Origin of the sequence: Halomonas sp. Mc5H-6 (genome assembly GCF_024124705.1) — a bacterium.
In the GTDB taxonomy this organism is placed as follows: domain Bacteria; phylum Pseudomonadota; class Gammaproteobacteria; order Pseudomonadales; family Halomonadaceae; genus Vreelandella; species Vreelandella subterranea.
The window spans coordinates 1-230075 of sequence record NZ_JAMXSI010000003.1; the positions used below are offsets into that span (position 1 = coordinate 1).

217 protein-coding genes, 1 rRNA gene, 1 other RNA gene and 1 pseudogene (1 of these 220 running past the window's edge) are annotated in these 230075 nt (G+C 56.4%); 118 read left to right on the top strand and 102 right to left on the bottom strand.

What is annotated here, in order from left to right; translation table 11 throughout:
- A 16S ribosomal RNA gene (locus NH395_RS05705) occupies positions 1-218 on the bottom strand; the annotation flags it as partial.
- Positions 219-745: 527 nt separating this feature from the next.
- On the opposite strand from NH395_RS05705, the gene NH395_RS05710 reads away from it, so the two are divergent.
- Positions 746-1822 (top strand): aspartate carbamoyltransferase, encoded by a 1077-nt coding sequence (locus tag NH395_RS05710; RefSeq protein WP_290443724.1) that lies wholly within the window; start codon positions 746-748, stop codon positions 1820-1822.
- A 12-nt stretch (positions 1823-1834) separates the two neighbouring features.
- Here the strand turns inward: NH395_RS05710 and ruvX are convergent, their stop codons facing one another.
- From ruvX to NH395_RS05745, 7 genes are all read right to left on the bottom strand, one after another.
- Positions 1835-2290, bottom strand: a complete 456-nt coding sequence (gene ruvX / locus NH395_RS05715) for a Holliday junction resolvase RuvX (RefSeq protein WP_253023097.1) — start codon at positions 2288-2290, stop codon at positions 1835-1837.
- 12 nt (positions 2291-2302) lie between these two features.
- Positions 2303-2860 carry a YqgE/AlgH family protein gene (locus tag NH395_RS05720; protein ID WP_066315501.1) on the bottom strand — a complete coding sequence of 186 codons (558 nt, stop codon included), beginning with the start codon at positions 2858-2860 and terminating at the stop codon, positions 2303-2305.
- Between the two features lie 79 nt (positions 2861-2939).
- Complete coding sequence (gene gshB / locus NH395_RS05725; RefSeq protein ID WP_253023099.1) at positions 2940-3899, bottom strand: glutathione synthase; 960 nt, start codon at positions 3897-3899, stop codon at positions 2940-2942.
- Between the two features lie 76 nt (positions 3900-3975).
- Complete coding sequence (locus tag NH395_RS05730) at positions 3976-4668, bottom strand: S1-like domain-containing RNA-binding protein (RefSeq protein ID WP_253023101.1); 693 nt, start codon at positions 4666-4668, stop codon at positions 3976-3978.
- A gap of 79 nt (positions 4669-4747) precedes the next feature.
- A complete protein-coding gene (locus NH395_RS05735; protein WP_253023106.1) occupies positions 4748-5503 on the bottom strand; it encodes a 16S rRNA (uracil(1498)-N(3))-methyltransferase in 756 nt (251 codons plus the stop codon).
- 3 nt (positions 5504-5506) lie between these two features.
- Entirely contained in the window at positions 5507-6016 is a 510-nt protein-coding gene (gene secB, locus NH395_RS05740) for a protein-export chaperone SecB (RefSeq protein ID WP_253023107.1), read from the bottom strand.
- A gap of 72 nt (positions 6017-6088) precedes the next feature.
- Positions 6089-6511: a rhodanese-like domain-containing protein gene (locus NH395_RS05745; RefSeq protein WP_253023108.1), complete on the bottom strand. Its 423-nt coding sequence runs from the start codon at positions 6509-6511 to the stop codon at positions 6089-6091.
- 203 nt (positions 6512-6714) lie between these two features.
- Here NH395_RS05745 and gpmI point away from each other — a divergent pair, with 203 nt between their 5' ends.
- The 3 genes from gpmI to NH395_RS05760 all read left to right on the top strand — a co-directional run bounded on the left by gpmI (position 6715) and on the right by NH395_RS05760 (position 10835).
- Entirely contained in the window at positions 6715-8292 is a 1578-nt protein-coding gene (gene gpmI, locus NH395_RS05750; protein WP_253023109.1) for a 2,3-bisphosphoglycerate-independent phosphoglycerate mutase, read from the top strand.
- Positions 8293-8300: 8 nt separating this feature from the next.
- Positions 8301-9437 carry a peptidoglycan DD-metalloendopeptidase family protein gene (locus tag NH395_RS05755; RefSeq protein WP_253023646.1) on the top strand — a complete coding sequence of 379 codons (1137 nt, stop codon included), beginning with the start codon at positions 8301-8303 and terminating at the stop codon, positions 9435-9437.
- A gap of 78 nt (positions 9438-9515) precedes the next feature.
- Positions 9516-10835: a S41 family peptidase gene (locus tag NH395_RS05760; RefSeq protein WP_253023111.1), complete on the top strand. Its 1320-nt coding sequence runs from the start codon at positions 9516-9518 to the stop codon at positions 10833-10835.
- Here NH395_RS05760 and NH395_RS05765 read toward each other — a convergent pair.
- From NH395_RS05765 to NH395_RS05780, 4 genes are all read right to left on the bottom strand, one after another.
- Positions 10832-12082 (bottom strand): UbiH/UbiF/VisC/COQ6 family ubiquinone biosynthesis hydroxylase, encoded by a 1251-nt coding sequence (locus NH395_RS05765; RefSeq protein ID WP_253023112.1) that lies wholly within the window; start codon positions 12080-12082, stop codon positions 10832-10834. The two genes, NH395_RS05760 and NH395_RS05765, sit on opposite strands and share 4 nt — an antisense overlap.
- 44 nt (positions 12083-12126) lie before the next feature.
- Positions 12127-13344: a 2-octaprenyl-6-methoxyphenyl hydroxylase gene (gene ubiH, locus NH395_RS05770; RefSeq protein ID WP_253023113.1), complete on the bottom strand. Its 1218-nt coding sequence runs from the start codon at positions 13342-13344 to the stop codon at positions 12127-12129.
- A gap of 72 nt (positions 13345-13416) precedes the next feature.
- The gene (gene pepP / locus NH395_RS05775; protein WP_253023114.1) at positions 13417-14757 is read right to left on the bottom strand and encodes a Xaa-Pro aminopeptidase; all 1341 of its coding nucleotides are present in this window, start codon (positions 14755-14757) and stop codon (positions 13417-13419) included.
- A gap of 18 nt (positions 14758-14775) precedes the next feature.
- Positions 14776-15354, bottom strand: a complete 579-nt coding sequence (locus tag NH395_RS05780) for a YecA family protein (RefSeq protein ID WP_253023648.1) — start codon at positions 15352-15354, stop codon at positions 14776-14778.
- A 146-nt stretch (positions 15355-15500) separates the two neighbouring features.
- Between NH395_RS05780 and NH395_RS05785 the strand changes: the two genes are divergently transcribed.
- The 3 genes from NH395_RS05785 to NH395_RS05795 all read left to right on the top strand — a co-directional run bounded on the left by NH395_RS05785 (position 15501) and on the right by NH395_RS05795 (position 16656).
- On the top strand, positions 15501-15800 hold the full coding sequence (locus tag NH395_RS05785; protein WP_074398031.1) for a cell division protein ZapA: 300 nt from the start codon (positions 15501-15503) through the stop codon (positions 15798-15800).
- A 53-nt stretch (positions 15801-15853) separates the two neighbouring features.
- Positions 15854-16036: non-coding RNA, 6S RNA (gene ssrS, locus NH395_RS05790), on the top strand.
- A gap of 5 nt (positions 16037-16041) precedes the next feature.
- Entirely contained in the window at positions 16042-16656 is a 615-nt protein-coding gene (locus NH395_RS05795) for a 5-formyltetrahydrofolate cyclo-ligase (RefSeq protein ID WP_253023650.1), read from the top strand.
- 434 nt (positions 16657-17090) lie between these two features.
- On the opposite strand, the gene ilvA is transcribed toward NH395_RS05795, so the two are convergent.
- On the bottom strand, positions 17091-18605 hold the full coding sequence (gene ilvA, locus NH395_RS05800; RefSeq protein WP_253023115.1) for a threonine ammonia-lyase, biosynthetic: 1515 nt from the start codon (positions 18603-18605) through the stop codon (positions 17091-17093).
- Between the two features lie 162 nt (positions 18606-18767).
- Between ilvA and rpiA the strand changes: the two genes are divergently transcribed.
- Complete coding sequence (gene rpiA / locus NH395_RS05805; RefSeq protein ID WP_092825040.1) at positions 18768-19442, top strand: ribose-5-phosphate isomerase RpiA; 675 nt, start codon at positions 18768-18770, stop codon at positions 19440-19442.
- Here rpiA and waaA read toward each other — a convergent pair.
- Genes waaA through NH395_RS05820 form a run of 3 tightly spaced genes read right to left on the bottom strand, consistent with a single transcriptional unit; the run spans position 19434 to position 23252 of the window.
- A complete protein-coding gene (gene waaA / locus NH395_RS05810; RefSeq protein WP_253023116.1) occupies positions 19434-20735 on the bottom strand; it encodes a lipid IV(A) 3-deoxy-D-manno-octulosonic acid transferase in 1302 nt (433 codons plus the stop codon). The two genes, rpiA and waaA, sit on opposite strands and share 9 nt — an antisense overlap.
- Positions 20735-22165, bottom strand: coding sequence for a bifunctional D-glycero-beta-D-manno-heptose-7-phosphate kinase/D-glycero-beta-D-manno-heptose 1-phosphate adenylyltransferase HldE (gene hldE, locus NH395_RS05815; protein ID WP_253023117.1), 1431 nt, complete (start codon positions 22163-22165; stop codon positions 20735-20737). The genes waaA and hldE overlap by 1 nt, the downstream gene beginning before the upstream one ends.
- Positions 22155-23252: a glycosyltransferase family 9 protein gene (locus NH395_RS05820; protein ID WP_253023118.1), complete on the bottom strand. Its 1098-nt coding sequence runs from the start codon at positions 23250-23252 to the stop codon at positions 22155-22157. The genes hldE and NH395_RS05820 overlap by 11 nt, the downstream gene beginning before the upstream one ends.
- Between NH395_RS05820 and NH395_RS05825 the strand changes: the two genes are divergently transcribed.
- Positions 23251-23964 carry a 3-deoxy-D-manno-octulosonic acid kinase gene (locus NH395_RS05825; RefSeq protein WP_253023119.1) on the top strand — a complete coding sequence of 238 codons (714 nt, stop codon included), beginning with the start codon at positions 23251-23253 and terminating at the stop codon, positions 23962-23964. The genes NH395_RS05820 and NH395_RS05825 overlap by 2 nt on opposite strands.
- Here the strand turns inward: NH395_RS05825 and NH395_RS05830 are convergent, their stop codons facing one another.
- Positions 23965-25371: a mannose-1-phosphate guanylyltransferase/mannose-6-phosphate isomerase gene (locus NH395_RS05830; RefSeq protein ID WP_253023120.1), complete on the bottom strand. Its 1407-nt coding sequence runs from the start codon at positions 25369-25371 to the stop codon at positions 23965-23967.
- Between the two features lie 507 nt (positions 25372-25878).
- Here NH395_RS05830 and NH395_RS05835 point away from each other — a divergent pair.
- The 5 genes from NH395_RS05835 (at position 25879) to NH395_RS05855 (ending at position 31563) form a co-directional block, all read left to right on the top strand.
- Complete coding sequence (locus NH395_RS05835; RefSeq protein WP_253023122.1) at positions 25879-27033, top strand: glycosyltransferase; 1155 nt, start codon at positions 25879-25881, stop codon at positions 27031-27033.
- On the top strand, positions 27030-27812 hold the full coding sequence (locus NH395_RS05840; RefSeq protein ID WP_253023124.1) for a glycosyltransferase family 2 protein: 783 nt from the start codon (positions 27030-27032) through the stop codon (positions 27810-27812). The genes NH395_RS05835 and NH395_RS05840 overlap by 4 nt, the downstream gene beginning before the upstream one ends.
- Before the next feature lie 3 nt (positions 27813-27815).
- On the top strand, positions 27816-28853 hold the full coding sequence (locus NH395_RS05845) for a glycosyltransferase family 4 protein (RefSeq protein ID WP_253023126.1): 1038 nt from the start codon (positions 27816-27818) through the stop codon (positions 28851-28853).
- A 4-nt stretch (positions 28854-28857) separates the two neighbouring features.
- Positions 28858-29829, top strand: coding sequence for a glycosyltransferase family 90 protein (locus NH395_RS05850; RefSeq protein WP_253023128.1), 972 nt, complete (start codon positions 28858-28860; stop codon positions 29827-29829).
- A 123-nt stretch (positions 29830-29952) separates the two neighbouring features.
- Positions 29953-31563: a sulfatase-like hydrolase/transferase gene (locus NH395_RS05855; protein ID WP_253023652.1), complete on the top strand. Its 1611-nt coding sequence runs from the start codon at positions 29953-29955 to the stop codon at positions 31561-31563.
- Here NH395_RS05855 and waaF read toward each other — a convergent pair.
- The gene (gene waaF / locus NH395_RS05860) at positions 31553-32596 is read right to left on the bottom strand and encodes a lipopolysaccharide heptosyltransferase II (RefSeq protein ID WP_253023129.1); all 1044 of its coding nucleotides are present in this window, start codon (positions 32594-32596) and stop codon (positions 31553-31555) included. The genes NH395_RS05855 and waaF overlap by 11 nt on opposite strands.
- Positions 32589-33545, bottom strand: a complete 957-nt coding sequence (gene rfaD, locus NH395_RS05865) for an ADP-glyceromanno-heptose 6-epimerase (protein ID WP_253023131.1) — start codon at positions 33543-33545, stop codon at positions 32589-32591. Before rfaD ends, waaF begins: the two co-directional genes overlap by 8 nt.
- Before the next feature lie 110 nt (positions 33546-33655).
- Here rfaD and glyQ point away from each other — a divergent pair, with 110 nt between their 5' ends.
- From glyQ to gmhB, 3 genes are all read left to right on the top strand, one after another.
- A complete protein-coding gene (glyQ, locus tag NH395_RS05870; protein ID WP_066315572.1) occupies positions 33656-34615 on the top strand; it encodes a glycine--tRNA ligase subunit alpha in 960 nt (319 codons plus the stop codon).
- Positions 34615-36681 carry a glycine--tRNA ligase subunit beta gene (glyS, locus tag NH395_RS05875; protein WP_253023133.1) on the top strand — a complete coding sequence of 689 codons (2067 nt, stop codon included), beginning with the start codon at positions 34615-34617 and terminating at the stop codon, positions 36679-36681. The genes glyQ and glyS overlap by 1 nt, the downstream gene beginning before the upstream one ends.
- 166 nt (positions 36682-36847) lie before the next feature.
- Complete coding sequence (gmhB, locus tag NH395_RS05880; RefSeq protein ID WP_253023135.1) at positions 36848-37405, top strand: D-glycero-beta-D-manno-heptose 1,7-bisphosphate 7-phosphatase; 558 nt, start codon at positions 36848-36850, stop codon at positions 37403-37405.
- Positions 37406-37495: 90 nt separating this feature from the next.
- On the opposite strand, the gene gyrB is transcribed toward gmhB, so the two are convergent.
- The 4 genes from gyrB to dnaA all read right to left on the bottom strand — a co-directional run bounded on the left by gyrB (position 37496) and on the right by dnaA (position 43779).
- On the bottom strand, positions 37496-39916 hold the full coding sequence (gene gyrB / locus NH395_RS05885; RefSeq protein WP_253023137.1) for a DNA topoisomerase (ATP-hydrolyzing) subunit B: 2421 nt from the start codon (positions 39914-39916) through the stop codon (positions 37496-37498).
- Between the two features lie 39 nt (positions 39917-39955).
- Positions 39956-41059, bottom strand: a complete 1104-nt coding sequence (recF, locus tag NH395_RS05890) for a DNA replication/repair protein RecF (RefSeq protein WP_253023139.1) — start codon at positions 41057-41059, stop codon at positions 39956-39958.
- Between the two features lie 88 nt (positions 41060-41147).
- Complete coding sequence (gene dnaN / locus NH395_RS05895) at positions 41148-42251, bottom strand: DNA polymerase III subunit beta (RefSeq protein ID WP_066315588.1); 1104 nt, start codon at positions 42249-42251, stop codon at positions 41148-41150.
- A gap of 55 nt (positions 42252-42306) precedes the next feature.
- A complete protein-coding gene (gene dnaA, locus NH395_RS05900; protein ID WP_199284380.1) occupies positions 42307-43779 on the bottom strand; it encodes a chromosomal replication initiator protein DnaA in 1473 nt (490 codons plus the stop codon).
- Between the two features lie 532 nt (positions 43780-44311).
- Between dnaA and rpmH the strand changes: the two genes are divergently transcribed.
- The 5 genes from rpmH (at position 44312) to NH395_RS05925 (ending at position 49523) form a co-directional block, all read left to right on the top strand.
- Positions 44312-44446 (top strand): 50S ribosomal protein L34, encoded by a 135-nt coding sequence (gene rpmH, locus NH395_RS05905; RefSeq protein WP_066315595.1) that lies wholly within the window; start codon positions 44312-44314, stop codon positions 44444-44446.
- 13 nt (positions 44447-44459) lie between these two features.
- On the top strand, positions 44460-44855 hold the full coding sequence (gene rnpA, locus NH395_RS05910) for a ribonuclease P protein component (protein WP_253023141.1): 396 nt from the start codon (positions 44460-44462) through the stop codon (positions 44853-44855).
- Between the two features lie 114 nt (positions 44856-44969).
- The gene (gene yidC, locus NH395_RS05915; protein WP_085919168.1) at positions 44970-46676 is read left to right on the top strand and encodes a membrane protein insertase YidC; all 1707 of its coding nucleotides are present in this window, start codon (positions 44970-44972) and stop codon (positions 46674-46676) included.
- Between the two features lie 109 nt (positions 46677-46785).
- Positions 46786-48156: a tRNA uridine-5-carboxymethylaminomethyl(34) synthesis GTPase MnmE gene (gene mnmE / locus NH395_RS05920; protein WP_253023143.1), complete on the top strand. Its 1371-nt coding sequence runs from the start codon at positions 46786-46788 to the stop codon at positions 48154-48156.
- Positions 48157-48326: 170 nt separating this feature from the next.
- Entirely contained in the window at positions 48327-49523 is a 1197-nt protein-coding gene (locus NH395_RS05925; RefSeq protein ID WP_253023145.1) for a site-specific integrase, read from the top strand.
- Between the two features lie 41 nt (positions 49524-49564).
- Here NH395_RS05925 and NH395_RS05930 read toward each other — a convergent pair whose 3' ends face one another.
- The 18 genes from NH395_RS05930 to NH395_RS06015 all read right to left on the bottom strand — a co-directional run bounded on the left by NH395_RS05930 (position 49565) and on the right by NH395_RS06015 (position 69836).
- Positions 49565-49909, bottom strand: coding sequence for a helix-turn-helix domain-containing protein (locus NH395_RS05930; protein WP_253023146.1), 345 nt, complete (start codon positions 49907-49909; stop codon positions 49565-49567).
- A 60-nt stretch (positions 49910-49969) separates the two neighbouring features.
- The gene (locus tag NH395_RS05935; protein ID WP_253023148.1) at positions 49970-51646 is read right to left on the bottom strand and encodes a DUF927 domain-containing protein; all 1677 of its coding nucleotides are present in this window, start codon (positions 51644-51646) and stop codon (positions 49970-49972) included.
- Positions 51647-51661: 15 nt separating this feature from the next.
- The gene (locus NH395_RS05940) at positions 51662-51859 is read right to left on the bottom strand and encodes a helix-turn-helix domain-containing protein (protein WP_023011906.1); all 198 of its coding nucleotides are present in this window, start codon (positions 51857-51859) and stop codon (positions 51662-51664) included.
- Between the two features lie 805 nt (positions 51860-52664).
- Positions 52665-54764 carry a DUF262 domain-containing protein gene (locus tag NH395_RS05945; RefSeq protein WP_253023150.1) on the bottom strand — a complete coding sequence of 700 codons (2100 nt, stop codon included), beginning with the start codon at positions 54762-54764 and terminating at the stop codon, positions 52665-52667.
- A gap of 27 nt (positions 54765-54791) precedes the next feature.
- Complete coding sequence (locus tag NH395_RS05950; protein WP_253023152.1) at positions 54792-57830, bottom strand: type I restriction endonuclease; 3039 nt, start codon at positions 57828-57830, stop codon at positions 54792-54794.
- Positions 57831-57870: 40 nt separating this feature from the next.
- On the bottom strand, positions 57871-58737 hold the full coding sequence (dinD, locus tag NH395_RS05955) for a DNA damage-inducible protein D (RefSeq protein ID WP_253023163.1): 867 nt from the start codon (positions 58735-58737) through the stop codon (positions 57871-57873).
- Complete coding sequence (locus NH395_RS05960) at positions 58730-60049, bottom strand: restriction endonuclease subunit S (RefSeq protein WP_253023165.1); 1320 nt, start codon at positions 60047-60049, stop codon at positions 58730-58732. Before NH395_RS05960 ends, dinD begins: the two co-directional genes overlap by 8 nt.
- Positions 60049-62307, bottom strand: a complete 2259-nt coding sequence (locus NH395_RS05965) for a class I SAM-dependent DNA methyltransferase (RefSeq protein WP_253023167.1) — start codon at positions 62305-62307, stop codon at positions 60049-60051. Before NH395_RS05965 ends, NH395_RS05960 begins: the two co-directional genes overlap by 1 nt.
- A gap of 10 nt (positions 62308-62317) precedes the next feature.
- Positions 62318-63247 (bottom strand): WYL domain-containing protein, encoded by a 930-nt coding sequence (locus tag NH395_RS05970; protein ID WP_253023170.1) that lies wholly within the window; start codon positions 63245-63247, stop codon positions 62318-62320.
- Positions 63248-63434: 187 nt separating this feature from the next.
- Complete coding sequence (mobI, locus tag NH395_RS05975) at positions 63435-64007, bottom strand: conjugative transfer protein MobI(A/C) (RefSeq protein WP_253023172.1); 573 nt, start codon at positions 64005-64007, stop codon at positions 63435-63437.
- A gap of 109 nt (positions 64008-64116) precedes the next feature.
- Complete coding sequence (locus tag NH395_RS05980) at positions 64117-64272, bottom strand: hypothetical protein (RefSeq protein WP_008929699.1); 156 nt, start codon at positions 64270-64272, stop codon at positions 64117-64119.
- A gap of 41 nt (positions 64273-64313) precedes the next feature.
- Complete coding sequence (locus tag NH395_RS05985) at positions 64314-64943, bottom strand: recombinase family protein (protein WP_253023174.1); 630 nt, start codon at positions 64941-64943, stop codon at positions 64314-64316.
- Between the two features lie 120 nt (positions 64944-65063).
- Entirely contained in the window at positions 65064-65453 is a 390-nt protein-coding gene (locus NH395_RS05990; RefSeq protein ID WP_253023176.1) for a hypothetical protein, read from the bottom strand.
- A gap of 70 nt (positions 65454-65523) precedes the next feature.
- Entirely contained in the window at positions 65524-65937 is a 414-nt protein-coding gene (locus NH395_RS05995) for a hypothetical protein (protein ID WP_253023177.1), read from the bottom strand.
- Positions 65930-66778 (bottom strand): hypothetical protein, encoded by an 849-nt coding sequence (locus NH395_RS06000; RefSeq protein WP_253023179.1) that lies wholly within the window; start codon positions 66776-66778, stop codon positions 65930-65932. Before NH395_RS06000 ends, NH395_RS05995 begins: the two co-directional genes overlap by 8 nt.
- A 334-nt stretch (positions 66779-67112) precedes the next feature.
- Entirely contained in the window at positions 67113-68402 is a 1290-nt protein-coding gene (locus NH395_RS06005) for an ISL3-like element ISPpu12 family transposase (RefSeq protein WP_004574636.1), read from the bottom strand.
- A gap of 21 nt (positions 68403-68423) precedes the next feature.
- Positions 68424-68936 (bottom strand): signal peptidase II, encoded by a 513-nt coding sequence (gene lspA, locus NH395_RS06010; RefSeq protein WP_004863699.1) that lies wholly within the window; start codon positions 68934-68936, stop codon positions 68424-68426.
- A 3-nt stretch (positions 68937-68939) separates the two neighbouring features.
- A complete protein-coding gene (locus NH395_RS06015; protein ID WP_241409063.1) occupies positions 68940-69836 on the bottom strand; it encodes a cation transporter in 897 nt (298 codons plus the stop codon).
- Between the two features lie 95 nt (positions 69837-69931).
- Here NH395_RS06015 and cadR point away from each other — a divergent pair, with 95 nt between their 5' ends.
- Complete coding sequence (cadR, locus tag NH395_RS06020) at positions 69932-70339, top strand: Cd(II)/Pb(II)-responsive transcriptional regulator (protein WP_004364961.1); 408 nt, start codon at positions 69932-69934, stop codon at positions 70337-70339.
- 64 nt (positions 70340-70403) lie between these two features.
- On the opposite strand, the gene NH395_RS06025 is transcribed toward cadR, so the two are convergent.
- The 7 genes from NH395_RS06025 to rdgB all read right to left on the bottom strand — a co-directional run bounded on the left by NH395_RS06025 (position 70404) and on the right by rdgB (position 76799).
- Positions 70404-71396: a HEPN domain-containing protein gene (locus tag NH395_RS06025; protein WP_253023181.1), complete on the bottom strand. Its 993-nt coding sequence runs from the start codon at positions 71394-71396 to the stop codon at positions 70404-70406.
- A 180-nt stretch (positions 71397-71576) separates the two neighbouring features.
- Positions 71577-72488 (bottom strand): Kiwa anti-phage protein KwaB-like domain-containing protein, encoded by a 912-nt coding sequence (locus NH395_RS06030; protein WP_253023183.1) that lies wholly within the window; start codon positions 72486-72488, stop codon positions 71577-71579.
- Positions 72488-73177 (bottom strand): hypothetical protein, encoded by a 690-nt coding sequence (locus NH395_RS06035; protein ID WP_253023185.1) that lies wholly within the window; start codon positions 73175-73177, stop codon positions 72488-72490. The genes NH395_RS06030 and NH395_RS06035 overlap by 1 nt, the downstream gene beginning before the upstream one ends.
- 210 nt (positions 73178-73387) lie before the next feature.
- Entirely contained in the window at positions 73388-74233 is an 846-nt protein-coding gene (rlmJ, locus tag NH395_RS06040) for a 23S rRNA (adenine(2030)-N(6))-methyltransferase RlmJ (RefSeq protein ID WP_253023187.1), read from the bottom strand.
- A gap of 73 nt (positions 74234-74306) precedes the next feature.
- Positions 74307-74993, bottom strand: coding sequence for an OmpA family protein (locus NH395_RS06045; RefSeq protein WP_066315606.1), 687 nt, complete (start codon positions 74991-74993; stop codon positions 74307-74309).
- Positions 74994-75028: 35 nt separating this feature from the next.
- Complete coding sequence (gene hemW / locus NH395_RS06050) at positions 75029-76198, bottom strand: radical SAM family heme chaperone HemW (RefSeq protein WP_253023189.1); 1170 nt, start codon at positions 76196-76198, stop codon at positions 75029-75031.
- On the bottom strand, positions 76191-76799 hold the full coding sequence (gene rdgB, locus NH395_RS06055; protein ID WP_253023191.1) for an RdgB/HAM1 family non-canonical purine NTP pyrophosphatase: 609 nt from the start codon (positions 76797-76799) through the stop codon (positions 76191-76193). Before rdgB ends, hemW begins: the two co-directional genes overlap by 8 nt.
- 269 nt (positions 76800-77068) lie before the next feature.
- Between rdgB and NH395_RS06060 the strand changes: the two genes are divergently transcribed.
- The 6 genes from NH395_RS06060 to NH395_RS06085 all read left to right on the top strand — a co-directional run bounded on the left by NH395_RS06060 (position 77069) and on the right by NH395_RS06085 (position 81812).
- Entirely contained in the window at positions 77069-77761 is a 693-nt protein-coding gene (locus NH395_RS06060; protein ID WP_253023193.1) for a response regulator transcription factor, read from the top strand.
- 23 nt (positions 77762-77784) lie between these two features.
- The gene (locus NH395_RS06065; protein WP_253023195.1) at positions 77785-78306 is read left to right on the top strand and encodes a curli production assembly/transport protein CsgE; all 522 of its coding nucleotides are present in this window, start codon (positions 77785-77787) and stop codon (positions 78304-78306) included.
- Positions 78306-78728 (top strand): curli assembly protein CsgF, encoded by a 423-nt coding sequence (locus NH395_RS06070; protein ID WP_253023197.1) that lies wholly within the window; start codon positions 78306-78308, stop codon positions 78726-78728. The genes NH395_RS06065 and NH395_RS06070 overlap by 1 nt, the downstream gene beginning before the upstream one ends.
- An 86-nt stretch (positions 78729-78814) precedes the next feature.
- Entirely contained in the window at positions 78815-79645 is an 831-nt protein-coding gene (locus tag NH395_RS06075; protein ID WP_253023198.1) for a CsgG/HfaB family protein, read from the top strand.
- A 303-nt stretch (positions 79646-79948) separates the two neighbouring features.
- Positions 79949-80488 (top strand): hypothetical protein, encoded by a 540-nt coding sequence (locus tag NH395_RS06080; RefSeq protein ID WP_253023200.1) that lies wholly within the window; start codon positions 79949-79951, stop codon positions 80486-80488.
- Between the two features lie 61 nt (positions 80489-80549).
- Complete coding sequence (locus NH395_RS06085; protein WP_253023202.1) at positions 80550-81812, top strand: hypothetical protein; 1263 nt, start codon at positions 80550-80552, stop codon at positions 81810-81812.
- A gap of 78 nt (positions 81813-81890) precedes the next feature.
- On the opposite strand, the gene NH395_RS06090 is transcribed toward NH395_RS06085, so the two are convergent.
- The 5 genes from NH395_RS06090 to NH395_RS06110 form a co-directional block, all read right to left on the bottom strand.
- Complete coding sequence (locus NH395_RS06090; protein ID WP_253023204.1) at positions 81891-82157, bottom strand: hypothetical protein; 267 nt, start codon at positions 82155-82157, stop codon at positions 81891-81893.
- 185 nt (positions 82158-82342) lie between these two features.
- Positions 82343-83623, bottom strand: a complete 1281-nt coding sequence (gene hemL, locus NH395_RS06095; protein WP_253023206.1) for a glutamate-1-semialdehyde 2,1-aminomutase — start codon at positions 83621-83623, stop codon at positions 82343-82345.
- Between the two features lie 47 nt (positions 83624-83670).
- The gene (locus NH395_RS06100) at positions 83671-84480 is read right to left on the bottom strand and encodes a hydroxymethylpyrimidine/phosphomethylpyrimidine kinase (RefSeq protein ID WP_253023208.1); all 810 of its coding nucleotides are present in this window, start codon (positions 84478-84480) and stop codon (positions 83671-83673) included.
- Positions 84480-84911, bottom strand: a complete 432-nt coding sequence (hemJ, locus tag NH395_RS06105; protein WP_066315640.1) for a protoporphyrinogen oxidase HemJ — start codon at positions 84909-84911, stop codon at positions 84480-84482. Before hemJ ends, NH395_RS06100 begins: the two co-directional genes overlap by 1 nt.
- Positions 84912-84925: 14 nt before the next feature.
- Positions 84926-86722 (bottom strand): chloride channel protein, encoded by a 1797-nt coding sequence (locus NH395_RS06110; protein ID WP_253023210.1) that lies wholly within the window; start codon positions 86720-86722, stop codon positions 84926-84928.
- Positions 86723-86851: 129 nt separating this feature from the next.
- Here NH395_RS06110 and argC point away from each other — a divergent pair, with 129 nt between their 5' ends.
- The 19 genes from argC to mgtE all read left to right on the top strand — a co-directional run bounded on the left by argC (position 86852) and on the right by mgtE (position 104562).
- Positions 86852-87886 carry an N-acetyl-gamma-glutamyl-phosphate reductase gene (argC, locus tag NH395_RS06115; RefSeq protein ID WP_253023212.1) on the top strand — a complete coding sequence of 345 codons (1035 nt, stop codon included), beginning with the start codon at positions 86852-86854 and terminating at the stop codon, positions 87884-87886.
- A gap of 133 nt (positions 87887-88019) precedes the next feature.
- Entirely contained in the window at positions 88020-88373 is a 354-nt protein-coding gene (erpA, locus tag NH395_RS06120; RefSeq protein ID WP_066315652.1) for an iron-sulfur cluster insertion protein ErpA, read from the top strand.
- A gap of 184 nt (positions 88374-88557) precedes the next feature.
- Positions 88558-89328, top strand: coding sequence for a transporter substrate-binding domain-containing protein (locus tag NH395_RS06125; RefSeq protein WP_253023214.1), 771 nt, complete (start codon positions 88558-88560; stop codon positions 89326-89328).
- Positions 89329-89422: 94 nt separating this feature from the next.
- Entirely contained in the window at positions 89423-90094 is a 672-nt protein-coding gene (locus tag NH395_RS06130) for an amino acid ABC transporter permease (RefSeq protein ID WP_066315658.1), read from the top strand.
- Between the two features lie 11 nt (positions 90095-90105).
- Entirely contained in the window at positions 90106-90864 is a 759-nt protein-coding gene (locus tag NH395_RS06135; protein ID WP_290443726.1) for an amino acid ABC transporter ATP-binding protein, read from the top strand.
- A gap of 557 nt (positions 90865-91421) precedes the next feature.
- Positions 91422-93326: a tRNA uridine-5-carboxymethylaminomethyl(34) synthesis enzyme MnmG gene (gene mnmG, locus NH395_RS06140; RefSeq protein ID WP_253023216.1), complete on the top strand. Its 1905-nt coding sequence runs from the start codon at positions 91422-91424 to the stop codon at positions 93324-93326.
- Complete coding sequence (gene rsmG / locus NH395_RS06145; RefSeq protein ID WP_253023218.1) at positions 93323-93988, top strand: 16S rRNA (guanine(527)-N(7))-methyltransferase RsmG; 666 nt, start codon at positions 93323-93325, stop codon at positions 93986-93988. The genes mnmG and rsmG overlap by 4 nt, the downstream gene beginning before the upstream one ends.
- Positions 93989-94756 (top strand): ParA family protein, encoded by a 768-nt coding sequence (locus NH395_RS06150; protein WP_253023220.1) that lies wholly within the window; start codon positions 93989-93991, stop codon positions 94754-94756.
- 37 nt (positions 94757-94793) lie between these two features.
- Positions 94794-95717, top strand: coding sequence for a ParB/RepB/Spo0J family partition protein (locus tag NH395_RS06155; protein WP_253023221.1), 924 nt, complete (start codon positions 94794-94796; stop codon positions 95715-95717).
- A 225-nt stretch (positions 95718-95942) separates the two neighbouring features.
- The gene (locus NH395_RS06160) at positions 95943-96338 is read left to right on the top strand and encodes an ATP synthase subunit I (RefSeq protein WP_253023223.1); all 396 of its coding nucleotides are present in this window, start codon (positions 95943-95945) and stop codon (positions 96336-96338) included.
- 16 nt (positions 96339-96354) lie between these two features.
- A complete protein-coding gene (atpB, locus tag NH395_RS06165; RefSeq protein ID WP_066315674.1) occupies positions 96355-97182 on the top strand; it encodes a F0F1 ATP synthase subunit A in 828 nt (275 codons plus the stop codon).
- An 82-nt stretch (positions 97183-97264) separates the two neighbouring features.
- On the top strand, positions 97265-97492 hold the full coding sequence (atpE, locus tag NH395_RS06170; RefSeq protein WP_027337319.1) for a F0F1 ATP synthase subunit C: 228 nt from the start codon (positions 97265-97267) through the stop codon (positions 97490-97492).
- Positions 97493-97569: 77 nt separating this feature from the next.
- Complete coding sequence (locus tag NH395_RS06175; protein ID WP_066315677.1) at positions 97570-98040, top strand: F0F1 ATP synthase subunit B; 471 nt, start codon at positions 97570-97572, stop codon at positions 98038-98040.
- 11 nt (positions 98041-98051) lie between these two features.
- The gene (locus tag NH395_RS06180) at positions 98052-98588 is read left to right on the top strand and encodes a F0F1 ATP synthase subunit delta (protein ID WP_253023225.1); all 537 of its coding nucleotides are present in this window, start codon (positions 98052-98054) and stop codon (positions 98586-98588) included.
- Positions 98589-98604: 16 nt separating this feature from the next.
- A complete protein-coding gene (atpA, locus tag NH395_RS06185) occupies positions 98605-100149 on the top strand; it encodes a F0F1 ATP synthase subunit alpha (protein ID WP_253023227.1) in 1545 nt (514 codons plus the stop codon).
- A 68-nt stretch (positions 100150-100217) separates the two neighbouring features.
- Entirely contained in the window at positions 100218-101105 is an 888-nt protein-coding gene (atpG, locus tag NH395_RS06190; protein WP_253023229.1) for a F0F1 ATP synthase subunit gamma, read from the top strand.
- 71 nt (positions 101106-101176) lie between these two features.
- Positions 101177-102556: a F0F1 ATP synthase subunit beta gene (gene atpD / locus NH395_RS06195; RefSeq protein ID WP_066315690.1), complete on the top strand. Its 1380-nt coding sequence runs from the start codon at positions 101177-101179 to the stop codon at positions 102554-102556.
- Positions 102557-102580: 24 nt separating this feature from the next.
- Positions 102581-103009, top strand: a complete 429-nt coding sequence (locus NH395_RS06200) for a F0F1 ATP synthase subunit epsilon (protein ID WP_066315695.1) — start codon at positions 102581-102583, stop codon at positions 103007-103009.
- 167 nt (positions 103010-103176) lie between these two features.
- Positions 103177-104562 carry a magnesium transporter gene (gene mgtE, locus NH395_RS06205; protein ID WP_253023231.1) on the top strand — a complete coding sequence of 462 codons (1386 nt, stop codon included), beginning with the start codon at positions 103177-103179 and terminating at the stop codon, positions 104560-104562.
- A gap of 16 nt (positions 104563-104578) precedes the next feature.
- Here mgtE and NH395_RS06210 read toward each other — a convergent pair whose 3' ends face one another.
- Positions 104579-105772 carry a cation diffusion facilitator family transporter gene (locus tag NH395_RS06210; protein WP_253023233.1) on the bottom strand — a complete coding sequence of 398 codons (1194 nt, stop codon included), beginning with the start codon at positions 105770-105772 and terminating at the stop codon, positions 104579-104581.
- Positions 105773-105948: 176 nt separating this feature from the next.
- Here NH395_RS06210 and NH395_RS06215 point away from each other — a divergent pair, with 176 nt between their 5' ends.
- From NH395_RS06215 to NH395_RS06250, 8 genes are all read left to right on the top strand, one after another.
- Complete coding sequence (locus NH395_RS06215; protein ID WP_253023235.1) at positions 105949-106749, top strand: undecaprenyl-diphosphate phosphatase; 801 nt, start codon at positions 105949-105951, stop codon at positions 106747-106749.
- 15 nt (positions 106750-106764) lie between these two features.
- Positions 106765-107883, top strand: coding sequence for an FAD:protein FMN transferase (locus tag NH395_RS06220; RefSeq protein WP_253023237.1), 1119 nt, complete (start codon positions 106765-106767; stop codon positions 107881-107883).
- 1 nt (position 107884) lies between these two features.
- The gene (gene glmU, locus NH395_RS06225) at positions 107885-109252 is read left to right on the top strand and encodes a bifunctional UDP-N-acetylglucosamine diphosphorylase/glucosamine-1-phosphate N-acetyltransferase GlmU (RefSeq protein WP_253023238.1); all 1368 of its coding nucleotides are present in this window, start codon (positions 107885-107887) and stop codon (positions 109250-109252) included.
- 13 nt (positions 109253-109265) lie between these two features.
- The gene (gene glmS / locus NH395_RS06230; protein ID WP_253023240.1) at positions 109266-111095 is read left to right on the top strand and encodes a glutamine--fructose-6-phosphate transaminase (isomerizing); all 1830 of its coding nucleotides are present in this window, start codon (positions 109266-109268) and stop codon (positions 111093-111095) included.
- A gap of 629 nt (positions 111096-111724) precedes the next feature.
- Positions 111725-112879 (top strand): hypothetical protein, encoded by a 1155-nt coding sequence (locus NH395_RS06235; RefSeq protein ID WP_253023242.1) that lies wholly within the window; start codon positions 111725-111727, stop codon positions 112877-112879.
- 105 nt (positions 112880-112984) lie between these two features.
- Complete coding sequence (locus NH395_RS06240) at positions 112985-113413, top strand: hypothetical protein (RefSeq protein WP_253023243.1); 429 nt, start codon at positions 112985-112987, stop codon at positions 113411-113413.
- 35 nt (positions 113414-113448) lie between these two features.
- Positions 113449-114153 (top strand): C39 family peptidase, encoded by a 705-nt coding sequence (locus NH395_RS06245; RefSeq protein WP_253023245.1) that lies wholly within the window; start codon positions 113449-113451, stop codon positions 114151-114153.
- A 15-nt stretch (positions 114154-114168) separates the two neighbouring features.
- Entirely contained in the window at positions 114169-114879 is a 711-nt protein-coding gene (locus tag NH395_RS06250) for a hypothetical protein (RefSeq protein ID WP_253023247.1), read from the top strand.
- A gap of 45 nt (positions 114880-114924) precedes the next feature.
- Here NH395_RS06250 and NH395_RS06255 read toward each other — a convergent pair whose 3' ends face one another.
- Positions 114925-116016, bottom strand: coding sequence for a transporter (locus tag NH395_RS06255; RefSeq protein ID WP_066315721.1), 1092 nt, complete (start codon positions 116014-116016; stop codon positions 114925-114927).
- 39 nt (positions 116017-116055) lie between these two features.
- The gene (locus NH395_RS06260) at positions 116056-117447 is read right to left on the bottom strand and encodes a sigma-54 dependent transcriptional regulator (protein ID WP_253023248.1); all 1392 of its coding nucleotides are present in this window, start codon (positions 117445-117447) and stop codon (positions 116056-116058) included.
- A gap of 586 nt (positions 117448-118033) precedes the next feature.
- Between NH395_RS06260 and nhaD the strand changes: the two genes are divergently transcribed.
- Complete coding sequence (nhaD, locus tag NH395_RS06265) at positions 118034-119452, top strand: sodium:proton antiporter NhaD (RefSeq protein WP_234346747.1); 1419 nt, start codon at positions 118034-118036, stop codon at positions 119450-119452.
- Between the two features lie 66 nt (positions 119453-119518).
- Here the strand turns inward: nhaD and NH395_RS06270 are convergent, their stop codons facing one another.
- The 3 genes from NH395_RS06270 to NH395_RS06280 form a co-directional block, all read right to left on the bottom strand.
- Complete coding sequence (locus NH395_RS06270; protein WP_253023249.1) at positions 119519-120118, bottom strand: CBS domain-containing protein; 600 nt, start codon at positions 120116-120118, stop codon at positions 119519-119521.
- A gap of 85 nt (positions 120119-120203) precedes the next feature.
- Positions 120204-121619 carry an ATP-binding protein gene (locus tag NH395_RS06275; protein ID WP_253023250.1) on the bottom strand — a complete coding sequence of 472 codons (1416 nt, stop codon included), beginning with the start codon at positions 121617-121619 and terminating at the stop codon, positions 120204-120206.
- Complete coding sequence (locus tag NH395_RS06280; RefSeq protein WP_066315735.1) at positions 121616-122281, bottom strand: response regulator transcription factor; 666 nt, start codon at positions 122279-122281, stop codon at positions 121616-121618. The genes NH395_RS06275 and NH395_RS06280 overlap by 4 nt, the downstream gene beginning before the upstream one ends.
- A 90-nt stretch (positions 122282-122371) precedes the next feature.
- Between NH395_RS06280 and NH395_RS06285 the strand changes: the two genes are divergently transcribed.
- On the top strand, positions 122372-123277 hold the full coding sequence (locus NH395_RS06285) for a GNAT family N-acetyltransferase (protein WP_253023251.1): 906 nt from the start codon (positions 122372-122374) through the stop codon (positions 123275-123277).
- 339 nt (positions 123278-123616) lie between these two features.
- Positions 123617-124060 carry a c-type cytochrome gene (locus NH395_RS06290; protein ID WP_253023252.1) on the top strand — a complete coding sequence of 148 codons (444 nt, stop codon included), beginning with the start codon at positions 123617-123619 and terminating at the stop codon, positions 124058-124060.
- Positions 124061-124174: 114 nt separating this feature from the next.
- Here the strand turns inward: NH395_RS06290 and rep are convergent, their stop codons facing one another.
- Complete coding sequence (gene rep, locus NH395_RS06295; protein WP_253023253.1) at positions 124175-126244, bottom strand: DNA helicase Rep; 2070 nt, start codon at positions 126242-126244, stop codon at positions 124175-124177.
- Between the two features lie 95 nt (positions 126245-126339).
- On the opposite strand from rep, the gene NH395_RS06300 reads away from it, so the two are divergent.
- The gene (locus NH395_RS06300; protein ID WP_092824920.1) at positions 126340-126810 is read left to right on the top strand and encodes a tRNA (cytidine(34)-2'-O)-methyltransferase; all 471 of its coding nucleotides are present in this window, start codon (positions 126340-126342) and stop codon (positions 126808-126810) included.
- Between the two features lie 4 nt (positions 126811-126814).
- Here NH395_RS06300 and pyrE read toward each other — a convergent pair whose 3' ends face one another.
- On the bottom strand, positions 126815-127480 hold the full coding sequence (pyrE, locus tag NH395_RS06305) for an orotate phosphoribosyltransferase (RefSeq protein ID WP_066315744.1): 666 nt from the start codon (positions 127478-127480) through the stop codon (positions 126815-126817).
- Between the two features lie 138 nt (positions 127481-127618).
- On the opposite strand from pyrE, the gene NH395_RS06310 reads away from it, so the two are divergent.
- A complete protein-coding gene (locus NH395_RS06310; protein ID WP_066315746.1) occupies positions 127619-128386 on the top strand; it encodes an exodeoxyribonuclease III in 768 nt (255 codons plus the stop codon).
- 89 nt (positions 128387-128475) lie between these two features.
- Here NH395_RS06310 and rph read toward each other — a convergent pair whose 3' ends face one another.
- The gene (rph, locus tag NH395_RS06315) at positions 128476-129198 is read right to left on the bottom strand and encodes a ribonuclease PH (protein ID WP_199825172.1); all 723 of its coding nucleotides are present in this window, start codon (positions 129196-129198) and stop codon (positions 128476-128478) included.
- Between the two features lie 159 nt (positions 129199-129357).
- On the opposite strand from rph, the gene NH395_RS06320 reads away from it, so the two are divergent.
- The gene (locus tag NH395_RS06320) at positions 129358-130236 is read left to right on the top strand and encodes a YicC/YloC family endoribonuclease (RefSeq protein WP_253023254.1); all 879 of its coding nucleotides are present in this window, start codon (positions 129358-129360) and stop codon (positions 130234-130236) included.
- A gap of 256 nt (positions 130237-130492) precedes the next feature.
- Here the strand turns inward: NH395_RS06320 and NH395_RS06325 are convergent, their stop codons facing one another.
- The 3 genes from NH395_RS06325 to NH395_RS06335 all read right to left on the bottom strand — a co-directional run bounded on the left by NH395_RS06325 (position 130493) and on the right by NH395_RS06335 (position 132690).
- On the bottom strand, positions 130493-131782 hold the full coding sequence (locus tag NH395_RS06325) for a type II toxin-antitoxin system HipA family toxin (RefSeq protein ID WP_253023255.1): 1290 nt from the start codon (positions 131780-131782) through the stop codon (positions 130493-130495).
- On the bottom strand, positions 131772-132065 hold the full coding sequence (locus NH395_RS06330; protein WP_253023256.1) for a helix-turn-helix transcriptional regulator: 294 nt from the start codon (positions 132063-132065) through the stop codon (positions 131772-131774). The genes NH395_RS06325 and NH395_RS06330 overlap by 11 nt, the downstream gene beginning before the upstream one ends.
- A 145-nt stretch (positions 132066-132210) precedes the next feature.
- Entirely contained in the window at positions 132211-132690 is a 480-nt protein-coding gene (locus tag NH395_RS06335; protein WP_253023258.1) for an Lrp/AsnC family transcriptional regulator, read from the bottom strand.
- Positions 132691-132825: 135 nt separating this feature from the next.
- Between NH395_RS06335 and NH395_RS06340 the strand changes: the two genes are divergently transcribed.
- The 3 genes from NH395_RS06340 to NH395_RS06350 all read left to right on the top strand — a co-directional run bounded on the left by NH395_RS06340 (position 132826) and on the right by NH395_RS06350 (position 135628).
- Positions 132826-133866 (top strand): zinc-dependent alcohol dehydrogenase family protein, encoded by a 1041-nt coding sequence (locus NH395_RS06340; protein ID WP_253023260.1) that lies wholly within the window; start codon positions 132826-132828, stop codon positions 133864-133866.
- A 210-nt stretch (positions 133867-134076) separates the two neighbouring features.
- Positions 134077-134652 (top strand): histidine phosphatase family protein, encoded by a 576-nt coding sequence (locus tag NH395_RS06345; protein WP_253023262.1) that lies wholly within the window; start codon positions 134077-134079, stop codon positions 134650-134652.
- A 100-nt stretch (positions 134653-134752) separates the two neighbouring features.
- Positions 134753-135628, top strand: a complete 876-nt coding sequence (locus NH395_RS06350) for a pirin family protein (RefSeq protein ID WP_253023264.1) — start codon at positions 134753-134755, stop codon at positions 135626-135628.
- Between the two features lie 19 nt (positions 135629-135647).
- On the opposite strand, the gene NH395_RS06355 is transcribed toward NH395_RS06350, so the two are convergent.
- Positions 135648-136259: a DNA-3-methyladenine glycosylase 2 family protein gene (locus NH395_RS06355; protein WP_253023266.1), complete on the bottom strand. Its 612-nt coding sequence runs from the start codon at positions 136257-136259 to the stop codon at positions 135648-135650.
- Between the two features lie 185 nt (positions 136260-136444).
- Between NH395_RS06355 and NH395_RS06360 the strand changes: the two genes are divergently transcribed.
- Positions 136445-137659, top strand: coding sequence for an MFS transporter (locus NH395_RS06360; RefSeq protein WP_253023268.1), 1215 nt, complete (start codon positions 136445-136447; stop codon positions 137657-137659).
- Here NH395_RS06360 and NH395_RS06365 read toward each other — a convergent pair.
- Positions 137656-138351: an extensin family protein gene (locus NH395_RS06365; RefSeq protein WP_253023270.1), complete on the bottom strand. Its 696-nt coding sequence runs from the start codon at positions 138349-138351 to the stop codon at positions 137656-137658. The genes NH395_RS06360 and NH395_RS06365 overlap by 4 nt on opposite strands.
- A 116-nt stretch (positions 138352-138467) precedes the next feature.
- Here NH395_RS06365 and gmk point away from each other — a divergent pair, with 116 nt between their 5' ends.
- The 4 genes from gmk to NH395_RS06385 all read left to right on the top strand — a co-directional run bounded on the left by gmk (position 138468) and on the right by NH395_RS06385 (position 142096).
- Positions 138468-139100 (top strand): guanylate kinase, encoded by a 633-nt coding sequence (gene gmk, locus NH395_RS06370; protein WP_253023272.1) that lies wholly within the window; start codon positions 138468-138470, stop codon positions 139098-139100.
- 89 nt (positions 139101-139189) lie between these two features.
- Positions 139190-139450, top strand: a complete 261-nt coding sequence (rpoZ, locus tag NH395_RS06375; protein WP_066315786.1) for a DNA-directed RNA polymerase subunit omega — start codon at positions 139190-139192, stop codon at positions 139448-139450.
- Between the two features lie 28 nt (positions 139451-139478).
- On the top strand, positions 139479-141608 hold the full coding sequence (locus NH395_RS06380) for a bifunctional (p)ppGpp synthetase/guanosine-3',5'-bis(diphosphate) 3'-pyrophosphohydrolase (RefSeq protein ID WP_066315789.1): 2130 nt from the start codon (positions 139479-139481) through the stop codon (positions 141606-141608).
- A 98-nt stretch (positions 141609-141706) separates the two neighbouring features.
- Positions 141707-142096 (top strand): RidA family protein, encoded by a 390-nt coding sequence (locus NH395_RS06385; RefSeq protein WP_066315792.1) that lies wholly within the window; start codon positions 141707-141709, stop codon positions 142094-142096.
- An 84-nt stretch (positions 142097-142180) separates the two neighbouring features.
- On the opposite strand, the gene NH395_RS06390 is transcribed toward NH395_RS06385, so the two are convergent.
- A complete protein-coding gene (locus NH395_RS06390) occupies positions 142181-143062 on the bottom strand; it encodes an SDR family oxidoreductase (RefSeq protein WP_092824878.1) in 882 nt (293 codons plus the stop codon).
- A 180-nt stretch (positions 143063-143242) separates the two neighbouring features.
- On the opposite strand from NH395_RS06390, the gene NH395_RS06395 reads away from it, so the two are divergent.
- Positions 143243-144172 carry a hydrogen peroxide-inducible genes activator gene (locus tag NH395_RS06395; protein ID WP_253023274.1) on the top strand — a complete coding sequence of 310 codons (930 nt, stop codon included), beginning with the start codon at positions 143243-143245 and terminating at the stop codon, positions 144170-144172.
- Positions 144169-146247: an ATP-dependent DNA helicase RecG gene (gene recG, locus NH395_RS06400; protein ID WP_253023276.1), complete on the top strand. Its 2079-nt coding sequence runs from the start codon at positions 144169-144171 to the stop codon at positions 146245-146247. Before NH395_RS06395 ends, recG begins: the two co-directional genes overlap by 4 nt.
- Before the next feature lie 7 nt (positions 146248-146254).
- Here recG and yccS read toward each other — a convergent pair whose 3' ends face one another.
- The 4 genes from yccS to NH395_RS06420 form a co-directional block, all read right to left on the bottom strand.
- Entirely contained in the window at positions 146255-148441 is a 2187-nt protein-coding gene (yccS, locus tag NH395_RS06405; protein WP_253023278.1) for a YccS family putative transporter, read from the bottom strand.
- A 202-nt stretch (positions 148442-148643) separates the two neighbouring features.
- Complete coding sequence (locus NH395_RS06410) at positions 148644-149000, bottom strand: hypothetical protein (RefSeq protein ID WP_253023280.1); 357 nt, start codon at positions 148998-149000, stop codon at positions 148644-148646.
- Complete coding sequence (locus NH395_RS06415) at positions 149000-149311, bottom strand: HU family DNA-binding protein (protein WP_172822115.1); 312 nt, start codon at positions 149309-149311, stop codon at positions 149000-149002. Before NH395_RS06415 ends, NH395_RS06410 begins: the two co-directional genes overlap by 1 nt.
- 69 nt (positions 149312-149380) lie before the next feature.
- Entirely contained in the window at positions 149381-150550 is a 1170-nt protein-coding gene (locus tag NH395_RS06420) for an FAD-dependent oxidoreductase (protein ID WP_253023282.1), read from the bottom strand.
- A 156-nt stretch (positions 150551-150706) separates the two neighbouring features.
- On the opposite strand from NH395_RS06420, the gene NH395_RS06425 reads away from it, so the two are divergent.
- The 4 genes from NH395_RS06425 (at position 150707) to phoR (ending at position 154247) form a co-directional block, all read left to right on the top strand.
- On the top strand, positions 150707-151210 hold the full coding sequence (locus NH395_RS06425) for a chorismate lyase (RefSeq protein WP_253023284.1): 504 nt from the start codon (positions 150707-150709) through the stop codon (positions 151208-151210).
- A 35-nt stretch (positions 151211-151245) separates the two neighbouring features.
- On the top strand, positions 151246-152136 hold the full coding sequence (gene ubiA / locus NH395_RS06430) for a 4-hydroxybenzoate octaprenyltransferase (protein WP_253023286.1): 891 nt from the start codon (positions 151246-151248) through the stop codon (positions 152134-152136).
- A gap of 96 nt (positions 152137-152232) precedes the next feature.
- Positions 152233-152922, top strand: a complete 690-nt coding sequence (gene phoB, locus NH395_RS06435; protein WP_066316481.1) for a phosphate regulon transcriptional regulator PhoB — start codon at positions 152233-152235, stop codon at positions 152920-152922.
- A 2-nt stretch (positions 152923-152924) separates the two neighbouring features.
- Positions 152925-154247: a phosphate regulon sensor histidine kinase PhoR gene (gene phoR / locus NH395_RS06440; protein ID WP_253023288.1), complete on the top strand. Its 1323-nt coding sequence runs from the start codon at positions 152925-152927 to the stop codon at positions 154245-154247.
- A gap of 523 nt (positions 154248-154770) precedes the next feature.
- Here the strand turns inward: phoR and cysZ are convergent.
- The 6 genes from cysZ to NH395_RS06470 form a co-directional block, all read right to left on the bottom strand.
- Positions 154771-155505 (bottom strand): sulfate transporter CysZ, encoded by a 735-nt coding sequence (gene cysZ / locus NH395_RS06445; protein WP_253023290.1) that lies wholly within the window; start codon positions 155503-155505, stop codon positions 154771-154773.
- Between the two features lie 82 nt (positions 155506-155587).
- The gene (gene phoU / locus NH395_RS06450) at positions 155588-156316 is read right to left on the bottom strand and encodes a phosphate signaling complex protein PhoU (protein ID WP_092824860.1); all 729 of its coding nucleotides are present in this window, start codon (positions 156314-156316) and stop codon (positions 155588-155590) included.
- A gap of 28 nt (positions 156317-156344) precedes the next feature.
- Positions 156345-157160 (bottom strand): phosphate ABC transporter ATP-binding protein PstB, encoded by an 816-nt coding sequence (gene pstB, locus NH395_RS06455; RefSeq protein ID WP_199284322.1) that lies wholly within the window; start codon positions 157158-157160, stop codon positions 156345-156347.
- The gene (gene pstA / locus NH395_RS06460) at positions 157154-158551 is read right to left on the bottom strand and encodes a phosphate ABC transporter permease PstA (protein WP_253023292.1); all 1398 of its coding nucleotides are present in this window, start codon (positions 158549-158551) and stop codon (positions 157154-157156) included. The genes pstB and pstA overlap by 7 nt, the downstream gene beginning before the upstream one ends.
- A complete protein-coding gene (locus tag NH395_RS06465) occupies positions 158548-159660 on the bottom strand; it encodes an ABC transporter permease subunit (protein WP_253023294.1) in 1113 nt (370 codons plus the stop codon). Before NH395_RS06465 ends, pstA begins: the two co-directional genes overlap by 4 nt.
- Positions 159661-159761: 101 nt before the next feature.
- Positions 159762-160691 carry a phosphate ABC transporter substrate-binding protein gene (locus tag NH395_RS06470; protein WP_253023296.1) on the bottom strand — a complete coding sequence of 310 codons (930 nt, stop codon included), beginning with the start codon at positions 160689-160691 and terminating at the stop codon, positions 159762-159764.
- Between the two features lie 133 nt (positions 160692-160824).
- On the opposite strand from NH395_RS06470, the gene NH395_RS06475 reads away from it, so the two are divergent.
- On the top strand, positions 160825-161238 hold the full coding sequence (locus tag NH395_RS06475) for an acyl-CoA thioesterase (protein ID WP_253023298.1): 414 nt from the start codon (positions 160825-160827) through the stop codon (positions 161236-161238).
- A 95-nt stretch (positions 161239-161333) separates the two neighbouring features.
- Here the strand turns inward: NH395_RS06475 and dctP are convergent, their stop codons facing one another.
- The 4 genes from dctP to hexR all read right to left on the bottom strand — a co-directional run bounded on the left by dctP (position 161334) and on the right by hexR (position 166196).
- Positions 161334-162428: a TRAP transporter substrate-binding protein DctP gene (gene dctP, locus NH395_RS06480; RefSeq protein WP_253023300.1), complete on the bottom strand. Its 1095-nt coding sequence runs from the start codon at positions 162426-162428 to the stop codon at positions 161334-161336.
- A 106-nt stretch (positions 162429-162534) separates the two neighbouring features.
- Complete coding sequence (locus NH395_RS06485; RefSeq protein WP_066316467.1) at positions 162535-163014, bottom strand: phosphate-starvation-inducible PsiE family protein; 480 nt, start codon at positions 163012-163014, stop codon at positions 162535-162537.
- Positions 163015-163077: 63 nt separating this feature from the next.
- Positions 163078-165276, bottom strand: a complete 2199-nt coding sequence (gene uvrD / locus NH395_RS06490) for a DNA helicase II (protein WP_253023301.1) — start codon at positions 165274-165276, stop codon at positions 163078-163080.
- A 65-nt stretch (positions 165277-165341) separates the two neighbouring features.
- Positions 165342-166196 (bottom strand): transcriptional regulator HexR, encoded by an 855-nt coding sequence (gene hexR, locus NH395_RS06495; protein WP_066316464.1) that lies wholly within the window; start codon positions 166194-166196, stop codon positions 165342-165344.
- Positions 166197-166409: 213 nt separating this feature from the next.
- On the opposite strand from hexR, the gene NH395_RS06500 reads away from it, so the two are divergent.
- A complete protein-coding gene (locus NH395_RS06500; protein ID WP_092824842.1) occupies positions 166410-166628 on the top strand; it encodes a PA3496 family putative envelope integrity protein in 219 nt (72 codons plus the stop codon).
- Positions 166629-166738: 110 nt separating this feature from the next.
- Here NH395_RS06500 and NH395_RS06505 read toward each other — a convergent pair whose 3' ends face one another.
- Both NH395_RS06505 and NH395_RS06510 read right to left on the bottom strand, forming a co-directional pair.
- The gene (locus NH395_RS06505) at positions 166739-168082 is read right to left on the bottom strand and encodes a sodium-dependent transporter (RefSeq protein WP_253023303.1); all 1344 of its coding nucleotides are present in this window, start codon (positions 168080-168082) and stop codon (positions 166739-166741) included.
- Positions 168083-168244: 162 nt separating this feature from the next.
- Positions 168245-169099 carry a DUF72 domain-containing protein gene (locus NH395_RS06510; RefSeq protein ID WP_253023312.1) on the bottom strand — a complete coding sequence of 285 codons (855 nt, stop codon included), beginning with the start codon at positions 169097-169099 and terminating at the stop codon, positions 168245-168247.
- Positions 169100-169285: 186 nt separating this feature from the next.
- On the opposite strand from NH395_RS06510, the gene NH395_RS06515 reads away from it, so the two are divergent.
- Positions 169286-170656 carry a VOC family protein gene (locus NH395_RS06515; protein WP_253023313.1) on the top strand — a complete coding sequence of 457 codons (1371 nt, stop codon included), beginning with the start codon at positions 169286-169288 and terminating at the stop codon, positions 170654-170656.
- Here the strand turns inward: NH395_RS06515 and NH395_RS06520 are convergent.
- Positions 170630-171424 (bottom strand): IclR family transcriptional regulator C-terminal domain-containing protein, encoded by a 795-nt coding sequence (locus tag NH395_RS06520; protein WP_253023315.1) that lies wholly within the window; start codon positions 171422-171424, stop codon positions 170630-170632. The two genes, NH395_RS06515 and NH395_RS06520, sit on opposite strands and share 27 nt — an antisense overlap.
- A gap of 172 nt (positions 171425-171596) precedes the next feature.
- Between NH395_RS06520 and aroQ the strand changes: the two genes are divergently transcribed.
- Positions 171597-172040, top strand: a complete 444-nt coding sequence (aroQ, locus tag NH395_RS06525) for a type II 3-dehydroquinate dehydratase (protein ID WP_253023317.1) — start codon at positions 171597-171599, stop codon at positions 172038-172040.
- An 11-nt stretch (positions 172041-172051) separates the two neighbouring features.
- Here the strand turns inward: aroQ and NH395_RS06530 are convergent, their stop codons facing one another.
- The 6 genes from NH395_RS06530 to NH395_RS06555 all read right to left on the bottom strand — a co-directional run bounded on the left by NH395_RS06530 (position 172052) and on the right by NH395_RS06555 (position 178768).
- A complete protein-coding gene (locus NH395_RS06530; protein ID WP_253023319.1) occupies positions 172052-173002 on the bottom strand; it encodes an AEC family transporter in 951 nt (316 codons plus the stop codon).
- Between the two features lie 116 nt (positions 173003-173118).
- Complete coding sequence (locus NH395_RS06535) at positions 173119-173997, bottom strand: shikimate dehydrogenase (protein WP_253023321.1); 879 nt, start codon at positions 173995-173997, stop codon at positions 173119-173121.
- A complete protein-coding gene (locus NH395_RS06540) occupies positions 173994-175880 on the bottom strand; it encodes a sugar phosphate isomerase/epimerase and 4-hydroxyphenylpyruvate domain-containing protein (protein WP_253023323.1) in 1887 nt (628 codons plus the stop codon). Before NH395_RS06540 ends, NH395_RS06535 begins: the two co-directional genes overlap by 4 nt.
- A 33-nt stretch (positions 175881-175913) precedes the next feature.
- On the bottom strand, positions 175914-177179 hold the full coding sequence (locus NH395_RS06545; protein ID WP_253023325.1) for a TRAP transporter large permease: 1266 nt from the start codon (positions 177177-177179) through the stop codon (positions 175914-175916).
- A complete protein-coding gene (locus tag NH395_RS06550) occupies positions 177176-177673 on the bottom strand; it encodes a TRAP transporter small permease subunit (RefSeq protein ID WP_253023327.1) in 498 nt (165 codons plus the stop codon). Before NH395_RS06550 ends, NH395_RS06545 begins: the two co-directional genes overlap by 4 nt.
- Positions 177674-177760: 87 nt before the next feature.
- On the bottom strand, positions 177761-178768 hold the full coding sequence (locus NH395_RS06555; protein WP_253023329.1) for a DctP family TRAP transporter solute-binding subunit: 1008 nt from the start codon (positions 178766-178768) through the stop codon (positions 177761-177763).
- A gap of 205 nt (positions 178769-178973) precedes the next feature.
- Here NH395_RS06555 and NH395_RS06560 point away from each other — a divergent pair, with 205 nt between their 5' ends.
- From NH395_RS06560 to pcaG, 8 genes are all read left to right on the top strand, one after another.
- Positions 178974-179657 (top strand): TetR/AcrR family transcriptional regulator, encoded by a 684-nt coding sequence (locus NH395_RS06560; protein WP_253023331.1) that lies wholly within the window; start codon positions 178974-178976, stop codon positions 179655-179657.
- A gap of 118 nt (positions 179658-179775) precedes the next feature.
- Positions 179776-181104 (top strand): adenylosuccinate lyase family protein, encoded by a 1329-nt coding sequence (locus tag NH395_RS06565; RefSeq protein WP_253023332.1) that lies wholly within the window; start codon positions 179776-179778, stop codon positions 181102-181104.
- A 187-nt stretch (positions 181105-181291) separates the two neighbouring features.
- Positions 181292-182110, top strand: coding sequence for a CoA transferase subunit A (locus NH395_RS06570; protein WP_253023334.1), 819 nt, complete (start codon positions 181292-181294; stop codon positions 182108-182110).
- On the top strand, positions 182110-182883 hold the full coding sequence (locus tag NH395_RS06575) for a CoA-transferase subunit beta (RefSeq protein ID WP_253023336.1): 774 nt from the start codon (positions 182110-182112) through the stop codon (positions 182881-182883). The genes NH395_RS06570 and NH395_RS06575 overlap by 1 nt, the downstream gene beginning before the upstream one ends.
- 10 nt (positions 182884-182893) lie before the next feature.
- Entirely contained in the window at positions 182894-184096 is a 1203-nt protein-coding gene (pcaF, locus tag NH395_RS06580; protein WP_253023338.1) for a 3-oxoadipyl-CoA thiolase, read from the top strand.
- 89 nt (positions 184097-184185) lie between these two features.
- Entirely contained in the window at positions 184186-185355 is a 1170-nt protein-coding gene (locus NH395_RS06585) for an alpha/beta fold hydrolase (protein ID WP_253023340.1), read from the top strand.
- A 31-nt stretch (positions 185356-185386) separates the two neighbouring features.
- Entirely contained in the window at positions 185387-186118 is a 732-nt protein-coding gene (gene pcaH, locus NH395_RS06590) for a protocatechuate 3,4-dioxygenase subunit beta (protein ID WP_253023342.1), read from the top strand.
- Between the two features lie 16 nt (positions 186119-186134).
- Positions 186135-186767, top strand: coding sequence for a protocatechuate 3,4-dioxygenase subunit alpha (gene pcaG, locus NH395_RS06595; RefSeq protein ID WP_253023344.1), 633 nt, complete (start codon positions 186135-186137; stop codon positions 186765-186767).
- A gap of 84 nt (positions 186768-186851) precedes the next feature.
- Here the strand turns inward: pcaG and NH395_RS06600 are convergent, their stop codons facing one another.
- The 3 genes from NH395_RS06600 to NH395_RS06610 all read right to left on the bottom strand — a co-directional run bounded on the left by NH395_RS06600 (position 186852) and on the right by NH395_RS06610 (position 190003).
- Positions 186852-187874 carry a TRAP transporter substrate-binding protein gene (locus NH395_RS06600; RefSeq protein ID WP_253023346.1) on the bottom strand — a complete coding sequence of 341 codons (1023 nt, stop codon included), beginning with the start codon at positions 187872-187874 and terminating at the stop codon, positions 186852-186854.
- Between the two features lie 84 nt (positions 187875-187958).
- Positions 187959-188927: a PDR/VanB family oxidoreductase gene (locus NH395_RS06605; protein ID WP_253023348.1), complete on the bottom strand. Its 969-nt coding sequence runs from the start codon at positions 188925-188927 to the stop codon at positions 187959-187961.
- Positions 188924-190003, bottom strand: a complete 1080-nt coding sequence (locus NH395_RS06610; RefSeq protein ID WP_253023350.1) for an aromatic ring-hydroxylating dioxygenase subunit alpha — start codon at positions 190001-190003, stop codon at positions 188924-188926. Before NH395_RS06610 ends, NH395_RS06605 begins: the two co-directional genes overlap by 4 nt.
- Positions 190004-190145: 142 nt before the next feature.
- Between NH395_RS06610 and NH395_RS06615 the strand changes: the two genes are divergently transcribed.
- Complete coding sequence (locus NH395_RS06615; RefSeq protein WP_253023351.1) at positions 190146-190823, top strand: GntR family transcriptional regulator; 678 nt, start codon at positions 190146-190148, stop codon at positions 190821-190823.
- 217 nt (positions 190824-191040) lie between these two features.
- The gene (locus NH395_RS06620; RefSeq protein ID WP_253023353.1) at positions 191041-192234 is read left to right on the top strand and encodes a DcaP family trimeric outer membrane transporter; all 1194 of its coding nucleotides are present in this window, start codon (positions 191041-191043) and stop codon (positions 192232-192234) included.
- A gap of 122 nt (positions 192235-192356) precedes the next feature.
- Here the strand turns inward: NH395_RS06620 and NH395_RS06625 are convergent, their stop codons facing one another.
- Complete coding sequence (locus NH395_RS06625) at positions 192357-194168, bottom strand: feruloyl-CoA synthase (RefSeq protein WP_253023355.1); 1812 nt, start codon at positions 194166-194168, stop codon at positions 192357-192359.
- A gap of 143 nt (positions 194169-194311) precedes the next feature.
- On the opposite strand from NH395_RS06625, the gene NH395_RS06630 reads away from it, so the two are divergent.
- From NH395_RS06630 to NH395_RS06670, 9 genes are all read left to right on the top strand, one after another.
- Positions 194312-194815 (top strand): MarR family winged helix-turn-helix transcriptional regulator, encoded by a 504-nt coding sequence (locus NH395_RS06630; protein ID WP_253023357.1) that lies wholly within the window; start codon positions 194312-194314, stop codon positions 194813-194815.
- A gap of 153 nt (positions 194816-194968) precedes the next feature.
- Positions 194969-195580, top strand: coding sequence for a TRAP transporter small permease (locus tag NH395_RS06635; protein ID WP_253023359.1), 612 nt, complete (start codon positions 194969-194971; stop codon positions 195578-195580).
- Complete coding sequence (locus NH395_RS06640; protein ID WP_253023361.1) at positions 195580-196899, top strand: TRAP transporter large permease; 1320 nt, start codon at positions 195580-195582, stop codon at positions 196897-196899. Before NH395_RS06635 ends, NH395_RS06640 begins: the two co-directional genes overlap by 1 nt.
- A 163-nt stretch (positions 196900-197062) precedes the next feature.
- Positions 197063-197893 carry a p-hydroxycinnamoyl CoA hydratase/lyase gene (locus NH395_RS06645; RefSeq protein WP_253023363.1) on the top strand — a complete coding sequence of 277 codons (831 nt, stop codon included), beginning with the start codon at positions 197063-197065 and terminating at the stop codon, positions 197891-197893.
- A gap of 45 nt (positions 197894-197938) precedes the next feature.
- Positions 197939-199387, top strand: coding sequence for an aldehyde dehydrogenase (locus NH395_RS06650; protein ID WP_253023365.1), 1449 nt, complete (start codon positions 197939-197941; stop codon positions 199385-199387).
- A gap of 58 nt (positions 199388-199445) precedes the next feature.
- Positions 199446-200492, top strand: coding sequence for a TRAP transporter substrate-binding protein (locus tag NH395_RS06655; protein ID WP_253023367.1), 1047 nt, complete (start codon positions 199446-199448; stop codon positions 200490-200492).
- A 350-nt stretch (positions 200493-200842) separates the two neighbouring features.
- On the top strand, positions 200843-201868 hold the full coding sequence (locus NH395_RS06660) for a TRAP transporter substrate-binding protein (protein WP_253023369.1): 1026 nt from the start codon (positions 200843-200845) through the stop codon (positions 201866-201868).
- Positions 201869-201881: 13 nt separating this feature from the next.
- Positions 201882-202409 carry a TRAP transporter small permease subunit gene (locus NH395_RS06665; RefSeq protein ID WP_253023371.1) on the top strand — a complete coding sequence of 176 codons (528 nt, stop codon included), beginning with the start codon at positions 201882-201884 and terminating at the stop codon, positions 202407-202409.
- Complete coding sequence (locus NH395_RS06670; protein ID WP_253023373.1) at positions 202399-203688, top strand: TRAP transporter large permease; 1290 nt, start codon at positions 202399-202401, stop codon at positions 203686-203688. Before NH395_RS06665 ends, NH395_RS06670 begins: the two co-directional genes overlap by 11 nt.
- Positions 203689-203693: 5 nt before the next feature.
- Here the strand turns inward: NH395_RS06670 and NH395_RS06675 are convergent, their stop codons facing one another.
- Complete coding sequence (locus NH395_RS06675; RefSeq protein WP_253023374.1) at positions 203694-204596, bottom strand: helix-turn-helix domain-containing protein; 903 nt, start codon at positions 204594-204596, stop codon at positions 203694-203696.
- 146 nt (positions 204597-204742) lie between these two features.
- Between NH395_RS06675 and pobA the strand changes: the two genes are divergently transcribed.
- Positions 204743-205927 carry a 4-hydroxybenzoate 3-monooxygenase gene (gene pobA, locus NH395_RS06680; protein ID WP_253023376.1) on the top strand — a complete coding sequence of 395 codons (1185 nt, stop codon included), beginning with the start codon at positions 204743-204745 and terminating at the stop codon, positions 205925-205927.
- A gap of 142 nt (positions 205928-206069) precedes the next feature.
- Here the strand turns inward: pobA and NH395_RS06685 are convergent, their stop codons facing one another.
- The 4 genes and pseudogenes from NH395_RS06685 to hemC all read right to left on the bottom strand — a co-directional run bounded on the left by NH395_RS06685 (position 206070) and on the right by hemC (position 210561).
- A complete protein-coding gene (locus NH395_RS06685) occupies positions 206070-207329 on the bottom strand; it encodes a heme biosynthesis HemY N-terminal domain-containing protein (protein WP_066316375.1) in 1260 nt (419 codons plus the stop codon).
- A complete protein-coding gene (locus NH395_RS06690; protein WP_253023378.1) occupies positions 207326-208825 on the bottom strand; it encodes a uroporphyrinogen-III C-methyltransferase in 1500 nt (499 codons plus the stop codon). The genes NH395_RS06685 and NH395_RS06690 overlap by 4 nt, the downstream gene beginning before the upstream one ends.
- A gap of 16 nt (positions 208826-208841) precedes the next feature.
- Positions 208842-209620, bottom strand: a pseudogene (locus NH395_RS06695) (uroporphyrinogen-III synthase).
- On the bottom strand, positions 209617-210561 hold the full coding sequence (gene hemC / locus NH395_RS06700; protein ID WP_253023382.1) for a hydroxymethylbilane synthase: 945 nt from the start codon (positions 210559-210561) through the stop codon (positions 209617-209619). The pseudogene NH395_RS06695 and the gene hemC overlap by 4 nt, the downstream one beginning before the upstream one ends.
- Before the next feature lie 138 nt (positions 210562-210699).
- On the opposite strand from hemC, the gene NH395_RS06705 reads away from it, so the two are divergent.
- The 8 genes from NH395_RS06705 (at position 210700) to NH395_RS06740 (ending at position 219267) form a co-directional block, all read left to right on the top strand.
- Positions 210700-213129 (top strand): EAL domain-containing protein, encoded by a 2430-nt coding sequence (locus NH395_RS06705; RefSeq protein WP_253023384.1) that lies wholly within the window; start codon positions 210700-210702, stop codon positions 213127-213129.
- A 104-nt stretch (positions 213130-213233) separates the two neighbouring features.
- The gene (gene argH / locus NH395_RS06710) at positions 213234-214640 is read left to right on the top strand and encodes an argininosuccinate lyase (RefSeq protein WP_253023386.1); all 1407 of its coding nucleotides are present in this window, start codon (positions 213234-213236) and stop codon (positions 214638-214640) included.
- Positions 214637-214747, top strand: a complete 111-nt coding sequence (locus NH395_RS06715; protein ID WP_082925969.1) for a lipoprotein — start codon at positions 214637-214639, stop codon at positions 214745-214747. The genes argH and NH395_RS06715 overlap by 4 nt, the downstream gene beginning before the upstream one ends.
- On the top strand, positions 214748-216019 hold the full coding sequence (lysA, locus tag NH395_RS06720; protein ID WP_253023388.1) for a diaminopimelate decarboxylase: 1272 nt from the start codon (positions 214748-214750) through the stop codon (positions 216017-216019).
- A complete protein-coding gene (gene dapF / locus NH395_RS06725) occupies positions 216019-216852 on the top strand; it encodes a diaminopimelate epimerase (RefSeq protein WP_253023390.1) in 834 nt (277 codons plus the stop codon). Before lysA ends, dapF begins: the two co-directional genes overlap by 1 nt.
- 72 nt (positions 216853-216924) lie before the next feature.
- A complete protein-coding gene (locus NH395_RS06730) occupies positions 216925-217635 on the top strand; it encodes a DUF484 family protein (protein ID WP_253023392.1) in 711 nt (236 codons plus the stop codon).
- The gene (locus NH395_RS06735) at positions 217628-218533 is read left to right on the top strand and encodes a tyrosine recombinase XerC (RefSeq protein WP_066316362.1); all 906 of its coding nucleotides are present in this window, start codon (positions 217628-217630) and stop codon (positions 218531-218533) included. Before NH395_RS06730 ends, NH395_RS06735 begins: the two co-directional genes overlap by 8 nt.
- A complete protein-coding gene (locus NH395_RS06740) occupies positions 218530-219267 on the top strand; it encodes an HAD family hydrolase (RefSeq protein ID WP_253023393.1) in 738 nt (245 codons plus the stop codon). Before NH395_RS06735 ends, NH395_RS06740 begins: the two co-directional genes overlap by 4 nt.
- Here NH395_RS06740 and yihA read toward each other — a convergent pair.
- Positions 219261-219896: a ribosome biogenesis GTP-binding protein YihA/YsxC gene (gene yihA, locus NH395_RS06745; protein WP_066316354.1), complete on the bottom strand. Its 636-nt coding sequence runs from the start codon at positions 219894-219896 to the stop codon at positions 219261-219263. The two genes, NH395_RS06740 and yihA, sit on opposite strands and share 7 nt — an antisense overlap.
- Positions 219897-220112: 216 nt before the next feature.
- On the opposite strand from yihA, the gene NH395_RS06750 reads away from it, so the two are divergent.
- The 10 genes from NH395_RS06750 to dtd all read left to right on the top strand — a co-directional run bounded on the left by NH395_RS06750 (position 220113) and on the right by dtd (position 228752).
- The gene (locus NH395_RS06750) at positions 220113-220733 is read left to right on the top strand and encodes a c-type cytochrome (RefSeq protein WP_253023396.1); all 621 of its coding nucleotides are present in this window, start codon (positions 220113-220115) and stop codon (positions 220731-220733) included.
- Between the two features lie 105 nt (positions 220734-220838).
- Positions 220839-221471, top strand: a complete 633-nt coding sequence (locus NH395_RS06755; protein WP_066316349.1) for a thiol:disulfide interchange protein DsbA/DsbL — start codon at positions 220839-220841, stop codon at positions 221469-221471.
- Between the two features lie 35 nt (positions 221472-221506).
- Complete coding sequence (locus tag NH395_RS06760; RefSeq protein ID WP_253023397.1) at positions 221507-222316, top strand: endonuclease/exonuclease/phosphatase family protein; 810 nt, start codon at positions 221507-221509, stop codon at positions 222314-222316.
- A gap of 99 nt (positions 222317-222415) precedes the next feature.
- On the top strand, positions 222416-222976 hold the full coding sequence (locus NH395_RS06765; RefSeq protein ID WP_253023398.1) for a TRAP transporter small permease subunit: 561 nt from the start codon (positions 222416-222418) through the stop codon (positions 222974-222976).
- Entirely contained in the window at positions 222976-224382 is a 1407-nt protein-coding gene (locus tag NH395_RS06770; RefSeq protein WP_253023399.1) for a TRAP transporter large permease subunit, read from the top strand. Before NH395_RS06765 ends, NH395_RS06770 begins: the two co-directional genes overlap by 1 nt.
- 177 nt (positions 224383-224559) lie before the next feature.
- On the top strand, positions 224560-225672 hold the full coding sequence (locus tag NH395_RS06775) for a TRAP transporter substrate-binding protein (protein WP_253023400.1): 1113 nt from the start codon (positions 224560-224562) through the stop codon (positions 225670-225672).
- Positions 225673-225788: 116 nt separating this feature from the next.
- Positions 225789-226619 carry a bifunctional hydroxymethylpyrimidine kinase/phosphomethylpyrimidine kinase gene (thiD, locus tag NH395_RS06780; RefSeq protein ID WP_253023401.1) on the top strand — a complete coding sequence of 277 codons (831 nt, stop codon included), beginning with the start codon at positions 225789-225791 and terminating at the stop codon, positions 226617-226619.
- Positions 226620-226720: 101 nt separating this feature from the next.
- Positions 226721-227563 (top strand): universal stress protein, encoded by an 843-nt coding sequence (locus tag NH395_RS06785; RefSeq protein WP_253023402.1) that lies wholly within the window; start codon positions 226721-226723, stop codon positions 227561-227563.
- 71 nt (positions 227564-227634) lie between these two features.
- On the top strand, positions 227635-228264 hold the full coding sequence (locus NH395_RS06790) for a chalcone isomerase family protein (protein ID WP_253023403.1): 630 nt from the start codon (positions 227635-227637) through the stop codon (positions 228262-228264).
- Between the two features lie 50 nt (positions 228265-228314).
- Positions 228315-228752, top strand: coding sequence for a D-aminoacyl-tRNA deacylase (gene dtd, locus NH395_RS06795; RefSeq protein ID WP_253023404.1), 438 nt, complete (start codon positions 228315-228317; stop codon positions 228750-228752).
- 8 nt (positions 228753-228760) lie between these two features.
- Here dtd and NH395_RS06800 read toward each other — a convergent pair whose 3' ends face one another.
- Positions 228761-230075: the 3' portion of an ATP-binding cassette domain-containing protein gene (locus NH395_RS06800; protein WP_253023405.1), read on the bottom strand. The gene runs 632 nt beyond the window's last position; 1315 of the gene's 1947 nt are visible here — the last part of the coding sequence; its start codon lies beyond the right edge, outside the window; it ends in the stop codon at positions 228761-228763.

The following is a 230075-nucleotide window of genomic DNA, read 5'->3' on the forward strand; positions in this document are numbered from 1 at the left end:
CAATAGCGGGAGCCAAAGCCCCCTTTCTCCCGTAGGACGTATGCGGTATTAGCCTGGGTTTCCCCAGGTTATCCCCCACTACCGGGTAGATTCCTATGCGTTACTCACCCGTCCGCCGCTCGTCAGCATCCAGCAAGCTGGACCTGTTACCGCTCGACTTGCATGTGTTAGGCCTGCCGCCAGCGTTCAATCTGAGCCATGATCAAACTCTTCAGTTTACAATCATTGCGGTTCTTACCTGCCACTCGAAAGCGACAGAAGCGAACCAAACTTAGCTCAAGGTTTTCAAACGTTCTCTCAAGATCCGAAGACCTTGGACGAGTCGCTTGCCTTGATAATAGGTGATTTATCACCCTCATCGGCAAGCGCCCACATGAATTACCTGATCACATTATTAAAGAGCGTTTCGCTGTGCTGTTTGACTGACCTGAAAGTGTCAAAAGCCCGACCAATCGTTGAACTGCTTGGCCTCAGCGAGGAAGACGCATTCTACGCACTTCCCAATGTTTGTCAATGACTGATTGGCGAAAATCGAGGCGGCGTAACATGACACAGTAACCACGCTCGCTTGCCTAACCTGCTGACAAACCTGAGGTTTTACACCTCATCCACCGCTGGCAACGCTGGGCGTCCCCGGCAGCGGATGCGTACTTTACGGTTTTGCTGGCGGGTTGGCAAGAGGTTATGCGAAAAAGTTTTATGGCTAGACACTATCCGCCGTGAAAGCACTTCGGCGACAGGCCAATTGGCGGTTACACTAGCGGCATTTACTTTATTGCCGAGGTCCGTGATGAGCCAGCGTCAGCATCTGTTAACTGTCGATTCATTAAATCGCGAACGCGTTGACCATTTACTGCGTGTCGCCACACGCATGGAGCCGATTGCCCAGCGTCGCCAGGTTACCCGTGTGTTAGAGGGGGCGGTTCTCGGCAACCTGTTTTTTGAGGCCAGTACGCGTACCCGCGTGAGCTTCAATGCCGCCTTTTGCCGGTTGGGCGGCAGCGTGTGCGACACCACCGGTTTCACCTTTTCATCGATGGCCAAGGGGGAGTCTTTATACGATACCAGCCGCGTAATGAGTGGTTACTGCGACGCCATTGTCATGCGCCACCCGGACCAGGGGTCTGTGGCAGAATTTGCTGCGGCAACAAATGTTCCTGTCATCAATGGCGGCGATGGCCCCGGTGAACACCCTAGCCAAGCGCTACTGGATATCTACACCATCGATAAAGAGTTTCAACGCTTGGGCAAGTCACTGGGCGGTGCTCACATTCTGCTCACCGGCGATTTAAAGTACGGCCGCACCGTGCACTCATTGATCAAGCTCTTGTCACTCTACGGACCGCTGCGCATTACCCTGGTATCGCCGCCGGGCCTTGAAATGCCTTCACAACTGGTAGACCTCGTCTCCTCTCGTGGCCATCGTGTTGAACAGCGCAACTCGTTGGCCAGCGATTTCTCGGATTTGGATGTGGTGTACGCGACCCGGATTCAGAAGGAGCGCTTTACCGACGAGATGAACGAGAGTTTTCAGGGGCTTTCGAATGACTTTATGGTTAACCGCGACTTCCTGGATCAGCGCTGCGGCGAACACACCATCGTCATGCACCCGCTGCCCCGGGATAGCCGTCCGGGGGCAAATGACTTGAACGTGGATCTAAACGGCGACCCTCGGCTGGCCATCTTCCGCCAAACCGATAACGGCATTCCCATGCGCATGGCTATCTTCGCAACGCTGCTTGAGGTTGACGAACTGGTTGAAAAGGAAATGCGCCCCGTACGTTGGTTTGTCCCCGCCCAGACGGGAACGCTCGACCGTTAACCGCCGCTCCCCTTAGTGGGATATGCGCCCACCGGGAAGCCCTTCCTGGTGGGCAAACCAGCCTTCCAGAATCAACACCGCGGCGATACTGTCGACACTCTCTTCACGGTAGTTGCCTCGGTGTCCCGCTGCGCGGGCGATCTGTTTCGCTTCCTGGGTAGAGCCACGCTCGTCGACCATTTCGCATGGTTTACCGAAGCGGCCGTGAAGTCGGTTACCGAACTTGCGCGCGCGAAGACTCATGGCCGACTCGGTGCCATCCATATTGAGCGGCAAGCCCACCACAAACAGGTCGGGTTGCCACTCCTCGACCAGGCGCGTGACGAGGTCCCAGTCGGGAATGCCGTCGCGGGCGGTGAGCGGCGCAAGCTCACGCGCACTGTGCAGCATCTCATTGCCGACAGCCACGCCGATGCGCCGGGTACCAAAATCAAACGCCAGTACGAGGCGCCGACCGCTTTCAGCCATTATGCTCAACCATCAGGCGTGACCTGCATCACGGGTCATCAGGTTAAGATCCACCCCGAGAATGCCTGCCGCCGCGGCGAGGCGTTCGGCGGGTGGCGTATCAAACAGTACCGATGCCTGACCTTCCACCGTCAGCCAGGCGTTTTCTTTTAACTCTTCTTCAAGTTGGCCCACTTCCCAGCCGGCACACCCCAGGCAGACTAGAAACTGTTCAGGGCCTTCACCGTTCGCCAATGCCTGTAAGATATCCATCGACGTCGTGAGTGAAATGTTGTCCTCGACCTGAAGGCTGGAATCCCATGCCTGACTATCACCGGTATGGAGAATAAAACCGCGGTCTTTATGCATCGGCCCACCGTAATACACCGGCGAGTTGCGGTAGGGGCTTTGGTCGCCCCCTAGCTCCAATTGCTCGAAGAGCGCGTCGAGGGTGATCTCCAAGGGGCGGTTGGCAATCACACCCATGCAACCATTGTGATCATGATCGCACAGGTAGATAAGGCTTCCCGCAAAATTGGGATCGTCCTGGTGCGGCATCGCCATCAAAAAATGGTGCTTTAAACTTTGCATGCGTCTCCTGCGGCCCGCTGATAACATCAGCCAGCCTAAAAATCAGTAAATAGATCGCGACAGAGCGATAAAGAGCCGCTTACGCGGCAAGGCGGCGTTCTATGGCGTCCAGCAGCAACCCTGCGATATCCGTACCACGCTGATCGTCGATTTCGCGCACGCAGGTGGGGCTTGTCACGTTAATTTCGGTAATGTAATCGCCGATTACATCCAGACCGACGAACATCAATCCTTTTTCGCGGATCATGGGCTGTACTTGCTCGACAAGCCATTGGTCTCGCCGGGTCAGCTCACGACTCACGCCACGCCCACCGGCGGCCAGGTTGCCGCGCGTTTCCCCCGCTGAGGGAATGCGTGCCAGACCATAAGGTACCGGCTCGCCATCGACCAGCAAAATCCGCGTGTCGCCTTCCTTGATGGCGGGCAGATAGCGCTGTGCCATGATCTGGCGCTGGCCACGCAGGGTAAGCTGCTCGATCACGGCGCCGATATTGCGCCCCTCGGGACCAATGTGAAAGATACCGGTACCGCCCATGCCATCCAGCGGCTTGAAGATCACATCGCCATGCTCGGCATGGAAGGCACGCAGCACATCGGCCCGGCTGGCCACCAGGGTCGGCGCGCAGCACTGCGGAAACTGCTGGGCAAACAGCTTTTCATTACACTGCAACAGGGCATCCGTTGGGTTGACAATCAACACGCCCTCTCGTTCAGCAAAGCCGAGCAGGTGAACCGCGTTGGTAAAATCCGCATCCACCGGAGGATCTTTACGCATTAATACCGCGTCAAGCTCGTTGAGCGGCCGGGCAGACGGTTCCCCCAGTTCATACCAATGCGCGGGGTCTCGATAAACCGTCAGCGGTCGCATGCGCGCGTATGCCTGCCCTGCATTCAAGAAAAGATCTTCCTGCTCCATGTAATGCAACGTATAGCCGCGGTCCTGGGCCGCCCATAGCATCGCCATGGTGGTGTCTTTCTTGTAAGCAATGTCGCTGATGGGATCCATCACGACACCAAGGTGCAATGTTGACTGACTCATCGGGGCACGATCCATCTATGAACATATAGGTGAGCAGTATGCCGCACTGCTTCTCAGGCTCCAACCGCGAGCCGTGTTACTCGCTTAGCGCACCGGGCACCAGGCGTATGGCGTTAGGCTCAAGCGTAATCAGCTGTTGCTTGTAAAGTCGCCCAATCGCCTGCTTGTAAGCACTCTTGCTCACCCCCAGCCGCGCCTTGATATCATGAGCGGTACTTTTATCCCCCAGAGCCAGATAGCCGCCGCTCTCGCGCAGCGCCTTGAGCACTTGGTCACCTACTACATCCAAGCGGGCAGCGCCTGGCGGCAGCAGCGAAATATCCACGCGCCCGTCTTCACGGCGCTGCTTGACATACCCCTTTAACGACTGGCCGCGCCTCAAAGGCTGGCTGATATCGTCCTGATAGATCAGCCCCCAATAACGGTGATTGACGACGACTTTCATACCCAGGTCGGTGCGGTCAGCTACTACAACATCTACTTGTTCACCGCTATCCAGTGCCCAGGCGTCGTCGGTTAAAAAACGATCCAGGCGCATGGTGGCTACGGGCCGCCCCTGATCGTCGCTATACAGCATGACCAGCACGCGTTTTCCAGGATCAGGGCGAAAACGCTGCTCGCTGTAGGGCAGCAGCACATCCTTGGAGGGGCCCCAGCGCAAAAAAGCACCGGTATTGTTCACGGCGGTAACGGTTAAGTACGCCACTTCGCCCAGTTGAGCGGACGCATCGCTGGCGGGTCGGGGAGAAGAGTGAGGCTCACGAACCATGGGTGCCGTCCTTACAATAAATAGGCTTTCATTATGGGGGCTTGGTAACGTCAGGCAAAATGATAGAGATAAGGAGGGCTTACAAATCACCGAAGTGATGCTGCAGAAGGGTTAACGCCACGAGCGGCGCTGTTTCGGTGCGCAAGACGCGAGGCCCAAGCGTGAGCGGCGCAAACCCGGCCGCCAAAGCCGATGCTACATCCGCTTCGCCGAGCCCACCTTCAGGGCCAATCAGCAGCGCCGCTGACGTCGGCCGTTCCCTTTTGTCGAAGGCATGGCCAGTTGCAAGATGCAGCATTAAACGCAGCGGTTCCTGGCGCGCCTCAAGCCATACCTTGAGGGTGATGGGCGGGTTGACCGGCGGCACGAACGCCCGCCCGCTCTGCTCACAGGCGCTGGCCGCCACCGCCTGCCAATGAGCCAGCTTTTTTGCTTCCCGATCGCCTTTAAGGCGCACATCCCCGCGCTCGGTATACAGCGGAGTGATGGCCGACACACCAAGCTCGACGGCCTTCTGAATGGCATAGTCCATCCGGTCGCCCTTGGAAATCGCCTGGCCCAGGTGCACGGCCAGCGGCGATTCGCCATCACCCGGCCAAACAGCCTCAATACTCACCGTTGCCTGCTTGCGGCCTATATCGACAAGGCGTACACCCGCCTCCTGGCCATTGCCATCGAACAGCACCAGGGGCGAGCCTTCACCCAACCGCAACACCCGTGTCACATGCCGCGCCGGGCCTTCCGGCAGCAGCACCTCATCACCTGGGCGAAACACCCCGGGGACATAAAGGCGCGGCATTTTCCCATGCCGGGCGTACCAGTCGGCAGCCAACATCGCTTAGTGCGTGTTCGCTTCAGCCTGGTCGGCTTGCTGTTTCTCGCGTTGCTTACGCTGTGCGTACATCGCTTCAAAATTCACCGGCGCCAGCATCAGCGGCGGGAAGCCACCGCGGTTGACCAGGTTATCCACGCATTCACGGGCATAGGGGAACAGCAGGTTCGGGCAGAAGGCACCCAGGGTTTGATCAAGCTGGGCACCTTCGATGCCGGCAATACGGAACAGGCCAGCCTGCTCAACTTCCGCCAAAAAGGAGGTCGTACCGGTTTCTTTATCATTAACCTGTGCCGTCACTTTAACGACCACTTCGTATTGGTCATCGGCAATCTTTGTGCTGCTGGTATTCAGGTCGAGATTGACCTTGGGCTTGAACGCGTCCTGGAACACCGACGGTGAATTGGGCGCTTCAAACGAAATATCTTTTACATAAATGCGTTGCAGCGAAAATTTGAGCTGCGGTTTGTCGTCGGCTTGCGCGCCAGCCTGCGGGGTGTTGTTATCTTCCGCCATGGGAGAACTCCTCGTTGTTGATGCAATAGTCAGTGCAATCGTTCATGCAATAAGTAATGTGCGTACCTACGCTTACTTTTTAACCACTGGAAGGCCGTCAGCCTGCCACTGCGCCATGCCGCCTTTTAATTTAAAGGCGCGTTCAAAGCCTGCTTTGGCAAGCTTCGCCTGGGCTGCACCTGAGCCTTGCCCGTGTTTACACACCACAATGACCGGCTTGTCTTTCACTTTATTCAGCTCATTCATGCGGCTATCAAGGCTACTCTGGGGAATGTTGCGCGCACCCGCAATATGCCCCGTTTTGAAGTCTTTACTTTCCCGGATATCCACGACAACGGCGTCTTCACGGTTAATGAGCTGGGTTGCCTCGGTGGCCGTTAGCGCATTGGTTGACGCGCTGCGTGTTTCATACACAATCCACGCAATCAGCGCCAGCACAAACGCCCCCACCAATAGGGGGTGATTCATTACGAATTCGAACAGCTGATCGATCATCGCGACACAGTCTCTTGGTCAATACGAAAAAAAGCGGCATTGCCACCGTTAAAACGCGACAAGTATACACGTCTGACGCCAGCGCGCGCAGGCCTGAGTCATGACGCTTAGCCACTGGCTGCGTTATGATGCCCCAAGCATGCGTTCGCCGCGACCCCGATTGGCTTTTCGTCGTCCGGTTTGCCACTCATCAGGAGAATTTTATGGACACTGCAAGCACTCCCCGCCCCGTCGCGTTAATTATTTTAGATGGCTACGGTCACAACCCCGACAGTGCGCACAATGCGGTGGCCGCCGCCAACACCCCGGTGATGGATAAACTCTGGGCCGACCGGCCGCATGCCTTTGTTCACACAGACGGGCGCCACGTGGGGCTTCCTGATGGGCAAATGGGCAACTCCGAAGTGGGTCATATGAACCTGGGCGCCGGTCGCATTGTTTACCAGGACTTTACCCGTATCACCAAGGCGATTGAAGACGGCGACCTGGACACCATTGACGTGCTGACCCGGCCCATCGACGAGGCAGTGGCCAATGGGCGTCCCGTTCACCTGCTGGGGCTGCTCTCGCCCGGCGGCGTTCACAGTCACGAGGACCACTTTATCGCCATGGCCGAGCTGGCAGCGCATCGCGGTGCCCAGCGTATCTATGTGCACGCCTTCCTGGACGGCAGGGACATGCCGCCGCAAAGCGCTCTAGGCTCCATAGAACGTGCCAACGCCCGCCTGGCTGAGCTGGTAGGGGCTGATAATGGCTTTGTTGCCTCGCTCATCGGTCGCTTTTACGCCATGGATCGCGACAACCGCTGGGAGCGTGTTGAGCAAGCCTACCGCCTGCTCACTGACGGCCACGCCGACTACCATGCCACCAGCGCCGAAACGGCCTTGCGTGATGCCTACGAGCGCGGCGAAACCGACGAATTTGTGGCGGCCAGCAGCATTCTGCTAAGCGATGGTTCCAACGACAGGGCGATCACGCTACAGGATGGCGACGCGGCGATTTTTCTTAACTTCCGCTCGGACCGCGCTCGCGAACTGACCCGCGCCTTTGTCGAGCCTGACTTCAACGGCTTCGAGCGACATGTATGCCCCAAACTCGCCGGTGATGGGCTGGTCATGATGACGCAATATGCCGCCGATATACCCGCGCCAGCCGCCTTCCCACCCTCGGATTTAAACGACACCCTGGGGGAAGTGGTGGCCAAACGCGGCTTGAAACAGCTGCGCATTGCCGAAACTGAAAAATATCCCCACGTCACTTTCTTCTTTTCGGGCGGCAATGAGGCCGAATATGAAGGCGAAGAGCGCATTCTCGTCCCTTCACCGCGCGACGTGAAAACCTACGACGAAAAGCCCGAAATGAGCGCCGTCGAGATTACCGACAAGTTGGTTGAGGCCATCGATAGTGGCCGCTTTGACCTGATGGTATGCAACTACGCCAACGGCGACATGGTGGGCCACACCGGTGACTTTGACGCGGCGGTAAAAGCCATCGAAACCGTCGATACCTGTACGGGACGCGTGGTGGAGGCCATTGAACGCGCGGGCGGGGCCTGCCTGATCACTGCCGACCACGGCAACGCCGAGCAGATGGTCCATCCCGAAACCGGGGCACCGCAAACCGCTCACACGACGTTTATGGTGCCGCTGGTTTACGTTGGGGAACGCACAGGGGCGCTGGAGGATGGTCGGCTGTGTGACCTTGCCCCGACGCTTTTGCGCATGATGAATCAAGAGGTACCTCAAGCGATGACCGGCCACCCATTGATCACCTTCGGTTAATCCGCTTGATGCGACGACTTGTCAGTATCGCGGCTGGCGTAGCGCTGTTATACGCCACGCATGGCGCTGCCCAGCCCAGCGAAACCCAGGCGCGCCAGCAGCTGGATAACCTTGGCCAGGCGATAGAGGCGCTCTCCGAGCGCTTGAGCGAAACCGATGAAGCCCGCGAAGGGGCCAAACGCGAGCTGCGCGAGGTCGAAACCGCGCTTGCCGAGACCCACCAGCGGCTTGATCAGTTGCAAAGCGAGCGCCGCCAGCTCAACGAGGAAACCGATCAGCTTCGCCAGCATCGCGACCGCCTCGAGGCTGACCGCGAAGCTCAGTCAGCCGCCCTCGGCCAACAGCTGGCAGCACTTTATCGGCTGGGACCGACCCCTCAGCTCAAACTGCTGTTAAACCAGGGCGACCCAGGCGAACTTGACCGCATGCAGGCTTACTTGAATCGGCTGAGCGAGGCGCGTCAGCAGCGCATGGCAGAGATAGCCCGGCTGGATAGTGCGCTTGCCGACACCCAACAAGCCCTTGCCGAGCGCCAGGACCGACTGGCCTCTCTTTCAGAAGAGCTGGAAGCCGAAAGCGCACGGCTCGCCGAACGCACCCAGGAACGTCGCGGCGTTGTGAACAACCTCGATGACCGCTATGGCAGTGAAGCCGCGCGTCTGGCCGAGCTGAATGAAGACCGTGAGCAGGCCGAACAGCGACTGCGCGAGATTCAGGCCGAGCTTGCCCGCCTTGACGAGCCTACGCCGACGACCCATATTGCCCGTACCCAAGGGGATCTGCCCTGGCCGGTCCAGGGCGATATCACGGCGGCATTTCAGCGCCGCGATGGGGTCCATTACAACGGCATTGTCATCCAGGCCTCGGCAGGCACCCCGGTTAGCGCGGTGCACCCCGGTCGTGTGGTGTTTGCCGACTGGATGCGTGGGTTTGGCAATTTATTGATTATCGACCATGGTGATCAAATCATGACACTGTACGCCCACCTGCAGCAGTTCACCGCACGACCTGGCCAACGGATCGAGCGCGGCGACGAGATTGGCCGGGTTGGCAATAGCGGCGGCCAGCCACGCAGCGCGCTTTACTTTGAAGTTCGCAGCCGAGGGGAACCAATTAACCCGCAACGTTGGATTGCGCGCCGCTGACGGGATAAGCTGGGTAATTCTTGTTGTCATTGGGGTAGCGGCGCGCGCTGCCCACCTATATCGTTTCGCGGAGTCTGCATGACGCTATCTGTTACCGAGAGATCGGCCCCTGCCAAACGCCTCTTGGCAACCCTGCTCCCTATCGCCTTACTTTCGGTCCCTTTGCCGCTGCTGGCTCAGCCCAGTAATGACAGCAACGGGACGGTTGATAGCGTCAGCGACGACCTGCCGCTTGAAGAAATTCAGACGTTCGCCGAGGTATTTGAACGCATCAAGCGCGCCTATGTTGAAGACGTCGAAGACCGCACCCTGCTGCGCAACGCCATGCGCGGCATGCTGAGCGAGCTGGACCCGCACTCTGCCTATCTGGATAAAGAAGAATATCAAAGCCTGCGCGAATCCACCGAGGGTGAGTTCGGCGGCATCGGCATCGAAGTGGGTATGGAAAACGGTCAGCTCATGGTCATTACCCCGATCGACGACACCCCGGCCTCAGAGGCGGGGCTGATGTCCCGGGATATCATCATCAGTATCGATGGCACTCCCACCGAGGGCATGTCGCTGCAAGAGGCCGTGACCCTGATGCGCGGCGACCCCAATACGACGTTGGACATTTCCGTTCTGCGGGCTGGCGAAGAATCACCCCGTGAGTTCACCCTTACCCGCGAGATTATCCGCAGCGAAAGCGTCAAACACGAGTTGCTGGAAACCGGCTATGGCTATTTACGCATCAGCCAGTTCCAGTCACGCACGCCGGAGCAGGCGAGGCAAGCCCTGGAGCGCATGTCACGTGAACAGCCGCTGGATGGCCTGGTGCTCGATTTACGCAATAACCCGGGCGGGGTTTTACAGGCCGCCGTTGGCGTGGCCGACCTGTTCCTGGATGAAGGGCTGATTGTCTACACTGAAGGCCGCATTCCCGACAACGAGCTATCATTCTCTGCCTCGGCTGATACACCAGCAGAGGATGTACCGCTTGTCGTGCTGATCAATGGCGGTAGCGCCTCCGCTGCGGAGATTGTCGCCGGTGCCCTTCAGGACCAGCGCCGGGGCGTGATCATGGGCACCGACAGTTTCGGCAAGGGGTCAGTGCAGCAGATCATGCCGCTGGGCAATGGTGAGGGGCTGAAGCTCACCACGGCGCTTTACTATACGCCGGAAGGCCGTTCCATTCAGGCCCAGGGCATCGAGCCCGATGTTGATGTGGTTCGCGGGCGCCTGGAAGTCGCCGAAGGAAGGCGCGAAATCCGCGAAGCCGACCTGGAAGGCCATTTGCGCTCCCAACAGGCCCCGCGCGACCAGGAAGAAGTGTCACAGCGCCTGCGCGAGGATTACCAGTTGAGCGAAGCCCTTAACCTGCTCAAAGCGCTGAACGTGGTCGACCGCCGCCGTAATTAACGGCACGACGTCGGCAGGCGGCCGCGTTCACCGGTTGCTTGCCGCATCACGGCGCGCTTGAGCGGAGTGAGCTGGTGCAAGCCGCTCATGCCCAGGTTACGCACCAGCGTGAGCGCCGGATCATGGCTACCGAACAGGGTTTTAAAGCCTTTCATTAATGCCAGCATGGCGCGATTGTCACCGCGCCGACGGCGGGCATAGCGAGTCAAGGTGCTGAGTTCCCCCCACGGCGCGCCCCGCCGCCAGGCCGAGGTGACCTCGTCGGCCAACACGGCGGCATCCATCAACCCAAGGTTGGCCCCCTGTCCTGCCAGGGGGTGAAGGCTATGGGCCGCATCGCCCACCAACGCAAAATGCGGCTGCACGTAATGCACTGCATGGCGTTGAACCAACGCAAATCGATGCGCCTGATCGCAGGCACTTACCGCCCCCATGCGCTCCCCTAGGGCGTTACCCAGGGCCTCACCCAACGCCTCTCGGGAAAGCTGGCACAGCGCTTGGGCATGAGCAGGCGTGGTCGACCACACAATCGAGCAGTAGTGAGCGTCGCCCTCCACCGTCAGCGGCAAGAATGCCAACGGACATCCGTCGATAAACGCTTGCCGCGCGGTACCGCCATGGGGATGGTCGCAGCGCACCGTGGTGACCACTGCTTCCTGGCCCATCGCCTCGCTAACCACGTCGATGCCCGCCATATCGCGCAGCGCCGAACGCCCACCGTCCGCCGCGACGACCAACGGCGCATGCAGCGACTGGCCATTCGCCAGGCTCAGCCGACGTCCCGGCGTTGAAGCCTCCAGGGCGTCTACTGGCGTGCCGAAAAATGTGCTGACCCGGCCCTGGTCTTGAAGCTTTGCGTGCAGCGCCGATAACGTCACATCGTTCTCGACGATATGCCCCAACACGGACACGCCCGCCTCGTCGGCGGAAAAGCGTATCTCGCCGCTACCCTCGGCATCCCATACCTGCATATAGCGATAAGGGGTTACACGGGCATTCACCATTAATGGCCAGGCCCCGATATGGGTTAACAGGCGCTGCGAGACCGGCGTCAGGGCACTCACCCGGAGGGACGGCAGACGACTCACCTCATACGACGGTGGCTGTGCCTGCGCTTCAACCAGTGCCACCCGCATTCCGGCGTCGGCCAATAGCCAGCTCAACGCGGAGCCCACCATGCCTGCGCCGACGACAATGGCGTCGAAGCCGTTCTCCGCCGCTGCACCTGACTCATTGGATGTCTGCATAACACGCCTCTTATTGGCCTCCTTTCTGTATAACCCTGGATCCCTCAACGTTCCAGCCCCATCGCCCGGCGCGCCAGACCTTTACGTAATGGCCCGACGATATTGAGCCCCACCAGGCCGGCGGCTCTGGCATGGGGCAAAAAGGGTAAGTTCATGCCAAACAGGCGAATCAGCCCATCGCTGAACCGAATCACGTTGGCTCGGTCCTGCGCGCGTTGACGCTCGAACGCTTGAAGCGTGGCCATGTCACCCAATGGCCACCTCGCCAACTCGCCTTGCTCAAGCGCCTCGACCAGGTCCATCACCCCACGCAGGGCCAGATTAAAGCCTTGACCGGCCACCGGGTGCAGCGCATGGGCCGCATTGCCCAGCACCGCCAGCCCAGGCCGAACCGGTTCTTCAGCAGTGATCAAGGCCAATGGATAGCTGTAACGCTGGCCCACTTGGGTAAAGCGCCCAACCCTGTCGCCAAAGGCCGTTTGCAGCTGCGCCAGGAAGTCCCCGTCAGATAGATCCAGACGTGCTTGTTCATGCCCGGTGGTATGCGTCCAGATCAGCTCCATCGCCTGCCCTGGCAAGGGTAACAAAGCGATTGGACCGGCCTGGGTAAACCGCTCATAGGCCACGCCCCGGTGTGGCTGGCTGATGCCCACATGGGCAATCAACGCCGTTTGCTGATAGGCCTCACGACGACTACCAATGCCAAGCTGCTCCTTTAAACCCGACCGCCCGCCGTCCGCCAGCACTGTCAGGGCAGCGTGAAGCCGACTGCCATCAGACAGCGTCAAGTCGTGCCCCTGGGGCGTCGGCGTGATGCTGTCGACCTTGGCGGGGCAGTGCCATTCAAGGGGTAGTGCATTCAGCCGCTGATGCAGCACCCTACCCATCCAGGCATTGGGAATCACGTGCCCCAGCGCATCGACGCCAAGCTCATCGGCATTGAGCCGGGTTGCCCCCAGCCGTCCCCGCTCACTGATGTGAATGCGCTTGATGGGCGTTGCCTCGGATTGCATGGTCTCCCATACGCCCAGCTGACGGAAGCGCTGGGCCGAGCCTTCCGCAATGGCACTGGCACGGGCGTCGAAACTGGGCTGCCAGGCCTCATCGGGCGATTTGGCCGGTAACGGCGCCGCTTCGATAATGGCCACTTTCCAGCCGTAACGCTCGATCAGGGGGGCCAGAGCGCAGCCCAGACTGGCGCCGACTAATCCGCCCCCCACAATCACAATGTCATGGGTTACCGCTTGCCCAGACGCTTGCATTGACTCTCTCCCGCTGGTGACACAGGACCACGCTTATTGCGTAACGTAAATTACATAATGAACTGACACGACTTAATCAGACGCCATGAGTGCTTCAATATCGGCTACTCGTTTGGGAACCTGATCAGTCAGTACCTCATGCCCCTGGGCGGTGACCACCACATTATCCTCAATACGGATGCCGATACCCCGATACGCAGCCGGAATGTCAGCTTCATCGGGAATATAAAGCCCCGGCTCAACAGTCAGCACCATGCCGGGCTCGAGTGGGCGCGGGGTTTCTGCGTCCAGGCGATAGGGGCCTACATCGTGCACATCCAGCCCCAGCCAGTGCGACGTCGAATGCAGATAAAACCGCCGGTAGCGCTGCTCGTCGATACAGGTTTGCAGGTCGCCTTCCAACAGACCAAGTTCAATCAACCCAGTGGTCAGGTCAGACACAACGCCCTGATGGATCTCGGCGAGGGTAGTGCCAGGCTTGATAGCCGCAACGGCCCGTTCCTGGGCGTCAAGCACCACCTGGTAAAGCGCTCGCTGGGCATCGTTGAAACGCCCGGATACCGGGAAAGTGCGGGTAATATCCCCAGCGTAAAGGTCAAACTCGGCACCGGCATCGATCAACACCAGTTCGCCGTCTGCAAGCGGCGCACTGTTTTCAATGTAGTGCAACACGCAGGCATTGGCACCGCCCCCGACAATCGTGCTGTAGGCGGGACCGCTGCCACCCTGCCAGACAAATTCATGCTCCAGCTCAGCCTGTAGCTGGTACTCGCTCAGCCCTGGGCGCGCCAGGTGCATGGCGCGCACATGCGCACGGGCAGAGATTGCCGCGGCATGCCGCAACAGGGCGATTTCTGCCTCGCTCTTGATCTGGCGCATGGCATGTATCAGCGGGCTAATATCCATCCAGCCTTTGAGCGCAGGGCGGCCGCGGCGTTGGCCCGACTTGGCCTGGGACAAAGCTTCTTCCGCAATGTCGAGGGCATCGCCATGATCAAGCGGTAAATAGAGCAGCTCTCGCCCCTCAAGCAAGTCTGGCAGGGTGGACTCGCGTTCAGCGTTTTCGAACGCCTGATCAACCCCATGCGCTGACACGACCCCCTGAGCGCCCAACCGCCGCCCTGTCCAGGCCTCCATGGTAGGGTCGCGGTCCTGGCAGAACACCACGCTTTGCCCCGCTTCGCGCCCGGGTAACAGAACCAGCAAAGCATCCGGCTCGCAAATGCCGGTCAGATAGTAGAAATCGCTACTTTGCCGAAACGCATACTCACTGTCATGAGAACGCGTTACCAGGGATGCGCCGGGCACAATAGCGGCGGCATTCGATGGTAGCTGGGCCATGAGGGTCTCGCGCCGCTGGTGGTATTCCGCCAACGGGATGGCCGGAGGGCGAGGCAGTACATCAGGCAACATAGCGTTTTCCAAAACAGATTAATGAACAGGAGTATCGGTTTGCTCGACCTGCGGCTGACCGGGGTGTTGCTCGGTATACAGCAGCATGGCAGCCATCCGCGCATGCTCGGTCAGCGCAAAGAGGTCATTTTCATTTTCCGGGGAATCATCAATATCCGCGTCGATCTGCCCAAGCCCGGCAAGGTCCTCTATCGCTTCACGCAGGGTTTGCGACCAATGCTTACGCTGTGCATCGTCGGCCACTTCGTCGACCACTTCCATGAAGCCTAGCGTCCATTCCTTCAGGCCCTGGGCCTGCTCCGCCAGGCTGAACAGCTCATCGGGCAACAGGGGCGCATAGTTCATGTCACTGGCGCTTAGCGCCTCCAGGGTTTGCCGTCGCCAGCCCAACAGTCGTTCAGCACTTGCCGGATCGCGTGGCTGATCCACCCCCAGGCTCAAGCAGACCTCTTCCAGCCAGGTCTGGGCTTCTATATCGCGCAGCGCAAGCAATGCGCATAACCGACCGTCCAGAAAGGCGGGCGACTGCATGCTCCCGTGCAACAAAAAAACATCGGCGATATCCGAGAAATCCTGGCGTTCGTCTATTAGCGACATCATCTTCACTCGTTAATGGGTTTAAGGTCGCTCAGGCTTGCGCGTTGACCCCGCGCAAGCGGCTCTCTTATAGTGAGCGACATCGTCCTTCCTATGCAGTGATGTTAACGCATTGGGCATCCCTTTGACCCGTGCCGGAGCCTGTCATGAGTAACACTAAACGGCCTACTACCGAAATCAGCCTGTTAGGGCGTGATTACGTGATTGCCTGCGACCCCGGTGAAGAAGCCAAACTGGAACGGGCCGCCCGCTATCTGGACCGCGCCATGCAAGGGATTCAAGCCCAAAGCAGCCTGCTGGGAAGCGAGCGAATCGCGATCATGGCGGCACTCAACATTACCCACGAGCTGCTTGAGGCCATGGACGAACACCGCGCCGGCGAAGCCAGCCTGAACCGTCTTAACGAGCGGCTTGAGCACGCCTTGTCACAAACCCGCAAGCCGTAAAGACCGTTAAACACATGCCTTTGGCATTGGCCCCCGCTCTGTTAGGATAACGATGTTCTCTGGGGTGTGCGCCAGTCGTTACAGTCCCTCGAGCCTATGCGTAATACCTAGGGGGCCAAATGCTAGCCAGGCCCGTGTGCATGTCCGTGCGACGGAAAGCCTGACGGCTTGGCTGCGGCCACCCACCTGAACCAGTAGGTTCAGGGCCAGAACGACAGCGGCACTCTGGGGAACACTAATGATGCACAGCCTCCACTGCGCTGAAGACAAACGCGCGTTGCGCCGTGAACTACGCAGGCGGCGTCAATCGCTCTCGCCACGTGAACAACGCGACGCGGCTCACCGCCTTTGCCACCAGCTTAAACGCCTTCCCGAAATTCGCCGCGCAAGACGTATCAGTCTTTACCTGCCCGTCATGGGTGAAATCGACCCGACCCTGCTAATCCCATGGCTGCGTAAACGAGGGGTAGCGGTTTATTTACCCGTATTGCGCCCTTTAAGTCACAACTCGCTTTGGTTTGTCGCCTACCATGCCAACACGCCGATGGTTAAAAACCGCTTTGGCATCGCCGAGCCGGATACCCGTTTTGCGGCCAAACATCAGCGTCGTTTACCCGCATGGGCGTTGGATACAGTCATCTTGCCACTGGTCGGATTTGACGCCCAGGCCAACCGCATGGGCATGGGCGGCGGTTTTTACGATCGCAGCCTTGCCTTTATGCGCCGTCCTGGCCCCAAACCGACTCTGCTGGGCGTTGCCCACGCTTGCCAGCAGGTAGACACCCTGCCCATCGAGCCCTGGGACATACCATTAAATGCCGTGGTGAGTGACCAGCATATCGTTCGCCCAGGGTAGACTGCCTGACAAACAAAATGGGCTGGCCCGTAAGGCCAGCCCATTGAGCCGGTGACGCTTTAATACCCAGCGCGACGGCTTAACTTCCCGCAAGCGCCTGCGCGTAGCCGGTGGCCAATACCCCGAGCGCAAACACAATCATCAGTGTGAGTACCATATCGGGTTTCTTACGCCGCATAGTGCTTCTCCAGCCCCTTTTATGTTGTCAACTTTAAGGCGTCACCCTGGTTACCTGTCGTTGATGAGCAGCCTAATACTGCCCGGATGACGCCCTTCATTAATATCGCCTGTGACTATAGGGCCAATAGGCTACCGTTGACAACGGCTTGAACGGCAATATGGCATTAAAAAATAAACGCACACCGTTTCTTAACAAACTGATTCATGCTGGCCTGCACTGTGAGTAACCGCTCACCAATTTGGCAACGCAAAAATCAAGCCATGAACAACCGGTAGGCGGGATTATCGCTTTCCCGCCAATAGCGGTAGCCAATCGCATCCAGATGCTCGGCAACGTGTGCGCGATCACCATTAGGTACCTGCATGCCCACCAGGACACGGCCATAAGCAGCACCATGGTTCCGATAATGAAACAACGAGATATTCCAGTCATGGGGCAGCTGGGTCAGGAAGTTCATCAATGCCCCTGGCCGCTCGGGAAACTCAAAGCGATACAGCTCTTCTTCAAAGTGTTCGCTGGGGCGACCGCCGCTCAAATGGCGAATATGCAACTTCGCAAGCTCGTTGTCGGTCAAGTCCTCGACCTGATAGCCCGCCTCCTGGAGTTTGTCGATGACCGACTGGCGATCCTCTCCGCCGGGTTTGACCTGGACGCCGACAAAAATATGCGCTTCGCTGCTATCTGCATAGCGGTAGCTGAACTCCGTGACCATGCGCTTGCCAAGGGTGCGACAGAACTTTTTAAAGCTGCCTGGCTTTTCGGCAATCGTCACCGCCAGAATCGCCTCCCGCTGCTCGCCAAGCTCGGTCCGCTCGGCAATATGCTGAAGACGGTCAAAGTTGGTGTTGGCGCCGGAATTGATGCATAGCAAGGTTTCGCCTTCCGCGCCGGTTTGCTGGACATATTTTTTCAGCCCGGCCAGCGATAGTGCACCCGAGGTTTCCGCGACGGCGCGGGTATCTTCAAAGATATCCTTGACGGCGGCGCACATTTCATCAGCGGTGACAGTAATCACATCATCGATGAGGTCTTTCACCAGCGAGAAGGGCACTTCGCCAACCTGCGCCACGGCAACACCTTCCGCAAAGACACCTACCTGATCCAGCACCACCCGCTCACCGGCCTCCAATGCTGCTTTCAGGCAGGCGCTGTCTTCGGATTCAACGCCAATCACCTTGATGTCCGGGCGCAGGTATTTAACGTAGGCCGCAATCCCGGCTATCAGGCCACCGCCACCCACCGGTACGAAGATAGCGTCAAGACGCCCCGCCTGCTGGCGCAGGATTTCCACCGCGATAGTGCCCTGGCCGGCGATGATGTCAATGTCATCAAAGGGCGGAATATAGGTGTAGCCGTGCTCCTTGATAAGCTCCTGGGCATGCTCGGCGGCGGCAGCAAAGGCGTCCCCCTTGAGGACGACCTTGGCCCCCCGGGCGCGAACCGCCTGCACTTTAATCTCGGGGGTAATCCTCGGCATCACGATCACCGCTTTGACGCCCATCAATTTGGCGGCCATGGCAAGCCCCTGGGCATGGTTACCCGCCGAGGCGGCAATCACGCCTTTGGCTTTCTGCTCTTCGCTGAGTTGGGCCATTTTGTTGTAGGCCCCGCGAATCTTGAACGAGAAAACCGGCTGCAGGTCTTCGCGCTTGATTAGAATCTGATTATTGAAACGACGCGACAAAAAGGGAGCAGGCGAAATGGGCGTTTCACAGGCGGCTTCGTAAACGTTGGCCTGGAGAATCTTTTTGACGGTAGCTTCAAGCATACGGAAAATTCCAAGAAAGAACGTAACCCTGACGGGTGCGGGGAAAGCCTCTATTGGTAGCAGATTACGCCGTTCGCCGTCCAGCAGCGTTTTGGTCGGCAGGCCGCTCTTTCGCCGTTATAATGAACGGCAAGTTCACCCTTACCAGCGAAAAGGCACACCATGACCCAAGATGAACTCAAGGCCGCCGTCGCCGATAAAGCGATCAGCGAAATTGAACCCTGGCTGGAAAAAGACACCGTGCTGGGCATTGGCACCGGCTCGACGGCCAACCTGTTTATCGATCGCTTAAAGCCGCTACGCGATCAGTTCAAAGGGGCCGTGGCAAGCTCTGAGGCCAGTGCCAAGCGCTTGGAGGCATTGGGCATCGAGGTGTTCGAGCTGAATAGCGTTGGAACCCTGCCTTTTTACATCGACGGCGCTGACGAAGTAAATGCTCACTTACAAATGATCAAAGGCGGCGGCGCGGCGCTTACCCGGGAAAAAATCGTTGCCGCCTGCGCCGAGCGTTTCATCTGCATCGCCGACCAATCCAAGTACGTCAGCCAGTTGGGCAATTTCCCGTTACCGATTGAAGTAATCCCCATGGCTCGCTCCTATGTTGCCCGTCAGCTCGTCGGCCTGGGTGCCGAGCCTGTCTATCGGCAAGGCGTGGTTACCGACAACGGCAACCAGATTATCGACTGCTATGAGTTCATGATCGACGATCCGGTCGCCATGGAAGCGACGCTTAACGCCATCGTGGGTGTCGTCACCAACGGCCTTTTTGCCGCCCGGGGAGCCGATATCCTGCTACTGGGCAACCCGGAGGGCGTTGAGCGGATAGCGCTACGCTAGTGACGGAGGCACGAGCTTACCAAGCCCGTCCAGCGTCCGCTTGAGGGCGCCCTGCTGGGCATTGATGACCGCCCGGCCAGCCTGCCCTTTTTGCTGCGCATCGCCGGGGTGGTCGAGATAATCAATCAGCGCCTCGGCGAGGGCGTCGGGGCTATCCACCAGGGCAAGGGCACCGGCGGCTAACAGCGGCTCGGCCACATCACTAAAATTTTCGATCGAGGGCCCGCTAAGCACGGGTCTGCCCAGGGCAGCGGGTTCCAGCACGTTTTGGCCGCCCAGCGGCACCAAACTGCCCCCCACGTAAGCCACACTGCCCGCCGCATAGAGCACCGCCAGTTCTCCCAACGTATCCGCCAGGTAGACCTGCGTCTGCTCCGTTACGGGCTGTTTCTCGCTGCGACGGCTGAATGACCAGCCCTCGTCGCGACACAGGCAGGCAACTTCATCAAACCGCTGGGGATGGCGCGGCGCCAGTATCAAAAGCGCGTTTGGATGGCGTCTACGCAACTGAGCATGCGCCTGGAGTAATAGAGTTTCTTCCCCATCACGGGTGGAACCCGCTACCCATACCGGCATCCCCCACTGACGATGTAAGTACTCACCCTCCCTGAGGGCCTCATCTTGTGAGGGTATTTCAAATTTTAGCGACCCCACCACGCTGGTTACCTCAGCAGGGCATCCCAGCGCCTTAAAGCGCTCGGCATCTTCGGATGACTTGGCCGCCAGCCAGCTCATGTTAGCCAGGGCATTGGCCATCAAGGGTTGCCAACGCCGATAACGCTGATAGGCGCGGGGGGATAAACGACCGTTGACCACCGCGACGGGGACTCCCTGTCGACGGCAGGCATTTAACAGGTTGGGCCACAGTTCGGTTTCAAACAGTAGCGCCATCGCGGGTTTTACCCGACCGATAAAACGCCTGGCCGCACCTGGGTAGTCGAGCGGCAGAAAGCGGTGGGCAAGCCGTCGCTGGTCGCTTTCAGATTGTTCATGGATGAGGGCCTGGGCCTGCTCGGCGCCCGTTGCAGTCATGGTAGTGAGTAGCAGACTGTGTCGGGGATAGCGGGTCAGCAAGCCTTCTATCAGCGGGCGGGCGGCGCGCACCTCACCTACCGAGGCACAGTGCAGCCAGAGGCGTGGCTCGGGGGGCAGCGTGCCAAGGCGCATACCTAAGCGCTGCATGCGGGAGTAAGTGGGTACTTGCTCCCTCCAGATGCGCCACGTGATCAACGGTGATAGGGCATACAGCGCCGCGGAGTAAGCAAGCCGAGACCAGGAAGTGGGTACCGCCATTAGCGTTCGCGATCCAGAATCGAGCTGATCATCGCCGTGGTGGAGACACCATCTTCAAAGCCCAGTACTTTCACCTCACCGCCGTTGGCAATCACCGCTTTACCGCCGACAATATCCTCTGGCCGATAATCGCCGCCTTTGACGAGAATATCCGGCAGTACGGCTTCGATGAGTGCTTGTGGGGTGTCATCGCTAAAGGGAACAACCCAATCCACCGCCCCCAAGCCGGCCAGCACCTGCATACGGCGATGGAGTGGATTGATCGGCCGCGTCGGGCCTTTCAGGCGACCGATGGAGGCATCATCATTGACTGCCACAACCAACCGATCTCCCAACCGTTTTGCCTGTTCAAGATAGGCCACATGACCCGCATGCAAAATATCGAAACAACCATTGGTCATGACCACACGCTCACCCCGCACTTGGGCAGCACGCACGGCCTCAACCAGTTGGGTTGGTTCAATCACGCCGAATTCCGCAAGCTTATCGCCGTGCAGGGCGGTATAAAGCTCGGCGATCGACAACGTGGCCGTACCCGGCTTGGCCACTACCAACCCTGCCCCCAGATTGGCCAGCATCATGGCTTCGGGCAACTCATGATTGGCCGCTATTGCCAGCCCCATCAGGCCAATTACGGTATCGCCAGCGCCCGTCACATCAAAGACTTCCTGGGCACGAGTAGGCAAATGCAGCGGTTCATGCCCTTCCCGAATCAGCGTCATGCCTTTTTCGCTACGCGTGATCAATAGCGCTTCAAGCTCAAGTTCAACCCGCAGCGCCTCGCCACGCTGAGCGAGCTCCGCATCCGTCCTGCATGGGCCGACGATGGCTTCATACTCGGTCAGATTCGGCGTTATCAGGCTGGCGCCACGGTATTTGCTGAAATCGCTGCCTTTGGGATCAATCAGCACCCTTTTACCCTGGGCTCGCGCCGAGGCAATCAGCTGTTCCACCTGGTTCAACGTGCCCTTGCCGTAGTCGGACAGAATCATCACGTCGCAATCGGGCAGCGCCTGCTCCACTTGAGCCAGCAAGTCTGTGGTATCGACACCTTCCAGACGCTCCTCGAAGTCCAGGCGCAGCAACTGTTGGTTGCGACTCATGACTCGAAGCTTGGTAATCGTGGGTATCTCTGCACTACGCTGAAAGTGAGTGCTTACATTGGCAGCAACTAATTGACGCGAAAGCAGCTCAGCATTTTCATCTTCGCCCACCAGTCCTGCCAGGCCGACCTGTGCCCCTAATGCCGCGATATTCAACGCAACGTTCGCTGCCCCACCGGGACGATCATCCGCATCCTCGACGCGCACCACCGGTACAGGCGCTTCCGGCGATATGCGCGAGGTGCCACCGTGCCAATAGCGGTCAAGCATTACATCGCCCACTACAAGAACGCGGGCATGCTCCAAGGCGTTTAAATCAACTTTCATCCGTGGTTCCTGTTGTTGGGCGCGCCGCCGTATGTGTCAGCAGGGCCTCTAACTTGGCGATCACGTCATCGGTTTTGATGAGCCCCATGGCGTCGGCGTGACGAACGCGCTGCCCCCAGCTTACCTCTTCCACCAATTTTTGCTGGTAAGTGTAAAGCGCCTCCGGGTAGGCATTAACGGCAAAATCACGCCATAGATAGGGCGCCGCACGCTGAGGATTGGTCGTCGCGTAAAGCCCGAGTGTCGGGGTCCCCATGGCGTTGGACATATGCGCAGGACCGGTATCCGGCGAAACCACCGCGCGCGCGCCATCAACCAACGCTAAAAGGCCTTTTAACGACGTCTGGCCAATGGCATTGATCACGCTGTCTGGCTGGCAGAGCGCTTCAATTTGCTCTCCAATCTCCCGCTCAAGGGAGCTGCCTCCTCCGGTCAACACGCTTTTCAGACCGTGTTGTACCCACGCATATTCAATGACGCTGGCGTACCCTTCCACCGACCAGTTACGAAAATTGCGAAGCCGCACGTTACTGCATGGATTAACCACCAGATAAGGCGCTTCACCGCTGATCAAGCGCGCTTCATCATAAGCGGCGGAGGGTACCGGCAAATTCCACTCCAGCGGTCCTTCCTCGACACCCATCAAACGCGCGAAATCCATGAAGGATTCCAGCACATGAGGGTTGGTCCTGGGCGCAATATGTAGCTGGGTAAACCGGTGCTGGGCATCTTTGGCCCGCGCCTTGTCATAGCCCACACGCACATTGGCCTTCAGCCCCAGCGATAAAATACTCGCCCGAATGGCTTGCTGCATGTGCAATAGAACGTCAAAACGCGTATCCGCAAGCTCGCGCCATAGGGCGCGCATTCCCTTGAGTCCCGTCGATTTGTCATACACAACAAACTCGACCCCGGACAGGCCGGCCAGTAAACTGTATTCCCCTTTGCCGATGATCCAGGTAATGCGCGCTTGTGGCCACTGGCGCTGCAACGCTCGCACGGTGGGCACAAGGTTGCAGACGTCTCCTAACGCCGAGAGACGAAGAATCGCAATATGGTTAGGTTGAGCAGGCAGAGAGGGCTTCATGCGCTTAGCGGCACTCCGGCAAGGAAATAGTCTGATTTTACATGATGCAGACAGTTTATGTGACGCTGCCATGTCACACCAACCCGATCCCGCTCTGTTCAGCGCTGAATACTGGCGATCCCGCGATTTAGTGGTCGGTGAAGCCCCTGGCCGCGGCAGCAGCCTTTTTTTACAGGCCACCCCTGAAGAGCAATGGGTTTTGCGCCCTTACCGGCGAGGCGGCCTGGTCGCCAAGCTAAGCCAGAAACGCTACTTCTGGCTAGGTGCTGAGCGCACCCGCGGCTTTCGCGAAATGCGCCTCACGGCCAACCTGTTCGAACAGGGTTTACCTGTTCCACGCCCTATCGCCACCTGCGTGGTTCGTCATGGACTCAGCTACGAAGCCGCCTTGATCACTCAGCGCATTACCGGTGCCCAAGCGTTAGCCGAGTTGATCGTCAGCCATCTGGCGGATGAAACGCTCTTGCAACGCGTAGGCGCCATGATTCGACGCTTTCACCGAGCAAAGCTTGACCATGTCGATCTGAACGCCCGCAATATTCTGGTCGATGCCAGCGGCGCGCCATGGCTGATTGATCTGGACCGCTGTCGGTTGCGCCAACCAGGGAAGTGGCAGAACGCCAACCTTGAAAGGCTTGAGAGGTCCATTCACAAGTTTGATTCCACCCTATCGACCTCCCCTATTCTGCAAGGATATCGCGCTACTGGTTGATCAAACGCGGCCGTATTGATCCTCGAAGCGGACAATATCGTCTTCACCCAAGTAGCTGCCGGACTGTACTTCAATCAATTCGAGAGGCAGCTTGCCAGGGTTTTTCAGTGCGTGAATCCGGCCAATGGGGATGTAGGTCGACTCGTTTTCACACACAAGGTAGGTCGCCTCTCCGTTGGTCACTTCTGCTGTGCCGGACACTACTATCCAGTGCTCTGCCCGGTGATGATGCATCTGTACCGAGAGCTTGGCACCCGGATTTACCGTTATGCGTTTAACCTGGTAACGCTGGCCCCTATCCACCGATTCGTACCGCCCCCAGGGACGATAGACAACGCGATGATTGTTGAACTCATCACGCCCTTCAGCCTTGAGTCGCTCGACGATTTTTTTAACGTCTTGCGTCTTGTGCCTGTCAGCGACCAATACAGCATCCTTGGTTTCGATAATGACGAGGTCTTCCAGGCCGATTGCAGCCACCAGGCGACTCTCGGAACGCAGCATGGTATTGCGGGTATCTGTCTGGATAACGTCACCGTGATAGCTGTTACCCGCCTCACACTTATCGCTTAGCTCCCATATCGACGACCAGGCACCCAGGTCACTCCAGCGCGCCGTCAAGGGCACCACTGCGGCGTGCTGCGTTTTCTCCATCACGGCATAATCGACCGAGATATCCTCGCATTGGGCGAAAGCATCCTTACCGATACGCGTGAAATCCAGGTCATACTCCATCTTTGCCATCGCCTGATGGCAGGCATGCAGCATATCGGGGTGGAAGCGCTCAAGTTCCTGCAGGTATCGGCTTGCTCGAAACAGGAACATGCCGCTATTCCATAGATAATCACCACTTTCCAAGTAAATCCTCGCCGTGGCAGCATCTGGCTTTTCGACAAAACGCCGGACACCAAAGCCGGGCCCCAGTGAAGGCCCCTGTTGGATATAGCCATAGCCAGTTTCTGGGCAAGTCGGCACAACGCCGAAGGTAACCAGATAACCGATATCTGCAAGCGACTGCGCTTTCTTGATACTGTCATGGAACTGCGCGATATCCTGAACCTGATGGTCAGCCGCCAACACAAGCAGTAAAGGGTCATCATCGTCTTGCGTCGCGGCAATGGCTGCCAATGCAATCGCAGGTGCCGTATTGCGTCCAAACGGTTCCAGCAGTATATGTCGGTTATCCGACGCGATCTGGCGTAGCTGTTCTGCCACCAGAAACCGGTGTTCCTCATTGCATATGACAATGGGCGCTTGCGTATCAAGCCCGTCAAGACGCCCTAGCGTCTGTTGTAGCATGGTGAGCCCGCCATCCAGTGACAGGAATTGTTTGGGATGCAATTGCCGTGATAATGGCCATAGTCTCGACCCAACACCACCCGCCAGGACAACAGGCAATAATGACATATCAGAATGTTCCTAGGGTTATGAGAGCGTTACAATGTTGATTGCCGGGTCTTGAAAAGGTTCGGGATATCAAGGGTCTTTCTTTTTATGTCAGGCTCAGCCCTGCAGAGGGAGCATACCAAGGATGGGCCGCCTCGATATCAGACGCCTGAATCAGGATACTTTTTTAAAAAAGTCATTCTTCCCTGCCTCAACATGCCATCGTCGAATGTGAGTTACCAGCTCTTCTAAATACTGGATTATGCATACAGACGCCCGAGCCAATCTTATGGGGGCTTGTTTCGTGTAAACTGGTTCTATGGCACGCTAAAGGTCACCACCTGCCACTCCCCGATATCAGCCTGATCACTTGTTTATGTCTTGGTAACTGTTCTCAAGGATATCTTTCACAGCTGTACTGCTATATCCGAGACACAAACTGTACTGATCGAAAACCGGCACCGTGGCCAGCCGCTCCGAATACAGCCCTGTTATGCAACTTCCGCCATACCAAAAGGATTCACCTTCATGAAGGTATTAATTGTCGTTCGTACGTTAAAAATTGGTGGTATGGAGCGAGTAGCGGTCAACCTTGCAGACAGTTTTGGCGAACAGGGGCATGAGAGTCACTTGATGTATTTCAAATCGCGCCCGCCCCAGTTGGAACCAAACAATGAACGCGTCAATGTTCATCATTTCGAGCTTTCACGTGCCATGTGGACATCAGGGATAGGCGGTATCGTCGAGATCGCCGCACGTCTACTTAATAGCGTGTTACGCAAAAGCTATTTTTTATTAGCTGGCTGGTGGGGCGGAAAACTGTTTCAGCGCGAAATAAGCCGCCTGGAGCGCCAACATGGCTCTTTCGATCGGATTATCTTTCGCGGTATTGGTACCTTCGAAGCGGTTTGGTCTTTCCAAGACACCCGCGCCTGTTACGTTCTGGAAAATATCGTCAAGCCAACATTAGGCCACGATGCCTGGCTGGAGCGACTTAAAGCACGCTGCCTGTTTCATAACAAACACCTAATTACCGTCTCTCATGGGGTCGAAGCACAAATTGCGACAACGATGCAGGCGCTAAGGACATCGCCACTATCGTTGAGAACCATAACGAACCCATGCCCTTTAGCGGCTATCCAGCAGGCCATGAAAGATGACTTTCCGGAGCGGCCAACCTCCCCTTATTTACTCAATGTAGCCCGCCTGGTACCGCAGAAGAACCATGACCTACTACTGCGAGCATATGCCAAGATGCAAACCTCTCTCCCGCTCGTAATTGTAGGTGAGGGACCTCTTCGAAAAGAGCTGGAGGCGCTCGCCGTTGAGCTTGGGATTGGTGAGAACGTCACTTTCGCAGGCCCCCAATTAAACCCTTACCCATGGATGCATCATGCCCGTTTATTTATCCTGAGTTCGGCACATGAAGGTCTTGGTATCGTCCTGCTCGAAGCACTGGCCTGCCAAACCCCCGTTGTCTCGGTCGATTGTCCAGGTGGGGTACGTGATATCATGACAGGCGAGTTGGAAGCTTACCTTTGTGAAATGACGCCGGAGGCGTTAGCAGCCCGTGTTGATGGCATTATTGAAGCTGACGGCTACGCTATTGATGAACGTTGGCTGGAACGTTTTTCTCCAGCCCATATTACTTCTGCCTTTTTGCAAGAGATGTCTGTTTCATGATATCGGCTAATATTATTGCCTTTAACGAAGAAGCCAATATTGCGGACTGTATTGCTTCCGCTCGTCAGGTTTGTGATGACGTTGTCGTAGTGGATTCAGGCAGCCAAGATAAAACGGTGTCGATTGCGTCAGAACTGGGTGCCAGAGTGGTACACCAGGCATACCTGGGGGACGGCATTCAGAAAAATATCGCACTTGAACATGTCAAGTATGACTGGGTTCTGAGTCTGGACGCTGATGAACGCCTTACTCCAGAGATGGTCACAGCGATTCGTCAGCTCGACCTTGCGGCAACCGAACACGACGCCTTTGCCTTTCGCCGACGCAACATGATTGGTTCACGCTGGATCCGGGTCTGCGGCTGGTATCCAGATTACTGTATTCGACTCTACAACCATCACCATGCGCGCTTTGCGGATGTCAAACAGCACGCAAAAGTCATCGCCGCCAATCCAAGGCGACTTGATGCCGATATGGTACATCACTCATTTGATAACCTGGGGCAGCTATTTGCCAAACCAGGGCGGAATTTCAGCGGTCGCGCGGCCAAAATCATGTTCCAGAAAGGAAAACGGGCGAACGCTCTCTCACCCTTTGCACATGGCCTGAATGCATTTGTGCGTAAATATGTATTCCAACGCGGCTTTTTGGGCGGGGTTGATGGCATGACCGTTGCAATCAGTGCAGGGCTCAATAGCTATTTGAAGTATGCCAAGCTACTCGAATATCAACGCGACCCCAAGGTGCTTGAAGCGGAAGATTTTAATAAGGTTTGGTGAGCAATGCACATTACTCATGTCAATTTGGCACGCGGATTTCGTGGCGGCGAACGCCAAACTGAGATATTGATCAAGACCTTGGCAGAACAGTCATCCAACGACCTTTCACAAACACTTGTTTGCCGTCACGACTCTCCCATGCGCCAACACCTGCATGGTGTCGAGAAACTCAAGTTTCAGACAGCCGATCATCAGTTGGCAGGGCACTTTCATCTCGGCGACACTCAGCTGATACATGCCCACGACGCAAAAGGCGTTCATTGGGCCTATTTACACTATTGTTTAAAAGGCACACCCTATTTAATTACTCGTCGTGTTGATGCGCCTGTTAAGCGAAAGTGGCTTAACCAGCAAAGTTACTCACATGCATCCGCCAGAGTCGCCCTTTCCCAGGTTATAAAATGCCATCTGGAAGACAGCCAATGGGGTAACGTAACGTTGATACCGAGTGCCTATTCCCGCTTGTCGCCTACTCTTGAGGTCGCCAATCGCTTTCGTGAGGATTTTACGAATAAATTTTTGGTAGGCCACGCAGGCGCCGTGGTTGATCGTCATAAAGGTCAGCGAGTGTTACTGAAAGCTGCGCAGATGCTTGAACATCAAGCGCCGGATATACACTTTATTTTCTTAGGTGATGGTCAAGATGTTGAAGCATTGAAAACAGAGTCGTCATCACTTGGCAATGTCTCCTGGCTGGGATTTAAACGCAATATTGCTGATTATCTGGCTGGCCTGGATGTATTTGCATTTCCGTCACGTAATGAGGGTTTGGGCTCTGTTATTCTGGATGTCATGCAGCTAGGCGTCCCCGTCATCGCCACTGATGTGGGCGGCATACCCGATATCGTCAAGCATGAGCAGACCGGGTTACTGGTCCCCTCCGGTGATGCCGAGTCGCTGGCGAGAGGTATTATTCGGTTACGGGATGACCCAGCTCTTCGTCAACAGTTAGCTCATGGAGCCACTGAGCATTTGGATCAATACAGCCCCCAGTCAATGGCCGCATCTTACTGCCGCCTCTATCAATCAATAGTGAATTAAGATTATGTTTGCGACTGCGAAAGCACATAAAAACCTTCACAAGCTACGCTTTTACGCCCAACATACCTTTCACCGCCTGATTCCCGGGGCTTTTCTTCAGCGTCAACGAAAAACCCTACTTCGTGAGCTGAAGCGCTTTCCAGACAATGAGCAACAAAAAATACTTTATCGTGTTAATTACTGCAACCAACTCGACAGTCGCATTGAGCTTCCCGAGCAGGCCATAAGTTTATCCAGTTTCAAGCGCGAGAAAAGTGGCACTTATTACTTGGATTTACTCAGCGTATTGCGTTATTTCCCGCCTGAACTACGTTTCTGCCATCGCTTTGGTGATGTAACCACCGTACCCGACGTGCCTACTCTGGTGAAAAGCCGCCCCATTAATGACCATAACCAAAATTCTGTTTTACTCAAGTTAAATCGTGTTCGTCATTACTACACAGTGAAAGACCCTCACCGCTATGATGAAAAGCTTGATCTTGTAGTATGGCGTGGCTCTTGTCATCAAGAGCATCGGCGTCAGTTCATTCGAGACTTTTACGATCATCCACTATGTAATGTGGGTGACATTCACAAAAATGCGCTTGGCCAGCCTTGGCATAAACATTTCATGTCGGTCCCGGAACAGCTGAAGTATAAATTTGTACTGAGTATAGAAGGCAAGGATGTTGCAACAAATTTAAAATGGATAATGGCCTCTAACTCACTATGTTTCATGAGACGACCACGCTTTGAAACATGGTTTATGGAAGGTGCGTTACAGCCTGGTTATCACTATGTGCTACTCAAGGATGATTATTCAGACCTTGAAGATAAAATCAACTACTACCGGGAAAACCCCTGCGAGGCAAAAGCGATTATTAGCAATGCCAACCGTTATGTAGATCAATTTATGAATGCAGAAAAAGAACGCTTGATTGGGCTATTGATTATGCAAAAATATTTTGAGCGTACCCATCAATTTTTCTCTGATTAACGCTATTATTAACGTCAATCGATCTTGCTTGAGTTTTTTTCTCACTATTTGTATCAGGTAAATATCATCATTCATCATCGCTTTTTCACTAAACTGAATAACGCTAGGTTAGCCGTCATTGCCATCACTCTGATCGGCCTCACCCTTGGCTATGCGATCACCGTGCTGACTCGCCTGCCCTGGTGGGCACTGTTCCTGTTTGCCGTTGCCTGGGTAGGTATCGGCATAAAGTTACGCTGGGGGCGGCCTCTCAATGCCCGTTACCGCAAAGTATGGCCCTGGTCACTTGCGCCGTTAAGCCTATGGGGTGTTTATATCTACCTGGCAGACAGCTTCGGTAATGTCGACTTGGGGGCTGTTTTTTTCCATCTACAGGCAGGCATGGCTGAACACGGTGGTGCAGGCAAGATGATTACCGCGGTTGTTTATACACTAAGCATGCTTGCCGTATTGGCTTCTGTCACCTGGTTGTCCCGCCATGATCAACGTTGGCGATTAATAGAGCGCTTCCTGGCGGTTGGGTTGCTTGCCAGTAACCCTTTACTTTTCGGCCTGGGTCAGCGCAGCGCGGCGGTGGTGGCCGATAACGCTGATTGGCTGGACCAACGCTATGTAGCGCCCCCCACATCGGATCAGGAAGAAGCCCCTAACTTGCTTGTACTTTATTTGGAAAGCATCGAGCGCACTTATGATGCCACCCAGTTTGGCGATGCTTACGATGACCTTAACCGCCTCGGTGAACGGGGCGTTGTCTTTGAAGGTATCCAGCAGATGGAGAATACGGGCTGGACCATGGCCGGCATGATCGCCAGTCAATGCGGCGTTCCCTTAATGCCAGCGGGACTTCTCCACGACAGCCAGTTCGAGCCATTGAAGAGTGTCGTTCCCGGTATTGATTGCCTGGGCGATATTCTAGCTGCCCAAGGATACCGACTCAGCTACCTGGGTGGGGCCAGTACGGAGTTTGCCGGCAAAGGTTTGTTCTACCGCGGCCATCAGTTTCAAAGCGTTCAAGGTAAGGAAGAGCTCGTACAACGACTCGATGACCCGGACTACGTCAATAGCTGGGGAATCTACGATGACAGCCTATATGACATGACGGTTGATGAAATTCGCCGCCTTGACGAGGCAGATGATGGACCCTGGGGGGTTGTGACCCTGAGCATTTCAGGCCATGCCCCCAACGGATTTCCTGCCCAGCGCTGCCGAGAACGCCAAGGGCCTTTTGATGAGCAAGACATCCTTTACTCAGTTAAGTGTTCGGCCTGGCTGGCACGTGATCTGATTGATCGTCTGGACAATGAAGGGTTACTGGATGACACCGTCGTGGCGATCATGAGTGATCATCTCACCATGCGCGTATCGGTATGGGACGAGCTGACCACGATGGACCGTGAAAACACCTTTATTCTACTGGGTGATCATCTGCCGCCCCAGCGAATTCAGCGAGACGCCACCATGCTGGATGCCTTCCCCACGATTCTTGAGGCTCTCGACTTCACATTGGATAGGCACCGTGCGGGGCTGGGTGTCTCGCTGCTGAGCGATCAAGAAACCCTGGTGGAACGTCACGGCCTGGACACCTTGAACGAGCACTTACGAGAGGAAACCGCCCTGCAGCACCGTCTGTGGGAGGGACTGGCACCCCAGCGTCAGGAACCCAGCCCCTCTTCACAGGAGCAGGTGATTGAAACGCCGGCCGACCGAACCGATGAAGTCGATATCATGCGTTGACGATCACTTTTTCACGCTGCCGGTCGGCCAAAATGGCCTGGTAGACAGATGCTACGTGTAACTTATTCAAGCAGTTAGTATGGCCCAGTGGGCAGGTACGCTCAAAACACGGTGAGCAGGAAAGACCAAGATAATGAATCACCGCATTGTCGGTAAGCGGTGGTGTGTAATCCGGCGAAGAAGAACCATAAAGCGCATGTATCCGCACACCCACCGCGGCCGCCACGTGCATAAGACCCGAATCATTGGTCACGACCTGGCGACAGTCGGCCAGCAGATCCACCGCGTCCGCCAGAGCCGTTTTACCACATAGATTGTGGGCCTGAGGGAGCCCCTTCACAATGGTGTCAGCGCCCTCATGGTCTTTGGGGCCGCCAAACACACGTATCTCATAGCCATCGGCAATGAGCTTTTGGGCTAATTGACGAAAATAGTCGAGTGGCCACTGTTTCGCCGGTCCATATTCAGCCCCCGGCATCATGCCTATCGCCGGGCGGGATGAAAGCATATTGGCCAGGCGCAGATTGACCAGATTGTCCCGGTCAATGGTCAGGCGCGGCTTGGGGATCGCAAAATCCCCTGTGGTTGCCTCATCAAGCGGCAAGCCTAACGAGACAAACCGCTTCACGGTTTGATCCAGTACTTGCTTATCCAGCTTGCGGCGCTCTTTCAAGAGACCATAGCGATGCTCTCCAAGAAAGCCGATACGCTCGGGAATACGTGCCATAAAGGGCACCAATGCAGCTTTCCAGGACCGGGGCAGCACAATCGCCCGATCAAAACGCCCTTTCAGGCGATTGGCAAGTTCGCGGCGACTGGCAAGACCAAATTCGCCGTGGCCTACCGCGAGGGGCAGCACCTCATCCACTTCAGGCATTCGCTCCAGAATGGGCTGTGACCATGCCGGTGCGACCACGCCAATGGTGGCATTGGGATAACGTGCTTTAAGGGTCATGAACAGGCTCTGGGCCATCACCATATCGCCCACCCAGGAAGGCCCGATGACCAGCAGCCGCATCGCGGAATTAGCCATTTAGCCACTCCAGATAGGCCTTGACTCCCTGAGCAACCGTTTTGAACTCGATGTCACAACCGGCTTCCCGCAAATTGCTTATATCGGCGCGGGTATAGCTTTGGTAACGCCCCTTCAGCTCTTCGGGGAAATCGATGTAATCGATTTGTCCTTTGGCGTAGAAATCGATGACTGCTTCACCAATCGCCTTAAACGGCTCCGCGCGGCCAGTACCCAGGTTAAAAATACCCGAGGCACCTGGGTTATCCAGGAACCACAAATTCACATCCACTACATCGCCCACGTACACAAAGTCGCGGCTTTGCATCCCCGCCTCATAGCCATCATAGGCACCAAACAGTTTCAGGGTTTCACCATTGCGGATTTGCAGATGGTGATGATAGGCCACACTGGCCATCTTGCCTTTATGCTGCTCTCTGGGGCCGTACACATTGAAGTAGCGAAACCCCACAACCTGCGTCGTCAGCTCATCCCAACGAGCACGCACGTGTTGGTCAAACAGCAGTTTGGAGTAACCATAGACGTTAAGCGGTTTTTCACACTCGGGCACCTCTTTGAATACCTCGCTGCCGCCATAGGTGGCAGCTGAAGAGGCGTACAAGAAAGGGATTCCCTGCTGCTCGCAGTAATTCAGCAGCACTTTGGAGTACTCGAAGTTATTTTCCATCATGTAGTGACCGTCCCACTCCGTCGTATCGGAGCAGGCCCCCTCGTGGAAAATAGCATCGATCTTGGGTAGATCGACATTCTCGCCCCGCAATACTGCTTTTAACGTGGCGAGGAAATCGTCCTTATCGAGATAATCCGCCAGCGTGCAGTCAGCCAAATTGACAAATTTGGTACCGTCACGCAGATCATCAACAACCATCACATCGTTTCGACCGCGGGCGTTCAGTGCTTTGACCAAGTTGGCCCCGATAAAACCGGCACCGCCTGTTACGACAATCATTTCATTCTCCTTACCAAAAGCGGCTCTGTTGGCTTACGCGCCTATAACCTATCTGCTTGGGATTGTATACTTGACGGCTTATGAATTCATGGCCAACGGTGCTTTCCGCGATGAGTGTCTCGACAAACCAATCGACACCTGATGTGTCGACCTTTCAAGGCTTGATCCTTGCGCTGCAACAGTATTGGGCAGAACAAGGCTGTGTCATTCTCCAGCCGCTCGATATGGAGGTGGGTGCAGGCACTTTTCACCCCGCCACCTTCCTGCGCGCCATTGGGCCGGAGACCTGGAATGCTGCCTATGTCCAGCCGTCTCGCCGCCCTACAGATGGCCGCTACGGCGAAAACCCCAATCGCCTGCAGCATTACTACCAATTTCAGGTTGTCATGAAGCCATCGCCCAGCAACCTCCAGGATCTGTACCTTGGCTCATTGAAACGCCTCGGGCTGGATCCACTGATCCATGACGTGCGCTTCGTTGAGGACAACTGGGAATCCCCCACCCTCGGCGCCTGGGGTCTAGGCTGGGAGGTATGGCTAAATGGCATGGAAGTTACCCAGTTTACCTATTTCCAGCAGGCCGGCGGTATTGAATGTTACCCGGTCACCGGCGAGTTGACCTACGGGCTTGAGCGCATCGCCATGTACCTGCAAAACGTCGACAGCGTCTATGACCTGGTTTGGGCCATTGCCCCTGACGGCAGCGAAGTCAGCTACGGCGACGTTTACCTGCAGAATGAACGCGAGCAATCCGCCTATAACTTCGAACACGCTGACGTTGACCAGTTGTTTGCTAACTTTGACCACCAGGAAAAAGAGTGCAGCAAACTACTGGCAGCCAGGCTCCCTCTGCCCGCTTATGAACAGGTGCTGAAGGCGTCGCATACGTTCAACTTGTTAGACGCGCGTCACGCCATTTCGGTCACCGAGCGCCAACGCTTCATTCTACGCGTTCGGACGATGGCACGGGACGTCGCCACTGCCTATTTTGAGTCGCGCAAGGCGGAAGGTTTCCCCATGGCCCCGGAATCACTGCGCAACGAACTACTCGCCGATCAGGGAGACGCATAATGGCTGTTGACACGCTTCTACTGGAACTGGGCGCTGAAGAGCTTCCGCCGACCGCCCTGGATGCGCTTTCAGATGCCTTCGCGGCTGGGGTAGAAAAAGGCCTGCAGGAAGCCGATATTCCCTTTGAGGGTGTTACGGCTTATGCGACCCCCCGCCGTCTGGCGGTACAGGTCAAAAACCTCGCCGACAAGCAGCCTGACCGTGAAGTCGAGCGCCGTGGCCCCGCCCTGGCAGCCGCCTTCAAAGAAGGTGCGCCCACCAAGGCGGCAGAAGGCTTTGCACGCTCCTGTGGTGTCAGCGTTGATGAGCTGATTCACCTGGAAACCGACAAGGGCACCTGGCTTGGCTTTCGCGAACACCAGCCGGGTGAAAGCGTGCAGGCGCTACTGCCCGATATTCTACGCAAAGCGATCAGTGCGCTGCCGGTGCCCAAGAACATGCGCTGGGGCACCTCGCGGATTGAGTTCTCACGTCCGGTTCATTGGCTTGTGGCCCTTTACGGCAGCGATGTCATCGACGCCGAGGCACTTGGCTTGCAAGCCAGCCGTACCACCTATGGCCATCGCTTCCACGCCCCGGATGCTATCCAGCTCGAGCATGCCGATGCTTATCTTGATGCACTGGAAAACGCCTTTGTGCTCGCCGGCCGTCAACAACGCCGGGAGCGCATCCGCGAGCAGGTGCTGGCAGAGGCCGAAGTACAGGAAGCCCAGGCAGTGATCGACGAAGACCTGTTGGTAGAAGTCAGCGGTCTGGTTGAGTGGCCCGTGGCACTGACCGGCAGCTTTGACGAACGCTTCCTGGAAGTGCCCGCCGAATGTCTGGTCTCCTCCATGAAGGCCAACCAGAAGTACTTCCATCTTCTGGATGAACAGGGCAAGCTCAAGCCACTTTTCATTACCATCTCGAACATCGACAGCGCTGATCCTCAGCAGGTGATTTCAGGTAATGAAAAGGTCATTCGCCCGCGCCTGGCCGATGCGGCGTTTTTCTACGACACCGACCGTAAGCGTACTCTGGCTTCGCGCATCCCCCAGTTGGAAAGCGTGGTCTTTCAGCAGCAACTCGGGACCCTGGCCGACAAGGCACGCCGCAGCAGTGCTATCGCCAGCTATATCGCCGAAAGGATTGGCGGTGACGTCACCCATGCCCAACGCGCCGTTGCGCTTGCCAAGTGTGATCTGGTGACCGAGATGGTACTGGAATTCCCTGAGCTCCAGGGCATCATGGGGCGTTACTATGCCGAGCAGGATGGCGAACCTGCCGACGTCGCCCAGGCCTTGGAAGAACAGTACCTGCCCCGCTTTGCGACCGATGCCATTCCCCACAGTGCGACAGGTAAAGCGCTTGCCCTGGCTGATCGTCTCGACACCCTGGTCGGGATTTTCGGTATTGGCCAGCGCCCGACGGGGGCCAAAGACCCCTTTGCATTGCGTCGCGCCTCTATCGGTGTGCTGAACATCCTGGTGAAAGGCGAGCTCAACCTCGATCTTCGGGAGTTGCTTGGCGTGGCCGCTGAACAGTACCAGGACCTCCCCAAGGCAGAAGGGTTAGTCGATGATGTCCTGACCTACATGCTGGATCGTTTCCGCGCCTGGGGCCAGGAAGAGGGCATCAGCGCCGAAATGTACCTGGCTGTTCGCGCCCGCCCGGTGACCAAGCCGCTCGACTTCGCTCGCCGCCTGCGAGCCGTTAAAGCCTTCGCCCAACGCGAGGAAGCCGCTGCCCTGGCCGCTGCCAATAAGCGTGTTTCAAATATTCTCAGCAAGCAGGAACATGATGGTAGTACCCTGGTCGATCAAAGCCTGCTGCATGAGCCCGCGGAACAAGCGCTGTTCAAGGCGGTAACCAGCAGCCAGCAGCTGGTCACGCCGCTGTTTGCCGCTGGTGATTACCAGCAGGCGCTTGATGCGTTGGCTACCTTGCGTGAGCCGGTGGATAATTTCTTTGATCAGGTAATGGTGATGGCCGATGAAGAATCAACTCGCCGTAATCGTCTTGCGCTGCTTGCCAGCCTTCAGGCACTTTTCCTTGAAGTGGCAGACATCGCCCAATTGCCTCAATAACGCCAACCCGGTAACTGATACGGCTTGAAACACGGAAAGCTCGGCACGCAGGTTGCCGGGTTTTTTTATGCCCACAGCACTGTTTCACGTGAAACATTCGCGCTTTTATTGATCAGCTTTTAATCTGTATCTAAAGCGCAAGCACCACCATCATCCAAGGATACTTATGCAGAATGCTCACCAGTTGGTCATTCTCGATCGCGACGGGGTAATCAACCATGACTCGGACGCCTACATCAAATCATTGAGCGAATGGGTGCCCTTACCCGGCGCTATAGAGGCCATCGCCAAGCTATCCCTCGCGGGTTTCACGGTTGCGATTGCCACTAACCAATCGGGTATTGCCCGTGGTTTTTACGATGAAGCGACGCTGAAAACCATGCACGACCATCTTCAAAGCCTGGTAGCTGCCAAAGGCGGCCAAGTTGCCCATATCGCCTACTGTCCACACGGTCCAGACGATCATTGCGATTGCCGCAAACCGCTACCCGGTCTGCTTGTTGAGATACAAAAAAAGCTAGCGTTTGAAAGCCTGGAGGGTAGCTGGATGGTCGGTGATAGCCTGAGAGATCTTCAGGCAGGTGAAGCGGTTGGCAGTCGCCCGGTACTGGTCAGGACAGGCAAAGGGGAAAAAACGCTCAGCAACAATTTAGGCCTGGAGAAGGCCATAATCTATCGTGACCTGGCCGAATTTGCTGATTGGCTATGCACCCACAAGAAATAATGCCTCGACCATAAAAAACGCTGCCCCTTGTCGGGAGCAGCGTTTTTCATCAATCAGGCCAGCAATAACTGTTTCACGTGAAACAACAGGCTAGATATCGATATTAGCCGTCAGCGCATTGGATTCAATAAAGTCACGCCGCGGCTCAACTTCATCGCCCATCAGTGTATTGAACATCATGTCAGCCGCCACCGCGTCTTCGATAGTGACGCGCAGCATGCGACGACTGTCGGGGTCCATCGTGGTATCCCAGAGCTGCTCCGGGTTCATCTCACCAAGGCCCTTGTAACGCTGCACAGAAAGGCCACGCTGACCCTCCTGCATCAACCAGGCCAGCACTTCAGAGAAGTGGGCAACCGGCTTCTGGCGCTCGCCACGAGCGATATAAGCACCTTCCTCAAGAAGACCGTTGATGGTGCCACCCAGCGCGGCAATGGCTCGGTAATCGGCACTCTCAAAGAAATCCAGCCCCCATACGTACTCTGTCGTAACGCCATGCGCAATGAGTGATACGGCGGGCAGGTGAAGAGCACGTTCAGTATCTTCATGGAGATAAAACTGATAACGCGGACCGCCTTCGTAGGCCACCATGTCATCCATGGCCTTTTGCAACTCGGCAATCCAGTTTTCCATGGTAACGCGATCTTTAAGGCTAGCTTCGCCCTCAAGTGCGGTGGCGTGAACAGCCTGCTTGAGTACTTCGATAGGGTATACCCGTGCAAGACGGTCAATGCGCTTCATCACATTGCGGTACTGGTTAACCAGCGATTCAAGCTGCGACCCGGCAATCCCCGGTGCATCGGCATTGACATAAAGCCCGGCACCGTCCAGAGCCGTGGTCGTCAGATAATCCACCATCGCCTGCTCATCCTTGAGGTAAAGCTCCTGCTTGCCACGCTTGATCTTGTAAAGCGGCGGCTGGGCGATAAACACATGACCACGCTCGATCAGCTCGGGCATCTGACGGAAAAAGAATGTCAGCAGCAGCGTTCGAATGTGCGAGCCATCGACATCCGCGTCGGTCATGATGATGATGGACTGGTAACGCAGCTTGTCGGGGTTAAACTCTTCCCGACCAATACCGCAGCCCAGCGCGGTTATCAAGGTGCCCACTTCAGCTGACGAAAGCATCTTGTCGAAGCGCGCCTTCTCGACGTTCAGTATCTTGCCTTTAAGCGGCAGAATCGCCTGCGTGCGGCGATCGCGACCCTGCTTGGCGCTGCCGCCTGCTGAATCACCCTCCACCAGATACAGCTCTGACTGACTGGGGTCTTTTTCCTGGCAGTCGGCAAGCTTGCCAGGCAACCCGGCAATATCCAGCGCCCCTTTGCGGCGTGTCATATCCCGCGCCTTACGTGCCGCTTCGCGCGCCCGCGCTGCGTCGAGCATCTTGTTGACGATCGCCTTGGCTTCGTTGGGTTTCTCGATCAAGTAGTCAGAAAACAGACGGCCCATTTCCTGTTCTACCGCCGTCTTCACTTCCGAAGAAACCAGCTTGTCCTTGGTTTGTGAAGAGAACTTCGGGTCAGGCACTTTTACTGAAATAATGGCAGTCAGGCCTTCCCGCGCGTCGTCACCCGAGGTATTGACCTTGGCCTTCTTGAGCAGACCTTCAGCCTCGATGTAATGATTGAGCGTTCGCGTCAACGAGGCGCGAAAACCTGCCAAGTGCGCCCCGCCATCGCGTTGGGGAATATTGTTGGTGTAGCAGAAGATACTCTCTGTAAAGGTATCGTTCCACTGCATCGCCACTTCAACTTCGATACCGTCTACACGAACCGCGTTGAAGTGAAAAACCGGGTTAAGCACGGCTTTATTCTGGTTGAGGTGGTCGACAAAGGCTTTCAAACCACCTTCGTAGTGGAATAGTTCTTCCTTTCCACTGCGCTCATCCATCAAGCGGATGGCAACGCCTGAGTTCAGGAAGGACAACTCTCTTAGTCGTTTTGCCAGAATATCATAGTGGAATTCGATACTGGTGAACGTCTCCGGTGAAGGCCGGAAATGCACTCGCGTACCACTCTTTTCTGTCGTGCCCACAACGGCGAGGGGAGCTTGGGGAACACCGTGGTGGTAAACCTGTTCAAAAACGTCTCCCTGGCGCCAGATCGTCAGCCGAAGCTCTTCGGACAAGGCGTTGACCACGGAAACGCCCACACCATGGAGGCCCCCGGAAACCTTATACGAATTATCGTCAAACTTACCGCCTGCATGCAGGACGGTCATGATGACTTCAGCGGCCGATACGCCTTCACCTTCGTGAATCTCGGTAGGCACACCGCGTCCATTATCGCTGACCGTGACGGATTCATCAGGGTGAATAACCACACGAATTTCGCTGCAGTGGCCAGCCAGGGCTTCATCGATGGAGTTATCCACCAACTCGAAGACCATGTGGTGCAGCCCGGTGCCGTCGTCTGTATCGCCGATGTACATGCCTGGACGCTTGCGTACCGCATCCAGCCCCTTGAGCACCTTGATGCTTGATGAATCGTAAGCCTGCTCGCTCATTGACCACTCCGTCGTGAAGTCTGTCTCTATCCGTGTCGTCTACCCTTCAGGCATTAACTGACTCAATCCATTATCCGCATGTTTCACGTGAAACATCCTTACATGGGTTTGAGCCTGCCATGTTTGCCTTAAAGCATCAGGTTCGACGCTGGTAATAAATACTTGGCACTGCATATCTTCCAGTAATTGACAAAACCTTAACCGATGCAACTTGTCTAGCTCGGCGGGCAAGTCGTCAATCAAATAGATGCAATGCCGCTGTGACGCTCTTTCCAGAAGCCGACCCTGCGCTAGCTTGAGCGCACTCACCACCAGTTTTTGTTGGCCTCGGGAAAGAACTTCAATCGCAGGTTGCTTATTAAGCTTGATTCGCAAGTCTGCTCGCTGAGGGCCTTGCTGCGTAAAGCCCATTTGCTGATCGGTTGAACGGCTAGCCTGCAGTACATCAACCAACGATCTTCTTTTATCCCAGCCTCTCGCATAGTGAAGTGTTAAACCGGGTAGTGGGAGTAGCCATTCGAGGGTTTCTTCAAATACAGGGAGAAACTCAGCGAACCAGTCCCGTCTTAGCGTATCTATTTGCTCACCCCAGTTAGCAAACTCTTGCTCCCAGATGGCAAACTCCTGAGGCTCTATTATACCATGCCTCAACAAGGCATTCCGATGTTTCAACGCTCGACGCGTTCGCTTCCATATTTCGAGAAAACCATGTTTCACGTGAAACACACCCCAGTCCAGGAATTCACGACGACCTGAGGGCGAACCTTCCAAAAGGCGAAAAGCATCAGGATTGATGAGCTGAAGCGGCATGGCTTCCACCAGATCCGCTAGGCGGGCGTTCTTATCACCCTTGATTCGCAGTTCCAGCTCGCTGGAGGCGCGCAAGCGACGGACCCCTAGTGCAACATCAGGCTCTCCGGACAAACGGCCATACAGCGTTACGTGGGGCGCATCTGTTTGAATCGCATGCTTGAGCTGACGTGTCCTGAATGACCTGCCCATGCCCAGGATATGAATGCCTTCCAGCAAGCTTGTTTTACCGCTTCCGTTAACGCCATTAATCACGTTGATACCGGGCGACGGTGCCATATCCACAGGCTGCAAGTTGCGAAGACCATCGAAATTAAGCTGAAGAAGACCCATTCACCCGTCACTTATTTTGTGCGCCCTGAAACGTAGCGACGGCGCCCATATGCGCCGTCACTCGGTAAATTATCGCCAACTGAGAACTTTATAGACGCATCGGCATGACAACGTAGAGTGCGTCACCCCCACCCGGCTCTTCCAGAAGCGCACTGCTATTGGGGTCTGCAAGGGTGATTTGTACGCGGTCTTCATCCAGTACGCCCATCACATCGACCAGATAGCCGACGTTAAAACCAACTTCCATGGCCGAGCCCGTATATTCAACGGCAATGTTCTCTTCCGCTTCTTCCTGTTCAGGGTTATTCGCCATTACCTTGAGGTTATTTTCCTCAAGATAAAGGCGTACACCACGGTACTTCTCATTGGACAGGATAGCGGTGCGGGAAAGCACTTGGCGGAGTTCGGCGCGCTCAGCAATTAAAACCTTGTCACCGTTGCGCGGTACCACACGCTCATAGTCGGGGAATTTTCCATCAATCAGCTTGGACGTGAACGTAAAATCACCGGTGTGCGCCCTCACATGCGTGGATCCTAATGTCAGGCTCACCGGCTCATCGCTATCGTCAAGCAAACGGGACAATTCGAGAATCCCTTTACGGGGAACAATGAGCTTCTGTGACTGATCAACGGTCACGTCCACCGGCCGCGAACACATCGCCAGGCGATGCCCATCAGTCGCCACGGTGCGCAGGAGGTTGCTCTGAATCTCGAGCAGCATACCGTTCAGATAATAGCGAACATCCTGCTGGGCCATGGCGAAGGATGTCGCTTCGATCAGGTGTTTCAGTGTACCACGCGGAACACTCAATTCCTGGCTGCCTTCGGCATCTTCAATAGACGGAAATTCAGCTGCGGGAAGCGTCGACAGTGTGAAGCGAGACCGACCACTCCTCAGGACAGCGCGACCCTCTTCAACCGCTAGCTGTATATCTGACTGATCAGGGAGCGACTTACAAATATCCATCAACTTGCGGGCCGGCACGGTTGCCGAGCCTTCCTGATCCACCTGACTGGCGACAGTACGGCCAACCAATTCGACTTCCAGATCAGTGCCCGTCAGGGCCACCTGGTCACCGTCTACCTGGATCAGCACATTCGATAAAACAGGCAATGTCTGACGGCGCTCTACCACCCCTGCTACCAAGGTAAGCGGACGTAGCAGCGCCTCTCGGGAAATCGAAAATTTCATCAATACTCCGTTGTCTATCCTGAAAGACCTGCTGAAACAGGTCCGTCCTGGTTGATTAACTGGTCAGTAGGCGTAACAGGTTCTTATAGTCTTCGCGAATATCGGCGTTTTCTTCCTGCAACACTTTCACCTTGCGGCAGGCATGTAACACCGTCGTGTGATCACGACCGCCAAACGCATCGCCAATCTCAGGCAGACTGTGATTGGTCAATTCCTTGGCAAGCGCCATGGCAACTTGACGGGGCCTTGCAACCGACCGGGAACGCCGTTTGGATAATAAATCGGCAACCTTGATTTTGTAATATTCCGCTACCGTTCGCTGGATATTGTCGACGCCCACCTGCTTGTCTTGTAGCGCCAACAAGTCTTTAAGCGACTCACGTATAAAGTCCTGGGTAATGGTCTTGCCCATGAAGTGCGAGTCAGCAATCACTTTTTTGAGGGCACCTTCAAGCTCGCGCACGTTCGATCGAATCTTCTGGGCAATAAAGAACGCCGCATCATGGGGCAAGTCGACTTTGGCCTGATCCGCTTTTTTCATCAAAATAGCCACACGGGTTTCCAACTCAGGCGGCTCAATAGCGACAGTAAGGCCCCACCCAAAGCGTGATTTCAGGCGTTCTTCGACACCACTGATTTCCTTGGGGTAGCGATCCGACGTCAGAATCATTTGCTGACCGCCTTCCAATAACGCATTAAACGTATGGAAGAACTCTTCCTGAGAGCGCTCTTTACCGGCAAAAAATTGAATATCATCAATGAGTAACGCATCAACACTACGGTAAAAACGCTTGAAGTCATTGATGGCATTGAGCTGTAGCGCCTTCACCATATCGGCCACGAAACGCTCCGAGTGAAGGTAGACCACACGCGCATTTTCACGGCGCAACGCCAGACCATTACCAACGGCATGCATCAAGTGGGTTTTACCCAGCCCAACACCGCCATACAAGAATAGTGGGTTATAGGCCCCACCCGGATTTTCGGAAACCTGGCGAGAAGCCGCGCGCGCGAGCTGGTTGGATTTACCTTCCACGAAAGTATCAAAAGTAAAATTAGGATTTAGCCCGCTGGTATGCTTGAGCCCACCCTCAACCTGAACCTGGCGCTCGTTCGAACGCCGGTCTGAACCACTTCCCTCCTCGCGTAGCTGATCAATTTCACGCTCGTCAGCAATGTCGCCCCGTGGCGGCGTATGAACAGCCGCCGACGCACGCGGTGCCGGAGAGGCCGAGACCGGATTACCCAGATCACGGGGTTGGGGGGCAGGTGCTGCTGGCCGTCGACTACCTACCGTGAGGCTAACCTTGGGAGGTTTCGAAGGGGCAAGCTCGCGCATCAGTTCGCTAATCCGCTTGGCGTACTTGTCACTCACCCAATCGCGCACAAAGCGGTTAGGCGCCAACAAGCGCAGCTCGTTAGCCTCACTATCTTCAGCCTGCAGTGGACGTATCCACGTGTTGAACTGCTGCGAACTCAGCTCGTCCTGCAGGTAATTCAGGCACTGTTGCCAAAGCGCGAGTGACACACATCTCACCATCGGTTGAAAAAGGCCGACCATTGTAGCGTCCAACGGCGTGGTTATCCACACAGGACTGGGGCGTTTTAATAAGCTGTGGAAAACTTTTCAGGTGTCGAATTGATAGATATTCCAAGTGCTGATCGACAGCTTACTGTTCATTATCGCTGGGCATTAACTCACAGTTAATCAACCACTTATCATCGTCTTTTCCGCAACTTATACACAACCTCATCTAGCTTTTATATAGTTGAATTTAAAGAAAAATATATAGTTGTTAACAAAATGTATCCCCACTATTAGCCACAAGGCAGCAGAAGACCAATGGCTGGACGCCGGTGCACTTCCCGGCAAGCACCATTGCGTGCTCCCTGACAGGCACCTGCGTGGACAGGCGGTATTTTTTACAAGGAAAAAATTGCACGTAACCCGGGAAGCCTCTACAATTTCCGGTCTTGAATTGAATCTCCCGGCTAGTTCCTCACTGGACCGGGTCTTTTGGAATTTATTTTCCGTCCTAACCACGTGGGAATAACGAGTTATGAAACGCACTTTTCAACCTAGCGTTCTCAAGCGCAAGCGCGCGCATGGCTTCCGTGCTCGTATGGCAACCAAAAATGGCCGCGCCATTATTTCGCGTCGCCGCGCCAAAGGCCGTAAGCGTCTGAGCGCCTGATCTCGGATTGCGTGTGCCACATCAAGGGTTTCCCCGGTGTTTTCGGTTACTTAACGCCGGGGATTACCGCTACGTTTTTGAGCAAGCAGATCTCAAGGTACATGGTAAAGGGATTATGGCGTTAGCACGCCGGAATACCCTCGGGCATCCCCGCCTTGGCCTCGTGGTCAGCAAAAAAAATGTGAAGCTCGCCGTTGATCGAAATCGCTTCAAAAGACTCGTTCGAGAGTCAGTCAGGCTACGTCAAGACCAGCTTCCCGCAGTGGATATTGTGGTACTTGCTCGGCGTGGCGTTCAGGACATGGACAATGACGTTTTATATCGTCAGCTCCATGGCATGTGGAAACGGCTTCGGCGCGACAGCCAGGCAGACAACGCGCTACCTGCAAGCTCAAAGCACACTACTTGATGGGCACCTCATCGCTCGACCTCGGCCTGCCGCCTGGCAGGCTTTCGTGTGTCATGGGTCGAGTAATTGATACTGCGTCATTAGCATGTTCACCACCCAGCGGGCAGAACCCTCATGGACGTAAAACGACTTATATTACTGATTCCACTTGCCATTCTGGCCTATCTACTGGTTGTACAGTGGAATCAGGATTACGGACAGACGTCTTATCAACCGTCGTCCGAGGTATCGCAAGATCAAACACGCGATAACAACGCATCGTCGGGAAGTGGCGGTACGTCTGGCAATGACGACGCGGAAAACTTGTCGGTTCCCGGAGATAGCACTGCCGCTTCGCAGGACGCGCTAAACAGCGACGAAAGTGATAGCGACAGCCGTGACTTCATCGCGGTGACCACCGACGTGCTGGATGTTCGTATTGATCCACACGGTGGCGATATCGTGTATGCCGCCTTGCCGCAGCATAAACAGGCGCTCGAGTCGGATCGCAGCTATATTCTGCTTTCCGACAATCAAACGCGCAGTTACGTCGCACGCTCGGGCTTGCAACTTAACGGGGAAGCAAATCGCATTGCCTTTACCCCTGAGAAAAGCGAATACCTGCTGGGTGATGACGAAGAACAGCTTGAGGTCAACCTCACCGCCGAGATAAACGGCATCGAGGTCATCAAGCGGCTGACCTTCGAACGCGGCAATTATGCTGTTGACGTCAATTACTACTTGGCCAATAACACCGATGAGCCCGTTAGCGCTCGTTTTATCGGCCAGCTCGCTCGGGATAACAGCCCTGACCCGTCAAGCGGCGTCAGTATGGGCATGAATTCCTACCTGGGTGCGGCGTTTTCGACGCCTGAAGAGACCTACGGAAAGATTGATTTTGACGATATACAAGGCGGCAACTTCAATAATCGAGAGGCACAAGGCGGTTGGATTGCCATCATCCAGCACTACTTTGTTTCGGCGTGGGCACCTTCTCAGGATCAGCAGAACCTTTACTACGTCTCGACAGACTCGCGCGACCGCAATGTCGTCGCCTTTGCTGGCCCCACCAGTGAGCTGGCGCCTGAAGAAGAAGCTTCCTTGGGCGCCACTCTCTATATGGGTCCCAAGGTCCAGGATCATCTTGAGGAAGTAGCGCCTAACCTTCGCCTGACGGTCGACTATGGCTGGCTGTGGTTCCTGGCAAACCCGCTCTTCTGGCTGCTTGACAAGATTCACGACATTGTCGGCAACTGGGGTTGGTCAATCGTCCTGTTGACGGTGTTGGTGAAAACCATTCTGTTCCCGCTTTCTGCCAAGGCTTACAAGTCGATGGCACGGATGCGCAAGCTTGGCCCCGAGATGCAGCGTCTCAAGGAGATGTACGGCGATGACCGCCAGAAAATGTCTCAAGAGATGATGAAGTTCTACCAGAAGGAGAAGATCAATCCTCTGGGTGGCTGCTTGCCGATTCTGGTACAGATGCCCGTCTTTATCGCCTTGTACTGGATGTTGCTGGAATCCGTTGAACTGAGACACGCTCCCTTCATCTTCTGGGTGCAGGATCTGTCGGTGAAAGACCCATACTTCATACTGCCGATTCTGATGGGCCTTTCGATGTTCGTGCAGCAACAGCTTAACCCAACGCCGCCTGATCCCATGCAGGCGAAGATCATGAAGATGCTACCCATCATCTTTACGTTCTTCTTCCTGTGGTTCCCGGCGGGCCTGGTGATCTACTGGGTGGTCAACAACATTATCTCAGTGGCGCAGCAGTACTTTATTACGCGCAAAATCGAGCAGGACCCAAGTATCGGCAAAGGCATGAAAACCAAAAAATAAAGCCGATACCTTGAATACCCAGACCCCCGCCCTTGCGGGGGTCTGGTGTTTCAGGGGGCAAAAACTCACACTACGCTCACTTGCCACCTGCACCTAAAAGAGAAACGCCATGGCAGACCGACTCTATACCCAAGACACCATCGCCGCCCTGGCCACGCCTCCCGGTCGTGGTGGCGTCGGTATTATTCGTGTTTCTGGCCCAGCCTGCCGCGACATTGCCGTCGCCATGCTAGGCCACTGCCCAGCCCCCCGCTACGCACACTATGGCGCTTTTATGGGCGCAGAAGGCAGTATCGATGAGGGGATCGCTATACTGTTCCCGGATCCTCACTCGTTCACCGGTGAAGATGTGCTCGAACTGCAAGGCCATGGCGGACCGGTGATCATGGATATGCTGCTTGAGCGCTGCGTCCAGTTAGGCGCCCGTCTGGCAAGGCCAGGGGAGTTTTCTGAGCGTGCTTTTCTGAATGACAAGCTTGATCTGGCCCAGGCCGAGGCCATTGCCGACCTGATAGATGCCACCTCCCGCTCGGCCGCCGAAAACGCGGTGCGTTCGCTGCAGGGCGAGTTTTCCAATCGGGTAGCCGCGCTGGTAGAGCGGCTTATCGAACTGCGCGTCTACGTCGAGGCGGCGATTGATTTTCCCGAGGAAGAAATCGACTTTCTGGCTGATGGCCACGTGGCGAGCCTGCTGGACGAGGTAAACCGTGAGCTTATCGACGTTCGGTCTGCTGCTGGCCAGGGCGCCTTGATGCGTGAGGGCATGAGCGTTGTCATTGCCGGGCGTCCCAACGCGGGTAAGTCGAGCTTGCTCAACGCCCTGACCGAGCAGGACACCGCCATCGTCACGGATATTGCCGGTACCACGCGGGATGTGCTGCGCGAACATATCCACATCGACGGGATGCCGCTGCATGTGATTGATACCGCAGGGCTGCGCGATACGCCGGATGCCGTTGAGCAGATCGGCGTCGCACGGGCCTGGGCAGAGATCGAAGGCGCCGACCGCGTGCTGCTCCTGGTCGATGCGTCAACGACCGATGAAACCGACCCCATGGCAATCTGGCCTGAATTTGTCGCCCGGCTGCCGGACCAGCAGCGCCTGACGCTGGTACGTAATAAAATCGACACCAGCGCCGAACAGGCCGGCATAGACTTATCCACAACCCCACCCACGGTGCGTCTTTCTGCAAAGACAGGGATGGGTGTGGATAACTTGAAAGCGCACCTGAAAGATATCATGGGCTTTTCAGCGACCACCGAGGGGCGTTTTTCGGCCCGCCGCCGCCACCTGGATGCGCTTGACCGGGCAATGAACGCCCTTGAAACCGGCCGCCGACAGCTCGAAGGCAATGGCGCCGGTGAATTGCTGGCGGAAGATCTACGCGATGCGCAGCAGGCGCTAGGTGAAATCACCGGTGAATTCAGCGCCGATGATCTGCTGGGTGAAATTTTCGGTAGCTTCTGTATCGGGAAGTGAAACGGCCAAAAAGATCGAAAAGCATCCAATAAAATACAAATAAGCCATTGTTTTATAACGAAATTCATTCTATTTCTTTGCAGGCAATTTGATCCGTTTTGCCCCCTCTTGCTCCGTGTGTGCTCCGGGTATAAGTTTTCGGAGCACTCGGAGCACAAAAGGAGCAAAACATGAAAATCACTATCCAGAAACGCGAACCAGACAAGAACGGCCACCGTGCCTTGCGACTGGTCTACTATCACGGTTCCAAGACGGGTCAGAACGGTTCTCGGGCGCAGAAGCGCTCATATGAGCCCCTGAACCTGTTCCTCTACGACAAACCCCGCCTTCCGGCGGAGCGTGAGCACAACAAGACCGTGAATCAGAAGGCTGAGGCCATCAGGGCAAAGCGGCTGTTGGAAATCGAGTCGTCACGACATGGATTGGATGATCGGACCAAGCTTTCTGCCAGCTTCTTCGATTACTTCGACCAGTTGACCGACGAGAAGGCTTCCGGGAGCAAATCCAACCATTCGATCTGGATCTCCACCCGTCATCACCTGCACCGCTACCATGGCTTGTCTGAACTGACCTTTGAACAAGTCGATAAGCGATTCCTGGAAGGGTTCCGGCACTACCTTCAGCATGAAGCCACCACCAAGTCCGGTACCAAACTGGCCAAGAACACGACCAGCAGTTACTTCAACAAGGTTCGCGCTGCGCTCAACCAGGCCTATCGGGACGGCATTGTCCGCGACAACCCGGTTCAACAGGTCAAGTCCATCAAACCGGAGAACACCAAACGAACGTATTTGACCCTGGAAGAGGTCCGGGCTCTGACCAAAGCCGAATGCCGGTATGACGTGCTGAGGCGGGCTTTCCTGTTTTCCTGCACTACTGGCCTTCGCTGGTCAGATATCCACAAGCTGGTCTGGGGTGAGATTGAAGAATTCGCTGATGGCCACTACCGCATTATTTTCCGGCAGAAGAAGCTGGTGAATGCCGGAAACTCATTGCAATACCTGGATCTTCCAGATTCAGCGGTGAGACTGTTGAATCTGGAGAATCGCGGAAAGCCAGGTGATCGCGTATTCAAGGGTCTCAAGTATGACTCTTATACCAACGTTGCGTTGGCACAATGGGTCATGCGGGCGGGTATCACCAAGAGTGTGACTTTCCATGCCGGTAGGCACACATTTGCAGTGAATCAACTGGCTAGGGGTGTAGATATCTACTCGCTGTCCCGGCTTCTGGGCCATAGTGAGCTGCGAACCACCGAAATCTATGCGGACATACTCGAAACTCGCCGCACAGAGGCCATGAGGAGTTTTCCTGACATATTTGAGGAGACACACTGGACGGAGTTGGGGAATGTGCAGCCTAAGTGACGAGAGGGGCTTTCACAGCCCCTCTTTCCTCCTGCCCCACATCAAACACTCCGCCGTCCTGGTCTTCGGTGGCTCACCAGGTGCTGAGCAGCCGACTGCTCGATCTCGTCCGCCGTCGCGATCCGGTTGGACTGGAGCCACTTCAAGATGTCTGCGCGGCGAAAGAAAATACGGTGACCATTTGGCTTGAAATGAGGGATCTTCTTTTGGGAGGTTAACTGGTACAGGGTGCTTTTCTTCAGCCCAGTGTATTCCGCACACTCCTCAAGGCTCATGATCTCCTTGTCGGCCTCCGGGGCCTTGCTACCATTAATATGGTCCAGAATGATTTTTTTGAGGACCATCATGTCCTGCAATACTCGCTGTAACATCTCTTTTTCTGTCATCGCTCTACCCCTAAACCGCCATAACCAAAGTGGGAAAACTGGGAAATTGGGAACACCGTGTCAGTCCTCATGCTCAATCCTCTCCAGTTCTTCAAGTTGCCGCCTAACTTGGTCAGGCCTGAGCGCGAAAAATCGCTGCAAATCTCCATTGACTCTGGTTTTGTAGGTTCCCCGAGAACGCTCATTACTCACCAGGCAGTCACGCTGTAACAGCACCTCCACTTCCCTCATGTAATGGGTCGGCAGCCCGAGCCGCTTCAGGAAGTGCGATTTATAGATCAACCACAACTCGCGTCCCTCGTGTGAGCGTCGAAAACCAGCTCCCCCCTGGCCACTCGCTTGTTCAATATCACTGAGACTGCGCTCCCAGACTTTCATGGCCCGCTCCAGCGCTTTGAGAAGTCGAAATTCCTCAGAATTTCTGGAATGTCCCCTGTTATCCAGCCAGGCCTTCAGAGTTCTGTGGACTGCCGATAGAGATTCCTCTTCGGACCATGGGAGGATGAAATTTCTGCTTCCGAGGCAAAGTGCTGCCCCAATTAAGGCAAAACGCCGGATGACACGTTGCACCTGGGATGCCATCTGATCGTTTGCCCAAGCACTGCTCAGACTACCAACCTCATGATTTAGATACTGACTGAGCTCAGCGTGACGCTCGGTCAGCAATGACACCCACTCCCGGATGACAGTGCCGTGGTAGCGCTGACAAGACGATTTCAGCTCGTCCACAAATTGCTGAGGATGCTTGTGACCATGCAATTCGTCGAACGCACCGTAGGTCCCAAACACTGGGAGCTCCACCAGGCGTATTTGCTGACCAGCGCGTAACGGTTTACCGATCTGCTGAAGTAGCTCAGCAATCCAGACCTCGCCGCTACTCAATACCAACGTTCGCCAATGCGAAGTGGCGGCCAGCTCGCCCGAAACGTTTGCGCGTAGCTTCCCTGAACCGTTCATTATCTGATAGATCGCCGTATCGATGTCTTCCGGACGGGCCATTCCGATTTCATCGAGCGGCAGCAGCATGTCGTTGTGCTCTGAAGAGACTGCCGCTAATCCGTTGCTGGTTGAGATCCAACTGCGGACATAGCGGTTGCTTCCATAGACGCTGGCCGCCAATTGCAACAAGGTCGTCTTCCCAGTCGACGATGCTCCAACCAAGTGGATGGCGCCATTTTCCATACCGGCAGACGCAATCAGTGGCGCAGCCAGTGCCGTGCCAATGCTGAATATCGCAAGAGGATTACCTCGGCATAGCTGACCGACATAAGTCTGCCAGTCGCTGAGACTTCCAGATTCCTCTAACGTTGGAGAATCAGATAACTGGCCTACGAAATGGTGCGGTTCGTCAGCTGAACCGATAGTCCAGTTACTGGTTGCAAACACAGAGCCGTGCCAGCCAGTTCGATTAACCACCGTCGCCGGTTCGGCCAGAGCCATCTGCTCCAACAAATAGTGCTGAAGCCGGTTCCAGCTTGCCTGGCCGGGCGTGAGTGGATAACCGGTATCAACCAGCATATCCCGCACCTGTCGGGCATTATCGCTGTTGAGATCTCGGGCATAGACGACCTCGCGTAGCTTCACACCATCGAAATTCTGCCATTCCAGCAACGCTCCGTGTCCATGCCGCTTGTCGGTTAACCTGGTGCGAGCCATTACCTGAATCCAGCCGCCGACACGCTGCCAATGGTCCCCTGATAAAGCATAGAGCCCGTCATTTTGCAGTTTGTATTGCATATCACGCAGCCTCTCTCACAGCTTGTCCAGCCACGCTTTTACGTCCTGGTAGCGAAAGCGAACGGCTCGGCCATGGGGATTCGGCTTCACAGGTGCCGGGAACCGCCCCTGTTTTACATAGCGGCGTAGCGTTGCCTGTGATGTTTTCAGAACCGTGCAGACCTCCTCATAGGTCAGAAGACGCTCAGTCGTGGTGTTTGATTGTTTCTTCATGACTACTCCAGTTGGGTTGTGAATCGTTCTGAGCAATCATCGGAAATATTCGTCTTAGGGGAGAACCGCGGAATTGCCCAAAAAGGGCGCAAAGGAGAGGTCGGCTAATAAGCCATTGATTATTAATAGATAAAAATCTCAAGAAACCAGAAAAAGAACGTCATAATCGCAAAATTAGGGCTTACATGAGTGGGTTTTGTGCATTTAATGACCAAGTTAGCTGCATGACTTTCACATGTGAAAGTCATTTTCCGGTCTCAGAATCATATTTTGATTCACTGATGACTGTACAAGTTCGAACCACACATTCTTCTTTAAAAAAAGCCTTTGTGAGGCCGTTTCGAGCTAGGCTCAATAGCACCAGGTGCTCGCTAACCCAAATAGCCTCATGAAGGCCCTTTCAGAGGCCCATTCACGCCATATCAGTAAACGTCGAGTCTGAATAACATCAACAAGTGCCCAGCGAGCCTTTTTCGAGGCGCTTTAGGGTGCACCAGTCGCAGATGCGCTGGCATGGAGGTTACTGGACTGAAAGCCCATCGGTTCCATCTGATTTGGAAAACTCACGCACTGGGATTCCGACGACAACTTATCCAGATTAATAGCGTATGTGCAGGTCATATCTCCAAGAGGCGGCCTAATAAAGCGCATGGAATGAGCTCAAAGTTATCCAAATCAGATAGGTATGTGTAGCGATTGGAAAGTCCTCCAGGAGAGTCCCCGACCGCTGTTTGAGAACTCTCGCTCATTGTGATCATCCAGCCACTACTTTCCGCCCCAGTTGCCGGGGCGCTGTTCCCACTGCTCAATCAGCATCGTTCCCCATCTGCTTTTCGAACGCCTGTCGAATGAGCCCTATTACATAGGCCAGCTCAGATTCCTCACATAACCCTATTTCCACATCGCCATTTCCCCAACGTCCGAGGTTGGTCACGTCACGAGCCATCCCTTTCGGATCGCTCAACTCGTGAAACGGCATATTCAGAGACAGTCGCAAACGGGTCTTTTGCGGGACCACATCGACAAAGTTCGTCTCGGCTTTGAACGCTATATAGAGCTTGAGGACTTCTTCAGTGACGCTCGGGTCGAGCGCCAGGACTTCCTTTCGGAGCTGCTCAAATAGAGCGCGCATTGGGGTCCCGTTTGCTAGTTGAGGGTGATCCTCAAGGTTGTAGGCTTCTGGTTTGACGGCCACGTTGCGGTAGGTATCGAGGATCTCGTCCAGCAATACCGGAGCCGCCCAAACCCGCACCGCTTCCTGGGCCAGCTTGGCGGCCCGATTCTTAATTGAGTCCTCATTCCATGCTTCTACAGCTCCCAGGCCCTCGTTGAGCCGTAGAGGGCTTTGTTTGAATCCGCCCTGCATATCGCGCTTCTCGATGAAAGCGCGGTCGCTGTACTCTGAGTTGTAGCCCGTAAGAGTCAGGTTACCCAGCGTATGCAGCCAGGTTTCATGCACACGCTTCCATTCCGGACCTAGCTCATCCTTCCATCTAACAGACAGATTCTCATTCTGCGGCATGATGTGTTCAATCGTGTATTCGTCGACCGGAACCCGTTCCTTGCGCTCGAAATTCTCCAGGCGGCGTAACCAGTAACTCCGACTGCGGAAATTATAGAGATCGCGTACTGCCAGTTCCCTTTTGAACTCTTCGTCATTCGGAAAACGCCGGTATGACTTCAAACCGAGCAGGTGAGCCTTGACACTCTCCAGGTAACGGTTCTTCTGCAATGATTTGTGAAAGGTCGCAAAGGTCTTGTTCAGCGAGTTTGTGGGGATGGCACAAACGGCACGACGGAACACATAAGCCTCGATCAGCCGAATAGCGCTATGAAAGTCATCTTGGGACAGATTGTCCTTTTGGTAATCATGGTAAAGTTCCAGCAGAAACGGATATGCCACGTCGACTTTTAGCTCCCGCAGGTCCTTGAATGCCATTCCGAGCTGTTTATCTGTTTCTTTCCCCAATGCCATCGCACAAAAATACCGAGCGAAAGCATGTATTTCGGCAACCAATGAATCGACACCAGCACTCGCAACTTCGGCGCGACGTGAATGCTGTTTGAAAGCCTCGTATACCTCATCTAACCGTGGAATTTCCCCGGTTTTAACCGTGAGGTAGTGGCGCATGAAGCTGTCAAAGTAAACGCCATAGCCTTCTTGCCCGAATTCCACCTCCATCGGACGCCAATGATCGCGATAGAGCCGAGTTTGATGCTCCGGCTCCAGTCCCATCAGCACATAGTTCCGGATCAGGTCAGCCTGGCTCAGAGCTTTTCCTGTGGAATTCATGCTCTCAAAAATGAGTTGCGGGTTATCCTGGTCTCGGCTCAGCGCAATATCAACGATGATGAGCTTTGAAAGGCCCCGGCAGAGGGTTTCCAGTTCCTCGTTAAGCCGCTCAATTTGGCTGTCGAAGAACTCGAAGTTTTCCTGGATTCGAAGAGAACCGTCATCAGGTAACGGCTTCTGCGTGACCAACGCCAGAAGGCTCTCTTTGTCCGTCTGGGTCAATAGCAGTTTGTACGCTCGCTCACCGTCTTCCAACGGGTTAAGCAGGTAGTAATTGCGCAGCTTCTTAGCCGAAAACCCCTCCAGAGGTTCTGTGTCCCCAAGGTGCCGAGATAGCGCCTCAAGAATCAGCATGGTGGTAGTCAGTCGCTGTTGCCCATCAATGACCAGCAATGGTGATTGACTGGACACCTGATAAAGCCCCTTCTCGATGTAGACCACCGAGCCGATGAAATGTGCTGATATACCATCGTTGGTACCGGCTCGCATAATGTCGTCCCACAGTTGACGACATTGCTGATCAGACCAAGAATACGTTCTCTGGTAGATCGGAATGACAAATTGTGGCGACTTCTTCAGGAAGTCGAGCAACTTGGCTTCTGTAGCTTTCATAACGGACTTTATCCCTTTTTTGTTCTGTTACTGCGATTCAACGCTGGTCTTGACCTGGTTATACACAGCCCGCATCAGGTACTGAGAAGCGATATTGCGGAAGGACTCGTCGTTCATCAGGCGTATGAAGATGTCTTCGTTGCCGTCCATTCGCTCTACAAACAAGTTCTCAAGCTGCTTGTTAAATACCGGTTCGAAATTCTCCAGGCTGTTGGCCATGACGGCCTGCCGTAGCTGTTCGTTGGCAACGGCGGTTTCCTTCACCTGATCGAAGAACAGCTGGTCCGCCGGGGTAAACTCTGTACCAAATCGCTCATTGAGCTTGTCGACCAGTGTCGATAACTGCACCTCTTCCTCTGCCTGGCCGGTACCGACCTCGGTCGGGCCATAGAGGGCTTCCGGCTCGCCTACTTTCAAGTCGATGGCGCCTTCACTGATTTTCTGAAGCCGGTAGTACTTCAGCTCTACCTCGTCATCAACCTGAACCGTGCGCGTATCGGTGGTGTAAGGCAGCTTGGCGAGCAGGAAGCGGGAATAGGTGTACAGCTTCTCGTGGTCCGAGTCCTGATAAGGAATGATCTGGGCAACGAAGCCGTACAGGTTACGGAAGCTGACCAATTGCCCCTTGAACAGGGCTTGGTCTTCCTCGCTCAATTTCTTGAAACGCTCGACAGCCAGGTCAATCAGACTGTTCAGCTTCTTGTGTTCGCCGCCTGTCGGGTTCAGTCGGTTGCGGAACCAGATCTCGCACCACGCGCTCACCTCACCTTCCGTGAAAATCTGCCAGGTGGACAGGGTGTGGGCTAGGTTATTGAGCTGCTGAGGGTCGGTATCCTCTTCCTTGGTGGTCACCTCGTAATAGGGTTTGAACGCCTTGTAGATTTCATCCGGCTCGTTCACGAAGTCCAGGACAAAGGTATCTGTCTTGCCCCTGGCCGTTCGGTTAAGCCGTGACAGCGTTTGCACCGCCTGAATGCCTGACAGCTTCTTATCCACATACATGCTATGAAGTAGCGGCTGGTCAAAGCCGGTTTGGTATTTTTCAGCGACCAGTAACACCTGATATTCCTCGGTGTTGAATTTATCCGGTAGCTCAGACTCCTTGATGCCCTCGTTCATACCGACTTCGGTAAATGTCTTGTCAGCATATTCCTTGAGAGCGATTTCTCCCGAGAAGGCTACAAGGGACTTCACATCCGTATAGCCTTTAGATTTGATGTACTTGTCAAAGCCCAGCTTGTAGCGCACCGCATGTTCACGAGAGCTGGTCACTACCATGGCCTTTGCCCGGCCACCGATCTTGTGGCGGGTATGGGTGCGGAAGTGCTCAACGATCACCTCAACCTTCTGCGCTATCTCATAGTCGTGGAAGGAAACAAAACGAGCCAGCGCCCGCGCGGCCTTGCGGCGCGGTACTTCAGGGTCATCCTCCACCTTCTGGATCAGCTTGTAATAACGCTTGTAGCAGGTGTAGTGGGCCAGCACGTCATGGATAAAGCCCTCTTCAATGGCCTGCCGCATACTGTAGTGATGGAACGGAGCTTCGCCGTTTCGTCCTGGCTCGTTGAACACGGCCATGGTCTTGAACTTGGGGGTAGCGGTGAACGCGAAAAAGCTCAGGTTAGGCTGTTTGGCACGTTTGAGCTGCTCACGAATGAGCTCCTTTTTAGCCTCTTCGCTGAGGCTCTCGTCCTCCATGTCCAGCAACTGCTCAGCGATGGCTGATTCGATGCCATCCTTGTTCAGGATCTTCCGCAGCTCCATGGCGGTTTCACCACTCTGCGAGCTGTGAGCCTCATCCACAATCACCGCGAAGCGTTTGCCTTCCGTCGAAATTGAGATGCCCTTGCCTTTTTGCTCCAGCGTGCGGATGGCCTGACTGATGAAGGGGAATTTCTGGATAGTCGAGATGATGATCGGCACGCCGTCAGCCAGCGCCTTGGCCAGTTGCTGAGTATTCTCGTCGATCTTTTGGACGACGCCCAACTTGTGCTCGAACTGGAAGATGGTGTTCTGCAATTGCTGGTCGAGTACACGGCGATCGGTAATCACCACCACGGAATGGAATATCTTCTCGTTGTTGGCATCGTGCAGACTGGACAAACGATGAGCCAACCAGGCAATGGAGTTGGATTTACCGGAACCCGCAGAGTGCTGTACCAGATAGTTATGGCCGGAGCCCTTGGATTTTGCGTGCTGGGTCAGAGACCTTACGGCATCCAGCTGGTGGTACCGTGGGAAGATCAATGTTTCCTTGCGGTGGCGCTTGATTCCCTTTTCGGTCACGACCGTTTTCTCTTCTACCTGAAGGTGCAGAAAACGGGCGAGGATATCCATCAGGCTGTCCCGCTCCAGCACCTCTTCCCAGAGGTAGGCGGTACGAACATCACCTTCCATCGGCGGGTTGCCAGCGCCGTGATTAAAACCCCGGTTGAAAGGCAGGAAAAAGGTATCCTTACCCTCCAGATGCGTGGTCATAAAGGCTTGCTCGGTATCTACTGCAAAATGCACCAGGCAGCGATTCTTGAAGGCAAACAGTGGGTCTTTGGGGTTTCGTTCGAAGCGGTACTGGGACCTGGCATTTTCTACCGTCCATCCAGTCGCCGAAATGGCATTTTTCAGCTCCAATGTGGCAACTGGGAGGCCGTTCACAGCCAGCACCATGTCCGGAATTGCGCCCGTCTTGGTATGTACCTGACGAACCACGGTAAGCCTGTTCGCGGCGTAGCGTTCTGCCGCGCCAGTATCAATACTCGTATTGGGAGCAAAATAAGCCAGCTTCACCGACTTACCGACGCATTTGAAACCCTCGCGCAGCACCGTCAGTGACCCTTTTGCGGCCAGCTCCTTGGTTAAGGCATCCAGGAGCATGCTCTCGGCCTTGCTCGCATCCAGGTTGTTCAACCGCTCCCAGATCTTGGGTTGTGTCTTTTGCACAAAGCTCACGACATCCGCCGGGAACAAGGCTATTTCAGCATCGAAACTGGTGGGATCCCCCTTTTGATAGCCACCCTGGGTGATCAGCGCTTGCTCGATGGCGTTCTCAAAGTCGATTTCTTTGTGCATAACCTATGTTCCTTTTTAAAACTTGGCTGGGTTCCAGCGACTACTCATGGTCTGAATCGTCGTTCTGCTTCTTTCCCAGCTTCTTCTGAGCGTTTTCTACTTGTTTGACGCTTTTATCCGGCGTAGGCAGGTTTTCTGGCATGGTACCGCCCAGTTCGCCAATGGTTTGCCGAACCTTCTGGCCTACCTCGAAATGGGTTTTGTTGGCGTTCTGCTTACCCTGAATGTTGTCCCGGCGAAGCTTCTCTTCTGCCTGTGTAGCACGGAACAGGTTGGCGGCGAGCTCCGTGCTTCCCATGTAATCCAGAATCTTGTGGCTCTTCTTGAGCCCTTTTCTGGCGTGTAGATCCTTGGCTCCCAGCCCCCCGTATAGCCCTTTGTAGCCATGATCCTGAAAAATGGCATAATCCAATGGGGTCTCCACGCCAGCATCCTGGGCAGCCGCCGCCAGGTACTTGTTGTGGGCAATAAGCTCCTTACGGATTGCCAGGCGCTTCTCATCCTCAGAAAGTGCGGTGAACTGCTCGCTGTCCTCCAGCTCCTGTCGGCGTGTCTGGATAGCAAAGTAGGTCTGGCCGTTGGCGATGACCGGCTTCGTAGGGTCGCCATTCTGGACGATCAGGTAGCAGGCATAGCGTGATAGGTGGACATCCGGTACCTCACGTTGCGCTCCGGAGCCGATACCAACCATTTTGCGCACGTCCGCAAAATGGTCTGCAACGACGTTCCCGGACCTTTCACAGGCATGTTTGGCCTTATCAATAACCGGGACAAAATTCCGCCACTGCGGATACTCCAGCAGGGGGGCCAGCTCTCTGGCTGACCAGAACTCGTTACCGTGGTCATCCTCTCTGCGGATGCCTTCAAAGCTCTCGTGGTGAGTATTGGTGGACGGCGTATCAGCCATGGGCAACCTCCCTTTGCTCAGTGGTAGTGGGTATGGAGAAGTCCCGCACGTCGATTTTGCCGGTGACAGCATTGGTGATCAGGGCAGAGCGGTATTCCTGAAGCTTGGTGATTGCGGCCGTGACCGTGCTCACCATTTTGTCGATTCGTGAGGAGATTCTGGCCACCTCACTAACAATTTCGTCTTGCTCCACACGCGGAGGCACTGGCAAAACCATATCTTTCAGGAGATCCGTGCGAAGCACCTTTGTGCCATGCGCTGACTCTTCGACTATGCTCAGCACCAAGCTCTGTATACCTCGCAGGAGGACCGCTAGATATTCCGGGTTCATCGTTGTTTCCAGAACTTTCATATCCTGGTTTACAGTCACGGGTACTTCATTAACGGCTACAGGGAAGGTGTGCGCCAGAATCATACCTCGAACAACAATAAGAACTTTGCCGGTCGGGTAAAGACGAAGCGTCGTTTCGTTGAGAGCGTCCTCAGTAAGCGTGTCGATTGAGCTTGAAAGCCGTTCGCTTTTCATATCCTTTGGGCTGACCCATGGAATGTCACCTCCCCAATATCTTGGTTCGGATGTTCTTGGAGTAAGCCCCCCGCTCATGGTCATAAGAAATCTAAGTCGCTTCGTTTCCCAGTGCCGTGGGATCTCACCGAGCCAGGCGACGCCAGACTTTTTCATGGGAACAGCATTATTAAGGCCTTTGGTAACGGCCTGATTAATTAAAGAGCTACGCTGCTCAACCAGCTTATCCAAAAGGGTCTGCTTTTTGGCGGTTAGTGCATCTATTTGAGCAGTTTTGTGGTCAAGAAAACGGGCGATGGCTTTTTGGCTATCGATGGATGGTACTGGCAACGCGACCGACGCTAAGCTTTGCCTCGGTAGCTCCATGAAAGTGGTTCCTTGGCCAAGACTAACAATCAAAGACTTTGCTGAGATCAACGAATAATACCAGTACTCCGGAATACCCTCTTTGGGCACCAAAATACGACATCCTTGGTTTACACAAGCTGGCATTTTTGTGATCGCTAAATGCCCTATCGGGGCTCTGGTCGAGAGAGCGATACTCCCTGATGGCGCTAACGAGACTCCGCAACTTTTGTACCCTAATTCAGTAATCTTCCTCCGACTCGATGTGATTGATTTATCGGCATTACTGCCCAAGTCATCAGGAGTAATCCAATTGATATTGCCATTCCAAAACTCAGGATTCCCACTTTTCGGTGTGGATCCGTTATGAATGTTGAAGATATGACGAACCTGTTTTATTTCCCACTCTCTCGGAATGTCAGGAAGCTGGCTTATTTTCATCAAACTACCTCCGCCAACATAGCGACAATTTCCTTTTCCAACTGACTGATCTCACCAGCGATTTCTTCCAGCGGACGCGGTGGTTCATACACATAAAAATGGCGATTCAGCGGAATCTCGTAACCAACTTTGGTTTTGCTATGGTCTATCCAGGCATCAGATACATGCGGCAACACCTCAGCCACCAGGTAGGCCTCGCAATGGTCCTTTACCAACGCAAGCAGCTTGTCATGACCGGTTTCGTTGTCGTATTTCAGCGGTAAGGGCAGGCTGATATCGATGGGCAGAGTCACATTCTCGGTATCACGCAACTCCGGATCCGGCTCCGGATTGCCCTTCTTGTCACGGCAAATGTCGGCCTCTGGGTCTCGCTCTGACAGCGCCGCCAGTATCGCCTTCTTCACCGGAGCACCTACCTTGAGGTCGGCCTTCTTCAAAGCCTTATTCAACACGCCTTCGAATTCGTCCCGGTTCTGATAAAGGATGTTGCTATCCAGCCCTCCGAGCAGGTCTTTTATGGCAGCCTGAGTCTGTTTGCCCGCCTCAATTTCCGCCTGATAGGCCGCTTGGTCCTTACGCTTTTTACTGGTAGCCAGGTTGGCAAAGGCGCGCTGTTCGTCGAGTCGAGCAACTCTCTGGGGGCTGGCCTGGAAATTCAGCCTTAGAGGGCGCTCCACTGTGATTTTTAGATAGCCAAACTCGTGGTTATCAAAGATCTTGCTGACGGTACGGATTTCGGTTCCAGCCGGTCTTGATGATCCTTTGGTATGTACCGGCGCTACGGAGGTCGCCTCATGCTGATGTTCGGCGTAGAGGCGAACCAGCTCGCGGATATGCTCCTCGGCCAACTCGTTTCGCTTGTTACCCAGGCTTTTGTCCATCTTTTTGTAGTGGCGGGTGCCGTCGATTAGCTGCACTTTGCCACGACGGTGTTCCGGCTTGCGGTTGCTAACAATCCAGACATAGGTGTAGATGCCAGTGTTGTAGAACATCTGGTCCGGCAGGGCCACGATGGCATCGAGCAGGTCGTTTTCGATAATCCAACGTCGAATATTGCTCTCACCACTACCGGCATCGCCGGTGAATAACGGGGAGCCGTTGAAAACCACGGCAATCTTTGAGCCGTCACCACCTTCATTAATGCCATCCACCAGTTTCGGCGGGTTGTGCATCTTGGAGATCATGTGTTGCAGGAAAAGCAGCGAGCCATCATTGATTCGGGGCAGACCGGCACCAAAACGCCCTGAAAAGCCCTGGTCGTCGTACTCCTCACGAACGAAATCTTCTTCCGGCTTCCATTCAACCCCAAAAGGCGGGTTGGAAAGCATGTAGTGGAATTTCTTCTCCTGGTGGCCATCGTGCGGTACGAAGCCGTTGGTTTTGTTCTTGGCGTCTTTCACGCCCAGCGTGTCCCCATAGATGAGGTTGTCGATGGGTTCGTCTTTGATCAGGAGGTCTGAGCAACAAATGGCGTAGGATTCCGGATTGTACTCCTGGCCGAACAGCTCGATGTGGGCATCGGGGTTCAATCCTTCATGGGTACCGTCACCGCAAATGTACTTTTCAGCTTCCGAGAGCATGCCACCGGTACCGGCTGTGGGGTCGTAGATACTCCGGTAAATGCCCGGCGCGAAGATGCCTTCTTCATCGGTAAACAACAACTGCACCATCAACCGGATGACTTCACGCGGAGTAAAGTGGTCCCCGGCCTCTTCGTTGGCCTGTTCATTGAATTTTCTGACCAGCTCTTCAAACAGATAGCCCATCTGCAGGTTACTGAGGGTCTTGGGTGAGAGGTCAATTTCGTTGCTACAGAACTCTTTGAGGATCAGGAAAAGGCGGTTGGCCTCGTCCAGCTTGGCGATTTCCGCCTCGAAATCGAACTTGTCAAAGATGTCCCGAGCGCGGGGTGAGAAACCCTGGATGTAGGCAATCATGTTGCCCGCAATGTTCGGCGGATCAGCCAGCAGCTTATCGAAGGTAAAGCCGCTGGTATTGAACAGTTCCTGTTTGCGGCCACTGGTGGCAATGCGTGAAAGCGCCTTTTCCAGTGCAGGGCCGGTTATGCCGCGGGCTTCAAGGCGTTCCTTCTCAGCCAGAACCTTTTTCTGGTTTTCCGCCAATACCAGGTCAAAACGACGCAGGACGATCATTGGCAGCATTACCCGCCTGTACTGGGGTGGCCTATAGGGGCCTCGCAGCTTGTTAGCGATGTTCCAGATGAAGCCGACAAGGTTTTGATGATGGTTTTGTTGCATGCTGTTCTCGCTATTTAATAGTTACCGCTGCCTTGCCATGCGTGTCGACATAGCCAGGTGCCAGGACAGCGTTAGCGCAGTGCTCAAGAATGTTGTGGTTACGCAGCCACAGGTGATATTCCTGCTCTGGCAACCGATGATCGGGGCTACAGTCCACGTTCCAATGCCGTAGCAGGTAGCCAGCGCGAGCGGCACGGATGCTGAGCTGTCGAACTGGCTGGTTGTTCTGCCGGGACATATTAAAATCCAGCGCAATAGCCTCCGGGTGGCTGTGACACGGGTGCGGGATGAGCTCTAAGGTCAGTTGCTCGTTCCATTCGGCATCCGACGTTTGATGCTCATGCTCTGCGATACCCGCTTTGTCGATAATCACACTGGTGATGCGATTGCAGACAAAATCTCTGAATGCACTGCGTTTTCGGCAGTAGCCGCGCATGTGCCAACGCTGGCCGTTATTGACGATGCTGTGTGGCACAACCACACGCTCGCTAGCGCCTGAACTGAGGGACTGGTAGGTCATCCGCACAGCCTGTTGTTGGCTGATGGCCCGGCTCACTGTCGCCAGCACATCCTGTGGTGGCGCGATCAAGTCTGGTGCATCCTCACAGAAACCAGACTGGCCAGGCGTCACCGATAGCCCGTCGCCAAAGCCGTGAGTCAGGGTTTTCAAGGCGGCATGGGGCTCATGGTGGAACAAAGGCTGATAGTTGTCGGTACGATAGTAACGCTTGTTTTCGTGACGGAGGACCAGGTTTTCGTGAGCCAGCTCACGGTAGAGAGTGAAGTCCCTGGTGCTGGAGGCGACTGCGGTGCCGAAGTGCGCCATCAGCTCACTGCGGCCCACTGAGCCATGGTATTGCAGGCAGAAATCAATGAACGCCAAGCGCTCGCGCTGGGCGTGTGAGTGATTTTCGAGCTTTAAGGCGGCGTTTCCCGGCACGTTCGCACCTTTTTTGACTAAACTTTCTATTTGAGAATGTTAGCCACCTTATTACACAAACCTATATCATGCAATCATTTTGATTTGTCCTATAAAACTTTCACATGTGAAAGTTTTGGCTCCTTTCCAGGTGGGAAAATTAGCGCGTAAAGCCCGCCGGAAGGGACGGGCCTGAACGGTTTTTTGTTTAGGATTCTGGGGGCTGAAGGCCATCGAAGTGCGCCTCCAAACTGTCCAACTGCTTAAGGTTTGTCCTGACGAGACGGCGCATGTGAGTGAGGTTTGCATTCATGATACGCACTATCTCAAACCCGGCTTCGGTCTCCTCAATGATGGGCCTCTCCCAGTCTTGCGCGCGGTTAAATGCGGGTTTTGAGTACCGGTGTTTCAAGGCTCGGCGGATGTGTTCACTGAAAACCGCATGCCCCTTACCGTTTTTCACTCTTACAAAGCTGTTGTAATACCAGTGCATTTCCAGGCTGCCGTGCAGCATTCTCACCCGGCAGCCGTGATGGCCAGGGTAGCCTCTCGTTTCCTTGGTTCGATGAGCCTCATTATGCGCCCAGAAATGGTCCGACAGCCGCTGAGCGAGATAGCGTAGGCGTGCTCGCTCCATATCCAGGCTTTTGGATAGCGATTGTAGATACTGTCTGCATTGATCAAGCGCCATTCGGCGCCCCTGGTGATGGTCAAATTCCCCGGCGCGCGCCACCTCATGCCACTTATCGGTGATTTCCTGAATGGTTTTGGGTTTGCTCATTAGCATTCTCCTGTGGGTTGATGTTCAAGAGAAATGCTACTGGCCGCAGAGACAAACCCACGGGTCTGTAATTTGCCAATTTGGGCAAAAGTAGCCGTTTACCCCCAGATTATCTGGAATTTTTATCGACCTGGCGGCGTGCTTTAAACTTCCGGTTGAGAAATGCCTCCAGCTTGTCAGCATTCAGGTATGTGATGCCGCAGATTGCCAAGATAACGGCGACAAAGCCGAGGAAAGCAATGAGTGTGACGGACATATCGATCATGTGAGTTCTCCTGTTTTCGTTCTTTGAGTGCAAATAGCAGCCTATGCTGCATGTGACTGCCTTTGTTCCCTTGCGACAGAGGCAATCAGATGGCGCGAACAACCCAGGATGTCCTGGATTTCGCTATAGCTATGGCCGGTACGAAGTAAACTGGCGATGTGTTGCCGCCTTTTCAGATCGGGTTGGCGCCCCTGATACTTACCCTCGCTGCGGGCCTTGTTGATCCCCTGGTTCTGCCGTCGACGCCTATCCTCGTAATCTTTGCGAGCTACCGCTGCCAACATGTCGAGCATCATGCTGTTGACCGCCTGCAAGATAGAGTCGGTAAAGCCGGTGTCGTCTTTCTTGTCCAGTGCCAGCCAACTCGTTGGTAACTCGGGCGAGACAACCGCCAATCGCTTGGCGGCCAGCTTCTGTTTGAGCGTATCCCAGTCCTGCTGTTTAAGGCGGGCAAGCCGGTCTATCTGTTCTACCAGAACAATGTCACCTTCACCGGATTCGGCAATCAGTCGCATCAGTTCGGGGCGATGCAATGTGGCACCGGAGACGTTCTCGGTATAAAAGGCAGCAATGCGCTGACCGTGTTGCTCGGCAAACTGGATTAGCGATGCTTTGGCCCGGTCGGCATTTTGTTCCTGGGTCGATGCTCTCAAATAGGCGCGTATAAACATTAATGCCTCCTCAGTCTGTTATAAGTGGTTCCGCCTGGCCGGTCTGTTTTAAATGGTTCCTTGTCATGTTGAACGGCCTGAATTGTTGGTTCCCCTGATGTGTACCCAAAAGGAACCACCTCAAGAGTCGAAAAACTCCCCGAACGGATCATCCTCCCGTAGGATCGGATTGACTCTGAAGTCATCGAACAGATCGCCTGCGCCTTCTTGACTCCCGGTGCCGGAGGTTGTCGTGCTGCTTGGACCGTTTTCTTCCCTACCACCACCTCGACTAAACGACGCCATCTTTTTCTCGAATTCAGGAAACGTCATTTGCCCATTGGGTCCCTTGGTGAAAACCGTCTTGTAAGCATCGACTGCGGCCATTGCGAAACGAATAAGCAGTACGACCACCCAGAGCACGAACAATAGATACCATGCGTAAAGCGCTGCATCGCCACCCCTAAAGGTGAGCTCCACAACGCCGATCCCGGCGAGCCCCACTGCTACTATTTTTGTCGCCCTCACCATGGTTTCAGTCCCCGATAGTTCTTTACTTCGAAGCTACCAGAACCTGAGAAAATGCAAGTTTTGCTCGGCGTCAGGCCGCAGCGGCTTGCCCGGCCAGCCATGGCAGTTTCACCTTGCTGTAGGCATCATTTGTCATCGCCCTCAAATCTCCCGCATCCAGGTGTGGAACCAGCCACGCACTGCCTTGGTATCGAACTCGCGGGTAGTTGGACGGCTGGAATACGCCATGAGGGAGGTCGTCCTCATCGCCCAGCCACTGTCTGAGCCGGATATCGATACACCAGCCCTGTTCGAGCTCGATCCAACAATGGGGAGCAGTGACCATTCGGCTCAGTCGGTCCTCTGCGTATCCGATACGGCATTGATGGAAGATGCCTTGCTCTCTCAGGGCATTGCTGATCACAGAGGTCATGCAGTCGCTATCGATTTTGGCGTCTTCAAGCGGCAACAGCGCGAACTCCAGTTCATCATGCCAGTCACTCATGATCTGGCTCCTTGAACATCAATCGCTGCCCCTGCTCGTACAGCACAGGGTACGGTAGCGGTTCGCCATCTTGGATGACGGTGCCGGGAGGAAAATACACCACCATCCAGGATGGTAAGGCACCACTTACCGTGCGGTAGAACTCGTCCACAGGGAAGCTGAGTTGCTCACCTGACTGCCGGAAAACGAGGCGGGAATAATTCTCTGGATGATTGGCCGCAATGTTGTAGCTTTCAGGCTCAGCGCCTTCCACGTAGGCCGGAGACTTCCAGCGATTCGGCGTTTTGATGTTGTAAGCAACCACACATTGACCAGCACCGCATCCATGCTCAGTGCTTTCAATCGACCAGAGCATCAGTGGATGGCCGTCAATCTCAGGCGTTTCCACGTTACTGAGTTTGGTGGCACTCAACGCCATATCATTGGCAGCTAGCTGGATGGCCTGGTCCACCAGATCCACATAATGCTCATAGGCCTGAGCCTCCGAACTGGCCATAGACGCTGGCATCCATCCCATCAGGCTTGGTCTCGCCGATGGATTGTCCGGTGTCATCATGATGTCGATAGCGTTGAACAAAAACGTCTGGCTACCCGATAGATGTCGAAGCGGCGCATCGAATGAAGTCGCCAGGCTGGCGAGATCCAGTAATGGCACCAACATGCCTCTATTGTAGGAGCGGGTACCATCCTCAGAATCCCGCAAATACATATCGTAGATGCCACCGGCTCTCGCCAGGTTTAAGACCCGAGACTCTTCCGGATTGTAAGCTCGTGGGGTAGCCGCGCAGCCAGCCAGGGCAGCGGCCGATATTGCCGTAGTTAAGGGTGCCACTCTTTTCATTATGTCCTCCTGCTTTTATTAAATATTCTCACGAGGTTGAGAATATGCAAGAGGAAAACTAAAAATAATCTTTATAAATCAATAGTTTGTACTAACACTACAAACTATAAAACTGGGTGTTATTACTCAAAAGTTCAAATATCCTTTTCAAAGACCTATGTGACCAAAAATCACTCAATAAAGAGTTTTTCTGACTCTTCAGCCGTAAGGCCATTTCTCATTATTATTTCTCTCAAGCAATTACCAAGTATTCGGATTCCATCATCAAGTATTTCAGGGTATACGGATTTAATGGTTGATGGGGCACCTTCACCCCATCAATCTGATACCACCCTCAGATGGTTGATAGATCGACTCCGTAGTTGAGTTCCTCTGCGAAGTCCGGCAGTCCGTAACCGATGGTTTTCTTGTAGAAAGGAGAGACCTTCGCAGTCGGTGCCTTCTTCTTGTGCTTCGTGGTGTAGAGCATTCGTGCCCGCATCACCTCGAAGGAGTAACCGCGCCCTTCACGGTTCTTGTCCTTGGCCAGTCGGTTGATGGACTCCGTGTAAGCGTTGGTGACGGGCATGTCCGTCTCGAAGTAGGTCATGGTCTCTTCGCGCCAGTTTCCCACTGCCCTGACCAGATCGCTCCAGACTTCCTTTTGGCCCTTCGGGATGGTGGCTATCCACTCGTCCAGGGCGGCTTCTGCCTGGAGCCGTGTGGTGGCGTCCCAGATGCCGTAGAAGCGCTCCTTGTGCTCGTAGGCGGCCAGCAGTTGCGGGAACGCGCCTGTCCAGGTCTCCATGATGAGGCGCTCCCGGTCTGAGACTTCGTGAGCGCGTTTCAGCAGGATTTTCCGGTCTCCCTTGAGAGTCCGGCTCTGGGACGGTTTCAGCTCCTTTCTGAGGCCCTTGCGCACTCTCTCTAGGGCATCGTTGGCCATGCGCACCACATGGAACTTATCGACCACGATACGGGCCTGGGGCAGCACAGCCTTGACCGCTGCCCGGTAGGGGTTCCACATGTCCATGCTGACGATCTCGACCTTCTGCCGGTCTTTCAGCTTCATCAGGTAGTTGGTCACCACGTCCTGGCGGCGGGTGGCCAGCAGGTCGAGCAGGGTTCGCTCCTCAATGTTGGTCAGAATGCAGCGGTAGCGCTTGTTCAGGTATAGCTCGTCAATGCCCAGGATGCGGGGCGTCTCGAAGCGGTGCCAGCGCCCCAGGAACTCGGCGCGGGCGTTGAAGATGTCGCGCACCGTCTTCTCGTCCAGGCCGGTCTGTGCCGCCACAAAGGTGTAGGGGTGGTTGAAGGATTCCTTCTCCACGTACTCATGCAGCCGCAGTGTCATACGGAATCCGTCCACCATCTCCGGTAGCTGGGGCCTGAATGTTGTCTTGCAGGCCCGGCAGGTGTATCGGCGGCGGACCACCCAGAGAGTGACCCGCTTGCCGTGGATGGGCAGATCACGATAGGGAACGTCACGCTTGCCGAACCGTACGAACTCACCCTGCACGCCGCATTCCTCGCAGGCGATGGGATCGGGCACGTCCACCTGGAAGTGCATTTCGTCGTCGGTTGATTTGCAGCCCAGTACTTGGTATTGCGGCAGGTGAAGGATGTTGTCGGGAAGTTCGGTCATGGTGTTGTATAGGCGTAGGTGTCAGTCAGATCCATCCGGCTCGGCATTGGTGTTTGCTTTTTTACCCAACAAGCTGCTGGAAACGAAAAGTAAGGCACCGAGGACAATTGCAATATCAGCCAGGTTGAAGGCCGGCCAATGCCAGTCTCGCCAATAGAAATCAAAGGAATCCACAACATAGCCGCGAAAGACCCGGTCAATCAGGTTGCCCATGGCGCCACCGAGGATAAGACTGTAAGCGATGGCTTCTCCTTTATGACGATTTTCAAGGATCAGCTTGATCAAAAAAATCGAGACCACTACCGCGATTCCGATAAAAAAGTAGCGCTGCCAGCCTCCACCATTCGCAAAAAGACTGAATGCGGCACCGGTGTTCCATAGGTGCACCCAGTTAAAGAACGGGGTCACCGAAACATACTCGCCATAGGCCATTGATTGCTGCACCAGCCACTTTACAGCCTGATCAGACGCTGCCAGCAGGCCCGATATGGACAATAGGGCATACGGCGAGAGCTTTTTGCCAATAATGAGCATTATTTAACCCTTCAACGCCAAAATGCGTCTGGCACCGTTAAGTACAATGCCCCCCGCGATGGTGCCGATAATCAGATCCGGATAATTGGAACCGGTCCACGCGACCAGGGCGCCGGCGGTGATGACCCCCAGGTTGATCACCACGTCGTTGGCCGAGAATATCCAGCTTGCCTTCATGTGCGCCCCGCCTTCCCGATGTTTGGATATGAGCAGCAGACAACTGGTATTGGCAATCAATGCGACGAATGCGATAGCCATCATCACCAGCGATTCAGGCTCACTACCGAATACAAAGCGTCTCACCACCTCTACGAGCACGCCCACAGCCAAGATCAGTTGCAGTACACCAGCAAGATGCGCGGCACGTACCTGCATTTTCACGCTATGTCCAACCGCATAAAGGGCAAGCCCGTACACCGCCGCATCGGCAAAATTGTCCAGGGATTCTCCAATCAGGCCGGTGGACTGGGCGATCAGACCGGCAGTCATTTCCACCACGAACAGAAGTGCATTGATGCCGAGCAACCAGCGCAGGGTCCCGGATTCTTGCTTAGCAGAAGCTGCCGAAAACTCGGCGGCCTTGATGGCCTCCGGATTTGCAGCGACGGTTTCCTGAAGCGAGGCGCCTAGCCCCAAGGTCTTCAGTTTCGAGGTGACGGGCTCGACCTCGCCGTCATGCACGACCTTCAGCCGGCGGTTCGACAAGTCGAAGGACAGCGCCCGAATCTCCTCAAAGCCGTTCAGGGCTAGGCGAATCATTCGTTCTTCTGATGGACAGTCCATCTTCGGCACGGCATAAACACTGACCCATCTCCCTGGCGCCTCGGAGGAGGCCTGTATATCGGTATCCGCTGCGGACGTTGCATCACCGCCACAGGCGCCACCACAGGATTTGCTCATGATACGACTCCACTTGAACAATGTTGTGGTACCATTTTAAACTATAAAGCTACTATAAGGTCAATAGAGTAAAGAATCCGTTGGGGAGGAGGCTGATGCGCATTGGTCAGTTGGCGCAGTTGGTAGGGGTCGAAACACAGACGATCCGCTTCTATGAACAGCAGGGCTTGTTGCCGCCGCCTGATCGGCAGGACAACGGTTACCGTGTCTATACCGAGAAGCATGGTGAGGGGCTGGCCTTCATCCGTCGCTGCAGAATCCTGGGCCTGTCACTGGCTGAGATTCACGAACTACAGAGCTATCAGGACGACCCTCATCAGCCTTGTACCGCCGTCAACGCCTTGCTCGATGATCACATCTCTCATGTGCGGTCGCAGATAACCGCTCTGCAAGCGCTTGAGAAACAACTCGTTTCACTGAGAGCGAGTTGCAACGATGACCGGGAAGTTGAGGCGTGTGGGGTTCTTGCTGGAATTAGCGAAGGAAACATGCACCAGCAGTAGGTGAAGCATCAACCAGATAATCCGATGAGATGCCGGTCTGCCTCACTCTCATGCAAAGGTAAGATCAACCATTTAATCCGCTTACCCGTATTTCATTGGTGCTTTTTCTTCCTTCGTCTTTGATTTTATAGAACTTATCAACAGTTCCATTATGTACTGCCTCAGATCTAATGCCATAAATGCATTTGAGTTTTGAGAATACTTTGCTTCGCCCATCTCTGTCTGATGATGACAACTTTGCTCCAAGAACCCTTATTTGGAGAGACAACTGATCACGAGTCTTCGCAGAAGTTAAAACAGATTCTAATGCAATCCCAAGATCAATAGCCTTGTTGATGTTATCCCACGTGTTCATTGCTTGGGCTCTACGCCATAATGATATGTCTACAGGGAGCCGTTTTTTCTCTGGTATTGCCATATAACGTTGATATAAATCAATAACCTCATTCAGGTCTATATTGCCCCAATCTTCTGCTCCTTTCGGAGGTTTTATTTCTAAATAATGCGTGTAGCTATTATCAACGATACCGGACATTGGAACGTCGTCCTCCAGAAGACACCAACGCTTGTCGATCGTTGGAGCTTCTCGCACTGAAAATAGTGATAAAAAGTTGACGATTATACTCTCGGTTTTCACATAAGACTGTAGGCTGTCCATAGCAGAATCATCCAAGTCATCTGATATTAAATCAGACCTAAACGATTTAAATAAGAAAGTGTAGGGTGGATGGATGTTGGGATAACCAGACATAACTTTACTATGAACGTTGTTTTTTATCTTATCTGGCAGATTGTGATAGTCAGCCAGATAAAAATCATTTGGAAATTCTATAACCCCCTGAAAATCAAGACCATTTATGAGAGTAATATTATAAGCTGTGACTTCGGTAGAAGTCTCAAGCGAAATCAGTGAGGAGTATGTTTTTTCAGCGCCAACTTGGCTAGCTCTTAATGCTAACCATTTTGCGAGCGTCGCAGGATTAATTTTTTCCGCAGAACCCCCAGAACGAAAACAAGCATGACAAAGTTCTGGATGTGCTTCCTCCAAGCACTTCATAAATTTGATGCTTTCGCGCGAAATGCCTAATTTTGAAATCCAATCAAACCAGTCTTCAGCCCAAAAGGGTCTGAGGCGGAGAAGGCTATCATCTTTAGCCGCTCGCTCTAGACATCGAACTAAATCTTTTTTAGCTTTTTTGATAAAAACTCCAAGGTAATGACGTAATAAAGGGATGGATTAATCACTGACCCGATTTCGGCTTGGCGCCCTGTAAATTTCGGCCTCGCCGTCATCAGCAAGGTCAATCTCATACCTGCGTCTATCCAGGACTTCCAGAAAACCCATAACTTGTGAGTCATCAATATGCATAATTCCATCTACTTGATTAATATTTACGTTAGTCCTTCTACAATAATCTGAAAGTTTATCTTGGTTCACATTGTGAGCTTCTGATTGTGATTTAATTGAGGCGATATAGCGCGCAGCTCTAGGATGACGTTGAGCATAAGTTGAAATTGATTCGAAATTTACAAAGTCTATCTCCGCGGCAAGGACCTCTATATTATCGGGAACCGCCGCCATGACTGCTTCTTGAAGCTGAGCAGTGAACTCAAGGCCGCTTGGTCGGAGTATATAAATAGAACCATTTTGAATTAAAAAGTCAAAATCATTATCAAGTTTAAAAACAGAGTCGCCTAAAACTTGTAACGTGTTATCAACATTTCGAACTAATTTATTTCTTTTCTTTATGAGCGTTTTAAACTGTGTCGAGCGTCGAACAGCGGTAACTCTATTGCCATTGATATCGGAAACCTTTGTATAATAAGCAAAGCAATCTTCCATGTGGTCAAAAGCACCTGCATCCTCTTCTATATTCACCGCATCATGAAAGCGTTTAAGATTTTCAACTAAGCCATCATCTAAAGGTAGGGTCAAAAACTCAATGGTTGAGTACTTTTCTGACGGTTCATAATTACTTGGAGCATCACCGATTTTTTCCATTTCATCTTTAGTTTGTTTCACCATCTCTACCAATGAGGACTGAACATCTTCACCAACAGGAACTTGAACAAAACCTCGGTTTTCTGTTTCCATCCCGAAACCAAACTCAACAACATCTAAATTATTAAAATCTAAAACAATAGGCATTAGTCATCCTCTAAAAGCACCGTTTTACTTAGCCGATAGGCAGATATTTTTTCTTCCTTAATTAAATGAGATCGCCTGGTTATAAGAACAACTGGGAGCCTACCGCTCCAAGGGTTTTCATCCTCGCATGGAGACAACGTATATACACGATATCCTCTAATTGCCCAAAAAATGTTCATGTAATGCATGTTCAGGTGCCAAAATAAGAATACGATGAAGGCTATTGCAGCGATATGCCCAAGGAAGTCTCTAAGTGAATCAATATCGACGCTATAGAAAGGGAGTAGCATCGCAAATAGATAAACTAAAAGGTGGTCTCTGTGATCTTCGGCCCTACCGACAGTAATTTCTCGTTTGTCATTTCGTTTTTTAACAAGTCGAACTCTGAGCCATAGGAAAAAATTAGGAACTACTACAAAAAATGCACAAAATAGTAAAAAGTAACTTTCAGGAACACCTTTAATGTCTCCACCTTTGATGGACCACAAAATAAAAAGTGGGGACATACTACTTAGAACCATCAAAAGCCTCGCTAGAGAAAGCCCCTCTCCACGATTACTCATCTCATATTCCTGCGTTTGATCTTGTAACACCAAGGTTTCAACGTCATATCCCTGCGCCTGTGATAAAATCGTTATCTTAAAAGCCAGTTTGAAACTATTGTTAATATAAATTTGATTATAAGACAAGCTTTGTGCTGGTTTGTTAGAGTACCACTTTCCCACTTATCCCAGTTTGGAAATGGAAGGTCAGGAGTCAGTTTTGAAAAAACTTACCAATATTTACATTCTTTTTCACAAATTTTTGCACTCCAAGAGCACTCCAATATTTGTTCAAGCTGTTGTTTTTAAACAAAAATATACATTCTGCATCGGCAAATAAGCTTTCCTAAACGGGCGCTACTCCCCGACCAACCAAGACGCGCGATAGCGGCTTTGTCTGCCCAACAGCGGGGTCAACTGGGCCATCGCGCCCGCCAGGCGCTCGTCCAGTCCCCAGGGCGGGTTGACCACCAACATTCCGCTTCCGTACATGCCGCGCTCATGGATCTCCGCGGCTCGCAGGCACAACTCGCTACGCCAGATTTTGCGGATGCCACTGCGCTCAAGCGCTTCCAACAGTACCTTGTGGTTATTGGCAGGCAGCAATGGGTACCAGATCAACACCACCGCGTGACGCGCTTTCGCAAGCGCCACACTAAGGGTATCCGCCACCACCTGATACTCGTCTTTACGCTCGTAGCTTGGGTCAATCAGCACACAGACACGCGGCGTTGCAACAGGCAGGCGCTGGCATAATCCCTGCAAACCATCACCATGAATTCGCACGACGCCTTGTGCCAGCGCCTGGTCATCCAAATGCTGGTGCTCACCAGGGTGCAATTCAAACCCGTACAACCGCTCCTTGGCACGTAGTGCTTGGCTTATCCACCAGGGGGAGCCGGGGTAATGAGTCAATGCATCGGGATGACGCTGCGCACGTGACAGAGCATCCAGCCAACTGCACAGCAGCGGATCGGACACCGATTGAGCCGCTTCCCAGAGAGGCCAGACACCGTCCCGATACTCCTTCAAGCGCTGGGTTTCTTCGCTCGACAGTGGGTAAAATCCCCGCCCCGCGTGGGTATCGATATACGTCACCGGTGAAGCTTTGCGCAGCAGGTACTCGATGGTTGCAAATAACGTTAAATGCTTATGCACATCGGCAAAATTACCCGCATGATACGCGTGTTGATATGACAACATGATAATTCGACAACTCATAAAAAAGCCCGCTACTCAGCATAGCGGGCATTGAAATGGCTTCACAGCGGTACGCTTAGCTGCCTTGGTTTTGGGCTTCCGCCGTCGGCGTCAGGGTGATTTCGACGCGGCGGTTCTGGCTGCGTCCTTCTTCAGTATCGTTGCTGGCCACCGGCTGGGATTCGCCATAGCCTCGGGTACTTAGGCGCATTGAGGACACGCCATTCTGATTCAAGTAGCTACCCACTGCCTGGGCGCGACGCTCAGACAAACGCTGGTTATAGGCTTCGTCACCGGTGCTGTCGGTATGGCCCGCAATGTTGATCCGGGTGTCAGCGTATTCGCTGACCACATTGGCCACTTCGTTTAACGAGCTACGGGCTTGGCTGGTCAATTCAGCGGAATCAAAGCCGAAGGTCACGCTACTTGGCATGTTCAGCACGATATCGTCGCCGCGACGATCAATTTCGATGCGCGAGCCTTCGAGGTTTTGGCGCAGTTGTTGCTCCTGGCGGTCCATATAAGCCCCTATGCCAGCACCCGCTGCGGCACCTACCGCGGCGCCGATCAGCGCCCGATCCCGGCGGCTGGTGCTACCATCCCCGGACAACGCACCGGCAGCCGCGCCTACCACGGCACCAATACCTGTGCCGGTGGCCGTCGATGAGCGCTGAGTTTGACCGCCGCCGTAAGGGTCCGAGGTTGCACAACCGGCAACCAGCACAGCGGCCGCTAACGGGGTCAGTAGTCGAGAAATACGCATCGCTCACTCCTTAATATTGTCATCTATCTATGAAGTTACTCGTTGCTTATCAAAGCCAGCAACTCGTTCAAGAATAATAGACCTTGAGGCGATGCCTGCAGTCTTTTTGGCATTTCCATCAAAAGTCCTTTTTTCTCGGCATTGTGTAAGCGCGCCAACAGCACATCAACCGGCAACCCCGTATGCGCTGACCACATCGAAACAGGAACCCCCTGGGTTAGACGCAGTGCATTCATCGAGAACTCCAGCGGCAGTTCGTTTTCATCAATGGACTGCTTGCCCGCGATAAAGCCGCGTGGGTCATTCACCCGCCTTAGATAGGCATCTGGCTGACGCGTTTTCCAACGCCGCTCAATATGCCACTGTCCCTGAGCATCCATATGGCTCAGCTTACCGTGAGCCCCCGCCCCGATGCCCAGATAGTCGCCAAACTGCCAATAATTGAGATTGTGCAGACTCTGTCGATCAGGGCGCGCATAAGCGGAAATTTCGTAACGTGCCAGTCCCGCCTGCTGTAAACGTAAATGGCCCTGATCCTGAATATCCCAAAGGGTTTCTTCATGAGGCAAAGTGGGCGGATGGACATAAAACGCCGTGTTGGGCTCCAGCGTCAGCTGGTACCAGGACAAGTGTTCAGGGGATAACGCCAGCGCTTGCTCGATATCTGCCATCGCCAGTTGCGGCGTCTGCTGCGGCAGGCCGTGCATCAGGTCAATATTGAGGTTATCGAAGCCCGCCTGACGCGCCTGGTTGACGGCGCTGACCGCCTCTTCACCGCTGTGAATTCGACCCAATGCGGCCAGCTGGTCCGGATGGAAACTTTGTACCCCGAGCGAAAGCCGGTTGATACCGGCATCTCGGTAGCCGGTAAAGCGGCTTTGCTCGGTGGTACCCGGGTTGGCCTCAAGGGTGATTTCAATTGTCTCTGCAAATGGTAAGCGAGCACTTACTTCGCTTAAAAGGCTTTTATAGAAAGCTGGGGAAAGCAGACTGGGCGTTCCACCGCCGATAAATATGCTATGGATGGTTCGCCCCGCCGCCAGTTCAAGATCGCCATCGATGTCCTGTAACAGCGCCTTAAGGTAAGCGGTTTCCGGTAATTCATTGCCCTGGGGCTCGTGGGAATTAAAGTCGCAATAAGGGCATTTGCGCACGCACCAAGGCGTATGGATATACAGCGATAACGGCGGCAACAGCTCAGCCATGGGCCACCTTCAACACGTCGACTAACCCGCTAAGGGCACGCCCACGATGACTCAGCCGATTTTTTGTCTCGCTGGGTAATTCCGCCACGCTCGTGCTCTGATCGGGCAGCCAGAATAGCGGGTCATAGCCAAAGCCGCCCTCACCGCGCGGGTGCGCCAGCACTTCGCCTTCCCAGCTACGCTGCACGATAACGGGCACCGGGTCCTCAGGGTGGCGCAGGTAAACCAGAACACACCAATAACGTGCCGTTCGCTGCCCTTCCGGGCAATCCTGCAAGGCCTCAAGCAACTTGGCGTTATTGCGCTGGTCGCTTTTGGGTTCGCCTGCATAACGGGCGGAATAGATGCCCGGTGCGCCCTGTAACGCATCGACCTCTAGACCTGAGTCATCAGCCAGGGCCGGTAATCCACTTTGGCGGCTCGCTTCACGGGCTTTAATAAGCGCGTTTTCCACAAAGGTCACGCCTGTCTCCGCCACGTCGTGGACACCGTAATCAGCCTGGGTACGCACATCGAACCCAAGTGGCGCTAATAATTTATTGAATTCTTTCAATTTACCAGCGTTTCCGCTGGCAAGCACAAGCGTTTGGGTACTGGTCATGCGGCGACCTCCTTGAGTGAACGATCAGTTTACGCATGCCAGAGGCTCGACTGAAGAGCTTTAAATGTAACACGATGTAGTTTATATCAAGTATAGTTAAAGTATTAGAAAAATAATAATCTTTTATATTCAAATACTTAAAGTTTAAAAACCATTGAACTTCACCTTATTTGATGGCTTTTTAGTAACAAATATTTACATTCGGAGGTTAATAGACAACACTTTAAAGGCTCTCTCCACTCATTCGTTATTTCCATGAGGATCCACCAATGCCGCAGGGAAAGGCTATCGATACGGTATTTATCGTTACCGAAAAAAGCCCACAATCACAATTGTTTGCGGAATATCTGGGGACTCATACCGAGTGCCAAGTGCAGCTCCAGTCTCCCCATGGCCGCGTTACGGCACCGGCATCGGGTAATGCCCTGATGTTGATAGACAGCGATCACATCAGCGTTGATACCCTGCCAGACTGGCAGCATCAGCTCCCTGAGACGCTCCATAACGCACCATTAGCCGCCTTTAATATCCGCGATATGGATCATGCACTTGAAGCACTTTCCTGCGCACAGTTGAAAGGCGTGTTCTATCGCCACGAGAGCCTGGATGTCATTTGCAAGGGTATTCATGCGCTACTGGAAGGCGAGCTGTGGATGTCCCGGGAACTGATGACGCGGCTGATCCTGTTCTACCGCAAATATCAAAACAACGCTTTCAGGCCCGCCTGCGGTCTCACTAACCGGGAAATGGAAATCATCTCGCTTCTCAGTGCCGGGGCTTCGAACCATCAAATCGCCGAAAAACTGTTTCTCAGTGAGCACACCGTCAAGTCTCACCTGTACAACATTTTCCGCAAAATCAACGTGCACAACCGTATTCAGGCGTTGAACTGGATTCATCAGAACCTGGGGCCCATCCTGCCCAACATTGAAACCGCACGAAGCCTACAACGCCATCGATAGCGTCTAATAAGAGTGAACTGGTTATGGCACCGCTACGTTACTGTCAATACGCCCTAACGGGGTTACTTATATGGATGGGGCTATCACTGGCGTTAGCCAATGAACCTGGCGCCACAAATAAAACCACAGCCACCGACGAGCAGGAAGCCGTGGACGCCATCAATCAATTATCAAGTCCTGATGGGCCTGCCATTCAAGAACAAAGTAGCTCCAGCAGCGAGCTCACCGGCGTATTGGTCGACCGCACTATCACCATGGCAGGCAAAACCTTCTATCGCGCCTTTAGCCAGCGGGCCATGGGTAACATGATCATTGGCAACGCCACCATCACCATTCAGGAGCGCCCGGACGCCCGATGGGGAAGCCAGCTGTGGATCATTGAAGGTAACGAAATGTATTTCCGTACTCAGCTATCTCCGCGTATCAGTGAAGCTGACCGCGCCGCGGGGGAAGCCGTACAAATCGTGGAAGAAGCACTGCTTCGTCAACGACTGAACTCAGCGCTGTCTTCCGACAAAGACTTGGGAAGAGAGGAGTTACGATAATGAAAACAAAGGCTATTCGTACCACCGGTATGAGCGCCGCGCTACTAGCCGGGCTGTTAACGTTGCAGGTACACGCCGGGGATCTTGTCTACCAGCCTATTAACCCTTCTTTCGGTGGAGATCCATTTGTTGGGAACTATCTATTAGGCAAAGCCCAGGCACAAGATACCAACACTGATCCAAATACCCGAAGTACAGAACGACTATCTGAAACAGAACGTCTTGTTCAACGCCTGGAAAGCCGATTGATCTCCCAATTAATTTCTGATGTAAGCAGCGGCGACATTCAAGAAGGTAGCTTTGATAGCGATGAATTTGGCGTCGTGGTTAGTGATAGCAGTGGGGAATTAGTGGTGCGAATAGTGGATAAATTTACTGGCGATGTAACAGAAATCAGCGTAGGTGGGTTGTTTAACCCCTAGCGCACATTCATGTCCGGAAAAATTAATAGAAGACAGGGCTATTCCGTTTAGCTCCATATGATGACGTCTTTAAGAAGAGGATTCTCATGAAAATTGCAGCGGCATTGATCATCGTCAGTTTATTAAGCGGCTGCGCCGGTATGGTCGCCAATTCAGAAAATCTGGAGGGCACGGAGGCAACATTGACCCCCAGAGGAGCCACGTATCAGGACCTTGTTTCGCTGCCCAACCCGGCGGGGAAAATATTTGTCTCGGTGTACGATTTCCGCGATCAAACTGGCCAATATCGCCCAGCGCCAGCGAGTACATTCTCGACCGCTGTCACCCAAGGCGCGGCGGCCATGCTGACCGGTGCGCTAGCAGATTCAGGCTGGTTTATACCGCTAGAGCGAGTGGGATTACAAAATCTGCTGACCGAACGGCGCATTATTCGGGCCGAATTTGAACGCTTTGGCCAGCCCGACACCCTTCCTTCATTACGCGCAGCTTCCGTGATGCTCGAAGGTGGCATCATTGCCTATGAGTCCAACATAAGGACAGGAGGCGCTGGCGCTGAGTATTTTGGTATTGGCGCCTCAGGGCAATACCAGGTTGACCAGGTCACCGTCAATTTACGCGCCGTCGAAATATCGACGGGCGAAGTGCTTGCCAACGTCACCACCACCAAAACGATTTACTCCAAAGAGCTTCGCGCCGGTGTTTATCGGTTTATTGATTTTCGACGCCTGCTGGAAGCCGAAGTAGGCATTACCACCAATGAGCCTGTGCAAATGGCGGTGATGGCGGCCATTGAGTCTGCCGTGATTCACTTGGTCGCACGCGGTGTCGAAAATCGACTATGGAATCTGGAACCCGGCGTCAACGTACACGATACGCTTTTAGGAGAGTATCTGGAAGCCGCTATCCCTGTGTTATAAAGGCTATAAAAAAAATGTAACACAATCTATAAACAAGCATCGCGGCCATGTACTCACACGGCCGCTTTTTATTTTATTCACTTATCTTTTATAGCCAATTGATTTTCATTAGAAATCATGTCTATGTCTAATAATGATAAATCTAATACTTACCCATTTAAAAACACATGATAAAAAACAATAAAAAAGTGAAAAATACCACCTCAGCAATACAAAATCTTCCGATAGCGAATTTTCTTAAATCGTCCAAACTCAACCCATGAAACACAAACTGATACATAAAGTTTCAAAAGGGATAACATAATGGAACCGTTACATACCTACAACATAAGCAGACTGTTAAATAAATCAGCCAGCATTGTATTTGTTGTAGCAGCTTCATTCTCCATCGCAACGGTTCCTGCAAAAGCCAATGGAAGTTGGGAAAATTATCAGGAAGCTAATCGAATAGCTCAACATAATTTCAACACTGATATTACTGCAATTCAAGGGAATATCAGCATTATTAAGCAAAACGGCAATGATAACCAAGCAAGCGTTATTCAATCTCGTTCTTCCAGTTACCAACTGGGCAACTTTGCCTACATTGATCAACGCGGTGAAAATAACCAAGGCAGTATCTCACAATATAGTGGCCGCAATATCGGCATCATTGTGCAAGTGGGCAATAACCATACCGCTGACATTGTCCAGGAAGGTAACAACTTTCAAGCCCAGATCAACCAGTTCGGCTTCAACAGTGATATATCGCTTTCACAATCGGGCAGTGGCCAAAAAAGCATTAGCGTCGATCAACGAAACTTTTCGGGCAATGCACGACCGGTCACTATCGATACCTACTGAGTTGCATATCGCCTCTCAGTAAACCAGCAAGCAAGACGATCAAAACCACAGGGGAAATACCATGAAACTGCAACTCACCGCGATTGCCGCTGCTATCGCACTCTCCAGTAACTTTGCTATAGCACAAACCGTTACATCCCCCGCCAATCTGGATTATGTTGGCGCGGAAGCAATGCCTCCTAGCTATGGTGTCGATAATAACACCACTTCAGAAGACGATGTTGCATGGAGTGGGGGCTTACCTGCACGTGGCACGTTCAACGCTATTAATGGTAGTAGCTTCGACAGCGAACTCGGCAGTATGTCTGGCAGCTCGGCTGTAGGTGGCACAAACGACAGCACCATCGATCAGACAACACAGTCAGGAACTTCCGCTGCTGGCAACTCTGCAAGCGTAGTTCAGAGTGGTGGGGATCAGAATGAATCCAATGTGGTGCAGAATAAGTTAGGGCAGGGCGATGCTCTTGAAGCAGAAGTAGTTCAGACAGGTAACCAAAACCGCTCCGATATCAACCAAGAACTCAGCTTTGGAGCTATCGCCAAAGTTGAGCAGGACGGTGACGGTAACCTATCACGCATCAACCAGCTAGGTGCTGATAGCAATGGTGCCGATGTCATGCAGACTGGCGATGACCACCGTTCAATTGTCGAGCAAGGGACTAATCCAGGTGGTGCCCAAAACAACAATACCTTTGTCACACAGACAAACACGGATAATCAGAGCTTTGTTCGTCAACAATGGAATGACAACCTCGCTGATGTCGATCAAAACGGTAACAGCGGCATGAGTCAAATCTGGCAGCAAAGTGATGGCAACATTGCCATGCTATCGGATACTGGTACATACAACGAGTCCTACATCCGTCAGGGCGAGACTGGAACCAGTGATTATAACGAAGCTGATGTCACACAGGGTGGATCGTACAACGACTCCTATATCTCCCAACTAGGCGGTGACTATAACGAAGCTACCGTGCAACAGACAGGCGATTATGGTACGTCAGATATTTTCCAGAATGGCGAAGGCAACGAGGCTAAAGTAACCCAGAGTGGAGATGGCGATGTTTCCTGGATCATTCAGGAAGGAGATGACAAGATCGCAACTGTTAACCAGATGGGTAGTGGTATTGCTGGCTCCGAGTTCAACGAATCGTACATCCTGCAAACCGGAGCCGGTGCGCATAATGCCACCGTGATCCAGGATCACGATCCAAGCAATGGCTGGAACAATGTTTCAACCATTACTCAAACCGCATCGACAGTTGGCAATGCATACGTCGAACAAACCGGCAGCGGCAACCGTGCTTCTACCATTCAGTACTAATCTCTAGAAAAAAACTCTAGCGTTACTACTCGTTACCGCTCCCTTTCGGGAGCGGTTTTTTATTATCTAAATTGCAATTTATCTCACGCCAATACTTAACGTACTTCCTTTGCCATGTGTTGAAGAGCGCGAACGATTGCCGCCTTTCTGAACGGTCACATTTAGTTGACCCTCATTTAGCACTTTGATACTTGCTTGCATACTATCGCCTTCAAAGGTGTAGTCCGCCGGTACTTGCCCTTCTACTTGATACGTTTGTGTCTCGTTATCCTGTATAACATGCCAATCGGCACTAAACGTTACACCCTGTGTCCCGCTAACCTCGACCTTAATCTGTTGACTCATTGCATCCCCCTTTGCCGTTTCTACAGAGAGTATTAACGAAGCTAGAACGCTCGCGCCGAACACCCAGGGTAGCCAAGCCGTTGTATGTTGCATAAGACCCCCAACCTAAAAGAGCCACCCTAATCAGGTGGCTCTTTCAGTATAGCGCCTAATGGCAACATTAAGTTACAAATAGGTATAAAGCATCACATGCTTGCAAAGGCTTTTTCCGCGGCGTCCAGGGTGACCTGAATATCTTCCGGCGTATGGGCGCTGGACATGAACCCGGCTTCGAACGCCGATGGCGCGAGATAGACGCCGTGGTCAAGCATGGCGCCAAAGAAGCGGCGAAACGCTTCCGGGTCACAGGCCGTCGCCTGGGCAAAGTTATCCACACGGCGTTGGCCTGTGAAGAACACCCCAAACATGCCGCCGGCCGACTGGGTCATCATCGGGACGTTGGCTGCGTTCGCACGCTCCTGCAGGCCATTGCACAGCGTTTCTACTCGTTGTGCCAAGGCATCGTGGAAGCCGGGCACTTGAAGCTTGGTCAGCAGCGCAATCCCCGCGGCCATGGCCAGCGGGTTACCCGAGAGGGTGCCCGCCTGATAAATCGGCCCCATCGGCGAAATGTTCTGCATGATCTCGCGTTTGCCGCCAAAGGCACCCACCGGCATACCGCCACCCACGATCTTGCCAAGGCAGGTGAGGTCGGGGGTCACACCATAATGAGCCTGGGCCCCGCCAAGGGCGACGCGAAAGCCGGTCATTACTTCATCAAAAATCAGTACACTGTCGTGCTCGTTACACACGCGACGCAGCGTCTCGAGAAAGCCAGGCTGAGGCGGAATGCAATTCATGTTGCCGGAGACCGGTTCGACGATGATGCAGGCGATCTCATCGCCCATCTCTTCAAAGCACGCTTCGACACCCTCAGGATCATTATACGACAAGGTAATGGTGTGCTCGGCAAGCGACGCTGGTACACCCGGTGAGCTCGGCTCGCCATGGGTCAACGCTCCGGACCCGGCTTTGACCAGCAGCGAATCGGAGTGACCGTGGTAGTTGCCTTCAAACTTGACGATCTTGTCTCGACCGGTAGCGCCGCGAGCGAGGCGAATGGCCGACATCGTCGCTTCGGTGCCGGAACTGGTCATGCGCACCATTTCCATCGACGGGATCATTTCACAAATCAGATCCGCCATGGTGGTTTCAACCGCCGTAGGGGTACCAAACGACAGGCCGTTATCCAACCGGGCACGCACCGCCGCAAGCACGTCCTGGTCCGCATGCCCGGTAATCATCGGCCCCCATGAACCCACATAGTCGACGTAGCGGTTGCCTTCAACGTCGAACAGATAAGCGCCTTGCGCGCGCTCCATGAATACCGGCGGGCGATGCAACCCCTTGAAGGCCCGCACCGGGGAGTTAACGCCGCCCGGAATATGGCGGCTGGCTAGTTCAAACAATTCAGCGGAAGTCGTCATGGCGTCCTCTTCATTCATTGCGTCATTAATCGCATGGCGTCATCAAATCAAAAGCTTGAAGCGCGTGGAGTACGGTTAGGTAAATACTGCCCGCTTGGGGTCTCATAACCTTGTGACAAGCTTTGCCAAGTATAGTGCTGAGCCTGCTCGCAGGCTGTAAGTAAGCGCTCACCTACAGCCAGGCGGGCTGCAATCGACGATGCCAGCGTGCACCCCGAACCATGAAATTGCTCTGGTAAACGCGGCCATAGCCATTGTCGGGTATTATCCGGTGAATGCAGCGTCAGTAATACCTGATCGTCATTGCCGGGTAACGGATCATCGGTCGCCGACACCAGCACCGCCTGGCAACCCAGCGAAAGCAGAACTACTGCCCTTGCCGTATCGTCATCCGTTGCCTGGCATTCGGGCGTGAGCGCTGCCAATTCGGCACGGTTGGGTGTCAGAATATCGACCAGGGGAAGCAGTCGCGTGATGTACTCTTGACGCAACTCAGGTGTCGAGAGTTCAGCGCCACCACCCGCTTTCAGCACTGGGTCAGCCACCACCGGGACCCCAGGGAAACGCCGGATAATCGATATGACCACCTCAAGTGTTGCCTCACTGCTGATCAAACCAAGTTTGATGGCCGCCACCGGCAGGGTCGCGATTTCATCGACCATCTGGTTGATGAGATGTGTATCGGTGGGCACCACCCGCACTACGTCATGGCAGTTTTGAATAGTCAGCGCGGTGGGAACGGTCACCGCCCAGCCGCCGCAGGCAGCGATGGATTCACTATCGGCGATCAATCCAGCGCCGCCGGTCGGGTCATGCCCGGCCAGTACTAGCACAACAGGGGGTAATGGTTGGCGCATCAGAACGGTTTCACCACCGCCAGCAGGATAATGCCGATCAGGCCAATCACAGGTAACTCGTTAAACCAGCGGAAAAACACATGACTTTTGGTACAGCGTGCCTGGCTGAACTGCTTGAAATAAATCAGGCAGACGTGATGATAGGCAATCAACAGCGCAATCAGCAGCAGTTTTGCATGCATCCATCCCTGGCTGAGCCAAGCGGGAGCCAGATACAGAAGCCAGCCACCGAAAATCAGCACGGCAATCATCGACGGCATCATGATGCCCCGATAGAGCTTACGTTCCATGGTTGTAAAATACGTCATTGCTTGCTGATCATCCGCATCGCGTGCCTGGGCATGATAGACAAACAGCCTGGGTAGATAAAACATGGCGGCAAACCAGGTTACCATCGCGATTAGATGAATCGCTTTGATCCATAAATACATTGTCACTCCTTAGGCTAAGGCTCTTTGTGAGATGAATCATTATCGCGAGGATCGCTGTAATGGTAATAACGCTCGATAGCGCCCCGAGTGATGATACCTGAAATACGCTGTTGTTTCGGCCGATTACCGTGGACCACATAAAGCGCGTCCAGAGCGTCATTCTGCAACGTCAAAAAGGCTTCGGAAAGGGTCGCCTGTAACGCGATAGGCGCCATCTCAAGGCGCTCCCCAGGTATTTCCAACAAATCGATCAACCCTTCATTGGAGGCGTTATCACTCGATGACTCGTCGTGTTCAATCATCCAACGCGCCAGGGCAGCGGCTTTAAGCCCAAGCACCGGCTTATCGGAACTGGAGCGTTCGATCACCAGCCATATCGGGTTATTTTCCAGTAAGCGGCGCGCCTGGTCCGGCGTTATCATCCGCGATGTGCGTACCAGATGACGCTCCATCACCGCTGGCACCGAGACCCTGGATAGCGCTTGCATCAAGGGTTGCTGTAGCGGGTGCAACCCATAGCGCACGCTGCTGATAAAAAACCCCTCGCAACCGGTTAATTGACGCGACGTCAAGCAGGCAACCACCACTGCCAACATGCCCGGCAACATGATACCTGGCGTATGGGTGAGCTCCAGCAGTGCCATGAGCGCTGCCAGCGGTGCCTGCAAGACGGCTCCCATCATCGCCGCCATTCCCAACATGGCATAAATGCCCGGGTCAGCGGCTTTGGCCCCCCATACCCAGTCGCCCAAGAGACCACTCAGGGCCCCCGTCGCGGCGCCTACCACCAATACCGGGCCAATGATCCCGATAGGTACCCCGCCGGCGACGGTCAGCGCGGTTACTACCAGCTTTACCGCAATCAGCGCCAATAACACCTGAACCGTCAACTGGTTATTGAGGGCGGCGGCCACACTGTCGTAGCCAATCCCTTGCACCTCGGGAAACCAGAAGGCGGCCACACCGGTTATAAGTGCAACAATACCCAGGCGGCCCCACAGGGGCCACTGCTGAAAGCGCTGCAAGCGCGATAAATGAATGAACCCGCCCGCCAGCAAACCAACTACCAGGCCCGTGATCACCACCCAGGGCAGGTTCATTAATGAGCCGAGGGCAACGTCGGGAATATGGAACGCCGGTTGGTTGCCGTAAACCACTTGAGCCACCAGCGCCCCCATCATGGAGGCCAATATAACGGGCATGAAGCTCATCATCGTATACTCCATCATCACCACTTCCATGGCAAAGATGACACCGGCAATGGGCGTGTTGAATGAGGCTGAAATCCCCGCGGCGGTGCCGCAGGCAACCAGTACCCGTAAACTGTTGTTGGGTAGACGCATCCGCTGGCCAAGGCCACTCGACGCCGCCGCCCCAAGATGAATGGCAGGCCCCTCACGACCAGCCGAGAGGCCTCCCAGCACGGCCACGACGCCCACCCACCATTGGTTGAGCCAGTTGCGCAGCGGGAAACGGCCTTGATGATAGGTCAAGCGTTCGATGACATGGGCCACGCCAAGCTTACGGGCCGCCACTTTCTGGCGGTACAGCAAGACGCCGATCAAGCCAACGGCCAAAAACGGAAGCGCCGCCCGCCCCCAGGGCGCCAGTGACTCAAACGCTTCCGGGTTGCCCTCGGGCATATAAAGCAACGCCCCCGCAGATAGCAGCAAACGAAACACGACCATCAAGGCACCGGTAATCAGCCCCGACACCAAGCCCAAAACGCATAGCTGGGGCAGCGCATCGACATTGGCCAACTGGCGTCGAAAACTCTCCAGGGTGAAATCAGATCGGGAAAAACGCGCCACAGGCGACCATCCTTGCTCTTGTGTCTATACACTCTTGTGTATCATAGCTGGATACGCATAAACAGCTTGGTATCCTATGCTTAAGCCGTTGGCGATTCGTTTTGCGCTCAAAATCTGCAAGGAGTCATTGTGATCAAGGTAGGCATTGTTGGCGGCACAGGCTACACCGGCGTCGAGCTGCTTCGGCTTCTCGCCATCCATCCTCACGTCGAAGTAGCAGCGATCACGTCACGTTCAGAAGCGGGCGTGAAGGTCAGCGACATGTACCCAAATCTGCGTGGGCATTACGACACGCTGGCGTTTAGCGAGCCCGATGCTAAACAGCTAGGCCGTCTGGATGCGGTGTTTTTTGCCACCCCCCACGGGGTGGCTCACGCATTGGCAGGCGAACTGCTGGATCAAGGTACCCGCGTGATCGATCTCTCAGCGGATTTTCGCCTGCGCGATGCCGACGAATGGGCGCATTGGTATGGTCAGCCCCACGGAGCACCTGCCTTGCTTGGCGAAGCGGTTTACGGCCTGCCGGAAATGCACCGTGAACAGATCAAAACGGCGCGCCTGGTCGCTGTACCGGGGTGTTACCCTACCGCCGTTCAGTTGGGTTATCTGCCATTGCTGGAAGCCGGTTTGGTGGATGCCGGACGGCTGATCGCCGACTGCAAGTCAGGCGTCACGGGTGCCGGTCGCGGGGCTAAAGTCGGTTCGTTATTGGCCGAAGCCAGCGAGTCCATGAAAGCGTATGGTGCTTCCGGGCATCGCCACTTGCCCGAAATCCGCCAGGGGCTCACCGACATTCAGGCCGGTGCCGTGAGCCTGACCTTCGTACCACACCTGACGCCCATGATTCGCGGTATTCACGCCACCCTGTATTCGACACTCAACGCAGCACCCGGCGACCTTCAGGCTCTGTTTGAACGTCGCTACGCAGGCGAACCCTGCGTTGACGTCATGCCCGCTGGCAGTCACCCGGAAACACGCAGTGTGAAAGGTACCAATACGTGTCGTATTGCGGTTCACCGTCCGGAGAATAGTGATACGGTTGTGGTGCTATCGGTGATCGATAATCTGGTAAAGGGAGCCTCGGGGCAGGCCGTCCAAAACCTCAATCTGATGTTTGGCTTTGATGAAGCTACCGGCCTAAGTGCCCCGGCCGTTATGCCCTAGCTTCCATTGGGTCGGTAATAGTTGACCCTTTTGCTAGGTTTTACTCATAATTAGCATTCATGCAGTCTATTCGCTTCGGGGCGAGTTTCTGTCACTCAGTGATATTCGCCCTATTCGCTCACGGGAGGTAGCCATGAGCAGCGCAGAATCCTTTGTTCCAACGCCACTGTTGTTGTCCGATAGTGCTCAAAAACGTATCAACGCCTTGATGGCAGAGGAAAACAACTCAACGCTTAAACTACGCGTTTATGTCACCGGCGGTGGCTGTTCAGGTTTCCAATACGGCTTTGATTTTGCCGATAACGTTGCCGATGACGACACCGTTATCGAATTTGGTGACGCCGCTCTGGTGGTTGATCCCCTCTCCTACCAGTACCTGGTGGGTTCAACCGTTGACTACGAAGAAGGCCTTGCAGGCGCTCGTTTTCGCGTGCAAAACCCCAATGCCACCACCACCTGTGGTTGTGGTGCATCGTTTATGGTGTAGCAGCGTCACCTTGAATTAAGGTTGGGCAGCGTCGACCCAGCGTTTACCGCAATCCCCACCCGTGACTTGACGCCCTGATGGTTTCTCGCCAAGGTTAATATGTCAATAACAGGCTTAGCTACCAGTCGCAAAGCGGTGCTCACTGCTTTGTGGCGCTTTGCCATACAAACCACGGGGAAAACCTATGAAATCGCTGTTATCACGCACCGTACTGCCTTTATCCGCCCTGACGCTTGCGTTGGGCGGTGCTTCTGCTCAGGCGCAAGAGACGCCTACCGTCAATGTCGCCACTGACCCAAGCTTCGTCCCCTTTGAGATGATGGATGAAGACACCGGCGAGATGGTCGGTTTCGACATCGATATCATCAACGAAGTGGCCGACCGGGCGGGCTTTGAAGTCGATCTCACCACCATGGACTTCTCAGGCATTATTCCTGCCGTGCAAACCGGTAACCAGGAGATTGCCATTGCCGGGATCACCATTACCGAAGAGCGGGCGGAGATCGTTGATTTTTCTGACCCCTACTACGATTCAGGCCTGCGGATCATCGTTCGAGCCGATAGCGACGTTGAAGACATTGATGATCTGGAAGGCATGACCATCGCCACCAAAACAGGCTCCACCAGCTACGACTTCCTGGAAGAAAAGTTTGGCGACAACGCCGACTATACGCCCTACCCCGGTACTTCCGACATGTACATGGCGCTACTGGGCCGCAATGTCGATGCCGTCTTCTACGACGCCCCCAACGTCGCTTACTTCTCACAAACCCGGGGTGAAGGTCGCACCAAGGTGGTGGGTCCCCTCTACGAAGGCCAGCAATATGGCATCGTCTTCAACAAAGGCAGCGAGTGGGTAGAACCCACCAACGAAGCCTTGGCTGAAATGCGCGAAGACGGCACCTACGATGAAATCTATGAAAAATGGTTTGGTGAAGCGCCCAGCGACGAATAACTACCGCTGATCGTTCTTTAACCATTTCATCAGGGCCGGGCGGCCTCGCCCCCGGCCCTGTTCGTTTGTCTTCTCGTCTCTCAGGAGAACGCGCGTGGAACCGAGCTTTGAGTTTAATTGGGAAGCGACCATTAACTCGATTCCCCATTTGCTACCGGGGATCCCCTATACCCTGCTGATTTCCTTTGGCGGGCTCGCCATCGGCTTTTTTATCGGCATCTTTTTTGGCCTTCTACGCATCAGCCCTCTCCGCTGGCTGCGCTGGCCCGCCATCGTCTATGTCGAAGTCTTTCGTGGCACCCCTATTCTGGTTCAGGTGCTGTTTATCTTCTATGGCCTACCTCAACTGCTGGGGAGCCCTATCAATGCCCTCGTTGCGGGCATTGCGGCCATTGCCGTTAACTCGGGGGCCTATATTTCCGAGATCGTGCGGGGCGGTGTGCAATCCATTGAACGAGGCCAGCGAGAAGCTTCCCTGTCGCTGGGGCTGTCACGTACCCAGGCGTTTCGATATGTCATCTGGCCCCAGGCGTTTCGCCGCATGATCCCGCCACTGGGCAATCAAGGCATTATCAGTATCAAGGATACCTCTTTATTTTCGGTGATCGGGGTAGGTGAGCTGGTTCGTCAGGGCCAGGTTTACATTGCCAGCACCTTTACCGCGATGGAGGTCTACCTGATGGTGGCCATCATGTACCTCGCTATCACCTGGACCCTTTCAATCATCTTGCGCCAGCTTGAAAACAAAGGCTTGGTAGGCCAATAAGGAGACGCACAATGAACGACAATGCTCAGCAGATTGTGCGTATGCAGCAGCTCAATAAACACTTTGGTAGCCTGCACGTACTCAAAAACATTGATATGCACATCACCCCTGGTGAAGTGGTCGTGGTGATCGGTGCCAGCGGGTCAGGTAAATCCACACTGATCCGCTGCATCAACGGACTGGAGGAATTCCAGGCCGGTTCGCTGGAGGTCGACGGAAACGAGTTGCTGCCCAACGGCAAAAGTAGCCAGGCACTGCAAACCATCCGCACCGAAGTCGGTATGGTATTCCAGCAGTTCAATCTCTTTCCTCATTTAAGCGTTATCGACAACGTCACCCTCGCGCCCATGAAAGTGCGCGGCTGGAACCGTTCAGACGCCCTGGAAGCGGCCAAGCGCCTCCTCGACCGCGTAGGCATCGCCGACCAGGCAGACAAGTATCCCAGTCAGCTCTCCGGCGGTCAGCAGCAGCGTGTGGCACTCGCCCGTGCACTTGCCATGGAACCGCGGTTAATGCTGTTTGACGAGCCTACCTCGGCCCTTGACCCTGAAATGATTGGCGAAGTGCTTGATGCCATGCGAGAGCTCGCTAAAGAGGGCATGACCATGGTCATTGTCACCCATGAAATGGGCTTCGCGCGTGAGGTCGCCGACCGTGTGGTGTTCATTCACCAGGGGGAAATCACGGAAGAGGGGCCCCCTGAACAGCTGTTCGATACGCCTCGACACGAACGTACCCAGTCATTTTTGGCTCGGGTACTCAAGCACTGATTTAGCCAAAAAATACGCTTGATAAACGACATTCAATGGCCTGTGATCACCACAGGCCATTTTTTTTGCCTGTGGATAAACTAATTTTCTGAATGGCCTCAATCCCTCGCGAGCCACCATCATGCCGCCTTCAAGCGGGATTGATCGTATTTACTCCACTTGTTCACAGTCACGGTAACAACTCCGGTATACACGAGTGGAAAACCCGTGTCTCATCACATCGGTGGATAAAACGAGCTTTCATCCACAGGCCCAACACCGTTTCTACTCAGTTAGTCCGCCGTTTAATCATGTAAAAGTCAACAATATAAGATATTGAAAATTATAAAGTTAATTTGCTTATCAACAGATTTTGTCCACAACAGTAGTAACAACATCAATAGAACTTCTCTTATATAATATTTATGTTGTTATTAATAAGCACTGCTGAGCCAATGGGGGTGTGGAAAAAACTGACGGTTACCCACAAGGGGTTTATACTGGCGGGCTTATTGGATTAAGGTGCTCATGCACCGACTCAACTCATCCGTGCCTGATGGCACAAGACGAGGTGTCTCTTGAATTACCCTGACCGCTTTGATGTCATTGTCATCGGCGGTGGCCATGCGGGAACTGAAGCCGCGTTGGCCTCTGCTCGCATGGGCTGTCAAACCCTGTTGCTTACGCACAACATCGAAACACTCGGCCAAATGTCGTGTAACCCGGCCATTGGTGGGATTGGCAAGAGCCATCTCGTCAAGGAAATTGATGCACTGGGCGGCGCCATGGGGCTTGCCACAGACGTGGGTGGCATCCAGTTTCGTGTCTTGAACGCACGCAAAGGGCCTGCCGTTCGAGCAACCCGTGCCCAGGCTGATCGCGTACGTTACAAAGCGGCCATCCGTGGCATGCTTGAAAACCAGCCAAACCTGACGATTTTCCAGCAGGCTGCGGGCGATCTGATTGTGGATAACGACACCGTGCGGGGCGTGGTGACGGAAACCGGTATTCGGTTTCACAGTGAATCCGTCGTGCTCTCGACCGGTACTTTCCTCGGCGGTGTGATTCACATTGGGCTTGATCAAACTCGCGGTGGCCGAGCAGGCGATGCGCCCTCCAATGCCTTGGCTGAGCGACTGCGTGCTCTGCCGTTCCGGGTCGATCGTCTGAAAACCGGTACACCACCACGCATTGATGCCAAAACTGTTGATTTCTCTCAATTTGAAGAGCAACCCGGTGACACGCCAACGCCGGTAATGTCCTATCTCGGCTCAAGGGACATGCACCCCAAGCAGCTGAGCTGTCATATTGCGCACACCAACGAGCGCACTCATGAAATTATCATGGCGAACCTCGAACGTTCGCCGATGTATTCGGGCGTAATCGAGGGTATCGGGCCTCGCTATTGCCCTTCGATAGAAGACAAAGTCCATCGCTTTGCCGATAAATCAAGCCACCAGATATTTATCGAACCCGAAGGTCTGGATACCAATGAGCTGTATCCCAACGGGATTTCCACCTCATTGCCGTTCGACATACAGCTCCAGGTTGTGCGCTCGATCAAGGGAATGGAAAACGCGCATATCACTCGGCCAGGCTACGCGATCGAGTACGATTTCTTTGATCCGCGGGATTTGCAACATTCCCTGGAAACCAAATTTATCCACAACCTGTTTTTTGCTGGGCAAATCAACGGCACGACCGGTTACGAAGAAGCCGGTGCTCAGGGCTTGCTCGCAGGGCTGAACGCGGCACGCCGTGCCAGGCAGCTGGAAGCCTGGTACCCACGCCGCGACGAAGCCTACCTTGGCGTGTTGGTCGATGATTTGATCACCATGGGAACCAAGGAACCTTACCGCATGTTCACGTCACGCGCGGAATACCGCCTGTTACTGCGTGAAGACAACGCCGATCTCCGGCTCACTGAAAAAGGCCGCGAATTGGGGCTGGTGGATGACGTGCGCTGGGCAGCATTCAGTCAAAAGCGCGATGCCATCGAACAGGAGTCAGCCCGTCTTGCCAGCACCTGGGTTCAGCCTAATAGCCCGGCCGCCGCTGTCATTGCCGAGCACACCGGCCAGGCGCTGAACCGCGAATACCGGCTGAGCGATCTGCTTAAACGCCCGGAACTGACCTATGAGGCCTTGACCCATCTTCCCGGTCTGGAGGCTTCGCCAGTGACCGACGAAGCTGTCGCCGAACAAGTCCAGATTCAAGCCAAGTATCAGGGCTATATCGATCGTCAGCAGGACGAAATTGATAAACTCAAGCGCCATGAGGCAATGCCCCTACCTGCTGACCTGGACTATCAAGGCATTGAAGGCCTGTCCAATGAAATTCGCCAGAAACTCAGCGAAGCACGGCCTGAAACCCTCGCCCAGGCAGCGCGTATTTCGGGTGTGACGCCTGCGGCCGTCTCGATTTTGCTGATACAACTCAAGAAACGTCGGCTTATATCGACACCTGAGGTAGCCAACGGATGAGCAGCGTAGCGACGCTGTTTTCCGGTTTGCCCAGCCAGGTGGCAACACGGCTGGATGAAGGGCTCAGCGCATTAGGTACCCCCATAACAGCCCGGCAGCATGACCAGTTGCTAGGGCTGCTCGCCCTATTGCACAAGTGGAACCGGGCTTATAATCTCACCGCAGTGCGCGATGTTAACGACATGGTATCGCGCCACGTGTTGGATAGTGCCGCCGTGCTGCCATTTGTCGAAGGGCCCAGGCTGCTTGATGTCGGTTCAGGGCCAGGACTGCCGGGACTGGTTCTGGCCATTCTCAAGCCCGAGCTATCCGTAACCCTTCTGGACAGCAACGGCAAAAAAGTCCGCTTTCAGCGTCAGGCGGTGATGGAACTAGGGCTGTCGAATGTGACACCCGTTCAAGCGCGGGTAGAACAGTTTGCTGAAAGTGTCTTCGATCAAGTGGTTTCGCGGGCATTCGCCAGCCTGGTGGATTTTGTTAATCTGACGCGCAAACTTCCGACGGCCGAAGGGCAATGGCTGGCGATGAAAGGCCCTGGTGCCAATGAAGAATTGCGCGATCTGCCGGGTGATATTCGGCTCCACGCAAAACACACGTTAAATGTCCCCTTTGAGACGGCCGAGCGACAGCTGTTGATTCTGACCCCACAAGGAGTTGAGTAAGTGAGCCAGATCATTGCCCTGACCAACCAGAAAGGCGGCGTGGGCAAGTCCACTTCAGCCGTCAACTTGGCGGCCAGCCTCGCCGGACTCGACCGCCGTGTACTGCTGGTGGATCTCGATCCTCAGGGACATGCCAGCATGGGCAGTGGTATCGACAAGCACAGCCTGGAAAAAAGCGTTCTTGACGTCCTCTTGGGAGAAGCGAGCGCCGCCGACGCGATTGTCCGGCAGCCGCCCGTAAAATATGACGTGCTACCCAGCAACGGTGACTTGACCGCTGCGGAAGTCGAACTCATGCATTCAGATCAGCGTGAAAGCGGCTTGTCGACGGCGCTGACGGGCGTTTTGTCACAATACGACGTCGTGCTGATTGACTGCCCGCCGTCGCTTAATATGCTGACAGTGAATGCCCTTACGGCAGCCCACGGCGTGTTGATTCCGCTGCAGTGTGAATTCTATGCACTGGAAGGCCTTTCGGCGTTGCTGGATACGGTCGAGCAGATTAAACAGAGCATCAACCCGGATCTGGCTGTCTCCGGCATTCTGCGCACCATGTACGACAAGCGCACGAGCCTAACCCGTGAAGTTGACAAGCAACTGCGTGATTATTTCGGCGATGCCCTGCTGAAAACCACGATTCCGCGTAATGTTAAAGTGGCCGAAGCGCCCAGTCATGGCCTGCCGGTTACCCAGTACGCGCGCTTTTCGCGCGGCAGCCAGGCCTATCGTGTGTTAGCGAAAGAGCTAATTCGTCGACTCGCGCTATAATCACCACGACTGATCTATTTATCACGAGGGAATGCCCATGACGCGTAAACCCGCACTAGGACGTGGCTTGGATGCTCTGATTGGTGCTGGTGCACGTCGCCGCGATAGCCTTGAATTGGCGGCGGGTTCATCCTCACCGGCAGACAGCGCTGCTGCTGCGGATACGACCACCTCACCGGGTCAGGAACGCCTTGAACGTTTACCGCTCGGCCAGCTATCACGGGGTAAATATCAACCGCGCCGCGATATTCAGCCGGAAGCGCTTGAAGAGCTCGCCGACTCGATCCGTGCTCAAGGGGTCATGCAGCCCATCGTGGTCCGTCCGATTGGTGAAGACCGCTACGAGATTGTGGCCGGCGAACGCCGCTGGCGGGCGGCTCAGCTTGCCGAATTGGATGTTATCCCCGCGGTTATCCGGGAAGTCAGCGACGAAGTTGCCCTGGCGCTGGCACTGATTGAAAACATTCAGCGCGAGAACCTCAATGCCATTGAAGAAGCGCTGGCCTTGAAACGGTTAGGCGACGAGTTTGAAATGACCCAGCAGCAGATGGCCGATGCGGTAGGAAAATCGCGTACCCAGGTGGCCAATCTGTTACGTCTGCTGGCGCTGGATAATGAGGTACAGACGCTGCTCGAACGCGGTGATCTGGATATGGGGCATGCGCGCGCCCTGCTGACACTGAACAGCGCCCAGCAGCGCCAGGTTGCCCACGAAGTGGTCAACAATGACCTGACCGTTCGCGCCACGGAAGCCTTGGTCAAGAAAGTACAAAGCCAACCGGTAGCGCCCACACCAAGGCGCCAGGCAAAAACCTCCGACGTGGCGCGTCTTGAAACCCAGCTGGCGGAACTGCTCGGTGCCCCTGTGTCCATTGACCATGGTCAGAGAGGTAAAGGGAAAGTCACGATTCGCTATACCAGCCTGGAAGAGTTGGACGGTATTCTGGAACACATTAAATAGCCTGCTACTCGCTTAATGAATAGCAGGCTTATTAAAAACCTGCAAAAAAAGCTGATTTTTCACTCTTTGGTCGCATATCGGCGCTTGAAAGCGTGAAATACCCACAACTTCGGTTGAAGGTCTCATAGCCCTTCCCTATAATCGCGCAAGATTTGTGCAGGCTGCGCAAGGTTGTTCATTGCCTGTAGACATGGCTTTTGACATAGCTCGATAGGCTGGAATGGCATGCAGCGACTGGAAACGTTACGACGGCAGGCTTATGTCATCCGGTTGACGATTGCTCAATTGTTAGTCGCATTGGCTGGGGCGTTATTAGCGTGGGTCGTCGTCGATAGCGGCAGCGCAACATCGGTGGTGCTAGGGGCACTGGTAGCTTTTCTGCCCCAGGCATTTTTTGTTCATCGGATGGCGATCTTCCAGCAGCGCGCGCCTGCATCGCGCAATGCACTCAGGTTGTTTCGCGCCGAAGCAGGCAAGTTTGGTTTGACGGTGGCATTGTTTGCCATAGTACTGAGCACAGTACCTCCCTCAAACCCCGCTTTCTTTTTTAGTGCTTATGTCGCGGTTGTTCTAATGCATTGGCTAGCGCCCTGGCTGATGCCTAGAGAATTGCGCAACTGATCGAGGTGACAAGTCTATGGCCGCAGGAAACGAAGTCTCGCCGACTTACTATATCCAGCACCACTTGCAGAATCTGACCTTTGGTAAACATCCCGAGAACGGTTGGTCACTGGCAAGTTCTGCCGAAGAAGCACGTGAAATGGGCTTCTGGGCCGTTCACCTGGACACCATGGGCTGGTCGATCGCCATGGGGCTGTTATTCATCTGGCTTTTCCGTAAGGCCGGTAAAGTCGCCACGACCGGGGTGCCGGGTAAACTGCAAAACGCCGTTGAAATGGTCTTCGAGTTCGTCGAAAGCATGGTTCAGGGCGCTTTCCACGGCCGTAACCCGATTATCGCACCGCTTGCCTTGACGCTGTTCGTGTGGATTCTGCTGATGAACACGCTCAAGATCATACCGGTGGATTATTTCCCGGAGCTGTTCGCTCGCCTGGGCGTTGATTACATGAAAATCGTGCCGACCACCGACCCCAATGCCACCCTGGGCATGGCCTTGGGCGTATTCTGTCTGATTCTCTATTACAGCTTTAAGATGAAAGGCGTAGGCGGCTTTGCCAAGGAGCTGTCGCTGACACCGTTCAATCATTGGGCGCTGATTCCCTTCAACCTGCTTCTGGAAATCATTGCGTTGCTGGTCAAGCCGTTCAGCCTGGCCATGCGTCTATTCGGTAACATGTTTGCCGGGGAAGTGATCTTCATCCTGATTGCCATGCTGCCTTTCTGGGCCATCTGGCTGCTGGATGTGCCGTGGGCCATCTTCCATATCCTGATCGTTACCCTGCAGGCCTTCATCTTTACTGTGCTGTCCGTGGTATATCTGAGCTCAGCCCACGAACATCACTGACCGGAGCAATGCTTGCAATACGTTAACCTTTAACATCAACCCTCAACCTTGACCTTAACCTTGAGAAACTAGGAGCAATACCATGGAACTTATCTACGTTGCCGCTTCGATTATGATTGGCCTGGGTGCCCTGGGTACCGGCATCGGCTTTGCCATCCTGGGTGGCAAGCTGATCGAGTCGACTGCACGTCAGCCGGAAATGAGCGATCAGCTGCAAACCAAAACCTTCCTGATGGCGGGTCTGCTGGACGCGGTACCGATGATCGGTGTTGGTATCGCGATGTACCTGATCTTCGTTGTTGCCGGTTAATGACAGCTTAGCCGAGCGGCATTCCGCTCGGTTTTGTTTCACTCCGGTCGCCACGAACCTGTCAGAGGTACATTCCTGTGAATATCAACATGACGCTAATTGGGCAGACGATCGCATTCGCGATCTTTGTCTGGTTCTGCATAAAGTATGTGTGGCCACCGATCAGCAACGCGCTCCATGAGCGTCAGAAGAAGATTGCTGATGGCCTCGACGCAGCCAGCCGTGCTTCTCGCGATCTCGAAGTCGCCCAGGAGAAAGCCGAGCAAACCCTGCGTGAGAGCAAGGAACAGGCTTCTCAAATTCTCGAGCAGGCCAACAAGCGTTCTGCTCAGATCGTTGAAGAAGCCCGCGATCAGGCCCGCGCTGAAGGCGAGCGTCTGGTGGCAAGCGCACGTTCCGAGATTGAGCAAGAAGTGAACCGTGCTAAAGAGGATCTTCGTGCCCAAGTCTCTCACCTTGCCATTATCGGTGCTGAGCGCGTCTTGGAAGCGTCGGTCGACGAACAAGCCCATCGCAAGTTACTCGATGAGCTGGCTGCCGAACTGTAAGGAGGTGAATCATGGCGGAATTACTGACCGTCGCTCGTCCTTACGCTAAGGCGGCGTTTGAATACGCGCGTGATCATGAGGCGCTGGATAGCTGGTCAAAAGCGCTTGCCTCTTTGAGCCAAGCCGTCACGGACAGTGATGTGCGTCGTCTGCTGGGTAATCCGAAATTACTGGCCGAACAGAAAGCTGAGTTGCTGGCGGGCGTCTTGCCCGATCAAGGCGACGATGCTCAACGGCGGTTTCTGGACACTCTGGCAGATGAAGGTCGGCTCAACGCCCTGCCATCAATGGCTGATCAGTTCGAGCGCCTGCGCGCCGACCATGAACAGCGGGTTGATGTCGTGGTGTTATCGGCCTACAAGCTCGATAGCAAGCAGAAAACCAAGCTAAAGAACGCGCTCAAGAAACGTCTGAATCGCGAAATCTCCATTACCACTCAAGTGGATAAAACGCTGATCGGTGGCGTCATCCTGCGTGCCGGCGATACCGTCATTGACGGTTCGGTACGTGGACGATTGAACCGCCTTTCCGACGCGTTAACCGCTTGAGTCTGAGGGACATGGCATGCAGCAATTGAATCCTTCCGAGATCAGCGACATCATCAAGCAGCGAATCGAAAAGCTTGACGTCGCATCTGAAGCCCGTAATGAGGGCACCATCGTCAGCGTTTCCGACGGTATCGTGAAAGTTCACGGCCTCGAAGACGCGATGTTCGGTGAAATGATCGAATTCCCCAACAGCGTTTTCGGCATGGTACTCAACCTGGAGCGTGACTCCGTGGGTGCCGTTGTGCTGGGTGACTACCTGTTGCTTGAAGAGGGCATGACCGCCAAGTGTACCGGTCGTATCCTCGAAGTACCGGTAGGCCCCGAGCTGATCGGCCGCGTTGTCGATGCGTTGGGTAACCCTATCGACGGCAAAGGCGATGTCAATGCCAAGCTGACCGATGCAGTGGAAAAGGTCGCCCCGGGCGTCATCACCCGCCAGTCAGTCGATGAGCCGATTCAAACCGGCCTGAAGTCGATTGACTCCATGGTGCCGATCGGCCGTGGTCAGCGTGAGCTGATCATCGGTGACCGCCAGATTGGTAAATCCGCCATTGCCATTGATGCCATCATCAACCAGAAAGGCAAAGGCGTGACCTGTGTCTACGTCGCCATTGGTCAGAAGCAGTCGACCATTGCCAACGTGGTGCGCAAGCTCGAAGAGCACGGCGCAATGGAACACACCATCGTCGTCGCTGCTGGTGCTGCCGATCCGGCTCCCATGCAGTTCCTGGCGGCCTACTCTGGCTGCACCATGGGCGAATATTTCCGTGACCGCGGCGAAGACGCAATGATCGTCTATGACGATCTTTCCAAGCAGGCCGTGGCTTATCGTCAGGTATCGCTGTTGCTGCGCCGCCCGCCGGGTCGTGAAGCCTACCCGGGTGACGTTTTCTATCTCCACTCGCGTCTGCTGGAGCGGGCCGCTCGAGTGAACGTCGACTACGTCGAGAAGTTTACGGGCGGCGAAGTGAAAGGCAAGACCGGTTCCTTGACCGCGCTGCCGATCATCGAAACCCAGGGTGGCGACGTGTCTGCGTTCGTCCCGACCAACGTGATCTCGATCACCGACGGTCAGATCTTCCTGGAAACCAACCTGTTCAACTCCGGTATTCGTCCGGCGATTAACGCAGGTCTGTCGGTTTCCCGTGTAGGTGGTTCGGCACAGACCAAGATCATCAAGAAGCTCGGCGGTAGCGTGCGCCTTGCCCTGGCTCAGTATCGCGAACTGGCGGCATTCTCGCAGTTTGCGTCTGACCTGGACGAAGCCACTCGCAAGCAGCTCGAGCACGGTCAACGCGTCACCGAGCTGATGAAGCAACACCAGTACTCGCCGATGTCGGTAGCCGAGATGGCGCTTACGCTTTATGCCGCCAACGAAGGTCATCTGGATGATGTCGAAGTCAACAAAGTGCTGGACTTCGAGCGTGCTCTGCACGACTACATGAAGGCCGAGCACAGCGATTTGCTCGACAAGATCAACCAGACCGGCGACTACAACGAAGAGATTCAAAACGGCTTGAAGTCGGGTCTCGAGAAGTTCAAGGCGACTCAGAGCTGGTAATGTCTGGCCCGTCTGTATTGGGCGGGTTTGCATGCTTTCTGAGAGCCACGAACGAAAGGTAGGTCGCTATGGCAGCTGCAAAAGAGATACGCACCCAGATCGGGAGCATTAAAAATACGCAGAAGATCACCAGTGCCATGGAAATGGTCGCTGCGTCGAAAATGCGTAAAGCGCAAGAGCGGATGAAGGCCAGTCAGCCTTACGCCAGGCAGATTCGCAATGTGGTCAGCCACCTGGCCGACGCCAACCCTGAATACAGGCACGACTACATGGTCGAGCGTAAAGAGGTGAAGCGCGTTGGTTATATTGTGGTCTCCACCGACCGCGGTTTGTGTGGTGGTCTGAACCATAACCTGTTCAAGGCCGTGGTGAAGGATGCCAAGGCCTGGCATCAGGAAGGCGCTGGGCTGGACTTCTGCGCTCTTGGCGCGAAGGCCAGTGGCTTTTTTCGCAACTATGGTGGCAACCTGGTTGCCGCCAAGAGCGGGTTAGGCGAAGCGCCATCGGTCGAAGGTCTGATTGGCAGTATCAAGGTCATGCTCGACGCGTACGATGAAGGCAATATCGACCGCTTGTACGTGGTGCATAACGAGTTTATCAACACCATGACGCAACAGCCGGTGGTACGTCAGCTTCTTCCGTTGACGACTGATATTGGTGAAGACGCAGAGCAAGACGACGAAAACGCCCGTCCCGGAAGCTGGGACTACCTGTATGAGCCGGATGCCAAGGCGTTATTGGATAGCCTGCTGGTTCGTTTCATTGAATCGCAGGTGTATCAGGCGGTTGTGGAAAACGTGGCGTGCGAGCAAGCCGCCCGGATGATCGCCATGAAGAGTGCGACCGATAACGCGGGCAATCTGATTGACGATCTGGAAATGGTTTATAACAAGGCCCGTCAGGCCGCCATTACCCAGGAAATTTCCGAGATCGTCGGCGGCGCTGCCGCCGTATAACGCCTAGGGAGCCGATGCTTAGCGGCTCCCGGCAGACAGGTTTCATTTGCAGGTTTTTGAGAGGAACCAAGATGAGCGGACGTATCGTACAAATCATCGGCGCGGTGATTGACGTAGAGTTTCCGCGGGACTCTGTGCCCAAGGTCTACGACGCGCTGAAGGTCTCTGATGTAGAGACCATCCTCGAAGTCCAGCAGCAGCTGGGCGACGGCGTGGTGCGCACCATCGCCATGGGCTCCACTGAGGGCTTGAAGCGTGGCATGGACGTGGCCGACACAGGTGCTGCGATTTCGGTCCCCGTGGGTAAAGCCACGCTGGGCCGTATCATGAACGTGCTCGGCGAGCCGATTGATGAAGCAGGTGAAATCGGTGAAGACGAGCGCATGCCGATTCACCGCAAGGCACCCGGCTATGCCGACCAGGCAGCGTCTGAAGAGCTGCTGGAAACCGGGATCAAGGTTATCGACCTGGTCTGCCCGTTTGCCAAGGGTGGTAAGGTCGGCCTGTTCGGCGGTGCCGGTGTCGGTAAAACCGTCAACATGATGGAGCTTATCCGCAACATCGCCACCGAACACAGCGGCTACTCGGTATTCGCCGGTGTCGGTGAGCGTACGCGTGAGGGTAACGACTTCTATCACGAAATGACCGAATCCAACGTTATCGACAAGGTATCGCTGGTCTACGGTCAGATGAACGAGCCGCCGGGCAACCGTCTGCGCGTGGCGTTGACCGGCCTGACCATTGCGGAGAAATTCCGTGACGAAGGCCGCGACGTTCTGCTGTTCGTCGATAACATCTACCGCTATACCCTGGCGGGTACCGAAGTATCGGCCCTGCTGGGTCGTATGCCGTCAGCGGTGGGTTATCAGCCGACGCTGGCCGAAGAGATGGGCGTTCTGCAGGAACGTATCACCTCGACGAAGACGGGCTCGATCACCTCCGTACAGGCTGTTTATGTACCGGCGGATGACTTGACCGATCCGTCGCCGGCCACCACCTTCTCGCACCTGGATGCCACCGTGGTATTGGCGCGTTCGATTGCCGAGTTGGGTATCTACCCGGCCATCGACCCGCTTGACTCGACCTCGCGTCAGTTGGATCCGTTGGTCGTTGGCCAAGAACATTACGACACCGCACGCGGCGTTCAGGGTGTTCTGCAGCGTTACAAGGAACTCAAGGATATCATCGCGATCCTGGGTATGGATGAGCTGTCTGACGAGGACAAGCTGGCCGTCGCCCGCGCGCGTAAAATCCAGCGCTTCCTGTCGCAGCCCTTCTTCGTGGCCGAGGTATTCACCGGTGCACCGGGTAAATACGTGTCGCTGAAAGACACCATCCGTGGCTTCCAGGGCATCCTCGAAGGCGAGTACGATGACTTGCCGGAACAGGCCTTCTACATGGTTGGCTCCATCGACGAAGCAGTCGAGAAAGCCAACCAGATGAAGAAGTAATCCCGTCCATTAGGGGGATTCGCTATGGCGAATAGCTTCACTTGCAATATCGTCAGCGCTGAAGCGTCCATCTACTCGGGAACGGTCGAGATGGTGGTTGCTTCTGGCAGCACGGGCGATCTGGGGATTCTACCCGGTCACGCGCCGTTGCTGACGGAACTCAAGCCGGGGCCGGTACGGGTGATTCACGATGGTGGCGAAGAGGAACATTTCTTCGTGACCGGCGGCTTCATGGAAGTCCAGCCAGATATCGTGACCGTGTTGGCCGACGCTGCCTCGCGTGCCAGCGACCTCAATGAGGCGGCTGCTGAAGAAGCGCGTCAGCAAGCGCTGAAAGCCTTTAACGACAAGACATCCGAGCTCGACTATACGCGGGCTGCTGCGGAACTTGCCGAAGCCGTTGCCCAGTTGCGAACGATCCAGCAGCTGCGCAAAAAAGCGGGCAAAGGCTAAAACCGTCACGCTTGGCGTGAACCACAACGCCCCTTGAACCCGTGATTAGGGTTCAGGGGGCGTTTTTTTTGTCTGGTAGTATATAAAATAGAAATCGAATGGCAGCCAAAACGCAAGGATAAGGAATTGTCGCCACCTGGCCTTCGCAAGCGTAAAAGGAGAATGCCGTGTCGTTAAATGATGAAACGCTGCAAGCCATAAAAGCCGAGCTGCTCGACGAGCTTGGAAAGGACGCACCGAACACGGCACTGTTTGCTGAACGTCTGAGTGAGATCCGGTCGGCAGATATCGGTGAAATCCTCGAAGATCTGATCGAAGAGGATGACGCCTTGGCTGACGCGCTGGCGTTACTCGATGTCTTGTCCACCGAACGCGCCGCCAATGTCTTGGGTTATCTACCCGGCGAAAGCCAGCTGGAGGTCATCGGCAGTCTCCCGGATACTCATGCGCTCAAGCTGCTGGAAGAAATGGGTTCCGATGAACGGGCCGACTTGTTCAACCTGCTCGATGAAGACCGCCGTGAAGCCCTGCTGCGGCGCATGGCCCACAGGGAACGTGAAGACCTCAAGCGGTTGGCCAGCTACGAGGAGGGCACAGCCGGGGCCATCATGACCTCGGATTACGTCGCCATTGCCAGCGGCATGACGGTCTCTCAGGCCATGATGCGCGTGCGCCAGACCGCGCCTGACGCTGAAACGGTCTATCAGCTCTATGTACTCGACAGCGAAGGTCAGTTGATAGGTACCATGTCGTTGCGCCAGCTAATGGTGGCCCGCCCGGGCGCTTTGGTCGATGACATCATGATCAAGGATGTGATCAGCACACCAGTGGATAAAGAGCAGGAAGATGTTGCCAAGATTGTGGCGCGTTACGACCTGCTGGCCCTGCCGGTGATCGATGCTGATGGCCGGATGGTGGGAATCGTCACCCACGATGACGCCATGGACGTGGCCGAGTCGGAAGCGACAGAAGATATCCACAAGGGGATGTCGATCGGCCAGTTGGAGGATGGCGTTAGCCGGGTGCCTCTTTGGACGCTGTATCGCAAGCGGGTTTTCTGGCTGGTGTTGCTGGTATTTGCCAACCTGTTCTCCGGTGCCGGCATTGCCTATTTCGAGGACACCATTGCAGCACAGGTCGCGCTGGTGTTCTTTTTGCCGTTGCTAATCGGCAGCGGGGGTAATGCGGGCGCCCAGGCTGCTACCTTGATGGTTCGCGGGATGGCAACCGGTGATGTTGGCGTGAAGGACTGGGGAAAAATGCTTGGCCGTGAGCTGTTGGTGGCCGGTTCGCTGGGGATCACCATGGCGATTGCTGTGGCGCCAATCGGGGTGCTTCGCGGTGGTGAGGCGGTGGCGATGATTGTCGCACTCAGCATGGTGACCATCGTCATGTTTGGCAGCCTGATCGGCATGTGCCTGCCGTTCGTGCTGGAACGCTTTCGGGTTGACCCTGCCACGGCCTCGGCGCCGCTGGTCACCACCTTGATTGATGCCTCTGGGGTGCTGATTTACTTCAGTATTGCCACCGCTGTGCTCACCCCTTTGTCGTAGGGTGATAGCGCCGAGTTCAACGCATGGTATGACTGGCGGCGCGGGTAATAAACATCACTTCCACATGCCCGAGCCATTCGATATCGCTGGCCAGCGCTTTTAGCTGGCTGGCAAGGCACTGGGGCGGCTGGTGAACGGGGTCGCTTATAATCAGTGATACTGAGATTTTTTCGTTCAGGTAGTGAAGCTGTAGCTCGTTGAGCGTGCGCCACACCGGATGCTTGTACCAGCGCGCATCCAGAGCTGCCTCTACTTCCGGGCGCAGGGGCAGACCTGGAAAGCGGCTTGGGTCGCCTTCGCCAGCGTCGTCTTCAGGGTCGATGTGAAATATGACGTCGGTTAATGCAGGGAACTGGTGACGCAGGCGGCGGCTGACCTCATTGCCGATTTCATGGGCTTCCGAGACGGTGATCTTGGGGCCGACCACAACGTGTAAATCGACCATTACCCAGCCAGCGGATTGGCGGGTACGCAGGTCATGAACGCTGTCCACGCCGGGTACGCCGCAGGCGACGTCATGCATCTGCCGTTGGGCGTCCTCGGGCAGGGCGGTGTCGACCAGTTCGCGGGCCGACTCCCATAGCAGGTCCCAGCCGACTTTACCGACCAGCAAGCCGACGATGATGGCGGCAACGGCGTCCAGCCACCCCAAGCCAAACTGGGCACCGAGCAGGGCAATCAAGACGACGGCGGTGGAAAGGGCGTCGCTGCGTGAGTGCCAGGCGTTGGCTTCAAGCAGTTTGGAACCGACCCGTTTGGCGATTTGCATGGTGTAACGGTAGATCCACTCCTTACTGAGCAATGCAATCACCGTCACCACAATGGCGAACACGCCCGGCGCATTAATATCAGCGCCACTAAACAAACGATCCAGACTGGACCAGGCAATACCCCCCGCGACGAAAATCAACACACTTCCCAGCAGGAGCGTGGTAAGGGTTTCGATCCGGCCATGACCATAGTGGTGGTCTTGGTCCGGTTCCTGGCGGCCGTAATGAATGGCCGCCAGGACAAAACCATCGGTGACCAAATCAGATAATGAATGAATGCCGTCAGCAATCAACGCCGCGGAACCGACCATCAACCCGACGACGACCTTAACGATGCTCAGCAGCCCATCCAGCCAGGCACCGATATAGGTGACACGCTTTGCCTCGCGGCTTTGCAACTGAGTATCTTGAATAACCGATGAGTCGACGCGCTGAGTCATGAGGTACCTTGCAGGGACGCCCCTTGGCGAGTAGGTGCCCTATTGTAGCGCACTCACCGGCGTGCTCTATAGTCCCAAGCGGCTGGAGAATGCTAATGGCGGACAAGTTAGCTCAGGATGTGTATCCTTAAGCGCCAATAAGTACCCCCTCAACCGAGAGTAGATGAGGATAAGCAATGGATTGGCTTCAGGTCTTGGTATTAGCACTGGTGCAGGGGGTGTCCGAATTTTTGCCGGTGTCCAGTTCGGCTCATTTGATTCTGGTGCCTGTGCTCACCGAATGGCAAGATCAGGGATTGGCCTTCGATGTGGCGCTGCATTTGGGGAGCCTGTCAGCAGTCGTGGTCTATTTCCGTGCTGAGCTGTGGCAGATGATGTTGAGCTGCGTTGCCGCGTTGAAAGGTCACCACGTCGACCGCGACGCACGTCTGGCTGGTTGGGTGGTCATCGCTACGCTACCGGTATGCGCCGTGGGCTTTTTAATGCGCGATGCAATCTCGGAATATATGCGTTCGCCGCTGATTATCGGCGTCAGTTTGATCGTTTTTGGCCTTTGGCTTGGCTATGCCGACTGGCAAAAACGTGGAGCACGTAGCGAATATCAGTTGACGTTGAAAGATGCGCTGTGGATTGGCGGGGCTCAGGCACTGGCACTGATTCCTGGCACGTCGCGCTCAGGCGTTACCATGACCGCCGCGTTGATGCTGGGAATGAGCCGCGAAGGGGCGGCACGCTTTTCCTTTCTACTTTCCATTCCGGTCATTGTGTTAGCGGGTGGTTTAGAAACAATAGAACTCATTGGTCAACCGAACCCGGTCGATGGATCAGCAATGTTGGCCGGTACGCTGCTTTCCGGATTGAGCGCCTATCTCTGTATTCATGTTTTTCTGGTGTTGATCAAACGGTTGGGAATGCAGCCCTTTGTGTTATACCGCGTACTTTTGGGCGCTTGGCTGCTATGGTTTTTTCATGGTTAAGGCGGAGTAACAACGATGCGACAGGGTCGTCATTTGTGGCGCTATTGCAGCGTGATCGTGCTGCTATCGATAGCGTTGATAGGCTGTTCGGAAACCGATCGGCCTCTGGAATCGCCGGTTAAACTGGAAGGCAATATATTCGGTACCTTCTATCAGGTGACAATGGCCGATTCGCTCACCCAGGGACAAGTCAACGACATTGAAGCGGGTATCGAGCAGGAACTGGAAAGCGTCGATCAATCGATGTCGACCTACCGCGACGACGCCGAGTTGATGGCCTTCAATCGATCGCCATTAGGCGAGTGGCAGCCGTTGTCCGACGGACTCATCGACGTATTGGCGATTAGCCAGTCGATTGCCGAGTCAAGCGACGGTGCTTTCGACGTTACCATCGGCAACCTGGTCAATCTTTGGAGCTTTGGTCCTGAAGCTCGACCTGAAGAAGTTCCGTCAGATCAAGAGCTCAGAGAGCGGTTGGCGCAGGTGGGTTTTGACGCTATTGAGCTGGATACGCAGGCGCTCGAGGCGCGGCGTATCCGTGACGTGTTCGTTGACCTGTCGGCTATTGCTAAAGGCTACGCGACTGACCGCGTCGCCGCCTATCTGGATCAGCAAGGGGTCGAGAATTATCTGGTCAATCTGGGGGGAGAGTTGATTGCTCGCGGCGTTCGAGACCTGGATGAACAGACCGCGTGGCGCGTCGGCATTGAAGTGCCAGAGAACGGACAGCAGCGCGCCCAGCATGTACTGCCGCTTGATTCAATCTCGGTGGCGACATCAGGCGACTATCGGAATTACTTCGAGGTTGACGGCCAGCGCTATTCGCACACGATTGATCCACGTACCGGTCAGCCGATTACCCACGACCTGGCTTCGGTGTCGGTTTTTCACCCCTCCAACGCCTGGGCTGACGGCTGGGCGACAGCGCTGATGGTGGCGGGTAATGAGGACGGTATGGCGATGGCCCGCGACCAGAACCTGAATGTTCTGATGCTGATACGCGAGGGAGATCAATGGCGAAGCGTCGCAAGCCCTGCCTTTGCGCAGTACTTCGGGGATGAGCTCATTGAGTCGTTAGAGATAGAGGTTGCGTCTGCCCATGCGGACGACCGTAAAACCGCGACAGGTAATTAACATGCAAGAACTCGATATTGTCATTCTCGCCGCCGGTAAAGGCACGCGAATGCGTTCTCAGATTCCCAAGGTACTGCATACGCTTGCGGGTAAGCCGATGGTTCAGCACGTGCTGGATACGGCCGCCGGACTAGGTCCATCGCGCACGCATGTCGTGATCGGCCATGGCGCCGATCAGCTGCGCCAGGCACTGGTTGATTATCCCGTGACCTTTGCTGTTCAGGCCGAGCAAAAAGGCACTGGGCATGCGGTCGCCCAGGCGCTACCGCAGCTGGGCAGTGGTAAAGTACTGGTACTGTACGGTGATGTACCATTGATCCACCGTGATTCGCTTTCGGCATTACTGGCTCAGGTGGATGATCAGCACATGGGGCTTTTAACCGTCATGCTAGATGACCCCGCTGGCTATGGGCGTATCGTGCGCAATTCAGAAGGCGAAGCGGTGGCGATCGTCGAGCAGAAAGATGCCAGCCAGGAGCAACTCGCCATTACCGAGTGCAACACGGGCATGATGGCGATGACCAGCGAGCAATTGAAACGCTGGATGCCTCGGCTCTCGGCGGATAATGCTCAGGGAGAATATTACCTGACCGATGTGATTGCCATGGCCAAAAGCGACGGCGTTGCGGTTTGCACCGCCCAACCTTCTACCGCCATTGAGGTCGAAGGCGTCAATAACCGCGCCCAGATGGCACGCCTGGAACGTGCCTACCAGGCCCAGGCCGCCGATAAACTCATGGAACAGGGGGTAGCGTTGGCTGACCCGGCCCGTCTTGATGTGCGCGGCAGCCTCACTTGTGGCCATGACGTGTTTATTGATGTGGGCTGCGTGTTTGAAGGCGAGGTCGAATTAGGTGAGGGGGTGCGAATTGGTCCCTACTGCGTGATTAAAAACAGTACGATCGGGGCTGAGAGCCGCGTGGATTCGCATAGTATCATCGACCAAACGGTGGCAGCTGGACTTAACCAGATTGGGCCCTTTGCCCGACTGCGCCCGGGTACCCGGCTAGCGGTCAAGGCGAAAGTCGGTAACTTTGTCGAGACAAAAAATGCCGATGTTGGTGAAGGCAGTAAAATTAATCACTTGAGCTACGTGGGTGATGCGCGTCTGGGGCGTGGTGTCAATGTCGGCGCGGGTACGATTACCTGTAACTACGATGGGGCCAACAAACACCTTACCGAAATTGGCCATCATGCCTTCATTGGTTCCAACACGGCGCTGGTGGCACCGGTGAGCATTGGGGAAGGGGCCACGGTGGGGGCTGGCTCGACTATCGCCAAGGACGTCAGCGATAATGCGCTGGCCGTATCGCGGGGGCGGCAACTCGAGAAAAGCGACTGGAAGCGTCCGCTCAAGCATCACGACTGAAAAGGGGAAGCCTATGTGTGGTATCGTCGGCGCCGTTGCCCAGCGCAACGTCCAGGGTATCTTATTGGAAGGGTTAAAACGTCTCGAATACCGCGGTTACGACTCGGCCGGCATGACGGTTTACGATGGCTGTTCGCTGACCCGCCACCGGGCGATAGGCAAGGTGGCAGCGCTTTCAAGCAAGCTGGATGAAGCGGCATTACCCGGGAAATCGGGGATTGCCCATACCCGCTGGGCCACACACGGAAAACCCTCTGAGGCCAATGCCCACCCTCACCAAAGCGGTGATCAGGTTGCCGTTGTACACAATGGCATCATCGAAAATTACGAAGCCATCAAAGATCGGCTGCAAGCCAGTGGCTACCTTTTTACCTCTGAAACCGATACCGAGGTCATTGCTCACTTACTCGCCGAGAAACTGGATAGCGGCCTTAGTTTATTTGATGCCACCCAGCAGATCGTCAACGGCTTGGGCGGTGCTTATGCGCTGGGCGTGATGAGTGCTAACGCGCCAGGCGTTGTCGTCGGTGCACGGCAGGGCAGCCCTCTGGTGGTCGGCGTGGGTATTGACGAAGCATTTTTGGCCTCCGATCCGCTGGCGCTGTTGCAGGTTACCGACCGGTTCATTTATTTGGAGGAAGGGGATCTGGTAGAGCTGCGTGAGCAGGGCGCTATTCGTATCGTCGACCGCCATGGAAAAGCGGTTGAACGACCGGTTCAGACATTTGAGCATGGTGATGGCGCAGCGAGTAAAGGAAACTATCGTCACTTCATGCTCAAAGAAATCTTTGAACAGCCCGAGGTAATCCGGGCCGCGCTTGAAGGACGCTTGAGCGATGATCACGTCTTGGTTGAAAGCTTTGGCCCCGATGCCCCGGCTATTTTTCAAGCCACCAGGCAAATCCATATTATCGCCTGTGGCACCAGCTATCACGCTGGGCTGGTGGCGCGCTATTGGTTAGAGCGCTATGCCGGTATCCCCGTACAGGTGGAAGTTGCATCCGAGTATCGTTACCGCTATCCCGTGGTACCCGAGGGCACACTGTTTGTCACGCTTTCCCAGTCCGGTGAAACCGCCGATACCCTGGCGGCGCTACGCTATGCGAAACAACTGGATTACGTGGGTACCCTGGCCATTTGCAACGTGCCGGGTAGCTCATTGGTGCGTGAATCGGATGTGACCCTGATGACCCGGGCAGGGCCTGAAATCGGTGTCGCATCGACCAAAGCCTTTACCACCCAGCTTATTGGATTGATGTTGCTGACACTGTCGATCAGCAGGGTACATGGCCGCGATGATCATCACGCTGATATCGTATCGGCATTGAAAGCCCTACCCGCACTTTGCCAACAAGTGCTGGCGTTGGATCCGGCAATCGAAGTGCTGTCGGAGGCTTTTGCCGAAAAACATCATGCGTTGTTCTTGGGACGTGGTGCGCATTTTCCGGTGGCCCTTGAAGGTGCACTCAAGCTTAAGGAAATTTCCTATATTCACGCGGAAGCCTATCCGGCCGGAGAGCTGAAGCATGGGCCGCTGGCGCTGGTGGATGCTGATATGCCGGTGATTTCGGTGGCGCCCAACGACGATTTGCTGGAAAAACTCAAGTCCAACCTTCAGGAAGTGCGCGCGCGTGGGGGAGAACTGTTTGTGTTTGCCGACGAGCAGGTAGGGATCGAGGAGCGCGACGATCTTCGGATCCTGCACTTGCCGCATATCCACGAAGCGCTGACCCCATTGCTGTACACCTTGCCGCTCCAGCTGTTGAGCTACCATGTTGCGGTACTTAAAGGCACCGATGTGGATCAACCGCGTAACCTGGCAAAAAGTGTCACGGTAGAGTAGCGTCTGGCAAAGGGGCATCCACAAGACAATGGCTGCCCCTTTTTCATAAATGTTATTACCCTCCTCCTTTAATAATACAGTCAAGTTTTCCCAGTGGCTTATACGTCATGCCGTATGTTTTTAAGACTTTGCTAATCCCAGTCAAAGCAAAAGCGATATTCCCCGGAACTTCTCTCCCAGCTTGATAAAAGCTTCAGTGCCAGTGACTATCTCATTGGTACTTTCTTTATGAGCCAAAAAAATTATCTATCTGATCAATGCTCCAGTCAGTTTTCCCTTCCTTGGTGTAACGTTATCGTTGCACTTTATGGAATGTTTTTAATTAACTGTTTTTAAATAGAATGCTCTTAAATTTAGGGCTTTTATCGCTCAACTGTTCCGTGGATGAAACACTAATCACCAAGTTACAAACGCTCTGGCAAGGCCTAGAGGGGATTAAAGTGTCCATTATTTAAAAATTTTCTTTTCTTATAATTGGTTACGTCCAGTTGGGTTTCAACTGGCATAGATCATGCTCCTGGGTTATTGGCTGCGAGCAAGATGCGTTATTCGAGGGTCCAGAATTGAGCGTTAGGGACGATGGCGAAAGTTCGCAGGCTGTGGCAGACAATTCAAACGGAGACATGAACATGAAAAAGTATCTCGTAGTAGCAGGAACGCCTCTACTGGCCATTGTGATAGCAATCTCTACGGCGCATGCCAACCCTAGCGCAGGATTAGCCGAGGAGGTGGATCAGACGGTGGATTCCCGGGCCACCGCGACGGGCGGCGGCAGTGGAAGCGCAAGCGGTGGCAGTGGGTCTGGTCAGGGCACTGGTGGCAGTGTCTATGCCAATGTCGACGGCGACTTTGATGAAAGTTCCGATGACAATGACCTCTCCAGTGGTAACGGCACGGGCGGAGCTGCCAGTGGAAGCGGTATGGGTGGAACCGGCGGCACCACTGGCCGTGGTGGGGATGCCTGGGCCATGAGTGAATCTTACAACACCTCCACCAATGTCATCTCGATGCAAGATATGAGCTCCACCGTCAGCGGCGCTCGTATCAACGTCTATGGCGGCCGCGGAGCCACTGGAGCTGCTGGCGGTGCTGGCGGTGACGCTTATGCCGATAGCTACGGTGAAGGTACCGGCGGTGGCGGCGGCCAGGGGCAGGGCGGCTACGGTGGTAGTGCGACTGCCGATGGCGGTGATGGTTACGAAGGTGGTTATGGAGAAGGCTACGCTGAAGTATACGGTGAAGGCTCTGGCGAGGGCGGCGATGCGGGTGCTGCCAATGGCAATACCGATGCCCAGGGTGGCACAGCTCAAGGCTATGCATCTGTCACCGGCGATGACGTCGATGATGACAACACCAATACGCCGACTAACGGTGATAGCACCAACGGTGATGCTACCGCGAGCTCTGCCGTAGCGGGTGGAACCGCCGGTAACGGTTCTGGTACCGGTTCCGGCACCGGTTCGGCTTCTGGAGCAGGCGGTGATGGCGGCGATGGTGGCCTAGCCACAGCTAGTGGTGGTAACGGCGGTGCAGGCAGCGGCGGCAATGGTGGCAGCGGTCAGGGAGTTGGTGGAGACGCCACTGCCGTAGCTGGCAACGGTGGCAATGGTGGCAACGGTGGCAATGGCGGTGCTGCAAGATTGGCAACTGGCGCAGCCAACGTTTCCGTGGCGGCTGGTGTGTTCGGCGGCATCAACAACATGAACTTGTCTACCGGCCTATACAACTCTCAGGTATCGGGTACCAACGTCGCGGCTCACAGCAATGTGAGTATCGGCAACTGAGTTAAAGCGCTAATGGTGCTTTGATGAACCGGGAGCCGGTGGGTGCAAATCCTTCGGCTCCCTCGATGAACTGTCCGTATGGATAGGGTGCCGGGAGCCAGTGCCATGAAGGTGTCTTCAGTCAGTTCAATTCAATCCGAGTTACTTTGTCCCCAGCGTACGCTGATGGTCATTACGCTCGTCTCTGTAATGGTCGTTCTGGGGATGACAAAGAGTCAGGCCAGCGATAGTCATGCGCTTAACAGCAATGGTTTTGAAGCGATGCAACGGATGGATATCGAGGAAATGGATAGGGCCAGGGCAAGAGAAGGTGAGGCGATCGTCAATTTCAATACGGTAAAAAGCATCCAGAATATGAAAGCATCGGTGACGGATACCTCCTTCAATATTGGCGGAAATATGGTCTCAGGCAATATCAGCTTTGCTTCTGATGCCTTGGGGAGCTATAGCGGAACAGGCATTTTCAGTGCCGTGACGGGTAATGGCAATTCCATCAACAATGCCGTGGGTATCAGTGTCTTTATCGCCAACTGAGCCTTGATCGGGTTTTCCACAAGGAATGATGCGCCATGAAACTAGATAGACAACTTTGCTGTGGCATGGCGTCACTCTTTCTTATAGGCAACATGGTGGTTGCCCATGCCGGACAGGTCGCCATATTCAATCGTTTCGGTAGTTTTCAGGTCGAGGCCCAGAGTCTGCAGGAAAAGGGTTGGGACAGGGTGGTTCGCCAGCAATACGATTTCAGCTGTGGTTCTGCGTCTGTCGCGACCTTGCTGACGTTTCATTATCAGCGTGAGACCACTGAGGCAGAGGTGTTTGAAAGCATGATTCGGGCCGGGGATGCCGAGCAGATCCAGCGGCATGGCTTTTCCATGCTGGATATGAAGCGATACCTGGATGCTCAGGGACTCAACTCCGATGGGTTCAGAATCAGCCTGGATGACTTTATCCGTATTGGCGTGCCCGCCATTACGATGGTGAACACGGCGGGTTACAAGCATTTTGTGGTTGTAAAGGGAGTCGACGCCAATAATATTCTGATTGGGGATCCCGCGACAGGTACCCAAGTGGTGCCCAAGGCTCACTTCGAATCGCTTTGGGACGGCACGGTTCTGGGCGTGCGCGAGGAAATCGAGATTGCCCGGAAAAACTTCAATAACGAGCAGGATTGGGCCGTGCGTCCCGATTCACCTCTATCGGTAGGAGTGAACCGTTCAAGCCTAGGTGCCAGTCTGCTGACCCTTCCCGCCAGAAATGAGATGGGTCGATGATGAGGAAATACGAAAATGCCATCTCAATCAAGCACCATGCTTAGGCGAAGGGGCGGGCGATGGATCGGTGCAGCGCTGATGATAGCGGCGACCGGCACTTGGTCAGCTTACCCAAAGGCAAGCAATGCAGCGTCAGAATCATCAAGTCGCCATTGGGAAGCTTCTTCAGGTTATCCAGTACCCGTGAGTCTTTACACTGAGGTTGTATCCTCATTGGCTGTAAATGATGAATTTAGTCGAGGCGTCGTTATTGCAGAGATAGAGCTCGATCAATTGCGAGCGGGATTCAGTCTTGGTGGGCTCGATGTAGACTTCGGGGCCAGGCTACAGACCATGATCGATAACAGCATTGAGCTGGTGTCGGTTATCAACTTCAGCAGGGCGGGCGTCGACGTTGTGTCCCAGACATTTCGCGCCCCTTCTGGTTCAGTCAGTCAGGTGGGGCCTGGTACGGGAGTGCTCGTCACTGATCTGACACCAGCTGGCGTGGATTTATCGGGTCTGGCAGGTTTTTCTGGCGTTACGTTGAACGATGCCAAAGGCTTTACGGCAGCCTTGCAAAATATTACCCGTGACGCCATCGTCAGCGGCGTAGTGAGCAATGCTTCTGGACGGAATATAAAGCAGCGGATCAATGTTGATGTTCAACTCAACAACATTGGAGCATTGAAGGCAGCCAGGCAACGGGCCGCGATTGTTGATTCCTTTTCAGGTATCCTGCGCTGATACGACAGCTGCCGGTGAGGCAGCTGTCGACGTTTCTTCCTTTAGCTAAAAAATGCCCATACCGATAGGCATGCGAAGTGTCAGGGTTGTATCCGGCGCATCATCGGTGATGCCCAACTCCAGGCCCAAGTTGAGCGAGACATCCGGATTCAACTGGTAGGACCATCCGAGGAGCAGGGAGCCAACGTTTAGAGTGTTTGAGCTTACCTGAGTCGTGTTACCGGTACTGTTATTGACAAACTTCGTTGTCGTCTCGCCGATGAAGTCGTTTTTGTAGCCCAGCGTAAAGGACGTTTTTGGGTTGATCGAGTAGGCCATGCCGAAACTCAGTCGAATGGTATCTCCAGGATCCACCTCGCCTATGATCAAGTCGTCATCATCTTGGGTAACTTGCTGATTGACATCATCTTCAAGATTGAAGACGTAGCCAAGATTGGCGAAATAGACAGCGGGCGCGGAGGGTACCAGCATGGTGAGACTGGGCTCGAAGGAGTGAAAGCCAGTGCCGGTGGTTAATTCCAGCGGAGTGCCAGCGCTGTTACGGCGAATATCGAAGGGACCTTCACCGGTGGTGCTCTTATAACGCAGATTACCAATGAAGTAGGGCATGCCATTCAGGCCACGGTTCAACTGGTAGTGGGCGGCTAATTCGATATCGCCCAGCGCATTATTGGATAACTCACGGTTCAACGTAAAATCGGGATTAACTTCTGAGACTGTGACGCGGTTCGACTCATCTCGATAGACATAGGGAACTTTCATCTCGAGTTCCAGGCGGTCGGTAAAACCCAGCCGCCCGGTCAGAGAGGCCGTATAGCTATCACGGTCGACATCCTGTGCGGTGAACACCCCGATCAGCAGGGTACTCAATACTTCGATACCCTCGAAGGTCGTTCGGTTAATGCTCTCGTGGGAATACTGGAATTCGGGCTCCAGAACCAACCTGCCTTTAGGCGTCAATACGCCTCCATATTCCGCCATTGCCTGGACGTCTGGCTGAATCTCCTGCTGGTCGGGCTCCTGTCCAACCGGCTGGATCTGCGAATCCCCGCCTGTCTGTTGGGCCAGTACCGGTGTGCAACTGATAAAAGATGCCAAGCCGGCGGTATACAGGATGTTAGTGCCACGTGGAGTCATGGTTTCTTTCCTTTTTTCTTTTTTGCGTAGTGCCTCGTCCTAGCGGGAGGAGGCATGGATCGATTGCCGTTCATCGGGACAGCCATTCTTTTCGATACCGTGTTTTTCGATTAAGCGGTATAGGGTGACGCGTGAGACACCCAGTTCGAGCGATGCACGCAGCACATTGTGTCTGTTACGTGCCAGGGCAGCCCTGATAGCCTCGAACTCTGCCACGTCGCGAACCTGCTGAAGGGTATCAACATCCCGGAAAAGTCCATGTCGCCTTTCCAGCCCCATATCGGCAGGGGTAATGAGTCGGTGCTCGCACATGACCATGGAACGTCTCACCCGGTTGACCAGTTCGCGGATGTTGCCTGGCCAGTGGTGTTGCCGCATGACAGTGATACATTCGTGGCTGAATCCACCGACTCGGGTTGGTTTTTCGGTCGAGAACTTCTGGAAGAAAAAGTGGGCCAGGGCTTCGATGTCTTCTGGGTGCTCTCTCAGCGCCGGTACCCTGACTTGAAGCACATTGAGCCGATGATAGAGATCTTCACGAAAATCCCCCCTGCTGACCGCCTCATCAAGGTCGACGTGGGTGGCGGCCAACACTCTGACATCGACAGGGATCTCTTTAAGCCCGCCGACTCGAAGCACTTTGAGGTTTTCCAGGAAGCGAAGCAGGTTGACTTGTAAATCCAGAGGCAGATCCCCGATCTCGTCGAGAAACAGAGTGCCTCCCTGTGAATTCTCTATGATGCCGACCTTGCGCTGATTAGCCCCAGTGAAGGCTCCTTTCTCATGCCCAAAGAGTTCTGACTGGATAAGACCGGAGGGTAGAGCGCCACAATTGACAACGTTAAATGGCCCATGGCGTCTGGATGAATGGGTATGAATGGCATGAGCTGTGAGTTCCTTTCCCGTGCCCGACTCTCCGGTAATCAGCACAGGTGCACTGGTAGCAGCCACTTTGGCGATCGTTCGATAGAGCAGTTGCATGGTCGGACTATCGCCAACGATATGATATTCATCGTCCAGACAGGAAAGTGTCGGGATGGGGGGAGTGCCTTTGAGGTTGGCCATTGCCAGTGCACTCTCTATCAAGGTATCGAGTTTTCTCGCATCGACGGGATGGACCTGATAGGCATAACAAGTATTAAAAATCCGCTCGCGAGTCTTCTCGTGACTTAAACCATTACGTTCGATAATGGCTACCCAATAGATGTCTGCCAGCCGGGGGCTACTATCGATTTCCAAAGGAAGGGTGAATGTTGATGGATCGATAGCCATCAAGCCAACTCGACAAGGCTTATTGTCGAGCAATTCTATTGCTTTATGAGCATTAACAGCATGGTTAATTGACCAGCCATACCCTAAAAGCTGTTTTATGGTGTTCTGAAGAAACGTCGTGTTTCCGGCTGTTATGAGCTGCCTGGTCGGCTCGATCATGACGTTACCTCGTGGTTGCTGGCAATCACTGCTAATAGTGATCAGGCCCTGCGTAAGGCAAAGTCTTGCGACGGCGTTGCCCGAGCATCATCATTTTTCAAACCCCGATAGAAAGCACCCTTTTCAAGCTTTAGGCTGAGAATGAATGGGTGAGTATTTCTAACATACGGCACTATCGCAGGCTGGGGTGTGATTAGTGTTGGTCGATCCTGAAGTAATGTAAAGTCAAGTTACAGTGTGTTAAAGAGAGGGCTATAAGTATGAGATTTCTCAGTACTGACATTAAAGATATTTTTTAACAAAGCGTTATAGAAAATTTTGCTATCCCGGAAGAGTAAAAGGAACGTCAGGTTCATTAATAAAATGGTACTTGCACTTGAGTTCCTGACCCATGTCATCGACCAAACGAAGCAGCTTGTCCTGTTGATCTACCCGTTACGCTTCGTTGACTGCAATGTTGCATTGCTCCCTTCTATTAGTCGGCTTATTATTGTGGCGGTTTTTCCTTCCTCCGTTCTACCGCAGGGACTTCTCCGCCATGAAACCACCCGATTACCACATCGCCGGGCGCCATAGCCGCCGAGCGATGTGCCTGTTGTTTGCATTCTGCTGCCTCGTTGTACCTTCCTTATCTTATGCCGCTGCCGGGTCGCTCGACCTAACCCGTTCTATCGCCGGTATCTTATCTGTGGCCATATTTGTGCTCGCCTATGCGTTAGTCATGGCCGAAGAGCTTTTGCACATGCGCAAATCAAAGCCGGTATTGGTGGCTGCTGGTTTGATCTGGGCATTGGTGGCCTGGGTGTACGTCCAGGCGGGGTTGCCCCAAGAGGCGGAAACCGCCTTCCGTGAAACGCTACTTGAATACGCTGAGTTGCTGCTGTTTTTGCTGGTGGCGATGACCTATATCAACGCCATGGAAGAGCGCCGGGTATTTGATGCGCTGCGTTCTTGGCTCGTGCGTAAAGGCTTTAGCTATCGCACCCTGTTCTGGATTACCGGCGTCCTGGCATTCGGTATATCAGCGATCGCCAACAACATGACCACGGCGATGCTGATGTGTGCCGTGGTCCTGAAGGTGGCTGAGGGCGATGATCGGTTTATCAGCCTTTGTTGTATTAACGTGGTGGTGGCCGCCAATGCGGGGGGCGCCTTCAGTCCCTTCGGCGATATCACGACACTGATGGTCTGGCAGGCCGGCCAGGTTGCCTTTGGTGATTTCTTCCATTTGCTGGTGCCGTCAATCGTCAACTTCATGGTGCCAGCGGTGATCATGAGTTGCTTTATTCGCAATCGAAAACCTGAAGCATTGTCGGAAAACGTATGGTTGAAGCGCGGCGCGCGGCGTATTGTCGTGCTGTTCCTGATCACCGTGGCGATTTCGGTGCTCTGCCACTCCGTGCTGCATTTGCCGCCTGCCATGGGCATGATGTTCGGTCTTGGTCTGCTGCAGTTCTTTGGTTACTACCTGCGCCGCAGCTTGCCACGCTCCCTGGAACGCAAGCGTGAGCGTTATTCCCGCCGCGGCGATTGGAAAAAACTCGAGCAACTGGGCGGTGTGGTTCCCTTCGACATCTTCAGCCGGATTGCCCGCTCAGAGTGGGACACGCTGCTGTTTTTCTACGGCGTGGTGATGTGTGTGGGCGGCCTGGGCTTTATCGGCTATCTCGGCCTGCTGTCGGAGACGCTATACGGCAGCTGGAATCCGGTGTGGGCCAACGTGGTATTGGGCTTGATTTCCGCAGTGGTGGACAACATCCCGGTGATGTTCGCGGTGCTTTCGATGGAACCGGACATGTCGCTGGGTAACTGGCTACTGATCACGCTGACGGCAGGTGTTGGGGGCAGTCTGCTATCCATGGGCTCTGCCGCGGGCGTGGCCCTGATGGGCCAGGCCAGGGGTATTTATACCTTTGCCCGTCATCTGCGTTGGGCGCCAGCCATCATGCTGGGCTATATCGCCAGTATTCTTACCCACCTTTGGTTAAATGCCGGGTTGTTTTAGCCCCGTATCAATACAACCGCCCGCGCGTTGACACGCGCGGGCGGGAGAATGAAAGCCGTGCGTTGCTTAAATATCGTGGCCTGTTATGACGTGGCAGATATCCGCAAAGCTTTGTGCCCTCGGGATGGTATTGATCGTCTTACCGATCGCCGCCTGAATATCGCTGGCTGAAATGATGCCGCGAATGCTGGGGTTGTGGTGGTCATCATGTTCGATAATCAGCAAATGCTGATCCGTAAAGCTCTCCATTGATATCACTAGATCCTCGATGCTCAGCGACGAGAGCTGGTTAAGCGGCATAGCGCTTAATTTGTGCCAGGGCGTCATGATCATTTCGGCCGTGATGTCCTCTTGACTCAGCTGGCGTTGCTGCATGGCGATATTGATCCGCCGCTTGCCAATGATCTCTTTGGCCGTGATCACCCCGATACAGTGCTCATGGCTATCCATGACAAACAATAACCGCACTCCCGCATCGCGCATCTTTTGGTGGGCCTGATCAACCGGGGTATCGCTATCAACCCATTGGGGGCGTACCTGGCTAAAATCGGTCAGAACGCTGATAGCCGGGCTTTGTGGCGATAACGACGGCTTCTTCGGGACAACCAGCGTTGGCGTTGACCCCAGTTGGATTAAAGGTTTGGGGGAAAAGATTATCTGGTTCATCAGAGTACCTGCGTTAAGTGATGTAATGGCAAACAACAGATGTCCTGCCGTTACGTCACATTTGCACGGTATTCTTATGACAACCTTAAGAACCGTCGGGGGCGATCAAGGTCATTCCGTGGCGAGAAGGAAAACGCTGAAGTGTAATGCATACGCGCAGTCCTCCTTGAGGTGCGCGGGTCATGGTGAACTCACCGTTGTGGCGTTTAACCACACGGTCAACAATGGATAGCCCCAAGCCTGCCCCGGCGCCTGGCCCGGCACGCTGGAAGCGCTCTCTCACCTTTGAGTATGCCTGTTCCGGGATGCCGGGCCCCTGGTCATCCACGCAGATTGTGATGTGATGAGCGGCAGCGGTTAAGGCGATGTCGATGACGCCTTTAGTGGGTGTATGCTGGAAAGCGTTACCCACAATATTCTGCAACACGGTTTCAATGGCACCGGGCTCTGCTTCCATCTGCCAGTCCAGCGCTTCATCGGCATGCAGGGTCACCTGCTGTTGGCGTTCGGCGGCTAGCGGCGAGAGTTCGGCGAGGGTTTCACGTGCTTCGATGAGCAAGTTGGCTGGACGGTAGTGGCGCTGTATCTCGGTTTCCGGCGCCAGACGAGCCAGGGCAAGCAGCTGGCTCACCACTCGCGTGGCGCGGGTAACGCCGTCGCGCAGGTGATCAAGTGCCTCTTTACGGTCTTCATGGCTATGGGCGCTCAACGCATTTTGCGCGTGCAGGTCCAGTACGGCGAGTGGCGTACGTAATTCGTGGGCAGCATCAGCGATAAAGCGCTCTTCGCGGGTGCGTATCTGACGGATACGCGCCAGTAATTGATTTAACGCGCTGGCGATCGGGGCTAGCTCTTGCGGCAGTGACGTAAGTGATAGAGGCTGAAGGTTTTGGGGGCCGCGGGTCTGTGTCTGCTCGGCCATTCGCGACAATGGTGCTAACCCCCAGCCGATACACCACCACAACAGCAATGCGACCAGGGGCAAGCCTATCAGCTCAGGTAATAAGGTGCGCAGGGCGATCGAACGGCTCAATTCACCGCGGCTGTTTTCGCGTTCGGCGACGACGATTCGTTGATTCGTCTCTGGCTGATTCAAGACATAAATCCGCCATGCCTGTTGGTCAATGGTGAGGTTCGCATAGCCCGTGTCCTGCTGGCGGAGGGGGATATCGGGCGCATTTGAGGAACCTAGCAATAGCTGATCGTTTTCCCACAGCTGAAAGGCGAGCCGGCTTGAGTAGCGGTGCCCGTAGGGCGAATCGGCCGATTCGGCCTGCTGTAATGCGTTTTCAATATTGCTCAGCATCGTTTTGCGATCATCACTCAGTCCAGACGCTTGCGCCATGCCTTCGAGAAGCCGGGCATGTTGGGCAAGTCGAGCATCTGAAAGCTCGCTTATTTGATGCGCGGCATAGCGGTAGCTGATCGCCCCGATCACCAGCGTACTGATGCCAAAGACCAGGAGCACCAAGGTGAGGGTGCGGTATTGGATCGAGCTCATTCGGGGTTATCCATCACGTAACCAATGCCACGTACGGTACGTATGACATGGGGAAAAAACTTGCGCCTCAAATGATGAATATGGACTTCAATGGCATTACTTTCGACATCCTCATCCCATCCGTATACCAATTGGGTTAAGGTATCGCGTGTGAACACACGTCCAGGGTGACTCATGAATTCCTGTAACAGCGTCAGTTCGCGGCGTGAAAGTGACACCTCTTGTCCTTGATAACTTACCTTGAGCGTGACCGGATCAAAGCGTATCCCCTGACACTCCAGCAGCGAACGGGCCTGCCCATGGCTGCGTCTTAATAAAGCGCGCAACCGGGCAGTAAGCTCGGTGACATCGAACGGTTTGATCAAGTAATCATCGGCGCCGGCGTCGAGGCCAGCAATTCGCTCATCGACCGCATCACGGGCGGTCAGCACCAGAATAGGTACCTGGTTACCTTCCCGTCTTACGGCTTTGAGCACGTCGACGCCATCCAGGCGGGGTAACCCCAGGTCGAGTATCACGGCATCGAAGGGCATCCCTTCCAGCAACGTTGAGCGGGCACTCACCCCATCGCTGAGATGATCAACCGTGTACCCTTCAGGTTTAAGCGCCAGGCGGATTCCAGACGCTAAACTTGAATCGTCCTCTACCAATAGGATGCGCATGATGAGAGATGATGTCCTTGGGTGAGTTTACCGATTCAGATGAATATGATGGTCAGATAAACACAATGGATGACAACGATAGTAGCGTCTATGGCACATACCTCAAAGATTATCCTATGCCCGCCTGAGCATCGCCGCGAGGCACTTCTGCATCTGGCCAAATCGCAGTCGTCGAAGGGACAGAAAGCATTGACCGAGGCGCTAAAGCCGATGCTGAAGGAACCGGAAACGGCTTGGCAGAGCTTATGGGTAAGCCTGGATAAAGGGCGTATCAACGGCGTTGTCTGGGTACAGCGGCTGCCACAGAATATGGCGCAGTTGTGGCTACCCAATGCACAGGGTGATCACATAAGCGCGTTGATCGAGACGGCGCGGCATTGGGTCATGCAGCAACGCTTAACGCTTTGTCACATCGAGCTGGCGCCAGAGGCGATCCACCAGCAAGCGCAATTAATCGCCCATGGCATGCAGCCGCTCGTATCGCTGCGCTGTTTGAAAGCGGATGTGGGCCAGCGTTTTCCTGCCGCGGCGCCGTTCACCCAACTGCATTGGGCACCATGGGATCGACTGACAGCGGCTCAGGAGCATGCGTTGATGGCCGCGGTTGGGCAGGATTCGCTGGACTGCCGTGGGTTGCGCGATATCTTGTCGATCAATGACTTACTGGCAGGTTTTTATGCGCAAGATTCTCACGCGCCCGTTCACTGGCATGCGCTGTATGTGGATGAATCGCCGTCGCCCATCGGCGCCTTGCTGTTGGCACCGCGGAGCGAGATTAACCGCTGGGAACTGATGCTGATGGGGCTGGTGCCTGAATGGCGACGTCGCGGGTTGGGCGGCCATATTCTCAACCATGCCTTGGCCCTTGCCCAGCAGGCGGGCGCATTGGAGTTATTGCTTTCGGTAGATCATGAAAACCTGCCGGCGTTTAACCTCTACAGGCACGCTGGCTTCAGCGAATATGCCCAGCAGTACGTCATGGCCTGGCAAGGCTAGTCGTCAAGGCGTCGTTGCCGCGTTGACCCGGCAGGCGTGGCGGGTTTTGTGGCACTTTGAATTACCACTATACTGCTAGGGCCTGTTGACGTTTCACTCGCGGCCGCGCTGGCGCCCGTTTTTATTCGCGGCAAGGCAGGAGGAGAGATGTTTGTTGGCTCCAAATGAACGACGACTAACGCCGCCGCGGATAAAAACGGGCCCAGCCCTACGGGTTGCACCACAAAGCGGTTCGCGCTGAAACGTCAACAGGCCCTTATATTCATTAAGTAGGCGTATTGGTAGCCTTTGAACTTCAGCCGCCCAGACGCCGACAATAATAAATAAGAGGTGGTGCGAGTGAACGTTAAGCAGATAGCAAAAGGTCTTGTTACGCTTGGGATTGCCATGCTGAGCGGGTCGGGTGCCGTCGCTGATGCCTCCCGTGAAGCGATTGCGGAGCGGTTGGCGCCGGTAGGTAGCGTTTGTTTACAGGGCCAGGATTGTGGCACCCAAGCGGCGCAAGCAGAAGCCGCCACCAATACTGAAAGCGGTGATGGAGAACTGGATGGCGCCTCGCTGTATAGCAGTGTGGGATGTGCGGCGTGCCATGATAGCGGCGCGGCGGGAGCACCAGGGTTAGGGGACACCGAGGCATGGGCATCTCGTCTTGAGCAAGGTACCGAGGCTCTCTACCAAAGCGTGTATGAGGGCAAAGGCGCCATGCCCGCGCGCGGGGGCAGTAGTGCTTCCGACGAAGAAATCCAGGCGGTTGTCGACTACATGGTCGCCGAGGCCGAATAAACTGGGCGTTGCTCTTTGTGCTTATTTAAATTGTCCACAAGCGGTTTTGGCTGACCGCCTGTGGACAATTTATAAGCGCCGAATCTTGCTTGCACTTCTGGTTTAAAGTACCCCTCAGCCAAGTAAAGAACGCAGCCCTGCAATGGCATCCTGCCCCCGGGCCTGCTTTTTCTCCGGGTCTTCCTTATCGGCGCGGCCTTCCCATTCCAGGTCTTCATCAGGCAATTCGTCCAGGAAGCGGCTGGGCTGGCAGTCCATCAACTCGCCGTAAGCTTTGCGCTGGCGGGCAAGCGTCAAGGTCAGCGTGCGCCGTGCGCGGGTAATGCCCACATAGGCCAAACGACGTTCTTCCTCCACCGTGTCCATTTCAATGGCGTTGCGGTGAGGCAGCAGGTCTTCTTCCAGGCCCATTAGATAAACGTGGGGAAACTCCAACCCTTTGGAGGCGTGCATGGTGAGCAGCTGTACCCGATCGGAGTCGTCTTCTTCCGCCTGTTGCTCGAGGATATCGCGCAGCACCAGGCGTGATATCGCTGCTTCCACGCTATCGGTTTCGGTGGCTTCGGACGCTGTATCATCTTCCGGGTCGCGGTTGAGCGACTTTTCCAACTGGTCGATCAAGATCCACACGTTGGCCATGCGTCGCTCGGCGACGGTCGGTGCGCTGGCGTTCTGGTACAGCCACGCTTCGTAATCCATGTCCCGCAGCATGTCGCGGATAGCGGCAATGGCATCGCCCTGGTCCATGCGCTTGCGTACGCCGTCGATAAAGTGGGTGAAACGCGACAACCGTTCCACGGCTCGGGTCGGCAGCACCTGCTCCAGGCCAAGCTCATGACAGGCGGCAAACAGCGAAATCGAGCGCTCGGTGGCGTAGTTGGCCAGTTTCTCGACGGTACCGGGGCCGACTTCCCGGCGCGGCACATTAACGATGCGTAAAAAGGCGTTGTCGTCGGCGGGATTAATCAGTAGCCGTAGATAGGCCATGGTGTCCTTGATCTCGTTGCGCGAGAAAAACGACGTGCCGCCGGATAGCTTGTAGGGGATTTGGTAATGCTGCAGCTTTAACTCCAGCAGCCGGGCCTGGAAGTTACCCCGGTAAAGCACGGCAAAGTCTCGCCATTCGGCTTTTTCCTTGATGCGCCGGGTAAACATTTCGCTGGCCACGCGCTCCGCTTCGGCTTCCTCGTGGCGATTGACGATGACCCGAATGGAAGCGCCGTCGCCCATCTCCGACCACAGGGTTTTTTCGTAGACGTGGGGATTATAGGCAATCAACGTGTTGGCAGCGCGCAGGATCGTGCCGGTGGAGCGGTAGTTCTGCTCCAGCTTGATCACCTTCAGGCGCGGGAAGTCTTCGCCCAGGGTAATCAGGTTTTCCGGCCGGGCACCCCGCCAGGCATAAATCGACTGGTCATCGTCGCCCACCACGGTAAAGGTGGCCCGTTCGGCCATCAGTAGCTTCACCAGCAGGTACTGGGAAACGTTGGTGTCCTGATACTCATCCACCAGCATGTAGTGGATCTTGCGGCGCCAGCGGGCCAGGGCTTCCGGGTCGCGCTGCAAAAGGACCACCGGCAGCAGAATCAGGTCGTCAAAATCCACCGCGTTATAGGCTTTCAGATGGCGCACATAGGCTTCGTAGACCCGTGCGGCAAAGTGCTCGTCGTCATCCGCTGCAAACGACAGCGCGTCGCTGGGCAGCATCAGATCGTTTTTCCACTGGGAGATTTTGCCCTGCACCGCGTTGATCTGTTCGGCGTCTACCTGGGCGTCCTTATTCATCAAATCGCGCAGCAGCGCCTTGGCATCCTCCGGGTCGAAGAGCGAAAAGCCGGGTTTGTAGCCCAGGGTTTTCAGCTCACCGCGGATGATGTTCAGCCCCAGGGTGTGGAAGGTGGAAACCGTCAGTCCGTGGCCTTCCTTGCCGTGCAGCATTTGCCCGACGCGCTCTTTCATCTCCCGGGCGGCCTTGTTGGTAAAGGTCACCGCGGCGATCTTACGCGCGCTCATACCGCATTCCTGCACCATGTAAGCGATTTTGGTGGTAATCACGCTGGTTTTGCCGGAGCCTGCCCCTGCCAGGACCAAGCAGGGCCCATCGATATAGCGCACGGCTTCCTGCTGGCGCGGATTGAGCCCGTTGATGCGGCTAAGGATGCTCTTTGGCGGCTGGGGCGTCATGGCGACGGGTAACCTCTAACGTGTTGCAGGGCGGTTTCGATTATAATCAGCGGCGCTGTGTAGACGCATAATGGGCTAACAATAGGCAGGTGTTAATGTTTGAAGTCGCTTTATTTGAACCACGGATGGCGCCCAATACGGGCAACATCATGCGCCTGGTGGCCAACAACGGCTGCCGATTACACCTGATCGAGCCGCTGGGCTTCGATCTGGAAGAGAAAAAGCTGCGCCGCGCCGGGCTGGACTACCGTGATCTTGCCAATGTGACGCGCCATGCTGATTTTAGCGCCTTTCAAAGCGCCATGCAGGGACGCACCATCTGGGCAATCACCACGAAAGGCACCCGTGCCCACAGCGACGCACCCTATGCGCCAGGCGATGTGCTGCTGTTCGGCTCGGAAACCGCCGGGCTCTCGCCCGAGGTTCACGCGGCGTTGCCCGCCCAGCAAAAGCTGCGCATTCCCATGCAGCCCAATAACCGCAGCCTAAACCTCTCTAACGCGGTGGCTATCGTGAGCTATGAGGCATGGCGCCAGCAAGACTACGCAGGCGCCCTAGCACTTTAGCCGTTTAGTCGGCAATTCCGTAGCGGTCACGATACGCCCGAACGGCCTCGGCGTAGGCCAGCATCTCGCCACCGGCATGCTCCTCTAGATAGGTAAGCACCTGCTCAAGCGTCACGATACTGACCACCGGCATGCCGTACTGAGACTGTACTTCCTGAATCGCGCTCTGTTCGCCCTGGCCACGCTCCTGACGATCCAGGGCAATGATCACGCCCCCTGCGCGAGCACCATTCTGCTCGATCAGGCTCATTACCTCGCGAATAGCGGTGCCCGCGGTAATCACGTCGTCGATAATCAGAATATCACCGGCAAGCGGTGCGCCGACAATGTTGCCGCCTTCCCCGTGGCTTTTGGCCTCTTTGCGGTTAAAGGCATAGGGGATGTCGCGGTCGTGGTGGTCAGCCAGGGCCGCGGCAGTCACCGCCGCCAGGGGAATGCCCTTGTACGCCGGGCCAAACAGCACATCGGCCTCAAGGCCGCTATCGACGATCGCCTGAGCATAGAAGCGGCCCAGCTTGGCGAGCGCGCGGCCGGTCTGGAACAGGCCTGCATTGAAGAAGTAAGGACTTACACGCCCGGATTTAAGCGTGAATTCGCCGAACTTGAGCACCCCCTGCTCAATGGCAAAAGCAATGAAATCGCGCTGGTAGGGTTGTAGAGTGGTGGCCACGGCGGTCTTCCCTTGTCGATCAAAAGTTGGGGCAAAGGCAACAATAAAAAGCAGGTAAATAGCAAGATTTGGTTTGTCTATTTACCCAAACGTCTAAACGTCGGGTATCATACAGCAGCGACGCAAAAGGGACGATTTATGAAAATTGCCAGCATTAATGTCAATGGTATACGTGATGCCGTCGACCGTGGCTTCCTGGACTGGCTGGCTCAGCAGGATGCCGACGTGGTCTGCGTGCAGAACATCAAGGCAAAAAGTTTTGAATTGAGCGACCATATTCTGTATCCGGAAGGCTACGAAGGCTACTTCCTGGATGCCGAAGAGGATGGTTTCTCAGGGGTGGCACTGTATTGCCGTCAAATCCCCAAGGCGATCATGTACGGCCTTGGCTTCCCCCAGTGTGACCACGAAGGGCGCTTTCTGCAGGCGGACTATGACCGTTTCAGCATCGCAACCTTCCTGATGCCCGACGGGAGCGACCAAAAAGCCAAACAGGCGTTCATGGATCAATACCAGGAGTACCTGACCAAGATGTCGCGCAAACGCCGCGAATACATCATCTGCGGTACCTGGAACATTGCCCACAAGACCGTCGACCTGGCCAACTGGTCCGACAATCAGCTCACCTCGGGTTTCCGCCCGGAAGAGCGCGCCTGGATGGATCAGGTACTTGGCCCAACCGGGTTTATCGACACCTTCCGCGAAATCAACCGCGACGCAGGTGAATATACCTGGTGGCCGAAGCTTCACCAGGAAGTTCCCCGTGAGCGCCAGGAAGGCTGGCGGATCGACTACCAACTGGTCGGTCCCAACTTCCGCCGCCACGTGGTCGACGCGTGGATCGATTACGACGCGACCTTCTCCGAGTTCGCCCCGTTGATCGTCGAGTACGACCTGGCGCTTTAGACGCGTATTTCCCGCGTCGCTGTCTGTTCGCAGGTAAATAGCCACAAGCCGACCTTGGGTCGGCTTGTGGCGTTGTGGCTAGCGCTTGATCAGCCTCGGATACCCAGCGCTTCGCGCTGCTTTTCTCGTAGCTCGTCGCCAGCTTTCTCAGCCAGATCGAGCATGGCATTCAGCTCGGCGCGGTTGAATGCGCCTGCTTCGGCAGTGCCCTGCACTTCGATCAACTCGCTGCTTTCGGTCATCACCACGTTCAGGTCGGTGTCGGCCTTGCTGTCTTCCGGGTAGTCCAGGTCAAGCACCGGCACGCCTTTGTAGATACCCACCGAAATCGCGCTGACCAGCTGCTTGAAGGGGTCGCCTTTGATCTTTTTATCCCGCTGCAGGTAGCGGATGGCATCCACCAGCGCGACACAGCCGCCGGTAATCGCGGCGGTGCGGGTGCCGCCGTCGGCCTGGATGACATCGCAATCGACGGTAATGGTGAACTCACCCAGCTTTTTCAAATTCACGGCGGCGCGCAGGCTGCGGCCGATCAAGCGCTGAATTTCCAGCGTACGGCCGCCCTGCTTGCCCCGGGTGGCTTCGCGGTCGCTGCGTGAGTGAGTGGCGCGGGGCAGCATGCCGTACTCGGCGGTAATCCAACCCTGATTTTTACCGCGCAGCCAGCGCGGTACGCCTGCTTCCACGCTGGCATTACACAGCACCTTGGTATCGCCAAATTCCACCAGGACCGAGCCTTCCGCATGGCGGGTGTAATCGCGGGTTATGCGAATATCACGGAGCTGGTCGGCCTCGCGACCGCTGGGACGCACAACATCAGGACGCTTAGCACTGCTCACAAATAATACCTCTCAATAAACGCGTAACAAGGAAAAGCCCCCCATTGTACACGTCTGGGCGTGCGCTGATGGGGCTATCGGTTAGACTGTTCGCAATGCTATATAGACCGTTGTTCATTAACAGGATGTACCATGGCTGCTTCAAACCGCGTACACAGCATGACCGCCTTCGCCCGCACCGAGCTGGCGGCCCCCTTCGGCACGCTTCAAGTGGAAATCCGTTCGGTGAACCAGCGCTATTTAGAACCGCATTTCCGCCTGCCCGATGCCCTGCGCGACCTGGAGCCGACGCTGCGAGAAGCGCTGCGTACCCGGCTGGCACGGGGGAAAGTCGAGTGCAGCCTGCGCTTTGAAGCCGCCGAGGCCCATCAGGCGCCTGCCGTGAACGCTCAGCGGCTAAAAGAGATCGCCGATGCGCTGGCGGCTATTCAACAGCAGGTACCCAGCGCCGAGCCGCCGACCACCCTTGCGCTACTCAACCAGCCCGGGGTCATGGAAACCCAGCACCTTGATCAGGAGGCCATTACCTCGGCTGCCAAGACGCTGTTCGACCAGGCGCTGGATGAGCTCATTGACGCCCGCGCCCGTGAGGGAGAGAAACTCGCCGTCATGATCACCACCCGGCTTGCCGCCGTAAGCGAGCAGGTAGCCACCGTGCGTAGCCTGCTGCCGCAGATTCTTGAGCGCCAGCGCGCCCTCCTGCTGGAGCGTTTAGAAGTCGCCAAGACCGACCTCGACCCGCAACGCCTTGAAGCTGAGCTGGTGCTGGTGGCGCAAAAGGCCGATGTGGACGAAGAACTGGACCGTCTCACGGCCCATGTCGATGAAGTCGGTCGTCAACTGAAACAGAAAGGCCCCAAAGGTCGTCGTCTGGATTTCCTGATGCAGGAACTCAACCGCGAAGCCAATACGCTGTCGTCTAAATCCGTTGTCGCCGAGACGACCCGCTGCGCGGTGGAGTTGAAGGTGCTGATCGAGCAGATGCGGGAACAGATTCAGAATATTGAGTAAGGGATATGAGCCGAGCAACACCCTGGAGCACAAGCGAAGTCGAGGCCATTGTCGCGACGTATCGATAGATGTTGGTGGCTGAACTGAGCGGGCAGCGTTATAACAAAAATTTGTTTCGGCTATTCAATTTCCGCAAAGGGCCCAAGCTTTATTGCCTGAAAGGCGATCTCTGGCAGCAACTTTGGCTAGAGCCAGACAACTATCGGGCAGGAGTGCGTTGATTCAGTAGAGATGATCAGCATCAAATGCACCACCTTCAACTGATTAAAATCCCCTTATTTTCCCGCCACGCTTGATTCAATCGCTGGGTGATCAGCTCGATGGTGCTGGCTTTCACACCCAGGTCTTTTGCCACAGCCGGGAAGGTGGCAATAACGTCCGCGATCTCCTGAACGTGCGGCTGAGCCTGTTTCCAGTTGGCAAAGCCTGCATGGGTGGCGAGCTGTTGGATGGCTTTTAGCGAGGGCTGCTTGCCAAAGCCCATATAGGCAGTGGCGTGTTCTGCAAAAGGGTGGGGGCTAAAGGTCACATCATAAAACGGTGCTGGTTTCCATTGGCCTGCATCATCCTGGAGAAACGCCCAGTTTTTACTGTGGTCATCCTGGTTGCAGGCAAACAGGTTAAACAGCGCACGTCGGAATTGCAGCTGGCCTACGGCGGGGGATCGACACAGCTGGCGGCTTGCCTTGATTAGGTCGGCGTAATCCAGGCTAGGGGTTCGGAAATCGGCATCCAGCAGCCCGCAGGCGCTGTGCATATGGAGACGCCCCGCAGGGTTTGTCTGATGGATCCAATCAAACCGTTTGATGGCAAGCCAGGCGCGCTCACCCTGCGGCGTAGGTACGCGCAGCAACTGCCATTCGGGCGGCTCAAGGCCTGCTGTTTTGGCCAAATCCAGGTAGGCCGCTTCGCAAAGCCCCTCGTCGTGACCCAGTGGCAAGTGTTGAGAGGTAAATTTGACCAGCCAGGCGTCATCCTCTGGCTGAGCATAGGTTCTGCATTCCTTCGATTGGCCAGGCGGCATGAAAAGCTGTGCTTTCGGTCTAGCCCCACCGGAACTACCCGCTGCGACCAAGGCGCTGAGTACGTCTTCCGTTTGCCCATCGAAAACGGCCTGTGCCTCAAGGCCGAGTGTCGCCAGATCTTCGTTATCGCTCTGTGTCGGCGCTGCCTCTGATGCTGGCTCAAACGTCAGTGCACCCATGCCACGTTGACCAACAAATGCCAGCCGGTCCAACGCCGTAAGCTGTGTAGGCGCTATGCCATGCTGACGAAAGACACGGTCTTGCAGCAGCAGCCCCCAGCCATCGGGTAAACAGTCGCCAAATACGCCGTGAAGCCCTTGATGGGGCGTTCTAGGTGCGGGCTGAAGCGCCAGGTCGCGCTGCAAAGTAAAGGGCGATAGATTGCCATGCTGTTCCGTATAGCCTTCTGCGTACTGAAAAAATACCCCTTGGCGGTTTTGCGCCAATACGCCAGCAGCAACCTGTTCTCCTGTCGATAGTGTGCGTGTCACGTTCAGCCGCTGCGTGGGCTTAGAAGCCATCTTTGAGTACCTCATCAATCGAGGAAGGTATCTTTGCGTTAAATGCGTCTTGCTGGGTCAGCGCGTATAGCCGCGCCAAGTCGTCCAGGCTTTGCCATAGCAACAGTAGCTGGCGAAACGAGATTTGCCCGGTGAGCTCAAATTTCTTGATGGTTGGGGCGGGCACATTGCTGCGTTCAGACAGTGCTGCACGGGATAGCTTGGCCTGTTCGCGTAAGCTACGCAGATGAGTCGCAAAGGCTTGCTGGACATCTGTATCGTCTAACAGCAGAAAACGGTGCATAAGTTAACATTCCTATAAAAGATACCCCTGTATCTATTATAGATGTTTTAGGCTTAATATGGATATTATAGTATCTTTTTTATTGCTTTTCGTGCTGCAGCCTGCTGCTGACGTTGTTCGACTGGCCCCTCCCCAACCACCCCGCTCATAGCCCCAGCAATTCCCCAACCGGCAAGTGGCTCGTCGCCTTCATTTCCCGCAGGGAGATATTGGAGCGGATGCTCGATACTCCCGGCAGCTGGCGTAGCACTTTTTCCACGAAGCGGCTGTAGTCATCGAGGTCCTGGGCGATGACCTGCAAGAGGAAGTCCGCCTCGCCGGTGGTGTTATGGCAGCTGAGCACCCGGGAGCTGGCCTGGATAACGCGTTCGAACTCCGCGGTGGCCGCCTCGCTGTGCTGGGTACAGGTGATCTGCACAAAGGCCAGCACGCTGCCGCCTAGCTGTCGGCGGTTCAGCGTGGCTTGGTAGCCTTCGATCACGCCCAGTTCCTCCAGGCGTTTATGACGCCGCCAGCAGGTGGCTTCGCTCATTCCCAGCCGCTCGGCCAGCTTGGCGATGGATAGCCGACCATCGGCTTGAAGGCTATCGATTAGTTGGGCGTCTATTTTGTCCAGTCGACTCATTTGAAAATCTCTTTCAGGTTTATGCGTTTAAAAGAAAGAGTGATTCAAAATTAGCCTGTGTGTCCATCCATCGGAAAAGTAATTTCAGGGGCGGTTGGTTATAGTAAAACAATGGATACCGCGCAGGAGTCGTTTATGAAAGCCGTTGTTTTTGAGCAGTTTTCCGCCCCTCCCCACATACAGCAGGTGCCAGATCCGGCGCCAGAACCGCATGGCGTGGTGGTGAAGGTGATGGCGAACGGGGTATGCCGCAGCGACTGGCATGGCTGGGTGGGGCACGATACCGATATCCAGCTCCCTCATGTGCCGGGGCACGAGCTGGCAGGCGTTGTCGAAGCGGTTGGCAAGGACGTCAAACAATGGCGCATTGGCGATCGCGTTACGGTGCCGTTCGTCGGGGGGTGTGGCACTTGCCCTGAGTGCCACGCCGGGAACCATCAGGTGTGCGATAGTCAGTTCCAACCCGGCTTCACGCACTGGGGGTCCTTTGCCGAGTATGTGAGTATTCACTACGCCGACGTCAACTTGGTCGCGCTACCCGAAACGCTCGACTTTGCCACAGCGGCAAGCCTGGGCTGTCGGTTCGTCACCTCCTTTCGGGCGGTGGTCGATCAGGGCCAAACCTCGGCTGGGCAGTGGGTAGCGGTTCATGGCTGCGGCGGTGTGGGTCTATCCGCCGTGATGATTGCCAACGCCATCGGCGCTAACGTTGTCGCTATCGATATTTCGGAAAAAGCGCTTGCTCTGGCTCGCCAATTGGGCGCGACTGCCACCGTGAATGCCGCCAAGGTGGCCAATGTGGTAGAGGCGGTGGCGGACATAACCCGGGGAGGCGCTCACGTGTCACTGGATGCGCTAGGACACCCGACCACCTGCTTTAACTCCATCAGCAACCTGCGTAAACGGGGCAAGCATATTCAGGTCGGGCTGATGTTGGCGGAGAACAGCACACCGGCTATTCCCATGAGCCAGCTGATTGCCAACGAGCTTGAAATACTCGGCAGTCATGGCATTCAGGCGCATCGTTACGGCGCCATGCTGGCGATGATCCAGTCTGGCAAGCTGGCGCCTGAAAAGCTGATCGGCAAACGGATTACTCTTGAGCAGTCGATAGATGCGCTGATGAACATGGATAAGTTTGAAGGGGCGGGCGTGACGGTAGTGACCGAATTTTGAGAAAGCGGACTTGAGCGTTGCTGCTGATGAGGAAGATAGTCTTTCGTTGAATTGGGGCTGGCTGGGTCAGCGCGTATCGCCGCGCCAAGTCGTTTAGGCTTTGGCGTAGCAAATGCCTGCCACGTCTTGAAGTGGGAAGGTTGATGGGTATCACATGCCCGTTGCCGTTCGCTTGGTCAATACTTCATCAATGGTTGAAGGACAATCCCCATGCCTACCTTACGCCAACTTACGTTAACCCTGTTGCTCAGTGTACTGGGGTTGCTGCCTGTCACCGCCCAGGCCAACGACACAATCTGGCAGGCCCTGCAGGAAGGGGGCCTGGTGATTTTGATGCGTCATTCGCTGGCGCCAGGTGTTGGCGACCCGCCCGGGTTCGAGCGGGGTCGTTGTGAGACGCAGCGCAACCTTTCAGAGCAGGGGCGTGCCCAGGCGAGGCTGGCGGGTGAGGCATTTCGCGAGCGGAACATTCCCATCGATGAGGTGTACGCGTCGCGCTGGTGCCGGGCGCGGGATACCGCCGAGCTCATGCAGCTGGGCGACGTCGAGCCTGCGCCGTGGCTGGACTCGTTCTTTCGCGGACGCGGTGATCGGGACGTCATCACCCAAGCTGCTCTTGAGCAGATAGCCGCCTGGGAAAAGTCAGGCAACATGCTGCTGGTAACCCATCAGGTGAATATCTCGGCGCTGGCCGGGCGGGGGGTTAGCTCGGGTGAGATGCTGGTCGTGCGCCCGGCCGCGGGTGGGCTGGAGGTAGTGGGCCGGCTGGACGTTCGCGCGCCGTAGCCGGTTTCTACCAATTTCCTTCAATGAATCGGGCCAAATTATTCGCTCCTCATGGGCGCGCTGGGGTTTTACGCTGGGGGATATCGATAAGGAGTTAGCTATGTCATCCGATAAGACCCCCACAACGCGTCATGTCATCGCCCAACACCCGGCCAGGCGCGACGATATCGGCGATCTGGTCACCCGTCGGCCATTGCCGGGGCCGCAGCTTGAACAGCTCGATCCGTTCCTGTTTCTCAATCACCATGGGCCGCAGACCTACCCGGCCAATAACGGTGGCTTGCCATTCGGCCCACACCCGCACCGGGGTTTCGAGACCGTCACCTTTATTCTGGAAGGCTCGCTGGCCCATGCTGACAGCACCCAGCATCAAAGCGTGATTCACGCCGGTGGCGTGCAGTGGATGACGGCAGGCAGCGGTATCGTGCATGCGGAAATTTCGCCGGAGGAGTTCCTGCGTGACGGTGGCCCGCTGGAGATCCTGCAGCTTTGGGTCAATCTTCCGGCGCGCTTGAAGATGAGCAAGCCGCACTACGTGGGGCTCCAGCATGACGACATTCCTTCGCTGGCGCTGCCGGGCGGCGGTGAGCTACACCTGATCGCCGGGCAGTGGGATAAGCAGACTGGCCCCATCCATTCGCTGACCGGCGTATTTATGTCAACGCTTAAGCTCCCTGCGGGTACACGCGAAACGCTGCCGGTTGAATCGGGGCGGCAGGTCTTTCTGTATGTAGTAGATGGTGACCTGGAGGTGGGCGGTGAACCTGTTCAACCCCACCATCTGATCGAAGTAGACCGCGCAGGCGATAGCCTGGTGATTGAAGCCAGCAGCGATGCTCGCCTGTTGTTTGGTCACGGCGATGTGATCGACGAACCCGTCTATTCACACGGCCCCTTTGTGATGAACACCCGTGAAGAGATCGTCCAGGCGGTGGAAGACTACCAAAACGGCAAATTTGGTGGGTTAGACGCCTAAAAAGAGTTTAAAAGAGTCCTTACAAGGGTTCACCGCGATAGTAGTGCCACAAGAACAGCGACCCCACCGTGCGCCAGGGTGCCCAGGGCTCGACCAACTGGCGGGCCTGCTTGGGTGTGGGTTTGTCATCCATACCTTTCAAGCGCCCGAGTGCCACACGCAACGCCAGATCGTCGGCGGGGAAAATATCCCGGCGCTTCAGCGAGAACATCAGGTAGATCTCGGCACTCCAGCGACCGAAGCCGCGCAGCTGGGTAATTGCGGCAATCGCCTCGTCGTCGCTTAGCTGCTCAAGCCCATCGGCGCTAAAGGTGCCTGCCAGCTCCGCTTCTGCCAGGCCCTTGGCGTACTCGATCTTGCGCCAGGAGAGCCCGGCATCGCGCAGCGCCTGGCTGTCGATATCGATCACCGCCTGGGCATGGAGCTCGGGGAGCAGCGTATTGACGCGGCCCATGATGGCGCGGGCGGCCTCAGTGGAAAGCTGTTGACTGACGATGGTACTGAAAAACGTCGCAAAGCCCTGATCGCGCTGTCGTGGTTCAGGCGCACCCACGAGGGGGTAAGCGCGGGCGATATCCGGGTCGGCCTTGGCGAGAGCTACCATAGCCTGTTCGATGGTATCTGGGGTCATCAGCGTCTCGAGTATTGAGAAATAAAAACACACTAACAAAGCTAGAACACGAATGGGATTAACCCCATGCGGAGGTTCCCTTTCGCCCGCTAACTTTTTAAACGCGGTGTGTTTCTACTTTCGTCTAATCCTGCGATCATTTGCGCCATCGCGATACCAACGGTCGGTATCCCAAGGAGATAAGCATGCAGGAATCGACGGCATCGTCGTCTCAAGGGCTGGCGCGTAACCCGCGGCTGGCTGAATTTGTGCTGGCGCTGGGCGGCTTTGGCATCGGCACCAGCGAGTTCGTCATCATGGGGTTGATGAACCGCATCGCGGAGGATCTGGCCATCACTGTGCCCCAGGTGGGCTATGCGATCAGCAGCTACGCCCTGGGCGTTGTGGTCGGTGCGCCGCTGATTTCCGCCCTGGCGGCAAGGGTCCCCAAGCGAGCGCTGCTGATCGCGCTGATGCTGGTGTTTGCCGTAGGCAATATTGCCAGTGCCATGGCGCCGGGCTTCTGGTCGTTTGTGGGCCTGCGCTTTATCGCCGGGCTGCCCCACGGTGCCTACTTTGGCATTGCCGCTCTGGTGGCCGCCGGGGCGGTGCCCATCGACCAGCGGGCACGGGCGATTGCCCGGGTGATGATGGGTCTGACAGTCGCGATTCTGGTGGGCGCCCCCCTGGGCACCTGGGCCGGGAGCTTTTTCGGCTGGCAGATTGCCTTTGCCGCGGTAGGCGGCATTGCGCTGCTTACCGCGCTGTTGACCCGGTTTTACGTACCGGTTCAGCCCGTTGATGCCCTGGCGAGCCCACTGCGTGAGCTGTCGGCGCTGGTCAAGCAGCGCGTGCTGGTGACCTTGGCCATCGCCTGTATTGGCTGCGGCGGCATGTTCGCCATTTTCAGTTACGTGATGCCGACGCTGACCCAGCAGGCGGGCATGAGCGAAGCGCTTGGGCCCTTGGTGCTGGTAATCTTCGGCCTGGGCTCGATTGCCGGGAATTTGATCGGCGGGCGTCTGGCGGATAAAAACCTCATGCGCGCAATTCCATCTATTCTGCTGTGGTGTGCGGTGATCCAGGGGCTATTTTACTTCGCGGCGAATAATGTCTGGTCGGGGCTGCTGTTTGTGGGGCTGGTGGGCACCAGCATGGCGCTGGCGCCTTCGCTGCAAACCCGTTTGATGGACGTCGCCGAGGATGCCCAAACCATGGCGGCATCGCTCAATCACGCGGCCTTCAACGGCGCCAATGCGCTGGGGGCCTGGCTTGCCGGGCTAGTCATCAGCGCGGGCTTCAACTGGTCTAGCACCGGCCTGGTGGGAACCGGGCTGGCGCTGTGCGGGCTCGTGCTGTTTGCCGCCGGGCGCTGGCTGGAGAAACGTTATCCCCCGGCTCGCGTGGCGGATGCAACCTAACGACAGAGGCGAAAGCCGCGCATCCCGAAGTGAAAATGGTCGGCGTGGGCGGCGTTGTAGTCGGGGCCCAGGGTGTTGCCGAAAAAGTCGCAGGCATCGTCGCGTATGTCGCGCAGAAACGCTCCCGCTGGCCCATTGTTGCCCCAGTCCTCAAGCAGGGTAATGCGCTCACCGTTGGCGAGGTGAAAGCCGCTCACGTCAAGCGCCTCGGCGGTGGCGTGTTCGCTGCGCCGCCCGCTTTCACGCCCATACACATTGCGGCAGGCAAAACTTCCCACATGGTCGACTTGGCGTACCCGGGTGCCGAGAATGGTCTCGGCGCTGGGTTGCAGTGCGTGGCGTTCAAACATCACCCAGGCCAAGGCCAGGGGGCAACTGGCCACGAACGACTGGTTGAACCCGACGCCGCTGGCTTCAAGGCGCACCACGTTCTCAAGCGGGCAGTTCTCCACGGGGGTGTAGTCGGCCAGAGGGGAATAGCGCAAGGCGTCATCCGGCACGCTTTCCAGTGCTGCCAGGCAACCGTCACGGTCATTTTCCAGGCGGCGGAGTTTTAGCGACGTGATCGGGGTGATTGGATCGTCGACGTGAAGCGGTGCCCAGGGTGACCAGTGGCGGGGAATCTCGATGACTCCCTTTTGCAGGACAACGCCTAGCACGATCAACGCCAGTATCAGCCAGGTACTTCGCATCGTGACCTCCCTGTTCTGCGAAACGCTACAGTCGTCGCGATGGGTGTGCGATACTGCGTCACTTTTCTACACTGCTTTAATCGCACGAGTTTACCTCGCCAACAAGGGAAGCGCGTATGTCCCAAGGTACACTGTTTATCGTTTCTGCCCCATCGGGGGCGGGTAAAACTAGCCTGGTACGCGAGCTGATCGAAAGCCTCGATGGCATCCAGGTGTCGGTATCGCACACCACCCGGGCCAAGCGCGAGGGTGAGGTGGATGGCGTCAATTACCACTTCACCGATGCGGCGACCTTTGAGGAAATGATTGCACGCGGCGAGTTCTTTGAGTACGCCAAGGTTTTCGATAATTACTACGGTACCTCGCGCAAGGCGGCTCAAACGGTACTTGATGCTGGCCAGGACGTGATTCTCGAGATTGACTGGCAGGGCGCGCGTCAGGTGCGCGAACAAATGCCCGAGGCCGTGTCGATCTTCATACTGCCGCCGTCGCGCAGCGAGCTTGAGCGTCGCCTGGCCAGCCGGGGGACCGACGAGCACGCCATCATCGCGCGACGCATGCGTGATGCGATCAGCGAAATGTCGCACTATGACGAATACGACTACCTGGTGGTCAACGATGACTTCACGACGGCTCTGCAGGAATTGCAGTCGTTGGTCATCAGCCGTCGCCTGGCGTGCCCGCTAATGAGCGAACGCCACGCCTCCTTGCTGGCAACGCTCTTGTCACAGGCGCCCGGCGTCGAGTAATCTACAAGGTTCTACACCCTCTTTAGCTGGATCGACCCGTTTGACCTCACACGGACACGATCCAGCATCGTTATTACAGGAAGGCACCCATGGCTCGCGTCACCGTTGAAGATTGTCTTGATCATGTCGAAAATCGTTTCAAGCTCGTGATGATTTCCACCCAGCGTGCTCGCCAGCTGGCGCGGGGCACGCGCGATTCACAGCTACCCTGGGAAAATGACAAGCCCACGGTCATGGCGCTGCGTGAAATCGCGGCGGGCCTGGTCGATCACACGGTACTGGACGAACCGGTTGAAGCACCTGTTCGCGCTCGTCCAGCAATGGCTCCCAGCGCACAAATCGACGACTAGGATTCACGACCGATTAGAGGCGCGGTGAATGTTTACCATTGATGACCTGGCCGACCGACTCGGCGGCTACTTACCCCCCGGCGAGATTCAACAGGTCAAACGCGCCTTTTATTACGCTGAGCAGGCCCACGACGGTCAGCGGCGTCGCTCCGGCGAACCTTACGTTACCCACCCGCTGGCGGTAGCCAACATCCTTGCCAACATGCACATGGACCATCAAAGCTTGATGGCTGCCATGCTGCACGATGTGATTGAAGACACCGGCGTATCGAAACAAGCGCTCGGCGCCCAGTTCGGCGAGCCAGTGGCGGAACTGGTTGACGGCGTCTCCAAGCTGACACAGATCACCTTCGAAGATAAAGCCGTCGCCCAGGCGGAAAATTTCCAGAAGATGGTCCTGGCGATGTCGCGGGATATCCGCGTGATTATCGTCAAGCTCGCCGACCGGCTGCATAACATGCGCACCCTGGGCGCACTGCGCCCAGACAAAAAGCGTCGCATCGCCCGTGAAACTCTGGAAATCTATGCCCGCATTGCGGGGCGATTGGGTATCAACACCATCCGCGTCGAACTCGAGGACCTGTCCTTTCAGGCGATCCACCCGATGCGGTCGGAGCGAATCAAGCGGGCTGTCTCCAACGCCCGCGGGCATCGGCGCAGTGCGATGCGGGAAGTCCAGGCGACATTGCAAAAAAGCGTCGACGACGAAGGCCTGAGCGGTACGGTCGTCGGTCGCCAAAAGCATCTGCTGTCGATCTATCGCAAGATGCGCGACCAGCGCAAACCCTTTGTCGAAATCATGGATGTGTTCGGCTTTCGCATCATCACCGACGATGTGGCCAGCTGCTATCGCATTCTGGGCGTGGTGCATAATCTGTATAAGCCGGTGCCGGGGCGCTTCAAGGACTACATCGCGATTCCCAAGGCCAACGGCTACCAGAGCCTTCACACCACCTTGTTTGGCGCGCGGGGCATGCCCATCGAAGTGCAGATTCGCACCCGGGAAATGGAGGCCATGGCCAATAACGGCATCGCCGCCCACTGGCTGTATAAAGCCGGGCAAACCTCCCATCCGATCGCCGAAGGCAGCCATGCCCGCGCCCGGGCCTGGGTGAAAGGGCTTTTGGAGATGCAGCGCCACGCCGGGGATTCCCTGGAGTTCATCGAGCACGTCAAAAACGACCTGTTTCCCGACGATATCTACGTGTTTACCCCCAAGGGCGACATCATGGAGCTGCCCCAGGGCGCTACCGTGATCGACTTCGCCTATACGGTGCACACCGATATCGGCAATCACTGCATCGCCTGCCGCATCGATCGCCATCTGGCGCCGCTTTCCACGCGTCTCGAGAGTGGCCAGACGCTGGAAATCATCACGGCGCCCGGGGCTCGTCCCAATCTGGCGTGGCTGAACTTTGTCACCACGGCCAAGGCGCGCTCGGCCATTCGTCATGCCCTCAAGCATCAGCAGCATACCGAAGCGGTGATGCTCGGGCGGCGGCTGTTGAACAAGGCGTTGGCCCCTTTCAATACCAGCCTGGAAGAGCTGGAGCCGACCGTGATAAGCCGTGCGTTCGAGCAACTCGACGTGTCGTCGGAAGAGGCACTGTTAGAGTCGTTGGGCCTTGGCAACCGCGTTGCCCACGTCGTCGCGCGGCGCCTGGTGGATGTTGCGGACGGTCATCCCAGCGAGCAGATTAACGAGGGCACCCACCATAAACCGGTGGTGATAAGCGGCAGCGAGGGCATGGTCATCAACTTTGCCCGCTGTTGCCACCCGCTGCCCGGCGATAGCATCATCGGCCACCTTTCGATGGGTAAAGGGCTTGTGGTACACCGGTCTGAATGTAAAAACCTGATGGACAGAGACGACCCCGATAAAGTCTTTGCGCTGGAATGGTCAGAGAACATCGACGAAGACTTCCCGGTTGTCCTTCGCATCGAAATCGAAAGTCGCCGAGGGATCGTGGCGCAACTCGCCGGGCTGGTCACCGATGCGGATGCCAACATCGAACGCATCGGGATTGAAGAGCGCGATGCGCGTCTCGCCACGGTGAACCTCACGCTTGCGGTAAAGGGTCGTGTTCACCTTGCCCGCATCATGAAACGTATTCGCAACCTGCCTAACGTCAGCAAAATAACCCGCATGGCAAATTAAGTGCCCGCTGTGGCGACCTGCTGGCCCATGGCTGGCAGCGTTAGCCATGGCGAGACCACCATGATCAACGTTGAGTGCACCAAGGAGCATGACATCCAATGAGCAACAAAGCTGTTATCAACACCGAGAAAGCCCCCGCTGCTATCGGCCCTTACTCTCAGGCGGTTAAAGCAGGCAATACCGTGTACCTGTCAGGCCAGATTCCGCTGGACCCGGCCACCATGGAAATCGTCTCGGACGATTTTGAGCTGCAGGCTCGTCAAGTATTTACCAACCTGCAGGCGGTCTGCGAAGAAGCCGCCGGGACGCTTGGCGATATCGTCAAGCTGAACCTGTACCTGGTCGAGCTGGATAACTTCGCGATCGTGAACAAGGTGATGGAAGAGTTTTTCGATATGCCATTCCCGGCCCGTGCCGCGGTGGGAGTAAAAGCCCTGCCCAAGGGGAGCCAGGTGGAAGCCGAAGCCGTCATGGTCATTGGCGATTAAGGCAGCGCAAGCATCTGCCATGAGTAAGCATCTGCCATGAGCAGGCTGGAGGCTCATGGCAGTGTGATGGGCCCGTGATGACGGTTACGCCTTTTGCACGCGCCAGAAGCCGCCTTCTTTCAATACCTGAGCGTAGCCCTCGCGGAACGTCGGGTAGCGGAATTGATAGCCGGTTTCGAGGATCCGCCGGTTATCGCAACGCTTGCTGGTGCGTCGACGCAGCGGCGATTGCATCGTGTCGGTGGACGCGACCTTGAGCTGCTTGGCAATCCAGTCCATCACGTTATGCATGGTGACCGGCTCGCAATCGCTCCCCAGGTAGAGGTCCGCCAGCGGTCGGCCGTTTTCCTGGCAGTGAATCAGATGGGCCAGAATGCCGGTGCAGTCGTCGCGGTGAATACGGTTGGAATAGATCACCGGGGTGACCGCGGCGAGCCGCCCTTCAGCGACCTGGTGGATGAGCCGGTCGCGGCCAGGACCATAGATGCCTGAAAAGCGCACCACGGTGCCGGGTAGCGGGTGGTTGATCAGCGCCTGTTCGGCTTCGCACATCAGTGTGCCGGAGAAGCTTGTCGGTTCGGTCGGGCTTTCCTCGTTGACCACTTCGCCTTCCTGCTGGCCGTAGACGCTGGTTGATGACACGAAAAACACGCGGCGTGGCGGTGTGGCGTGTTGTTCCATGACGCTCAGTACCCGTTTCAGGCCCTCGGGGTAAGCGCTCTGGTAGGCACTTTCTTCAAAGTGGTCGGCGCTCACCGTATAAATGACGTAATCCGCCTCGGGAAGCGCGCTTGCATCGGCGTATTCAAGCTCATTGAGGTCCAATGCCAAGGGCTCGATCCCGGTATCCTGCAGGGCTTCGATACGGCGACGAACGCCAATCACGCGGTGTCCTTCGCTGAGCAGTTCGCGACCGAGCGTTATGCCGATATCGCCACAGCCAATAATGAGTACGGTTAGCGTCACTTGCTTGCTCCTGTTGATAAATAATCCCTATTAGATGCAAGGTCCCTGATCTACAATTCCCTATAGAAGCAATCGTAGAGACGACATCGTCAGCAGGGCCTGTCTGTGTCCTTTTCCTACCCGCTAACTGTCGCGATCGCTAGTCACAAGCTGCTACGAGAGGATGCCACTGGCGCCAATATGACTTTAACAGAACTTCGCTACATCGTAACCCTTGCCCAAGAACGCCACTTTGGCCGTGCTGCCGAGCGCTGTCATGTTTCCCAGCCCACCTTGTCAGTGGCGGTCAAAAAACTCGAGGATGAATTGGAAACGCCATTGTTCGAGCGTTCCAAGGCGACGGTCCAGGTAACGCCGTTAGGTGAAAAGATCATCGCCCAGGCGCAGCGCGTGCTTGAGCAGAGTAGCCTTATCTTCGACATGGCCAGCGCGGGTAAAGACCAACTGGCCAATCCACTGCGTATCGGGGCCATTTATACCATCGGCCCCTATCTATTCCCGCACCTGGTACCCGAACTGGCCAAGGCCGCACCGCAAATGCCCTTGTACATTGAAGAAGGCTTGACCGGCGGGCTGCGCACCAAGCTGCGCAGCGGTGAGCTGGATGTCATCATCGTGGCGTTGCCGTTCACCGAAACCGACGTGGTGACCAAGCCGATTTACGATGAGACCTTTGAAGTACTGCTGCCCGCCAAGCATCGCTGGGAAGCGCGGGAGGCCATCCATAAAGAAGAGCTATTGGAAGAGCGTCTGCTACTGCTGGGGGAAGGCCACTGTTTCCGCGACCAGTTGTTGGAAGCCTGCCCTGCGATCACGCAAAAGCTCAACAATCCCAATAATACGCTCATTGCCGAAGGTGGCTCGCTGGAGACAATCCGGCATATGGTGGCCTCCAAGCTGGGCATCACCGTGCTGCCTCAGTCGGCGCTGGGCACCGACCAGTATGAAAATGCCATGCTGGTCAGCCGTCCCTTTGTCAGCCCGGCACCTTCGCGAACGGTAGCGATTGCCTGGCGGGCCAGCTTTCCGCGCCCCAAAGCCATTGATGCGTTGGTCAACGCCATCAATCATTGTCGTCAGCCAGCCCAGGCGTCGACGGTTGACTCATGACGGCGCTTTCGGCACCGGTCACCGCCCTTAAAGGCGTAGGAGAGGCACTGGCGCTGAAGCTCGGCCGCCTGGGGATCGAGCAGGTCAGTGATTTGCTGTTTCATCTGCCGTTGCGCTACCAGGACCGCACCCGGCTGACGCCAATCGGCGAGCTACGCGCGGGCAGCGAGGCGGTCATCGAGGGCGAGGTCACCGCCTGCGACGTGGTCAAAGGGCGCCGACGCAGCCTGTTGGTGCGCCTGCGCGATAATAGCGGCATTTTAAGCCTGCGTTTTTTTCATTTCTCCCCCGCCCAGCAGCAACAACTTAGGCCTGGGGCCACCGTGCGGGCGTTTGGTGAAGCCCGCGCCGGGGCGACGGGGCTGGAAATCTATCACCCCGAATACAGGCTGAGCGGTGGCAGCGAAACGCCGGTCGACGAATACTTTACGCCGATTTACCCCACCACCGAAGGGTTGCATCAAACGCGCCTGCGCGCCTTGACCCAACAGGCGCTGGGGCTGCTGGAAAACCAGCCCGAGGCACTGCCTGACGTTATTCCCGAGGCGCAGCGCCAGCGCTTTCAGCTACCCGGGCTGCACGCCAGCTTGAAGCTTCTCCACCAGCCGCCGCCGGATGCCGACCTGGAGCAGTTGACCCACGGCCAGCACCCAGTGACGCGGCGTCTGGCGTTGGAAGAATTGCTGGCGCACCAGCTAAGCCTGCGCGAGGTGCGTTTGCGCATCCAGGCGGATGGTGCCCCCGAGTTGCCGTCCGGGCGAAGCCTTCAGGCGCGTTTTTTAGCGCAGTTGCCCTTTGCCCTGACCGGCGCCCAGGGGCGGGTGCTGGAAGAAATTGCCCTGGACCTTGCCCGCCCAGCCCCCATGTTGCGGCTGGTACAGGGCGATGTGGGCTCGGGAAAGACTGTGGTCGCCGCCATGGCGGCGCTGTCGGCGCTGGCGGGGAACTGCCAGGCGGCGATCATGGCGCCCACGGAAATCCTAGCCGAGCAGCACTACCGCTCGTTTAAAGCCTGGTTCGAGCCACTGGGCATCGAAGTGGCCTGGCTGGCGGGCAAGCTCAAAGGCAAAGCGCGGCTGGATACCAAGGCGGCGATTGCCGATGGCCGTGCGCGCATGGTGGTGGGCACCCATGCGCTGTTTCAGGACGATGTACATTTCCAGTGCCTGGGCTTGGCGATTATCGACGAGCAGCACCGTTTCGGCGTGCACCAGCGCCTGGCGCTGCGTGAAAAAGGCGAAGCGGGCGGCCTGACACCGCATCAGTTGATCATGACCGCCACGCCGATTCCCCGTACGCTGGCCATGAGCGCCTACGCGGACCTGGATGTCTCGGTAATCGACGAGCTTCCCCCCGGCCGGACGCCGGTCAAGACCGTAGTGGTCTCCGACGAGCGCCGCCCGGAAGTGGTCGAGCGTATCCGGCGCGCCTGCAGCGAAGGCCGCCAGGCCTACTGGGTGTGCACGCTGATCGAAGAGTCCGAAGCGCTGCAGTGCCAGGCGGCGGAAGTCACCCGCGACGAGCTTACCGAGGCGCTGCCGGAGCTTGCCATTGGCCTGGTGCACGGGCGCATGAAGTCCAGCGAAAAAGCCCAGGTGATGGCGGCGTTTAAAGAAGGCGAGCTGGATTTACTGGTTGCCACAACGGTGATCGAGGTGGGCGTGGATGTCCCCAACGCCAGCCTGATGATTATCGAAAACCCCGAACGCCTGGGGCTTTCCCAGTTGCACCAGCTGCGCGGCCGGGTCGGGCGCGGCAGTACCGAGAGCTTCTGCGTGCTGCTCTACCACCCGCCGCTGTCCAAAACCTCCCGCCAGCGTTTGGCGGTGATGCGCGAAACCACCGACGGCTTCCGCATCGCCGAGAAAGACCTGGAAATCCGTGGCCCCGGCGAAGTCCTCGGCACCCGCCAGACCGGCCTGGCGCAGATGAAAATTGCCGACCTGGAGCGCGATGCTGACCTGCTGGACCAGGTCACCGCCCTGGCCCAGGCGCTGCAAGGCAACAAGGACATCACCACCGTGCTGGTGCGCCGCTGGCTGGGGGAGGCCGCCGGGCGCTATGGGCAGGTTTAGCCCAACGCTAGGTCGCTGGATCTGGCGTGGTAATCAGACGACTCGCCGCCTCGCTCAGCGGTGCCAGCTGGTTCGCAATCAGGCGTAGCTGGCTCTGGATGGGCCGGTAACGCGTGACGGCGTTTTCCTCTTTGGCTGGGTCTTGGTCATCGAGCTGTGCGATCAGCGCCTCGGCCTGGGCCGACAGCGGGGTGATCGGCTGGCGGTTTTGAAGCTGCTCGGCGAGCTGGTCGAGCAGTTCGCACATGCGCTTGGCGGCGGGCACAGACGCGCTGTCGTCCTCGTCGTCGGCTAGCTGGTGGCGATGGGCACCGAGTGCCGAAAGGTGGCTCAGCAGGGTGTTGGAGAGCACCAGAAAGCGCAGCCCGTTGTCGGCATCCTGCTTACGGTAGTGCCCCGGCTCGTGAAGCATATTGGTGAGCAGCGTGGACAACGCCGCATCGGCGTTATGCGCATTGCGCCGTGCCAGGCGATACGCTAAATCGTCCTGTTTGCCTTCTTCGTACTGGTGAATGATTTCTTCCAGGTAGCGGCGATGGTTGGTCAGCACATGCGCGGCCTCGCGATTCAGCCGCCGACCTTGCCAATCGGGCAAAATGAAGAATACCGCCAGGCCCGCGATCAGGGCGCCAATCAGCGTATCGAACAGGCGTGGCCAGATAAGATCGAAGCCATCGCCCACCTGGTTGAAACTGCACAGCACCAGTAGGGTAATCGAGGCGGTGGCGATCACGTAGTGCTTTTCGCGGTTGGCGAAGAACGATACCCCCGCGGCGACCGCGATCAAGCTTTGTACCAGTGGTTGGGGGAACAGGCTGATCGACGCCCAACCGACGACTAACCCCAACATCGTGCCCATGATTCGCTGAGAGAGGAAACGTCGCGTGGTAGCAAAGTTGGGCCGACAGACAAACAACGTGGTGAGCAGAATCCAAAAGCCCTGCTGTGGGTCAATCCACTGCATGATCCCGTAGCCGGTCATTAGCGCGATGGAGAGCCTCACTGCATGGCGAAAAGTGGGCGAGCCCAAGGTAAAGTTGAGCCGCACTCGTCTCCAGGCTTCCAGCAGGCTAGAGGGTGAGCGGTCGTAAAGCGCGCTGTCACGGCGTTCGCTGCCGGTGTCCGGATTGTGCGCACTGGCAATCTGCGCTTCCAGGGTGGTCAGGTTGTCGGCCAGTGCGTTGAGCGGGCGCATGAGTGGGCGCCACTCGGGTTTTTCCCGGTCGTCAAGGTTATCGATCGAGGCGCGTAGGTCAGCCAGGGCCTGCTCGCTCTGTTCGTGGCCGAACGGGCGGTTGAGCAGCAGCGACTTGGCTAGCTGACGGCAGGCACGCCCCTGTTGATCAAGCAGCCGCTGGCAGCGAAACAGCACGTCATGGTGAAAAAACGCCTCGGTCAGAGCGCTATACGGGTAGTGAGTAGAGCTTGCGCGCTCGTGGATATCCTGAGCGATAAAGTAGATGCGTAGATACCGGTTGAGCTTCTGGTCACCCCGCTGGCCTTCCAGGCGACGAAAGATCATCTCCTTGGCCTGATTAAGTGCGGTGACGACCTTGCCGTTCTGGCGTGCCAGCGCCACGCGGCGGGCCTCGACATCCACGCCCCGGACCGGCTCGAACAAGGCCGACTTCAAGATCAGAAATTCACCCAGCGCCTTGTATACCCGCGCCATGCTCTGTTTGACTGGCTGGCGCGAAAAAAGCGCGCACCAGATGACCGAAATGACGCCGTACCAGGCGGCACCCCCCAGCAGCAGCAATTGACGGTAGGCGACGTCTTCATCCACCCCGCCGTGCTGTTCAATGTTGATCATCGAATAGATCGACAGAATCAGCGTACCGGAGGCGATGGTGGCGTAGCGTTGGCCAATGGCCCCGAGCATGATCAGGGTAAAGGTCGATGTCGCCAGCCACAGGGCAAACAGCCACGGCCACGGGAACAGCCACTGCACGATGAACGATGCCGACGCAAAGCAGGCAAGCGTCACCAGTAGCGCCTGGAAGCGGCCCTCCCAGCTGTCGTCGGTTTCCGACAGGGCGCTGGCGATAATACCCAGAAACAGCGGGATGACCAGCGTGACATCGCCCAGCAGCGCACTCAGCACCAGCGCACCGCTGAACGCGATAAAAACGCGCAGGCTGTAGGCGAACTTATCCAGCGTCCAGAGGCGGCGCAGCGGTAATGCGATGGGCATAAGGTCTCTTGGTGATCACTGTTATTAGACTTTAGTCGTGATCATAGTATAGAGGGTTTGGGTAGCGCCTGTCTGCAACGCTGATCTATCAGTTATCGGCGAGGGTGTAACGTAGGAGTGGGGAGGGCGAGTCACTGGCGGTATTCGGACAGGATGACGTGACTGGCCCCTCGAGCGTTAACAGTGCCGTCGGGGCCGCAAACTACAGATGCTTAAGCAGTTTCTGAAGCTTGTTCATATCGGCGGAGTCGCCTACCAGGCGGACCTCGCCGTTGATCATGCCGTCGAGGAAGGCTTGCTGCGTGGGCTTCTTGAGGATGCGTAAAGCGGCCTCGTCGTCGCGAAAGCGCAGTTCAAGGTCCAGATCGACCGGCAGTCCCTTACCAGAGGTAATGCTGGTTGGCGTCATCCGGTAATGGCGGGCAGTAACCAAATCCTCTGTGGCAATGCCCCAGTCAAGGCCGCGCATGCGTTCCAATTGTTCACGAAAGCGCGGCTTGCGGCGCAGGGCACGTTTGAGCAGAAAGCCCAACAGCCACAGCGTCAGCTTGAGCTTCATCAGGAAACGGCGTCCTTTAGCGCTTTGCCTGGCTTGAAGGCGACATTTTTGCTGGCCGGGATCTGCAGCGGCGCGCCGGTCTGCGGGTTTTTGCCGGTACGCGCCGCACGCTCACGGACGGTAAAGGTGCCAAAACCAATCAGGGCAACGTCTTCGCCTTTGGAAACGCTGTTGGTAATTTCATCAAGGATCACGTTGAGGACTTGGCCCGCTTTGTCCTTGGACAGGTCGGCGTTTTCTGCAATGGCGGCGGCAAGTTCAGGTTTACGCATAAGGAAACTCCCTTTGTTTAATGATCGTGCAAGATACACTGTCGTGTTGTTGGTCAGGACACTGCTGGCTTGGCCGTCATTTCAGCCAAGCCGCCAGCGCCGCGAAATTTAGCCTAGCAGCGTAGGGGCTGCTCTGGAAAGCTCCACTTTCCTTTTCACGCAGCTGCCTGTCAATGCAAATCCAATCAAACGTCCGTCTCTATCTTCAGCGATTGCCATCATGTCACCGCCTTCGCCTTCGATCCGCCAGCGTTCGGGTGGCTGGACAGGTGGGTAAGCAACCACCGGTAACAGGGGCGTTTTGACGATCACCGGCCATGCCCCAAAGCGCACCGCCGTGGGTGTGCCGGACAGGGTGGCGGCCAGCGCCTGGGCGCTGGCTTGCAGCGGCTGGACGTACATGGCGTTGACGCCATCGACGCAGGCAACGTCGCCCAGGGCGTCGATATCCGGGTGAGAGGTGCGCAGTTGCCGATCCACCAGGATACCGCTGGCGGAAACCGTGAGCCCTGCTGTCTCGGCCAGAGCGGTACGCGGGGTCAACCCCGTCGCCATCAAGATGACATCGGCGTTGAGCGTGTCGTCGCTATCCAGCGTCAGCGTTACGCCTTGTTCATCATTAAGGGCCATGGTCTGGATGGTTCTGCCCAGGGCAAGATGGATGCCTGCGTCAACAAACGCCTCGCCGAGCGCGCGGCCCAGGGGGGCAGGCAACAAGCGGGAAAGCGGTGTGGCATCAGGGGCGATAACGGTGACCTCATGACCGCCCGCGTGCAGATCGTTGGCAAACTCGCAACCGACCAGGCCTGCGCCGATCACCGCCACACGCGCGGGCGTTGTCCCCAGGGCATGATGAAAACGGCGGTAGTCGTCAAGGTCGTTGACGGTAAAGCAATGCGCTTTGACGGGGTCGGGTATCGCCATGGGCACCCGTGGTTCGGCGCCGGTGGCCAGCACCAGGCGGTCGTAGCCAAGCGCTTGGCCATCTTCCAGCCGCAGCGAGCGGTTCGCCACGTCAATCTGGCGGACGGGGGTGTGGGGGATCACTCGAGCGTCAAGCGATTCGGCAAGCGCCGTGGCGTTGCGCTGTGCGAGCTTTTCGGGGGGCAGGCGCTTGGCGAAGCCGGTGGATAGCAGCGGTTTGGTATAGTCATCGCCGCTATCGGCGCTGATCAAGTGCAGGGTGCGTGTATCGCCTTTGCGGCGCAGCGCACGGGCAAGACCAACGCCCGCCATGCCAGTGCCAACAATAACGAGCTCAGCGTGTGATGAGGGCATCCGGGTATCCAGTGGTCAGTGGGACAAAAGCCTGTAAAGCCCACATGTTACACTAGGTGATCGTTTAATTGCCTGGAGGCTCTGGTGTCGCGTCACTGTGTTGGAACCGCCCCTGATCTGCCATGTTGGCGTCCCATTAGCGCGCTGCGTCCGGCGATGAGCGCGCCGTGGTGGCAATGGGTTGCCTCCACGGACTCACTAACGGCGCGTATTGTCTCCGCAGGGGGCGAACGGACTTTTCGCGTACGTTTGTTGCGCCAGGGTGTCGGCTTTCCCCGGCCGCATGAGGCCCTGGCGCTGGGTATGCCAGCCCGGCGCTATGCGTGGCTCCGCGAGGTCGCCCTGTGCGTGGACGAAACACCATGGGTCGTGGCGCGCTCGGTGGCTCCCCTCAAGTCGCTCAGGGGCCAGTGCCTGGAACGCTTGGGGGAGCGCTCATTGGGCAGTTGGCTGTTTCGCCAGCCGGACCTGGTGCGTAGCCCGCTGTATGCCACGCGCCATGCGCCTGGTTTTGCTTTCCCAGGCGATGATCGTATTAGCAGCCTGTGGGGGCGCCGCTCGGTATTTCAGAACGGCGGTAAGAATGGCGGGTTATCGCTGCTGGTGCAGGAATACTTTTTATCGACCATGACGGATGATCTTGCGCTGCCTTCGCGCTAGGCTAAGGCAGCGTCTCTTGGATGGGTGAGGTAAGCATGGATCGTTCTTTATTGCGGCCAACCGGGTTGAGTCGGCTGGCGGACTTCATACAGCTGATGCGCCTGGATCGGCCGATTGGCACCTGGCTGCTGATGTGGCCAACGTTATGGGCCTTATGGGTGGCTGCTGAGGGCGTGCCCGGTCGCAATGTGCTGTTGATTTTTATCGCCGGTGTCTATGTCATGCGCGCGGCGGGCTGCGTGGTCAATGATTACGCCGACCGCCATGTCGACGGTCACGTCAAACGCACCCGGCACCGCCCCCTGGCCACCGGGCGGATCAGTGAGACCGAGGCGCAGCTGCTGTTTATCGGGCTGGTGACGGCGGCCTTCATGCTGGTGCTGTTGACCAACTGGTTTACCGTGCTGCTGTCGGTGGGCGGCGTGGTGCTGGCCTTCATCTACCCGTTCATGAAGCGCTACACGCATTTTCCCCAGGTGGTGCTGGGAGCGGCATTTTCCTGGGCGATCCCCATGGCGTCCGGTGCGGTACTTGGATACGTGCCGGTAGAGGCGTGGCTGCTGTTCATCGCCAATGTGCTGTGGACGGTTGCCTACGATACCCAGTACGCCATGGTCGATCGCGACGACGATATAAAGATCGGCATTAAATCGACGGCCGTGCTGCTGGGTAATGCCGACCGGCTGGTGATTGGGCTGCTTCAACTGGCCACGCTGGCACTGCTGGCCTGGGTGGGCGCGCGCATCGGGCTGGGCGGTTTTTTCTGGCTCGGCCTGGCGGGGATGGCGGCGACCTTCGTCCACCAGCAGCGCTTGATCCGTCACCGTGAACGGGATCCCTGTTTTCAGGCGTTTCTGAATAACCACTGGTCGGGGCTGCTGGTGTTCGCCGGGATTGCGCTGAGTTGGTGGCCAGCGACTGGCTAATCTCCGTCAGTGTCATAGAATTGTCATCAAGTCATGGTGTGATCGTCATGTACCTGTCACTGGATTACTTTCTATCGGACACCGTGAGGCTCTGGAATGACCGCCAAGACCGTCTTGATCGTCGATGATGAAGCATCCATTCGCGAGATGATCGCGGTGGCGCTGGAAATGGCCGACTACCGTGTTCTTGAAGCGGACAACGCTCAGGACGCCCACGCCATGGTCGTTGATCATCAGCCTGACCTGCTGTTGCTCGACTGGATGATGCCCGGCACCAGCGGCATCGAGCTGGCCCGGCGCCTCAAGCGTGAGGAAACCACCGCCGAACTGCCGATCATCATGCTCACCGCCAAGGGGGAAGAAGACAATAAGATACAGGGCCTCGAGGCGGGAGCCGATGACTACATCACCAAGCCGTTTTCGCCCCGTGAACTCGTGGCACGCCTCAAGGCGGTGCTGCGCCGTGCAACACCGCGTGGTGTGGAAGATCCCATCGAAATTAATGGGCTGCTGCTTGACCCGGTGGGCCACCGGGTAAGTGCCAACGGTAAAGACCTGGATATGGGGCCGACCGAATACCGGCTGTTACAATTCTTCATGACCCATCAGGAAAGGGCCTACACACGCAGCCAGTTACTCGACCAGGTGTGGGGAGGTAATGTGTACGTGGAAGAGCGCACTGTGGATGTGCATATTCGTCGGCTACGCAAAGCCCTGGGTGACGCGCATCAGAACTTGATTCAAACGGTTCGCGGTACCGGCTACCGCTTCTCCGCTCGAGCTTAACCGTGCGTTTGTGGAGCCGTGAACTGTGGCGTTTGCTAGGTTGGGCGGCACTCGGCACCTGTCTGGGCTGGTTGCTTGGCCTGCCGGGTCTGGGGCTGGCCGGTGGCTTCGCGATGTGTCTGGTCTACCATTTGCGACAATTGCGCGCCGCCTACCGTTGGCTGACGCAGCGCCCGCAGGACGAACCGCCCGCCGCAAGGGGTCTGTGGGGCGAATTGTTTGATCGTCTGTACCGTTATCAAAAAAGCCAACGCATTACCCAGAGCCGTCTCCGCTCGACGCTTGCCCGCATTCAGGAATCCTCGGAAGCCATGCGCGATAGCGTGGTGATGCTCGACCGCCACGGCGACCTGGAATGGTGGAACAGTGCTGCCAGCAATATGTTGGGGCTGCAAACCGCCCACGACCGCGGCCAACATATTACCAATCTGCTTCGCGACCCGCGGTTCATCAGCTATTTCAACGCCCGCGACTACAGTGAGCCGCTGACGCTCACGTCGCCGATTGATGAGCGTCGCATTCTGCAGTACCAGATTACCCTTTACGGTGACGACGAGCGCCTGGTCATGGCGCGTGATATTACGCGGCTGCATCAGCTAGAGCAGATGCGTCGCGACTTTGTGGCCAACGTCTCCCATGAGCTGCGCACACCGTTAACCGTATTGTCGGGCTACCTCGAAACCTATGGCGAGATGGCTGATCAGCTTCCCCCACGTTTGGGACGCAGCATCGGGCAGATGCAGGCCCAGACACAGCGCATGCAAAACCTGGTCAACGACCTGTTGCTGCTGTCGCGGCTGGAAATCGATCAGGGCGGACAGGATCATCAGCCCATGGACGTGACGTCCCTGTTAAACAGTGTAGGGGCCGATGCGATGGCGCTTTCCGAGCATCAGCACACGCTCACCATTGAAGGCGACTACCCCGCGCAGTTGGTGGGCAGCGAGCAGGAAATCCGCAGTGCCATTTCTAACCTGGCGTTCAATGCGGTACGTTATACGCCCGCTTGCAGCGAGATTACGCTGCGCTGGAAAGCGTTCGGGCAAGGTGCCTGTATCGAAGTGTGCGACGACGGCGAGGGGATTGATCCAGTGCATATTCCGCGTCTTACCGAGCGCTTTTATCGCGTCGATAAAGGCCGCAGCACCGCCACCGGGGGCACCGGGCTTGGGCTTGCCATCGTCAAACATGTATTGCTTCGCCATGACGCCCAGTTGCAAATCGACTCGCATCCGGGCGAAGGTGCCCGTTTCCGCTGTGTTTTCCCGGCGACCCGCCTGAGCACATCTGCCACGCCGCCGCGTAGCATCCCCACGGTTACGTAGCTCGCGGCTGTGCTGCTGGGCATCCAAGTCACATGTGTCATTACGACACATGTCTAGCGTATCCAAATGACACGCCTTGGCGACCAAGCGGTCTGGATAGAAGTATTTAACTCTTTGTTATTATTGATGAATAATCCATTATTTGAATAGCTGGCATAGAGGCTGCTCTCTAATTAGTTAAGGCAGTATCTGTCACTGTAAGATGCAGAAAACTGTTGATACTTTTCTTTACGAAACAAAGAAAAGTAACTACGCTTAGACAGTAGCCCAATGCCGAGCAAGGATGTTCTGCATTAGCAGGGATGATTCAAGATTCATGGGATGAGTCTAGAAGGCGGTCACACTGCCAGTCAGGGTAACGTCCACGGTTGGAGTCCCGCAAAAGGATTGGAAGCTGGTAAGCACCACCGCCTAAAATGATCACTGTCGAAGACCCCGCCTTGGCGGGGTCTTGTTTTTGTCAGCCTTTCAACAATGTCAGCTTGCCCTTCTTTCAGCCTCTATATACTGGCCTTCGCATACTTCAAGAACGCTTGGTCACCGACTGGGCATGGCGATAATGGTCGTCCCACATCAGCACCGCCCCGGCCACGGCACCGGGAATCAAAAACAGGTTGGCCAGCGGGATCCACGTCAATAGCGTGACCAGACCGCCGTAGCTTAAGCTTTGCCACCAGCGAGCCGATAAGCGACCGCGCATATCGCGAAACGCTACCTTGTTGTTATCCATCGGGTAATCCAGATAGGTGATGGCCATCACCCAGGCGGAAAACAGCGCCCATAGCAGTGGTGCCAACAGGTTAAGCCCTGGAATCCAGCCAATCACGAACAGCAGTGCGGCACGGGGCAGGATATAACCCAGCTTGACCATTTCGCGGCCCAGCGCATCGATGGTCGTTTTGACCAGCCCCCGATCATCCAGAGGTTCATGCCCGGTGACCTGAACTTCAACTTTAGCGGCCAAGAAGCCGTAAAACGGTGCCGCAATCAAGCTGGTCACCAGCGTGAAGGTAAAAAACACCACAACCAACAGGCTAAGCACGAAAAGGGGCCAGATAAGCCACGACAGCCAATCCAGCCAACTGGGCACCATACTCATCCAATGCGCCAACCAGCCCTCAAAGCGGTTTATCACAAAGCTGAACATGCTGACGTAGACCAGCAGATTGACCAGGATGGGTAAAAAGACATAACGCCTTAGCCCAGGCTTATAGACACAACGTGTGCCTCGGCTGATGGCAGTGAATGCATCTAGCATGAAAAAGTGTGACTCCTCGATAATGACAACGCCCTGGCTGCCGTGCAGCCAGGGCGTATTGCATGAGGAATCAGGGGGCAGGTCAAGACTTTTTCGGTGCTGCCTGCTGGTCCAGTGTCTCAGGGTCGGTATGGCGGATATCCAGCCCCTTGACGAGGTAGACGACGTGCTCGGCCAGGTTATTGGCGTGGTCGCCCACCCGCTCCAGTGCGCGCAGCACCCACATGATGCTGAGTACCGAGGTGATCGAGCGCGAATCTTCCATCATGAAGGTCATCAAGGAACGCATGGCGCTGCCGTATTCACTATCGACAAACTCATCCTCACGCACGACCTGCATGGCCAGTTCGGTGTCGAAGCGGGCAAAGGCGGTCAGCGAATCGCGCAACATTTTACGCACGTGCTCGCTGATATGGCGCACTTCCACCAGCCCGCGAATGGTGTTGCTGCTCTCGCTCAGGCTGAGCGCATTGCGGGCGATCTTGCTGGCTTCATCGCCGATCCGCTCCAGGTCAGAGGTAGCACGGATGACGGCGAGCACCAGGCGCAAATCCGAAGCGGCCGGCTGACGACGCGCTAGAATACGTGTGCACTCGTCATCAATCTGCAGCTGAAGGTCATTGACCTGACGGTCGTTGTCGCGGACTTTCTCGGCCAGCCGCGAGTCACTTTCCAGGAGCGCGAAGACGGCGTCCTGGACCTGCTTTTCCACCATGCCGCCCATGGCCATCAGGTGGGTCTTGAGTTCTTCCAACTCATGATTGAATTGGCGCGAGATATGCTGGCTGTGAGTATCGCTGGTAATGTCCATGGAGCCCTCCTAACGGGGTTGCGTCAACCTAAGCCATACGGCCGGTTATATAGTTTTCGGTTCGTTGTAGACGAGGATTAGTGAAAACGTGGTCGGTGGGTCCGTACTCTACAAGCTCACCCTGTTGCAGGAAGGCAGTGTAATCAGACACACGGGCCGCCTGCTGCATATTGTGAGTCACCAACACTAACGTTAGCTGAGATTTCAGATTTCGAATCAACTCTTCGATCTTGAGCGTCGAAATCGGGTCAAGCGCCGATGCGGGCTCGTCAAGCAGCAGCACGTCGGGCTGCACCGCCAGCGTCCGCGCGATGACCAGGCGCTGCTGTTGCCCGCCTGACAGCTGCCAGGCAGAGCGATGCAAGCGGTCCTTGACTTCATCCCACAGGGCTGCCGAGGTGAGCGCCCACTCGATGATGTCATCCCGTTGGCGCTTGGCGAGCCGTTTCTGCAAGCGCAGACCAAAGGCGACATTTTCGTAGATCGACATCGGAAAGGGGTTAGGGGTCTGGAACACCATACCCACCCGACGGCGCAGCTCTGTGACGTTCATTTCCGGCGCATGAATATTATGTCCTTCAAGGCTGATCTCACCGCTGTGGCTGACCGACTCATTAAGGTCATGCAAGCGATTGATCGCTCTCAAAAAAGTCGATTTGCCACACCCGGAAGGGCCGATAAAGGCCGTGACCCGGTGGCGCGGGACCTGCAGCGTTAGCCGTTGCAAAGCCGGTTTCCCTGCGTAGGCCAGGCTGAACTGGTCAATCTCCAGACAGCACTGATCCGCTGGAAAATGCGTCACGGGGGCCTGCGTGGCCTGATCGACGTGTCGGGATGTTAGCATTCGCTTCCTCGCTGACGACGTAGATGATGACGCAATAATATGGCAGTTAGGTTAAGCACCAGCACAATCAGCACTAATAACAGGGCCGTGGCATAGACCAATGGGATCGCTGCCTGGACATCCTCGCCGTGAAAGGTGGTGTCAAACAGGTGGTAGCCAAGATGCATAAACTTGCGTTCCAGGTGTAAGTAGGGAAATTCACCGTCGAGGGGCATTTGTGGCGCGAGCCTGGCGACACCCACCAGCATCAGGGGCGCAACTTCTCCGGCCGCTCGCGCCACGGCCAAAATGACGCCGGTCAACATGGCGGGAGTGGCCATTGGCAGTACAATACGCTTCAACATTTCAAATCGCGTGGCGCCGAGGGCCACCGCCCCTTCACGCTGGGCGTCGGGAATGCGCGACAGTCCCTCTTCAGTGGCGACAATCACCACTGGCAGCGTCAGCAGGGCGAGGGTTAACGATGCCCATAACAGGCCACCGGTCCCAAAGGTGGGGGACGGTAGCGCGTCGTCAAAGAACCACGCATCCAGCGACCCACCGATGCCATAAACAAAGACCCCCAGGCCGAAGACGCCGTAGACAATCGACGGCACCCCCGCGAGGTTGCGCACACCAATGCGTACCAGGCGGGTGAGTGGCCCCTGGTGGGCAATCTCGTTGAGATAGATGGCGGCCAGCACGCCAAAGGGCGTGACAATCACCGACATCAAAATCACCATCAGCATGGTGCCGAATATCGCCGGCCATACACCGCCGGCGGTATTCGCAGCACGTGGCCCCTGACTTAAAAACTGCCAGACGTCGCTCCCCCATGCCTTCAATTTCTGGCCGACGTGCATGGCATTGGGCGCTTCAATGCGGAGTACGGTGGAAAGTGTCTGGCGCACTGTATTGCCCTGGGACGTGCGCAAGATGAGCTGAAAGCGAGCGCGTTGAGGGGCTGGTAGCGGCAGCGCTTGTTGTACCTGCTCCCATGCATCACGGCCGCTGAAACGCTCATCGCCCACCTCAACCGCTTCCAGGTAGCCAATAAAGTCGCCCCAGGTACGCCGTTTCAGGCGTAGCAATTCCGTGGGTTGTGTCTGCTGTTTGATAGTGTCGACAGGGACCCAGCGCCAGCGGGCGTCGTCGACATCGCGATTGCCCGTAAAGTAGAGGCGCTCGCTACCTGCCCGGTTGGGAAGCGGCAAGTCGCGGACCGCCTCGCCCGCCACCACATCGCCATTTTGCAGGGTGACTTCGTCCAATGCCGACGGCCAGAAATGGCCCAGGCCGCGTGTCAGCAGTAACGCCAGCAAGGCACCCAGCATTAGCAATGAGAGGGCCACACAGCCCGCGCAGAGCCACGGCCAGATGCCCTGCTGCATGGCGCTTTTCAGCCACTTCATGACGTATTCCCCAGGTGCTGATAGCGACGGCGTAGCCTTTGGCGCACCAGCTCAGCCAGGGTATTGACCAGGAAGGTGAACAGAAACAGCAGCAGCGCTGCCAGCACCAGCATGCGATAGGTAGTGCCCCCTGCGGTGGCTTCGGGCAGTTCAATGGCGATAGCCGCCGCCATGGTACGCATGCCTTCGAAGGGGCTGGCGCTGAGCAGCGCCGCATTGCTGCTGGCCATCAGCACGATCATGGTTTCCCCCACCGCGCGGCCCGCGCCGATCATGACGGCGGAAAACAGCCCCGGCCCGGCAGCGGCGAGCGCCACTTTAACCACCGCCTGCCAACGGCTGGCGCCCAGGGCCTGAGCGCCTTCCATCAGCGGGCGGGGCACCTCGGTGAGGGCGTCCTCAGCCAGGGAGTAGACGCTTGGGATCACGGCGAAGCCCATCGCCAGGCCGACAATCAGCGCATTACGAGTGACATAGTCGAGGCCGAACGCGACATAAAGATACTGGCGAAGATCGCCACCCCAGAAGGTTTGCTCCACCAGTGGCGTTAACCACAGGGCGAGGATGAACATGACAATGAGCCAAGGAATCAGCCATAGCGCTGCCCACGAAAGCGGCAGACGACGCTGCCAGCGGCGACTCGCCAGGTGCCAGACCAGGCCGGCGAGCCCGGCGCTGAGCGGCAGCCAGACGATGACCACCAGGGTGCTGGCCAAATGGCGCTCGACCCAGGGAGCGAGCAGCATGCCGGCAATAAAGCCGATGACCACCCCAGGGATGGCTTCCATCATTTCCAGGGTTGGTTTAATGCGGCTGCGCAGTCGGGCCGACATGAAGAACGCCGTATAGGCCGCTGCCCCAAGTGCCAGCGGCAGCGCAAACAGTAGCGCCATCAGGGCGGCCTTCAGCGTCCCCCACGCCAACGGCGAGAGCATGGCAAGGGAGGCCGCGCCGTCTTCCAGTAACAAGGGAGCGGCTTCCCAGACTAAGAACACCCCAATACCCAATATGGCCAGCAGCACACCAATGCCACCGGCAGTGATGAGTCCGGTGGCGATGCGGTCCTGTAAGTGGCGAAGCGGCTGGGGAAAGAGCCGAGCGCGGGTCATGTGACTATCATGGGCAAGGCAGCGGTAGGATCAGCGTTTGGGGTTGCATGCGATCTCCTTACGTTACGTGACCATTGTGACAGTTAAATGACAGGGACTGTTTACCATGGACGCTGAGCCTCCAAGTCGTCCAGAGGCAGCGGAACGAAGCCCGACGCCCGGGTAATCAGCTGACCCTTAGCGGACAGGATGAGATCCAGAAATTCCCGCTCGGCGGTTGGCAGCGACTCGCCAGGCGGAAGATTGACGTAGACATACAGGTAGCGTGAAAGCGGGTAGTCGCCACTTTGAATGGCGGTTTCGCTGGGTGGCACGGCGTTACCCTCTTGAGTCGTCAGGGAGAGCGCCTTTACCGATGGCGTCAAATGGTTATAGCCGGAATAGCCCATGGCCGCATAGGACTCGCCTACAGCCGCAACGACCGCCGACGCGCCCATGTACTCGCTGATATCAGGCCGGAATTCACCGTCGCAGAGGGCCCGTTGACGAAACAGACCATAGGTGCCTGAGGTGATATTACGCCCATGCAAGGCAATACGACCCCTTGGCGCTGTATCGTCCTGGGTCAGGGTTTTCCAGCGCGTTATCGAGTGCGGGCTTCCGCAGGCCCGGGTGGTCGAGAAAACCGCATCTACGTCCTCAAGCGAGATCGCCGACAATGGGTTGTGTCGATGTACAATCACTGTAAGCGCATCGCGGGCGACGCGCAGCTCCAGCGGAGGGTAGCCGTAACGTTCGATAAAGGCATCACGCTCTGCTTGGGTCATGCGCCGTGACATGGGGCCGATGCGCGTAGTGCCTGCGAGCAAGGCTGGTGGAGCGCTGGCAGAGCCGCTGGCTTGAAATTGCACATTGATTTGCGGATATTGAGTGGTCAGCGCTTCGCCCCAGCGCAGCATCAGCCCGGCCATGGTATCCGAGCCGACAGCGCCCAGGGTGCCGCTTGCCGAAGGCCCCTGTGGCTGGGCCAAGCCGACAAGTGGCAAGCTGAGAAGCAGCCAGGCTAAGCCCAGTACCGCGCGATATTTCATGCGAAAAGCGAAACCGTTACTATTCAATCGAGTGCTCTCTTGTGATTAACTATCGACTTATTGCAATGCAGCAAGGTGCGCCTCAGAGGGCCATCTGATTTTCACAATAATAAACCGACAAAGCGACCGACACATGACACTCCTGGATACTGATTTGGACGATGCACCTGCTCCTCAAGGACAACTGACCCTCAAGCTACTGGCCCAGCGCCAGGATACCAACGTTTACGGCGATATTTCCGGCGGTTGGCTGGTCAACCAGATGGACCAGGCAGCCGAGCTGGCCGCTGGCCGTGAAGCTGGCGGGCGAACGGCCACTGTGGCCATTGAAGCAATGGATTTTTTAAGCCCGGTGCGGGTCGGGTCAATGGTGAGTGTCTACACCCAGCTTCAAGAGGTGGGGCATAGCTCCATGAAGATTGATGTGGAGGTGTGGGTTCGCGCCCTCCACGAACAGCATCCGGACGAGCGTCAAAAGGTCACCGAGGCACGCTTTGTCATGGTGGCGCTGGACGACAACGGCCGCATCCGCGCAGTGCATGACTGAGCAGGGATTTCCTGCAACCTTCCTGAAAGCAACGGTGCTGAAAAAGGACGCTTGAATAAGCGTCCTTTTCGTAGGCCTGTGCGTTGCGTAAACGCCTAAACGGCTACGTTATCACGGCTTTTCAGGTACGCGTACTCGCCGACATCGCTGAAGGGGCGGACGATTTTCTGGAACGCCGAATAGGATTCATACACCCGGCGTGATGCTTCATCATCTTCGACCTGACGCTGTATGGCAGCCTGAGAGCTTTCATAGAGTGCCGCCATGACGTCTTCGGGGAAGGTGCGTAGCTTTACGTCGTGTTCCTCCACCAGGGCTTCGAGCGCCTGGGCGTTGCGAAAGGCGAACTCACTGTACATGGCCAGGTTCGAGGCGCGGGCGGCTTCGGTGACGACGGCTTTTAGGTCGTCGGGCAGCGCGTTCCAGGCGTCGAGGTTGATGGTGCCCTCCAGCACAGCCGAAGGCTCGTTCCATACCGAGGTGTAGTAATAGTCTGCCACCTGATGCAGGCCGAAGGCCAGGTCGTTATAGGGGCCGACCCAGTCGGCGGCATCCAATACGCCGGTTTGCAGCGAGGTAAAGATCTCCGAGCCCGGCATGTTGACGGTACTCACCCCGATGCCGTTCATCGCTTCACCGGCAAGTCCCGGCAAGCGCAGCTTGAGGCCCTGCATATCGTCCAGCGAGTTGATCTCCTTCTTGAACCAGCCCGCCATCTGCGGTCCGGTATTGCCAACGGCAAAAGGCTTCAGGTTGTGCTCGGCGTAGAGCTCATCCCACAGTGCCTGGCCGTCACCGTGATAAAGCCAGGCATTCATTTCGGTGGTGGTCATGCCGAAGGGCACGGCAGTGAAAAACTGCGAAGCGGCGACTTTTCCACGCCAGTAATATGACGCCGAGTGGCCCATTTCCGCAGTGCCCGCCGCCACAGCATCGAAGACTTCAAGCGCAGGTACCAACTCGCCCGCGCCGTGGACGGTAATGGTCATGCGGCCGTTGGAAAGCTGCTCGACGCGGCGTGCAAAATCGTTGGCGCCGGTGCCCAGGGCAGGAAAGTTTTTCGGCCAGGAGGTGACCATGTCCCAGTTGTAGGTGTCGTCGGCGCGCGCCTGGGATGTGGATACGAACGGGGCCGCAGCGGCCCCTGCGACGCCAAGGCTGGCGGTTTTGAGAAAGTGACGGCGTTGCATGATGAGCAAGACTCCAAACGTAATGTTGCTATTTTTATGGGGCGCACGGGCGCCGTGTCCGCCCGCAAGTATGCGTTAAGGCGAATTTTGCCCGCAAGTTTTCTGATTAATCGTCGCTGGCATCTTTCATGCGGTTGGCATGCCGCACCAGCCAGTAGCAGCCCCCAAGGGCCAACACTGCCGCGGCCAGTGAGGCAATTTGCCAGGGGTCGATGGTTTCCATATCCAGCACCATGAACTTGCGCACCAGCGCCATGATGGCAATCAGCACGACAATCTCGACATGGATAAAGCCTTTGCCACTGGTCATCGTGCGCACAATGGAATTGTTGAATTCCATGGCAATCAGCACGGTGAGAATCATGTCGAACAGCGCCTGAAACACCCGGTAGTCGAAGGGGTCGCGGCTTTGAATGAATAGCAGCTGCACCACGTGAATGACCAGGTAATACATGGCAACCAGCACGGCCCCGGCGATGGCCAGGGTCAGTATCAACGAGATGATACGTTCAAAACGGTGGTAGCCGCTCAATGCTGACCAGCCGTTACACACTTCGGGAAATAGGCGTTTCAAGCGTTGTTTCATAAGGCTCTCTGTGGGGCAGTAGGGGCGCAAGCCAAGATGCGAAAAGAATGCGTCACGAGTCGTTTAAAGCGGGGTCAGCTTGGCAAAGCCTAACACCAGCCATTTAACGCCCTCGCCTTCAAAGCTGACCTGGACCCGGGCGCGGGCACCTTCGCCTTCCGCATTCAGGATGATGCCTTCACCGAAGACCGGGTGCTCTACCCCCTGGCCAACATGCAGGCTGGGCAGCTCGTCCCTGCCCTCGACGCTTTGCTGGGCAAAGGAGGTGCGTGAGGCGGTGACCGGGCGGGAAACATGCCCGCGCAGGCGCACTTCTTCGAGCAGGTGCGGGGGCAGTTCGCGCAGAAAGCGCGACGGGCGCGGAAACACCTCTTTGCCATGCAGACGGCGGGTTTCGGCGTGGGTGAGGTAAAGCTTCTGCATCGCGCGGGTCACGCCGACGTAACACAACCGACGTTCTTCCTCGAGCCTGCCCGGCTCCTCCAGGGACATCTTGTGGGGGAAGAGGCCTTCTTCGACGCCGGCGATAAACACCACGGGAAACTCCAGCCCTTTGGCCGAGTGCAGCGTCATCAACTGGACACTGTCCTCGAACTCTTCGGCCTCGTGGTCACCGGCGTTGAGCGCCGCTTCGGATAAGAACGCCTCCAGCGCCGCCATGCCCTCACCGGCTTCCGGGGTCTCGAAGGCATCGCCGTGGGTGAAGGCCCGTGCAGCGTTGACCAGCTCTTCAAGGTTTTCGACCCGTGCCTGGCCTTTCTCGCCGCGTTCGCTTTTATGATGTTCGATCAGGCCCGTTTTGTCGGTCACGTGGTCGATGATGTCGTGCAGGGGCAGCCCGGCGGCGTCGTTATCCAACTGCTCGATCAGGTTGGCAAACGCCTGCACGGCATTGGCCGCGCGGCCTTTCAGAGTGCCGTCGTTTATCGCGTCGTGCAGTGCCTGCCACAGCGGGATGTTATTTTCCCGAGCGCGCAGGCGGACGATTTCCACCGTGCGGGTACCAATGCCGCGGGTGGGCACGTTGATCACCCGTTCAAGGGACGCATCGTCATCGCGGTTGAGCAACAGGCGCAGGTAGGCCAGGGCATTCTTGATTTCCAGGCGTTCGTAGAAACGGTGCCCGCCGTAGATACGATAGGGCATGCCCTGGCGTATCAGCGTCTCTTCCAGCAGCCGTGACTGGGCATTGGAACGGTAGAGAATCGCCATATCGCGCCGGTTGAGGCCTTCGTCGACTTTTTCCTTGATGGTGTCGACGATAAAGCGCGCTTCTTCGAGGTCGTTAAAACCGGCGTAGACGGAGATGGGGTCGCCTTCGACGCCGTCGGTCCACAGCTGTTTGCCCATGCGCTGGCTGTTATGACTGATCAAGGAGTTGGCGGCATCCAGAATCGCGCTGGTGGAGCGGTAGTTCTGCTCAAGGCGGACCGTACGGGTCTCGGGGAACTCCTGCTCGAAGCGGCGGATGTTTTCGACCTTGGCCCCACGCCAGCCATAGATCGACTGGTCGTCGTCGCCGACCACGGTCATCGGCGTTTGCATACCGGTGAGCAGCTTTAGCCACGCATATTGTAGCGTGTTGGTGTCCTGAAACTCGTCGACCAGCAGGTGACCAAACCGCTCGCGGTAATGGGCCAGCAGGGCGGGGTTGTCGCGCAGCAGTTCCAGGCTTCTGAGCAGTAACTCGCCGAAATCGACCAGCCCGCCGCGTTCGCAGGTCAGCTGGTAACGTTCGTAGAGTTCGACCATCTGGCCCAGATAGCCATCGCCGTCCACATTGACCTGATGCGGGCGCAGGCCTTCTTCCTTACAGCCGGAAATAAAATGCTGTACCTGGCGCGGCGGAAACCGTTCGTCGTCGATGGCATAGTCTTTCAGCAGGCGTTTTACCAGCCGTAGCTGGTCGTCGGCGTCGATGATCTGGAAGTGTTGCGGCAGCCGCGCGTCCTGCCAGTGGGTGCGCAGCAGGCGGTGGGAAATCGAGTGGAAGGTGCCCACCCACACGTGGCGCAGCGACAACCCCAGCAGCGCTTCCAGCCGGGTGCGCATCTCGCGTGCGGCCTTGTTGGTAAAGGTCACGGCCAGCAGCGCGTAGGGCGACAGGCCCTCGGCCTGCATCAGCCAGGCGATACGGTGTACCAGCACGCGGGTTTTGCCCGAGCCCGCGCCCGCCAGTACCAACAGATTGCCTTGAGGGGCGCTGACCGCTTCGCGCTGGTCGGAGTTAAGCTGATCGAGTATCGCCGTGACGTCGTCCATATAAGCCGCTGCCGGGTCGAAAAATGGGCCGTCAGTTTAGCACAGCCACAACGATAACTTGGCGTTCACGAGTCTTCCGGGAAACGCAGCGAGTTAAGGCTCTTCTTCACCGACTTGAGCTGCTCGGCGAGTTTGGGGCCGCGGGTCTTGGCGACGCCCACCGCGAGCACGTCGACCAAGACCAGGTGGGCGATGCGCGAACTCATCGGCGTGTAGATTTCGGTGTCTTCGTGCACGTCAATATACAGCGGCAGCGTGACCTCTTCCGCCAGCGGCGAGTCGCTGGGGCACAGGCCAATCACCGTCGCCCCCGCTTCCCTGGCCAGGCGTACGCTTGCCACCAGCGCCTTGGTGCGCCCGGTTTGCGAAATGGCCACCACCACATCGCCTTCCTTGAGCGTCACCGCGGACATGTTCTGCATGTGGGGGTCGGCATAGGCCGAGGTGGAAATCTGCAGGCGGAAAAACTTGTGCTGGGCGTCGAAGGCCACCGCCCCTGAGGCGCCAAAGCCGTAAAACTCGACCCGATTGGCCATCGCCAGGGCATTGACCGCGCGGCCCAGGGCATCGTTATCCAGGCGGTCCCGTACCGACAGCAGGGTGCCCACCGTCGAATCGAAAATGCTGTGTGAGAACTCGGCGACGGAATCGCTATCGTTCATCGAGAACTGGGCAAACTGGCTGCCGGTGGCCAGCATCTGGGCGAGCTGGAGTTTAAAGTCCTGGAAGCCATTGCAGCCCAGGGCACGGCAGAAGCGCACTACCGTGGGTTCGCTGACCTTTGCCTCGGTGGCAAGGTCGACGATCCGCATATGGATCACTTCCTCGGGATTGCGCAGTACAAACCGCGCCACTTTCTGCTCGGAGCGGCGAAAGTGCTCCATGCGGCGTCTCATTTCATCGAACAGGGCGCGACTCACGTTTAGCTCCTTAAAATAAAGCCGAGTAGCTCACTATATGGGCAAGCAAAGCATGCAGCCACCGTTGGGGTGGCGTTAGACGACTCTTTTTTCTAAGTGGTCATCATTTTGTCAAGTAGGTTATAGTAAAAACTGAAGTGCCGCACTGCATCATCTAACAGTCGTCACGGATGCAGGTGGACGTAGGCATATTCACCTGGAGGAACGTCGATCATGCGTAATGTCGAACGCATCACCTCGGTCAAGAGCGAACTGCTCGATATTTTCATGAGCATGGAAGTGGACGAACACGCCCAGCGTCGGCGAAGTGCCGCGCAACGCAACCTACGCGCACGGCGGGGGATCGAGCTGCATCGGGAGTTTCAAGCGCTATCGCGGGATATTGCCCCCTTGCCGGACGAAGACGAACGGCAAGAGAGCGAACTGCACTGATACGGCACTGAGAAAGGTGCCCAACGGCGATGCCTGACGTGAGGCCTCGCCGTTTAAAGCATCCTCATAGGCGCTTGGCTCTGCAAAGCGCAAAGCCAAGCTGACCCGATTTAAAGGATACCCGCCAGGAACACCACGATAACGCCAATCGGCGCGATAAAGCGCGCGACGATATTCCATACGCTGAGCCCTGTTGCGGACAGCGCCAGTTCCTGCTCGACGCTCTTGCGATCCAGGCACCATGCGACAAACACAACGGCGCCGAGGCCGGTGAGCGGCAGCAGAATCTTCGCGGTGAAGGTATCCAGCAAGTCGAAGATGTTCAGCCCAAAGAACAAGACATCTGACCACAGGTTGAACGACAGCAGCGCCGCGATACCCAGCAGCCATATGACAATGCCGCTGACCAAGGTTGCCGGAACCCGCGACAGCGAGGTGCGCTCTTCAAGCATCTCGACGGTGGGTTCGAGCAACGAAATGGCCGAGGTCAGCGCAGCAAAGGTCAGCAGCAGGAAGAACATCAGCCCCAGAATGACGCCACCGGTGATGTTGCCAAACGCGATCGGCAGGGTGACGAAGATCAGCCCTGGGCCTTCGCCAGCGCTCAGGCCATTGGCAAACACGATGGGGAAAATTGCCAAACCGGCCAGCAACGCGATGGCGGTATCAATGATTATGACCGTGCGTGCCGTGCTCAGAAGGTTGACGTCTTCGCCCAGGTAAGAGCCGTAGGCCATCATGATGCCCATGCCCAGTGAAAGCGTGAAGAACGCCTGACCCATGGCGGCCAGCACCACGCCGCCATTCAGCGCACTCCAGTCAGGGCTGAACATGAATTCCAGCGTTTCACCGAAGTGGCCGGTGGTCATGCCATAACCCACCAGGATCAGCATCAAGATGACCAGGGCAGGCATCAGGGAGCGCACGGCACTCTCCAGCCCCTTGGTCACGCCGCGGGCCACAATGCCGATGACCAGCAGCATGAAGGCGCTGTGCCAGAGCAGCAGCGTGCCGGGGCTGGCCAGCATGCCGTTAAAGATCGCGCCTATGCTGTCGGCATCCTGGCCGCTGAAGGTGCCCATGACCGAGCTCAGCGTATAGTTGAGCGACCACCCACCAATCACGCTGTAAAACGACAGGATCAGGAAGCCGGCGAGGACGCCGCTGATACCGACCAGCGCCCAACCCTTGGACTTGCCGCTTTGGCTGGCCAGTTCTTTCATGCTGTCGATAGGGTTTTTCTGCCCGCGTCGACCGATCAACCACTCGGAAAGTAAGATGGGCACGCCCACCAATGCCACGCAGGCAAGGTAGACCAGTACGAAGGCTGCGCCACCGCTTTCGCCCACCAAATAAGAGAAGCGCCAAATATTGCCCAGGCCAACCGCCGAGCCTGCAGCGGCCAGCACAAAGGCCATCTTGGATGACCACTGCGCATGTGCAAGTTTTGCCATACATCACCTGTTAAAAAATTGATTGTAATAAGTCGTTGTCGGCGCGGTGCACCGTTATTCGAAAAAGGCACTGACAGAAAATTGCCAGTGTCGTTTTCGAAAGTATGCGCAATTTATCCGATCAGTGCCGTGCATGCCAGTCAGCACCGCTAAAAAGCCAGGTTAAAACAGTTGGCTCTGCTTTTCATTGGCAAAGGGGCCAAGCGGTGGCAGTGGCATCGTATCCTGAAGGTCGTTATAGAACTGACGAGCGAGCGTCGGGGACTCGCGATTATCCGCGGTATGCACAAATAAGAAAGGGGTTTTCCCCTGATTTATCCACAGGGCAAGGCGTGATTTCCAGGCATCGAAGTAGCCAACATTGATGGCTTTGTCAACATGGCCGATAAAGCGAATCATAGGGTGATTCGCTGTTGAAAGCACGTGTAACGGGAGTTTCGGCTTTTCTTGCTGGGCGTGGGCCAGGCCAGGGTGGTCGTTTGCCGGGGTCGAGAACAGCGGTCGCACGTCGAGCATCACACGGTTCGCCCGATAAGTTATCAACAATCGGTTAAGGGCTTTCTCGGCGGCACCCTTGTGGAAAAAATCAGGGTGACGCACTTCCACGGCACAGGCTAGATGCGCAGGCCAGGCGGCGAGCAGCGCTTCCAACTGGGGTAATTCATCGGGGCCAAAATCGCGGGGTAACTGAACCATGGTAGGGCCTAAGCGATCGTGAAGTGGGGCAAGGGCGTCTAAAAAGGCCCAGGCCTCTTCCAGGCGCGTTAAGCGCTGATCGTGGGTAACGCTGGCGGGAAGCTTAAAGCAAAAACGAAAGTTTGCGGGCGCCTGGCGTGCCCAGCCCGCGATCGTCTCCGGCTTGGGTGTGCCGCTGTAAAAGGTGGTATTGCCTTCGACGCTGGAAAACACCGCCGCATAATCGCTGAGCAGGTCGGTTTTGGCGTAACGCGGATAAAGCGTGCCCGACCAATCCTGGTTGGACCACATGGGCAAGCCGATATAGAGCGGGCACGTCATGGTATTGAGTCAGTCTCGAGAAAGATGGCGCTTAATGTAACAGTCGGACAAGTGACGCTGCCAACGCTTGTTGGGGCTGGACAAGCACGGATGGCATTTTGATGAAGCTAAGGGAAGAATATATGCAATTGTCGGCGTAACAGGCGCGTTACTATCTACCCAGGCTTTATGATCAAGGAGCGCACGATGAGCGCAGCGCACGTCAGCAGCGACGATATTCGCGACCAATTTTCCAAGGCCATGTCGGCCATGTACCAGCAGGAAGTCCCCCAATACAGTGCCCTGCTGTCGCTGGTCGCGGCGGTGAATGAGGAGGTGCTGGCGGCGTCGCCGACACTGCGCGAGACGCTCGCCGCCGATAATGCCCTGGCGCGCCTCGGCGTGGAGCGTCACGGGGCGATTCGCGTTGGCACTGCCAATGAGCTTTCGCTACTTCGCCGCATGTTCGCGGTGATGGGCATGCAGCCCGTGGGTTACTATGACTTGGCCGCAGCCGGTGTGCCGGTCCATTCCACGGCGTTTCGCCCGGTCGACGATGCTGCGCTGTCGCGTAACCCCTTCCGCGTGTTCACCTCCCTGCTGCGCCTGGAACTGATTGACGATCCCGAGCTGCGCCAGCAGGCCAGCGAGATTCTCGATGCCCGCCGTATTGTCACCCCGCAGGCGGAAGCCCTGATAGAGCGTTTTGAACGCCAGGGTGGGCTAACCGCTGAACAGGCTGAGCAGTTTGTCCATCAAGCATTGGAAACGTTTCGCTGGCACGAACAGGCCACGGTCGACCTGGCGACCTATCAGCGCTTGCAGCAGGAGCATCGGCTGATTGCGGACGTAGTGTGTTTCAAGGGCCCGCATATCAACCACCTGACGCCGCGTACCCTGGATATCGACAAGGTGCAGAGGCGTATGCCACAGGCGGGTATTGACCCCAAGGCGATCATCGAAGGGCCGCCGCGCCGTCGTTGCCCTATTCTGCTGCGCCAAACCAGCTTCAAGGCCCTGGAAGAGCCGATTTCGTTTGCCGATGCCGCCCAGGGGCATCACACCGCACGCTTTGGTGAAATCGAGCAGCGTGGTATCGCGCTAACCCACGCTGGACGCGCATTGTACGACCGCTTGCTTGGCGAGGCGAAACAGGCAGCGGAGGCGGATAACGCTGCGCACCAGGCTCGCTTGGCGGCGGCGTTTGAAGCCTTTCCGGATGACGAAGCGACGCTGCGGCGCGAAGGGTTGGCGTTTTTCCACTACCACGCGGTACCCGGTGCGCAAGTGGAAGAACCGGTCGATGTCGATGACGTGGAACGGTTAATGGCACAAGGCGCGCTGACGGTCACACCGATGATTTATGAGGATTTTCTGCCGGTCAGCGCGGCGGGTATTTTCCAGTCGAACCTGGGCGACAAAGGCCATGACGGCTATGCGCGCGGGGCCAATCAGCAGCCATTCGAGCAGGCGCTGGGCGTACCGGTGATCGATGAAGTCGCTCTCTACGCCGAGCGCCAGCAGGCATCGCTAGAACAGGCGCTTGCTCGGTTAGCTGGTAATGTTGGTGCGGATTAAGCGCGCTTTCTCCAGCAATAGTGGCAGATGACGAGTCAGTAGGGTATCAAGGTCGATTCGGGCGGCATTGGTGCTGATGTTAATAGCCCCCAGTAACTTGCCGTTGGCGTCAAACGCGGGTACTGCCAATGAACGTAGACCAGGGTCAAGCTCTTGGTCGGCAATGGCATAACCCTGTTGACGGACTTCTAAGATGCACTGTTTGAGCTCGTCTTTATCGGTCACGGTTTTTTCTGTGTAGCGAGTGACCTCTAGCCGCGACAAGAAGGCATCAAGTTCGTTTTCGGGGAGTTGGGCGAGCAGTACCCGCCCCATGGACGTGTACGCTGCGGGTAAGCGGGTACCTATCGAGAGCGTAATGCCCATTAGCCGGTGGGGAGCAGCAGAGCGTGCCACGTAGATAACCTCGTCGCCATCCAACACGGCAAGCGAAGAGGACTCGCCGCTTTCCTGGGTAATGTCTTCCAAGTATTGCTGAATAACACTGCGGTAGTTGTTGGCAGATAAAAAGGCATAGCCGAGTTGCAGCACACGGGGTGCGAGTTCAAAGTAGCGTTGTTGTTTCCGTACATAGCCCAATGCATGCAGCGTCAGCAAAAAGCGTCTTGCCTTGGCGCGGTTCATGCCGGTACGGGAGGCCACTTCACTGAGCGTCATCCGTGGGTGACTTTCATCAAATGCTAGAATTACTTCCAAGCCGCTCGCAAGCGCTGTTACGAAGTCGCGGTCATCGGAATCAAGTTTGTCTTCCTGAACCATTGCGTCCATGAGTCGGCAGGCCATCGTTTGAGATGATTAAAGCATACAATTTAACATGCTGTTCGAATAACGAACAAATGGACTTTTGTGATAGTTGACCAAAAAATCACTATCAATAATGAGTTAAAGTAAATATATCATTAACCTGCATATGATATGCCGCTAAGAAAGAGGTCGGCCAATGAGTCAGTCAAAAATAACGGTTCTCCATGGTCCCAATCTAAACCTCCTGGGGACACGTCAACCGGAAATTTACGGTTATGAAACGCTGGATGATGTTAACAATGCTTTGCGGGAAAAAGCGGTGATAGCTGGGTGGGACGTTAACTGCCTGCAAAGCAACCATGAGGGCGAGCTGATTGATGCTATTCATGCTGCACGTACCGATGGTACTCAGGCGATCATCATCAATCCGGCGGCTTACACGCATACTTCGGTAGCAATTCTTGATGCGCTCAATGCGTTTGAAGGTAAAGTGATCGAGGTACATATCTCTAACGTGCACAAGCGCGAAAGCTTCCGCCACCACTCTTACGTCTCGCTGCGCGCCGATGGTGTGATTGCTGGTTTAGGCACCCAAGGCTATCAAGCAGCATTAGAGGCTATTATAAAATCTGCGACCTGACCCTTGGCGGACTACGCGGTTAGTAATCCAGCTAGCGTCATCCACCAGATAATCAAACTCAACGAGAAGAAAGAAGCGACCGTTGCTACCAGCATGGCGGCGGCACTGACGCCGCCCAGCCCATAGCGTTGGCCAAACAGCGGATAAATACTGATCATTGGCGCGGCGGCGAAGAGAATAGCACCGGCTTTGTAAACTGGGTCGATACCGGGCACTAGGCAGAATGCACCAAAAATCGCTAGCGGGTGAATGAGCAGTTTGCCGATCACGATTTGTCCAATGTCTTTGGCCATGCCTTTGACTTTAAGGCCAAATAGCGTGCCGCCAATGACGAACAGCGCCGCTGGGCCTGCAGCCTCGGCCAGCATATCGATTGCCTTGTACAGCGGACCGGGAATGGCGATGCCCGTAACGGCGATCACAATGCCAGTCAATAAACCCACCAGCACGGGGTTTTTCACCAGGCTGAGTGCCGTTTGCTTAACGGTCTTCCAAACGCTTGCCCCTTGTTGGGTGGACATTTCAGCAAGTATCAGTGCGGTGGGGATAATAATTAGCGTTTCAATCACCATGTTAAGCGCCAGCAGCACCGCCGCGGGTGAGCCAATCACCATGGCCGCCACTGGGTAGCCTACAAAACCGCTATTGGCAGCCGCCATTCCCAGTGCCTGCATAGCGCTTGCGTCAAGCGAAAATTGCTGGCGCTTAATACCGAGCCACAGTCCTCCAGCAAACACTAGCAGCGAGCCAAGCCCGTAAGCCACCAGGTAATTCAGCTTAAAAATTTCTTCCAATGGCTGCTGGGTTAATGCGCGAATCACCAGCGCGGGTAGCGCGCAGTAAAGCACAAAAACTCCAACGCCCTGCATCTGTTCATGCTGGATAATGCCGCTCCATCTTGCGAGATAACCCGTGCCAATCAGCAGGAAAATCGGCGTGGTAATGGCAAGAATGGGAAGCATGGAGGCCTCTTTAGCACACAAGGATAAGGGCGATGTCCGAATAGCGAATGATTGCTCGCTATTTTGCAAGAACTTCACGACAGGAGTGTCATGGCCAGAACTCAAGGGCCAATATATTACGGCATGTTGTCAGCCGTTGGCGTGACGAGTTGCTCGATATAGTGGCGACGAAGCGGCATCGCATGCGAGTCTATCTGTTCAGGTGCAATGTGGTCAGCGGTGAAAAAGCGAAACGCATCCACGCCCTGAAACACAAACAGATCAACACCGGACAGTGTTTTGGCGCCCGCCTGGTGGGCGGCGTTTAACAGCTCGGTGTGGGCGGGGATGTAAACCGCATCAAAGACCCAATGCTGGGTACCTAGTCCAGCGGTATCGATGGGGCAGCCGGGGTGGTTGATGTGACCAATGGGGGAGCAATTGACCACGCCCTGCCAGTGAGGCAGTTTTCGCTGCGCCTTCTCTGATGTGATGCACGTCGCGTTAATGCCCATCGCGTTAAGGTCCCGGCTGAGGCTCTCTGCCCGGGAAACATCGTGTTCGAGAATATGGATGTGGCTAACGGCAAGCTCCCCTAGCGCACACGCTACCGCACGCCCAACGCCGCCGGCACCAATCAGCAGAACATCGCCAGCAGGCTGGTCGCCGAAAGAGTGGCGATAGGCGCTGATAAAACCGGTGTAATCGGTATTTTCTGCGCGCAAACCGTCTTTATCAAACAGCAGTGTATTGGCGGTTCCTACCCGGCGAACCCCTTCGCCGCGGATTTCGGCCAGCTGTGCGGCTTTTTCTTTGAAAGGAAAGGTGACGTTGGTGCCACGGTATCCCTCGGCACGCAGTGTTTGTATGGCACTGGGAAAGTTAAAATCCATTACGCCCCGGCTGTCGACTAAGTCGTAGCGCACAGGCAGGCCCACCGAGGCACCCAAGCGTTCATGCAAGTCGGGGGATTGCGATTGGGCGATGCCTTCACCTACCAGTCCGAGTTTGATCATGCTTGCCTTTCTCCTGTGTCGAGGTTTTCCGTCTCCTGGGCGATGCCTTTAATTTCCGCTTCAAGGCGCTGCTGCGCGGTGACACGCACAAACGCATTGGGCGCGCCGAGCCCTTGGTAACCTTCTCGCTGCACCAGCTCGAAGAAGAACGCCTGGTGGCCAGGCTGCGTGTAAAGCTGATGGAAGTCGCCATCGTTGTCTTGGTCGTAGAGGATGTGGTTATCCTGCATCCACGTTTGAGTTTGTGCCGGTAGATCAAAGCGCGCGGCCAAATCGCGGTAGTAGTTGCCGGGAATCGGCAGTACCGGCGTGCCCGCCTGCTGCAGTGCAGCGCTGGTGTCGCGCATGGAGTTGGTACGCAGGGCGACATGGTGAATCCCCGAGCCGCCGTACTGGCGGACAAAACGGTTGCTGGCGGTATCTGGTGATGCGCTGGCGTTAAGTGCCAAGCGAAAGCGGCCGTTGCCGTTTTGAAGTACCTGGCTCTGGATCAACCCACGGGGGTCGGTGACATCGAACGAGGGCGTTATTTCCAACTGGAAAATGGCGCGGTACTGCAACATCAGTGAGAGGTAGTCGTGGTAAGACAGCGCAACGCTGATATGGTCAATATCCACCAATGCACCCTGGGGTACCGGCTGCACGTCAACAGGGAACTCACGATCCCAGGTGCGGCTTAGCTGTGAGTCGTCAATGATATAGGAGAGGCTGCCATCCACATTGCACAGCGCGCTCATACGGTGGCTGGCATCGACTTCTTCAGGCTCGACGATATCGTAGCCGAGCTTGTCGGCGCGCTTGAAGGCTTCATAGGCATTGCCCACGCGCAGGCCAATGGCAGTAATGGCGGTGGCGTCGCGTCCCGGCAAACGGCCGGTGAAGCTCGCTTCAGTGTTGAGCACCAGGTTAACTTCGCCAGCCGCCCAGCGTTCGGCGTTCAGTGTGTGGTGGCGACCCACGCAGGCCATGCCCAGTGCGCTTAGCAACTCGCGCAGTGGGGCTAAATCCTCGGGCTCAACCGCAATCTCAAGAAAGGCAACCGACTTGATCGGCTGCGGCGCAGGGATATCACTGCCACCTTGCATACTGCGCAGCAAGTTATATGAGCGCAGGCCGTCGCGGGCGGTCTGGTCACTGTGACCCATGCGGAAAACATCGTTAAAGATCTCGTGGGAGAGTGGGCCGTCGTAACGGGTTTCCTGCAGCATGGCGATGAACTTATCCATTTGCAGTTCACCCTGTCCTGGAAAGCAGCGGTAGTGGCGGCTCCACGATAAATGATCCATGGAGAGGCGTGGTGCGTCGGCGGTCTGCACCAGGAAGATGCTATCCCCGGGGATGCGGCCAATGGTGCCCAGCTCCGTCTGGCGCGAGAAGATGTGAAAAGTATCCAATACCAGGCCCACATTGGGATGGGCGGCGCGGCGCACCACTTCCCAACTGTCACGGTAGTCGTGAATATGGCGACCCCAGGCCAGTGCTTCATAAGCCACACGCAGATTACGCCGTGCTGCACGTTCACCCAGCTCATAGAAGTCATCGGCGGCGCGGCTCAAACCCGGCAGCGAATCCGGGTGGACGGTGCTGCACACCATTAACAGGTCCGTGCCAAGCTCCTCCATCAGATCAAACTTGTGCTCGGCACGGTCAAATGCTTTCTGGCGTGCGCGTCCCTGCAGGCCTTCAAAATCGCGAAACGGCTGCAGCGTGACCAGTTTAAGCCCGCGGCTGCGAATCAGCTCGCCCGCTTCCCGCGGCGTGCCTGTGAAGGCGGTTAAGTCGTTTTCAAACAGCTCAAGTCCTTCGAAGCCGGCCTGAGCGATGGCGTCTACCTTCTCTTCCAGCGAGCCGCTTAGGCAAACCGTGGCAATGGATGAGTACATGGTGTAACGCTCCTCAATCTATATGAAATCGGATCAGTAACCCGCCAAGCGCGGCAGGAAGGTGACCAGCTCGGGCACGAAGGTAATCAGCAGCAGAATCAGGAACTGCACGGCGAGCATCGGTAGAATGCGGCGGATAATCGGCCCCATTCCCACGCCGGAAACCGAGTCGGCGACGAATAGGCAGAGCCCCATGGGCGGTGTGATCAGGCCCATCATCAGGTTGAAGATCACCACGATACCGAAGTGCAGTGGGTCGATACCCAGCGCCATGGCGATGGGGTGCAGAATCGGCACCAGCACCAAAATGGCCGCAATACCTTCCAGGAACAGCCCCACCACCAGCAGGAGCAGAATCACAGCAATCAGGAAGGTCCACTGGGTGTCGATGCTCATCAACGCCCACTCAGTGAGCATGTTGGGGACGCGCTCGAACGTCAGCACCCAGTTGGCGGCAGCGACTGCCCCCATGATGACCATGATCACCGCGCTGTCGCGCATGGCCCGGGCGAAGATAGCGGGCAGGTTAACCAGTTTGATGTTGCGGTAGAGCACCACGCCCAGAATCAGCGCGTAGACCACGGCAAAGGCCGCCGCCTCGGTGGGCGTGACAATTCCGGCAAGAATCGAGCCGACCACAAACACCGGCATGAGCGCGGGCAGCAGGCCGTGGAGAAGCGCGTGGCGGCGCGACTGCTGTTTTGACTGCGTGGCGCCCAGGTCACCGGCAAAAAAGTAGACGTAGATGGAGAGCCCTAATGCCAGCAAAAAGCCCGGGATGATACCGGCCAAAAACAGCCCCGGAACCGACACGCCCGAAACCGTGAGCGCGTAGATAATAACCGGAATACTCGGTGGAATAATCGGGCCAATCACCGAAGAGGCAGCGGTGAGCGCAGCGGCAAAATCGCGTGGGTAGCCCTCTTTCTCCATCGAGGGTATAAACACCCGCCCAAGTGCGGAGGTGTCGGCAATCGCTGAACCCGAAAGGCCTGCAAAAATCACCGATGCCCAGATATTGACGTGGGCCAGCCCGGCTTTCAGGCGACCGACAATGGCGGTGGCCAGATTAATAATCCGGTGGGTGATACCCGCTTCGTTCATCAGCTCGCCGGCCAGAATGAACAGCGGAATCGCCAACAAAGGGAAAGACTCCATGCCGCCGAAAAACTGCTGGGAGACGATACGGATGTGGTAAGGCAAGTCACCGGTGCTCATCATCACCGTGAGCGTTCCCAAGATGGAAAAAGCAAACGGCACACCGAGTAATACGAGAGCTAAAAGCAGCAAAAAAATCATGATGATGTCTCCTCAACGGTGTACTCGGTCATGCGTCGCACGCCCATTACCAGGGCAGAGAGACTTAGCAGCCCGCCGCCGAGGAGCATTGATGCTTGAAACAGCCACATCGGCATGCCCGTGCTTGCGGAAGTACGGCTTCCGCGTGAGGCGATGAACTCGACTGCCGATACCATCAAGCCAATACTGATCACCAGTACCACCAGATCGACAGCAAGTGCCTGCCAGCGCACCCAGCGCGGCGGCAGTAGCCGACGAATAAGATCAAAGCCGATATGCTTGTCCTGCAGATACGCCCAAGACATGCCGAACATCAGGCCGTAAATCATCAAATAGATGGCGGCGTCTTCTCCCCAGGTAATGGAGCCGCCATAGGTGTAGCGCGCAAAGGCATTGCCTGCCACCAACAGAAAAATCAGCACCATGGCAAGTCCTGCCAAGCTGCCATTGAACAGGATCAGGCCGCGGTGTAGGCGGGCGAGAAGATGAGACATAAGGGCACCTTCAATCGTAGTCAGGCACGCGGGGTCGCGAGTGGGCCACTCAAGGCCCACTCGCAAAGCGCGTTGTTCAGGCGGGGGTTAGAAGCGCGCGGACGCCTCTTCCACAGCGGAAGAAAGACGCTCGATCCACACAGCATCATCCCCCAGTTCATCACGCAGATAGTCCTGAACCGGTGGTTGGGCCGCTTTGCGGAAGGCTTCCATTTGTTCGGCGTTGGGCTGGGTGATTTCCATGCCCTCTTCTTCCAGCTTGGCGATACCCTCAGCCGAGTTGAACTGCTGGATAGCACGGCCGGTGGTGCCAGCGACTACTGCGGCACGTTTAACCGCGGCTTGCTCTTCTTCTGAGAGCGACTGAAAGATCTCATCGTTGATCAGGATATGGTCAACACCGTAAACGTGGCGGTCTAGTGTGAGATAATCCTGGAACTCGTAGAAATTATTGCCGTAGATCACCGAGATGGGGTTCTCTTGACCATCCACCACACCGGTCGCGAGCGCTGTTGGCACCTCACCCCAGGCGATGCCCTGTGGCTCGGCACCTAGCCCTTCTACCATTTCCTGGTAAAGCGGAATGGTTTGCACGCGGAATTTAAGGCCTTCCATATCCTCCGGGGAGTGGATCGGACGCACGGAGTTGGTGAAGTGGCGAAACCCCGTCTCGCCGTAGGCCAGCGTGCGAAGGCCAGTTTCTTGCAAGCAATGTTCCGCCAGAGCGGTGCCAAATTCACCGTCCATCACTTCCCAGGCCACCGGTGCAGACGGGAAGGTGTAAGGGATATCAGTGACGGCGACGGCCTCGCAGAAATTGGCGTAGGCGCCGGAAACCATTGCGATGCTGATGGTGCCATCCTGCGCGCCCTCAAGTAGCTCGGTTTCACCGCCTAGCGAGGCGGCAGGGAAAAGCTCTACTGTAAGATCAGTTTCGGCTTCTACCAGATTTTTGAACACTTGACCGGCCGCACCTTTTTTTGAGGTCGTCCAGTCATCCGGGTCTACGTGGGCAAAGCGCAGTGTTTGTGCGGAGGCATTCGCCGCGGCAATGAGTGTGGTGGCGGCGACAGCGGCCGCCAGCGTATGTTTCATGGACGTTTGTTTTAGTGAAAATATGGGCTGTAGAGACATTGTTGTTGTCCTCTTGTGGGCCGTTGTCATGGGGTTGGATAAGCCTATGGCAAGGGCGTGCTTGGCTTATCCCATCTGTCCCGATAAACAATGTACGAAATGGTACGTTCAGTCAAGGTATGGCATACTAGACCAAAGACGACCATGACAATAAAAGGCACTTTTTATGACAGCTCCTTCGACTAAAGCCAGCCCCCCGGCAATGCGGCGTCGGCGCAAGAACGACCCTGAATCCGTACGCGCCGATATTCTGGCCGTGGCTACCCGCGAATTCTCAGAAAAAGGCCTCTCCGGGGCGCGGATCGATGAGATCGCCGAAAAAACCCGCGCCTCCAAGCGGATGATTTACTACTACTTTAGTGATAAAGAGACGCTTTATTTGCATACCTTGGAGGCCGCTTACCAGAAGGTGCGCTTACAGGAAGCCGAACTGGACCTTGACCACCTGGCACCGCTTGAAGCACTAAGCCGCCTGGTGCGTTTCACCTTCTATCATCACGCCAATAATCCCGACTTTATTCGCCTGGTAATGATCGAGAATATTCATCATGGTCGCTTTCTGGCGCAGTCAGAGGTGATTCAATCGCTCAATGCCGGGGTGATTGATGTGCTGACGAATGTCTATAGGCGTGGCGTAGAGGCTGGCTGCTTTCGAAAGGGCCTAGACTCGCGAGAGCTACACTGGCTGATTAGCGCACTGTCATTTTTCAATGTCTCAAACCAGCACACCTTTTCGCGTATTTTTGACTGGCAGCAAGCCGCGCCCGAAAACCAGCAAAAATTAGAAGACCACGTTACCGATATGGTAATGCGCTACGTGTGCACCGACGAGTCATTGTGTCAATCGTGAGCACCTAGCGTCGCAAGATGACAATTGCAAGTTAGCGCCTGCCTGTCTAACGTACAGTTCGAATGACGAACATCTGTGCATTTTTCCTGGACACCGTTATAGAGGAGGCGAACCGCCCATGCCTGCCGCATTTCTAAAGCATCCGTTTATGGGTCAGCAAGCAGTAATGGAGTGCGACGATGACGCCATGGTGCGCGCCATGCTGGCGTTCGAGCTAGCGCTTGCTGAGGTGCAAGAAGCCTGCGGCGCGATGCCCCAGGGCGTCAGCCAGCAGATGCGTGAACAGTTGGAAAGTGCCGCCTTTGATAGCGAAGAGATCGCCGTGGGCATCGCCAGCGGCGGGAATGTGGCGATTCCTTTTGTGAAACAGGGGCGGGCGAGGTTGACCGACGAGATAAAGCGCTATTGGCATCAGGGTGCAACGAGCCAGGATGTGGTCGATTCCGCGCTGATGCTGCTCCTCAAACCACGCTTGGTGGCGCTGGATCATTTGTTGTTGCGCTGCCGTTCTGCCGCAACGGCGTTGATGTCTGCCCATACCGACACACCGATGGTGGGTCGCACCCTGATGCAACAGGCACTGCCAATCACCTTTGGCGTCAAGGTGGCTCACTGGGCGATTGGCCTGGAACAAAGCCGCCGTCGCCTGAGTGAGGTGGAACTCCCCGTGCAGTTTGGCGGCGCGGTGGGCGTGCACTCGGGTTGGGATGCTCTTGGACTTGAGTGGATGGACGCAATTGCCGAGCGGCTAGGCTTGGCGGTACCGGTGCTGCCCTGGCATACCGACCGCTACCCGATTCATGCCCTTGGCACGGCGCTAGACGCCGTTGCAGGGGCTGCTGAAAAAATCGCCCTGGATGTGTCGCTGCTTACCCAAACCGAAATCGGCGAAGTGGCGGAACCCTCGGCACCTGGGATGGGCGAGTCCTCCTCCATGCCCCATAAGCGTAACCCGGTACGCAGCGCGCTGATCCGTGGCGCAGCCCGGCAAGTGCATGGCCACACCAGTGTGCTGATCAACGCCGCTGCGCAGCCCCTTGAACGTGGGCTGGGTGAATGGCACGCCGAGTGGGCACCGTTAATGGAGAGCGCTCTGCTATTGGAGGGGGCGCTGGAGCAAGCGGCCGTGCTTTTGGAAGGGCTAGAGGTCTACGCCGACAATATGCGGCGAAATCTGGCGGCTACCGGCGGCGGCATTATGGCCGAGCCAGTGGCTCGGATGCTGACGCCCCAATTAGGCTCGGATAAAGCGAAAGCCGTGAGCGCAGCGGCCGCGGAAACGGCACGTCAAGAAGCAAGACCCTATTCTGAAATACTTGCCGACCACCCCGATGTAAAAGGCAATGTTGATACTGATGCGTTGCGCAAAGCGTGCGACCCTGGATTATACCTTGGTAGTAGCTCGCTTCAGGTTATACGCGCTAAAAAGTGGCTGGAAGAAAAATAAATAACTGAAAAATATATACTTTAATTTATGCATTAATGGGTAGTGGCGCGTCTGCTTGGCGCAGTGGCAACGCTGTAGGGTTTGACCGGATTAGCGTTCGGGATTAACTTGTTCGTATAGAGAATCTATGTTCGTTTAACGAACAAATACCAATAAGTTAGCAACGTTCAGCTAAGAGGCACCCATCATGGCCGAGTTTCTCAGCTTGCATGACGCGGTAGCGCGCTTCGTCGAAGACGGCGCTACCGTTGCCATGGAAGGTTTTACCCACCTGATTCCATTTGCGGCGGGCCACGAGGTGATTCGTCAGAAAAAACGCGACCTCACGTTGATCCGCATGACCCCCGATATCATCTACGATCAACTGATTGGCGCGGGCTGTGCCAAGAAAGTGATTTTCTCCTGGGGCGGCAACCCCGGTGTCGGCTCACTGCACCGCCTGCGCGATGCAGTGGAGAAAGGGTGGCCACGCAAGATCGAGATTCTTGAGCATAGCCACGCGGCGATGGCCTGTGCTTTTGAGGCGGGTGCAGCTGGCCTGCCACTGGCCGTCTTTCGTGGCTACATCGGCAGCGAACTGCCCAGCGTCAATGACCAAATCAAGTTCATCGATTGCCCGTTCAGCGGTGAGCGCCTGGCCGCCGTGCCCTCGGTACGTCCGGATGTATCGATTGTTCACGCCCAGCGGGCGGATCGCCAGGGCAACGTGCTGGTAGAAGGCATTGTTGGCGTACAGAAGGAAGCAGTACTTGCCGCCAAGCACAGTATTGTCACGGTCGAAGAAATCGTCGACGACCTGAATACTCATCCGAATGCCTGCGTGATTCCCGGCTGGGCTGTCAGCGCTGTTGCTGTTGCGGAAAAGGGCGCGTTGCCATCTTACACTCACGGCTACTACGACCGCAGCAACCGCTTTTATAAAGAGTGGGATGCCATTGCCCGCGACCGTGACACCTTCACTCAGTGGCTCGATGAGCACGTCTACACTGCTGGGGAGAAAGCCTGATGAGCCTTGAATACACCTCTTCTGAAATGATGTCGGTCACCGCCGCACGAGCGCTGACAAATGGCATGACCTGCTTTGTGGGCATTGGCCTGCCGTCGGAAGCCGCCAATTTGGCGCGACTGACCCATGCCCCTGATGTGGTGCTGATTTACGAGTCCGGTACGCTGCAAACCAGGCCCGACGTATTGCCGCTCTCGATTGGCGACGGCGAACTCTGTGAATCGGCGCTGACCACCGTGGCGGTGCCGGAGATGTTCCGCTATTGGCTGCAGGGAGGGAAAGTCGATGTAGGCTTCTTGGGTACCGCGCAAATAGACCGCTTTGCTAACCTGAATACAACGCTGATCGGGGATTATAAAGCCCCTAAGGTGCGCCTGCCAGGCGGCGGTGGGGCACCGGAAATTGCCACCAACGCCGGTGAAGTCTTTATCACCCTGAAACACTCCAAGCGCGCCTTTGTAAAAGACGTCGACTTCGTCACCACCCTGGGCTTTGGCCGCGATGGCAAAGGCCGCGATAACGTCCCTAACATCGGCAAAGGCCCCACCCGGGTGATCACCGACCTGTGCGTAATGAAACCCGACCCAAATAGCAAAGAGCTGGTGGTGGTATCGCTCCATCCCGGGGTAAGTCGTGACGACGTGATTGAGGCAACGGGCTGGGATATCCGTTTTGCCGAACAGCTGGAAAGCACCCCAGAGCCCAGCGCCACAGAGCTTGAGATTCTGCGCGAGCTGAAAGCTCGAACCGAGCGCGCCCACACGGGTGAATAAGGAGTTTTGTATGAGTGACATTTACTTATGTCATCCCCGCCGCACGGCGGTAGGCCGTTTTGGCGGCACCCTGGCCAGCGTGCGCCCGGATGATTTCGCCGCGACGATTTTCAAGGCCGTACTGGCAGAAGCGCCGGACCTCGATCCTGTTGCCATTGAAGAAGTCTTCATGGGGTGTGCCAACCAAGCCGGTGAGGACAACCGCAATGTGGCGCGGATGTCGTCACTGTTGGCGGGCATCCCTGCCTCGGTGCCTGGCACGACCCTGAACCGCCTGTGCGGCTCGGGTATGGACGCCGTGGGCACGGCCTTTCGTGCCATCAAAGCCGGTGAGATGGAACTGGCGCTCGCTGGTGGCGTGGAGTCCATGTCCCGCGCGCCCTACGTCATGGGCAAGGCCGATAGCGCCTTCGCCCGCGGGCAGAAGATTGAAGATACCACCATCGGCTGGCGCTTTATCAATCCGCTGATGAAGAAAGCCTACGGCGTCGAGTCCATGCCGGAGACCGCAGAGAACGTCGCCGAGCAGTTCGACATCTCCCGGGAAGACCAGGACGCTTTTGCACTGCGCTCCCAGCAGAAAGCCGCCGCCGCCCAAAAGGGCGGGCGTTTCGCTCATGAAATTACCGCCATCGAGATTCCCCGCCGCAAGCAGGAGCCGCTGATCTTTGATCAGGACGAGCACCTGCGGGAAACCACTCTGGAAAAACTCGCTGGCCTGACCACGCCCTTCCGTGATGGAGGCAGTGTCACGGCAGGTAACGCCTCGGGCGTCAACGACGGCGCCGCCGCCATGCTGGTGGCCAGCGGCGCGGCGGTCAAGCAGCACGGCCTTGCCCCGATGGCTAGAATCATCGGCATGGCGACAGCGGGCGTCGAGCCGCGCATCATGGGCTACGGGTCTGTGCCGGCCGTCAACAGACTGCTGGAACGCACCAGCGTAAGCCTCGATGACATCGACATTATCGAACTCAACGAAGCCTTTGCCGCCCAAGCACTGGCGTGTATGCGTGACCTGGGCCTGGCTGATGATGACCCTCGCGTCAACCCTAACGGCGGCGCGATTGCACTGGGGCACCCGCTGGGCATGTCCGGTGCCCGCCTATTGTTGACCGCCGCCCATGAGCTGCAAGCCAGTGGCAAACGCTATGCGCTGTGCACCATGTGTGTGGGCGTGGGTCAGGGTATCGCGACGCTGATAGAAAGGGTGTGAGAAGGAAGATATAAGAGGTAAGGGGCGCCTATCTTTCCTCTTATCGCTATTTTCCCCATGATGCGACGTCTGAGGAAGGGAGGATTCATATGGCATTTCTGGAGATCAACGGCCGCAGTGTGGCTTACCGACTGCTCGGCTCAGAGGCCAATCCATTGGTGGTGCTGGCCCATCCGCTGGGCATGAGCCAGTCAGTTTGGGATGACATTATCCCTGCGCTGCTACCCCGTTACCGGGTGCTGACCTGGGATTTGCCCGGCCACGGCGCCAGTCAGGCAGCCAGCGGCGAGCAGATCACCCCCGCTGATCTGGCCGCTGAGGCGTTGGCGCTGACCGAGCTGGCGGGCGCTGCGCGCTTCCACTTTGTGGGCACCTCGATTGGCGGTGTGGTGGGACAGCAGCTGATTATCGAGCATAGCGACCGTCTGCTATCTGCGACACTGACCAATACCGGCGCGGTAATCGGCAACTCGGACTTATGGAACACCCGCGCAGGTCGCGTGCGCCAGGAAGGCCTGGCGGCGATGTCTGAAGAGATCGTACCGCGCTGGTTTGCAACAAAGGCGTTTAAGGCAAGCCCGTCACTGAAAGCCGGTTGGTGCACCCAGATGGGCCGTGGTGACGGTGAGTCCTACGCCCAACTGTGTGAAATGCTTGGTCGCGATACCTTTACGGGAAAGCTCTCGGGTAAGAACACTAACGTTCAGCTATTGGGCGGCAGTGAAGATATGGCGACGCCGCCCGCGACGCTGGAAGCTTTAGCAGCAGAGCTTGATGATGCACCGCTGGAAATTTTTGATGGCGTGGGCCATGTGCCCGCGGTAGAAGCCCCCGCGTTATTTGCCGAGAGATTACTCGCGGTTTTGGCCGTTGACTTAGGCGATGTGGCCAACCACGGCGTGGCCTACGCCACCGGCCTGGAAACCCGCAAGCAGGTATTGGGCGAAGCGCATGTAGCGCGCTCTACCGCCAACGCCAACAGCCTGGACGCCCCCTTCCAGCAGATGATCACCCGCCTGGCCTGGGGTGAGCTGTGGAGCAACGAGGACCTGACCCGCCGCGAGCGCAGCATGATCACCACCGGGATTCTTGCTGCCCTCGGCCGGGAAGAGCTAACGCTGCACTTGAAAACTGCCAAACGGATTGGGCTGACAGAAGCTGAACTGCGCCAAGTGCTTATGCATGTGGCCATTTATGGCGGCGTACCGGCAGCTAACCATGCTTTTGCTCTTGCCAAAGAGCTGGGCTGGGGCGAATAGCGATCAAAATAATTGATGAGAGGTAAGGGCGATGACCCACGAGAATAAACGCTTTGTGGCCCGCGACCGTAACTGGCATCCGCCTGCTTACGCGCCAGATTATAAAACCTCGGTGGCACGATCCCCCCGGCAGGCGCTGGTCAGTATGCAGCAGCCCACGGCATCAGAGCTGACAGGCCCGGATTTTAGCCACCTACGCATAGGGCCTTACGATAATGACTTGCTGCTGAACTTTCGCCAGGATTCGAGCCAGGGCGGACTCCCCCAAGGCGAGCGGATTATCATGTTTGGCCGGGTGATGGATCAGTTTGGCAAGCCTGTACCGCATACGCTGGTGGAGATGTGGCAGGCCAATGCGGGCGGTCGTTACCGGCATAAAAACGATAAGTACCTGGCGCCGCTGGACCCCAACTTCGGCGGTGTGGGTCGCTGTTCGACCGATGATCAAGGCTTTTACCGTTTCCGTACCATCAAGCCTGGCCCTTACCCGTGGCCGAATGATATGAACAGCTGGCGCCCGGCGCATATTCACGTTTCGGTGACCGGGCCTGCGATTTCCACCCGGTTAATCACCCAGATGTATTTCGAAGGCGACCCGCTGATTCCACTCTGTCCAATCGTGCATACGCTCAACGACCCCGAGGCGGTGGAAACCATGATCGGGCGGCTGGATATGGCCCATAGCAAGCCGATGGACTGCTTGGCCTATCGGTTCGATATCGTGGTGCGCGGCGAGTTGCAAACCTACTTCGAAAACCAGTAAGGCCAGGGGAGATATCATGAAGCAACCCAATACCCAGCCGACCAGTGAATTGATGCTGCGTGAAACCGCCTCGCAAACCGCTGGCCCCTATGTACACATTGGTCTTGCTCTCGCCGCGGCGGGTAACCCGGTACGGGACGAAGAAGTCTGGAATGAAATGGCCAAGCCGGACGCACAAGGCGAACACATCGAGGTAGTCGGTACTGTTATCGATGGCAACGGTGATCTGGTGCGCGACGCCTTTATCGAGGCATGGCAAGCAGATGCTGACGGCAACTACCAAACCGATTACGATCTAAAAAAGCCGTTCAACAGCTTTGGCCGTACCGCCACTACCTTCGATCACGGCAGCGAGTGGACGCTGAACACCATCAAGCCCGGCGCGGTGAAGCACCCGAGTGGCCTGGCAATGGCGCCGCACATTAATCTGGCGGTCTTTGCTCGGGGGGTCAATATTCACCTGCAAACGCGGCTTTACTTTGATGATGAGGCCGATGCCAATGCGCAGTGTCCGGTGCTTTCCCGTATCGAGTCACCGGCACGCCGACAAACGCTGATCGCCAGGCGCGAAGAGGCGGATGGCAAGGTGCGCTACCGGTTGGATATACGCTTACAGGGCGAAGGCGAGACGGTGTTTTTTGATTTTTGATCTGTGTATGAAGGGGGTTAATCAAACTATAAAGGCAGCCAATTGGCTGCCTTTATAGTATGGCGATAGTGATGAATTCTTAAACTAAGCCGAACAGCTTTGCTGTAAATCCATCGCTGCTTCGTAGATGTCATTGGCGGAGCCGCCAATATCATCCAAGTAATCATCAATGGTCTGCTGCAGCACAGGGCCCCATTCGGGATCATCCAGGGCGTCTTCGATGACTACAAACTCATGCCCCGCTTCAACGGCTTCTTCACGGCCTTGGCGTATCATCTCGTCGTAGACCTCCGCCGCGCGCAGCGACCACTCCAAACCGCTGTGGTCATCGATCACTTGCTGCAAATCGGCGGGCAGGCTGTCGTAACTGCGTTGGCTCATGGTGGCGAACAGGGAAAGGTCATACAGGGGGACTTCCGTATGGTACTGCGCCAGTTCATTTAGCCGGAAGGTTTTCATACCTTCCCAGTTGAAACTCAGGCCATCGACCACGCCACGCTGCATGGAGGTAAACACATCCGGCGCTGGCATGCCCACCGCTTGGGCGCCCAGGCGTTCGAACATATCCCCCACCACGGGCGTGGGACGGCGTAAACGAAGCCCCTCGAGATCAGCCGGTGTTTCAATCAGCTGTTCCTTGGTATGCAGATAACCTGGGCCGGTCGTGAACAAGAACAGAGGACGCGTGTCGGCGTACTCCTCTTCAAAGTGGCCTTGATCATAAAGCGACTGAAGTATGCAGGCGCCTTGGCGGGCGCTTGCTGACACCCCCGGCAGCTCGACTACCTGGGTGAGCGGAAAGCGGCCCGCTGTGTACCCTTGGGCGGACGCGCCAATATCAGCGACCCCCATCACGGCGCTTTCATAGGTCTTGTCTGATTTGGCGAGGGTCTGCCCAGGATAGACTTCAACGTTCAACCGACCGTCGGCGGCCTCTTCGACGCTTTCCGCCCATGCCTGAAACAGCTCGCGGTCGATCATGGAGCCCCCTGGCCAGACGTGCGCCACTCTGAGGGTGGTATTGGCCTCCACGGTGGAGGCGGCGAGCGAAGCGGCGAATACGCCAAACAGAGTTGTCTTGGCTAAGCCTTGGGACTGCTTTTTCATTGTCGTTATCCTCATATCCAGTCAACGGGAGTACGTTTTAGTGATTGTTGTTGTGACCGCTCTTGTGACGGCTTTTATGATGGCTTAGAGATCCAGCACAAGCGTTTTGCTCTTGGCTCTGGAGCAGCAAGGCGTGAACTGATCGTTGGCCGCGTGCTCATGATCCTCCAGGTATAAATCCCGGTGGTCGGGCTCGCCTTCAAGCACACGGGTCAGGCAGGTGCCGCAGACCCCTTGCTCGCAGGACACCATGATGTCGATGCCATTTTCAGCCAGCACCTGATGGACGGTCTTATCGGCGGGCACGGTGAAGGAGGCACCACTGCTGGCGATACGCACCTCGAAGCTACCGTCGTCTTCCGAGGTTGTCTCAGCGCCTGCAAAGTACTCGGTGTGCAGCTGGTCGTCTGGCCAGCCGCACTGTTTACCCGTTGATAGGACGGCGTCGATAAAGCCGACAGGGCCGCAGACGTAAACCTGGACGTCAGCCTCTGGGTCACCGAGCAGTTCTTCCAGGTCGAGGGGCGGGGACGCGTCGTCATCGTCCAGGTAGAAGCGCGTTCTATCGGCAAAGCTTGATGCCTTGATACGCTCGCGAAAGGCCATGCGCTTGGCAGAACGCGCACAGTAGTGCAGCTCGAAGTCTGCCTCGGTACGCGCCAATCGCTCTGCCATGCACAGCAATGGCGTGATACCGATCCCGCCCGCCAGCAGATACGTTCGTTTAGCCGGCTTGAGCGGGAAGTGGTTTTTAGGAGCACTGATCAGCAGGAGGTCACCCTCTTTAACCTCATCGTGCATGGCGACGGAGCCTCCTCTGGAGGCTTCATCCCGCAATACGCCAATCAGGTAGCGATCCCGCTCCTCTGAGTGATTGCACAGTGAGTACTGTCGTATCACGCCCTCTTTCACTTGCACGTCGATATGGGCGCCTGCACTGAAGGGCGGAAGCGGCCGACCATGAGGGTCGGCAAGCTCGAAGGTGGCGATGCCAAGTGCCTCCTCATGGCGCGCTTTGACTTCTACGATAAGCGATAAGGAGGGGTGGCTCATGCTGTCGTCTCCTGCGCTTGCGTTGCCTGCTCCACCGCCCGTTCTTCTGTCAGAATACGGTCAATGATGCGGCGTGCCTGTACGCCACCGCCGTCGATATTGAGTTTAAGCAGTTGGCGGTCGGGGTAGCGAATCAGGTTGCGCTGTTGTGCCTCGAGCATCTCAAGGTCTTCTTCGAAGATCTTGCCCTGGCCCTCACGGATCCTGTCGGTGAGCGCTTGATCTTCCGGCTTGAAGTTGCGGGCCATGCCCCAGAAGTACCAGATAGAGGTATCCGTCTCCGGAGTGATAAAGTCGACCACGATACTTGAGGCTTTTACATTGGCCGGAGCGTTAGCCCCTCCATTACCGGCGTGGGCCACGCCGACTTCGATGAGTACATGGCTTGGAGGCGTAAAGCGGCAGATTTGCCAGCGGTCGACAGGCACGTCATCAGCGAGCCCGTTACCCCTTAGAGCCGCCTGCCAGAAGGGTGGCGCGGGTATATTTTCCATCTCGCGACTGGTGACCACTTCATCGCCGTTCACCGTTGTTTCCGGCGCCGCCTCCTCTATCTCGGGTTGGCCAATGCTGGAGGCATGCACATAGGTCTCATGGGTAAGGTCCATGAGATTATCGATCATTAGGCGATATTCACACTGAATATGGTAGAGGCCGCCGCCATACGCCCAGTCGGGGTTATTGGCCCAGTGCAGCTCGGGAATCAGGTCGGCGTCGGCTTTCTCGGGATCGCCGGGCCAGATCCAGATAAAGCCGTGGCGTTCCTCAACGGGATAGGCTCGATTGCTTGGAAAGCCGCGAACCCGCTGGCCGGGCATACTGTCGCATTTGCCGCTGCAGTTCATTTCAAGGCCGTGGTAGCCGCACACCAGCTTGCCATCACGCACGAAGCCCAAGGAGAGCGGGGCGCCGCGGTGGGGGCAGAAATCCTCGACGGCGGCCACACGGTTTTCGTCACCACGGAAGAAAACTAGTTGTTTGTTGCAAATAGTTCGCCCAAGTGGCTTCTCTGCCAGTTCTTCTGGGGTGCAGGCGACGTACCAGGTATTTAAAGGAAAGGGGGCTTGTTGAGTCACGGTAAACTCCTTATTGGTTTAGTGTTGTAATTATCTTTATTGGATCCAAAGTAAAGGCGAGGAAGGTTTGGGCAGTCAATCTATACTTTCGTATAGTTCGCTAATGGTGAGCAATACTGTGTTGATATGAGAGAAAAAACACATGAGTAACAACGATAAAAGTGTCGTCAGTCGGCTGCGTAAATTGATCAGCGAGGGGGCATATGCGCCTGGGGAACGGCTTGGTGAAGTCGCGGTCGCGGAACAGTTGGGTGTTTCGAGAACGCCGGTACGGCTGGCTTTTCGTACACTGGAGCAGGAAGGGTTGCTGCAACAGGCGGGCAAGCGCGGGTTTATGGTGCGAGAGTTTACCCAGGTGGATGTGCACTGCGCGGTTGAAGTTCGCGGGGTATTGGAAGGGTTGGCCGCGCGGCGTCTGGCTGAGCAGGGCCTATCAACCGACGTCAAGAAGGAATTGGATCTTTGGATCCAAAAAGGAAAGCTGCTAATCGCCAAAGGATATCTATTGGAGTCAGATATCAATCAATGGAGTGAGCTTAATACCCATTTTCACGGCATCATCATTCACTCTATTGGCAGCGATGTCGTAGCGGATGCCATTGCAAGAAATAATCATCTGCCCTTTGCTGCCGCCGACTCAATCATCATTGATAGCAATGATCTAGAGAGAGAGTTTAAAAAATTGCAGTTAGCACAGTTTCATCATGAGATTATATTTCAGTCACTTAAAGAAGGAGAAGGGGCAAGGGCAGAAATGTTGATGCGCGAGCATGCGCTGATCGGGCTGCGTTACCCTGAGCTGCTGGCTGAATCTGAATAGAAATACCTGAGTATTTAGTTATAATGTGTAATTAAACCAAAGTATAAATCATATAAAGTTATTTTTATTCAATACTTTATAAGTGTTGGGTGATGGTGAACCTCCATTGTAATTGACAGATGGAGGTTTTTTTCGCAGCTTTAGTACGTAGTGCGGACCATGGTTCGCATTAAGAACAATTACAGCTAACCACTACGACCAAAAGCAGAGATAAACAATGAAAATTAACCACTTTGTTGCATGCGCTCTTCTCGCTCCCTGCGCACTTGCTGCCCAGGCCCATGCGTTTGATGTTGTAGAAGCCGGACAGCCTGTCGTCACCGGTGAGCCAAGCCGTGTCGGCCCGCCCTGGAATCACCGATCAACGATGAATATTCCAGGCACCAAAACCGATATCGCTTTTGGTGGGTACGTTAAGCTCGATGCGTTTTACGACTTCGACTACGACCTGGGCACATCAACGGATCCTTACGCCGTTATGAACCCAGGCAATCGAACCGATGGTCGAACCAGCTTTACGGCCTATGAGTCCCGCCTGAATTTCCGCACCCACACCGCGACTGACTATGGGCGTTTAACGACTTACTTCGAAGGGCATTTTGTGCCCGATGGCAAGTTTGGGTTGCGCCATGCGTATGGCGAATTGAACGGTTTTCTCGCCGGGCAAACGTGGTCAAATTTCATGAGTTTCGTAGGCGGGACGCGCACCCTGGTGCTCGGTGATCCTAAGGGCTACGCCTTTGAGCGGCAGGCCCAGCTGCGCTATACGCAGCCTGTCGGGGAAGGGAGTTTCTCTGTTGCCTTGGAAAACCCCACCACGGTTATTGCCCGCAATGATGCGTCAGTAGCCGATGGGGAGAGCCAGCTTCCAGATTTGACACTGCGCTATGAATATAAGCGTTTATTTGCGCTATCGGGGATAGCGCGGCAACTGTCGACCAATAACATCACCAATACCATTGATGATGAAGTCAGCGGCTACGGGGTGCAGGCGCAGTTTAATTTGCCCTTTAATGCGTCAACCAGCTTGAAAGGCAGTGTCACCTATGGCGAGGGTATTGGTAACTATATGGGTAACCCTGGCAATGTAGGGCACCGCAACGCGCCTGATGTCTATGTAAAGGGTGATGGCCTTGAAGCTATCGAAACCCAGGCGTTCGGTCTCTCACTTAATCACTACTGGACGGATAGCTGGTTCAGCTCTGTGGGTGTTTCACGTCTTGAGCAAGACTTGCCTGCAGGCTATGGCGATCATTTCGAAACCCTAGACTATGGGTTTGCCAATGTGATTTGGGATGTTACTGATCGTATGTCAGTCGGTCTTGAGTACCAACATGCGGATATCGAGCAGGTGAATGGGGTCTCCAACGATGCGAGTCGCCTTCAGGCAAGTGCCACCTTCCAATTCTAGCCATCTAGACATTGCAGTGATGTGAAGATGTAAGTGATTTTCCGCTGTTTCGATCATGCTTTAGGCTGGCACTTTGCCAGCCTCTTTTGTAGGTCACGTATGGCTATCTAAAAGTACCGCTGTTAAGGCGCTGGGTTTGCAGAGGGTAGGATAATGCGTGGATCCTGTGGTGGCTCAGCGTAGAGACACGCCACAAGATCCGTGTAGCGCTCGCGTACGAGCCGCTGGTTCACTGAGCCCTTGTCGGTCAGTTCGCCACGGTCAACTGAAAGCGGCTGGTCGAGCAACAATAGGCGCTCTAAACGCATGGAGCTTGACTGGCCACGGCAATGGGTCGCCAGGCGTTGTGCGAACCACTGGTGCAGGCTGGGGTCTGCCGCCAGCACCTCAAGCGGCGTATTCTCCGAGCCAAGCTGCTGTTGGCAGGCAGGAAGGTTCAATACGACGATGCCGGTCAGGTAGTCGCGCCCTTCCCCGACCACCACGATGTCCTGTACCAGCGGAGCGAAGTGCTCCACAAGGTGTAGGCGCAGGGTGCCCACATTGACCCAGGTGCCGGTCACCAATTTGAAATTCTCGCTTAGCCGACCGTCAAAGATTAGCCCACGCTCGGGGTGGTCGGGGTCAAGGAGTCGCATGGCATCCCCGGTGCAGTAGTAGCCTTCGTGGTCAAACGCCTCGTTGGTTCGCTGTGTATCGCGCCAGTACCCCGGCGTGATGTTGAGCCCCTTAAGACGCGCCTCCCACTTATCGTCCGTCGCCACCAGCTTCACTGTCATGCCCGGGACAGGTTGGCCGATCAGCCCTGGTGTGTCGCTGGGCTCTTGGGTGCAGAATGCCAGGCATGCTTCGGTGGAACCGAGCCCCGTCAACATGGGAACGGGAGCCCCGCGTGTCTGTTCGCCTAAACTTTCCAGAGCGGAACGCACATGGGCGGGTAGCACGGCACCTCCGAAGTGCAACATTTTCAGATCGCGGAAAAAGGCCTCGCGCAGGGTGTCATCGTTGCGCAAATGCTCGACCAGTGCTTCGAACCCCTTGGGGACATTACAGTAAAACGTCGGCGACACCTCGCGGAGGTTCTCAATGGTTCGCTGAACCCCCTGAGCGGTGGGGTTCCCATCGTCAATATATAGCGACCCTCCGTTGTGGATCGCCATCCCCAGAATCGTATTGCCGCCGAAGGTGTGGTGCCAGGGTAGCCAGTCGACTAATACCGGCGGGTGTCGCTCTAGAAAGCTCAGTCGTTTCGCCATCATGGCCTGGTTGCTACACAGCATGCGGTGGGTGTTCATCACCGCCTTGGGCATGCCCGTCGACCCTGAGGTAAACAGTAGTTTGGCGATACTGTCAGGCGTTACTCGGGCATGGGCATTTTCCACAGCGGCAGTCGCTGGCGTCGCGGCGATGGAGTCAAAGGTCAGGGCTCGCTGAGTTGGCTCCTTGGCCACACAGGTGACGTCCTTACTACAAACAGCCGCCAATGCACGGCTGAAGCGAGATTCCAAGTCGATATACATCATCCCTGGCGTTACCAGTTCCACCACGTGCCGCAGCTTGACGAAATCTTCTGACAGTAGCGCGTAAGAGGGCGATACCGGCACGTAGGGAATACCCACATGCATGGCAGCACAGGCAAGCAGAGCATGTTCGATGCTGTTTCCCGACAGCACCATCAGCGGCCGCTCTGCCGACAGGTCATGATCAATCAGTGCTTGTGCCAGGCGAATCACTTGTGACATTGCTTCATCGAAGGTTAGCGTTCGCCACTTGTGCGAGCCCTCTTGGCGCTCTGCCAAAAAGGTATTCAGGGGTGTTTTGTCAGCCCAATGGGCAAGCCGCTGGGTCATGCTGGGTGGGTAAGTGGGGACATCGCCTCCGTGTAGCCGGTATTCTCGTAAGGTGGTGTTGGGAAACGGAGGAGGGGGTGACATGAATAGCTCCATAATGAAAAATCTTGGATTTGTTGTGTGCTGTCATCTTGGCGAATATAGTTATAGTTGTTAACTAGATGATTAGCTAGGATGCTGAATTAAGACCTTGGTTGTAATTATTTAAATGAGATAGGAATTAACGCATGGCCATATCTAAAAAAACCAACCCTGTTCAGCAAGTTGAGCCCGACGAAAAGGAGCCGACGTCTGTCGCCGGTCTGGTGCTTGAAAACCGCCTTGGTTACGCCTTGAGAAGGGCGCAGCTGACTGTCTTTAAACATTTTAATGAGGCCATGCAGGAGTATGAGATACGCCCTGCCCAGTTCTCTTCGCTCGTGGTAATTGAAGGCTATCCTGGTATCACTCAAACCAATTTAGCCAAGGTGCTGGACATTGATCCGCCCAGAATCGTTAGCTTAATTAATAATCTGGAGGAAAGAGGGCTGGCTTTGCGGGTGCGCTGTAAGCGAGACCGGCGCTCCCACGGGATTTTTCTCAGCAAAAAAGGCGAAGCTTTGACCGAGCAGTTGAAAGGATTGGCTGAGGAGAGCGATGTTAAGGCAACTCAATCACTTAGCGAAATAGAGAGGCGTCAATTGCTGTCTCTTTTAGTGAAAATATACACCTCTGATACGGGCGAGGAATAAAACTTTAGGCGTATTTTTGACGGCAACGCTTGCATGCTCTCTTAAAGACAATTACTTATATTAAGTAATTAGTTTGGTTGTGACGGTCTCGCAGTGTATAGCGCAAGGTGGGTTTCAGCCATACAGCGAATTCCAAAAACAAGAGACGAAACGATGAGCAGCTTAGCGACAGTACCGACCATCGGCACTGCATTGATGCGCCGTAGTCTTGAAATATCCTGCAGGGTTGCCGCGATAAGCGGCGGCTTGCTGGTCGTAGTCCTCGCTATCATCACCGTCGTTAGCATCCTTGGTCGGTGGATAGCCAGTGCACCAGTGTCAAGCGATATGACAATGCTGGCGTGGGTGGGCCCCATCACCGGCGATTACGAGCTGGTGGAAATGGGAACAGCCATTGCCGTTTTTCTGTTTTTACCTTACTGCCATCTTCGCGGTGGGCATGTAACGGTCGATCTACTGGTCATGCACGCGCCGCCCATGGTCCAGCGCGTGCTCGCCGTTATCGCTGAAACGCTCTTTTTGGTAGTCGCAGGGTTAATGACCTGGCGTCTCTATCACGGCTTGCTCGATAAACGTCGCTATATGGAAACCAGCATGTTGCTGGATATACCGCTCTGGTGGGGGTATATCGGCGGCCTGGTGGGGTTCGCGCTTTTGACACTGGTTTGTATCTATCGCACCTGCGATGCGTTTACTTACAGCCCGCAGCAGCCCGGTTCGACTCAAGCTCAAATTAAAGAAAATTCCGCCCAAGGAGACCTGTGATGACACCTCTCACCTTGGGCGCTAGCGGTTTTGTGGTGCTGTTATTCATGATGGCCTCACGTATTCCCATCGGCTTGGCCATGTTGGTGGTCGGTGCCGTAGGAATGATGCTGATTACCGGCCCGATGGGCTTTTTAAATGGCTTGAAAACGCTTCCATATGAACACTTTTCCAGCCATACGCTATCCATTATTCCGCTGTTCCTGCTCATGGGGCAGTTCGCAGCAAAAGCTGGCCTTTCAAGGGCCATGTTCCAGGCGGCCAACGACTGGCTGGGCCACCGTCGAGGTGGGCTGGCGATGTCGACGGTTGGTGCCTGTGGTGCTTTTGGAGCTATTTGCGGCTCCTCGCTGGCCACCGCCGCGACCATGACACAAGTAGCGCTACCCGAGATGGAGCGTCAAGGGTATCGCGGCAGCCTGGCAACCGGCGCATTGGCCGCAGGCGGCACCTTGGGGATTTTGATTCCTCCCTCGGTGGTGCTGGTTATCTACGCCATCCTGGCCGAACAGAACATTAACGAAATGTTTGCCGCCGCCCTGGTGCCGGGCTTGTTAGCGGTGTTCAGCTACATGTTGGCCATCTCGCTTTATGTGCGCTTTTTTCCTGACAGTGCGCCGAGTAAGGCGAAATCATCCCGGCGTGAGCGCTGGCGCTCACTGCTGGAGGTGTGGCCAGGAGCGGCGATCTTTATTGTGGTGATTGGGGGTATCTATACAGGCATCTTTACGCCTACCGAAGCCGCTGCCGTCGGTGCGGTCTCCACCGGTGCCCTGGCAATAACAAAAGGCGGACTGCGTTGGAACGGCCTGCGTGACTGTGTTCTTGAGACCGCTGTGACCTCGGCAATGATCTTCTTTATTGTACTGGGCGCCAGTGTTTTCAATAGCTTCCTTGCCCTGACTCAGCTTCCGCAAATGACCGCCGGTTGGATAGTGGGGCTTGAGATCAGCCCCTGGGTGGTGCTGGCGGGTATTCTGTTCTGCTATGTGGTGCTTGGCTGCTTTATGGACAGCCTCTCGATGATCCTGCTTACCGTGCCCATCTTTCTTCCCATCGTCACCGGGATGGACTTCGGCATGCCCGCCGCCGATGTGGCGATATGGTTCGGTATTTTGGCACTGGTGGTCGTTGAGGTGGGCATGATCACGCCGCCGGTGGGGCTGAACATCTTCATTATTCACTCCATGGCCCCCCGTATTCCCTTAACGGAAACCTTTAAAGGCATCCTGCCTTTTTTAGCGGCCGATCTAATTCGCATTATTTTGCTGGTGCTCTTCCCCGCCATCTCGCTTGGCTTCGTTTACTTAATCAATTGATCAAGGTGGTCGTATGTTCCATGACGCGAGCCAGCGAGGGTTAACAACCACTGTGATGGCGAGGAGATAGCTAATCGAGACGTTCAGCGCTGAACCGATTGTTAAACAGTCGTTTTTGATCAGTAACGTTGTAAGCCGTTTGATAACCCCCGAGGAGTAAGAGATGAGTAACTACCAGGATCGCTGGCAAACCGTAAAGGTCAAGGTCGAAGAGGGCATTGCGTGGGTGACGTTGAACCGCCCTGAAAAGCGCAACGCCATGAGCCCGACCCTCAACCGTGAAATGATCGATGTGCTGGAAACCATTGAGCTGGATCAAGAGGCTCATGTACTGGTGCTGACCGGTGAGGGCGAATCCTTTTCCGCCGGGATGGATCTTAAAGAGTACTTCCGCGAGATTGACGCCAGCCCCGAGATTGTGCAGGTCAAGGTTCGCCGCGACGCCTCTACCTGGCAGTGGAAGCTCTTGCGCCACTACGCCAAGCCCACCATCGCCATGGTCAATGGTTGGTGCTTTGGCGGGGCCTTCTCGCCGCTGGTGGCCTGCGACCTGGCGATTGCCGCCGATGAGTCGGTGTTCGGCCTCTCCGAAATCAACTGGGGTATCCCTCCCGGCAACCTGGTGAGTAAAGCCATGGCCGATACCGTGGGCCACCGGGAAGCGCTCTACTACATCATGACCGGGGAAACATTTACCGGCCCTCAGGCAGCCAAAATGGGGCTGGTTAATAAAAGTGTACCGCTGACTGAGCTACGCGAAGCCACCCGCGAGTTAGCCGCTACGCTGCGTGACAAGAACCCCGTTGTGCTGCGTGCTGCCAAGATCGGCTTCAAAATGAGCCGCGAACTGACCTGGGAGCAGAACGAGGAGTACCTCTACGCCAAGCTCGATCAGGCGCAGCAGCTTGACCCCGAGCAGGGGCGTGAGCAAGGGCTCAAACAGTTCCTCGATGAAAAGAGCATCAAGCCTGGGCTGGAGAGCTATCACCGGTAAGAACCGGACAACAACAATCGACAATGATGTAAACGAGAGGTTGCCATGGATCTTGAACTGTTAATCGGCGGTGAGCGGTGTGCTGCTGAGCAAGGCGCCAACTTTACGCGGGCCAATCCGCTGACCGGTGACGTCGTCACCCAGGCGGCGGCGGCCTCTGTCGCCGATGCGGCGCGGGCCGCAGACGCCGCCGCAAGCGCCTTCCCGGCCTGGTCAACGACGGGCCCCGGCGAAAAGCGTGCCAAGCTGCTCAAAGCGGCAGAGGTCATGGAGGCGCGCCAGGCCGATTTTATCGAACGCATGGTGGACGAAACCGGCGCTACGCCAGGTTGGGCAGGCTTTAACGTCATGGTCGCCGCCAGCATTCTGCGTGAGGCAGCGTCGCTGACCACGCAAGTGAATGGGGAGGTCATCCCTTCCAACGTGCCCGATAACCTGGCGATGGGCGTGCGGGTACCCTGTGGCGTGGTGGTGGGTATCGCCCCCTGGAACGCGCCGATAATTCTGGGTACCCGTGCCATCGCCACACCGCTGGCGTGCGGCAATACGGTGGTACTCAAGGCCTCTGAACAGTGCCCCGGAACCCACCACCTGATTGGGGAGGTGCTGATCGAGGCAGGCCTGGGTGATGGCATCGTAAACGTGGTGACCAATGCGCCGCCGCAGGCCGCCGAGGTCGTCGAGGCACTGATCGAGCATCAAGCCGTGCGGCGTATCAACTTCACTGGTTCTACCCAGGTGGGGCGCATCATTGCCGAAAAAGCCGCGCGCCATCTCAAGCCGGTATTGCTGGAACTGGGTGGAAAGGCGCCGTTCGTGGTGCTTGATGATGCCGACCTGGACGCCGCCGTTGAGGCTGCCGCCTTTGGCGCCTTCTTCAACCAGGGCCAGATCTGTATGTCCACTGAGCGACTGGTTGTGGTGGATGCGGTCGCCGACGCCTTCGTCGAAAAGCTGGCCCGCAAGGCTGAAACGCTGCGCGCGGGCGACCCACGTGGTGAAGGCAATGCGCTAGGTACGCTGATCAATCGTGAAGCGGGAGAAAAGCTTAATACCTTGCTCGATGACGCCCAGCAGCATGGTGCTCGTTTAGCCTGTGGGGGCAAGGCCGAAGGCGTCATTATGCAGCCCACCGTGGTGGATGGGGTTACCAAGACGATGCGTCTGTATGGCGAAGAGTCGTTTGGCCCGGTGGTAGCGATGATGCGCGTCAAGGATGAAGAGGAAGCCCTGCGCGTGGCAAACGATAGCGAATATGGCCTTTCGGCCGCTGTTTTCAGCCGCGACACCGCCCGAGCAATGCAGTTTGCCCAGCGAATTGAGTCGGGTATTTGCCACATCAACGCCCCCACCGTGCACGACGAACCCCAGATGCCCTTTGGCGGCGTCAAATCGAGCGGCTATGGACGCTTTGGCGGTAAGGCCGGGATTGAGGAATTCACCGACCTGCGCTGGATGACCATGCAGCTTGGCCCGCGCCATTACCCCATTTAGATAAGCGCAAGGCACTATGTCTTGCAAGAAAGCGAAGTAAATAAAGGAGTTCATTACAATGACAATAAAACCCACGCTCGCCAGCCTCGTGTTGTTAAGCGGCATGTTCCTCAGCGCCAGTGGCTACGCCCAGGACACGGTGACCCTGCGCTTGCACCATTTTGCTGCCCCCACCACGCCAGTGCAGACCGAGTATCTGGAACCTTGGGCCAAGCGACTCGAAGAGCAGTCCGACGGGGCTATCAAGGTGGAAATATTCCCTGCCATGCAGTTGGGGGGCTCAGCGCCATCGCTCTATGATCAAGCTAAAGATGGGGTGGTGGATATCAGCTGGACACTGCTCAGCTATACGCCTAATCGCTTCCCCGAGTCTGAAGCGTTCGATCAACCCTTCCTGCCCACAACGGGTGAGGCCACCAGCATGGCCGCCCACGAGTTTGCGACAACGCATATGCAAGACGCCTTCGAGGGTGTTTACCCTATCGCCGTATTCGCGCATACGCCGGGTAAAATCCATACCAGAGATGCGACTATAGAGAGTGCCGACGATCTGAAAGGGTTGGCCCTGCGCGCGCCCTCAAAGACCATGAATCGCTACCTTGGCCTTCTCGGTGCTCAAGCGGTGGGTATGCCGATGCCGCAAATTCCAGAAGCGATTTCCCGTGGGGTGATCGATGGGCTGACGCTGCCCTTCGAGAGTGCGGCGGCATTGGGTGTGCTGGATATCGCCCAAAACCACACCTTTTTCGAGGGTGAGCAGGGGTTATACACGGCGATGATGGTGCTGGGCTTAAATCAGGCTAGCTATGATGCACTGTCGCCGGAACTGAAACAGGTGATTGACGACAATGCCGGGCTCGAGGAAGCGCAGCGTATCGGCCAGGTCATGGATCAAGCGGAAGAGGACGCGATCGAAGCGATTGAAGCAAGCGGTGAAGGTGAGATGTTCTATATCGATCAAGACGCACTGGCCCCCTGGCAAGCGGCTGCCGAGAAAGCCACGGCTCAGTGGATTGATGACATGAATAGCCGCGGCATTGAAGGCCAACAGCTCTATGATGAGGCGACTCAATTGGTTGATAAGTATACCGAGCAGACAAAGTAGCCCTTGACTTGATTTGTTGGTAAGCCGCTTTCGTATTATTTGCGAAAGCGGCTTTTTGTTGATGCACCGTTTATGTTTAATCGCTGTGTTATTCGATGGTTCGACCATAGCCGTGATTTTATATTCGAAAAGTCCAATTTTATATTGGCAAGGTGACTTATCTATTGGCCCTCATCTACCCAACACCGAAAGTGTTGTGCTGCATCTGTAAATACAGGCGGCATAAACCACCATCATAGACGAATGTCGATTAGCTCTACTGCGCATAGTGGACTAACGTAGTGATTATAGGCGAACTAATATTCGCTATGCGAACTTATAAGAATCCAACAAAAGTCCAGGAGCTCCTGATGAAAATCCTCTTTACCCGCTCTATCCTCGCTGCTGCCGTGGCGGGTTTCACTATCGCTTCGGCGCAGGCCGAAACGACCCTACGTATGGCGCATTTCTGGCCCGGTGCTTCGGGCGTCAACGAAGATATTTTTGAGGTGTGGGCCGACACTATCGAAGAAGAGTCAGATGGCGAGTTGACCGTCGAAATGTTCCCCTCCGGTACACTAGCCAAACCAGATGCGATCTATGAGGCGGCGGCTAATGGCATCGCAGATATTGGTGCCACGGCCCAAGGCTATACCGCCGGTCGTTTCCCGCTATCGCAAATTGTTGAGTTGCCGGGTGTTGCGACAACTGCAACCCAGGGTGCCTGTGTCCTGCAAACGCTCTACGACGATGGTCATCTGGATAGCGAGTATGAGGATACCCGCCCGCTGTTCATGTTTACCACGGGCCCTGGCGGCATTCACACCATCGACACCGACGTACAAACGCCTGCTGATCTCGAAGGGCTGCGCATCCGTCGTCCCACTGCGGTGGCGGGCGAAATGCTTGAAAATATGGGCGCAAGCCCGGTGGGCATGCCTGCGCCTGATATTTATACCTCCATGCAGCGCGGCGTTATTGATGGCCTGAGTTTTCCCTGGGAAGGCTTAAAAGGCTTCCGTATCAACGAACTCGTCAACTACCACACCGAAGTGCCGTTCTACACGCTGATCTTTGTGGCCACCATGAATCAGCGCAGCTACGACAGCCTGACCCCCGAGCAGCAGGCGGTGATCGATAATAACTCCGGTATGAAATGGGCTGAAAACGCCGGTGCGGTATTTGATCGTCTCGATGTTGAAGGCAAGCAAGAGGCGGCCGACGCGGGCCATACCATTCGCGAAATCGAAAATCCGCTGACGCATCCAGACTGGCAGGAGCCGCTCGAAACCGGCATTGAAAATTACCTGACGCAGTTGGAAGAGCGCGGCCTTGATCAGGCGCGCGACGTCTATCAGGCGGCGTTGGCGGCTAGCGAGTCTTGTGGTGCCCAATAGGGGGTAATGTGACATGCAGTCTACTTTTTACCGGGCCAGCCATTGGTTGGCCCTTGTTTGTCGCTTGGTGGCCGGGGTCGCTTTGATTGGCCTGCTGGCGGTTACCATTGCTGATGTCAGCACACGCTACCTTTCCCGGTTGACGGAGGGCGCGATTGCGCTGCGCGTATCGGGGAGCGTGGAGTTGGTTAGCTATTTGATGCTGTTCGCGCTATTGGCGGCGATGGCGGCAAATGTCGAAAAAAGCCAAGTGGTGGTGGAAGCGTTCTCACATCGCCTACCGCAAGCCATCAAGAATCGCTTGCAAGGGCTCTTTTTGCTCGGCTTTACGGCGCTGGGGCTGATTCTGTTTATGGGGTTACTGGATTCTGCTGCTGCCGCTACGCGGCACGGGGAAATTACCCAAGATCTGCGATTGCCCATGGGGCCGATATACCAATTGGCAGCGGTGCTCAGTTTACTACTGGGGATACGCAGTTTTATTCACGCCTTGCTAGGCATGATTTATGCGGCGGGTGAGGAGGCGGCTCATGGGGAGTGAAGCGATTGGTGCTATTGGGCTAGGGCTTTTATTGGTATTGATGATTCTGCGCGTACCAGTCGCCTTAACCATGCTGATTGTCGGGGTTGTAGGGTTCGCTCAGGTCATAAGCTGGGACGCAGCCGTTGCGCAGTTAAAAACCGTCCCGGTTGAGGTGCTCTCTAATTACAGCTTCAGCGCCGTACCCATGTTTATTTTAATGGGCGTACTGGCTGCTCATTCGGGGATGGCGGGTAAGCTATTTGATTCAACGCGTATTATTTGTGGCGGCTGGAAGGGCGGCCTGGCGATTGCCGCTGTGGGCTCTTGCGGCATTTTCTCCGCAATCTCCGGTTCATCGCTGGCGACGGCGAGCACCATGACCCGGGTGGCGCTGCCGGAGATGGAGCGCTATGGCTATAACCGTGGCTTAGCCACCGGCGCTCTTGCCGCTGGCGGCACGCTAGGCATTATGATTCCGCCCAGTATCGCGCTGCTGATTTACGCCATTCTTACCGAACAGTCCGTTGGCGATATGTTTATGGCGGGGCTTATTCCCGGCCTGCTGGGGCTGGTGATGTACTCCCTGACCATTACCGTGGTGATGTACCTGCGCCCTTCCCTGGCGGTAGCGGGCGAACCCACTGCCTGGAAAGAGAAGCTGCTCTCGCTGACCGGTTTAGTGCCGTTCTTTGGCGTTTTCATGGTGATGATTTTAGGGATCTATTTTGGTGCCTTTACACCGACGGAAGGGGCCAGTGTCGGTGCGTTCGCCACGCTGCTCTACGCTCTGGTAAAAGGTATGCGCGGTGCCCAGCTATGGCACAGCGTACAAGAAACATTGGCGCTCTCTGCGGTGGTGTTCTTTATGCTGGTAGGGGCTGAAACGCTGGGTTACTTCATCTCGGTGTCGCGCATTTCGTTCTCCATCACTGACCTGCTCTACGGCATGGATCTCACCCCTATTGTCGTGGTGCTGTGCATCCTGGCGCTCTACTTTGTGCTGGGTATGTTTATGGATTCTATCGCGATGCTGGTAATCACCGTGCCGGTGGTTTACCCCATTATTCAGGCCATGGGTATCGACCCGGTATGGTTCGGTATTTTGACCGTGCTGACGGTAGAGCTGGGGCTCATGACCCCGCCGGTGGGGATGAATGTGTTCGTGATTAAAGCGATGGCGCCGCATGTCGGGCTAGGGGAAATTTTCAAGGGCGTGACACCTTTTGTAGTCTCTGATTTGCTCCGCTTGACGCTCTTACTCCTCTTTCCGGTGCTCTCTACCTTCTTTTTACTCTAAATGCGTTAACGCCCTCGCGACTGCCGTGCCCGAAAGTCGCGAGGGGAAAACGTGGTATTACGCTTAAAAAAGCGCGTGAAGTAAGCCGGTTCAGAGAAGCCTAAGCTGTCGGAGACTTGGCCAATGGTCATATTGGTATAGGTGAGCTGGCGCTTGGCTTCCAGCAGCAGGCGTTCATGCAGCAACTGCAGGGCGCTGCGTCCGGAGAGTTGGCGGCAGAGCAGGTTCAGGTGTGCGCTACTCACCCCAATCAGCTCGGCTAACTGCTCTATACTTGGCTGCTCGCGATAGTGGGCTTCGATCAGCGCTTGATAGTGCTCTAAATGCTGCCGTCCTTTGTCACTTTGGCGGGGGCCATAGCGTTTTGCCGTGCGGCCTGCATAAGCACAAAGGCGCGATAGCTCGACTACCAAGGCTTGGGTAAGTGCTTCAAGCAGGCTGTTGCGCCCGGGGGCGGGCTGGCGGTACTCCTGGTCAATCTGGGCCACCAGCGTGGCAATTCTGTTGGTCTGGTTTGGCTGGAGCAGCGGATAGAAGTCGGCTTTTTTTAGCGTACTGTTCTCACCCATTAGTGCATGTAAGTGGTCGGCCAACGGTTTGGCCAGGGTGATAATGTGTCCTTCCACATCCGGTGAAAAGAGAAAGCCATGAATCGCCATGGCGGGAACAACGATAGCGCTGGCACTTTGCAGCTGATGGCTTGTTCCCTCCAGCTCTAATTCAACACTCCCTTGAGCAATAAATAGAATATGTACGAGGTCAGCATGCCGGTGTGGTCGAATCCGCCAGTTATGTAAACGGCTGCGTTCGGCAATGGATTCACAGTGCAGCAGGTCAGGCGTGGGCCAATGCTGCGTCTCGCCATACAGCTTAAATACTGGAACGGACGTTGCCGACGAGGCTGGCATCACCGGTATCTCCTCTACGACTAAGGTTGAGCAATAAAGCGCTAAATGTCCAATAATTGATCTAGATCATGCCTTATTATGCGGCGTGTTTCATTGAAAAATACAAGTCATACGTTTTAGATAATGACAATGATGAGGCATTCCCCATGAAAACGCAGGTCGCGATTATTGGCGCAGGCCCTTCTGGCCTACTTCTGGGTCAGCTACTGCATCGTCAAGGCATTGATAACGTGATTGTTGAGCGGCGTAGCGGCGAGTATGTATTAAGCCGTATCCGCGCCGGTGTGCTTGAACAGGGCATGGTGGACTTACTGCGCGAAGCGGGGGTTGACCAGCGGATGGATGAAGAGGGCTTACCCCATGACGGTTTTGAGCTTGTTTTTGATAACCGCCGCGTGCGGGTTGCGCTGGATGAATTGACCGGCGGCAGCAAAGTGATGGTATACGGCCAAACCGAGGTGACGCGGGATCTGATGGAGGCCCGCGTCTCCGCTGGTGCAACAACGCTTTACGAGGCGGAAAACGTTCAGCCCCACGATCTGGAGAGCGACAGCCCCTACCTCACCTTTGAACATAACGGTGAAACGGTCAGGCTTGAGTGCGACTACATCGCCGGGTGCGATGGTTACCATGGCGTCTCCCGTCAGGCGATCCCTCAAGAGCGAATCAAGGAATTTGAGAAAATTTATCCGTTTGGCTGGTTGGGCTTGCTCTCGGATACCCCGCCGGTCTCGGATGAATTGATCTATGCGAGCCATAAGCGTGGCTTTAGTCTGTGCAGCATGCGTTCCGCCACCCGCAGCCGTTACTACCTTCAGGTACCCTTGGATGAAAAGGTAGAAGATTGGTCGGACGAGCGTTTTTGGCAAGAGCTGAAGCGCCGCCTGCCTGACGACGTTGCCGTAAAGCTGGTGACTGGGCCTTCGATTGAGAAGAGCATCGCACCGCTGCGCAGCTATGTGGTCGAACCCATGCAGTTCGGGCGGCTGTTCCTGGTCGGCGATGCGGCGCATATCGTACCGCCTACAGGGGCGAAAGGCCTTAACCTGGCCGCCAGCGACGTCAATACGCTCTATCGGCTAATGGTGAAGGTCTACCAGGAAGGCCGCACGGATTTGATCGAGCGCTACTCGCAAACCTGCCTGAAGCGCATCTGGAAGGCGGAGCGCTTCTCCTGGTGGATGACCTCCATGCTGCACAACTTCTCTGATGAGGAAGATTTCAACAGCCGCATGCAGTTGGCCGAACTGGACTACGTGACCAGCTCTAAAGCAGGGCTGACGACGATTGCGGAAAACTATGTGGGTTTGCCCTACGAGCCGTTGGAATAGCGCCTAACCTCCCCATTTATCCGACTCGTTCAGGCTTGACGCTTGGGCTTTTGGGAGTCGCCTGCCTCAGCGCTTCTATGCCTTGCTCACCAGCCAAAAGGGGGCTCAATGAGCCCCCTTTTGAACTTCAGCTGTTCTTGCATCAGGCGCGTTTCTTCGCCCGTTTGCCGTCCGGCTGACTATCGTTTGCATCGCTGGGTTGTGGCAACGACGGCAGCGACTTGGCCAGCATTTCCACACTGTGGCGGTAGTACAGCTGGCTCTTGTTATGCTCGCCGAGGCTGGCGTAGAGGCGGGCAAGCTCGGCGCAGACGACACCGCTGGGGCGTTGGCGCTGGCTGGCCTCAAAGTACTCTTGCGCTTTGGTCCATTTACCGGTGCGTAGTGACAAACGCCCGCAGGCGAGCAGCAGCTCGGGGTCGTTGGGCCGCTCCTGGAGCCATTTTTCGGCCTTGACGAGCTGGCGCGACGGGTCGACGTTGAGCAGCCCGTAGCGCTTCACAAGCCGGGCATCCCAGTGATGGTCGAGAGAGTGGTTGAGCAACCGTTCGGCAATGGTGTCTTCGTTGGCCTGAAGCAGCGCTTCGGCGTACAGCACGATGAGTTCTGTCTTGCCGCGCAGGTAATCGGGCATGTCGGCCCATAGGCTGCGAACGCGTTCGATATCGCTCGGATTTTTGGCCTCGAAGATAATCAGCTCACGGTACGCCTTGAACTCCAGCTCCTCGCGCTCCTGTTGTGAAATCAGCTTTTGCGCGGCTAACCGGGGGATCAAGCGGCGTAGTCCTTCCCAGTCGTTGACACTCAGGAAGACCTGCTTGAGCAGCTTGAGGACTTGGGGGTGATTCGACAGCTGCTTGTCCAGGCGGTTAAGAATTGCCAGCGCTTCTTCAGGCTGCTGGCGGTCGATCAGTAATTGCGCCTGCATCAAGCCAATCGCGGTATCGGCACCTTCCGTGGTCAGTTGGGCCTGATTGATGTGCTCCTGGGATTGGGTGTAGTTGCCTTGATAGTGCGCTGCCAGGGCCGCCGAGAGGTAGTTGACCAGCGGCGTGCTGGAATCATCCGCCGCTTTCACCAGGGTTTTCTCTGCGCGCTTCCAGCGCCCTTCGGTCATGGCCACCAGCCCGCGCACGGTACGCTTCATGGCGCGGCGGTTGCGGGCGCGGCTATTCCAGGTGCGAAATCGGCCTACCGGGCGAATCATGCCGCTTAGCAGGCGCAGTATGAAATGCAGCACCAGGAAGGCGGCCAGCAGCAGCACAAGGCCAAACCAGAAGGAGGTTTGCACCGAGGTGTCTCCGACGCGTATCAGCCAGTAGCCGGGCACTGACATCATCAGATGGCCAAATAGCGCCCCAACGGCTAGCCCGGCGACAATCAGCAGGATGAGCTTTCTCATGACTCACCTCCCTCTTGCTGGCGCGACTCGTGACGGTTGTCGATAAATTCCGCCATGGCCTGCTGCGACCCACTGATATCAGGTAGTTCGGGCTCGACGGTCACGTTTCGGAGCTCTTCAAGGCGTTCGATAACACGCTGGGCTTCCTGGCGAGAGGTGTCGTAGTAGCCGTTGATCAGCTCCAATGCCTTATCGATACTCGCTTCGTAAAGACCCTGTTCTTCTTTGAGCAGCGCTAGCTGGGCTTGTTCGAGTATCAAGCGCAGGCTTTGGCGCAGGTACGACTCCTGTTCCGGGGTCACCAGTGCTTCCAGAGCCTCGTCATGGTGACGGATCATGACCAGGTCTTTCAGCTCTTCGCCGAAGCGCGCCAGTTGGCGCTGGAAGGTACCGGAGGGCGGCTGTTCGATGCTTGAGGTAACGGCACGCTCTTCCACTTCCTGGGCAAGGCGAAGGCCGGCGACGCGCTCCTGTTGTGCATTCAGGGCCAGATAAACCCCGGTGCGGTCGAGGCGCGGAACGGCGTCAAGGGCGGCCAGTTCGTTGGCAATTTCACGCCGTACGGGGGTCAGTGCGGGGTTGTCGGCATCAGCCAAGCGTGCATCGGCGGTGCGCAGCAGAGCGGTGGCACCCTCAACATCCCCTTCCAGCTGTAGACGCTGGTTGGCTAGACGCAATAAATAAGCGGCTTCGGCATGCAACCAGTCGCGTTCATCGGTTTCCTGCTCTTGGGAGAGTTGAGCGAGGACGTCATCCAGGGTGTCGTCGACGTTACTGCGATAGTTGGCAAACTCATCACGCAGCTCGCTGATAGTGCTATCCAACCTTTGCTCGCGCTCGGCCTGAGCGCTTTCAAGCTGCGCGGCAAGGTCGTCAACGGACTGTTGCGTCGCACTGCTGTCACTGAGTTCATTAAGCCGCTGCTGCTGGGCTTCCAGGCGGAGCCAGCCCTGCCAAGCGACCACGCCAACCGCTATGGCCAGTAGCAGTACCAGCACAATGGCGACCCCACCTTTGCCTTTGCCGCCGCCAGTAGGCGTCGTGGCCTGGGGCGGCGGGGTTTGCTTGTTGCCCGAACCCGAAGAAGGCATTGACGACGAAGCAGCACTGTTAGCGCTGTTGGAGGGGGTGTCCTGTGAAGAGGTAGCCTTCTTGGGATCGCTGGATGCTGAGGCTTTTTGCCCGTCGCTTGACGCGCTTGATTGATTGGCACCTTGATGCTTTTGCTGGGCCGTCTCCTGAGCCGCATTCTTGGCGCTTTTCTGGCGTCGCCGTGAGCGCTGGCCATTGGATGAGGCAGCCGTCGTCTGTGACGACGGTGAGGCGGGTGCGCCCGTCGAGGGGCCGACGTCGTCGCCACGATTACCCGTATTGGGGCTACCTGTATTATTAGGGGAACCCGTTGCGGAGGATGACGACTCGGCTGTCTTCGCCTCACCGGCGTTATTGGCCGCGTTTTTTGGGGTGTCGTCCTGATCGCTTGTTTGTTTGCTCATCTGTCGCTAGCCCTTGTTAAGTTCCTTGATCGACATCGGCACCCGCTGGGTCTAGGCCCGAGCCAACGCGGCGATTAACGCCGGTGGTGTGGCTCCTGACGCCACGATGGGGACATAAAACCCCAGTCTTTCAGCCAGTGTAGCCAAACGGCGACTGGAAACGATTAGCGGTTGGTTCAACGCTGCCGGTTGGCACCATTTTGCCAGATGTTCTAAGAGTTCGCCGCTGGTGACGATCAACGCCCGGTAATTACCCGCCGCGAGGCGGTCTTGCATGGGGCGCGATGGCGCCAGCAAGTGGCGTCGATAAACGGCCAAAGGTGTCACCCGGGCGCCGCGTTCGGCAAGCGTATCGGCCAGCAGCGCGCGCCCGCTTTCACCCGCAACGATCAAAACGCGCTGGTGAGAAAGCGTTTGCAGTGATGCCAAGCGGAGCAGCGCCTCGCTGGTATCCTCACCTTCGCGCGGCGGCGGCACATGCACCCGCACGCCTAACTGGTCGTAAAGCAAGGCCGCGGTACTTTGGCCAACGCTATAGTAGTCAATGCCAACCGGCAGCTGTGGCCAGTAGCGGTCGAGCGCCTCGCTCAAACAGCCAGCGGCAAAGGGACTCACAACGACGATCTTATGGTACTCATCAATATTCAGCCAAACCTGACGCATGGCAGCGTCTTCGGGCAGCGCTTGAAGCTGCATCACGTCCAGCGCTTCAACACTGGCGCCTGCGCTGCGCAGCGCCTCTGCCAGTGCTATCCCTCTAGCCCCGGGCCGGGTGATCAGTACCGGTAGCGTCATATGTCGTTGCCGTATACCTCGGCCAGAATCTTGCCGGCGCCTTGATCCAACAGCTCCTCGGCGATGCGAATCCCCAAGGCTTCGGGTTCGTGCATCGAGCCGTGGCCTTCCGCACGGAGCACTTCAGTGCCTTCCGGATTGCCCACCAGCCCACGCAGCCACATCGTCTCATTTTCAAGGTCAAGCACCGCATGACCGGCAATGGGCACCTGACAGCCGCCTTCCAGGCGCGTATTCATCGCTCTTTCCGCACGAACACGTGTAGCCGTATCAGCATCATCCAACGGCGCCAAAAGTGCAATCAATTCAGGATCGTGCAGCCGACATTCAATGCCAAGGGCGCCCTGACCGCAGGCAGGCAGGCAGATTTCAGGAGGCATTGCCTGGGTAATGCGGTCGTCCAGTCCGAGCCGTTTGAGGCCGGATGTGGCCAGGATGATCGCATCGAATTCACCGTTATCCAGTTTGCCCAGGCGGGTCTGGACATTGCCACGCAGATTCAGAATACTGAGATCAGGGCGCGCTTCGCGCATCTGCAGGCCCCGGCGCAGGCTGGCCGTGCCAATGCGTGCGCCCTCCGGCAGCTCGTCAAGACTTTGATAATGGTTTGAGACAAAGGCGTCGGTGGGATCGGCACCTTCGAGAATGATCGACAGGCCCAAGCCTTCAGGGAAATGCATGGGGACATCTTTCATGGAATGCACCGCGATGTCGGCGCGACCATCCAGCATGGCTTCTTCCAGTTCCTTGACAAACAATGCCTTGCCGCCAATTTTGGAAAGCGGTGTATCGGTGATTTTGTCGCCTCGAGTGGACAGTGGCACAAGTTCGACCTCAAGTCCGCTGTGCACTGCCATCAGGCGATCACGAACATGCTCCGCTTGCCACATCGCCAGCTGGCTTTTCCGGGTGGCGATGCGTAGTTTGGTGATAGATGCCACGTTATTCTCCTTTAGCCGCTGACACGGCGCGTCAAACTATGATAATTCTCATCATAAAGCACCCGGCTACCCAGTAAAAATAACCAATGCTGCAAGCGACCTTGAATGCGTCCCAAGTCGCATGCCTCAGGATACCCTATGACGCCCTCTGCACCGCATGGACAGCTGGATCAGTTTTTCTTGCTTTCTCATGACCTGTTTTGCTGCCTGGACTTGAAGGGGCAGGTTCTGCAGGTGAACCCTGCCTTTGAAAGCCTTCTGGGCTACCCTGCCCGCGAACTGCTGGGTAAAAGTGCCGGGAAGGTGATTGATAAGCGCGATCATGCGTTGATCGAGGCGAAGCTTGCGTGCCTGGTGGCGGGGGAGGAGGTCGCGCCCTTTGAAGTGCGCGCGCGTTCGACCTCAAAGGCACTGCATTGGCTGGAGATTGACCCCTCCCTGGGCGAGGGCATGGTCTATGTGGTGGCGCGGGTCGTTACCAAGCGCAAGCACGTGGAAGACCAGTTATGGCGTACCCAGCAGTTGTTCAGGATCGTTGGGGAGACGGCATTAATCGGCGGCTGGTATGTGGACATGGACGAGGGAAGGCCCACCTGGTCCGATGAAGTCTGTCGGATTCATGGGGTGGAACCGGGGTTTCAGCCCACCTATGAGGACGCCGTTGGATTTTATACCGCGGCGTCACAGCCGCGTATCAAGGCACGCTTTGCCGCCTGCCGTGAACGGGGGATCGATTTCGATGAAGCCTTTGAAATCGTTACCCGCGACCAGCGGCCGATCTGGGTACGCGTGATCGGCAAGGCGGTTCGCGATAGCGAGGGCAACGTGATTCGGGTGCAGGGCTCCACCCAGGATATAACCGCCAGCAAAGCCACCGAGCGCCAGTTGCAGTTGCTGGAACGCAGCGTCGAGTCCAGCACCAATGGTATCTTGATCGTGGATGCGGGGAGCGCCGACCTGCCCATCGTGTATGTCAACACGGCATTTGAACAGATTACTGGTTATAACCGGCAAGAGGTGAAGGGGCGTAATTGTCGCTTCCTGCAAGGTGAAGAGACCGACCCAAATGCCGTTAAACAGTTACGCAAGGCCATTGCGGCGCAGACCGAAGCACATGTGGTGATTCGCAATTACCGGCGTAGCGGCGCCCCGTTCTGGAACGACCTGCACATTTCGCCGGTACGCGATGAGTTGGGGCAGGTAACGCATTTTATCGGCGTGCAAAACGACATCTCCGAACAGCGTGAATACCAGGCACAGCTGGCTTATAACGCCAACCATGACGCGCTGACCGGGCTGCCCAACAGGGTGCTGCTGACCCAGCGGCTGGAGCAGGGTTACCTGGTGGCGCGCCGCTACCAGCGCCATCTGGCCGTGCTGTTTATCGATCTTGACGAATTCAAGCCGATCAACGACACCCTCGGGCATGAAGTAGGCGACTTTATCCTGGTAGAAGTTGCCAAGCGTCTGGAAGAGGAACTGAGGCCCTGGGATACCGTGGCGCGTTTTGGTGGCGATGAATTCGTGGTGTTGCTGCCGGATTTGGCCGACCCAAACGATGTCATTCAAGTGGTGGAACGGATTCTCACCCGCTTGGCGACCCCCTACTGGCACCAAGGGGGCGAGCTGCGTATTACCGCGAGTATCGGGGTGGCGATGAGCGACGGTACCCTCAGCGACCCGCCCCAACTGATCCAGCAGGCCGACTTGGCGATGTTCAAAGCCAAGCGGCGTGGGCGTAATACCTGCCAGTGGTATACGGAGGATCTCAATCGCAAGGTCAGCGAACGGGTCAGCCTGCGCAGTGCGCTGCAGCATGCGATTGAGCAGCAGCAGTTCGAGCTACACTTCCAGCCGCAAATGCACGGGCCCAGCGGCAGGGTGGTGGGCGTGGAAGCGCTGATACGCTGGCCGCACCCCGAGCGCGGTTTCATTCCGCCCGGTGATTTTATTGGCCTGGCGGAAGACACCGGACAAATCATCCCGATCAGCGACTGGGTGCTCGACACCGCCTGCCGTGTTGCCAAACAGTTAAACGAGTTGGGCCAGGGGCGCATCACCATGGCGGTCAACGTCTCGCCGATGTATTTCCAGCGCCCCGGTTTTCTGAAAACGATTGAGCGCGTGCTGGAGGAAAGCGGCCTGGCGCCGGACCTGCTTGAACTGGAGCTGACCGAAGGCGTGCTGATGGACAGCGCAGAGCAGGCTATTCAAGCCTTGCAGAACATAAGGCAGTTGGGCGTGCACATTGCTGATGACTTCGGCACCGGTTTTTCCAGCCTGAGTTACCTGAAGCGTCTCCCCATTAACAGAATCAAAATAGACCGTTCATTTGTGCGTGATGTAATTACCGACCACTACGATGCCGCCATCATCGACGGCGTTGTCGCCATGGTGGGGAAAATGGGGTTAGAGGTGCTCGTCGAGGGTGTGGAAACCGCTGAGCAGTTTGCCTACCTGACGCAGCGTCACTGTGACTACTTTCAAGGCTATTACTTCGCCCGCCCCATGCCATTAAAGGCGCTGCTTGCTTTTTTAGTTTCCCCTCCAGCGTTGATGACACCATAGCGATTGAGGCCGTCGTGATAAAACGGCGTCCCGCTCCCGACGGCGACTCTGTTACACTTTCCGCTATCGACTCTAATTGTTTTTGTCAGCAGGATATGCCTCCGATGAGCCAAGCTACGAACCAGTCTTGGGGCGGTCGCTTCAGCGAGCCCACCGATGCCTTTGTGGAACGCTTTACCGCGTCCGTCAATTTTGATCAACGCCTGGCCCCCCAGGATATTCAGGGTTCCATTGCCCATGCCACGATGCTGGCGCGTGTCGGCGTGCTGACGGACGACGAGCGTGACGCGATTATCCATGGCTTGAGCGAGATCAAGGGCGAGATCGAGCGCGGTGAGTTTGAGTGGTCGGTGCCGCTGGAAGACGTGCACATGAACATCGAAGCCCGGCTGACCGACAAGATTGGCATTACCGGCAAGAAGCTGCACACCGGCCGCTCGCGCAACGACCAGGTGGCCACCGATATCCGTCTGTTCATGCGCGACGCCATCGACGTCATCGAAGCCGAGCTTGTTCGCCTGCGTGAAGGCATGATCGGGCTTGCTGACCGCGAGGCCGAGACCATCATGCCGGGCTTTACCCATCTGCAAACTGCCCAGCCGGTCACCTTTGGCCACCATCTGCTGGCCTGGCAGGAAATGATTGCCCGGGATCACGAGCGCCTGTTGGACTGCCGCAAACGCATCAACGTGATGCCGCTGGGCGCCGCCGCGCTGGCCGGTACCACCTATCCGATTGACCGCCATGTCACCGCGGAGCTGTTGGGCTTTGAGCGCCCGGCGGAAAACTCGCTGGACGCCGTGTCCGATCGTGATTTCGCCATCGAATTCACCAGTTTCGCCAGCATCCTGCTGATGCACCTGTCGCGCATGAGCGAAGAGCTGGTGCTGTGGACCAGCGCCCAGTTCGATTTTATCGACCTGCCCGACCGCTTCTGCACCGGCTCGTCGATCATGCCGCAGAAGAAAAACCCCGATGTGCCCGAGCTGGTGCGCGGCAAGACCGGCCGTATCTATGGGCATTTGATGAACCTGCTGACGTTGATGAAGTCCCAGCCGCTGGCCTACAACAAGGACAATCAGGAAGACAAGGAGCCGCTGTTTGACGCCGTGGATACCGTGCGTGACTGCCTGAAAGCCTTTGCCGACATGGTGCCAGCCATCGAGCCCAAGAAAGCCAGCATGTTCGAAGCGGCGCGCAAAGGCTTTTCCACGGCCACCGACCTGGCTGACTACCTGGTGCGCAAAGGGGTGGCCTTCCGTGATGCCCATGAGATCGTCGGTCAGTCGGTAGCCTATGGTCTGAAGGCTGAAAAAGACCTGTCGGAAATGACGCTCGATGAGCTCAAGCAGTTCTCGGCCACCATTGAGCAGGATGTGTTCGAGGTGCTGACGCTGGAGGGCTCCGTGGCCGCGCGCAATCACATCGGCGGGACGGCCCCCGATCAGGTGCGTGCCGCCGCCCAGCGTGCCCGCGACGCTTTGGCCGCCATCAAAGGGGAAGCGCAATGAAAAAAATCGCCTTGCTCGCCGTTGTCGCCCTGTTGCTGGTGGGCTGCGGACAAAAAGGGCCGCTCTATCTGCCCGATGACGATAATGTCGACCAGCAGGAGGGTTAAGTGGATCATTTCAACGACCGTGACGGCCTGCTTTTTGCCGAAGGTGTCCCGCTTGACCGTATCGCCGAGATATACGGTACGCCTTGCTACGTCTATTCAAAGGCAACCCTGACGCGCCATTTCCGCGCTTATACCGAAGCGCTGGGTGGCCACCCACATCTGATCTGCTACGCGGTAAAGGCCAACTCCAATATCGCCGTGCTGGGGCTATTGGCCAAGCTCGGAGCGGGCTTTGACATTGTGTCGGTGGGCGAGCTTGAGCGTGTGCTCAAGGCGGGCGGCGACCCGGCCAAGGTCGTGTTTTCCGGCGTGGCCAAGCAGCCAAAGGAAATGGCCCGTGCGCTTGAAGTGGGCATCAAATGCTTCAACGTCGAGTCACGCCCCGAGCTCCAGCGGCTGAACGCCGTGGCGGGCGAGCTGGGTAAGGTGGCGCCGGTGTCGCTGAGGGTCAATCCCGATGTGGACGCGGGCACCCACCCGTACATTTCCACCGGCCTCAAGGACAACAAGTTCGGCATACCCGTCGACGATGCCCTGACGGTGTACGAACTGGCCGCGAGTCTGCCCAACCTGCAGGTCAAGGGCCTGGATTGTCATATTGGTTCCCAGCTCACCGAAACCGCACCCTTCCTGGATGCCCTGGAGCGTTTGCTGGTGCTCATGGAGCGCCTGCGCGAGCGTGGCATCGAGATCGACCACCTGGATCTTGGCGGCGGCCTTGGCGTGCCCTACCGGGATGAAACGCCGCCACACCCGTTTGACTACGCCAGCCAGCTGCTCTCGCGCCTGTCGCGCTGGGAAGGCGGCGAGCAATTGACGCTGCTGTTCGAACCCGGTCGTTCGATTGCCGCCAACGCCGGGATCATGCTCACCCGAGTGGAGTTTTTAAAGCCTGGCGAAACTAAGAACTTTGCCATCGTTGATGCCGCCATGAACGACCTGATACGCCCGGCGCTGTACCAGGCATGGCAAGCCATTGTGCCGGTGGATACGCGTTTGGCGCGGGACACCTCCACTTACGATGTGGTGGGGCCGGTCTGTGAAACGGGCGACTTCCTGGGCCAGGAGCGCGAGTTGGCGATTGCCGCCGGTGACCTGCTGGCCGTGCGCTCCGCCGGCGCCTATGGGTTCGTCATGGCCTCCAACTACAACAGCCGCCCGCGCCCCGCCGAAGTGATGGTGGACGGCGAACACTGCCATCTGGTACGCGCCCGTGAAACGCTGGAAAGCCTGTGGGCCGGTGAAGCCTTGCTGCCCGAAGGAGGCACTTAATGCTTTTGCACTTCACCAAAATGCATGGCCTCGGCAATGACTTCATGGTGGTCGACCTGGTCACCCAGCGCGCCCGCCTGCGCGACGAGCAAATCCGTCAACTGGCGGACCGGCGCTTTGGCATCGGTTTTGACCAGCTGCTGATCGTGGAGCCGCCCAGCGACCCCGATATGGACTTTCGCTACCGGATTTATAACGCTGATGGCAGCGAAGTCGAAAACTGCGGCAATGGGGCGCGCTGTTTTGCACGCTTCGTTCGCGATCAGCGACTGACCCACAAGCACGAAATTCGTGTTGAAACCGCTGGCGGCCCGCTGGTCTTGAACGTTCAGCACGACGGTATGGTGCGTGTCGATATGGGGCAGCCGCGTTTTAAGCCGTCAGCCGTGCCATTCGACGCGCCGGGGGACCAGCCGCTGCACGATGTCGAGGTGGACGGTGAAACGCTGTCACTGGGTGTGGTATCGATGGGCAATCCCCATGCGGTGCTGCAGGTGGATGACGTTGATACCGCCCCCGTGGCGCGCTTGGGTCCGCTGATCGAAGCGCATCCGCGCTTCCCCCAGCGGGTGAACGCTGGCTTTATGCAGGTGCTGTCAGCAAGCGAAATCCGGCTACGGGTGTTTGAACGCGGGAGTGGCGAAACGCTAGCCTGCGGTACCGGGGCCTGTGCGGCTGTTGCCACTGGTATCCGCCAGGGGCTGTTAAAAAGTCCGGTGCGTGTCCATTTGCTCGGCGGTGAGTTGAGTGTCGAGTGGCCTTCACCCGAGTCACCGCTGATCATGGTCGGCCCGGCGACGCATGTCTTCGACGGCCGGGTGGCGATTTACTAACGCCTTTGAACAACTGCGCCTTTGAACAACTGATAGAACAAGCAGTCTTTGACTAACCCAAGGAGAACGGCGATGTCTCAAGCCCCAGAACCGCGCAAAACGCTCGACCCCGATCAAGTCGCGTTTTGGCTGGCGCGTCATCCCGATTTTTTCGTGGGGCGGGAAGGGCTGCTGCAGCAGTTGCAGGTTCCTCATCCGCATATTGACGGGGCGGTGTCGCTGCTCGAACGCCTGGTGATCGACTTACGCCAGCGCGCCGAGACCGCCGAAGGGCGTCTTGAGCATTTGCTGGAAACCGCCCGTCATAACGAGGCGCAGTACCGGCGACTGCGCGAAACGCTGCTGGCGCTGGTGGAAGCCGACACGCGTGACGCTTTGGCCCAGGCGTTGGCCACGCAGCTGAGCGAGCGCTTCAACACCCCCGCCATGGCGCTATGGTGCCCGGCGACATTAAGCGACGACGAACCCTCGCTGCCGCAGCCGCCCCGTCATGTTCTGGATCAGCATGCCAGCGCCCGGTTGGCGGCGTTGCTTGATGGCCGCACCAGTCGTTGCGCCAAGCTCAGCGTCAGCGACTGGAAGTGTTTGCTGCCCCACGTCAAAGCGCCGCGCAAGGCGGGGTCATGCGCCATTTCGCGGCTCTCGGCGGGCGAGCCGCTGGGTTACTTGCTGATTGCCAGCCCCGATGCCGATCAGTACCGCGCCAGTATGGACACGCTGTTTACCGAGTACCTTGGCGACATCGTGGCACGGCTGCTGATTCGCCTGGCCCCTCATGAATGACGACGCCACCCGCCAGCACGCTGAGGGGTTTCTCGCCTCGCTCGCACGCCACGCAAGCGAGGCGACCGTGGCTGCCTACCGCCAGGATATCGGCGCACTGTGCGGGTTTATTGAACGCCAGAACGATGATGCCGCCCCATTTGACCAGCACCTGCTGCGCGCATTTCTAGGGGAAGAGCGCCGCCGGGGGCTTGCGCCACGCAGCCTGGCCAGGCGCCGCGCGGCATTATCGCGGTTTGCCGATTACCTGGTGAAGCAGGGCGTCATTGCCGATAACCCGCTGGATCTGGTCCGTACACCCAAGCAACCCCAGCACTTACCGCGCCCGGTGGATGTCGATACGCTGGCGCGCTTCCTGGATACGCCGCACGATGACTCACCCCTGGCGCGGCGCGATCAGGCCATGCTGGAGCTTTTGTACTCGAGCGGCCTGCGCCTGGCGGAGCTGGCGGCGCTCGACCTCGACGCCTTGCAGGACCGACGTGTCCGCGTGCTGGGCAAGGGCGGCAAGCCCCGGCAGGTGCCGGTTGGTGACCGTGCCCGGCAGGCGTTGGCGGCCTGGTTGAGCGTGCGGTCTCATTTGGCGCCTGACGCTGAAACCGCGCTGTTTGTCGGCCAACGCGGGGCACGCCTGGGGCATCGGGCGATTCAAAAGCGCCTGGCGTCCCTTGCCATCGAGCGGGGACTACCCGAGCATTTGCACCCTCACCGGCTGCGCCACTCATTCGCCAGTCATTTGCTCGAGTCCAGCCAGGACCTGCGCGCGGTGCAGGAGCTGCTGGGCCATGCCAACCTCTCGACCACCCAGGTGTATACGCGGTTGGACTGGCAGCACCTGGCAACGAGCTATGACGCCGCGCACCCCCGCGCTAAACGCCGCCCAAGGAGCGAGCCATGACCTCTCTCAAGGTGATTACCTTTGATCTGGACGATACCCTCTGGGATAACAGCGGCGTGATGGCGCGCACGGAAACCGGGCATTACGGCTGGCTGCTTGACAATCTGGCCGTATGGTTGGAAGAGCGTCGCTGGCCGCCGTGGCGGCTAGATGTTGATCAGGGGCTTGAGGATTATCTGCAACGCCGAAAACGGCTGGCCCTGGAAGTGCCCGAACGGCGCGGCGACTTTACCTGGCTGCGTTTGCGTGCCCTGGAAGCGCAACTGGAAGCTCAGGGCTTGCCGCGTAGCGCCGCCACACTGTGGGCCGCCGCCGCCATGAATGAGTTCCATCGTCTGCGCGTGCAGGTAACGCCGCACCCCGAAGCCGCCGAGTTATTGGCAGACCTGGGGCAGCGCTATCGGCTGGCGGCCATCACCAACGGCAATATCCACCTGAAACGTCAGCCGCTGGCGGGTTACTTTGAAGTGGCGATTGCCGCCGGCGAACTACTGGCCCCCAAGCCCGACCCCACGGCGTTTCTGGCTGCGCTTGAACGCTTCGAGGTCGCGCCGCAAAACGCCATGCACGTGGGCGATTCCTGGGAAGAAGACATAGTGCCGGCCTTGCGGTTGGGCATGCACGCGGTGTGGATCAGCGAGGAGCGTCACGACGCGTTGCCCAAGGGCGTCCATCGGATTGGCCATGTGAGAGAACTGCGCGGCGTGCTGGCGGCGCTGAATAGCCCCTATTGAGGCGTTTGCAACCACTGGTCCAGACGCTGTGCGAGGGTGTCGACCCCGTCACGCTTGAGCGACGAAAACAGCTGAACCGATACCAGGTCCTCCCACTCCTTCAGGCGTGAACGCACTTGCTGCAACGCCGCGCTGGCGGGGCCCTTTTTCAGCTTGTCGGCCTTGGTGAGCAGGATATGCACCGGCATGTCACGCTGGTCGGCGAACCCCAGCATCATCTGGTCAAACTCGGTGAGCGGGTGGCGTACATCCATCAACAGCACCAGCCCGCGCAGGCTGAAGCGGCCGCGCAGGTAGTCAGACATGTGTTGCTGCCACTCCTGCTTGACCGTTTCGGGGACTTTGGCGTAGCCGTAGCCGGGGAGGTCGACCAGGCGGCGTGCCTCGTCATTCATGACGCTAAAGAAGTTGATCAACTGGGTGCGCCCCGGCGTACGCGAGGTGCGGGCCAGCGCTTTCTGTTGGGTGAGGGCGTTGATCGCGCTGGACTTTCCCGCGTTCGAGCGGCCTGCAAAGGCGACTTCGGCACCGGTATCGTCCGGGCAGAGGGCGAGCGTGGGCGCACTGGTCATAAATTGCGCGGTGGGGTAATTAAGTCGCACAGCTGAACTATCATGGGGGGTAGGCATGGCATTAATCCCGACAAACAAAGATAAAAACAATCAATAAGGTGACCAACAATGTGCGACAAGATTTCTGCAATTTGGAGGCTTCGCTATACTGCACACAGATGGGTTTCTATGGCCCGCGGGTAGTGTAACACCGTGCTCTGCCGGGCAGCGACCAAGGTGTCAGCTTATGTGTCGTGCGGAGGCTTTGATAACACCAACCATAATGGAATTGCGATGAGAACATTACTGGCAAGCCTGGCCATTTCCCTGGGTGCCGCGGGGGCCGCCGCGGCAGATCCTCGCTCGGAGGCTGACGCGGCCGCCGGTGAAACCCTGGCAACGCCCTGTGCGGCTTGTCACGGACAAGCCGGCATCAGCCCCACGCCGACATTCCCTCATTTGGCAGGCCAGCAGATGTCGTACCTTGCCAAACAAATCATGGATATTCGTGACGGTCGCCGTGAGGTGCCGCAGATGGCGGGGCAGGTGGATGACTTCGATGACCAGGACGCCTGGGACGTGGCCGCCTTTTACGCCGAGCAGGACCCTCATCTCGGCCAGGCTGATGACGACGAAGCGCTGTTGGCCCGTGGCGAAGAGCTGTACCGGGCCGGTGATATGGAAAAAGGCATTCCGGCCTGCAGTGCCTGCCATACGCCGACGGGCGGGGGCATAGGCAGTGCGGCTTACCCAGCGCTCTCGGGGCTGCAGATCGATTACACCGTCAGCACCCTGCAGGACTTTGCCGCCGGTGACCGGGACAACGACCCCAACGGCGTGATGCGTGATATCGCGTCAAAAATGAGCGATGACGACATGCAGGCGGTAGCCAATTATCTGCTGGGTTTGAATTAAACGACCGCCCTCAATAAGCTCATGTCGTTCACTTGCTTTGCCAAGCGGGGAACCCCAGCCGAGCGCTGGGGTCACAAAGACGCTTTCCCACGGAGAAGAGTCACTATGCTGAAAACGTTAATGGTTGCGGTTGCCGGATTAAGCTTGTCAGCGGCGGTCAGTGCCCAAGAGTTGGTTGAAGGACAGCACTACGAAGTACTCGACGAGCCGGTCGAGACCCAGGTTGATGAGGGGCAAATTGAAGTGCTGGAGGTATTCTGGTTTGGCTGCCCGCACTGCTACCGTCTGCAATCACACGTTAATGAGTGGTACGAAACCCTCGATGATGACGTGACGATTGAAAAAATGCCGGCGACCATGGGCGGCGACTGGAATACCCACGCCAATGCCTTCTATGCCGCCAAAGAGCTCGGCATTGAAGAGGAGTTGCACGCGGATTTCTTCGACGCCATTCATCAGGACGAGCGCTCCTTGACCGATGAAGACGAGATCGCCGCGTTTTTCACCGATTACGGCGTTAGCGAAGAGGAAGCCAAGGAAGCCCTCACCGCCTTTAACGTTCGCAGCAACGTGAACAAAGCCCATAGCCGCATGCGTGATATGCGCCTGATGGGCGTGCCTGCACTGGTGATCGATGGTCGCTACGTCGTGACGCCAAGCAGTGCCGGTAGCCTTGAAAACATGCCTAATGTCGCCGATGCCCTGGTTGATCAGGTACGCGAAGCGCGGGAAGAATAACGCTGTCTGACGCTGTATTCGGCACGGGGTTTTGCATGAAAGAGCTGGAGGCACACGCGCCGCTGCTGAGCAGCGGCCACCTGCGCCTGTTAACGTTTAATCTCCAGGTCGGGATTCAGACCTCGGCGTATCATCACTACGTGACGCGCAGCTGGCAGCATCTCCTGCCCCATCCCCAACGCTTGCAGCGACTGGCTTTGATGGCCGAGGTGATGGGCAGGTTCGATGTGGTCGGGCTGCAGGAAGTCGATGGCGGCAGTTTTCGCTCAAGCCGCGTGAATCAGGTCGAATACCTGGCCGCCAAGGCGGGATTGCCCCACCATTTCCAGCAGTTGAACCGCAACCTGGGGCGCATTGCCCAGCACAGCAACGGGCTGCTGTCGCGCTTGGTTCCCAGTCAGGTAGAAGAGCATCGTTTGCCAGGCGCAATGCCGGGACGCGGTGCCATCCACGCGCGCTTTGGCGACGGGCCGGATGCGCTGCATATCTTTGTGGCGCATCTGGCGCTGAGCCATCGCGGGCGAGTGCGGCAGCTCAACTACCTCAGTGAAATCATCCAACCGCTGCGCCATGTAGTGGTGATGGGGGATTTGAACTGCACGCCGGATCAACTGCATGCCCATGAACGCTTCAATAACGCCCTGCCGCTACATCCGGTAAAACCCCTGCTGAGCTACCCCTCCTGGCAGCCGCGGCGGGCGCTGGATCATATTCTGCTCTCCCAGTCCCTTGAGGTGGTGGACGTGCAGGTGCTGGATCATCTGTTCTCGGACCATCTCCCAATCGCTGTCGATCTGCCACTTCCCGACGCTTGTCTGGCGGCGATTCGCGCAAGCGTTAAATAATAAGCGCGTCTCGCTGTTTAGGGACGCTGCAATATCTGCGTATTTGCGCTATTGTCTGGGTCGCTGACTCTTCTTAGCCGTTTTACGCGAGACACTTCCATGTCGGACACAACAAAACTACCTGCCTTGATAGGTGCGCTGGACCGCGCTTCTGAGTGGTTCGGACGATCCCTTGCGTGGCTGATCATCATCATGATGCTGATTCAGTTCGCGATTGTACTGCTGCGCTATGCCTTCAGCGTGAACAGTATCTTCATGCAAGAGCTGGTGATGTACATGCACGCCACCGTCTTTATGCTCGCCGCTGCCTACACCTTTCGCCACGACGGTCATGTGCGGGTCGATATCTTCTACCGGGGAATGTCGCCACGCCGTCAGGCCCTGATCAATGTGGTGGGCATTGTGACGTTATTGATACCGGTGATGGTGTTCATCATTGCGTCGAGCCTGGGATATGTGGCCAATTCCTGGCGCATTCTTGAAAGCTCTCCTGACCACGGCGGCATTCCGGCGGTATTTGCCCTTAAAACCTTGATACCGCTGTTTGCCCTGCTGATGATCGTGCAAGGCGTGATCGAAGTGGTGCGCAACGGCTACATCCTGACCGGACGAATAGCACCGCCTGATGCGGATGATGACCATCTTGAGGAGCGCCTTTGATGCTGGACTTCATGCCGATCGTATTATTTGCCGTCATCTGTATTGTCTTGATGTTCGGCTTTCCCGTGGCGCTTTCGCTGGCGGGCACGGCGCTGCTGTTTGCCGGGATGGGGCTGGGGCTTGAAGCCATGGGCGTCGATGCCAACTTTGACAGCGGCTATCTTGCCGCGCTGCCCAACCGGTTATACGGCATCATGACCAACCAGACGCTGTTGGCGGTGCCGCTGTTCGTCCTCATGGGCGTGCTGCTGGAAAAATCCAAGGTTGCGGAGACCCTGCTCGATGCCATGGCCCTGCTGTTTGGCGCCATGCGCGGCGGCCTGGGCATTTCGGTCACGCTGGTAGGCATGCTGATGGCGGCGTCCACCGGTATCGTCGGGGCCACCGTGGTCACCATGGGGCTGATGTCGCTGCCAACGATGTTGAAGCGTGGCTACAGCACCTCGCTTGCGACCGGGACGATCTGCGCCACCGGTACGCTGGGTCAGATCATTCCCCCTTCCATCGCGCTGGTACTGCTCGGCGATGTCTTGTCATCGGCGTATCAGCAGGCGCAGCTGGATATGGGGATTTTCAGCCCGAAAACGGTATCGGTGGGCGACCTCTTCATGGGCGCACTGGTGCCGGGCTTGATCCTCGTGGTCATGTACATGATTTATGTGGCGGTCATCGCATGGTGGCGCCCGAACATGGCCCCCGCCGCTGACCGGAATGAACTGATGGAGGAGCTTGGTCACACCTCGGGGCTGGGCATGTTGCTGCTCAAGGGGCTGGTGCCGCCCGTGGTGCTGATTGTGGCGGTACTGGGGTCGATCCTCAGTGGCTTTGCAACACCCACCGAGGCTTCCGCTGTGGGCGCCTTTGGTGCCCTGGTGCTGGCGGTGGCCTATCGCCAGCTGGATATGGCGACCCTGAAAGACGTGCTGCGTTCGACGACCAACGTCACCACCATGGTGTTTCTGATCCTGATCGGGGCGGCGCTGTTTTCGCTGGTGTTCCGGGCCTATGGTGGCGAGCACATGGTCACCGAGCTGTTCGAGGGCATGCCCGGCGGCGTGGTCGGCGCGACGATCATCGTGATGCTGGTGATCTTCCTGCTCGGCTTCATCCTCGACTTTATCGAAATCACCTTTGTGGTGGTGCCCATCGTCGGCCCGATTCTGCTGGCCATGGGGCTCGACCCCATCTGGCTGGGCATCATGATTGCCATCAACCTGCAGACGTCGTTCCTGACGCCACCGTTTGGTTTTGCACTGTTCTATCTGCGCGGGGTGGCGCCGCCGTCGGTGCCGACCTCGGCCATCTACCGCGGGGTGATTCCGTTTATCCTGATGCAGTTGGGCATGTTGCTGATGCTGACATTCTTTCCGCAGCTGGCAACATGGTTACCGGCACAGTTTGGCTAATCATGTGTTGAAACGCGTCGCTGTTATCAACGCAAGGACGTGACAACCTAGTACTTACGCAGTTAAATAACTCATTAACAATTTGCAGCAAGCCGCTTGGTCCAATGCCCGAGGCACTCGGCTGAGCGGTGTCTTCCTACCCATAACAGTAATAATAGAAAGCTAGAGGGTTCATGTATGAAAGTTAAAACACTCCCCGTCGCCATTGCCATGACGACCGCCATGTCAGCCAGTCTGCTGGCGGTGTCGAGCATTGATAATCACGCCCAGGCTCAAGAAGAAGAATTCCGCTGGAAGATGGTCACGTCCTGGCCGAAAAACTTCCCGGGGGTAGGCCAAGGCCCCGAGCGTCTTGCCGAGCTTGTGGATGAAATGTCGGATGGCCGCCTGACAATCGAAGTCTTCGGTGCCGGGCAGCTGGTACCGGGCTTTGAAGTCTTTGATGCCGTGTCAGACGGTACCGCTGAGCTTGGCCATTCCGCTTCCTATTACTGGAAGGGCAAAGCCCCCGCCGCCCAGTTCTTTGCCGCCGTGCCGTTTGGCATGAACGCCCAGGAAATGAACGCCTGGCTGCACTTCGGTGGCGGCATGGAGCTGTGGAACGAGCTTTACGATGAGTTTGGCGTCGACGTGTTGGTGGCCGGTGCCTCAGGTGTGCAAATGGGCGGCTGGTATAACAAGGAAATCAACTCGGTTGATGACCTGGACGGCCTGAAAATGCGCATGCCGGGCCTCGGTGGTGAAGTGATGAGCCGCATGGGCGTGGCGATCGTCAACATGCCGGGCGGCGAGATCTTTACCTCGCTGCAGTCGGGTGCGATCGACGCCACCGAGTGGATCGGTCCCTACAATGACCTGGCCTTTGGCCTGCACCAGGCGGCTGACTACTACTATTATCCCGGCTGGCACGAACCGACCGTGATGTTCGAGGCGATCGTCAACGAAGAGGCCATGGCCGAGCTGCCCGCGGATCTGCAAGCGATCCTGAAAACGGCAGTACGCGACGTCAATGCCAACGTGCTGGACGAGTACACCGCACGTAACAACGACGCGCTGGAAACGCTGGTCAACGAGCATGATGTCGAGCTGCGCCGCATTCCTGATGACGTATTAGCGCAGGCACGCGAGCACTCGGCTGATGTCGTCGCCGAGCTGGCAGAGTCCAGCGAAATGGCGACGCGGATTTACGAGTCCTACCAGGCTTTCCAGGAGAAGGTTGAGGATTATCACGCGATCTCCGAGCAGGCTTACTACAATGCACGTAACCCTGAAGGCGACAGCGCCGAATAAGACGCCGAGCCTTGCATGAAATGGCCGCCTTCGGGCGGCCATTTGCGTTTTTAAGGCAGCCAAAACGCCTTTGCTTGGGTATCCTAGCCAAATACTGTGTTTATCCGAGGATCACCATGTCTAATGATTCCCGCCTGCGCAATGTGCTCACCATCGCCGGTTCCGACCCGTCCGGCGGCGCTGGGCTGCAGGGCGATTTGAAAACCTTCTCGGCACTCGGGGTCTACGGAACCAATGTGATTACGGCGGTGATCGCCCAGAATACCTGCGGTGTCGCCTCGGTCTACCCGGTGTCGCCCCAGGCGATTCGTGAGCAGTTGGAGAACCTGCTCGACGATGTCGAGATCGATGCGGTCAAGATCGGCATGGTCGCCAGCCGCGACGTGGCCGAGGTGATCGCCGAGGTGCTGGGGCAGAGGCGGCCACGCTGGATCGTCCTCGACCCGGTGATGGTGGCCAAAAGCGGCGATATTCTGGTCGATAATGAAGGTATCCGGGCGGTGCGCGATATCCTGGTGCCACTGGCGGACGTGATTACCCCCAACCTGCCCGAGGCCGCGGTGTTGCTCGACGCGCCATCGCCCACTGGGCTGGATGAGATGGAAGCGATGCTGCCGGGCTTGACGCAGCTTGGCGCGCCCTATGTGGTGCTCAAAGGGGGCCACCTGCGGGGTGAGACCTGCCCCGACCTGCTGGCGACGCCCAAGGAACATCGCTGGCTGCCAGCGTCGCGGATCGCCACCGAGAACCTGCACGGTACCGGTTGCGCGCTGTCGTCAGCCATTGCTGCCTGCCTGGCCAAGCTTCCAGCAGGGGCTGAAAATGACGCCCCTGTCGCCGCGATTGCCGAAGCCAAGCAGTGGCTGCATGCCGGTCTGGAGGCCAGTGTCAGGCTGAATGTGGGTAAAGGGCGTGGCCCGGTGCACCACTTTCACGCCTGGTGGTAAAGCGCAGCGCCGCTCGCCGGCGGGCGTCACCGTTTCGCTTGCGCAATGGGCCGTTGCGCACCATGCTGAAGGGTGTCCGCTAAGGCTGAGGAGCGTTTGCGATGACTCGTACCGTACTGTTTGCCACTGACCTCTCTGCCGAAAATCGCGCGGCCTTTGCCAGGGCGCTGCGCCTGGCCTACGCCGATGGGGCCCAGCTCGACATTATCCATGTGCTGGACCCCTACTTACCCCGTCGCGTCTTTCACGAGGTTGAAGCGGCGGTGGTAGACGATATCGCCGCCACCCTCAAGGACGTCCGTGAAGATTATGCCCTCGAAGAACCCAAGACGCTGATCCAGACGGTCGCTGGCGCGCCTTACGTCGAAATTATCCGCGAGGCCCACGAACGCCAGGCCGACCTGGTCGTGGTGGGCATGCATCGCAAGCGCGGCCAGAAAGACCTGCTGGCGGGAACCAGTCTGATGCGCATCATCCGCAGCGCGCCCTGCCCTGTGGTGGTTGCCTCTCAGCCGCCGACCCAGCCGTGGGCGTCGATACTGGTGCCCGTCGACTTTTCTCTGACGGCCCGGCACAGTCTGCGTGAAGCGTTGCAGCGTTTTCCGGATACCTCACTGACACTGTTGCATGCCTGGAGCTTGCCGGGCGAACGTGAGCTTGGCTCGCATCCCTACTATGCCCAATGGCGCGACCATGAGGTGACACGGCTGCGCGAACGGCTGGCGCAGGAAATTGACAGCCTGATGAGCGAGCTGGCAGGCGTTCCCGACGTTGAACTGGTGCTGGAGCACGGTTCCCCGTGTGAGGTCTTGAATGCCTACATCAAGCGCCACACCCCCGATTTGGTAGTGATCGGCAGCCGAGATCAACCACACCATGCGAGCCAGTTGACCGATATGCTGTTGAGTGAACCGCATTGCGACGTGATGCTATGCAGAGCATAGCTAGACGGAACTTTTATTCATGTTTTATGTAGTATAGGCATTGTCTTGAAATATTGGGGGAGTGCCTTACTATGCCATCGCTAACATTGACCGATGTTTTCAAAGCGAGTGTTTCTAAAGACGATGGCCTGATGCCGCGCATGTCTCGCGTCGCGGCGTGGCTTCTAGGCGGGCTGCTGTTGTTCGGGTCGCCTGCTCTCTGGGCGCAGACGGTCAGCGAAGAGGGCCAGCGCTTCGAGCGAACCCTGGAAGAGAACGGTCAACGCTATGAGCTTGTCGGCAGCGGCGTTTTTACCTACATGATCTGGACCGCCTATGCCGGCGCGTATTACCAGGCAGAAGGCGAAACTGACCCCCGGCCACAAAGCGATATACCCCGCCGCCTTGAGTTGGCCTACTTCCATGGCATCGAGGCTGAAGAGTTTGCCGACGCCACCACGGAAACGCTGCAAAAAAACCTGACCGCCTATGAATACTCGCAGCTGGAAGACGATATTAATGCTTTTAACCAACGTTATCAGGACGTCGAACCACAGGATCGCTATGTATTGAGCTGGGACGGCGATACGCTGCGCTTGGCACTGAATGGCGAGGTGCTGTTCGAGGGCGGAAACGCGGAGCTGGCCAGCGCCCTCTTTGGTATATGGTTAGGTGAGCGCCCCCTGGGTGGAGACTTCCGCGATGCGCTGCTAGGGAGGTAATCACGCCTTGGCATGCGTTATACTGGCGCTTTTGCGAGCGAGGCATAAACGTGAAAGCACTGATACAGCGGGTAACCCGGGCAAGCGTTGATGTCGAAGGCCGTACCGTGGGCGCCATTGACCACGGGCTGTTGGCACTGGTGGGCGTCGAAAAGGGCGATGGCCAGGCGGATGCCGACAAACTGCTGCACAAGCTGCTGAATTACCGCGTGTTCAGTGACGCTGACGGCAAGATGAATCTGAATGTGCAGCAGGCTGAGGGCGGCCTGCTACTGGTGTCACAGTTCACCCTGGCGGCCGATACGCGTAAAGGCCTGAGGCCCAGCTTTTCAAGCGCCGCGCCCCCTGATGAAGGCGAGCAGCTGTTTAACTACCTGGTGACCCAGGCGCAATCCGCCTGGCAGAAGGTCGCTACCGGCGAGTTTGGCGGCAATATGCAGGTCTCGCTGGTGAACGACGGGCCGGTGACCTTCTTGCTGGAGAGCTGAGCGGGTCTTCAGGCATTCTCGTTGGCCACTAGCTCAGCTTCCATGGCTTCCAGTGCCTCTTCGGCGGCCAGCCACTCGGCTTCGGCGTCGTTCAGGCGCGCCTTGATATCAGCCTGGCGGGCCAGGGCATCGGTCAGTTCAGCCTTGCGGGCGCTATCGGTGTAAAGTTCAGGGTCGGCCAGTATTTCCTCGACCTTTTCCAGTGACTGCTGGGCCTTTTCCATCGCCTTTTCCGCCTGGTCGCGCTGCTTTTTGAGCGGACGCAGTTTCTCACGTAATTCGGCGGCTGCCTTGCGAGCGGCCTTGCGGTCGCCACTGGGCTGTTGGGCCTGGCGTTCGTTTTTCTCGCTACGGTTGTCGCGGCGGCTTTCTTCCAGGCGTGCCTTCAACCAGGCGCGATAATCGTCGAGGTCGCCGTCAAAAGGCTCGACGCGATGGTCGGCGACCCGCCAGAACTCATCCACCGTGGCGCGCAGCAGGTGGCGGTCGTGAGAAACCAGAATGACGGTGCCTTCGAAACTGGCCAACGCCTGAGTGAGGGCCTCGCGCATTTCCAGATCCAGGTGGTTGGTGGGCTCATCCAGCAGCAACAGGTTGGGCTTTTGCCACGCCACCAGGGCCAGCGCCAAACGGGCCTTCTCGCCACCTGAAAAGGTGCCCACCTGGCCGAAAGCGTCGTCGCCTTTAAAGCCAAACCCGCCCAGGAAATTGCGGATTTCCTGGTCACTGGCGGTGGGCGATAGCCGCTGCACATGCACAAATGGCGTGGTCGTCACGTCGAGCCCTTCCAACTGATGCTGGGCAAAGTAGCCAATCGCCAAGTGCTCGCCGGGCACCCGCTTGCCGTTTAACAGGTCGAGTTCGCCGGTGAGCGATTTGATCAGCGTTGACTTACCCGCCCCGTTGGGACCCAGCAGGCCGATCCGGCTACCCGGCAGCAGGGTAACATTGACCTTGTCCAGCTGGACGATATCGCCCGCATCGCCGCGATAACCCAGCGTGGCCTGGTCAAGCACCAGCAGCGGATGCGAGGTTTTATCCGAGGCGGGCAGGGTGAAATGAAAGGGCGAATCGACATGGGCAACCGCAATATCTTCCATGCGTTCCAGCATCTTGACGCGGCTTTGGGCCTGCTTGGCCTTGGTGGCCTGGGCGCGGAAGCGCGCGATGAAGCGCTCGATTTCCTCGCGCCGTGCCTGCTGCTTGGCGGCTTCGGCACGCTGGAGGGCGAGCTTTTCGGCGCGGGTGCGCTCAAAAAGCGAGTAGTTGCCGCGGTAAAGTTCCAGCGTCTGGTGATGCATATGCACAATGTGATCGCATACG

Coding starts and splice junctions, on each gene's coding strand:
- NH395_RS06550 (WP_253023327.1), bottom strand. CDS start 177,673: ATGTCTCATCTTCTCGCCCGCCTACACCGCGGCCTGATCCTGTTCAAT.
- NH395_RS06345 (WP_253023262.1), top strand. CDS start 134,077: ATGCCTACCTTACGCCAACTTACGTTAACCCTGTTGCTCAGTGTACTG.
- NH395_RS05755 (WP_253023646.1), top strand. CDS start 8,301: ATGCGACGACTTGTCAGTATCGCGGCTGGCGTAGCGCTGTTATACGCC.
- NH395_RS05980 (WP_008929699.1), bottom strand. CDS start 64,272: ATGATCGATATGTCCGTCACACTCATTGCTTTCCTCGGCTTTGTCGCC.
- NH395_RS06775 (WP_253023400.1), top strand. CDS start 224,560: ATGAAAGTTAAAACACTCCCCGTCGCCATTGCCATGACGACCGCCATG.
- NH395_RS06500 (WP_092824842.1), top strand. CDS start 166,410: ATGCGTAATGTCGAACGCATCACCTCGGTCAAGAGCGAACTGCTCGAT.
- lspA (WP_004863699.1), bottom strand. CDS start 68,936: ATGCTCATTATTGGCAAAAAGCTCTCGCCGTATGCCCTATTGTCCATA.
- NH395_RS05720 (WP_066315501.1), bottom strand. CDS start 2,860: ATGCAAAGTTTAAAGCACCATTTTTTGATGGCGATGCCGCACCAGGAC.
- recG (WP_253023276.1), top strand. CDS start 144,169: ATGACGGCGCTTTCGGCACCGGTCACCGCCCTTAAAGGCGTAGGAGAG.
- NH395_RS06330 (WP_253023256.1), bottom strand. CDS start 132,065: ATGCACCGTTTTCTGCTGTTAGACGATACAGATGTCCAGCAAGCCTTT.
- NH395_RS06090 (WP_253023204.1), bottom strand. CDS start 82,157: ATGAGTCAACAGATTAAGGTCGAGGTTAGCGGGACACAGGGTGTAACG.
- NH395_RS06310 (WP_066315746.1), top strand. CDS start 127,619: ATGAAAATTGCCAGCATTAATGTCAATGGTATACGTGATGCCGTCGAC.
- NH395_RS06475 (WP_253023298.1), top strand. CDS start 160,825: ATGACACTCCTGGATACTGATTTGGACGATGCACCTGCTCCTCAAGGA.
- NH395_RS06645 (WP_253023363.1), top strand. CDS start 197,063: ATGAGTAACTACCAGGATCGCTGGCAAACCGTAAAGGTCAAGGTCGAA.
- NH395_RS05735 (WP_253023106.1), bottom strand. CDS start 5,503: ATGTTGGCTGCCGACTGGTACGCCCGGCATGGGAAAATGCCGCGCCTT.
- hemW (WP_253023189.1), bottom strand. CDS start 76,198: ATGGCTGAGCTGTTGCCGCCGTTATCGCTGTATATCCATACGCCTTGG.
- NH395_RS06640 (WP_253023361.1), top strand. CDS start 195,580: ATGACACCTCTCACCTTGGGCGCTAGCGGTTTTGTGGTGCTGTTATTC.
- NH395_RS06160 (WP_253023223.1), top strand. CDS start 95,943: ATGCAGCGACTGGAAACGTTACGACGGCAGGCTTATGTCATCCGGTTG.
- NH395_RS06360 (WP_253023268.1), top strand. CDS start 136,445: ATGCAGGAATCGACGGCATCGTCGTCTCAAGGGCTGGCGCGTAACCCG.
- NH395_RS06300 (WP_092824920.1), top strand. CDS start 126,340: ATGTTTGAAGTCGCTTTATTTGAACCACGGATGGCGCCCAATACGGGC.
- NH395_RS06545 (WP_253023325.1), bottom strand. CDS start 177,179: ATGATTTTTTTGCTGCTTTTAGCTCTCGTATTACTCGGTGTGCCGTTT.
- NH395_RS06215 (WP_253023235.1), top strand. CDS start 105,949: ATGGATTGGCTTCAGGTCTTGGTATTAGCACTGGTGCAGGGGGTGTCC.
- NH395_RS06200 (WP_066315695.1), top strand. CDS start 102,581: ATGGCGAATAGCTTCACTTGCAATATCGTCAGCGCTGAAGCGTCCATC.
- rpoZ (WP_066315786.1), top strand. CDS start 139,190: ATGGCTCGCGTCACCGTTGAAGATTGTCTTGATCATGTCGAAAATCGT.
- glmU (WP_253023238.1), top strand. CDS start 107,885: ATGCAAGAACTCGATATTGTCATTCTCGCCGCCGGTAAAGGCACGCGA.
- glmS (WP_253023240.1), top strand. CDS start 109,266: ATGTGTGGTATCGTCGGCGCCGTTGCCCAGCGCAACGTCCAGGGTATC.
- glyS (WP_253023133.1), top strand. CDS start 34,615: ATGGCTGTTGACACGCTTCTACTGGAACTGGGCGCTGAAGAGCTTCCG.
- NH395_RS06615 (WP_253023351.1), top strand. CDS start 190,146: ATGAGTAACAACGATAAAAGTGTCGTCAGTCGGCTGCGTAAATTGATC.
- ruvX (WP_253023097.1), bottom strand. CDS start 2,290: ATGGCTGAAAGCGGTCGGCGCCTCGTACTGGCGTTTGATTTTGGTACC.
- NH395_RS06505 (WP_253023303.1), bottom strand. CDS start 168,082: ATGGCAAAACTTGCACATGCGCAGTGGTCATCCAAGATGGCCTTTGTG.
- NH395_RS06740 (WP_253023393.1), top strand. CDS start 218,530: ATGACCTCTCTCAAGGTGATTACCTTTGATCTGGACGATACCCTCTGG.
- pstB (WP_199284322.1), bottom strand. CDS start 157,160: ATGCTAACATCCCGACACGTCGATCAGGCCACGCAGGCCCCCGTGACG.
- rpiA (WP_092825040.1), top strand. CDS start 18,768: ATGACCCAAGATGAACTCAAGGCCGCCGTCGCCGATAAAGCGATCAGC.
- NH395_RS05730 (WP_253023101.1), bottom strand. CDS start 4,668: ATGGTTCGTGAGCCTCACTCTTCTCCCCGACCCGCCAGCGATGCGTCC.
- dapF (WP_253023390.1), top strand. CDS start 216,019: ATGCTTTTGCACTTCACCAAAATGCATGGCCTCGGCAATGACTTCATG.
- NH395_RS06565 (WP_253023332.1), top strand. CDS start 179,776: ATGCCTGCCGCATTTCTAAAGCATCCGTTTATGGGTCAGCAAGCAGTA.
- NH395_RS06220 (WP_253023237.1), top strand. CDS start 106,765: ATGCGACAGGGTCGTCATTTGTGGCGCTATTGCAGCGTGATCGTGCTG.
- ilvA (WP_253023115.1), bottom strand. CDS start 18,605: ATGCTTGAAGCTACCGTCAAAAAGATTCTCCAGGCCAACGTTTACGAA.
- NH395_RS06080 (WP_253023200.1), top strand. CDS start 79,949: ATGGAACCGTTACATACCTACAACATAAGCAGACTGTTAAATAAATCA.
- gshB (WP_253023099.1), bottom strand. CDS start 3,899: ATGAGTCAGTCAACATTGCACCTTGGTGTCGTGATGGATCCCATCAGC.
- NH395_RS06560 (WP_253023331.1), top strand. CDS start 178,974: ATGACAGCTCCTTCGACTAAAGCCAGCCCCCCGGCAATGCGGCGTCGG.
- NH395_RS06670 (WP_253023373.1), top strand. CDS start 202,399: ATGGGGAGTGAAGCGATTGGTGCTATTGGGCTAGGGCTTTTATTGGTA.
- NH395_RS06075 (WP_253023198.1), top strand. CDS start 78,815: ATGAAAATTGCAGCGGCATTGATCATCGTCAGTTTATTAAGCGGCTGC.
- erpA (WP_066315652.1), top strand. CDS start 88,020: ATGAGCAGCGCAGAATCCTTTGTTCCAACGCCACTGTTGTTGTCCGAT.
- cysZ (WP_253023290.1), bottom strand. CDS start 155,505: ATGCTAGATGCATTCACTGCCATCAGCCGAGGCACACGTTGTGTCTAT.
- NH395_RS06085 (WP_253023202.1), top strand. CDS start 80,550: ATGAAACTGCAACTCACCGCGATTGCCGCTGCTATCGCACTCTCCAGT.
- NH395_RS06000 (WP_253023179.1), bottom strand. CDS start 66,778: ATGAAAAGAGTGGCACCCTTAACTACGGCAATATCGGCCGCTGCCCTG.
- NH395_RS05785 (WP_074398031.1), top strand. CDS start 15,501: ATGAGTAACACTAAACGGCCTACTACCGAAATCAGCCTGTTAGGGCGT.
- NH395_RS05940 (WP_023011906.1), bottom strand. CDS start 51,859: ATGAAGAAACAATCAAACACCACGACTGAGCGTCTTCTGACCTATGAG.
- NH395_RS05985 (WP_253023174.1), bottom strand. CDS start 64,943: ATGTTTATACGCGCCTATTTGAGAGCATCGACCCAGGAACAAAATGCC.
- NH395_RS06280 (WP_066315735.1), bottom strand. CDS start 122,281: ATGCGCATCCTATTGGTAGAGGACGATTCAAGTTTAGCGTCTGGAATC.
- waaA (WP_253023116.1), bottom strand. CDS start 20,735: ATGGCGGTACCCACTTCCTGGTCTCGGCTTGCTTACTCCGCGGCGCTG.
- NH395_RS06665 (WP_253023371.1), top strand. CDS start 201,882: ATGCAGTCTACTTTTTACCGGGCCAGCCATTGGTTGGCCCTTGTTTGT.
- NH395_RS06335 (WP_253023258.1), bottom strand. CDS start 132,690: ATGAGTCGACTGGACAAAATAGACGCCCAACTAATCGATAGCCTTCAA.
- NH395_RS06520 (WP_253023315.1), bottom strand. CDS start 171,424: ATGGACGCAATGGTTCAGGAAGACAAACTTGATTCCGATGACCGCGAC.
- NH395_RS06510 (WP_253023312.1), bottom strand. CDS start 169,099: ATGACGTGCCCGCTCTATATCGGCTTGCCCATGTGGTCCAACCAGGAT.
- NH395_RS06380 (WP_066315789.1), top strand. CDS start 139,479: ATGTTTACCATTGATGACCTGGCCGACCGACTCGGCGGCTACTTACCC.
- NH395_RS06785 (WP_253023402.1), top strand. CDS start 226,721: ATGACTCGTACCGTACTGTTTGCCACTGACCTCTCTGCCGAAAATCGC.
- pcaG (WP_253023344.1), top strand. CDS start 186,135: ATGAAGCAACCCAATACCCAGCCGACCAGTGAATTGATGCTGCGTGAA.
- NH395_RS06705 (WP_253023384.1), top strand. CDS start 210,700: ATGACGCCCTCTGCACCGCATGGACAGCTGGATCAGTTTTTCTTGCTT.
- NH395_RS06660 (WP_253023369.1), top strand. CDS start 200,843: ATGAAAATCCTCTTTACCCGCTCTATCCTCGCTGCTGCCGTGGCGGGT.
- NH395_RS06535 (WP_253023321.1), bottom strand. CDS start 173,997: ATGATCAAACTCGGACTGGTAGGTGAAGGCATCGCCCAATCGCAATCC.
- NH395_RS06395 (WP_253023274.1), top strand. CDS start 143,243: ATGACTTTAACAGAACTTCGCTACATCGTAACCCTTGCCCAAGAACGC.
- mnmE (WP_253023143.1), top strand. CDS start 46,786: ATGGCAGACCGACTCTATACCCAAGACACCATCGCCGCCCTGGCCACG.
- NH395_RS06350 (WP_253023264.1), top strand. CDS start 134,753: ATGTCATCCGATAAGACCCCCACAACGCGTCATGTCATCGCCCAACAC.
- NH395_RS06235 (WP_253023242.1), top strand. CDS start 111,725: ATGAAAAAGTATCTCGTAGTAGCAGGAACGCCTCTACTGGCCATTGTG.
- thiD (WP_253023401.1), top strand. CDS start 225,789: ATGTCTAATGATTCCCGCCTGCGCAATGTGCTCACCATCGCCGGTTCC.
- NH395_RS06255 (WP_066315721.1), bottom strand. CDS start 116,016: ATGACTCCACGTGGCACTAACATCCTGTATACCGCCGGCTTGGCATCT.
- gmk (WP_253023272.1), top strand. CDS start 138,468: ATGTCCCAAGGTACACTGTTTATCGTTTCTGCCCCATCGGGGGCGGGT.
- NH395_RS06690 (WP_253023378.1), bottom strand. CDS start 208,825: ATGAGCAAACAAACAAGCGATCAGGACGACACCCCAAAAAACGCGGCC.
- NH395_RS06675 (WP_253023374.1), bottom strand. CDS start 204,596: ATGCCAGCCTCGTCGGCAACGTCCGTTCCAGTATTTAAGCTGTATGGC.
- dctP (WP_253023300.1), bottom strand. CDS start 162,428: ATGCAACGCCGTCACTTTCTCAAAACCGCCAGCCTTGGCGTCGCAGGG.
- dnaN (WP_066315588.1), bottom strand. CDS start 42,251: ATGAAATTTTCGATTTCCCGAGAGGCGCTGCTACGTCCGCTTACCTTG.
- argH (WP_253023386.1), top strand. CDS start 213,234: ATGAGCCAAGCTACGAACCAGTCTTGGGGCGGTCGCTTCAGCGAGCCC.
- pobA (WP_253023376.1), top strand. CDS start 204,743: ATGAAAACGCAGGTCGCGATTATTGGCGCAGGCCCTTCTGGCCTACTT.
- rdgB (WP_253023191.1), bottom strand. CDS start 76,799: ATGACCAGTACCCAAACGCTTGTGCTTGCCAGCGGAAACGCTGGTAAA.
- NH395_RS06570 (WP_253023334.1), top strand. CDS start 181,292: ATGGCCGAGTTTCTCAGCTTGCATGACGCGGTAGCGCGCTTCGTCGAA.
- ubiA (WP_253023286.1), top strand. CDS start 151,246: ATGGATCGTTCTTTATTGCGGCCAACCGGGTTGAGTCGGCTGGCGGAC.
- cadR (WP_004364961.1), top strand. CDS start 69,932: ATGCGCATTGGTCAGTTGGCGCAGTTGGTAGGGGTCGAAACACAGACG.
- mobI (WP_253023172.1), bottom strand. CDS start 64,007: ATGAGCAAACCCAAAACCATTCAGGAAATCACCGATAAGTGGCATGAG.
- NH395_RS06285 (WP_253023251.1), top strand. CDS start 122,372: ATGGCACATACCTCAAAGATTATCCTATGCCCGCCTGAGCATCGCCGC.
- NH395_RS06245 (WP_253023245.1), top strand. CDS start 113,449: ATGAAACTAGATAGACAACTTTGCTGTGGCATGGCGTCACTCTTTCTT.
- NH395_RS06765 (WP_253023398.1), top strand. CDS start 222,416: ATGTCGGACACAACAAAACTACCTGCCTTGATAGGTGCGCTGGACCGC.
- NH395_RS06045 (WP_066315606.1), bottom strand. CDS start 74,993: ATGCGTATTTCTCGACTACTGACCCCGTTAGCGGCCGCTGTGCTGGTT.
- NH395_RS05830 (WP_253023120.1), bottom strand. CDS start 25,371: ATGTCATTATTGCCTGTTGTCCTGGCGGGTGGTGTTGGGTCGAGACTA.
- NH395_RS06605 (WP_253023348.1), bottom strand. CDS start 188,927: ATGAGCCACCCCTCCTTATCGCTTATCGTAGAAGTCAAAGCGCGCCAT.
- NH395_RS06620 (WP_253023353.1), top strand. CDS start 191,041: ATGAAAATTAACCACTTTGTTGCATGCGCTCTTCTCGCTCCCTGCGCA.
- NH395_RS06015 (WP_241409063.1), bottom strand. CDS start 69,836: ATGAGCAAATCCTGTGGTGGCGCCTGTGGCGGTGATGCAACGTCCGCA.
- atpE (WP_027337319.1), top strand. CDS start 97,265: ATGGAACTTATCTACGTTGCCGCTTCGATTATGATTGGCCTGGGTGCC.
- phoU (WP_092824860.1), bottom strand. CDS start 156,316: ATGGACATTACCAGCGATACTCACAGCCAGCATATCTCGCGCCAATTC.
- NH395_RS06025 (WP_253023181.1), bottom strand. CDS start 71,396: ATGAAGTGCTTGGAGGAAGCACATCCAGAACTTTGTCATGCTTGTTTT.
- rpmH (WP_066315595.1), top strand. CDS start 44,312: ATGAAACGCACTTTTCAACCTAGCGTTCTCAAGCGCAAGCGCGCGCAT.
- rlmJ (WP_253023187.1), bottom strand. CDS start 74,233: ATGTTGTCATATCAACACGCGTATCATGCGGGTAATTTTGCCGATGTG.
- NH395_RS05850 (WP_253023128.1), top strand. CDS start 28,858: ATGTTTGCGACTGCGAAAGCACATAAAAACCTTCACAAGCTACGCTTT.
- pcaF (WP_253023338.1), top strand. CDS start 182,894: ATGAGTGACATTTACTTATGTCATCCCCGCCGCACGGCGGTAGGCCGT.
- NH395_RS06420 (WP_253023282.1), bottom strand. CDS start 150,550: ATGCCCTCATCACACGCTGAGCTCGTTATTGTTGGCACTGGCATGGCG.
- NH395_RS05820 (WP_253023118.1), bottom strand. CDS start 23,252: ATGAAGCCCTCTCTGCCTGCTCAACCTAACCATATTGCGATTCTTCGT.
- NH395_RS06270 (WP_253023249.1), bottom strand. CDS start 120,118: ATGAACCAGATAATCTTTTCCCCCAAACCTTTAATCCAACTGGGGTCA.
- hemJ (WP_066315640.1), bottom strand. CDS start 84,911: ATGTATTTATGGATCAAAGCGATTCATCTAATCGCGATGGTAACCTGG.
- hemL (WP_253023206.1), bottom strand. CDS start 83,623: ATGACGACTTCCGCTGAATTGTTTGAACTAGCCAGCCGCCATATTCCG.
- NH395_RS06410 (WP_253023280.1), bottom strand. CDS start 149,000: ATGAAGCTCAAGCTGACGCTGTGGCTGTTGGGCTTTCTGCTCAAACGT.
- NH395_RS06210 (WP_253023233.1), bottom strand. CDS start 105,772: ATGACTCAGCGCGTCGACTCATCGGTTATTCAAGATACTCAGTTGCAA.
- yidC (WP_085919168.1), top strand. CDS start 44,970: ATGGACGTAAAACGACTTATATTACTGATTCCACTTGCCATTCTGGCC.
- yccS (WP_253023278.1), bottom strand. CDS start 148,441: ATGCCCATCGCATTACCGCTGCGCCGCCTCTGGACGCTGGATAAGTTC.
- NH395_RS06275 (WP_253023250.1), bottom strand. CDS start 121,619: ATGAGCTCGATCCAATACCGCACCCTCACCTTGGTGCTCCTGGTCTTT.
- NH395_RS06325 (WP_253023255.1), bottom strand. CDS start 131,782: ATGGCTTCTAAGCCCACGCAGCGGCTGAACGTGACACGCACACTATCG.
- NH395_RS06355 (WP_253023266.1), bottom strand. CDS start 136,259: ATGACCCCAGATACCATCGAACAGGCTATGGTAGCTCTCGCCAAGGCC.
- NH395_RS06320 (WP_253023254.1), top strand. CDS start 129,358: ATGGCTGCTTCAAACCGCGTACACAGCATGACCGCCTTCGCCCGCACC.
- NH395_RS05950 (WP_253023152.1), bottom strand. CDS start 57,830: ATGCACAAAGAAATCGACTTTGAGAACGCCATCGAGCAAGCGCTGATC.
- NH395_RS06260 (WP_253023248.1), bottom strand. CDS start 117,447: ATGATCGAGCCGACCAGGCAGCTCATAACAGCCGGAAACACGACGTTT.
- NH395_RS06365 (WP_253023270.1), bottom strand. CDS start 138,351: ATGCGAAGTACCTGGCTGATACTGGCGTTGATCGTGCTAGGCGTTGTC.
- NH395_RS06655 (WP_253023367.1), top strand. CDS start 199,446: ATGACAATAAAACCCACGCTCGCCAGCCTCGTGTTGTTAAGCGGCATG.
- NH395_RS06790 (WP_253023403.1), top strand. CDS start 227,635: ATGCCATCGCTAACATTGACCGATGTTTTCAAAGCGAGTGTTTCTAAA.
- NH395_RS06240 (WP_253023243.1), top strand. CDS start 112,985: ATGAAGGTGTCTTCAGTCAGTTCAATTCAATCCGAGTTACTTTGTCCC.
- NH395_RS06470 (WP_253023296.1), bottom strand. CDS start 160,691: ATGAAATATCGCGCGGTACTGGGCTTAGCCTGGCTGCTTCTCAGCTTG.
- uvrD (WP_253023301.1), bottom strand. CDS start 165,276: ATGGACGACGTCACGGCGATACTCGATCAGCTTAACTCCGACCAGCGC.
- waaF (WP_253023129.1), bottom strand. CDS start 32,596: ATGGCTAATTCCGCGATGCGGCTGCTGGTCATCGGGCCTTCCTGGGTG.
- NH395_RS06530 (WP_253023319.1), bottom strand. CDS start 173,002: ATGCTTCCCATTCTTGCCATTACCACGCCGATTTTCCTGCTGATTGGC.
- nhaD (WP_234346747.1), top strand. CDS start 118,034: ATGTGCCTGTTGTTTGCATTCTGCTGCCTCGTTGTACCTTCCTTATCT.
- atpA (WP_253023227.1), top strand. CDS start 98,605: ATGCAGCAATTGAATCCTTCCGAGATCAGCGACATCATCAAGCAGCGA.
- NH395_RS06575 (WP_253023336.1), top strand. CDS start 182,110: ATGAGCCTTGAATACACCTCTTCTGAAATGATGTCGGTCACCGCCGCA.
- aroQ (WP_253023317.1), top strand. CDS start 171,597: ATGAGTCAGTCAAAAATAACGGTTCTCCATGGTCCCAATCTAAACCTC.
- pcaH (WP_253023342.1), top strand. CDS start 185,387: ATGACCCACGAGAATAAACGCTTTGTGGCCCGCGACCGTAACTGGCAT.
- NH395_RS06650 (WP_253023365.1), top strand. CDS start 197,939: ATGGATCTTGAACTGTTAATCGGCGGTGAGCGGTGTGCTGCTGAGCAA.
- NH395_RS06515 (WP_253023313.1), top strand. CDS start 169,286: ATGAGCGCAGCGCACGTCAGCAGCGACGATATTCGCGACCAATTTTCC.
- NH395_RS06155 (WP_253023221.1), top strand. CDS start 94,794: ATGACGCGTAAACCCGCACTAGGACGTGGCTTGGATGCTCTGATTGGT.
- NH395_RS06125 (WP_253023214.1), top strand. CDS start 88,558: ATGAAATCGCTGTTATCACGCACCGTACTGCCTTTATCCGCCCTGACG.
- NH395_RS06635 (WP_253023359.1), top strand. CDS start 194,969: ATGAGCAGCTTAGCGACAGTACCGACCATCGGCACTGCATTGATGCGC.
- gmhB (WP_253023135.1), top strand. CDS start 36,848: ATGCAGAATGCTCACCAGTTGGTCATTCTCGATCGCGACGGGGTAATC.
- phoB (WP_066316481.1), top strand. CDS start 152,233: ATGACCGCCAAGACCGTCTTGATCGTCGATGATGAAGCATCCATTCGC.
- NH395_RS06060 (WP_253023193.1), top strand. CDS start 77,069: ATGCCGCAGGGAAAGGCTATCGATACGGTATTTATCGTTACCGAAAAA.
- NH395_RS06250 (WP_253023247.1), top strand. CDS start 114,169: ATGCCATCTCAATCAAGCACCATGCTTAGGCGAAGGGGCGGGCGATGG.
- NH395_RS06585 (WP_253023340.1), top strand. CDS start 184,186: ATGGCATTTCTGGAGATCAACGGCCGCAGTGTGGCTTACCGACTGCTC.
- NH395_RS06555 (WP_253023329.1), bottom strand. CDS start 178,768: ATGAAACATACGCTGGCGGCCGCTGTCGCCGCCACCACACTCATTGCC.
- NH395_RS06100 (WP_253023208.1), bottom strand. CDS start 84,480: ATGCGCCAACCATTACCCCCTGTTGTGCTAGTACTGGCCGGGCATGAC.
- dinD (WP_253023163.1), bottom strand. CDS start 58,737: ATGGCTGATACGCCGTCCACCAATACTCACCACGAGAGCTTTGAAGGC.
- NH395_RS06735 (WP_066316362.1), top strand. CDS start 217,628: ATGAATGACGACGCCACCCGCCAGCACGCTGAGGGGTTTCTCGCCTCG.
- NH395_RS06005 (WP_004574636.1), bottom strand. CDS start 68,402: ATGACCGAACTTCCCGACAACATCCTTCACCTGCCGCAATACCAAGTA.
- NH395_RS06030 (WP_253023183.1), bottom strand. CDS start 72,488: ATGCCTATTGTTTTAGATTTTAATAATTTAGATGTTGTTGAGTTTGGT.
- NH395_RS06465 (WP_253023294.1), bottom strand. CDS start 159,660: ATGACCCGCGCTCGGCTCTTTCCCCAGCCGCTTCGCCACTTACAGGAC.
- NH395_RS05780 (WP_253023648.1), bottom strand. CDS start 15,354: ATGTCGCTAATAGACGAACGCCAGGATTTCTCGGATATCGCCGATGTT.
- NH395_RS06485 (WP_066316467.1), bottom strand. CDS start 163,014: ATGAAACAACGCTTGAAACGCCTATTTCCCGAAGTGTGTAACGGCTGG.
- pepP (WP_253023114.1), bottom strand. CDS start 14,757: ATGTTGCCTGATGTACTGCCTCGCCCTCCGGCCATCCCGTTGGCGGAA.
- NH395_RS05945 (WP_253023150.1), bottom strand. CDS start 54,764: ATGAAAGCTACAGAAGCCAAGTTGCTCGACTTCCTGAAGAAGTCGCCA.
- NH395_RS05835 (WP_253023122.1), top strand. CDS start 25,879: ATGAAGGTATTAATTGTCGTTCGTACGTTAAAAATTGGTGGTATGGAG.
- atpD (WP_066315690.1), top strand. CDS start 101,177: ATGAGCGGACGTATCGTACAAATCATCGGCGCGGTGATTGACGTAGAG.
- NH395_RS06425 (WP_253023284.1), top strand. CDS start 150,707: ATGAGCGCGCCGTGGTGGCAATGGGTTGCCTCCACGGACTCACTAACG.
- NH395_RS05745 (WP_253023108.1), bottom strand. CDS start 6,511: ATGATCGATCAGCTGTTCGAATTCGTAATGAATCACCCCCTATTGGTG.
- NH395_RS06600 (WP_253023346.1), bottom strand. CDS start 187,874: ATGAAAAAGCAGTCCCAAGGCTTAGCCAAGACAACTCTGTTTGGCGTA.
- NH395_RS06065 (WP_253023195.1), top strand. CDS start 77,785: ATGGCACCGCTACGTTACTGTCAATACGCCCTAACGGGGTTACTTATA.
- NH395_RS06630 (WP_253023357.1), top strand. CDS start 194,312: ATGGCCATATCTAAAAAAACCAACCCTGTTCAGCAAGTTGAGCCCGAC.
- NH395_RS06070 (WP_253023197.1), top strand. CDS start 78,306: ATGAAAACAAAGGCTATTCGTACCACCGGTATGAGCGCCGCGCTACTA.
- NH395_RS06685 (WP_066316375.1), bottom strand. CDS start 207,329: ATGAGAAAGCTCATCCTGCTGATTGTCGCCGGGCTAGCCGTTGGGGCG.
- NH395_RS05765 (WP_253023112.1), bottom strand. CDS start 12,082: ATGCAGACATCCAATGAGTCAGGTGCAGCGGCGGAGAACGGCTTCGAC.
- gpmI (WP_253023109.1), top strand. CDS start 6,715: ATGGACACTGCAAGCACTCCCCGCCCCGTCGCGTTAATTATTTTAGAT.
- NH395_RS06135 (WP_290443726.1), top strand. CDS start 90,106: ATGAACGACAATGCTCAGCAGATTGTGCGTATGCAGCAGCTCAATAAA.
- rfaD (WP_253023131.1), bottom strand. CDS start 33,545: ATGATTGTCGTAACAGGCGGTGCCGGTTTTATCGGGGCCAACTTGGTC.
- NH395_RS06385 (WP_066315792.1), top strand. CDS start 141,707: ATGAGCAACAAAGCTGTTATCAACACCGAGAAAGCCCCCGCTGCTATC.
- atpG (WP_253023229.1), top strand. CDS start 100,218: ATGGCAGCTGCAAAAGAGATACGCACCCAGATCGGGAGCATTAAAAAT.
- NH395_RS06715 (WP_082925969.1), top strand. CDS start 214,637: ATGAAAAAAATCGCCTTGCTCGCCGTTGTCGCCCTGTTGCTGGTGGGC.
- rep (WP_253023253.1), bottom strand. CDS start 126,244: ATGACGCCCCAGCCGCCAAAGAGCATCCTTAGCCGCATCAACGGGCTC.
- recF (WP_253023139.1), bottom strand. CDS start 41,059: ATGGGTCTTCTTCAGCTTAATTTCGATGGTCTTCGCAACTTGCAGCCT.
- NH395_RS06760 (WP_253023397.1), top strand. CDS start 221,507: ATGAAAGAGCTGGAGGCACACGCGCCGCTGCTGAGCAGCGGCCACCTG.
- glyQ (WP_066315572.1), top strand. CDS start 33,656: ATGAGTGTCTCGACAAACCAATCGACACCTGATGTGTCGACCTTTCAA.
- yihA (WP_066316354.1), bottom strand. CDS start 219,896: ATGCCTACCCCCCATGATAGTTCAGCTGTGCGACTTAATTACCCCACC.
- NH395_RS06180 (WP_253023225.1), top strand. CDS start 98,052: ATGGCGGAATTACTGACCGTCGCTCGTCCTTACGCTAAGGCGGCGTTT.
- NH395_RS05760 (WP_253023111.1), top strand. CDS start 9,516: ATGACGCTATCTGTTACCGAGAGATCGGCCCCTGCCAAACGCCTCTTG.
- NH395_RS05825 (WP_253023119.1), top strand. CDS start 23,251: ATGCGCTTAGCGGCACTCCGGCAAGGAAATAGTCTGATTTTACATGAT.
- NH395_RS05995 (WP_253023177.1), bottom strand. CDS start 65,937: ATGAGTGACTGGCATGATGAACTGGAGTTCGCGCTGTTGCCGCTTGAA.
- NH395_RS05935 (WP_253023148.1), bottom strand. CDS start 51,646: ATGCAATACAAACTGCAAAATGACGGGCTCTATGCTTTATCAGGGGAC.
- NH395_RS06750 (WP_253023396.1), top strand. CDS start 220,113: ATGAGAACATTACTGGCAAGCCTGGCCATTTCCCTGGGTGCCGCGGGG.
- NH395_RS05840 (WP_253023124.1), top strand. CDS start 27,030: ATGATATCGGCTAATATTATTGCCTTTAACGAAGAAGCCAATATTGCG.
- NH395_RS05845 (WP_253023126.1), top strand. CDS start 27,816: ATGCACATTACTCATGTCAATTTGGCACGCGGATTTCGTGGCGGCGAA.
- rsmG (WP_253023218.1), top strand. CDS start 93,323: ATGAGCAGCGTAGCGACGCTGTTTTCCGGTTTGCCCAGCCAGGTGGCA.
- gyrB (WP_253023137.1), bottom strand. CDS start 39,916: ATGAGCGAGCAGGCTTACGATTCATCAAGCATCAAGGTGCTCAAGGGG.
- NH395_RS06755 (WP_066316349.1), top strand. CDS start 220,839: ATGCTGAAAACGTTAATGGTTGCGGTTGCCGGATTAAGCTTGTCAGCG.
- NH395_RS06730 (WP_253023392.1), top strand. CDS start 216,925: ATGTCTCAAGCCCCAGAACCGCGCAAAACGCTCGACCCCGATCAAGTC.
- secB (WP_253023107.1), bottom strand. CDS start 6,016: ATGGCGGAAGATAACAACACCCCGCAGGCTGGCGCGCAAGCCGACGAC.
- hldE (WP_253023117.1), bottom strand. CDS start 22,165: ATGAAAGTTGATTTAAACGCCTTGGAGCATGCCCGCGTTCTTGTAGTG.
- NH395_RS06340 (WP_253023260.1), top strand. CDS start 132,826: ATGAAAGCCGTTGTTTTTGAGCAGTTTTCCGCCCCTCCCCACATACAG.
- pstA (WP_253023292.1), bottom strand. CDS start 158,551: ATGAAGTGGCTGAAAAGCGCCATGCAGCAGGGCATCTGGCCGTGGCTC.
- NH395_RS05990 (WP_253023176.1), bottom strand. CDS start 65,453: ATGGTGAGGGCGACAAAAATAGTAGCAGTGGGGCTCGCCGGGATCGGC.
- NH395_RS06625 (WP_253023355.1), bottom strand. CDS start 194,168: ATGTCACCCCCTCCTCCGTTTCCCAACACCACCTTACGAGAATACCGG.
- NH395_RS05960 (WP_253023165.1), bottom strand. CDS start 60,049: ATGAAAATAAGCCAGCTTCCTGACATTCCGAGAGAGTGGGAAATAAAA.
- NH395_RS06540 (WP_253023323.1), bottom strand. CDS start 175,880: ATGTACTCATCCATTGCCACGGTTTGCCTAAGCGGCTCGCTGGAAGAG.
- atpB (WP_066315674.1), top strand. CDS start 96,355: ATGGCCGCAGGAAACGAAGTCTCGCCGACTTACTATATCCAGCACCAC.
- NH395_RS05795 (WP_253023650.1), top strand. CDS start 16,042: ATGCACAGCCTCCACTGCGCTGAAGACAAACGCGCGTTGCGCCGTGAA.
- NH395_RS06770 (WP_253023399.1), top strand. CDS start 222,976: ATGCTGGACTTCATGCCGATCGTATTATTTGCCGTCATCTGTATTGTC.
- NH395_RS05925 (WP_253023145.1), top strand. CDS start 48,327: ATGAAAATCACTATCCAGAAACGCGAACCAGACAAGAACGGCCACCGT.
- NH395_RS05965 (WP_253023167.1), bottom strand. CDS start 62,307: ATGCAACAAAACCATCATCAAAACCTTGTCGGCTTCATCTGGAACATC.
- NH395_RS05930 (WP_253023146.1), bottom strand. CDS start 49,909: ATGACAGAAAAAGAGATGTTACAGCGAGTATTGCAGGACATGATGGTC.
- ubiH (WP_253023113.1), bottom strand. CDS start 13,344: ATGCAAGCGTCTGGGCAAGCGGTAACCCATGACATTGTGATTGTGGGG.